The organism is Microbacterium sp. NPDC058342 (assembly GCF_042723935.1).
Taxonomy (GTDB): Bacteria; Actinomycetota; Actinomycetes; order Actinomycetales; family Microbacteriaceae; genus Microbacterium.
In genome coordinates this window covers 1,368,010-1,589,991 of record NZ_JBHXID010000001.1, presented here as the reverse complement: position 1 = coordinate 1,589,991, position 221,982 = coordinate 1,368,010, and the positions used below count along the sequence as shown (strand labels likewise).

Genomic DNA, 221,982 nt, shown 5'->3' with positions numbered 1-221,982 from the left:
CACAAGCGCGGTCTCGGCGTCCATCCAATAGGGCTCGGTGTCGACGAGTGTTCCATCCATGTCCCACAGGACCGCGCTGGGCTTGGTGCTCACTGGACCCAGTCTAGCCGGGCCGCCGCCCCGGATCGGCAGCGTGAGACTAGCCTGGAGGGACACCACGCGCGAGCAGGCAACAGGAAGGGGAACGGTGGACGTTCTCGGCTCACGGATCGTCGTCACGGCCTTCGACGGCTGGAACGACGCCGGCGAAGCGGCCAGTGGCGCGATCGCCGCCCTGCGGGACTCCGGTGCCTACGAGCGGGTGCATGCGGTGGACCCGGAGCTGTACTTCGACTACCAGTACACCCGCCCTTCCACCCGCATGGATGCGACCGGACGCCGCGAGCTGCACTGGCCGGAGGCCGCGCTGTGGCGACCGGCCGTGCGCGGGCCCGGCCCGGAGATCTGGCTGCTCACCGGCTCGGAACCCGCCCGGGCCTGGCAGGCGTTCGCCACGGAGTTCATCGACGTCGCGCTGCGCGACGACGTCACCGGATTCATCACGCTGGGAGCGATGCTCTCGGACGTTCCGCACACGCGGCCCATCTCGATCTTCGCGGCGAGCCCGAACGAGCGCGTCCGCTCCGCGCACGGAGTCGACAAGTCCACGTACGAGGGCCCGGTGGGCATCCTCAGCGTGCTGGAGCACTTCGCCGAGCGCGCCGAGATCCCGACGGCGAGCCTGTGGGCGAGCGTTCCGCACTACGTCGCATCCGCCGCCCCCTCGCCGAAGGCCACACTCGCCCTGCTCGACCGACTGGAAGAGCTCACCGGCGTCGGCCCTGCGCGGGAGCATCTGCGAACCGAGGCCGCCGCCTGGGAAGCGTCGATCGACGCCGCCGCGGCCGAGGACGAGGACATGTCGGAGTACATCCGCCAGCTCGAGCAGACCCGCGACACGTGGGATTCCCCCGACGCGTCCGGCGACGCGATCGCCCAGGCCTTCGAGCGGTACCTGCGTCGTCGTGGCGACGGACGCGACAAGCGCTGACGCGGTCAGCGCGCGTCGATCACTCCCGTCGAGAGCAGCACGATGATCGCCACGCCCAGCAGGACGCGATAGACCACGAACGGCAGGAAGCTGCGCTTGGAGATCCAGTTCATGAAGAACGCGATGACACCGAGCGCGACGACGAAGGCGATGCCGGTCGCCGCGAAGGTCTCGCCCAGCCCGAAGTACTGGTCCGGGTCATCCCAGTGCTTGACGAGTTGGTAGAAGCCGCTGCCGAAGACCGCCGGGATCGCGAGCAGAAACGCGTATCGCGCGGCTGCGGCGCGCTCGTAGCCGAGGAACAGTCCCATCGTGATCGTGCCGCCCGAGCGCGAGACGCCCGGCACGAGTGCGAGCGCCTGGGCGAACCCGTAGGCGATGCCGTGCGGGTAGGTGAGGTCGCCGAGGCGGCGTCGCTTCGCGCCGAAGTGGTCGGCGATGCCGAGCAGGAGGCCGAAGGCGATCAGCATGATCGCCACCACCCACAGCGACCGCAGGACGGTCTCGATCCTGTCCTGGAAGACGAGCCCGAGCACGACGATCGGGATGCTGCCGAGGATGATCAACCAGCCCATCCGGGCATCGGGGTCGTTGCGGGGTGCCCTGCCGACGAGCGAGCGGAACCACTGCCCGATGATGCGCACGATGTCACGCCAGAAGAAGACCACCACGGCCGCCTCCGTGCCGATCTGCGTGATCGCGGTGAATGCGGCGCCGGGGTCCTCGCCCGAGGGAAGCAGCGCGCCGGCGATGCGCAGATGTGCGCTCGACGAGATCGGAAGGAACTCCGTGAGTCCCTGGATGACGCCGAGGAAGAGTGCTTCGAGCAGGTTCATGCGGTGCTTTCTGAGGGTGAAGCGTCGTGCTGCGCGACGAAGGCCGGTCAGCAGGTGCGCAGCAGGTCGGCCAGCACGCGCTGGCCGAAGACAAGCGATTCTACGGGCACGCGCTCGTCGACCCCGTGAAACATCCCGGTGAAGTCGAGGTCTGCGGGGAGCTTCAGGGGCGCGAACCCGTACCCCGTGATGCCGATGGACGCCAGCGCTTTGTTGTCGGTGCCCGCTCCCAGGAGGTACGGGATCACAGGGACCCCCGGATCGTGCCGGCCGAGCGCGGCGACCATGGCCTCGACGAGGTCGCCCGCGAAAGGCGTCTCCATGCCGATGTCGCGCACCACCGTGTGTATCTCGACGTCGTCGCCGACGATCCGCTGCAGCTCGGCGAGCACGTCCTCCTCGGTGCCGGGGATGACACGCACGTCGATGAGGGCGGACGCGGTCTCCGGAATGACGTTGTGCTTGTACCCGGCGTCCAGGACGGTCGGGTTCGCGGTCGTGCGGAAGGTGGAGCGCAGGAACGCCTCGGCGGGTCCCGCCGCAGCCGCCAGCGCGTCGGGGTCGTCGGAGGAGCGTCCGGTGAGCGTGCTGAGCCCCTCGAGCAGGGCACGCGTGGTCGGCGTGAGCCGGATCGGCCACCGGGTGCGTCCGATCGCGGCCACCGCCTCGGAGATCCGCGTGACGGCGTTGTCCTCGTGGAAGCGGCTGCCGTGCCCGGCGCGACCCTTGGCGACCAGGCGGAGCCACATGAGCGCCTTCTCCCCCACCTGCAGCAGGTAGGCGCGGTGATCGTCCACCGTGATGGAGTACCCGCCGACCTCGCTGATCGCCTCGGTGGCCCCGGCGAACCACTCGGGCCGGTCCCGGACGACCAGCGCCGACCCCTCGACGCCGCCGTTCTCCTCGTCGGCGAAGAAGGCGAGGATCAGATCGCGCTCCGGGCGCTCACCGGCTCGGAGCATGTCGGCGACCGCCGTGAGAATCATCGCGTCCATGTTCTTCATGTCGACGGCACCGCGTCCCCACAGCAGCCCATCGCGCACCTCGGCCGCGAACGGATCGACGCTCCAGTCCTCGGCGACCGCCGGGACCACATCGAGGTGCCCGTGGACGACGAGCGCAGGACGCTCGGGGTCGCGCCCGCGAACGCGCGCCATCACGTTGGTGCGACGCGGGATCGGCTCGTAGTACTCGGGCTCCAGGCCCAGAGAGGCGAGGTATGCGCCGACGTACTCTGCGGCCTCCCGCTCGCCGTTGGCACGACCGCCGCCGTAGTTCGACGTGTCGAAGCGAATGAGGTCCTGGGCGATCTGGACGACTTCGGGAAGGGGCGACTCGGGCATGTCCCCAGGCTACCGAACGCTCCTGCCACGCCCGGGCGTCGGTACGGTTCGTGACGCCCTCCCGGGCGTGCTAGAGTCATTCTTCGGTCGGCAACGACCACCCATCACCTGCGCGGGTGGCGGAATAGGTAGACGCGCTAGCTTGAGGTGCTAGTGCCCGAATAGGGCGTGGGGGTTCAAGTCCCCCCTCGCGCACGAACGAAAATCAGCCCCTGATCAGGTGTTTCAGACTCCAGATCAGGGGCTGATTTCGTTCGAAGTGCTAGAAAAGTGCTAAGCCTGTCCGAGGCTGGCGGCGAAGCGGTCGATCGCAGACCGTTGCATCGTCGGGGTGACGTGGCTGTAGATGTTCATCGTCGTTGTGATGGTCGAGTGCCCAAGGCGCTCCTGCACGACCTTCGGGTGGACGCCCATCTCCAGCAGCAGGGTCGCGTGCGTGTGGCGCAGGCCCTTGATCGTGACGCGGTGCATCGTGCTGTACTTCGCGGTGATCCACTTGATGCGGCGGTCCCAGCGGCTCGTCATTGCGTCGGGTGAGCGGAGCTTGCCGTCGTCGTCGCCGAACACGTAGGCGTCGGCCTTGCCGAGACTGAACGAGAGTTCGGCGCGGGCGACCTTGTAGGAGGCGAGCACTTTCAGGGTCTCGGCGTCGACGTCGATGACGCGGGCCGTGCCGGTCTTGGTCGGTTTGGTCTTCGTCCAGTCGTTGGTGTCGACGGCGCGGCGGATGCTGATGCGCATCGTCTTCGTGTTGATGTCGCTCCATCGCAGGGCGAGAGCTTCGCTTCGGCGCATGCCGGTGTAGGCGAACAGTCGCCAGAGAGCGAACAGCTCATCGTCGATCTCGTCGCGATCCCAGATGAGGAACAGGTTCAGCTGCTCGCCGGTCCACGTGACGATTTCGGGCTTCTGCGCGCGGACCTCGCTGGTGGTCGGGGCTTTGACGGTGCGCTTCTTCTTCGACGGGTTCACGGTGATGTGGCCGTCGTCGATCGCGGCGTCGAGGATCGCGCCGAGTACGACATGCACCTTGTGGACGCTGTTCGCTGAGAGTGGCCTGCCCTTGCCGTACTGGTCGTTGCGACCGTGGTCTTCGAGATCGCGATAGTGCCGGGCGATGCGGGTCGCGGTGAGCTTGTCGAGATGGATCGCGCCAAGCTGCGGGGTGATGTGGTTGCGGATGATCTTCTTGTAGCCCGTGATGGTCGAGGCTGCGAGCTTCAGTCCGGCAACCCATTCGTCGGCGTAGGTGCCGAGCGTGGGCACCTTGGTGCCGAACTTCTCGTTCTGTTTGCGCTGCTTCAGGGCTTCTTGCAGGGCGTCGTTCGCGTCCTCGGTGCTCGTGAATCCGGAGCGGGTGAGGCGGCGCATGCCGAGTTCCGGGTACTCGGGGTCTTTGGGTACATAGATCTGGAACCGCCACCGCTTGCCGTCTTTGGTGTCGTAATCCTGGATCGAACCGGGCTGGCGGGAGCGCGAGCGACGCGGCTTCGTCTCACTCGTGGCGTCCGTGCGTTTCGTCGTCATCTCACCTGCTCCTCTCGCTTCTCGTACGTCTTAGCTCTCGCTGAACGGGCGAGCGGCGGGGTCGAGTTCCAACAGGCGCAGGTTGGATTCTTGGAGGCGGGCACGGAAGCGCTCGATGCGTTCCTCGTAGTGCGGACGGAAGAGGTCTGCGGCCGCACCTTGTCCGGAGAGCGATTCGAGCTTGAGCTTGGCTGCTTCGATCTCGAACTGAGCGTCCTGCGCCTGCTGCTGCCAGTATGCGACCAGACCCGCTTGGGTGAGTGCCGCGTCTCCGCCGAGCCAGGCCTGCACTTCTTCGGTCGTGTGCCCGGTGGGAACGCCAGTGAACGCCGTGTCACCTTCGGGTGGTGCCAGGAGTGCGGCGGGCGTCGTTCCGAGCGCGTAGGCGATCGCGGTGAGGTCGTCCACGTCGACGCGGCGGTCGCCGAGTTCGATCTTGCTCACGCCTGAGACCGAGAGCTTTCTGCCCGCTTCGGTCAGTTTTTCCGAGAGCGAGCGCAGGTCCATGCCGATGGACTGGCGCACCTTTCGGACGTTCTGCGCGACGTAGTTGTTCGTGAGGCCGGGCGGATTGCCTCGTTGCCGTTCGTTCTCCATATAGGAAAACTACACCTCGCTACTTGACAATGCAATCCCCCGAGTGGAAGATGGTGAACATCTCATATTCGCGCGTGCGGGAACGGATGGTGTGATGATGCGGCAGAGCACTCTCGATCTGCGAGGTCGCCGCAGCCTGATCATCACACGCAAGGAAGCGGCCGAAGCCCTCGGCGCCGACCCACGCACGATCACTGCGAGTATTAACGACGGCACGATCCCCTCGGTCAAGCTCGGCCGTCGCGTTGTGATCCCGCGCGAGAAGTTCCTCGCGATGTTTGCAGAGAACGCCTCAGATCATTCCGCACATTAGGGTTGGCAAGGTAACTTGTGGCAAGTAAACTTGTGAACATGGAGTCGGAGCCGATCATCCTGGACAGTGCCTACCGGCACGGCGTTCAGGAGGCGGCGATGCTTCATGCACTGCGCTATCCCGTTCGGCACTTCGTGCAGGACGATTCGATGACCATGTTCATCGGCCCCGACGAGACCGGCACTCTGGTCGAAGTCGGCGTGATCGAATGGCACGGCATCATCGCGATCGCCCACGCGATGCGACCGGCACGAACCAAGTATCTGAGGTGAACATCATGGCCCCACGCTCTATCGAAGACATCAAGGCACGTGCGAACGAGTTCGCCGACGCCTTCGAGAACTACGACCCGGCTCCCGGCGACCAGGACGCTCCGCTACCTCCGGTCATGGCTGTCAAACTCGCCGCCTGGCGGCGCGACACCGCCGAGCGCGAACTCGCCGAGGCTGTGCGTGCAGCGCGTGAGCAGCGTCTGTCGTGGCGCGAGGTCGGCGACGCGATCGGCACCAGCGGTGAGGCCGCCCGCCAGCGCTACGCGAAGGCCTGATGGTCATGAACGACTGCACCGACGTCGGCGGTCTTGAAACGTGGCTGCGTACCGAGGTCGTCGCGGCATTTGATGAGCTTCGAGCGGACCCGTCGCAGGCGATCCGCGCGGACGAGATGCGTGAGCATCTCGCCATGCTGCATGAAGCTTGAACCGCGCGGATCGACTAGACACATCTCCAGCACTCACAAGCCCCTGCGCGGGGTCTCGCGGTGAGGTGCGCTGCGTCCGGCATCGAGACCCTGTGCTGGACGAAGCAGGCGCTCCCGCGTCTCTGCGGCCTGCCGGGCTTGGCTCCCGGTGTCTCGTCGTGCGTTTAGTCGCGCGACTGCCTGAGCCGGCGGGAGGCCTCGAAGCACCTCGGCCTCGTTGCGCGCGTCGACGGCGGAACGTTGCGCTTTCGCGACTTCCTGGGCGGGGCGAATCACGCGGAATCGAGCGAGGCTGCGCCGCACACGTTCGGCACCGAAGACGTCTGTGAGCAGGCGCACGCGATCGCGCGCATGCTGGGCATCGAGCGCAGCCACTTCGTTCTGAGCGGTGGTGACGTCGCGTGATGTCGCAGTGACTTCGGGAACCTGTTGCGCGTCGGTGCGTGCAACCGTGGAAGCCCACTCTGCAAGGGCGTCGCGTGTTCGTGGGACTTCGCCCCAGCGCTCCCGGAGATGGCGCTCTGCGGCTTCGACCTGGCTCAGCATGGCGCTGTGTGCGGAACGTGCGGCACGGCGTCCGAAGAGCCCGGCACTCGCGAACCGGGTTCGCGCCTCGACCTCCGCGTCGACATCGCTGAGGTATTCCGATCCGGCTTGCAGCGCGGCATCTGCCAGCGACATTTCGACGGCCGTACGCGTCTGATCGGCAAGCCGTTGCATATTCGCGAGAACAGCGCGTTGCTCCTCAACTTCGGCATGGAATCGCTCCGCCTGCTCATCGAGTTGCGCACCGATCTTTTGCCATCGCGCCGCCATCGTGTCCGCACGTGCCGCCGTCTCCATGAGCCGGGCGATCTCGGCATTCACGAGCTTCACCGGCCCGTCGTCCACGAGGCCGGTCACCGAGTCGATCGCGCTCTCGGTTGCGGCGGCGAGTCCGCGGTCTGCGGAATCGCGTTCCAGTGCATCCACGAACATCGTGCGTGCTTCCGCAACGCTGTCGGCGACGGCATGCAATGCGTTATTGCCTCGTCCTCGGGTCATGCCGACATAGACGGCCGCGCCGCTCATGCCGTCGGTGAGCACAGTATGAGAGGCGGGTGCGGTAACGCCCTGAACGCCGTAGGCGGTCGCCGCGTATGACAGGTGCGCGTGCTCGCGGAGGTAGTCGGCGGGCAGGTGCCGCGTGTGCTCGCGTTTGCGATCGTCGTGCGCATCGACGACCCATGCGGAGCCGTCCGGCTCCACCTGCTGCACGATCCACTGCTGCCGGTTCGCAACGCCGAGACCGGTATCGTTGCGCCGGGTTTGGATCAGATCGCCTGCGCCGATGTCGAGACCGTCACTTCCGAGCGTCGTCACGGTGTCGTCCACGAGACCGCGCGCGATCCGCTCAGTGCGGACGCGCTCATTCAGGGCGGTTGCTTCTTCGTTCGACGCGACGGTGATCGTGTCGGTGTTGCGCGCGTGTGTTGCGATGTGCTTGCGGAGTGTGTCTTCGTCGGCATGGAGGTGGATGAGGCCGAGTCGTTGCAACTGGTCGAACACGTCACCGGGGTCGTGCTGGTCGCGCATCTGTACGGTGAGGTCGGCGTACTCAGGATCGGTGAAACGGTGCACCTCGGCCATATCGAATGTGCGGCCGCGAATCTGTGCGGCTATATCGAGCACACCGCCTCTGCCGACGGCGGGTAGCTGGGCACGGTCTCCGACGAGCGCGATCGTCGCGCCAGCCTCGCGGGCGACGGCGAACAGTGCGAGGGCGGTGTCCTGGTCGAGCATTCCGGCCTCGTCGACCACGATCCGCTCTCCGGCCTGCAACTTCTGGTTGCGCGGTGGCCCGTCGAAGGTTGCCCCGGTGGTGGCGTCGGTGTCGCCGGGATGCAGGCGCGTCCAGACGCCGTCGTCGTTCCATCGGTAGCCGTGGGCGTGGACGAGTGCGGCAACCGATGCGGCAGGTACGCCGAGTTCCTGGTGTGCAACCTCGGCGGCACGCTTCGTCGGCGCAACCACCCGCACGCGCCGCCCCGCCTCTCCCGATGCGCCGATCGCGGTGGCGAGCATCGTTGTCTTTCCCGCGCCAGCTGCTCCTTCAACAACCACGAGCGGGTCGGTCGAGGCGACCGCTGCTGCCGCATCGAGCTGCCCAGGATCGAGATCCTGCCCCAGCCGTTCCGCCACGGCCGACACATCAGGGTGTTCTTGCTCTGTCACAGGCGTGAGGGCGGTAAGTGCGTCGCGCAGTTCGGTCTCGGCCTGGACGACGCGCACGCTCGTGAGGTGCGCGACGTGATCCGGGCGCGGTTTGCCCTCGGGGAGAATCGAGAAGCAATCCTCGACTGCGAGCCGCGTCGACAGCTCCACCAGCTCGCGCACCTCCGCCGGTGTCGCTCGGACGCCGTACTCGGTGATGATCGTGGTCGCCTGTTCTTGCACGTCGTGCCGGTTCCACGACGAGGCCTTCGTGGCGCACCGATCCAACGCACGCGACGCGATCTCCTCGATCGAGATCTCGTCTGACCGGAGCGGTGCGGGAGCTGCGTGTCGGGGGAGCGCGTCGGGGTCGTATCCAGCTTCTCGGAGTTCGGCGAGCCAGGCAGATTCCTCGCGCAACGTGGTGGGCTTCTTCGCGGGCCGCTCGAACGCCCATGCCTTCGCCCGCAATCGTGCCGACACGACCGGCCCGATCGTCTCGCCCGGATGCGCCGCCTCCCACTCCGCGATGAGTCGGTCGAGGTTCTTCCCGACCTGCGCTCCGCGCTTGCTCATCAGCTCGTTGAACTGCTTTAGCTCGGCCACCTCGCCGGTGACGGGGGCGAGAGTGAGGCCGTGCCGGTCGAGCATGTCAGCGAGTGCTGGGCTGGCGGCGATGATGGCGGTGCCGAGCGCGCGGATCGCGAACTGCTGCTTGAACAGTGCCGCCGTATCCAGAGCGCGCCATTTGCCCGCCGCCCACACGCGCGTGCCGATCTGCATGTGGATATGCCGATGGGGGTCACCGGCGCGGGAGGTGCGGTGCGTGATCCCGACGACCTGCATCCGCTCGATCGGTACGACCTCCTGGCCTCGGCGCGGCCCGACCCGTGTGGCGGAGTGGAGCCCGAGCCAGTTCTGCAGCTCCGCCAGCGCATCCTGCTGCGCCGCATCCAACGCCTTCGAGACCTCGGGATGGAGCGCGGCCGCGATCGAGAGCGACTTCGGCGCGTTGATGACCAGTTCCATGAAGCGCGGCGAACCGTCTCGGTCGGGTCCGGCCAGACGAGGCTTGCCCATTGACTCGCCCGTGTCGGGGTTGATCCAGTCGACCCAGCCCGCATACTCCGATGACGTCAACGCGCGGGCGTTCACGGCAGTGCCGTTTGCGTCCAGGACGGTGTAGCTGATGCCTGTCGCGTCGCTGAGGTAGTAGTCGTCGGCTCGGGAGCGGTCGGACTCGACGTAGCGCATGGCATCGGCTCCGGTACCCCGGAACGGAACCAGACCGCCACGCATGATGACCACCCCGTCTCACCTGAATATCTAATCTAGATAATCAGGTATCTACCACGGTAGCATACGTTCATTCACGGGAGAAGAGGAGTCCTTGCTCGCGTGGACGCGTTTGCCGCTCAGGATTTTTATCGGCTGGGTGTCACACATCGATGCTGCGAGGAAACAAATGAGTTGATATGGGGTGATCCCTGAAGGTGCTTCGCAGGAACAGGTGGGGGTGAGTGCTGTGGATCGACGGCTACGTAGACGCGACGACGCGCTTACACGCTTGGGGTGGACGTGTTCTCGGCGTCTGCGATGTCGCTCCGCGCATCCGCTCTTGCGCGGCCGCTGTGCGGTCCGAGCTGTCTTAGGCGCGCTCCTGCTGTTCTCTCTTGCTACGGCGACGGCCTGCAGCGCTCCCTTGTCTTCATCCTCCCCGGAGCGAGATGCGGTGCGCGTTGCCATGATCGATGGTGCTGTCAGTCTTGAGCAGCTCGCATGCTTCAAGGTTGATCAGGTGGGCACCGGGAACGGCACTCGGCATGGGACCGCCGTCGCATCCGTGATCTTGGGTGCCGTAGGCTCTCCCTGCGCTGACGCGGAGAAGATCCACCTGGGCAGTTTCCCCGTCCTCGACTCCACAGGGGCGGGCGCTACGGCCGACGAGGTGGCGGATGCGCTCCTGCTCGCGATCGAGTGGGGTGCGGACTTTGTGAACATCAGCATCGATCTGAGAGCCGGGTCGGACCGTCTTGCGGATGTCCTACAGCGCGCCGCTGAGAGCGGAATCGTCGTCGTCGCTGCCGCGGGGAACCGCATGGGGATGCCCGCAGGGTACCCGGCCGCGTACGGCTCGGTTGTGTCGGTGGGAGCGGCCGACACCGATGGATCACCTTTGTGGTCGAGCGCACGCGAAGGAGTGGACATCTACGCGCTTGGAGCTGGCGTCGACGTCCTTGACGAGGACGGGACGCGTCACATCGAAAGTGGGACATCCTATGCGTCGGCAGCTCATGTAAGAGAACTCGCGCTTTCTGCGCGGTGACAAACAGACTTCAACCTCAACGCGCAACAACACACTGACATTGGAGGATCATGCGCACCTTGGCAATCATTGCAGCGGCATCGCTGCTCGCGGGCGGTCTGTCTGCGCCAGATAGCTCCGACTCTGTGACAACAGAGGTCAGCACCTCATCGACGCTGACGGTCGAGGAGCTTCTGAGTGACCCCACGGTCGATTTCCTCGATGAGGGGCAGGCAGTCGTCGAGTTGCATGACGCGGGCTTCGCGGTCGACGAGGTACTGGAATCGGGCACGGAGGTTTCGGCGGAACTGAGCTCGACGCTGGGCGATGGGGTTGCGGTGGACACGTCGCTGACCCTCGACCTCGCAGACGGAGTAGGGACGCTGACGCTCACGCCCGATTCTCCCGAACTCGCGGAGACAACCCTGCTCATCGAAGTCCATGAACTGACGGAAGACCTCGTGGACATCACGGTGACCGACCCGGCCACCGGGGAGACTGAAAGAGTGTCGTCAGCGATCGGCGAGGGTGCCGCAATCCCTCTGATCCTCGGTATCCCTCTCGCACTCTCAGCGCTGGAGGCGCTCATCCTCGCGATGACTGCCGTGGTTATCGCCGGTGTCACCTACATCGCGCTCGATAAGGCCATTGAAGCGATCAGGAAGAAGGGATCGAATTACAATCACTTCATGGCGGAACGTGTCAATGGCAAGCCGTTGATGATCGGTAACGGACTCTCGTTCAGCAATGCGGTAAAGCGAGTGTCGGGCAAGAAGGACGTTTGGTCCACCTCGAAGAACGGGGCGATGACGGTGTGCAAGTCCGCTAGTGGCGGAAAGACGCCGATCGGACCTGAGAAGGACAAGAGCGGGAACTACAAAGTCACGCACTATCACACAAGCCCTCGCAACGGCGCCCACTGCTTCTACGGGGCGTATTGATGACTGCCCCTACACTTACCCAGCTTCGGGATGCGTGGGCGGCTGATCCGCCCGCACCTGCGTCCGCACAGGAACTGACGGAGATGCTCGAGCGACGGTTCCGGGCGTATGAAGTGCCCGTCGACCTCGTGCCCCGGTCCGACTATGAGATGGATGACGACGTCGTCGAGGAGGATGTCTGGAAGCTCTACGTCATTACTGACAAAGCCGTGCTCGACGGGCTGATCTCCCCTGACGCATTCGAATTGGACAGCTGGCCGCCGCCCCCCGGGAGTGATGAGACGTTCTCCGCGGACGATCTGCCGGAGGTGCTCGGCAACCTGCATGGCGACCTGCTTCCTTCCCAGGAGGTAGGGTTCCGGCTGCTGACCCGGTTGATCTCTCTAGGAGCCGCCCTCGGGGCCCTCCTAGAGTCGCGAGACGGGAACGTAGTAGACGGGTTCAAAGTGTATGGCCCGTCAGACAAGCTCACCGAAGTCCTGATCGGCCACATCGGATGGGAGAAGTACCGTCGCACAGAGTCCCACCCTGACGGCGTCGCGGTCGGCGACATCGAAGACGAAGACTTCGCCCGTTACCTTCAGATGGCCTACGCGGAAGGGAAGCTGATCCTCAAGGACCAGGAACGGGGCTAGACAGCCCCGTGGCACCCCCACGCTGTGGGGACAAGTCGACTGAACTACGAAGGAATCGGTGCAGTTTCGTCGTGTCACCGACTCCGGCATGTCGAGGCTCATGGCTGGAAGTAGTCGACCCGGGGTGCGGGGCGTACGACGGTACGCTCCACACCCCCCATGTGCAAGGAGAGCGGGGCATGTGACGCCTGCTCAGAAAATTGGTCATGAGTGTGCAGGTCTGCAGATCTGTTGTCACGATTCGTCACGTTCGAACAACACTGGTGATAGAAGGCGGTGCGTTGACCGTGAGGAGTGCAGAGATGGAGGCGGCGTGAAGAAGTTCTCGACGTTCTTCCGGGCGAACTACTCGCTGGTCGTCGGTGTCGCCGAGCGCCGCTTGGACTCTAAACAGGATGCAGAAGAGATCGCGACTGAGGCGTTCCACATCGCGTGGCAGCGTTACCAGGCCGGGGAGCCGTTGAGCGTGCCCTGGTTGTAGGGGTGGTGCGGAACCTGGTCGGCAACGAGTACCGGAGCCGCGGGCGCCGCGCGGAACTGCAACGCCAGCTCAACGAGGACTTCGCGCTGCGCATCCCCGTGTCCGACGATCTGTACACCGATGTCCGTGATGCGGTTGAGCGGCTGCCGCAGGCGCATCGTGAGGTGCTGAAGATGACCTACTGGGAGCGTCTGACAGCGAGGGAGATCGCCGCCGTCCTCGACTTGAACAGTGCTGCTGTCCGCGCCCGGCTGATGCGTGCCAGGCGCATGCTGCGTGCGGCGCTGAGTGAGTTGCAGGACTCGATGGACGAGGAGGAGGTGCCCACTCGTGAATGACCTGTTGAGCAAGCTGCTGCGCGCAGCGGACCCGGGAACCGTGAAGCGCGGTGACCCGCTCTCTGAGCGCGGTCTGCGCGAGCTCGCCGAGTACGAAGCCAAGGAGACCGCTTTCGAGCGTTCCCGACGCCGCGACGTGCACACGCCTGCAGAATGGCGCACCTGGCGGCCCGCCGCGCTCGCGACCGGTGGTGCGTTCTTCGTCATGTTGTTTGTCGTCGTGTTCGCGTTGGCGAGCATCCTGCGCCCGGCGCCAGCTATTGCCGCAACCCCACCGTTGCTGGAGGTGACGCCGGTCTCCGCGGCGGCCTCGGAGCTGTTGAAGGAGATGGAGACCATGCGTCGTACCGGCCAGGAGTCCGGCAACACGATCCGCGCGCAAACCTGGGCGCTGAACACGACGTTCGCAGAGGATGGGACGACCGAGTTCACCGTCGTCGAACCGCAGTGGAGCGAGACCACGTTCCAGGCCGACGGGAGCGTGCAGTATCGGCTCGTCGCCGCGGAGCCGTTCCCTGGCCAGGACGACGACACCCTGCCCGCTCCCGGCACGGTCCTCGTCGACGAGACCTTCCCGCCAGGCGACTGGGACGCTCCGGTCGAGGACGGCCCGCCCACCCGGGCCGACGAGGTCGGCGCGTACCTGTCCGCCTTCGCGGGAGATGAGGCGTTGAGCGCGGGGCAGACTCTGCGGGAGATCAGCACAATCGTCTCCAACTACCTGCTCACGCCCGAACAGGAAGCGGCGCTCATCGGATACCTGAGCGGCGTGAGCAACATCCAGGTCTCCGGGTCCACAACCGACCGGCTGGGCCGGACGGGGATCATGTTCAGCGCGACCGACCGCGCTCCCGGCGAGTACGAGGACCGGCTGATCATCTCGCCACGTACCGGGCAGATCCTCGCTGCCGAAACGCTCTACAGCGGCACCACCAGGACGGACCTCCAAGCCCCAGCAGTCGTCGACTACACCGCCTGGGAACGCTGACCACCGTCTTCCACTGTTCCTCCCCTGATCACCATCTATCGAACGGATACCTGATACATGCGTCACGCCCGTGCTGCGATCGCGGCCATTGCCCTCGCCCTGATCGCGCTCCTCACCCCGACCGTCGCGTCCGCGGCCGAGCAGGAGACCTCACCCATGCAGGAACGTGTCGACGAAGTGATCGACGAGTTCGGCGGCGAGCAGATCGATTGGAACGAGGTGAGCTGGGACGACGGTGACATCGTCCTCACACTCGACCCTGACCTCAACCTCAGCACGACCGGCAAGACGACGAAGTCGGTCGGCGTGACGGCGACGGCGTCGAAGGAGGACTGCGCCAGCGGGAAGTACTGCCTCTACAGCCGAGCGTTCTACGACGGCAACAAGCTCACGTTCTCCGCCTGCCCGGCAACGCACACGTCGTTCAGCAAGCTCGGCGGTGCCCCGCGCTCGATCATGAACGACCGCGCTTCCGGCAAGGTAAGGGCGTATAACGGGACCACCGTGAAGGCCACGCTGAACGCGCGTACGGGAACATCGAACATCAGCGGCGTCACGAAGGTGACCTGCTCCTGACCCCTCAACCGTTATCGAGCGCCGGATACCGCCAACAGCAAGTTTCGGTGTCCTCTGTGTCACACATCTGCTTCCCGGTACAACGTCAAGAATGACCGCGGTCGCCTTTGGCGGCACATCCGAGGTCATCACTGGTTCCCGGAAGCCGGGCCCTGCCCGCTCAACACCGACACCTGAAAGGTGCCCATTGTGACAGCTTTGCACAAGCTCCGACCCATTGCGCTCACGACAGCAGCAGCCGTTGTGAGCGCCCTCCTTACAACATCTCCAGCCCACGCCGAGGACACCGCGCCCGTGGATGAGGCGTCCGCGATCGCTCTCAGCATCGCGGATCAGCAGAACGCAACGCTGTTCGGGAGTGCCCCGTTCTCCGAGGAGGACGGTGTCTTCGCCACCGATTCGGGCGTCGCGATCGACGGGGACGTCCTGCTGCTTGGTGAGGGTTACCCGAACATCGTCCTTCCCACCGTTGACAGCGTCGCAGGCGAGACGACCGCGGATGGAACCGTCGTCTTCGCGGATGCGGGGCAAGGGCTGGACGTTGTCGTGGAAGCGGCCGGGGATGGCGTCGCCCGTGTGCTGACTGTCGCCGACGAGGACTACAGCGATAACACCGAGCACCGCTACTCCTACGAAGTCGATCTCCCCCAGGGCACGGTGCTGGAACAGAGCGACACCGGAACCGTCTTCGTTCTCGCACCCGCGTCCGAGAGCACCGAGGACGCCGGTGTCGATCTCGCAGACGTGCTCCCGACCGAGGACGCTGAAAGTTCGGACCCGGAGCCCCTCCCCGCCAGCGATGAGATCGCGACTGAGGAGGAACTGGCCGGAGATTACGACGTGCCTACTGGTTGGGAGGTTGTCGGCGCGTTCCAGTCAGCATGGTCGGCAGACGCTACCGGCGCATCCTTGCCGACTCACTACGAGGTCGATGGGAACACTCTGACGCAGGTTGTCGATACGACAGGTGCGCAGTTCCCGGTCGTCTCCGACCCCATCCCGCTCGTCGTCGTCGGCCTGGCTGCGATCGCTCGCGCGCTCCTGCCGGCGCTCCTGCGTCAAGGGGCTAAGGCGCTTGCGACTCAGACGATCAAGGCGGGAGTGAAAGCCACGACGAAGGGCGGATACAAGACCTTTGCGGCCTTCAAGAAGGACATCGCTGGGTCTACCCCCAAGGGCAACCAGTGGCACCACATCGTCGAGCAGTCCAACATCAGCAAGCGCGGCTGGGACGCACGCTGGGTACACAACCGCAACAACCTCGTGAGCATCCCCAAAGAAGTCCACCAGAAGTGCGTCAACAGCTGGATGGCGAAGAAGAACGTCAGCAAGTTCGGCATCAAGTCCGGAAGTAACACGATGCGTCAGACTGTCCACAAGCTCAGCTTCTCCAAGCAGCACGAGATCGGCATCGCCCTGCTCAAGCACTGCGGCGTGACGTTCTAGCCTCGACCACGGAGTCGGCCCGTTCGGAAGGATATGACCATGACCCAACTGCCCCGCACCCCCGTCACTGCCGCGTCGCGTGAGCGGATCGTCGCCTGGCTGAACTCACCCCAGATCGGGGCCGGGTTCCTCGCCGACGATGTGAAGTTCTCGCTGCTGCTGCTCGACCAGTACGAGGCGGGCAAGGACCGCATCCGCGCCGAACGGGCCGAACTTGGCGAGCTCTCCTGGCTCGGCGGCCCGGCCCTCGGACCGATCGAATGGCCCCGCAACCGCGACGGGGAACCACTCGCTCACATCGCCACGATCCTGCTGAGCGAAGCGCAAGCGCTGATCGAGTCGCCCGACTTCACTGAGCCGGACTGGCCTGAGTCCGCAGCCCGTCTACCCGAGACCGGGTACCTGGAGGTTTTTCACCACCTGGGCACCTACGGTAACCCCGAAGATGACAACACTGGCGGCTGGCTCGTCCGCCACGTCCCGTTCGACGAGCAGACCGTCCCGCCCCTGGTCGACGCCCCGGATGACCTCGACGTGCCCCAGGAGGTATGTCAGCCGGTGCTGCTCGCGGCCGGGTTCAGCGTGCCCCGGGCTGTCGATTTCGTCGACGCAGAGGAGACGGTGTTCGACGCGGTAGAGCGGGTCGAGGAAGAGACCAACGCGGCATGGACGGCCTGGCGTCAGGGCGTTGAGAAGGTGACCGAGCCGGTGTTCCCCGTCTCGCACATGTACGGGCACAGTGACTCCGGCACCGAGTACGCCCACGACATCCTCCGTGAAGTTCGACCGCTACGCGATGACTCCGACGTGTATGTGCTCGTGCTGTCGGTGGAGAGCTGGACACATTTCGAGGGTTGGTTCGGCGATGCCGGGAACTTCGAGGTATGGATGCGCGCTAGCGACCTCACCGAGCTCCGCTTCGACCAAGCATGGTGCATGATCCGCACTGACCACTGATTCCCCGGGTTCGTCATGATGCTGGAGGGAGAGATCACCCTGTAGGCGGGCAAGAGTATAGGAGCGAGGTCGCGCACGAACTGCCTCACGCATCTTGATTTCTCCTGCCTTTGCACTGAGGGGTATGCGCACCCCGCAATCGCCTGCAAAAGTGCTAGCGAAAGTGCTAAGCAACCTGTAGCTCGGTGTATCGCGGTGGAGTTATCCTCAGGAAGCATGCCGTAGTTCGTTGATTTTATGCGGCAGAACGCTCGGTTGAGATTCGCGGCGTTCGGGGGTCGAGGTCAGTTCAAGTCCCCCCTCGCGCACAGAATGTCCTGAGGGCCCGGATCCACGTGATCCGGGCCCTCAGGCGTTCCCGCGTTCGCTAGCGTCTGGCCAGGCACGAGGTCAAGACCCTCGTGGGATGCGTGCGCGGCGTCGGAGACTGGGGCGACCGACCGACGCCGGAGAGGCCCCATGCATCAGCTCACACGCCCCGTATCCACCGCGTTCACGCCTCGTGGCCCTCTCAGCGAGGGCGTCCTCTCCGTGCTGTTCGCGTCACGCGCAGCTGCGCCGGCCGACCTCGTCGACGAGGCCGTGCTGCTCAGCGACGACGTGCTCCTGGACGACGACATCCAGTTGACGCTCTTCGCGCTCTACGCCTCTTCGTACGGTTCGGTGACCGGCATGGACCCGGATCTCGAATGGGATCCGGAGCTCATCCGAGTGCGCCGGAAGCTCGAAGCGGCCTTCGAGGCGCAGCTGCGCGCCCGCATCGCACCGCCGTCGCTGCCGAAGCCCACCGTCGACGACGTCGCGAAGGCCCTCTTCGCGCTCGTCGCAGCCGATGACAGTCCCAGCCTGTCCCGCTACGTGGCGCGACGGGCCACGGCCGCACAGCTGGACGAGCTCTTCCGCCTGCGCTCCGTTTACACCCTGCGGGAGGCCGATCCGCACTCCTGGGCGATACCGCGGCTCACCGGTCGAGCGAAGGCCGCGATCGTTGAGATCCAGTCCGACGAGTACGGTGGAGGCCGCCCCGACCGCGTGCACGCCGAGGTCTTCGCGAAGGCCGTGCGAGCGATGGGTCTGGACGACACCTACGGCGCCTACGTCGACCGCGTCCCCGCCATAACCCTCGCCTCGCACAACCTCATGTCGATGTTCGGAATGAACAGGCGCCTTCTCGGCGCGATCGTCGGGCACCTGGCGGCCTTCGAGATGACCTCATCGATCCCGAGCAGGCAGTATGCCGAGGGCATCCGCCGGCTCGGACACGGGGAGGACGTCGCCGACTACTTCGACGAGCACGTCGAAGCGGATGCGGTGCACGAGCAGATCGCGGCTCGGGATCTCGCGGGGGCGCTGGCCGAGGACAGGCCCGAGCTGCTGGCGGACATCATGTTCGGCGCCGCGGCCTGTCTCGTCGTAGACGGACAGGCGGCAGCGCACGCGCTGGACGCCTGGTCCGCGGGCAGAAGCGCACTGCGACCGGAATCCGTGTCATGAGCGGCAGGATCCCAGCCAGCATCACCCCCTACCCCGACGGTCCGCTCATGGTGCGCGGCGACGTGGAGCTGCGCAACGCCGCGGGCGAGCCGATCGAGCGCCACCGCCGCACGGTGGCGCTGTGCCGGTGCGGACTGTCCTCGATCAAGCCGTTCTGCGACGGGACGCACAAGGCGGCCGGGTTCACGACCGACGACTGACTCCCGCAAAGCGGCTCCGCCGGGCCCCGGCGCCGCCGTCAGACCGCGCCGACGCCGAAAGCGAGGCCCAGCGCGTAGGTGATCGCGGCCGCGCCGAAGCCGATGGCGAGCTGGCGCAGAGCCCGGCGCAGCGGCGGTCCGCCGGAGAGCACCCCGACCATGGCACCCGTCGCGAGCAGGCCCATGCCCACGAGCAGCAGTGCCAGCAGCACGGCCGCGATGCCGGAGAGCCCGAAGATCCACGGCAGCACGGGCACGATCGCGCCCGAGGCGAACAGCAGGAAGCTCGAAAGCGCGGCGGTCCAGTCGCTGCCGACGATGTCGTGGTCGTCGTGCGCCCCATGCGTGCCGATTGGCCCCGTCACCTCGCGGCGCGCACCGGCACGCGCGGCCGTGAGCACGCGTTCGGCGCGAGCGAGCGACTCGTCCTCGCTCATACCCCGGGCACGGTAGACGAGCGCGAGCTCGTTCGCGTCGATGTCGAGGTCGCCCGCCGCGGCATCCGCGTCGTTGTTGGCCTCGGTGGCCGCCAGCAGCTCCCGCTGGGAGCGCACCGAGACGAACTCCCCCGCGCCCATCGACAGGGCGCCCGCGAGAAGGCCGGCGATGCCGCTGAAGAGCACGAACCCGCCGCTCACGCCCGTGGCGCCGATGCCGAGCACCAGGGCGAGATTCGAGACGAGCCCGTCGTTCGCGCCGAACACCGCCGCGCGGAAGGACCCGGACAGTCGCCGTCTGCCGCGCGCGGCGAGACCGCGCACCACCTCGTAGTGCACCTTCTCATCGGCGCGCATCGCCGGAGTCGCATGCTGCTCGGAGTCGTAGGGTGAGCGCGCCTCGGCGCTCTGCGCCAGTGCGAGCACGAAGATAGAGCCGAAACGGCCCGCCATCCAGCCGAGCATCCGGGAGCGGACACCGGCTCTGGGAAGCCGTTCCGGCTCACCGCCGAGCATCTCCAGCCAGTGCTGCTCGTGCCGATGCTCCGCCTCGGCGAGCGACAGCAGGATCTCACGCTCCTCACCCTGCTTGCGCGCCGCCAACCGGGAGTACACGGCTCCCTCGGCGCGCTCTTCGACGAGGTAGCGTGCCCATTGCCGTCGCTCGGCAGAAGTGGGGGCGGCGGGCGCGGTCATGGAACCTCCGGGCTCGATCAGGCGACACCCACGCTATCGAGATCGGTGCGGCCCCCTGGCATCCGTTGAAGGATTGCCAGTTTTTCGGATGCCCGAACGCGCGCTCCCCGTTTCAGGAGCGCACGCGCTTGCGGAGCACGTCGATGCGCGACTGCAGCTGGGTGACGGTGGCCTGCGCGACGGCGGGGCCCCCGCACACCCGTCGCAGCTCGGCGTGCACCGCCCCGTGGGGCTCTCCGCTCTGCCGGGCGTACAGGCCGACGAGGCTGTTGAGCAGCTGCCGTTGCTCGCGAAGCGTGCGGTGCAGGGGGGCAGGCAGGGTGGTCGTCGCATCGGGCGGCGTCGCCGCCTCTCTCGCCTCGCGCAGACGGCTCTGTCTGGCCTGTCGCTGCATGAGCAGGTCGTGGACGTGCTCGGGTTCGAGCAGACCCGGCAGTCCGATGAACTCCTCCTCCTCCGGTGTGCCGGGCTCGGCGAGCTGTCCGAAGTCCTTGCCCTCGAACACCACACGGTCGAAGTGCGCGAGCGAAGAGATCGCCTGATAGCTGAACTCCTGAGTCAGCGCATCCGAAGCCTCCTCCTCGCGGTTCGCGCTCTCCAGCAGCGAATCCTCGAGGCCGTCGTCGTCCTTGCTCTGCCGATCCAGCGCGTGATCCCGCTGGCGCTCCATCTCGTTCGCGAGGGTCATCAGCACCGGAACGTTCGGCAGGAAGACGCTCGCCGCCTCGCCGCGGCGCCGTGCACGCACGAAGCGCCCGATCGCCTGCGCGAAGAAGAGCGGCGTCGAGGACGAGGTCGCGTACACGCCCACCGCGAGCCGGGGAACGTCCACACCTTCCGACACCATGCGCACCGCGACCATCCACCGGCGGTCGCTCGCGCTGAATTTCTCGATGCGCTCGGATGCCGATGCGTCGTCCGAGAGGACCACCGTGGGCTGCTCACCGGTCAGGCTGTGCAGAATCTTCGCGTACGCCCGGGCGACGGTCTGGTCGGTCGCGAGCACCAGGCCGCCCGCATCCGGGACGTGGTGACGGATCTCGGAGAGCCGACGATCGGCGGCCGACAGGACCGCGGGCATCCACTCCCCCTCCGGGTCGAGCGCCGTGCGCCAGGCCTGCGAGGTGACGTCCTTGGTGTTGTCCTGGCCGAGGTGCGCCTCGAGCTCGTCACCCGCGCTGGTGCGCCAGCGCATCTTGCCGGCGTACATGTGGAACAGGACCGGACGCACCACACCGTCGGCGAGAGCACGGCCGTAGCCGTAGCGGTAGTCGGTGCTGGACACGCGTCCGCCCGACTCGTCGGGCAGGTACTGCACGAACGGGATCGGTGCGGTGTCGCTGCGAAACGGCGTGCCGGAGAGCAGCAGACGCCGCCGCGCCGGACCGTAGGCGTCGCGGATGGCATCCCCCCAGCTCAGGGCGTCGCCACCGTGATGAACCTCGTCGAGGATCACGAGCGTCTTGGCGTCCTCGGTCAGGTGACGGTGCACACTGGACTTCGCGGCCACCTGCGCATAGGTGACGACTGCTCCGTGGTAGTGCCGGGCGGGGGCCCAGTGGCTGTTGCGGAAGCGCGGATCCAGCCGGATGTGCACGCGTGCGGCGGCGTCCGCCCACTGCGTCTTCAGGTGCTCGGTCGGAGCCACGACGATCACTCGATCGATCTCGCCCATGCGCAGCAGTTCCACCGCGAGGGTCAGGGCGAAAGTGGTCTTGCCTGCGCCCGGTGTCGCGGCGACGAGGAAATCACGCTGATCCGCCTGGAAATAGGCATCGAGCGCTTCGCGCTGCCAGGCCCTCAGCTTGTCGGCTGTGCCCCACGGGGCGCGCTGAGGGAAGGAGGGAGAGAGCACCGGACCACGATAATCCAGACGGCCGACAACCGCCCGTGCGCCGCGAGCGCGAGTAGGCTCTCAGCGGTGCGCTCGAACCGCGGCGCGCAGATTGCCGAAGGAGAACCCGATGGTGGATCAGGAATCGTCTCGCACGCCGTTCGTCGCGAACCAGGGCCCGCATCCGTGGCGTCGCTTCGTCGCCGTGGGCGACTCGTTCACCGAGGGCATCGGCGATCCCGATCCCGCCGTTCCCGACGGACACCGTGGATGGGCGGACCGCGTCGCCGAGGTGCTTGCACAGGATGTCGAGGACTTCGCCTATGCGAACCTCGCGGTGCGAGGAAAGCTGATCGCTCAGATCGTCGCCGATCAGATCGAGCCCGCCGTCGCGCTCAAGCCGGATCTGGTCTCCATCTGCGCCGGCGGGAACGACGTCATCCGACCCGGATCCGATCCGGACGACATCGCGTCGCAGCTGGACGACGCCGTCGCCCGGCTGTCGTCGACCGGCGCGGCGGTCGTGCTGTTCACCGGAATCGACACCGGATTCACACCGGTGTTCCGCCCGTTCCGTGGCAAGGTCGCGATCTACAACGAGAATGTGCGCGCGATCGCCGACCGACACGACTGCATCGTCGCAGACCAGTGGTCACTGAAGGTCGTGCAGGACCCGCGCTTCTTCGACGACGACCGTCTGCACTACAACGCGCTCGGGCACCACGAGGTGGCGCGCATGGTGCTGCGGGCGCTCAACGTGCCCAACGACCTCCAGGCGATGCAGCCCGATCCCGTGCCGGTGCGGACGTGGCGCGAGGCACGCGCGGAGGACATCGGCTGGGCTCGTGAGCACCTTGTCCCCTGGGTGCTCCGGCGACTGCGCCACCAGTCCTCCGGCGATCACATCGAAGCGAAGCGACCGGAGGCCGGACCCGTGCGCCTTCCAGACGCGACGGCTTGAGCCGCAGGGGGTCCACGACGTCCGCGTCCCACGACCGGTGGGTCACGACTCGAACTTCCATCTGCCTCCCTCGCGCAGGAAGGGAGAGCCCGGCCCCGGCGTGAGCGGCCCGCTCTCACCGCCGAGACGCACGCCGTCGAGCTTGTACCCGTCGCGCCAGCGAGGAATCGTCGATCAGGTCCGCGAGGTCCGCCTCGTGCTCATCGCCGTCGGCGCCGCGATACCGCACGCTGATGATCTGACCGCCGTCGGCGTCTTGGGTGTTCAGGATCACGTGCGCGGGCCGGGGCCGGAGGTCGAGGGCGGAAAGCGGTCGTCGCGTCTGCATCCGGATGCCCAGTGCGGCGACCGCCGTGAACAGCACCGCACCGGCTCCGGGCAGGAAGAACAACCACTCCGGCGCATCGGGCGGTCCGAGCCAGAAGATGTACGGGAGACCAGCTGCCAAGGAGAACGTCATGCCGCCCCAGCCGAGAGCGGACACCGCCTCGCCGCCCCAGACCGACACCGGCTCGCCCGACCTGACACTGCGCCACGGGTCGACGGCGAGCCATGCCGTCAGGAGCACTGCGAGTCCTGCGCCCAGCCCGACCAGCGTGGCGCGACCCCAGTCGGTCATGGGGAGGAACACGAAGCCGGCGACCAGCACGACGACGCCGATGACTATGAGTGCGCCGATGTGCTCGAGCCAGAACGGCGCCTCGTCGTCCTGATCGATGACGACCGTTCGCTTCCTCATCGTCGTCTTGACCCGTCTGCCTGTTCGCCTCTCATCATGCCATCGGGAGCGCGGTCGACAGCAGGGAAGTGTTCAGGTTCACGAAGGAGAGTCATCACCATGACTTCAACGAAGCCGGATACGCTGTGGGTCGAGCCGGAGCCGGCGACGCGCCCGGAGAAACTCATCGCGATCTCCACGGTCAGCTTGATCGGCGTCGCGATGGCACTCTCGATCGTGCACCTGTTCTTGACGATCACGGGGCTCGTACCGAGCCGCACCGGCGGGTGGGGCTTCGCGGACCTCAGCTACCTGGCGCTGATGGCGCTCCTGTCCGCGCTGGTCCTCGTGCACGCCTCGCTCGGAGAGGACGCGCTCCGGCCGCGGACGATGATCGTGGTGTCCAGCGTCATCGGAGGCACCGGAACGCTCATGGCCCTGACCAAGGGCTGGTGGATGATGATCGGGTTGTTGTACTCGGAGGAGACATGGCGGGAGTCCGCCGTTCTCGCCCTGGTCGTGATGAGCATCGTCCCCTTCGCCCTGCCCTTCGTCAGCGGCGTCATCCTCCTCAGGAACGACTTCGAGCCTGTCACGCGGCGGGTGCGCGCGGTGTCGGTCGCCATCGCGAGCTCAGCGCTCGTCATCTCTCTTGCGGCGCTGATCCCGCGGTGGGCGCGATTGGCTGAGATGGGCGTCTGGTGACAGCGCGGCTGTCGTGTCACGCGGCGTCTTGCTCGACCGGTGTGTTGTCGCCCCACTGGACGGTGGGGTCGGGGCTGAGCACCAGCACCTCGCCCGGGTCGATCTCGGGCCAGGTGCGGTTGTACTGCAGCACCGTGACGTAGTCGACGCAGAAGCGATCGCCGATGGCGATGGGGCTGTCGCCGGGCGCGACGGTGTAGCTGAGGATCTTGCCTTCCGCACCCAGAGTCACGTCACCGGCGGCGTAGTCCCGCGCTCCCAGGTCGATCAGCTCGTGCTTCAGCTGGGCGAAGACGCTTCCGCCGCCCTGTGTGGCGAAGACGATGCGGTTGCCAGGGGTCGCGTCGCACGGGTCACTCGGCTCCGCGACGGTGTCGAGAGTGTCGTCGACGGCTGCGGCCTGCGGCTGCGAGACGATCTGCGCAGCCGGTTCGGCGGGAGCTGCTTCGGCAGCACCGCTGCAGCCGACCAGGGCGATCCCGACGAACGCGGTGAGGGCGGGAAGGATCGTTCTGGTGGCGGTCTTCATGATCTTGAGCTTAAAGTCGAGGTTGAGACTTTCGGCGGTGCGACTCGCGGCCCGGCCGTCTCGCGACCGCGAACATGAGCCTGGAACCGACCATGGTGTCCCCGCTCGTCTCTAGCGGGTCGCGTAGAAGGCCACCGCCGAAGCAGCCGCGACATTCAGCGAATCGACGCCTCCACTCATCGGGATCATCACGCGGCGATCCAGCTGACGGTCCGTGTCGGGCGTGATGCCGTCTCCTTCCGTGCCGAACACGAGCGCGAGTCTCTCGTGCTCCTCGCCGACCAGCTGGTCGAGAGTCATCGTGCCCTCGCCGAGCGTCATGCCCGCCACGAGGTAACCCGCGGCACGCAGCTCGTCGATGCCCGCCGGCCACACGGGAACCCTCGTCCACGGCACGCTGAACACCGTACCCATCGAGACGCGCACCGAACGGCGGTACAGCGGGTCAGCGCAGTCCGGTGTGACGAGCACGGCGTCGACGCCGAGCGCCGCAGCCGACCTGAACAGTGCCCCGACATTCGTGTGATCCGTCAATCCCTCCAGCACGGCCACGCGGGAACGGCCACCATGGGCAGCATCCCGCAGCACCTCGGCGAGCTCGGGCTCGTCGGGTCGGTGCATCGCCGCCAGCGGCCCGCGGTGAATCGCGAAACCGGTCACCCGCTCGGTGACCTCGGCGGAGGCGACATACACCGGGACGTCTGTGCCGGCGAGCGCGTCCGCCGCAGCCGGCATCCACTTCCGCTGCGTCAGCACCGACCTCGGCCGGTGCCCGGCGCGCACGGCGCGCGCGATGACCTTCGCCGACTCGGCCATGTACAGGCCGCCGGACGGCTCGTGCCTGCGGCGCAGGGCGACGTCGGTCAGGGAGCGGTAGTCGTCCAGACGGGAATCTGCGTCGTCGACGACGGGGACGATGTGCATGCCTCCACTCTGACAGGTGCGCACCGGCCCTCGGTCCCGTCGCGGACCGTAGACTGCCGATCGTGCAGTCGAGCGATCACGCAGGCCGATCCGGCACGCCCCGACGCGCGCCGGATGGGCTGCGAGACGAGGTGCGCGGTGTCGCGGATCTGCTCGCGGGACGTCGGGTGGCCGTGCTCACCGGCGCCGGGATCTCCACGGACTCGGGCATACCGTCCTACCGCGGGGTCGGCGCGCGCCCCCGAGCGCGACCCATGACGATCCAGACCTACCTCGCCGATGAGTCCGCCCGCAGACGGTACTGGCTCGGCGGGCACCTGGGTTGGACCGCGTTCACCGCGCCCGACCCCAACGACGGTCATCTCGCGCTGTCACGACTCGAGCGGGCTGGGGCGGTCAGCGGCATCGTCACGCAGAACGTGGACGGGCTGCATCTGCGCGCGGGAAGCACGCGCGTGGTGGAGCTGCACGGCACGATGCACCGCGTGCTGTGCCTCGACTGCGGACAGGTATTCGATCGGCGCGCCGTCGCCGAACGACTCGAACGACTGAACCCATGGGTGCGGCAGCCGGAGACCATCGAACTCAACCCCGACGGCGACGTCACCCCGGAGAGCACGGAAGGCTTCGTCATCCCTCCGTGCACGGTGTGCGGAGGAATGCTCAAGCCCGAGGTCGTGTTCTTCGGGGAGTTCGTCCCCGCAGCGCGCTTCCGTGGCGCGGAGTCGCTGCTGCGCGCCTCCGACGCGCTCCTGGTGGCCGGCACGTCGCTCACCGTGAACTCCGGCATCAGGATCATCGAGCGCGCGCGCCGACGCGGCATACCCCTGGTGATCGTCAACCGTGAGCCGACGCGCGCCGACGGCTGGGCGGATGCCGTGATCCCCGGCGGCACCAGCGAAGTGCTCGGCGCCCTCGCAGCGCAGCTCGCCTAGGCTCGAGGAGTGACCTTTCTCACCCTCGTCCGCCACGGCCAGACCGACTGGAACCTCGCGCACCGCATCCAGGGCTCGACCGACATCCCGCTCAACGAGACGGGCCGGGCGGATGCACTGGCGGCCGCCGAAGCGCTCCTGGACGGCGAGCACCATGCGATCTACGCGAGCCCGCTGGTTCGCGCTCAGGAGACCGCCAGGATCATCTCCGGACGTCTGGGGCTGACCGAGCCCCTGATCACCCGCGGCCTGCGGGAGAGGGAGTTCGGCGACGCCGAGGGCTCCAGCGTCGCGGACTACCTCGCGACATACGGCGACTGGCACGCCGCGGTCCCGGGAGCGGAGTCACTCGAGCAGGTGCGTGACAGGGCACTGGACTCGCTGCATCGCATCGTGCGGGAGTCGCGGCGTCGGGCGGCTCCGGCAGCCGAGTCGATCATCGTGGTCAGCCACGGCGGCGTGCTGCGCGCTCTGCTCATGCATGTCTCGGGCGGCACACTGCCGCGGGCCGGAGACGTGCTGCACAACGGCTCGGTGCACCGCTTCGTCGTGGAGCGCGGCAACCTGCGCCTTCTCGCCTCGATCCCCGCGTGACCCGCGCGCCTCAGATGCGGCCGAGCACGGCGCGCGCATGGCGCAGCACCGGCTCGTCGACCATCCGCCCCTGGAACCGGAACACGCCGCGTTCTCCCTCGGCGGCCGCAAGCACGGCGCGCGCCCACTCGATGGTGACCGCGTCCGGTCGGTAGGCGTCGCGGATCACGGCGACCTGGCGCGGATGGATGCATGCGGTGGCGCGGAAGCCGGATGCCACGGCATCCGACGCCTCCGCGGCGAGTCCCGCCTCGTCGTCGATGTCGAGATGCACCGCGTCGATCGCGGCCCTGTCATGGGCTGCGGCGGCGATGAGGACCCGGGAGCGGGCGTGACGGGCGACGTCGCGGTAGCGTCCGTCGTCGAACCGGCTGGCCGTGCCGCCGATCGACGCCACGAGGTCCTCTGCGCCCCACATCAGCGCCGCGGTCCGCGGGTGCGCGGCGATCTCGTCCGCCCTCAGCACTCCCCGGGCCGTCTCGCACAGCGCGATCAGCGAGAAGGACGCGTCGAACGCGTCGAACGCCAACGGGTCCTCGGACTTCGCGACCATGACGGTGCGGAAGGGCGTACGCGAGACCGCGGCGAGGTCGGCGCCGAAGTGCGCGGATGCCGGGTCGTTGACCCGCACGATCACCTGGTCGGGATCCAGATCGGCGGTCAGCAGGTTCTCGCGAGCGTGCGCCTTGGCATCCGGCAGCACGGCATCCTCGAGATCGAGGATGACCGCGTCGGCCTTCGCCAGCGCACCCGCGAACCGGTCGGCCCGATCACCGGGGCAGAACAGCAGGGCAGGTCCCAGATCGAACGCCATCATTCCCCTTCCGGCAGGCAGCGCATGAGCGCCACACGTGTGGCGGTGGCGACGATCACGCCGTCCTGGTTGCGTCCGGTGTGGGCGATCGTGCAGATGCCCTGCCCCGGCCTCGACGACGAAAGCCGCTTGTCGGCGATCACGCTCTCGGTGTACAGCGTGTCGCCGTGGAACACGGGGTGCGGGAAGGTGATGTCGCTCAGCCCGAGCTGCGCGACCAGCGTTCCCTGTGTGAGCTGCGCGACGGATGCGCCGACCATCGTGGACAGTGTCCACATCGAGTTCATCAGCCGCTGGCCGAACGGCTCCTGGGAAGCGGAGAACGCCGCGTCCAGGTGCAGCGCCTGGGCGTTCATCGTCAGCGTGGTGAATAGCACGTTGTCGGTCTCGGTCGCCGTGCGGCCGGGGCGATGCAGGTAGCGGGCGCCGAGCTCGAACTCCTCGAAGAACAAGCCGCGCTGGACGATGTCGGTCATGCTCGCACCCTAGCCCGCCAGCCCCAGACCGCGGGCGATCACCAGCAGCTGCACCTCGGTGGTGCCCTCGCCGATCTCGAGGATCTTCGAGTCGCGATAGTGGCGCGCCACCGGGTACTCGTTCATGAAGCCGTTGCCGCCGAAGATCTGCGTCGCGTCACGGGCGTTGTCCATCGCCGCCTCGCCCGAGACGAGCTTGGCGATCGCTGCCTGTTCGGCGAACGGTCGTCCCGCATCGCGCAGGCGTGCGGCATGGTGCCAGGCGAGCCGCGCGGTGTGCACGCGTGCGCGCATGCGCGCCAGCGTGAACTGCGCGTTCTGCCGTGTGCTGAGCGCCGAGCCGAACACGGTGCGCTTCTTCGCGTAGTCGACGGCCGCCTCCAGGCATCCCTCGGCAGCTCCCGTGGCGAGAGCCGCGATCGCGATGCGCCCCTCGTCGAGGATGCTGAGGAAGTTCTTGAAGCCGCGGCCGCGCACGCCCAGCAGGTTCTCCTCGGGCACGCGCACGTCCTGCAGCGTCAGCGGGTGGGTGTCGGAGGCGTTCCAGCCGACCTTGTCGTAGGCCGGCTCGACCGTGAAGCCCGGCGTGCCGTTGGGCACGATGATCGTCGAGATCTCCTTCCCGTCCCCCGCTCCTTGACCCTGCGACCCCGTCACGGCGGTCACAGTGACGAACCGGGTGATGGGCGTGCCGGAGTTCGTGATGAACTGCTTGCTGCCGTTGACGACCCATTCCCCGTCGTCCAGGCGTGCGGTCGTGCGGGTCGCGCCTGCGTCGCTGCCGGCCTCGGGCTCGGTCAGTCCGAAGCCCGCGAGGTTCTCGCCCGAGAGCAGGGAGGGCAGGTACTCGGCCTTCTGCTCCTGCGTGCCGAAGCGGTGGATCGGCATCGCACCCAGGCTCACCCCGGCTTCGAGCGTGATCGCCAGGGACTGGTCCACCCGCGCGAGCGCTTCGATGGCCAGGCCGAGAGCCAGATAGTCGCCGCCCTGGCCGCCGTGCTCCTCCGGGAACGGCAGCCCGAACAGACCCAGCTCGCCCATCTGACGCACCACGTCCAGGTTCAGCGTGTGCGTACGGTCGGCCTCGTACGCCTGGGGCGCGACCACCTGCTCGGCGAAGTCGCGGACCATACCGGCCAGTTCGCGCTGCTCCTCGTCGAGGCCGATGCTGCTGAGGTCGTCGGTCATGCTGTCTCCTGTTCACTGACACGCGCCACGGGCTGGTCGCGTCGCACCTGGTCGCCGAGGGCGACGAGCAGGTGCACGGTGCCGTCGTGCGGCGCGAGCACCGGGTGCTCCATCTTCATCGCCTCGATCGAGACGATCGGGTCTCCTTCGCGCACCGTGTCGCCGTCGGCGACGTGCAGCGCCACCACGGCACCGGGCATGGGTGCGCGGCCTTCGGGCTCACGGGGGCCGGATGCGGTGGCGCGTTCGGCGAGCCGGCGCTGCATGCGGGCGCGTCGGGTGAGCGGCCGCAGCCGCACGCCCCCACCGCCGTCGGACACCCAGACCGCGCCGTCATCGTCCGTCAGCGCGGGTATGCCGTGGACATACGCGGCCGGCGCCTCGACGACCGCGTCGTCGTCGGTGAGGAAGAAGGCCCGCGGAAGCGGGTGCGAGGCGCCGAGGCGCCAGCCCGGCACGTCGTACCAGAGATCCGCCGGCCCACGGCGCCGGGGCCGCGCCACCGCGTGCGCGGCCGCGGCGAGCATGGCCGGCGACGGCGGTGCGGCCGGGAACGGCAGCATCGTCTCGATAAGACCGGTGTCCAGATCGCCCGAGATCACGCGCTCCTGCCGGCAGAGCGCACGGAGGAACGCGATGTTCGTCTCGACGCCGAGCACGACGGTGCGGGCGAGCGCGGCGTCCAGCCGCCGCAGGGCGGTCTCGCGGTCGGGCCCGAAGGCGATCACCTTGGCGATCATCGGATCGTAGAAGCCGGTGACCTCCGACCCGGTCTCCACCGCCGCATCCACCCGGGTGCCGCGGGGCGGGTCGAAGAGCAGCACTCGACCCGTCGAGGGCAGGAAGCCGCGTTCGGGCGACTCCGCGTACACTCGGGCCTCCACCGCGTGACCGCGCACCTCCGGAAGCTCGGGAAGAGCACCGCCCGCGGCGACGTGCAGCTGCAGGGCGACGAGATCGAGGCGGGTGACCTCCTCGGTCACCGGATGCTCCACCTGCAGGCGGGTGTTCATCTCGATGAAGAAGATGTCATCGACCGAGTCCGCCTCGACGAGGAACTCCACGGTGCCGGCCCCCACGTAGTCCACGCTCTGCGCGGCGGCGACGGCGGCATCCAGCAGTCGCTGCCGGACGGCATCCGGCAGTTGCGCGGCCGGTGCCTCCTCGATGACCTTCTGGTGACGACGCTGCAGCGTGCACTCGCGCTCGCCGAGGGCGATGACCCCGCCGTGCGCGTCGCCGAACACCTGCACCTCGATGTGCCTCGGACGCTGCACCAGGCGCTCCAGCACCATCGCATCGTCGCCGAAGGCGGCTCTCGCGACACGACGGGCGGTGGCCAGAGCGGTCGCCAGCTCGTCACCGGAGCGGACGACCTCCATGCCCTTGCCGCCTCCGCCGGCACTCGGCTTCAGGAGCAGCGGATAGCCGACCTCATCCGCGCGGGCGCGGATCTGCTCGTCGTCCATGCCCGATGCATTGAAGCCGGGGACGACCGGAACCCCGTGCTGGGAGACATGGTCACGCGCCCGGGCCTTGTCCCCCATGATCTCGAGCGCTCGCACGTGCGGGCCGATGAAGACCACGCCGGCGTCCGCACAGGCCTGTGCGAGGGCCACGCTCTCGGACAGGAACCCGTAGCCGGGGTGGATCGCCTGCGCCCCGCTGCGCAGGGCTGCCGTGATGACGGCGTCCACCCGCAGGTAGGAGTCGGCGGCGGCCGCTCCCCCGATGTGCACGGCGTCATCCGCCTCGTGCACGTGCGGAGCCCCGGCATCCGCGTCGCTGTAGACCGCGACGCTGCGGATGCCGAGCTCGCGCAGCGTGCGGATCACGCGGCGGGCGATCTCGCCGCGGTTGGCGACGAGCACGGTGTCGATGACAGTGGTCATGGGGCTCACATCCGGAAAAGGCCGAAGCGCGGCTCGGGCAGCGGGGTGCGGGATACGACATCGAGCGCCAGTCCGAGCAGCTCGCGCGTCTGCTCCGGGTCGACGATGCCGTCATCCCAGAGGCGAGCCGTGGCGTAGTAGGGCTCGCCCTGCTGCTCGTACTGAGCGCGCACGGGCGCCTCGAACGCCTCGCGCTCCTCGCGCGACCAGGCCTCGCCCTGCGCGGTGAGCTGGTCCTCCTTCACGGTGGCGAGCACGGAAGCCGCCTGCGGTCCGCCCATCACCGAGATGCGGCTGGCCGGCCAGCTCCACAGGAACCTCGGCGAGTACGCCCGCCCGCACATGGAGTAGTTCCCCGCACCGAACGAGCCGCCGATGATGATGGTGAGCTTGGGCACCCGCGTGCTGGCCACAGCTGTGACCATCTTCGCGCCGTCCTTGGCGATGCCGCCGGCCTCCGCATCGCTGCCGACCATGAAGCCGGTGATGTTCTGGAGGAACAGCAGGGGGATTCCGCGCTGGTCGCACAGCTCGATGAAGTGCGCGCCCTTGAGCGCCGACTCGCTGAAGAGCACGCCGTTGTTGGCGACGATGCCGATCGGATGGCCGTGCAGCACCGCGAAGCCGGTGACGAGGGTCGTGCCGTACTCGGGCTTGAACTCGGTGAAGCTCTCGGCGTCCACGAGGCGATCGATGACCTCGTGCACGTCGTACGCCGCGTTCACATCCACCGGCACCACGTCGTAGAGGCTTTCCGTGGTGGCCGGCGCACGGGATGCTGCCACGTCCCATGCCGGCGCCGCCGGGCGTGGCAGCGTCGCGACGATGTCGCGCAGGATCTCGAGCGCGTGCTCATCGTCCTCGGCGAGATGATCCACGACGCCCGACCGGCGCGCGTGCAGCTCTCCGCCGCCGAGCTCCTCGGCGGTGACGACCTCGCCGATGGCGGCCTTCACCAGGGGTGGACCGCCCAGGAAGATGGTCCCCTGACCGCGCACGATCACGGTCTCATCGCTCATGGCGGGCACGTACGCGCCGCCGGCCGTGCAGGATCCCAGCACGGCGGCCAGTTGCGGGATGCCCTCGGCCGACATGCGCGCCTGATTGAAGAAGATGCGACCGAAGTGATCGCGATCCGGGAACACCTCGTCCTGCTTCGGGAGGAACGCACCGCCCGAATCGACGAGGTAGAGGCAGGGCAGGCGGTTCTCCAACGCGATCTCCTGCGCGCGCAGGTGCTTCTTCACCGTGAGCGGGAAGTAGGTGCCGCCCTTGACCGTGGGGTCGTTGCAGACGACCATCACGTGACGGCCGTGCACGAGCCCGATGCCTGCGATGACGCCGGCGGCCGGCGCCTCTCCCCCGTACAGACCGTGCGCCGCCAGGGGCGCGATCTCGATGAACGGACTCCCCTCGTCGAGCAGACGCGCGACGCGATCGCGCGGAAGCATCTTCCCTCGGGCGACGTGGCGCTCGCGCGAGCGCTGCGGGCCCCCCAGCGCGGTCTCGGCGAGGCGGTCGCGCAGCTCGTCGGCCAGTTCCTGCTGGGTGGGGGCCATCGTGGGTCCTCCTCGACTCACTGGGATGCTGATTTTTCCGGGCGGATTGGTTAGTGTTCACTAACCCGGCAATTCAGGTTAGCGAGGATTAACCGAAATGACAACAGCTGTCACAGCGCGAGATCGCGCCAAGGCGGAACGCACCGACGCCATCCTCGTCGCTGCCGCCGAACTCTTCGCCGCCCGCGGGTACTCAGGCGTCAGCCTCGAGGACATCGGGGCGGCGGTCGGCGTCTCAGGGCCCGCCGTCTACCGCCATTTCGCGGGCAAGCAGGCGCTGTTGGGGGCTCTGCTCGTCGGTGTCAGCGAGCGGCTGATAGACGGCGGCAGCGCCGTGGCGTCCGTCGCGGGGTCATCCCTCGCCCGGATGCGCGGCCTGGTGTCCTTTCACGTCGAGTTCGCCCTCGGCAACGCCGAGGTCATCCGCGTGCAGGACCGCGACCTCGCGCACCTCACCGAGGAGAGCCGCGCGGACGTGCGCCGGCTGCAGCGCGCCTACATCGAGCTGTGGATCGACAGCCTCGCCGCTCTCGTCCCCGACGACCGCGATGCACTCCGAATGCGCGTGCAGGCCTGCTTCGGGCTCATCAACTCGACCCCGCACAGCACGAGCACCGCGCTGCGACGTCACATCGACACCTCACGACTCCTCAACGCGATGGCCCTGGCCGCCCTGCAGGCCGACGGCTGAGCAGCGGCTCCCGCCGCCGCCCCGAGGCCGTGGTCGTCGTGGTCAGAACAGCATCGCGCGCCCGGGCTGCTCGAGGAGGTCCGCCACGTCCTTGAGGAAGCGAGCCCCCTCCGCGCCGTCGACCAGGCGGTGGTCGAACGACACGCTCAGCGTCATCATCTGACGCAGTGCGATCTCGCCCCGGTGCTCCCATGGCTGGCGGCGCACGGCGCCGACGGCGAGGATCCCGGACTGGCCAGGCGGCAGGATGGGGGTGCCCGCGTCGATCCCGAAGACGCCGATGTTCGTGATCGAGAACGTGCCTCCCGCGAGCTCTGCGGGGCTGGTCTTTCCCGTCCTGGCCGTCGCGGTCAACTGCTGCAGGGCATCCGCCATGCCGGTCAGCGACAGCCGCTCCGCATCGCGGATGATAGGCACGATCAGTCCGCGCTCGGTCGCCGCGGCGATGCCCAGGTCGACGTAGTGGTTCTCCACGATCTCGCCCGCCGCCTCGTCCCAGGTCGCATTGAGCGACGGGTTGCGCCCGAGCGCCAGGCAGACGGCTTTCGCGACCAGCACGAGAGGACCGATGCGATGATCGGCCAGCGAGCGATCGGAGCGCAGCTGCTCGATCAGCTCCATCGTCGCCGTCACGTCGACCGTGTGGAAGGTGGTCACGTGCGGCGCGGTGAAGGCGCTGCGCACCATCGCCTGGGCGGTGTGCTTGCGCACGCCCCTGATCGGGATACGGGTCTGTGCTCGATCGCCGATCGGTGGGGTGGGGATCGTGGGCGCGGGAGCTTCGACCCCGGCCGGGGCACCGGATGCCACCGCGCCGACGCGCTCAGCGTAGGCGTCGACGTCGGATCGGGTGATCACGCGGTCGCCGACCTCCGCGGCGACCAGCACCAGATCCACCCCGAGCCGCTTCGCGTGGGCGCGGACGGGCGGCGTCGATCGGGGGCGCTCGCCGACCGTCGGCTCCGCCGTCGCGGCCGGCAGCGCGTCGTGCGGGGCCGCGGCGAGCACGTCGTCATCAGCGACAGGAGTCGCCGACACGGCACCGCGTCGGGTGCGGCGGGCAGGACGACCCGCCGCGGCCGGGGCGGCGCCGTAACCGACGAGATTGGGCTGCGCCTTCTCGGCCGACTCCTCCGCCGCGGCCGCGTCGGGCTCGGCACCGGCGACATCGAATGCGATCAGCGGGGCGCCGACCGCGACGGTATCGCCCGCATCCGCGTGCAGACTCGACACCGTCCCCTCGTAGGGCGAGGGAAGTTCGACCACGGCCTTGGCCGTCTCGACCTCTGCGAGCGTCTGGTTGAGCGCGACGGTGTCGCCCGGCTTCACGAGCCACTGCACGACCTCGGCCTCCGTCAGACCCTCACCGAGATCGGGCAGCCGGAATTCGGCGTTCACTGCTGGGCCCCCTTCGTGAGGCTGTTCGGCCGATCCATCACCCGATCGACGGCGTCCAGGATCCGATCGAGGTCGGGCAGGTGGAACTTCTCCATCTTCGCGGGCGGGTAGGGGATGTCGTGCCCGGTCACCCGCAGGGGGGCGGACTCCAGGTACTCGAAGCAGAACTCCGTGATGCTCGCGATGATCTCGGCGCCGACGCCGGCCTCGCGGGACGCCTCGTGGGCGACCACCACACGTCCTGTGCGACGCACGGATGCCGCGACGGTCTCGTAGTCGACCGGAGAGAGGGACCGCAGGTCGATGACCTCCAGCGAGATGCCCTCGTCCTCCGCTGCCGCGGCGGCATCCAGTGCCGTGCCCACCATGGCGCCGTAGGCGATCAGCGTGGCATCCGTGCCCTGGCGCACGACCCGGGCGAGCCCCATCGGCGGGGCGTCCGCGAGGGGGGCCTCCAGATCGACCTCGCCCTTGTGGTGATAGAGCCGCTTCGGCTCGAAAAACAGCACGGGGTCGTCGCTCGCGATCGCCTGCCGCAGGCACCGGTAGGCGTCCTGCGGGTCGGACACCGCGATCACGCGCAGACCCGCCGTGTGCACGAAGTACGCCTCGGGTGACTCGGAGTGGTGCTCGGCGGCGCCGATGCCACCGGCCCACGGGACGCGGATCGTGATCGGCATCTTCACACGACCCTGGGTGCGGTAGTGCAGCTTCGCGACCTGCGACACGATCTGATCGAACGCAGGATAGATGAACCCGTCGAACTGGATCTCGATCACCGGACGGTAACCGCGGAAGGCGAGACCCACGGCCGTTCCGACGATGCCGGACTCGGCCAGCGGTGTGTCGATCACGCGCTTCGCGCCGAACTCGTCGAGCAGTCCGTCGGTGATGCGGAAGACGCCGCCGAGCGACCCGATGTCCTCGCCGAGCAGCACCACCTTGTCATCGTCGCGGAGCGCCTGGCGGAGCCCGGCGTTGAGCGCCTTGCCCAGAGTCATCCGCACCACGTCACGCCTCCTCGAAGGTCGCGAGGTACGCCGCGTAATCGTCGCGCTGACGCTCGATCCCCGCGTGCGGCTCGGCGTACACGCCGTCGAAGACGGCCATCGCCGGACGTGTGACCATGTTCAGGCACGCGGCGCGCATCTCACGGGCCATGTCGTCCGCCTGCGCCTGAACCGCATCGAGGTGATCCTGCGAGAGCTCTCCGGCCGCGCGCAGGTGCGCCTCCAGACGAGCGATCGGGTCGCGGCGGCGCCACTGCTCGAGCTCGGCCTCGTCGCGGTAGCGCTTCGGGTCGTCCGCGGTCGTGTGCGGGCCCATGCGGTAGGTCACCGCCTCGAGGTAGGCCGGGCCCTTTCCTGAGCGAGCGTGGTCGAGCGCCCAGCGCATCGCGGCGACGCAGGCCAGCACGTCATTGCCGTCGACACGCAGACTCGGGATGCCGAAGCCGGGCGCGCGCCCGGCGAGCGGGTACTGCGACTGCAGGCCCACCGGCTCCGAGATCGCCCAGTGGTTGTTCTGGCAGACGAAGACCACCGGGGCGCGGTACGAGGCGGCGAAGATCATCGCCTCGTTCACATCACCCTGGCTGGTGGCTCCGTCGCCGAAGTAGGTCACGGCGACCTCGTCGGTGCCGTCGCGCTGGATGCCCATGGCGTAGCCGACCGCGTGCAGGGACTGCGCACCGATGATGATCTGCAGGGGCGCGATGTTCAGCACGGCGGGATCGTAAGCGGCGCCCTCCTCACCGCGCCACATGCGGACGTAGTCCCCCGGGTGCGCTCCGCGCGCGTACATCACGCCCGTCTCGCGGTAGCTCGGGAAGACGAAATCGTCCGCTCCCAGCGCGCGGCCGGTACCGATCTGCGCGGCCTCCTGTCCGTTGCACGGCGCCCACAGGCCCAGCTGGCCCTGCCGCTGGAGCGCGACGCCCTCGGCGTCGATGCGGCGCAGCACGACCATGTCGCGATGCAGGTCGCGCAGCGTCTGGAAGTCGACATCCTCGATGTAGCGGTCGAGCTGAGGATTCGGCACGCGGCTGCCGTCGGGCGAGATGATGCGCTCGGTGAGCTCGAGATCGTGCTCGGTATCGACGATCGGCGTGTTCTGCGGTGACATCGGCGTCCTCCTGACGTGGCGGCCCTCGTGGAGCGTGCACGGCTTTACCCGACGGCTCCGTCGGTACGTCCGAGCGTACGTCGACCTGACACCTCGCTCAAGCATCTCCTGGCTGGCTGAGCATGTTGCGAAGTCTGCGGACCACGCGCCCTGCTATCGTGTGGCACTATGCCCGCACTTGACCGCGTCGATCTCGAACTGCTCACCGCCCTCTCCGAGGATCCGCGGATGACCGTCGTCGCCCTGGCCGAGCGACTGCGTCTGTCGCGCAACACCATCCAGGCGCGCATGGCGCGGCTGGAGCAGACCGGGGTGTTCGAGTCCTATGAGCGGTCGTTCTCGACCGAGGTCCTCGGCTTTCCCCTGCAGGCCTTCGTCAACATCGGTGTGCGCCAGACCGAGCTTCCGCGCATCATCGCCGAGCTCGCACGCGTCCCGGAGGTGGTGCAGGCGCACGGGCTGAGCGGATCGATCGACATCCTCGCCCGCGTCGCGTGCCGGGACGCGCGTCATCTCTTCGACACCGACGCACGCATCCTGTCGATCGACGGCGTGGAGCGTACCGAGACGTCCCTCGCGATGGGCGAGGTCATCCCGTTCCGGGTCGCCGGTCTCATCGGCCTCGCTCGACGGGAGTCCTGAGGAAGCGCCTTATCGCCGCGGCCGCCTCGGCGGGCGTCTCGTAGTGGATGAGGTGCCCGACCTCGGCGATCTCCACGAGCTCCGCATCGGGGAACATCGTCGCCAGCCGGCGCTCGGCCTCGATGGGCGTGATGTCATCGCGCTGGGCGGCGATGAGCAGCGTCGGCACGTCGATGACGCCCGCGAACGCGCGAACGTCGTGCGAGACGCTCGTCACGAACGCGTCGTGAAGCACGTCGCGATCGGCGAAGCGCGAGAAGTACGCGTCGTGCTGATCGTGGATGAACCGGCGCAGCGCTCGGTCCTTCGTCTTGGCCATGGCCATGCTCATGACACGCACGATCACGGGATGCCGCAGCAGAGCGGTGCCGAGACGCTCGGGCAGCCGGGCGCCGAGCGAGTAGTAGAGCACGGCGAGCCGCGTGAGGATTCCCTTCGGCCCCTCGAGGGCAGGCGCACCGATGGGGTTGACCAGGATCAGCCGAGGGGTGCTCAGGCCGCCGGCGACGGCGGCCGAGGCGACGATCGATCCGAACGAGTGGCCCAGCACCACCGCGCCCGGCGCCACCGTGCGCGCGAACTCGCCCAACCATCCCGCGTAGAGCGAGAGATCGTGCGACCGCCCCGGAACCGGGGCGGTGTCCCCGAAACCGGGAAGGTCGGGGGAGATGACGCGGATGCCCGGAAGGTAGGCCACGACGGGCTCGAGACCGTGATGCTCGCCGCGGAAGCCGTGCACCGCGATGATCGTCGGCGCATCGGAGCGGTCGGGGCCGTACACCCAGTACGCGGCGGTCGAACCCAGCACCTCGGCCTCGCGGCGTTCGACGGGAATCGCGCCGAGTCGGGCGGCGTACGGCGAGGGCACGGGCATGCCCACGATTCTACGGGACCCGATGTCGGTGGCCGTCTTTATGTTCGAATGAGGAAAGGAGCCAGTCCATGAACGTGTACTCCGACACCCTCCCCTCGATCCTCTGGGAGACGCCCCGACTGCACAGCCACGCCGAGCGCCTCGAGCGGGCGGGCGATCACCTCTGGCGTGTGCTCGACATGGGTGGCGGCATCCGTGGTCACCTCCGCGTCGTGGCCGACCCTCTCGGCATCCGCTACCGGGCTGAGCGTCTGCACCTGACCTCGGGGGCGTTCCGCCTCGTGGGCGAGTTCTGGGACGCCGACGACGCGGTAGCGGCGCTTCGTCACTGAACACGGCGCCAGGCGCTGACGGAATGTGCCCCCTGCAGGATTCGAACCTGCGACCAACGGATTAGAAAGCCGATGCTCTTCCTCTGAGCTAAGGAGGCGGAATGGCTCCAGATTACCGTGTCGGCGGCCGTCGATAGGATCGAAGCATGGTTTCTGCGTCTGAGAACGATCGGCTCGTCTGGATCGACTGCGAGATGACCGGTCTCGACCTCGCCGTCGACGAACTCGTCGAGATCGCGGTCGTGGTCACCGACTTCGAACTGCGTCCTCTCGACCCGGGGTTCCAGATCGTCATCATGCCGAGCGAGTCCGCACTCGCCAACATGAACGACTTCGTCACCGACATGCACCGCACCTCGGGACTGATCGACGAGATCCCCGGGGGCGTCACCCTGGCAGAAGCCGAGGAGCGCACACTGGAGTACATCCGGCGATTCGTCCCGCTCGAGCGCAAGGCGCCTCTTGCGGGCAACACCATCGGCACCGATCGCTCCTTCCTGGCGAAGTACATGCCGCGCATCGACCAGTACCTGCACTACCGCAACGTCGACGTCTCCAGCGTCAAGGAGCTCTCGCGCCGCTGGTACCCGCGGGTCTTCTTCCAGGCTCCCGAGAAGCACGGCGGGCACCGGGCGCTGGCCGACATCCTCGAGTCGATCCGTGAGCTGCAGTACTACCGGGATGCGGTGTTCATCGCCCAGCCCGGCCCCACGTCGGACGAGGCGCGCGAGATCTCCGCCCGCACCGTGTCGGAGTTCACCTCGAACATGTAATACACTCGTAGAGTTGCCTGCTGCGGCGGGCGCATGGTGGGTATAGCTCAGCTGGTAGAGCACCGCGTTGTGGTCGCGGGGGTCGCGGGTTCAAGCCCCGTTACTCACCCTGGAGAAGGCCCCGGCTTCGCAAGATGCCGGGGCCTTCGGTCGTCCTCCGCCTCCCCGCGCGCGGATAGCATCGAACCATGGCCACGTTCGTCCGCCCCGCCTCTGACACCGATCTCGATGCCCTCGCGGCGATCGAGACGGAAGCGGACACCCTCTTCGAGCCGGTGTTCGGCGCGCGAAGCTGGGCGGAAGCGCCGTCCGGGCGGGCTCGCGCCGCCGAGTCGGGGTTCGTGCTGGTCGCCGCGGAGACCCCCGACGGCGCGGCCGTCGGCTTCGTGCACGTCCTGCTGCGCGGGACGCACGCGCACCTCGAGCAGCTCTCGGTGCTCCCCGCGCACGGACGTCGCGGGCACGGCACGATACTCGTCGAGGCCGCGCTCGACGAGGCCGCCGAGCGCGACGCGGAGACCATGGGGCTGCGCACGTTCGCCGACGTGCCCTGGAACGCACCCTTCTACGCATCCCTCGGCTTCGTGGAGCGCCCCTCCCCCGACGATGAGCTGCATCGTGACCTGCTGGCCGCCGAACACCGTCTCGGACTGGAGGCGCACGGCCGGCGGGTGTACATGCAGGTCCTCCTCCTCACCGGGATGGAGATGGACGCCGAGGCGTTCGAGGCGCTCGTCATAGAAGAGCTCGACAAGCTGGCTGATGAGATGGTCGACGGCCTGGACAACGTCGTCTTCGTGGTCGAGGACGAACCCGAGGACGGCAGCGACCTGTTCGGTCTGTACGAGGGGTTCTCGCTCACCGAGCGGGGGCAGTATGGGATGGGCGAGCTCCCCGACCGGATCATCGTCTACCGCCGATCCCACCTGAGCGCCTGCAGCGACGAGGCCGCACTCCGCAGGGAAGTGCACACGACGCTGGTGCACGAGATCGCGCACTTCTACGGCATCGACGACGAGCAGCTGCACGAGCTGGGGTGGGCATGAGCACGCCGGCATCCCTTCCCCTCATCGAGGACGTGCTCGTGGCCGCACCCCTGCGGCCCTGGGAACTGGTCGTCTGGGACGACCCCGTCAACCTGATGAGCTACGTGACGCGCGTCTTCCGCACCTACTTCGGCTACTCCGATCATCAGGCGACGCGTCTCATGCTGGCGGTGCACAACGACGGCCATGCCATCGTGGCCACAGGTCCTCGCGAGACCATGGAAGTGCACGCGCAGGCGATGCACGACTACGGCCTGTGGGCGACCGTACGGGCGGCGACACCGTGACCTCCGAGCCGATGACCATGCGCTTGGCGATCATCGAGGCGCAGCACCTCGTGGCGCTCATCGACGAGTTCGTCGCCCTGCTCGACAGTCCCCGCGATGCGCAGGATGCCGGCGTGCAGCGCCTGAATCCGAACCCGTATCCGGACTCCCCGGACGATGCCGAGCAGTTCCTGCGCTCGACCCGCGACGAGCTGACCGAGAGACGCGTCGCCGCCGCACTGGAGGTGCGTACGGACCTGGAGGCGTTCCTGCAGACGGCGCCGGCGAACGGACGCGGCTCACTCGACGAGTATGCGGTGAAGCTCGCCGACGAGCGAGTCGACGCCTGGATGCGCACGCTGTCCGCCATCCGGCTGGTGCTCGCGGCGCGCCTGGGCATCGAGCAGCAGGACGCGCACGATCCCGAGGATGTGCGATTCGGCGCGTACGACTGGCTCGGCTACCGGCTGGAAGTGCTCGTCCAGCTCGCCGACGAGCACGAGCGCGGCTGAGCGCCGACCCTGCTCAGGGGGTGAGCACGGTCAGGCTCGCAAGCTCTGCCGGCCGGTGCCGCGCCATGTGGTCCTCCTCCTGCAGGGCCCACATGTCCCAGTGATCGCGGAACCCGTCGCCGTCGCGCGCGATGGCTCGTCGACGACGCGACTCGAGGGGTCCGTCGACCCAGACCGTCACGTCCGCCAAGCGCGCCGACGCCGGCGTGAGCGCCCCGCACCCCTCGACGATGAGTCCTCGCGCCGGGTCGACGGCGTGCGACTCCGCCTCGGCGGAGCGCTCCCAGTCCCATCGGCGCCACGTGCCGATGCGGCCGCGCCCGTGCGGCACGAGAACGTCCTCGCGCGCGATCCGCGCACCCTGGGTCAGTCCGTTCCACCCGGGATAGACGGAGTCGAGGGCAAGCAGCTGCACGGGAGTGCGCAGTGGCCAGGCGCGCACCAGGCGCGCCGCCAGACTGCTCTTGCCCGCGCCGCTGCGACCGTCGATGACGACCACGGGGTTCGACGCGGAGACCTCCAGCACCGCCCGGCGGATCCGCTCGGTGGCCGTGGTGAGTTGCGCGTCGAGCGGGTCGGGAACGGGCATCCTCCCACGCTATCGGAGGGCTCATTCCCTGCCGAACGGACGCGGGCCGTCGCTGCCGCCGCGCTCCCCCGTCCGCCCGACATGACGGGCACGGGTGATCGTTCCCACCCCGAACCTCGCTCGCGCATCGTCAAGCGCGTCCTCGAGCCGGCGCTGCTCCTCGTCGTCGTCCCACAGGGCCATGGCTCCGGTGCCGGCCTCTCTCAGCCGCTCGGCACGAACGCCCACCAGCCGCACCGGATCGCGCCGCCCGATCTGGTCGAACAGCGCCACGGCGGTGTCGCCGAGACGCTGCCCCACCTCGGTCGGCTCGGAAAGCGATGTGCTGCGGCTGAGAGTGGTGAAGTCCGCGAAGCGGATCTTGATCGCGACCGCGCCGGCCTGCCAGCCCGAGCTGCGCAGCCGACCGCCCACGCGATCCGCCAGGCGCAGCAACTCTGAGCGCAGCAGATCGGCATCGATGATGTCGCGCTCGAAGGTCTCTTCGTGACCGATGCTCTTCTCGGCCCGCTCGGTCTCCACGGACCGCGCATCCTCTCCCCTGGCCAGCTGCTGCATGCGCTGGGCCAGCGCGGGGCCGACCGCCCGCGCGAGCGCGTCGATCGGGGAATCGCGCACGTCCCTGATCAGGCGGATGCCGCGCCGTTCGAGTGCCTCGACGGCCTTGGGGCCGACGCCCCACATGGCGCCGACCGGCCGTGGGTCGAGGAACTCCTGCGTGCGCGACGCGGGGATGATGAGCATGCCGTCGGGCTTGGAGATGGTCGATGCCATCTTCGCGACGTGCTTGGTGGCCGCGACGCCCACACTGCAGGTGATTCCCACTTCCGCTTCCACCCTCCGGCGCAGCAGCGCCGCGATCTCGCCGGGCGCGCCCCACAGTCGGCGCACCCCGCGCACATCGAGGAACGCCTCGTCGATCGAGAGCGGCTCGACCAGGGGGGTGATGCTGTGGAAGATCTCCATCACCGAGGAGGACACCGCCCGGTAGCGGGTGAAGTCCGGTGGGACGACGCGGGCCTGCGGGCACAGGCGCAGAGCCTGGGACACCGGCATGGCGCTGCGGACGCCGAAGCGGCGCGCCTCGTACGAGGCGCTGGAGACCACAGAACGCCCGTCCGGCGCCCCGATGATCAGCGGAAGACCACGCAGCGACGGATCGTGGAGCACTTCCACGGAGGCGTAGAAGGCGTCCATGTCGACGTGCAGGATCCCGGTGCCGCTGTCATCGGCTCCTTCGGGCGAGACGATGCGTCCCGATCCGTCACCGCGTCCCATGGGTCCATCCTCGTCGGTGCCACCGACATCGTGTCGGTGGCACCGCACGGGTCACTGCGCGGCGCGCTCCAGGATGAGCTCGCGGACGCGGGCGGCATCCGCCTGGCCCCTCATCGCCTTCATCACGGCGCCGATGACCGCACCAGCGGCCTGCACCTTTCCGTCCTTGATCTTGGCCAGCACGTCCGGCTGCGCGGCCAGCGCCTCGTCGATCGCGGCGATCAGTGCGCCGTCGTCCGAGACCACGGCAAGCCCGCGAGCGTCCACGACCTCCTGCGGGGTGCCCTCGTCGGCGATGACGCCCTCGAGGACCTGCCGGGCGAGCTTGTCGGTGAGGGTCCCGGCGTCGATCAGACCCTGCAGGGCCGCGACATCCGCCGGCGACACGAGCGACGACGCCTCACGCTCCTGCGCGTTGGCGACGCGGGTGATCTCGCCCGTCCACCACTTGCGCGCGGCGGCGGGCGACGCGCCGGCGGCGATGGTCGCCTCGACCTCGTCGATCAGACCGCCGTTTCGCACGTCCTGGAACTCCAGGTCGGTGAAGCCCCAGTCGGCCTTGAGTCGGCGACGACGCGCGACGGGCTGCTCCGGCAGGGCCGCACGCAGCTCCTCCACGAGTTCGCGCGACGGCTCCACGGGCAGCAGGTCAGGCTCCGGGAAGTAGCGGTAGTCGTCGGCGTCCGACTTCGGGCGTCCCGGCGAGGTGGTGCCGGTGTCCTCATGCCAGTGACGGGTCTCCTGGATGATCGTGCCGCCGTCGGCGAGGATCTGCGCCTGACGCTGGATCTCGTACCGCACGGCGCGCTCGACCGAGCGCATCGAGTTGACGTTCTTCGTCTCGGTGCGCGTGCCGAGCTTCTCCTGGCCGCGAGGGCGCAGGGACACGTTCGCGTCGCAGCGCAGGTTCCCCCGCTCGAGACGGGCCTCGGAGATGCCGAGGCCGCGCACGATGTCGCGGATCGCGGCGATATAGGCCTTCGCGTACTCGGGAGCGCGGTGCTCGGCGCCGAAGATCGGCTTGGTCACGATCTCCACCAGCGGCACGCCGGCGCGGTTGTAGTCGACGAGCGAGTACTCCGCGCCCTGGATTCGTCCGGTCGCGCCGCCCATATGGGTGAGCTTGCCGGCGTCCTCCTCCATGTGCGCGCGCTCGACGGGGATGGTCACCAGGGTGCCGTCCTCCAGCTCGACCTCGACCGAGCCTTCGAAGGCGATCGGCTCGTCGTACTGCGAGATCTGGTAGTTCTTGCCCAGGTCCGGGTAGAAGTAGTTCTTCCGCGCGAAGCGGCTCGATTCGGCGATCGAGCATCCGAGCGCCAGACCGAGGCTGATCGAGGAGCGCACGGCCGTGGCGTTGACCACCGGCAGCGAGCCGGGAAGCCCCAGATCCACCGGCGCGATGAGCGTGTTCGGGTCGGCGCCGTGGAACTCGTCGTTGGCCGGGTTCGGGGCGTCGGAGAACATCTTGGTGCGGGTGTTGAGCTCGACGTGCACCTCGAAGCCGAGCACCGGCTCGAACAGCTCGAGCGCCTTGTCGTAGTCCATGAGCTTGGCGGTGGCCATCAGCGGGTTCCTCCGAGAATCTGTGCCTTGTCGAGGATCGGGCCGCCCCAGGCATCCACCAGCGCGGCCTCGAGGGCGGCGCCGACGCGGTACAGCCGCGCGTCCTCGCGCGCGGGAGCGAGGAACTGGATGCCGACGGGCAGGCCGTCCTCGACGGCGAGGCCGGACGGGACGGAGATGCCGGGCACGCCCGCGAGGTTCGCCGGAATCGTCGTCAGATCGTTGAGGTACATCTGCAGCGGGTCGTCGATCTTCTCGCCGATGCGGAACGCCGTGGTGGGCGCGGACGGCGTCGCGATCACGTCGACCTGCGCGAACGCGGCGTCGAAGTCGCGCTGGATGAGGGTGCGCACCTTCTGGGCGCTGCCGTAGTACGCGTCGTAGTAGCCCGCCGACAGGGCGTAGGTGCCGAGGATGATGCGGCGCTTCACCTCAGGTCCGAAGCCGGCCTCGCGCGTCGCCGCCATGACGTCCTCGACCGTCGCGCCGCCGTCGGGCGTGACGCGCATGCCGAAGCGCACGGAGTCGAACTTGGCGAGGTTGCTGGATGCCTCGGCCGGGAGGATGAGGTAGTACGCCGCGACGCCGTACTCGAAGTGCGGTGCGGAGATCTCGACGATCTCGGCGCCCTGCGCCTGCATGAGGGCGAGGGATTCGCGGAACGACGCGGCGACCCCGGCCTGGAAACCGGAGTCGGGAAGCTCCCTGATGACGCCGACCCTGAGGCCCTTGAGGACCTGGCCAGACGCACCCTCGCGGGCGGCGGCCGCGAACGACGGCCAGTCCTGCTCGAGCGACGTGGAGTCCTTCGGGTCGTGCCCGCCGATCACATCGTGCAGCAGACCGGCGTCGAGGACGGTGCGGGTCACCGGGCCGACCTGGTCGAGGCTGGAGGCCAGTGCGATCGCGCCGTAGCGGCTGACGCCGCCGTAGGTGGGCTTGATGCCGACGGTGCCAGTGACGTGCGCGGGCTGACGGATCGATCCGCCGGTGTCCGAACCGAGCGCGAGCGGTGCCTCGAACGCGGCCACCGCGGCCGCCGAGCCGCCTCCCGAGCCGCCGGGAATCCGGTCGAGGTCCCAGGGGTTGCGGGTGGGCCCGTATGCGGAGTGCTCGGTGGAGGACCCCATCGCGAACTCGTCCATGTTCGTCTTGCCGAGCGGGATCAGCCCGGCCGCGCGAGAACGGGCGACGACGGTCGCGTCGAACGGCGACATGTAGCCCTCGAGGATCTTCGAGCCGCTCGTGGAGGGCTGATCGGTGGTGACGAGCACGTCCTTGACCGCCAGCGGCACGCCGGCGATGGGGCCCAGCCGCTCGCCGGCGGCGCGGCGGGAGTCGATGGCGCCGGCCGCGGTGAGCGCATGCTCGCTGACGTGCAGGAAGGCGTGCACATCGCCGTCCACGGCGGCGATCCGATCGAGATGGGCCTGCGTCGCCTCGACGCTCGAGATCTCACCGGCGGCGAGCTTCTCGCCCAGTTCCGCGGCGGTCAGGCGGATGATGTCGCTCACTGCTCTTCTCCCAGGATCGCCGTCACACGGAAACGGCCGTCGGCGGTGTCGGGCGCGTTCTGCAGGGTCTGCTCGACCGAGAGGGTCTCTCCGACCTCGTCGGGCCGGAAGACGTTGCTCATCGCGATCGGGTGGCTGGTGGCGGGGACGTCCGGCGTCGCCACCTCCGACACCTTCGCGATGTTGTCGACGATGGCGTCGAGCTGACCGGTCAGCTGGGTCACCTCTTCGTCGGAGAGCTGGATGCGCGCGAGCACGCCGAGATGGCGCACGAGATCAGGGGTGATTTCAGACACCGCACCAGTCTACGAGAGCCGCGCACGACGACACGTATGCTGGGGCCGTGACGACGTTCGTGCCTCCCCGCCCCTGGACCGCCAGCTACGCGGAGGGGGTGCCCGAGGACCTGGCTCCGGTGACCGGATCGCTGATCGACATCGTCGAGGCGTCCGTGCGGGACTACCCCGACTCGCCCGCCCTGCAGTTCTTCGGCCGGGAGACGACGTACCGGGAGATGCAGGACGCCATCGTGCGCGCGGCGGCAGGGCTGCGGGAGCTGGGAGTGCGCGCCGGCGACCCCGTCGCGATCGTGCTGCCCAACTGCCCTCAGCACATCATCGCGTTCTACGCCGTGCTGCGCCTCGGCGCCGTCGTGGTCGAGCACAATCCGCTCTACACACCGCGGGAGCTGCGCAAGCAGTTCGAGGACCACGGCGCCACGCACGCCATCGTGTGGAGCAAGGTCGTCGAGACCGTGCAGGAGTTCCCCGAGGATCTCGCCGTGTCCAGCCTGATCTCGGTGGACGTCACGAAGGCCATGCCACTGGTCACGCGGATGCTGCTGAAGCTGCCCGTCGCGAAGGCGCGGGAGTCGCGGGAAGCGCTCACGGCCCGCGTGCGCGGTGCGATCAGCTGGGACGCACTGGTGGCATCCCCGCCCCTGTCCGAGGCCCATCCTCGACCGGAGACCGACGATCTCGCGATCATCCAGTACACCTCCGGCACGACGGGCACCCCGAAGGGTGCCGCGCTCACGCACCGGAACCTGCTCGCCAACGCCGCGCAGGCTCAGGCATGGGTGCCGTCGATCACACGCGGAGACGGCTGCGTCGTGTATGCGGTGCTGCCGATGTTCCACGCCTACGGCCTCACGCTCTGCCTCACCTTCGCCATGTCCATGGGCGCACGTCTCGTGCTGTTCCCCAAGTTCGATCCCGACCTGGTGCTCGAAGCGACCGAGAAGCATCCTGCGACGTTCCTGCCCCTGGTCCCGCCGATCGCCGAGCGGCTGCTGCGGACCGCGAAAGAGAAAGGCGTCTCCCTTCGCGGAACCGACGTCGCGATCTCCGGAGCGATGGCATTGGCGCACGAACTGGTCGTGCCGTTCGAAGAGGCCTCGGGCGGCTTCCTCGTCGAGGGCTACGGACTCAGCGAGTGCTCGCCGGTGCTGATGGCCAATCCGGTGGCGGACAACCGCGTCGCCGGCACCGTCGGGCTGCCGCTGCCGGGGACGGAGTGCCGCGTCGTCGATCCGGAGGATCCGGCCGTCGACGTGCCCGCCGGCTCCGCCGGCGAGCTCATCGTGCGCGGACCGCAGGTGTTCTCCGGGTACTACGGCAAACCCGAGGAGACCGAGGCGGTGTTCGTCGACGGATGGTTCCGCACCGGCGACATCGTCACGATCGACGAGGCGGGCTTCGTGCGCATCGTGGACCGCATCAAAGAGCTCATCATCACGGGCGGGTTCAACGTGGCTCCGACCGAGGTCGAGGGCGCCCTGCGCCAGCATCCGGACGTACTGGACGCCGCCGTCGTCGGTCTTCCCAGCGACCACTCCGGCGAAGAGGTCGTCGCCGCGATCGTGGTCGACGGAGGCACCGAGGTGGACGTGGAGGCGATTCGCGACTACGCGCGCAGCATCCTCACGCCGTACAAGGTGCCGCGGCGGATCTTCGTCGTCGACGACCTCCCCCGGTCCCTGATCGGCAAGGTTCTGCGACGTCAGGTCAAGGAGCGACTCGTCGCGCTCACCTCGGGCGCCTGAGCGCGCACTGCACCTGCTCAGGTGCAGGTACTATCGTGGGCTGGTGACTGCTGACGATAACGCCGCTGCCGTGCCCGCCGACTCCTCCGAGACCACCGTGTCGCCCTCCGAGGAGTCCGCGAAGCCGGGCTTCGCCGACCTCGGCATCACCGGTCCCGTCCTGAAGGCCATCCGGGATCTCGGCTACGAGACCCCTTCGCCCATCCAGGCCGCCACCATCCCGCTGCTACTCGAGGGCCGCGACGTGCTCGGCACGGCGCAGACCGGCACGGGCAAGACCGCGGCGTTCGCGCTCCCCGTGCTCGAGAACCTCGATCTCTCGCAGAAGACGCCGCAGGCGCTCGTGCTGGCCCCCACGCGCGAGCTGGCGCTGCAGGTCTGCGAGGCTTTCGAGTCGTACGCGTCCCGTATGAAGGACGTTCGCGTGCTGCCCGTGTACGGCGGGCAGGGTTATGGCGTACAGCTGTCGGCCCTGCGCCGTGGCGTGCACATCGTCGTCGGCACGCCCGGACGCATCATGGACCACCAGGCCAAGGGCACCCTGGATCTGTCCGAACTGAAGTACCTCGTGCTCGACGAGGCCGACGAGATGCTCAAGATGGGCTTCGCCGAGGACGTCGAGCAGATCCTCGCCCAGACACCCGCCGACAAGCAGGTCGCGCTGTTCTCCGCGACGATGCCCTCGACGATCCGACGCCTCGCGCAGCAGTACCTGAACGCGCCGGAGGAGATCGCCATCACGGCGAAGACCACGACGAACCAGAACATCACCCAGCGCTATCTCGTGGTGTCTTACGCGCAGAAGGTGGATGCCCTCACCCGCATCCTCGAGGTGGAGAACTTCGACGGCATGATCGTGTTCGTCCGCACGAAGAACGAGACCGAAACGCTCGCCGAGAAGCTGCGCGCCCGCGGCTACTCGGCCGCCGCCATCAACGGTGACGTGCCGCAGGTGCAGCGTGAGCGCAGCGTGAACCAGCTCAAGGACGGCAAGCTCGACATCCTCGTCGCCACGGACGTCGCCGCCCGCGGTCTCGACGTCGAGCGCATCAGCCACGTCGTGAACTTCGACATCCCCACCGACACGGAGTCGTACGTGCACCGCATCGGCCGCACCGGCCGTGCCGGTCGCAGCGGAGACGCGATCAGCTTCATCACGCCTCGCGAGCGCTATCTGCTGCGACACATCGAGAAGGCGACCAGGCAGCAGCCCGCGCAGATGCAGCTGCCGACCACCGAGGACGTGAACTCCACCCGCCTGGCGCGTTTCGACGACGCCATCACGGCCGCTCTCGAGGAGAGCTCGCGCATCGAGGCGTTCCGCGACATCATCGCCCACTACGTCCGCAACCACGACGTGCCCGAAGCGGACGTCGCGGCGGCGCTCGCCGTGGTCGCCCAGGGCGAGACCCCGCTGCTGCTGGACCCGGAGCGCGACGAGCTGTCCAGGGCAGTGGAGCGCGACAACCGGCCGCCGCGGGAGCGCCAGGAGCGGCCGGACCGCAGCCCGCGCGATCGGCGCGGGCGCGGCGACTACGCCGCCTACCGCATCGAGGTGGGCCGACGGCATCGTGTGGAGCCCCGCCAGATCGTCGGCGCGCTCGCGAACGAGGGAGGACTCGGCCGGGACGACTTCGGGGCCATCGCGATCAAGCCGGACTTCTCCATCGTCGAGCTGCCGGTGAACCTCGACCCGGCGGTGCTCGACAAGCTCCGCGACACCCGGATCTCTGGCCGGCTCATCGAGATCAAGCCGGATCGGGGAGTGCCGAGCCGGCGTGCTCCTCGCGACGGCGACACGCGAGGTCGGGACGAGCGGCCGTCCCGCAAGCCCCGCCACAAGTACTGAACGGCTCGCGCGGCGCGGTGCGCGCTGCCGCGGGTCCATCTCGGATCAGTTGCGCGCCCCATCCCCCAGCGGGGTGATCGGTGGGACACTCATCGGCGCCATCCCGTAGATCTGCGCCGCTCGCTGCCGGAAAGCGAAGACGAGCGCACCGTGCACGGCGGCCTCATCCCCGAGTCGGGCCTGCACGACGAGAATCTCCGCGGCCACCTGAAGGTGCCGCGCGACAGCATGTCGCAACGGAGACAGGAATTCCTCGCGCGCCCGCGACAGGCCGCCGCCGACGACCACTCTCGCCGGGTCGACGGCCATGACGAGGATCGCGAGCGCGCGCCCGAGCCGGTTCACGAACGTCCCGAGCTCGTCCTGCGCCGCCGCGTCGCCGTCGCGGGCGCGCGAGAAGACCTCGGCAGCCGTGCGTCCGTTCGTCCAGGAGATCTGGCCGGAATCGGTGCGCAGCTCCGGAAGTACGAGGCGCCCGATGTCTCCCGCCACATCGTGGACGCCCCGTCGCGCCTCCCCGGCGAGGATGAGCCCTATGGCGATCCGATTGCCCACGGACACGTACAGCACGTCGTCGACGAGCTGAGCCGCACCGAGATGGTGCTCGGCGACCGCGGCGAGGCGCACGCCGTTGTCGACCGCGACGGCCGCACCCAGTCCGCGCGCCAGATGATCGCCGATATCGGCTCCCGACCACTCGGGGATGACGACCGAGTTGAGCACGATCCCGCTCTCGCTGACGATGCCGGGCAGCGCAAGTCCCGCAGCGCGCAGCTTCTCCATCGGGATGCCGGCGGCGCGCAGCGCCTCCCTCACCTCGTCCACGACCGCGGCGAGCTTCGACTCCCCGCCGCGCTGCGCGCTCACCCCGGGACCGGAGTGATCTGCGATCACCTCGCCACTCAGATCGGAGACGACCACTCGGATGCTCGCGGTGCCCACGTCGACGCCGGCGACGCACCCGGATCCGGCATCGAAGGAGTACGACCATGACGGCCTGCCGACGCCGGCGCGCCCGGTCAGCGCGCGCGTGACGGTTCCGGCATCGATCAGGGTCCCGAGCACGTTCTCCACCGAGGTGCGAGACACATGGAGCGTCCGAGCCAGGACGTTGACGGTCGCCGGCCCCGCGTCCCGCAGTTGCGCGACCGTCAGCGCGGCGATGGATGAAGGATGCGGTCTGCTCAATGCTCTTCCCTCCTCCGCGTTGCCCCAGCCGTAACGATATTCACATCCGCGGGTCCCTGCCAGGGAGACAAGCACCCGGTCGACATTGCGAATTTTCACATCACGGTGTTGAATTAGGCCAACCCACCCCAACGAGGAGCGACGATGACCTCTCGGCCCACTCTGGATCACAGCGCAGCAGCACCGTCGAAGAGGAGATTCCTCTCATCGATCGGTCCGGCCTTCATCACGGCGGCGCTGGTCTTCGGCCCCGGTTCGATCGCCACGGCGAGTTCCATGGGAGCGTCCTTCGGCTACGAGCTGCTCTGGGTTCCCGTGATCGCCACCGTCCTGATGCTCTGCTTCGTGAACATCGGAGTGCGCATCGGCCTGACCACCGACAAGAGCATCCTCGGCACAGTCGCGCATCGGCTCAGCGGACTCGTCGCCGTCGTCGTGGGAATCGGATCGTTCCTCGTCGTGACCTCGTTCCAGGCCGGCAACTCCGCGGGCACAGGCGCCGCGGGCCAGCTGCTGTTCGGCGGTGACCCTCGCATCTTCGCGATCGTCTTCACCGTGATCGCGCTGGTGTTCGTGTGGACGCCCCGGTTCTATCCGGTGCTCGAGAAGCTGATGATCGTGATCATCATCGTCCTACTCGTCGCGATGGTCACGACCGCGGTCGTGACCAGCCCGGATCCGGCGGCGATGCTCGCAGGTCTGGTGCCCCGCATGCCCGAAGGATCCACCACCCTGATCGTGGGGCTCGCCGCCACCACGTTCTCGGTGGTCGGAGCCATGTACCAGATCCAGCTCGTGCGCGAGAAGGGCTGGACCGCCGCGGACTTCCGCGACGCCCGCCGCGACGCCGTGGTCGGCTCGCTCATCCTCGGCGTCCTCTCGGCGGTGATCATGGTCGCCGCCGCTGCCACGCTGAACCCCCAGGGGATCTCGGTGTCGTCCCCCGCGGCACTCGCACAGATCCTCGAGCCGATCGGCTCATGGGCCGTGGTCCTCTTCGCGATCGGGCTGTGGTGCGCGGCGTTCTCATCCCTGGTCGGCAACTCGACCATCGGGGGGACGATGCTCGCGGGCGTGTTCCGGATCGACAGGGGCGGCATCTCCTCCGTGCCCGTGAAGATCTGCATCTCGCTCGTCATCGTGCTCGGCGGGGTGGTCGCCGCGGTCTTCGGCGGAATCCCCATCCAGCTCATCGTCGTCGCACAGTCGGTGACGATCCTCGCCGTGCCCCTGATCGGCGTGGTGATGGTGCTTCTGGGCCGCCACAGCGATCGAGGATCGCTTCGAATCAGCGCACCGCAGCTGGCGCTGTCGCTCTTCGGTGTCGCGTTCCTGCTCTTCCTCGCGGTCACGTACCTGATCAATCTGCTCGGGTGACGCGGTCAGGCAGGGGACGCCTTCTGTCTGGCGAGGGTCGCGGCCAAGCGACGCGCCATCCACGCGGATGTCCACAGTGGCATCGTCCGGGTCGATCCCGGGGTCCGCGATCAGCGGGCCGCGTTTCATGCGAGCGCGTCCGGCCCCTCGGTCACGAGGATGTGGAACTGAGCGGCATCCAGAATCCGGATGCCCAGCTCCTCCGCCTTCCCGAGCTTCGAGCCGGCTCCCGGACCCGCTGCGACGAAGTCGGTCTTCTTCGAGACGGAGGATGCCGCCTTGCCGCCCGCCTTGATGATCGCCTCCTGCGCGCCCTCACGCGTGTAGCCCTCCAAGCTCCCCGTCGCGACCACGGTGAGCCCGTCCAGCACCCCGCCCCCGACGGCCGCCGCGCCGGGACCGGGATGCCCGGGGGTGGACCACTGCACCCCGGCGTCAGCCCATCGCGAGATGATCTCCTGGTGCCAGTCGACCTCGAACCAGTCCAGGAGCGAATCGGCGATGATGCCGCCCACGCCCTCGACGCCGGCGAGCTCGTCACGTGAGGCGGAGCGGATCGCGTCGAGCGACCCGAACCACTGGGCCAGCGCGCGCGCCGCGACCGGACCGACGTGGCGGATGTTGAGCGAGACGAGAAGACGCCAGAGATCCTTGGTCTTCGCCTTCTCGAGCTCGGCGAGCAGCGTGACCGCCTGCGACGACGGTTGCGGCCCCTCGACACCCTGCTTCTTCTCGGCAGCGGTGGGGTTGCGGCGGAACGGGGCGCGGGTCTTGACGACACCGTCCTCGTCCTCCTTCGGCAGGCCGGTCTCGGAGTCGCGCACGATCACCTCGATCGGCACGATCTGCTCGAGGGTGAGATCGAACAGCCCCGCCTCGGTGACCAGGGGCGGGACGGCCGGCCGACTGGGCTGGGTGAGGGCCGCGGCGGTGACCTCGCCCAGAGCCTCGACATCGAGCGCGCCGCGCGAGCCGATGTGCTCGACGCGTCCGCGCACCTGCGCGGGACACGATCGCGCGTTCGGGCATCGCAGGTCGATGTCGCCCTCTTTCATGGGGCGCAGCGGGGTGCCGCACTCGGGGCACTCGGCGGGCATCACGAACTCGCGCTCGGTGCCCTGACGCTTCTCCACAACGGGCCCCAACACCTCGGGGATGACGTCGCCCGCTTTGCGGAGCACGACGGTGTCGCCGATGAGCACTCCCTTGGCCTTGACGACGTCCTTGTTGTGAAGGGTCGCCTGCCGCACCACGGAACCCGCGACCTGCGCCGGAGCCATCACGGCGAACGGGGTCGCACGGCCGGTCCGGCCCACCGAGACGACGATGTCGAGCAGCGTGGTCTGCACCTCCTCGGGCGGGTACTTGAATGCGATCGCCCACCGCGGGGCCCGGCTGGTCATGCCCAGCTCGTCGTGCAGCGCCAGCTCGTCCACCTTCACGACGATGCCGTCCAGCTCGTGCTCGATGTCGTGCCGGTGCTCGCCGAAGTGCTCGACGAACGCGACGACCTCGTCGATGCCGTGGCAGACCTTCAGGTGCGGGCTGGTGGGCAGTCCCCACGAGGAGATCAGCTCATACACCTGGCTCTGCGCGGCGACCGGAGGGTTCGGCCATGCGCCGATGCCATGCACGTACAGCGAGAGGGAGTCGACCCGCAGCAGGCCCGCCTCGTGCTCCAGGCCCGCCTTCTTGTCCAGCTGCTGCCGCAGTCCGCCGCTGGCGGCGTTGCGCGGATTCGCGAACGACGGGAATCGGCGGGCCGCCGCCGTTCGCGCCTTCTCCTCGTCGAACGGACGCTTCGCCCCGGTGCGCGCCTCCCACCGGGCCAGGGCGTCGGCGAAGGCGCGTTCGCGGAACTCGGCCTGGGCGGCGTTCAGTCGTTCGAACGCGGCGACCGGAATGAAGACCTCGCCGCGCACCTCGACGATCGCGGGGTGTCCCTCACCGCTCAACCGCGCGGGGATGTCGGCGAGGCGCAGCGCATTGTCGGTGACGATCTCGCCCACCCGCCCGTCTCCGCGGGTCGCAGCGGAGGTCAGGACACCGTGCTCGTAGCGCAGGTTGATGGCGAGCCCGTCGATCTTCAGCTCGGTGAGCCACGCGACCTCGCGCCCGGCGGCCGCCTGCGTCTTGGCCGCCCATTCGCGCAGCTCGTCGAGGGAGAAGACGTTGTCGAGACTCAGCATCCGCTCGGCATGCTCGATCGTGTCGAGCCCGGTCGCCTCGGCCGCGCCGACCATCTGCGTCGGCGAATCCTGCCCCTGCAGCTCGGGATGCAGACGTTCGATCTCTTCGAGCCGGCGCATCCATCCGTCGTAGGTCGCGTCGTCGACGAGCGAGGTGTCTCGCCCGTAGTAGGCGTCCTTGGCTTCGAGGATGCGAGTGGTCAGCTCCTCCGCCTCCGCGCGAGCGGCTTCCAGCGAGATGTTCTCCGGCACCCCGCAAGTCTACGAGCGGCCGCCGACGTCCACGAGACCGAGCCCGTGCGGCACGTCGATCTCGACGACCGCAGCGTGTGCGGGACGCGTCAGGCCTCGACCGGAACGGCGGAGACGGTGGTGTCGATGGTGAACTGACCGAGCACCCGGGTGCCGATGTACAGCACGGCGCTCTGTCCGGGAGCCACGCCGTCCAGGGGCTCGTCCGGCACGACCCGGACGCCCGTCGCCGTCACGAAGGCGCTGGCCGGCACCGGCTCGGCGTGCGCCCGGATCTGCACCTCGCAGGCGAACTCGGATGCGGGGGGCGCTGCTCCTGCCCAGGAGTGCCGCTCGCCTGAGATCTCGGCGATCGCCAGCGCCTCCTTCGGGCCGACCACGACGGTGTTCGTGACCGGCCGCACCTCCAGCACGAACCGGGGCTTCCCGTCGGCCGCGGGCACGCCGAGGCGCAGCCCGCGCCGCTGCCCGACCGTGAAGGCGTGGGCGCCCTCGTGCGTGCCGATCACGGATCCGGAGCGGTCGACGACGTCGCCCGTCTGCGCACCCACCTTCTCGGCGAGCCAGCCGCGCGTGTCGCCGTCGGGGATGAAGCAGATGTCGTGGCTGTCCGGCTTCTGCGCCACGCTGATGCCGCGCTCGGCCGCCTCTGCCCGCACGATCGCCTTGGAAGGCGTGGAGCCGAGCGGGAAGTAGGTGTGCGCGAGCTGCTGCGCGTTGAGGACGCCGAGCACGTACGACTGGTCCTTGGCGGCGTCGGATGCCCGGTGCAGCTCCAGCCCGTCGGCGCCGTCGACGAGCGTCGCGTAGTGCCCGGTGCAGACGGCATCGAACCCGAGCTCGATCGCGCGCTCGAGGAGCGCGGCGAACTTGATCTTCTCGTTGCAGCGCAGGCACGGGTTCGGTGTGCGTCCGGCCTGGTACTCCGAGATGAAGTCATCGATCACGTCGTCACGGAAGCGCTCGGAGAAGTCCCAGACGTAGAACGGGATCCCGAGCAGGTCCGCGACACGTCGCGCATCCAGTGCGTCCTCGACGGTGCAGCATCCCCGGCTGCCGGTGCGCAGCGTGCCGCCGGCGCGCGAGAGCGCGAGGTGCACACCGACGACGTCGTGCCCGGCTTCGACGGCGCGCGCCGCCGCCACCGCCGAGTCCACGCCACCGCTCATCGCCGCCAGAACACGCATGGCGTCCAGTCTACGAGCGTGCGGCTGACCGGGCGCCGGATGCCCGCTCGTAGACGTCGGCGATCACAGCGAGCACCGCATCGACGTCTTCGTCGCCCGAGGTGCGCCCCAGCGTGAACCGCAGGGCGCTGCGCGCCTCCTGCTCGCTGCGCCCCATCGCCAGCACGACGTGCGAGGGCTCCGCGACCCCCGCCTGACAGGCCGAGCCGGTGGATGCCGCGATGCCGGCCGCGTCCAGCAGGAACAGCAGGCTCTCCCCCACCGCATCCGGGAACAGCAGGTGCGCGTTGCCCGGCAGGCGGTCGGTCGGATCCCCCAGCAGCACCGCAGAAGGCACGGCCGAGCGGATGCCTGTGATCAGCCGGTCGCGCAGGGCTCTCAGCCGCGCGGTCTCGGCCTCGCGTTCCTCCTCGACCGCCTCCAGGGCCGCCGCGAACGCCGCCGCACCGGCGACGTCCTGGGTGCCCGCCCGCAGGCCGCGCTGCTGCGCACCGCCGTGCAGGAGCGGGGCCAGACGCGCCGAGCGGGCCACGACCAGCGCCCCCGTCCCGACCGGCGCCCCGATCTTGTGCCCGGCGACGCTCATGGCGACCAAGCCGGAAGCGGCCGGAGCTGCGCCGCGGAGGCGGCGGAAGGACAGCGGGAGGTGCCCCCACGCGGCGATCGCATCCAGGTGCAGCGGCACGCCGGCAGCCGCGGCCACGGCGGAGAGGCCGGCGGCGTCGTTGATCGTGCCCGACTCGTTGTTGGCGATCAGCGCGGTGGCAACCGCAGCGCCGCCCAGCGCCGCGGTGAACGCCGCGAGGTCGATGTGCGCACGCCCGTCGACCCGAACCGCCCGGACCTGCGCGCCGTCCTCCGCCAGCGAGGCGACCGTGTCCGTCGTGGCGTGGTGCTCGGCATCCGGAAGGACCACGGCATCCGTCCCCGCCGTGCGCGAGCGCCACAGCCCCTGCAGGGCGGTGTTGACCGACTCCGTGCCGCCGGAGGTGAAGATCACCTCGATCGCATCGCACCCGAGCACCGCCGCCGCCCGCTCCCTAGACTCCTCGAGCACGCGCCGGGCGTGCTGTCCTGCGCCGTGCGTCGAGGACGCGTTCCCCGGCACCTCCGCAGCGGCCAGCCACGCATCCCTGGCCTCCGGGCGGAGGGGCGACGTCGCCGCGTGATCGAGGTAGAAGCGCATGACACCATTGTCCCCCGCTCGCACCTACCGCGGGCCCGACGGGACCGGGGATCAGCCATCACGGCATCCGGGTTCACGACACGGGTCGGCACCCGTTTAGGCTGTTCTCCATGCCCGCGACGTCCACGCCTCCCCTGGGAGGATCCGTCCTCGACGATCTCGGCGTCCGTCTGCACGACGGCGTCGGCACGATCCGCGTCTGGTCACAGCACGCGGCATCGGTCGAACTCGTGATCTTCGATGCCGACGACCTGGACTGGGAGACCGCGCAGGTGCCCCTGGAACGGCGACCCGGCGGTGTCTGGGAGGCAACCACAGAGCTGCTGCAGCCGGGTACGCGGTACGCGCTGCGCGTGGACGGACCGCACGGGCCCGGTCACGTGTTCAACTCCGAGACGCTGCTGCTGGACCCCTACGGCCGAGGACTCGCCCAGGGCGACGGCTACGAGGAGTGGCGCTCGGTCGTGATCGAAGACGGTTTCGACTGGGGCGACGTGCGAAAGCCCGGCGTTCCGATGGACCGCACCGTCATCTACGAGGGCCACATCAAGGGCCTGACCAAGCGGCACCCCGACGTGACTCCCGCCCTGCACGGCACATACGCCGGCCTCGCGCACCCGGCCATGATCGAGTACCTCCTCTCATTGGGCGTCACCGCGATCGAACTGCTGCCGGTGCACGCGTTCGTGCCGGAGCCCCGGCTGCTGGAGCGCGGGCTGACCAACTACTGGGGCTACAACACCCTCAGCTTCTTCTCCCCCCACACCGCTTACGCCAGCGAGACCGCCCGCAAGGGCGGCCCGGAGGCGGTGCTCGCGGAGTTCAAGGGCATGGTCAAGCTGCTGCACGAAGCCGGGATCGAGGTGATCCTCGACGTCGTGTACAACCACACGAGCGAGGAGGGTATCGGCGGTCCGCGTTCGAGCTTCCGCGGCATCGACAACGCCTCCTATTACCGCCAGCAGGCCGACGGCACCTATATCGACACGACAGGCGTCGGCAACACGCTCGACACGTCGACGGACGCCGCCGCACGCCTCGTCCTCGACTCCCTGCGGTACTGGGCCGGCGAGATGCAGATCGACGGATTCCGGTTCGATCTCGCCTCGGCACTCGGACGAGACGCGAACCACGAGTACGACCGAGAGCATCCGCTGCTCGCGGCGATCCGCGAGGATCCGCTGCTGCAGGATGTGAAGATCATCGCCGAACCCTGGGACGTGGGCCTGGGCGGGTGGCAGACCGGCAACTTCCCGGACGGCTGGAGCGAATGGAACGACCGCTACCGGGACCGGGTCCGCAACTTCTGGCTCAGCGACATCGACTACGCCCGCCGAGCTTCCGCTCCGGTCGGCATCGGCGGTTTCGCGAATCGCCTCGCCGGTTCGGCGAACACCTACAGCGAGGAGCGCGGGCCGCTGGCGAGCATCAACTTCGTCACCGCGCACGACGGCTTCACGCTGCACGACCTCGTCGCCTACGACGTCAAGCACAATGAGGCCAACGGTGAGGACAACCGCGACGGCGCCGACATGAACCGTTCGTTCAACCACGGCGTCGAGGGGCCGACCGACGATCCCACGATCCTCGCCCTGCGACGCAAGGCCATGCGCAACCTCATGGGCACTCTGCTGCTCTCCGCCGGCATCCCCATGATCACCGCCGGCGACGAGTTCGGGCGCACCCAGCGCGGCAACAACAACGCGTACTGCCAGGACTCGCCGATCAGCTGGCTGAACTGGGAGCACGAGCCCTGGCAGAAGGACCTGCTCGCGCACATCTCGCTGCTCACCCGCCTGCGCGCAGAGAACCCGGCACTGCGACCCGGCCGGTACGCGCGCCTCGGCGAGCACATCCCCGAATCCAGCGTGATGGACTGGTTCGACCAGAACGGCGAGACCATGGAGGTCGAGCAGTGGAACGACCCCCGCAATCGCACGCTGCAGTACGTGGCGGCGAGTGTGCCCGAAGACGGATCCTCCAATCGCATCCTGCTGATCGTCCACGGCACGGAGGCGCCCATCGACGTGCGCCTGCCCGACTCCATCGACGGCGCGAGCTCGTTCGTGCAGCTCTGGTCGAGCGCGGACGAGGCCCCGTCCACAGAGGGACGACGCTGCTCGCCGGGCGACGTCATCCCCATCCCCGGGACGTCGATGCGCCTGTTCCGGGTGGAGTGAGCAGCCCGCCTCGGCGGATGCGCGACGCGCTCAGCGGGGGCGTGACGCGCCCCACGCCGAGCGGTACATTCAAGGTGTGGCAGCACGAACCGCTCTCGAACCCGCGGCGCTGAGAAGCCCCGCCCGGATTCCCCTGCGGTCCGCCGCGGAGACCGACGCGGGTCAGGGAGCGCGGACCGGACGCATCCCGCTCTTCGACCCGTCGCCCCGCGTGCCGCACGGCCATCCCGCCAAGGCCTTCACCGGAGAGGTGGTGCCCTTCAGCATCGTCTGCTTCCGCGAGGGCCACGATCGCATCGGTGTGCATCTGCGGTTGAAGGACCCCGCCGGCGCCGAAACGCTGCACCGGCTCAGCGCGCTCGAGGACGGATCCGACCGCTGGCGCACCGAGATCGCGATCGACCGCACCGGCGAGTGGCAGTACCGCTTCGAGGGCTTCGCCGACGACTTCGCGACCTGGGCGCATGCAGCCGCGGTCAAGGCGGAGGCGAACGTGGACATCGAGGTCATGTGCGCGCTCGGCGAGACACTGCTCACGTCCGCTGCGGCGGAGAAGGACCGCCCGGCCACCGAGCGCACCCTGCTGCGGGCGGCGGCGAAACGGCTGCGCCCCGCCGGCGCCGCCGCTCTGACGGCTGTGGCGACCGACGATGCCGTCGCCGACGCCTTCACGGCCCGCCCAATCGCCTCGCTCGGCTCGAGCACACCGTGGCTGACACTGGCCGTGGATCGACGCCTCGCGGGTGTGGGTGCCTGGTACGAGTTCTTCCCCCGATCGGAAGGAGCAGTCCGCCGCAAGGACGGCACGATCAAGAGCGGCACCTTCACCACGGCGGCCAAGCGCCTGCCGGGCGTGGCGGGCATGGGCTTCGACGTGCTCTACCTCGTGCCCATCCACCCGATCGGCACCACGAACCGCAAGGGACGCAACAACACCCTGGTCACCGAGCCCGGGGACCCCGGCTCGCCCTATGCCATCGGATCCGCCGATGGAGGGCATGACGCCATCCACCCTGAGCTCGGCACCGAGAAGGACTTCCGTGCCTTCGTGCGTGCGGCGCAGAAGCAGGGCCTGGAGGTCGCCCTCGACCTCGCCCTGCAGGCTTCGCCCGACCACCCGTGGGTGACAGAACATCCGGAGTGGTTCACCACTCTTCCCGACGGCACCATCGCGTACGCCGAGAACCCGCCGAAGAAGTACCAGGACATCTACCCGCTGAACTTCGACAACGATCCCGCGGGCATCTCCGCCGAGATGCTGCGGGTCGTGATGCACTGGGTCGGTCTGGGCGTGAAGATCTTCCGCGTCGACAACCCGCACACCAAGCCGCTGCGCTTCTGGGAGTGGCTCATCGCCGAGGTCAACGCCGCCGACCCCGACGTGATCTTCCTGGCCGAGGCGTTCACCCGCCCCGCCGTCATGCGGGCGCTCGCCGCCGTCGGGTTCCAGCAGAGCTACTCGTACTTCACCTGGCGCAACACCAAGGCCGAGCTGGAGGAGTTCCTCGGCAGCGTCTCGCACGAGACGAGCGACTACATGCGGCCGAATCTGTTCGTGAACACCCACGACATCCTCACCGAGTACCTGCAGTTCGGCGGCCGCGCGGCCTACCGCATCCGCGCGTGCATCGCCGCGACCGCGGCCCCCGTGTGGGGCGTCTACGCCGGGTACGAGCTGATCGAGAACGTCGCCCGCCCCGGTTCCGAGGAGAACATCGACAACGAGAAGTACGAGTTCAAATTCCGTGACTGGGACGGCGCCGAGGAGCGCGGCGAGTCTCTCGCTCCCCTGCTGCGCCGGCTCAACGAGATCCGGCGCGCCCATCCCGCACTGCAGCAGCTTCGCAACATCTCCTTCCACTGGAGCGACGACGATTCGGTGCTCGTCTACTCGAAGCACCTGGACGCCGCCTTCACCGGCACCGGAGCCGCCGACACGATCATCGTGGTCGCGAACCTCGATCCGCACTCGGTGCGCGAGACGACCGTGCACCTCGACACCCGCATCTGGGGCGTCGAGCCGGGCGAGACCTTCGAGGTGGAGGACCTGCTGACGGGCGCGGTCTGGACCTGGACCGACCACGACTACGTGCGACTCGACGCCTTCGCCGAGCCGGTGCACATCCTGAAGGTGAAGGAGCGATCATGAGCCATCTCGAGGACGTCTCGGCATCCGCCGACTGGATCGGCATCGCCCAGGGCGCGCATCACGACCCGCATTCCGTGCTGGGGCCGCATCCCGAGACGGATGCCGTCGGCCGCACCACCACGACCGTGCGCGTGCGAAGGCCCCTGGCGCGCCGCGCCGAGCTCGTCTTCGAGGACGGCACCCGGCTCGAGCTCGTGCACGTCGCACACGGCATCTGGGAGGCCCGTCACGACGGCCCTCCCCTGGCCTACCGGATCGCCACTTCGTACGACGACGGCGATGAGCACCTCGCCGGCGACCCCTACCGCCATCTCGCCGCGCTCGGCGAACTGGACCTGCACCTCATCGCCGAGGGTCGCCACGAGCGACTCTGGCAGGTGCTCGGCGCTCATCCGCGCGCGCTCGACGGCGACACAGGGGTGGACTTCGCCGTCTGGGCCCCGAACGCTTCGGCCGTGCGCGTGATCGGCGACTTCAACGACTGGAACGGCGAAGGACACGCCATGCGGTCGATGGGCGGCAGCGGAGTCTGGGAGCTGTTCGTCCCCGGCGTGGTGGTGGGAAGCAGGTACAAGTACGAGATCCTCTCCCAGACCGGCCGCTGGCTGGCGAAGGCCGATCCGATGGCGCAGGAGGCGGAGGTGCCGCCGGCGACGGCATCCGTCGTCACCCTGAGCGCCTACCGCTGGAACGATGCCGCATGGCTGACACGACGCGCCGCGACGCACGCGGTCGCACACCCCATGTCGGTCTATGAGGTGCATCTCGGATCGTGGCGGGGCGGCCTGGGCTACCGCGATGCCGCCGATCCGCTCATCGAGCACGTGCAGGCGACGGGCTTCACCCATGTCGAGTTCATGCCGCTGGCGGAGCATCCGTTCGGAGGGTCCTGGGGGTACCAGGTCTCGGGGTACTACGCCGCGACCAGCCGCTTCGGCTCCCCCGACGATCTTCGGTACCTGATCGACCGGCTGCACCAGGCCGGCATCGGCGTGATCATGGACTGGGTCCCCGGCCATTTCCCGAAGGACGACTTCGCCCTCGCCCGTTTCGACGGCCGGGCGCTGTACGAGCACGCCGACCCGCGCCGCGGCGAGCATCAGGACTGGGGAACGCTGATCTTCGACTACGGACGCAACGAGGTGCGCAACTTCCTCGTGGCGAACGCGCTGTACTGGCTCAGCGAGTTCCACGTGGACGGGCTGCGCGTCGACGCCGTCGCCTCGATGCTGTACCTCGACTACTCCCGCAAGGACGGGGAGTGGGAGCCGAACGTCCACGGGGGGCGGGAGAACCTCGAGGCGATCCGCTTCCTGCAGGAGGTCAATGCCACCGCCTACCGGTTGCACAAGGGCATCGTCATGATCGCCGAGGAGTCCACCGCGTTCCCCGGTGTGACGGCTCCCACCGATCACGCGGGTCTCGGCTTCGGCTTCAAATGGAACATGGGCTGGATGAACGACTCCCTCGTGTACATGAAGAGGGACCCACTGCACCGCTCGCACCATGAGGGCGAGATCACCTTCTCGTTCGTCTACGGCTTCGGCGAGAACTACATGCTGCCCATCAGCCATGACGAGGTCGTGCACGGCAAGGGCAGCCTGATCGCCCGAATGCCCGGCGATCATCACCACAAGCTCGCGAACGTGCGCGCCTACCTGGGGTACATGTGGGGCCACCCGGGCAAGAAGCTGCTGTTCATGGGGCAGGAGTTCGGCCAGATCGGCGAGTGGTCCGCCGATCGGGAGCTCGACTGGTGGCTGCTCGATCAGCCGTCGCACGCGCAGCTGCAGCGATTCGTGAGCGCGATGAACGGCGTGTACCGCAGGCAGGCGCCGCTGTGGGAGAGGGACAACGACAGCACGTCCTTCACGCGCCTCGGGGCGCCGAGCTGGGATCCCAGCGTGGTGGCGTTCGAGCGCAGGGATGCCCATGGCGGCCGCCTCGCCGTCGTGACGAACTTCGCCGGCGTCACGCGCACCGGCTACCGGCTCGCGCTCTCGGAGGAGGGCGAGTGGCAGGAGGTCCTGAACACGGATGCCGCGGAGTACGGCGGCGGCGATGCGGGAAACCTCGGGCTCGTCGAAGCGCGCAGGGACACCGATGACGCTCCCGCCATCGCCTCGATCACGCTGCCGGCGCTGTCGACGATCTGGTTCCGGCACCAGCCGGAACCGCATGTCCCGACGCCCAGCCGGTACTGACCCGACCGGGCGCGCGTGCGCCTCGCCCGGTCAGAAGAGCAGGGAGGCCAGGCGCGTGCGAGCCGAGGCGACGCGCGGATCCGCGGAGCCGATGAGGTCGAACAGCTCGACCAGCCGCTCACGCACCGTCGCCCGCTGCTCCGGCGCGACGGCGGAGAACAGCTCGAGGAGCCGTGAGAACGCGTCGTCGACATGTCCGCCCGCGAGGTCGAGGTCCGCGACCCGGAACTGGGCCTCGACATCAAGAGGAGCAGCCGCGGCGGCCGCTCGCACCTCCTGAAGGTCGAGTCCCTGAACGCGGTCGAGCAGGCGCACCTGGCCCAGTCCGGCCTTGGCGTCCTCGTCGCGCGGATTCTCGGCCAGGGCGCGCTGGTACGCCGTGATCGCCCGCGCGTAGTCGCCCGCCTCGATCGCGGCGAACGCCTCGGCGTGCAGCGGTGGAAGCGGGGCCTCCTCGGCCTCCTCGGCCGGAGCTTCCTCGCCGCCCCCGGCGGGAACGGTGCCGGTCACGCCGTTCTGCGCGGCGACCTCGAGCAGGCGTCCGAACACCTCGCGCACCTGCTCCTCGGGCACCGCACCGGTGAACATCGGCACCGGCTGCCCGCCGATCAGCGCCACGACCATGGGAATGGACTGGGCACGGAACGCCTGCGCGATCTGCGGATTCGCATCCACATCCACCTTCGCGAGCACCACCCGGCCGGCGAGGTCGCGAGCGACCTTCTCGATGATCGGGCTCAGCTGCTTGCACGGCCCGCACCACTCCGCCCAGAGGTCGACCACCACCGGCACCGAGCGGGACAGCTCGAGGATCTCGCCGAAGGTCGCGTCGGTCACATCGACGACGACGCCCCCGGATGCCTGCGAAGCGCCGTCCTGGGCGGCCGCGGCGTCCTGCGGCGCCGAAGGCTGCGCAGCTCTGCCGCGCAGCGAGGACAGGTCGACGGCGCCGCGCAGGGCGGCTGCGGAAATCTCGGTCACTTGATCACCTTCACGCTGAGGAGGTCCTGATGGTAGGCCAGCAGACGGATCTGCTCGTTGGAGCCCTGGGCGGGAACCGCGAAGAACAGCTGCATCCCGTAAGCGGTGACGTAGCCCTTCGCGGACTCCTTCACGCCCGTGAGAGCCTTCGCCTGCTCGTCTCCGCCGAATCGGATGACGGCGTCGGAGTTGGTGGGTTTCACCGTCTGTGTGTCGATCACGTTGACAGTCACGACCGCGCCGCTGTCGAGCGTGGCCATGGAGAGCGGTTCGTCGTCGGCCGGCGTCATGGCGAACGTCGCCTTGGAGGTCTTGCTCGCTCCGGCATCGGCGGCCTTCTTCACGACGGCGGCGCGACTGTCGCGGATCGCCTCGGCCAGCTTCTGCGACACCTCATCGAAACGACCGGAGAACTCGCTCTTGTCACCGGCGTCGACGAAGTCCGAGAACGCATCGGCGAGCTCGGCGGGCGCCAGCGACAGGAACGCCGACTCCTCGGGCACCCGGGTGGTGCCGAGCCAGGCGGGCGCGACGTCGGGGAACGTGCTCGACGCCGGCATCTCGGCGATCGAGGAGACCCGGTAGTTCGACCACGGGTCGGTCTGCGTCATGGTCAGCACCACGGGCGGCTTCGTGTCGTCGTCTTCGGATGCCGTGAGCGCGAGCACGGTGCGCGGCCAGCCGCCCGTGGCCTCGGGCAGCAGGATGCGCACCTTGCCCAGCGGCAGCGCCAGCACCGTGTCGCGCTCGGCGATCTTGTCCCGCAGGATGTACTCGGTCTTGCGTCCGGCCAGCGCGTCGCCGCTCAACCGGGTCGAGGCCAGATCCGCGTCGAGGTCGGCGTCGGCCTTCTCGAGAGTGCCGGCGATGTCGGCGACGATGCGCGCACCCTGCTTCTCGGTGACGACCGGTGGCTTCTGATTCTCGGGAGCCACGACGGAGGGCGTCGGTGTGGGGGTCGGTGTCGCCGCCCCGAACTGCGGCCACGAATCAGCCGAGCAGCCGGTCGCGATCACGGCCGTCAGCGCCAGTGCCGGGAGGGCGAGCGCGAGCCGGCGAGGGTGGGACGCGGTGCGCTGCTGCGCACCCGCGTCGCCGGGCCTGTCGGGCGTGGCGGGGCTGTCGGTGGGCTCCGAGTCGTTCTCGGGGCCCGGCTCGGCGCCCGCCTCGATCCGAGCGCGCTCCGGCAGGCTGATCGGCTGCGTCTCGGGCAGCGGGCCCGGGCCCTTGCGCCGCGGGCCGCGGCCGCGGCGCTGATATCGGATCGCGAGCACGTACAGCACGAGCCCCGCAGCCAGCAGCAGTGCCCCGGCCGCCATGAGAGGACCGGCCCACGGAGTGCGCGTGTCGAGTGCCCAGGAGACCAGGATGTCGTCGGGTGCGGGCTGCGTGCCGTCCCGGGCGATGAGGACGCTGTTGCCCGCGGTGAGCTGCATCTCCGCGACCAGCGCGTCCTGGTCCGCGAACTCGTCGAGCCAGAGATCGGACCCGACCGGCGAGCGACCCGAGGTCTCGCCTCCCTCGGCCGGCGGCTGCGCCGCTTCCACGCGCGAGGTCTCGGGGTCACCGGTCCTGTCCAGCGTGACGAGGTCGTACGACGTGTCGGACAGCCAGGCTGTCATGTCGTCGGTGCGACCGTACGCCACGACGATGTCGCCTTCGCCGCGGACCATGAGCGTCTGCAGCCCGGTGTGCGCACGCAGCACGTCGGCGTCGACGAGGACGTACGGGGTCGGCTGGTCCACCGTGACCTCCATCCGCTGCTCGGACGGGCCCATGAAGATCGTCCGCTGGGCGATTCCCGCTCCGATGAGAACCGTGGCCAGCACGAAGGCCACGACGGCCCATACGAATCGCACGAATCAACTCCTTACGTGACCGCGGCGTCCGCCGCAGGTCTCCGCTCGACGTTCCAGACTATCCAAACCACCTGTGCATTGCCCACGAGGGCACGGCACGTCGCGCACGCGAGCGGCGTGCGCGGACGATTAGGCTTGCTCGCATCCGAACGGAGGACGATGAAGATCCACAGCCCCTTCCGCACCGCGCTGGTGGCGACGCTGGGCGTCGGCCTGGGCATCGTGCTGCTCACGAGCATGCAGACGTTGTCGACCGTCATCCTCTACATCGGCACGGCGCTGTTCCTCAGCCTCGGTCTGGACCCACTCGTGAGCTTCCTCGAGCGCCGAGGCCTGCCCCGCTGGGCTGCCGTGCTCCTCACCATCCTCGCCGTGCTCGGCATCTTCACGGTGATCGTGCTGATCGTGCTCCCGGTCGTGGTCGAGCAGATCTCTCAGCTGGTGTCGCAGATCACCGCTCTCATCGTCGACTGGGAGACGACGATCCAGAACATCAAGGACTGGATGACCGACACGTTCCCCAATCTGCGCGTCGACGACGTCTTCACCTACGTCGAGAACTGGATGCAGACCGAGGACTGGGCGAAGAACCTCACCGACTGGAGCGGCTCGATCGGGCAGGGCGTGCTGGTGGTCGGCGGCGCCGTGCTCACCGGACTCTTCGGTGCGTTCGTCGTCCTGATCCTCACGATCTACCTCACCGCGTCCACCCCCTCGCTCAAGGGTGCGGTGTACCAGTTGGTACCGGCATCGAAGCGGGAGCGATTCATCGACATCGCCGATCAGATCACCGACTCGGTGGGTCACTACGTCATGGGACAGGTCACGCTGGGCGTGATCAACGGCATCCTCAGCGCCATCTACCTGTCCATCATCGGCGCGCCGTTCACCGCGGTGCTCGCCGTCGTCGCGTTCTTCTTCTCCCTCATCCCGCTCGTGGGCACACTGACCGGTTCGACGCTCATCGTGCTGGCCTGCCTGCTTCCGGGGGTGGGTTCTCCCGGAACCGCACTGGCCGCCGCCATCTACTACCTCATCTACATGCAGATCGAGGCGTACTTCATCGCGCCGCGCATCATGAGTCGCGCGGTCGCCGTGCCGGGAGCCGTCGTCGTGATCGCCGCCCTCTCCGGCGGTGCGCTGCTCGGTCTGCTCGGCGCGCTGATCGCGATCCCGGTCGCTGCGAGCATCCTGATCATCTACCGCCAGGTGCTCATCCCCCGGATGAACGAGCGATGACCCTCAATCCGCCCACACGGTCGACAGCGGCAGCGCGACCGGATTGACCGCGGCGACGATCTCCGTGAGCACCCGGCGGGTCTGGCTCTCCCCCACCCACAGATGCCTGCCGCCGTCGACGGCGATCAGGCGGGCGTGCGGCACGGATGCGAATCGCTCCCGCGCCTGTGCCGGACGCAGGTAGTCGTCATGCTCGGGGACGAGCACGACGAGTTCGCGGCGGTCGCCGCGCCAGGCGGACACGTCGGCCGTCGTCGCACGGTGCAGCGGCGGCGAGAGCAGGATCGCACCCTCGACCGGATGGTCTCGCCCGTACGTCAGGGCGAGTTCGGTTCCGAAGGACCAGCCGAGCAGCCACGGGCGAGGCAGGCCGCGCTCGCGCACGAAACCCATCGCCGCGGCGAGGTCGAACTGCTCGGCAGCGCCACCATCGAAGGAGCCTTCGCTGCGACCGCGCGGGGAGACCGTGCCACGCATGTTGAACCGGAGCACCGCGAGCCCCGCCTGAGCGGGCAGCCGCGCCGCCGCCTTCCGGATGATGTGCGTGTCCATGTTGCCCCCGGCCGTGGGCAGGGGGTGCAGCGTGACGAGTGTCGCGACCGGGTCGGCGTCCAGAGGGACGGCGAGCTCGCCGACGAGGGTCATGCCGTCCGCCGTCTCGAGCGTGATCTCGGTGCGCTGCGCCGGAAGAACCACAGGACCGCGGATCTCCCGGCTCACGCGATGCTCCAGCAGTGCGTGTGCCAGTGCCTGCGGGCTGCGAGGTCCGCCGACTCGCCCATCACACCGTCGGCTCGCCAGGCGACCACGTGCGCGGTCGACGGCGCGATGGCGCCGCCGCATCCCGGGCAGCGATACTCCTTCACCGCCTGCACGGCCGAGACAGGCTGCACGGTCCACTCCCTGCCGCGGCGGGTCTCCGTCCGCTTCCAGCCCGCCAGAAGGCGATCGAACGATTCGTCAGAGCGGGAGGGCTCGGGACGTCGCCGGCGTGATCGTGCCATACCGCCGGCTCACCACCAGTGGTGAGTGATCCAGAAGTTGTAGGCACCGCCCCAGCTGCCGTAGCGTCCCGTGGCGTAACCGGTGGCCCAGCGCAGGTTGTCCACCGGGTCGTAGCCGTTGCCCGGGACCTTGCTGCATGGCAGCGCCTGGACGAGTCCGCAGGCACCGGAGGAGCGGTTGGTCGCGTTCGGGTTCCAGCCGCTCTCGCGCGAGACGATGTAGTCGACGTAGGGCCAGTCGCTCTTCGCGATCCCGGCCGCCGTCATCCACTGCTCCTTGGAGCCCCCACCGCTGTACATCGGACGGGACGGAGCCGCGCCGCCCGTCGATGCCGCCTGCGGTTTCGGCTTCGGCTTCGGCTTGGGCTTGACGTAGACCTCGAAGACTCCGCGGTCCGCCGGCTCGATCTTCGCGCCCTCGACGGTGACGGAGATGTTCTGCGTCTCTCCCGAGGCCAAGGAGAACGCCGTGGTCGGCGCGTCGGTCGCGGTGGGATCGGCGACGGCCATTCCCGTGGGCGCGAGCATCGCCGCGGAGATACCGAGAACCGCGAGACCTGCCACCACGGCGCTCACGCCGCGCCGACGCGAGTTCTTCGACGTTCGACGGCCCGCGTTCGGGCGCGGCGCAGTCGATACCAGTTCGTTATCGGGAGTCACGATGGGCAACAGTCTACGCAGAACACCCTGAGACGTCCATGAGAGCTCACCGGACGGCCAGCATGACCTCGACGGTGGCATCGAGCAGGGCATCCACCTGCTCCTCACGGTACCCGCCCCGCTGCATCCGGAACGCGGCGCCGCGCACCTGCTCCACGGTGAGCGCCTCGCCGTCGCGCAGGAACGCCGAGATGCGGTCCGCGACGTGATCCACCTCGTCAAGGCGGTAGCCGAAGGTCAGCACACTGCAGCGCGCGAAGCGCTGGCGCTCCGGTCGGGCGAGATGGTCCAGGATCTGCTGCGCGTCCTCGCGCGCCTGCGCGACCCACGCGTCGACGCCGATCGAACGCAGCGCACGCTCTCGCGCCCGTGCCGCGAACGCATCCTCCACGCGTCCCAGGGCAGCGTCGACGTCGGCGATCACGTAGCCGTGCCGCACCAGGGGGAACGACGCGCCGCGCACGTCGTCCGCACCGAAGCCGGGTCGCTCGTCCTCGAAGGCTCCCTTGGCCGCCTCGAGGAAGGTGTCGACGGCGGCGCGGTGGTATCCGCGGGTCCGCCCGGTGGTGAGGGCGAACGCCGGCGGGGTCTCCTCCCGCCCGTCGAGCATGTCGAGATCAGCATCGGTCATCAGGAAACCATCCATGGGGAGAGCAGGAACGAGAGGGCGAGAGCGGGCACGGTCGAGGGCAGGATGCTGTCGAGCCGGTCCAGCAGTCCGCCGTGACCGGGCAGCCAGGAGCTCATGTCCTTGATGCCGAGATCCCGCTTGAGCATCGACTCACCCAGGTCGCCCAGGGTCGCCGAGATGAGGATCACCGCTCCGAGGATGAGCCCGCACCACCATTCGAGCTCCAACAGGAACATCGCCAGGAGCACCCCGACGAGCAGCGAGCCGAGCACGGCACCCGCGAAGCCTTCCCAGGTCTTCTTCGGGCTGATGCGCGGCGCCATCGGGTGCCTGCCGAAGGCGAGGCCGGCCGCGTAGGCGAACGTGTCGGCGGCGACCGCGATGGCGACGAACGACAGCACCCACCATTCGCCGTGTTCCCGGCCGAGCAGGATGAGGGCGACGGAGGTGAGGAAGGGCACGTAGATCTGGACGAACGCGCCCACGATGATGTCGGCGAGCACGTCGCCGTAGGTCCGCCCGTCCTTGACGACCATCTGGGCGACCATCCGCCAGACGGCGATGAACGCCACGGCGACGATCAGCACGACCCAGCTCAGCCAGAGCTCGCGCGACGCGCCCGCCAGCAGCACGCCCGCGCCGGCGATGAGTTGCGGCACGACGTCCACGCGCCGGCCGCCGGCTCGCAACGCCCGGGAGAGCTCGTAGGTGGCGAGAAGCCCCGCGGCGAGGGCGATCGGGATGAACAGCCACTTCACGAACAGCAGCGACGCCACCAGCGCCGCACCGAAGGCGACGCCGATCACGATGGCCAGGATCAGGTTGCGGCCGGTGCGCTGCTTGATGCGCTCGTTGGCCTGATCGAAGTGGTCACGGGCCTGCGAGACGTGGGACTCGATCTCATCCCGCTTGGCGCGCCACTGCTCCCGGATCGCGTTGTGCTCGCCCGTCACCGCGGGGACGTCCGCGCCCGCGGTCGACGCTGGACCGCCCTCGCCGGGAAGAGGCGGCCGAGGCGGCACGGTCGCCGCATCGAACGCCGGGAAGGCGCTGTCGTTCAGCGGAATGCCGGTGCGGGGTGTGCTTCCGCCGACGCGCGGCACGCCCCGGACGGGAGTCGCCGAGTCCTCGTTCCCCGCGAGCGGCGCTGCCGGCCGCCCGCGCGCCGGATCGGCCGCCCCAGCAGGTCCGTGACCCTCAGGTGGCCGTTCCTCGGAGTGGTTGTCGCCGGGCATCCCGCTCAGACCTCGAGGAGCTCGGCCTCTTTGCGCTTGAGTGCGTCGTCGATGAGGTCGACGTGCTGGCGCGTGATGGCGTCGAGCTCCTTCTCGCCGCGGGCGATCTCGTCCTCCCCCAGCTCGCTCTTGAGGGCGTCGAGCTCGTCCTTCGACTTGCGGCGGATGCCGCGCACGTGCACCTTGGCGTCCTCGCCCTTGGACTTGACGAGCTTCACGTACTCCTTGCGGCGCTCCTGGGTCAGCTCCGGCATCGTCACGCGCACGATGTTGCCGTCGTTCGTCGGATTCGCTCCGAGGTTCGGCATGTCGCGGATCGCCTGTTCGATCGCCTTGAGTGCGGACTTGTCATAAGGCGTGATGATCAGCGAGCGCGCCTCCGGGTTCGCGAGCGAGGCGAGTTGCGCCAGCGGTGTCGGCGAGCCGTAGTAGTCGACCATCACCTTCTGGAACATCTGGGGGTTCGCGCGCCCCGTGCGGACCGTGGCGAAGTCCTCCTTGGCGGCTTCGACCGCGCGCGTCATGCGTGAGGTGGTTTCGGCGAGGACATCCGCGATCACGGGGGCTCCTTACATCAGGGGTTTCAGACGATTCTATCCGGCAGGTCCTGCCGGACCGAGAGCGACAGGGCGCTCAGGCGGTGACGAGCGTTCCGATCTCCTCGCCCAGGAGCGCACGGGTGACGTTGCCCGCGGGCTCCATGCCGAAGACGCGCATGTCCATCGCGTTGTCCATGCACAGGCTGAAGGCCGTGGAGTCCACGACCTTGAGCCCGCCCTGCAGCGCCTCGCGGTACGTGACCCGCTCGATGCGCTCGGCGGTCGCGTCCTTGTTCGGGTCGGCGGTGTAGATCGCGTCGACGCCGTTCTTCGCGACGAGGACCTCCTGCGCTCCGATCTCCAGCGCACGCTGCGCCGCGACGGTGTCGGTGGAGAAGTAGGGAAGGCCGGCGCCCGCGCCGAAGATCACGACGCGTCCCTTCTCCATGTGGCGCTCCGCGCGCAGCGGGATGTACGGCTCCGCGACCTGCGTCATGGAGATGGCGGACTGCACCCGGGTGGGAGCGCCCGCCTGCTCGAGGAAGTCCTGCAGAGCGAGGGCGTTCATCACCGTTCCGAGCATGCCCATGTAGTCGGCCCTGCCTCGGTCCATGCCGCGCTGGCTCAGTTCGGCGCCGCGGAAGAAATTGCCGCCACCGACGACGATGGCGATCTCGACGCGGTCCACAGCCGCGGCGATGTCCCGCGCGATCTGGCTGACGACGTCGGGGTTCACACCCAGCTGTCCTCCGCCGAAGGCTTCGCCGGAGAGCTTCAAGAGGACGCGACGGCGTCCGGTGCGTTCGGTCATGGGGTGTGATCCTCTCGTCTGTTTCACGATAATGCCTCAGGTCGATCCGGGCATGCAGAAGGGGTTCGGATCACGTGGATCCGAACCCCTTCTCAGGTGTTACGCGCCGACCTTGAACCGGGCGAAGTCGGTGACGGCGATGCCGGCATCCTTCGCGACCTGGCTCACGGACAGCTTGTTGTCCTTGGCGTAGTCCTGCTCGAGCAGTGCGACCTGCTTGAAGAACGCGGTCACGCGACCCTCGACGATCTTCGGCAGCGCGGCCTCGGGCTTGCCCTCGTTGCGCGAGATCTCGGTGACGATGTCGCGCTCCTTCTCGACCTCGGCCGCGGGGACGTCCTCGCGGGTGAGGTAGGACGGGTTCGCGAACGAGATGTGCTGCGCGATGCTGCGAGCGGTGTCGGCATCCGAACCGGTGTACGCGACGACGACGCCGATCTGCGGGGGAAGGTCCTTGCTGGTGCGGTGCAGGTAGACCGAGAGGCCCTCACCCTTGACGGTGCGCACGCGACGCAGCTCGACCTTCTCGCCGATGATGGCGGCCTCATCGGAGATGAGCTGCTCGACGGTCTGGTCTCCCGCCGGGGCTGCCAGGGCGGCCTCCAGCGAGTCCGCTCCGACGGCGGCGACCGCGTCGGCGACCTTGTCGGCGAGCGTGATGAAACGCTCGTTCTTCGCGACGAAGTCGGTCTCGCAGGCGAGCTCGATCAGCGTGACGGCGCCGGCGGTCTCCCGCGCGGCGACCAGGCCCTCGCTGGTGGAGCGGTCGGCGCGCTTCGCGTTGCCCTTGGCACCCTTCAGGCGCAGGATCTCGGTGGCCTTCTCGACGTCGCCGTCAGCCTCCTCGAGCGCCTTCTTGGTGTCGACCATTCCCGTTCCGAGCTGCTCGCGCAGCGCCTTGATGTCGGCGATGGTGAAGTTGGCCATGTGTGGTGGCTCCTTGCTTCGTGTCTGTGCGTGTGTGCGGTGCTTACTTGGCGTCTGCGTCAGCCGCGACCTCGGCCGGAGCCTCGTCAGCGGCGGGAGCCTCGGTCGCGTCGGCGGCCGGAGCCTCCTCGGCAGCGGAAGCCTCCTCGGCGGCGGGAGCCTCGGTCGCGTCGGCGGCCGGAGCCTCCTCGGCGGCGGGAGCCTCGGCGTCGCCCTGGAGCAGCTCCTGCTCCCACTCGGCGAGCGGCTCGGCGTCGCCGGCGTCCGGGTTGTGCTTCTGCTGCAGGCCCTCGGCCGCAGCGTCGGCGATGATGCGCGTCAGCAGCGAGACCGAGCGGATCGCGTCGTCGTTGCCGGGGATCGGGTACTGGAAGTCATCCGGGTCGGCGTTCGTGTCGAGGATGCCGATCACCGGGATGCCGAGCTTCTTGGCCTCGTCGATGGCGAGGTGCTCGCGCTTGGCGTCGACGACCCACAGGGCCGACGGGGTCTTCGAAAGGTTGCGGATGCCACCGAGCGACTTGTGCAGCTTGTCGAGCTCGCGCTTCTTGAGCAGCAGCTCCTTCTTGGTGAATCCGGAGGCGGCGGGGTTGTCGTAGTCGAGCTCCTCGAGCTCCTTCATGCGGGCGAGACGCTTCGCGATGGTGGAGAAGTTGGTGAGGAGGCCACCGAGCCAGCGCTGGTTGACGTACGGCTGGCCCACGCGGGCGGCCTGCTCGGCGAGGATCTCCTGCGCCTGCTTCTTGGTGCCGACGAAGAGGACGGTGCCGCCCCGGGCGACGGTCTCCTTGACGAAGTCGTAGGCCTTGTCGATGTACGACAGCGACTGCTGCAGGTCGATGATGTGGATGCCGCTGCGCTCGGTGAGGATGAAGCGCTTCACCTTCGGGTTCCACCGGCGGGTCTGGTGTCCGAAGTGCACGCCGCTGTCGAGCAGCTGGCGGATGGTGACCACAGCCATGGTCGTCTCCTTGTTCTGACGCTCTCGCGTCGTTGAGGTTGGTGTCGCCGATCAGACGATCGGCAGTCCTGGTGCCCGGCGCACACCCGCCCGTTCTCGGAACGGGACCTGTGGGAGTGGATGCCACGACCGGAGTCGCTCTGGGCACGCGTAGTCACCCCGATTTCGAGGTGCTCGTCCAGTGTACAGGATGCGCGCGCCCCGGATCGCGGCGATCCCTCTCCACAGGGGGCCGTGCCGGCGGTCTTCTCCACCGGCGCCGTGAACCGGGCGCCGGGCGCCGCACGACACGGGCAGAGTGGCGGGATGGATGCCGGAATGATGGGGCCGCGCACGCGTCTGCGACGCATCGTTGCGGCGCTCATGCTGGGCGCGGTACTGATCGCGGGGACGGGCGCGCTGTCCGCGGCGGCAGTGGACGGGAGGGCCGGGGAAGCCCCGGTCGATAGCCCGTGGCGCTGGCCGGCGGATGGACCGCGTGAGGTGCTGGTCCCGTTCCGAGCCCCTGCGCACGAGTACGGTCCCGGCCACCGGGGCATGGACGTCGATGCGGGCTCGGGCGTGCCGGTCCTGGCGCCTGCCGCGGGCATCGTCGCCTTCCGCGGCGTCGTCGTGGATCGCCCGCTGATCACCATCGACCATGGCGGCGGCTACGTCACGACGCTGGAACCCGTGGCGTCGGAGCTGACCCCCGGGGATGCGGTCGCGGCGGGCGAGCGCGTCGGCATCGTCGCCTCCGGCGGGCACGCGATGGGCAGCCTCCACGTCGGGGTGCGCATCGACGGCCGGTACGTGAACCCGCTGGGACTGTTCGGCCTGGTCCCCCGGGCCGTCCTGCTCCCGTGCTGCCGCCCCTGAACACGTCGCTCAGGCACGTGGATGCGCGAGCCGGTAGCTGGCTGTCAGACGCTCCGCGGACACGTGAGTGTAGATCTGGGTGGTGCCCAGGCTCGCGTGCCCGAGAATCTCCTGCACCGCACGCAGATCGGCTCCTCCGTCGAGCAGATGGGTGGCTGCCGAGTGACGCAGGGCGTGCGGTCCGACGTGCTCGGCGCCCACGATCGGACCCAGGGCGCGCGCCACGAGAGCGTAGACCGTGCGCGGTCCGATGCGCGCTCCGCGGGCGCCGAGGAACAGCGCGGGGGTCGTGCGCTCGGTGCGGGCCTGCAGGACCGGCCTGGCGCGGGTGAGGTGTGCGCCCAGGGCCTCGGCCGCAGGAGCGCCGAACGGAACGACTCGCTCCTTCGCGCCCTTGCCCAACACCCGGACCGTGCGGCGGTCGAGATCGAGCTCGTCCACGTCGACGCCGCACAGTTCGGACACCCGGATGCCCGCGGCGTAGAGCATCTCGAGGATCGCGTGGTCGCGCAGCGCGATCGGGTCGCCTCCCGCGGCCGCGGCGCGCTGCGCATCGAGCAGCTCGCGCATCCCGTCCGCGGATGCCACGACGGGGAGGGTCTTCGCCCGGCGAGGCGTGACCAGGCGCAGGCTCGGATCCACGGCGACGATCCCGGCGTCGCGGGCCCAGCCGAAGAACGCGCGCACGGCGGCGGCCCTGCGCGCCATCGTCGAGCGTGCGTCACCGCGCTGCGTGGCCCGCCAGAGCCATTCGCGCAGCGTCTCCAGGTCGATGTCGTCCAGAGGCGGATCATCGACGGTGCGGCCGAGGTCGGTGAGATCGGCGCGGTAGGCGCGGACGGTGGCGGGCGAGAGCCTGCGCACCTGGGCGAGGTGCGTGATGAACGCATCCACCGAGTCCGAATACCTCATGTCACCAGCATGCCCTCACGGTGTCGTCACCGCGCCGTGCCGCTCCGCACACCTCGGCGGTCCGATTCCCCGATCATCCGCGGCGCCGCCATCCGGTGGCATCCGAGACCACGGCATCGTCCAGCGTGAGCAGTCCGAGGAGGCTCCGCACCCGCTCGGGTGAGAGCCCGCTGCGCCGAGCGAGGTCCTCGACGGGGCGGGGCGTGCGGCCGCTGAGCGCATCCAGCAGGCGGGTGCGCTCGTGATCGACCGCACCGGCCGCGGGCGCGGTCGGCGTCAGCTCCTCTCCGCAGAGCTCGCGAACCTCCTGGGCGCTGGTCACGCACACGGCGTCGTACTCCCGGAGCAGGCGGTGACAACCCGCGGACGCTGCCGAGGTGATCGGCCCGGGAACGGCTCCGAGCGGGCGCCCGAGCGCGGCGGCGTGGCCCGCGGTGTTGAGCGATCCGCTGCGCCAACCGGCCTCGACCACCACAGTGGCGGCGCCCGCCGCCGCAATCATCCGGTTCCGTGCCAGGAACCTCCATTTCGTCGGGGCCCCGCCGCACGGGACCTCGCTGAGCACGGCTCCGTGACGGCGGATGCGGTCGAAGAGCTGCTGATGCCCCATCGGGTAGGCACGATCGATGCCACCGGCGAGGAACGCCACGGTGGCACCCCCGGCGCCGAGCGCCGCGCGATGAGCCGCCCCGTCGATGCCGTAGGCGCCCCCGGACACGACGACCGTGCCGCCCGCAGCCAGATCCCCCGCCAGGTCCGCTGCCGCTGACTCCCCGTACGCGCTGGCGGCGCGCGCTCCCACAATCGAGACGGTGGGGCGGCCGATCAGCGCCGGCACATCGCCGCGTGCCCACAGCAGCACGGGCGCGTGCACGCCGAGGTCGTCCAGCCCCGCGAACCACGCCTGATCCCCCGGCAGCAGCATCCGCCCCTCCACTTCGAGGCAGGAGGTGAGCGCGTCGAGCACCGCGCTCACCCGCGCGCGCGGACGCCACCGCGCCCGAGCCTCGCTGAGCTCCCGCGCCGTGACCGAGCCCGGTGCGAGCAGCGATGCCTCCCCCATCGCCGCTTCGAGAGCGGGTCGGGCTCCCATCGTCGTGATCAGCGTCCCGGCGACCCCGTCGCCAGGCTCGATGAGCACCGACCAGGCGGCGCGCGCGATCACCTCATCGAGGTTCGCGTCCGGTCGCAGCCGTGCGGCCGCCGCACGCACCTCGGGGTCATCGAACACTCGAAGGCCCATTGCGGTCATCCCAGCAGTCCTCTCTTCAGGAACAGCGCCCGGCCCAACTCGTCGCTCCCCGGCGCCGTGCGCCCGGCGAGATCGCTGAGCGTCCACGCGATGCGGAGCACCCGGTCATAGGCCCGTAAGGTCACGGCGCCTCTCTCCAGTGCACGATCCAGGGGCGCCCGCACCGCGGCGGGCAGACGCAGCGCACCCTGACGCAGTCGCTCCCCGGGCACGTGACCGTTCACCCGCCATGGGCTGCCGCGCCAGCGGTCCTGAGCGGCGGCGCGGGCCGCCAGCACGCGCTCTCGCGCGAGCGCTGTCGTGACGGCCGAGCGCTCCCCTGACGTCGCCCGCGATGCCGCGACGCGGGCGACCTGCAGATCGATGTCGATCCGGTCCCGCAGCGGACCGGACAGTCGCCCGGCGTAGCGTCGGATCGCCATCGGCGGACAGGTGCACTCCGCTCCCCGGACGCCGTAGCTCCCGCACGGACAGGGGTTCATCGCGAGCACGAGTTGGAATCGCGCCGGGAAGCTCGCGGAGAAGCCCGATCGGTGGATCTCGATGCGGCCGGATTCGAGAGGCTGTCGGAGGGCATCCAGTGCGACGCGCTGGAACTCGGGCGTCTCGTCCAGGAACAGCACGCCCCGGTGCGCTCGGACGATCGCTCCGGGACGTGCTGCGCGGGATCCGCCCCCGACGAGAGCCGCGGCCGACGCGCTGTGATGCGGGGCTTCGAACGGCGCCAACGTGTCAAGGCGGCTCACCGGATCCCCGGCGAGCGAGCGGATCGCGGCGACCTCCAGCGCCTCTTCCTGCGAGAGCTCGGGAAGGATGCCGGGCAGCCGGCGGGCGAGCATCGTCTTCCCCGCTCCCGGCGGCCCGCTGAGCATCATGTGGTGCCCTCCGGCCGCGGCGGCGATGAGCGCGTCTACCGCGTCGTCCTGCCCGATGACATCCGAGAGGTCGAGCGGCTCCGCGAGCGGCTGCTCGGTTCCCGCCGCCTCGACCGGCTCGATCTCGCCGAGTTCGACGTCTGCTCCGTGCAGGGCCGCGACCTCGGCGAGCGACGCGGCGGCATGCACCTCCACGCCGGGAACGAGACGGGCCTCGGCGGCGTTCGCGTGCGGGACGATGACACGACCGAAACCCGCTCGCGCGGACGCGTACACCGCAGGCAGCACACCCGGAACCGGTCGAAGCCGGCCGTCCAGGCCGAGTTCGCCGATGTGCACGGTCGTGCGCACCGCCTCACGGTGCAGGGTCCCGGTCGCAGCCAGGGTGGCGACCGCGACGCTCAGGTCGAAACCGCTGCCGGTCTTGGGGAGGTTCGCCGGTGACAGGTTGACGGTGAGCCGACGACGCGGGAAGTCGAGACCAGCGTTCACGCACGCGTTGCGCACTCGCTGAGCCGCCTCGCCCAGCGCCTTGTCGGGAAGGCCGATGATCTGGAACATCGGCGTCTGATTGCTGATGTCCGCCTCGACCTCCACCATGTGCCCGTCGACCCCGGTGAGAGCCACCGCCCACGTGCGCGCGGTGCTCACAGCACGTCCTCGAGATGCTCGAGTCGGGCACTCGCGGCATCCGCGCCCGTCAGTCCGACCGCCTCGACCCGGATGCGGCGTCGCCGCGCCGTCTCCGGATGCGCCTCGGCCCACGCGAAGGCGAGCTGCCACAGCCGCCTGCGCTTGCGCTCGTCGATGGCCTCGAAGGGATGGCCGAAGCTCTCCGATCGGCGCGTCTTCACCTCGACGATGCTGAGCACGTCGCCGCACGTGGCGACGATGTCGATCTCCCCCTGCCCGCATCGCCAGTTGCGTGCGAGGATCGCGTACCCGCGCAGCCGCAGGTACTCTGCGGCACGCTCCTCGCCCTCACGCCCGAAGTCGTCTTTCGCTGCCATGCCGACAGCCTGGCGGGGTGCGCCGACGCCGGAGCGCCGGAATCACGGCCGCTGTGGAGAACCCGCTGAGATCAGCGCGCTGGGGACTGGAGTGGGATCACTTGCCGTCGAGCGAGAGCTCGTCGGGCAGCTCGAACTCGCGGCGCTGGAGCTCCTCGACGTTGACGTCCTTGAACGTGAGCACCCGCACCGCCTTCACGAAGCGGTCGGCACGGTAGATGTCCCATACCCAGACGTCCTTCATCGAGAGCTCGAAGTAGAAATCCGTCTCGGTGTCGCGGCGCACCACGTTCACCTCGTTGGCGAGGTAGAACCGCCGCTCGGTCTCGACCACGTACTGGAACTGCGCGACGACGTCGCGGTACTCACGGAACAGTGCGAGCTCGAGTTCGCGGTCGTAGTCGTCGAAGGCATCCTCATCCATGATGACTCCATCCTAGAAGAGCGTGGGAGCGTCGGCGATCGCCCAGGACGCTCTGTGCAGCGGCGAGAGTCCCCGCTCCCGGATGGCCGCCCGGTGCTCCAGGCTGGCGTAGCCCTTGTTCCGGTCCCATTGATAGGCGGGGTGCTCCTCGTGCACCTCCCCCATCAGCGCGTCCCGCGCGACCTTCGCGATGACCGAAGCGGCCGAGACCGAGGCGCAGTCCCGGTCGGCCTTGATCACGGGCCGCACCGTGATCGGCACCGGGTGCACCCGCGACACGTAGTCATGATTGCCGTCGAGGATCACCAGCGTCCTCTCCGAAGACGCACCGAGCTCGACGACGCCCTGCACGGCTCGCGAAGCGGCCAGGCCCAGGGCGCGCATGATGCCCACCTCGTCGATCTCGGCGGCGCTCGCCCACCCGACGGCCGACGCCAGCACCCAGTCCCGCGCGCGCTCGGCCATCTCGGGCCGGCGGCGCTCCGTGATGAGTTTCGAGTCCCGCAGACCTTCAGGCACCCGCCGACGGGATCCGGCGGCGTCCATCACCGCGGCGCCCACCGCGACCGGACCCGCCAGTGCCCCGCGTCCGACCTCGTCCAGCGCGATGATCAGATCGAACTCGTCCCGGAGCAGACGGCGCTCGGTGCGCAGGGTGGGCGCGACGACGGTCATTCCGTCTCCGGAACCGAGCGGAACACCTCGTCGTGGGTGTCGATGAGCCCGAAGCGGTCGAAGGGCCAGGTCGTGAGGAAGGCACGCCCGACGACGGCATCCAGAGGCACGAAGCCGCCACCGGGAAGCTCCTGATGCGCCCGCGAGTCCTGCGAGCGGTCGCGGTTGTCGCCCATCACCCAGATCGCGTCGTCGGGGACGGTCACGTCGAACTCGGCGTTGGAGGCCGCCGTATCGCCTTCGGGAAGGTTCAGATACGACAGCTCGTCGATGGGCGAGCCGTTCACCGTGACCTGGCCGAGCGCGTTGCAGCACACGATGTGGTCACCGGGAAGCCCGATCAGCCTCTTGACCAGATGATCCTGCGCGTCCGACGTCGACAGCCCCACGAACGTGAGCACCCAGTCCGCGGCCTCGACCAGAGGCGGCCGGGCGGGTGTCTGCGGCGCGGGCGGCAGCCAGCCTCCCGGGTCCTTGAACACGACCACGTCTCCGCGGTCGTAGCCCGCCCAGCGCGGAGACAGCTCGTCGACGAGGATCCGGTCGTTGATCAGCAGGGTGCGCTCCATCGACCCGGACGGGATGTAGAACGAGCGCACGACGAAGCTCTTCACCACGAACGAGACGAGCGCAGCGATGACGATGATCACCAGCACGTCGCGCAGGAAGGCGAGTGCACCCCGTCGCCGTGGGGACCGCTCAGCGGATTCGGCGGCGTGCGCTGTCATGGGCTCTCACTTCTTCTTCCGACCCGCACGATGGCGGCATCTACAAGGGTCGCACATCCCGGTGCAGACGACAGAACCCCGGGACCGTCGTGTCCCGGGGTTCGTGTACGGAGGTCGCGATCAGTTGTCGCGCTTCTCCTTGATCTTCGCCTTCTTGCCGCGGAGGTTGCGCAGGTAGTACAGCTTCGCGCGACGGACGTCACCGCGGGTGACGACCTCGATGTGGTCGATGACCGGCGAGTGGACCGGGAACGTGCGCTCCACGCCCACCTGGAAGCTGATCTTGCGGACGGTGAAGGTCTCGCGCACACCATCGCCCTGGCGGCCGATGACGACGCCCTGGAAGACCTGGATGCGCGAACGCGAACCCTCGGTGATGTTCACGTGCACCTTGACGGTGTCGCCGGGGTTGAAGACAGGGATGTCGGAACGGAGCGAAGCCGCGTCGACGGCGTCGAGGATCTGCATGATCGTCTCTCTCTGCACTCGCCACAGGTCGGATGCATGATTCAAAGGAACAAGAACGGGTGTGTGCCGAGCGGCGCGCGAGGCGTCCGCGGGTTCCCCTGAGGCAGAACCGGATCACGGCACAAGAGTTCATTCTGCCATGAACTCGCGCGCCGCTCCAATCCGGCGCGCGTCACTCCTGCGCGCGGCGCTCCTCGATGACGATGACGTCCTCCACAGGCGTGGCCTGCGGGTCGCCGTCGCGAGGCATCGCCCGCCAGCTCACCGTCTCCCGGATGCGCACTCCCGCGCCCCGTGCCTCGTTCCACAGCTGTCGCAGCTGCATCCAGAACAGGCCGACCGCCGCGATGATCGCCCCCGCCAGCAGCCATCCGAACGCGCCGTCCAGGAACAGGCCGACGGCGATCGTCAGAGCGTGCCAGATGCCGAAGCCGGCGACGTCCCACCAGGAGAGCGCGCGCTCGGCGCGCACCGACGGCCGTGAGCGGGTCAGCAGCGTCAGCCCCAGCTGTCCCACGAACACCGCGGGCATCGCCATGAACAGCACCCACAACAGACCCCAGACGCTCTGGCCGAAGACGGCCCAGCCGATGAAGATCCACAGCGGCAGCACGAAGGCCGCCGGCAGAAGCCAGCGGAAGAACGCCTCACGCAACCACATGTCTCGATCGTACGTGCGCGGGCCGCGGGGCGGCCATCTGTTCGCTGTGAGCTTTCGCGTCCGCGGATCGGGGAGAATGGATGCTGACGAGAGGACCTCCCCCATGATCGAACTGCGCACACCCGCCGAGATCGACGAGATGCGAGCCGCCGGCCGCTTCGTCGCCGAGACGCTGGCGACGCTGCGCGACGAGACGAAGGTGGGCACGAATCTTCTCTCGATCGACCGTCACGCTCACGAGCTGATCCGCAAGGCGGGCGCCGAGTCGTGCTACATCGACTACGCGCCCTCGTTCGGCAACGGGCCGTTCGGCAAGGTCATCTGCACCTCGGTGAACGACGCCGTGCTGCATGGTCTCCCCCACGACTACACCCTGCGCGACGGTGACCTCGTGTCGCTGGACTTCGCGGTGTCGGTCGACGGCTGGGTGGCCGACTCCGCGGTGTCCTTCGTGGTCGGCACAGCGCGCGATGAGGACCTGCGTCTGATCGACACCACGGAGCGCGCGCTGGACGCGGCGATCGCCGCTGCGGTGGTCGGCAACCGGATCGGCGACATCTCGGCATCCATCGCCGCCGTCGCTCACGGCGAGGGCTACTCGATCAACACGGATTTCGGCGGCCACGGCGTGGGCCGGATCATGCACGGTGACCCGCACGTGCCGAACGACGGGCGGGCGGGCCGTGGATTCCCGCTGCGGGAGGGCCTGGTCTTCGCCCTGGAGCCCTGGTTCCTCGCGACGACCGACGAACTCATCACCGATGCGGACGGCTGGACGCTGCGCAGCGTCGACGGCTCGCGCGGATCTCACTCGGAGCACACGGTCGCCGTCACGAAGGACGGCCCCGTCATCCTCACCGACCGGAGCTTCCTCGGCGTCGACTGAAAGCCGACGATTCGCCTGTCCTGCGTCAGGCGAGAGACCGGTACACGTACACGTCGGTGATCTGCGGCAGGTCGAACGCGTCGCGGCCCGCGGTGTCCGGGTCGGTGTCGAGGATGCGGTTCAGATCGTCGAGCATGCGCGAGCGCTGATCGTCGGATGCCGCCAGGAACGAGCTGACCGTGAGCCACCGCGCGACGTAGTCGGCGCGACGGATGCGCTCGGTCCAGGGGAATTGCAGGAAGCGCGGCGACTTGAATCCCTTCAGGCGCTCTGTGCTCTCGGGCGAGGCCGTCAGTCCGTTCTCGAGCTGCGGGTGCGCCACGCGCGTGCAGGCCCGGTCCCACGCACAGGAGGGATCGGAGTGATTCCACACCAGCCCGAGTGTGCCTCCGGGGACCAGCACCCTGCGGATCTCCGCACACGCCGGCTCCCTGTCGAACCAGTGGAAGGCCTGCGCGACCACCACCAGGTCGACCGAGGCGTCGGATGCCGGGATCGACTCGGCCGTGCCGATGTGCGCCTCGACTCCGGGCAGTTTGCCGCGCAGGACGGTGAGCATCTGCTCCGACGGCTCCACCGCGATGACGCGGGATGACCGTGGGACCAGCAGCTCGGTGAACTTGCCCGTGCCGGCGCCGAGGTCGAGCGCTGCCTCCGCGTGAACGGGGACTATGGCATCCGCGGCCGCCTCCGGGAAGCCCGGGCGGAAGCGCTCGTAGTCCTCCCCGACGTTCAGGAACGATTGGGCCAGCGCCTGGTCTGCCATGCCTCAACGCTACCGGTCAGATGCTCACTCTCCGAGCAGGTCGGGTCGCCGGGCGCGGGTGCGCTCGACCTGCTGCTCGCGACGCCACGCGGCGATCGCACCGTGGTTCCCGCTGAGCAGGATCGGCGGCACCTCGCGGTCGCGCCACACCGACGGCTTCGTGTACGAGGGGTACTCGAGCAGACCGTCCTCGTGCGACTCCTCGACCAGGCTCTCGGGATTGCCGATGACGCCGGGGATGAGCCGCCCGATCGCCTCGACCATGGCCATCACGGCGACCTCTCCGCCGTTGAGCACATAGTCACCGAGGCTGATGAGGCGCACCTCGCCGAGATCGGCGGCGTACTCGAACACGCGCTCGTCGATGCCCTCGTAGCGCCCGCAGCCGAAGATCAGGTGCTCGCGCCCGGCGAGCTCCCGCGCGGTGGCCTGGCTGAAAACCTCCCCCGCCGGCGACGGAAAGATGATCGTCGGGCGAGCCGCACCACGATCGGCGGCGAGTCGATCGAGTGCGAGGCCCCAGGGCTCGGGCTTCATGACCATGCCGGCCCCGCCGCCGTACGGCGTGTCGTCGACGGTGCGATGGCGGTCGTGGGTCCAGTCGCGCAGGTCGTGCACGTTCAGGTCGAGGATGCCGGAGTCCTGCGCCCTGCCGAGCAGGGAGAGCGTCAGACCGTCGAAGTACGACGGAAAGATCGAGACGACGTCGATGCGGTGCGCCGAGCGACCGGAGAGAGCCGAGGTGGGCATGCGTCGATGCTAGCGAGAGGTCACTCGGCGGGAGCGTCGTCCGCGGTGCCCGCACCGTCTGGATCGACCTGCGTCGTCGTGGTCTCTTCGAAGAGTCCCGCGGGCGGGGTCACGACGACGCGCCCGCCGGGGATGTCCACCGTCGGCACGATCGCCGAGACGAACGGGACCATGACCTCTGCGGAGGCCGTCTTGACGATCAGCAGGTCCTGCGCGGGAAGGTGCTCGACCCGGACCACACGACCGACGACGACGTCATCGCGCACGACGTCCAGCCCGACGAGCTGGTGCGCGTACCACGCGTCGTCCTCGACCTCGTCGTCCTCGTCCATCCAGAGGATCGCGCGCACGAGGGATTCCGCGGCGGTGCGGTCCTCGACGCCCTCGAGGAAGACCACCGAGTTCCCGTTCATGACCCGGTACTCGCGGATCGTGACGGTCTTGCCGTGCCAGGCGGATGCCTCGGGCACCTGGAGCGTGAACTCCGCGCCCGGGATGAAGCGGCGTTCCGGATTGTCGGTGTACAGCTCGAGCTTCAACGCGCCCTTGAGGCCGTGCGCCTTGAGCAGACGGCCGACACGGAGCTGGTTCCTGTCGCCCGCCACGTCAGTCGTCCGCGACGTCGACGCGGACGCGACGCCCGTCGGCGAGTGCGGAGATGAGGGTGCGCAGCGCCTTGGCGGTGCGGCCGCCGCGCCCGATCACGCGACCACGGTCATCCGGGTGCACGTGCACCTCGAGCAGATCGCCACGGGGCGACGCGGATGCGGTGATGCGGACATCGTCCGGGTGATCGACGATCCCCTTGACGACGTGTTCGAGCGCGGCGGCGAGCACGGCGGATTACTCTGCGTCGGCGGCGGGAGCCTCAGCGGCCTCCGCGTCGGCGGCGGGTGCCTCGGCGGCGGGTGCCTCGGCCGGCTCGGCCTTCTTCTCGGCCTTGGGCTTGACGACCGACTTCTTGGCCGCGTCGACCTCGAACGGCGCCTTGGCCTCGGCGACCTGGACGGTGGACTTCGCGTCCTTGTCGCCCTTGAACTTGCCCCAGTCGCCGGTGAGCTTCAGCAACGCGGTGACCTGCTCGGTCGGCTGGGCGCCGACGGAGAGCCAGTACTGCGCGCGCTCCGAGTCGACCTCGATGAACGAGGGCTGCTCGGTCGGGTGGTACTTGCCGATCTCCTCGATCACACGACCATCGCGCTTGGTGCGCGAGTCGGCGACGACGATGCGGTAGTAGGGCGCACGGATCTTGCCGAAGCGCTTGAGACGGATCTTGACAGCCACGATTCTCCTGAATGGTGTGGAAAGGAAGACGAACGTCGCCTGGAGCGTGGGGTGCACACCCGGCGGGAGCTCTGGGGGTGGAGCGGATGCTGGATAGAGGGTCGAGCAGCCGCCCGACCCTCTATTCTGCCAGATACCGCGGCGCTGCGCGAAACGGTGCGACACGGTGCACGCCGTCGCCGGACACCGCGTGCGAGACTGTGCGCGTGCCGATCGAATTCGCCTCTTCCGCCCGATCGACCGTCGGCGTGGAATGGGAGGTCATGCTGGCCGACCCTGCCACCGGCGATCTGGTCGGGCGGGCGCCTGAGCTGCTCAGCGATCTGGAGTCGCAGAGCGCCTCCGAGCGGCACACGGTCACCGGCGAGCTGCTGACGAACACGATCGAGGTCACCAGCGGCGTCGGGGTCACCGTGGCGGACGCCGTCGGCGACATCGCCGCGGCCATCGCTGCGGTGCGACGCTCGACCGACCCTGCCGGGATTGAGCTGCTCTCGGCCGGCAGCCATCCATTCGCCCAGTGGTTCAACCAGCGCGTGACGGACAAGAACCGCTACCACAAACTCATCGAGCGCACGCAGTGGTGGGGGCGCAACATGATGATCTGGGGAATCCACGTGCACGTCGGCGTCGAGGATCGGGCGAAGGTGCTGCCGATCGTGGGCGCTCTGTCCGGATTCCTGCCGCACCTGCAGGCGCTGTCGGCGTCCAGCCCGTACTGGGCGGGAGAGCGCACCGGCTACGCCTCCAATCGCTCGCTGGTGTTCCAGCAGTTGCCGACGGCGGGCCTGCCCTGGCCGATCAGCACCTGGGCGGAGTTCGAGCGCTACCTCGAGGACATGACGCGCACCGGCGTGATGCGAGACGCGTCAGAGGTGCGCTGGGACATCCGCCCGGCGCCCCGGTGGGGCACGATCGAGGTGCGTGCCTGCGACGGGATGTCGACCCTCACCGAACTGGCATCCGTGGCAGCCCTGACGCAGACCCTCGTCGAGTTCTTCTCCCGCGAGCTGGATGAGGGCAGACCCCTGCCGACACTCGCCCCCTGGTTCCACCGGGAGAACAAGTGGCGTGCGGCCCGCTACGGCCTGGACGCCCGGGTGATCGTCGACCCGGCAGGATCGCAGGTGCCGGTTCGTGAGCACCTGTCCGCCGTGCTCGACGACCTGCAGCCGATCGCCCGCGACCTGTCCTGCATCGCCGAGCTCGAGGGCGTGCGCACCATCGTGCGCGACGGCGCCAGCTATGCCCGTCAGCTGAAGACCGCCGACGCCGCCGGCGGCGACCTGCGCGAAGTCGTCCAGCACCTGATCCGCGAGTTCCGCGCCGGGCCCGAGAGCTCGACCGCGGAGTGAGGTTCAGTCGTCCTCGATGAGCAGACGGGCGAGCGTCTCATCCAGCACGACGTCGGTGACCAACCCCGCTGTGATGGCGGCCTGAAGGGTGCCGGCCTTCGCCGCGCCCGACACGATGCACACCCGCCGGGGCACCCTGCGGAGCATGTCCAGCCCCATCCCCGTCGAGCGGGCGTTGAGCCCGATGTCCTGCCAGGTGCCGTCAGCGCGGAAGAACACGGTCGCCACGTCTCCGATCGCGCCGTCCTCGCGCAGGCTCCGGTAGTCCTCGCGGTTGAGGTACCCGCCGACGTAGACGCGGCTGGGCACCTCCGACTGCGGCGAGCCGAGCCCGAACACCGCGATGTCCATCTTCGACTGGACCGAGAGCACACGGCGGGTGCTGCGCTCGCGCCACATCGCGGCACGCGTGTCGGGGTCGTCGAAGAAGGCCGGCACGGGGAACTGCTCCACCTGGGCGCCGAACGCGTGCCCGAACCGCTGCAGGATGTCGCTCGAGTAGTCCAGCCCGCTGGTCTGTGTGTTTCCGGCGCCGTTCAGCTGCACGAACGTCGTCCCGTGCGTCTCCTTCTGCACGAGCGACCGGCTCACCATGCCGATGGTCGATCCCCAGGCGATTCCGATGACCATGTTCGACTCGACGAATTGCGAGAGCAGGCGCCCCGCCGTCAGAGCCACCCGCTCCAGGCGCTCGACCTCGTTCACGACCCCCGGGATGGGCACGATGTGCGCGGCGATCCGGAACCGGGCGCGCAGCTGCTCCTCGAGCTGACCCACCCGCTCGAAGGGCGAGTTGACGCGGATGTCGACCAGTCCGGTCTCCCTCGCGAACGACAGCAGTCTCGACACCGAGGAGCGGGAGGTGCCCAGCTCGGTCGCGATGGCGTCCATCGTCATGTCCTGCAGGTAGTAGAGCTTGGCGGCCGTGAGCGCCGTCGTGGTCTTCGCATCCTGCCGGCCGGAATCGCGGGTCATGGTCATCACCTCCGTGACCCAGCCTTGCACATTCGTGCAGGATGATTGCGTGATCCTGCCAGGAGCCGGATGCTGGAGGCAGGACGAAGGAGACATCATGGTCGACATCACCCGCAGGGCACGACGAGACGGCGAGCTGGCAACCGTGCGCGAGAGCGGACGGACGACGGTCCTCATCATCGGCGCAGGCATCAACGGCATCTCCCTCTTCCGAGATCTGGCACTCCAGGGCGTCGACGCCGTGATCGTCGACCGCGGCGATTTCGCGAGCGGCGCCTCCGCGGCATCCAGCCATATGATCCACGGCGGCATCCGCTACCTGGAGAACGGCGAGTTCCGGCTCGTGCGCGAATCCGTGCAGGAGCGCAACGGACTGCTGCGCATCGCCCCGCACTACGTCAAGCCGCTGGAGACGACGATCCCGATCTATTCGACGTTCTCCGGCATCCTGGCCGCCCCGCTGCGCTTCCTCACGCACCGCAGCGGCAAGCCGCAGGAGCGCGGCGCCGTGCTGATCAAGCTCGGCCTGACCATCTACGACACCTTCTCGCGCGCCGGCGGCACGGTCCCCCGGCACCGATTCCTCGGACGCACCTCGTCACTGGCGGAGTTGCCGCAGCTGGACCCGAAGATCAAGTACACAGCCACCTACTACGACGCATCGATGCACGATCCTGAGCGCCTCGCGCTGGACGTGCTCCAGGACGGGCGCTCCGCGAACACCGGCTCCTACGCTCTCAACTACGTCGAGGCCGTCGGCCGTGACGGCGACGGCGTGGTGCTGCGCGACCGGGAGACCGCCGAGGAGTTCACCCTCCGCGCCGACGTCGTGGTGAACGCCTCCGGGCCCTGGACCGATCTCACGAACGACGCGCTCGGAGAGCGCACACGCTTCATGGGCGGGACGAAGGGGTCGCACATCGTGCTCGATCACCCCGAGCTGCTGGCGGCCACGCAGGGACGCGAGATCTTCTTCGAGCACTCCGACGGCCGCATCGTGCTGATCTACCCCCTCAAGGGCCGGGTGCTGGTGGGGACCACCGACATCGACGCCGATCCGCGTGAGCCGGCCCGGTGCACCGACGATGAGATCGACTACTTCTTCGATCTCATCCATCACGTCTTCCCCGCCATCCAGGTCGACCGCGACCAGATCGTGTACCGCTTCGCGGGCATCCGGCCGCTGCCCCGCCACGAGGACACCGCCCCCGGGTTCGTGTCCCGCGACTACCGGGTGGAGCTCGATGAGAGCGGTCCGGCGCCCCTGCTGAGCCTGGTGGGCGGCAAGTGGACGACCTTCCGCGCTCTGGGCGAGACGCTCGCCGACCGCGTGCTGGGACTGCTGGGCCGCACCCGGTCGGTGTCGACCGCCGATCTTCCGATCGGCGGCGGACACGGCTTCCCGCGCACGACACGCGCCCGCGCGGCCTGGAAGCAGGCCAATCTGCCCGGCGCGGACGCCGCTCGCGGCGACCAGCTCCTCACCCGCTACGGCACGCGCGCCGCTCAGGTCTGGGAGCACATCGAGAAGGAGGAGGACCGCCCGCTCGCCGGCGGTGCGCTCTCGGTGCGCGAACTGGAGTGGATGGTCGAGAACGAGCTCGTCGTGCGGCTCGCCGACATCGTGTTGCGCCGCACCAGCATCGCGTTCGTCGGGGACGTCTCCGGCGAACTGCTGGTGGAGCTCGCGGACGCGCTCGCCCCGCTGATGGGCTGGGACCGGGATCGCCGGGACGCCGAGGTCGAGGCCACGACGCAGCTGCTCGACGACGCGCACGGACTCGACATCGCCCGAACCGCGATCCGATAGCAAAGACGTCCGCCACCCGGCGGCAACACCATGCGTGCGCGTCCGCGCACGCGAAGAAAGGTCAAAGAAGACATGACGGACATCAACCTGTGGCTGTACTTCCTGTCGGAGCTCGTCGGGACGGGCATGCTGGTCCTCCTCGGTTGTGGTGTGGTGGCGAACGTGGTCCTCACCAGGACGAAGGGCTTCAGCGGCGGCTTCCTGATGATCAACTGGGGCTGGGGCCTGGCCGTGTTCGCCGGTGTGCTCGTGTCGGCCTACTCCGGCGCCATCCTCAACCCCGCCGTCGGCATCGGACTGCTCCTCGCGGGCAAGATCGATCTGGCGATGTTCGCGGTCGCCTCCGCGGCTGAGCTGATCGGCGCCATCCTCGGCGCGATCCTGGTGTGGGCCTCGTACCGGCAGCACTTCGACGCCGAGGAGGACGCGGCGGGAAAGCTGGCGGTCTTCTCGACCGGCCCGCAGATCCGCTCCTACGGCCACAACCTCATCACCGAGATCGTCGGCACCTTCGTGCTGGTGTTCGCCATCTTCGCCTTCGCCGACTACGGCGACATCGAAGTGGGCACGCCCGGGGGCCTGGGGCCGCTGACCGCCCTGCCCGTCGCACTGATCGTGGTATCGATCGGCGCCTCGCTCGGTGGCCCCACCGGGTACGCCATCAACCCGGCCCGTGACCTCGGACCGCGCATCGCGCACGCGATCCTTCCGATCAAGGGCAAGGGGTCGAGCGACTGGGCGTACTCCTGGGTGCCGATCGTCGGGCCGCTGGTCGGCGGTGCGCTCGCAGCGGCGGCGTCGCCGCTGCTGCTCAACCTGGCCTGAGCCAACCCTGACGATCATTCAGAACGACCCGTGACGGGCATTCAAAGGAGAAGAGCATGACCGAGTACATCATCGCTATCGACCAGGGGACGACGTCGAGTCGCGCGATCATCTTCGACCGCAAGGGCAACATCGTCTCCACCGGTCAGAAGGAGCACGAGCAGATCCTCCCGAAGGCGGGCTGGGTCGAGCACGACGCGCTGGAGATCTGGCGCAACGTGCAGGAGGTCATCGGACTGGCACTGAGCCGGGCCGACCTCACGCGGCACGACATCTCCGCGGTGGGCATCACGAATCAACGCGAGACGGCGGTCGTCTGGGACCGCAACACGGGGCAGCCCGTGTACAACGCCATCGTCTGGCAGGACACGCGCACGCAGGAGATCGTGGACCGGCTGGCATCCGAGGGCGGCACGGACCGGTTCAAGGACGTCGTCGGGCTTCCGCTGGCGACCTACTTCTCCGGCACGAAGATCACCTGGATCCTGGAGAACGTCGACGGGGCGCGCGAGAAGGCGGAGGCGGGCGACCTCCTCTTCGGCACCACCGACTGCTGGGTGCTCTGGAACCTCACCGGGGGCGTCGACGGAGGCGTGCACGCGACCGACGTGACCAACGCGTCGCGGACCATGTTCATGGACCTGGAGACGCTCGAGTGGCGCGACGACATTCTCGAGGCGTTCGGGGTGCCGCGCTCGATGATGCCCGAGATCCGCTCGTCCTCCGAGGTGTACGGTCGCGCCGAGGACTCGTCGCTGCTCCGTGAGACCCCGATCGCCGGCATCCTCGGCGACCAGCAGGCCGCGACCTTCGGTCAGGCCGCGTTCGAGAAGGGCGAGAGCAAGAACACCTACGGCACCGGCTGCTTCCTCATCTTCAACACGGGCGAAGAGGTCGTGCACTCCAAGAACGGGCTGCTCACCACCGTCGGGTACAAGCTGGGCGACCAGCCCACCCACTACGCGCTCGAGGGTTCCATCGCCGTCACCGGATCGCTGATCCAGTGGCTGCGGGACCAGTTGGGGATCATCTCGTCGGCACCCGAGGTGGAGAAGCTCGCCGAGCAGGTGGAGGACAACGGCGGGGTGTACATCGTGCCCGCCTTCTCGGGCCTGTTCGCACCCTACTGGCGCCCGGACGCACGCGGCGCCATCGTGGGCCTGACCCGTTACGCGAACCGGAATCACATCGCGCGTGCGGCCCTGGAGGCGGTCGCGTTCCAGACGCGCGACGTGCTCGACGCGGTGAACGCCGACGCCGGCGTGGATCTCAGCGAGCTCAAGGTCGATGGCGGCATGGTGGCCAACGACGCTCTCATGCAGTTCCAGGCCGATGTGCTCGGCGTCGCGGTCGTGCGGCCGAAGGTCGCCGAGACGACCGCCCTCGGCGCGGCGTACGCGGCGGGGCTCGCGGTCGGGTTCTGGAACGGCCTCGACGATCTGTCCGCCAACTGGCAGGAGGACCGCCGCTGGGAGCCGACGATGGACGAGGAGGAGCGCGATCGTCAGCTCCGGCTGTGGCGCAAGGCCGTCACGAAGTCCATGGAATGGGTCGATGAGGACGTCCGCTGAGACCCGATGACAGCCGATGGCCCGGATGCGCATATGCACCCGGGCCATCGGCCTTCTCGTGCCGCGGTGACGACGGGCGTCGTCACGCCACGGCGCCAGGTCAGCCCTTGCCGAACAGCTTCTGGATCTCGGCGAGCTCCGCCTCGCTCGGCGCCGCCTGAGCGCCCAGACCGAAGCCCGATCCGGTCGGATCGGCGTTGGAGCTCGCGAGGCCGGCGTTCTCGGCCGCGCGCTTGGCCGGATTGCCCGAGCGGGACCCGCCCTTGCTCTTCGAGCCCTTCTTGCCGCGCTTGGCGGAGGCTCCCGGCTTGCCCATCGGCCCCATGCCGGGGATCTGCGGGGTGCCGCCGCGAGCGACCGTCTTCATCATCTTGGCCGCCTGCTCGAAGCGCTGCACGAGCTGGTTCACGTCGGTGACGGTCATGCCCGACCCCTTGGCGATCCGCAGGCGACGGGACCCGTTCAGCAGCTTCGTGTTGCGCCGCTCGGCGGGAGTCATCGATCGGATGATCGCCTCGGTGCGATCGACCTCGCGCTCGTCGAAGTCGTCGAGCTGCTGCTTCATCTGGCCCATGCCCGGGAGCATCCCGAGCATCTTCTTCATGGAGCCCATCTTGCGCATCTGCTGCATCTGCTCGAGGAAGTCCTCCAGCGTGAAGGTCTCGTTGGCGAGCTTCTCGGCGACCTTCATCGCCTCGGCCTCGTCGAAGGCCTGCTGCGCCTGCTCGATCAGCGTGAGGATGTCGCCGAGGTCGAGGATGCGGCTCGCCATGCGGTCGGGGTGGAACGGCTCGAGGTCCTCGAGGTTCTCCCCCGTCGAGGCGAAGATGATCGGTCGACCGGTCACCGATGCGACCGACAGCGCCGCGCCGCCTCGGGCGTCGCCGTCGAGCTTGGAGAGCACGACGCCGGTGAAGTCGACGCCCTCCTGGAAGGCCTTGGCGGTGTTGACGGCGTCCTGACCGATCATCGCGTCGATGACGAAGAGGACCTCGTCGGGCTCGGTGGCCCGGCGGATGTCGGATGCCTGCTTCATGAGCTCGGCGTCGACGCCGAGGCGTCCGGCGGTGTCGATGATGACGACGTCGTGCTGCTGCCGGCGCGCGTGCTCGACGCCCGCCTTCGACACCTGAACGGGGTCGCCGACGCCGTTGCCGGGCTCGGGGGCGAAGATCGCGGCGCCCGCGCGTTCGGCGACGACCTGCAGCTGGTTCACGGCGTTCGGTCGCTGCAGGTCGGCGGCGACGAGCAGGGGCGTGTGGCCGTCGGCCTCGAGCTGCCTGGCGAGCTTTCCCGCGAAGGTCGTCTTACCGGACCCCTGGAGCCCTGCGAGCATGATCACCGTCGGCGGGTTCTTGGCGAACTCCAGCCGGCGCTGCTCGCCGCCGAGGATCGCGACGAGCTCCTCATTGACGATCTGCACGACCTGCTGCGCGGGGTTCAGCGCCCGGTTGACCTCGTCGCCGAGGGCCCGCTCGCGCACTCTGCCCGTGAAGTCCTTCACGACGGAGAGCGCCACATCGGCGTCGAGGAGAGCGCGACGGATCTCGCGGACGGTGCCGTCGACGTCGGCGGGGCTCAGCTTTCCCTTCGTGCGCAGATTGCGGAAGGTCTCGGTGAGCCGATCGGAGAGCGTGCCAAAGGTAGCCATGGTGCCTCTGATTCTACGCGAGCGGGCTCGCGACTGCCGCCGCGGGATAGCCGTCGCGCCCTCGCGCTCAGCGGTGAGGGCCACTCAGCCCCAGGGAAGGTCGTGGATGCTGCGCAGCGCGGCGTCGAACTGCGCCTCGAGCGACGCCTGGCCCGCCCCGTGATCGGCCCAGACGCGCAGCGAGGAGAGCACGGCCGTGGCCAGGGCCGCACCGAGGATGTCGGCGCGGATCTCATCGATCCCCGCGCTGCGCGCGGCCCCCGAGACCGCAGAGGCGAGACGCGCGTGGCGCAGCCCGGTGTCGCGCAGCAACTCCTGCTCGAGCCCCATCGGCGCCGCGTTGCGAAGCGCCAGGGCGAGCGGATCCGGCGCGAAGTCCTGCACGATCGGCTCGACGGCCGCGCGCACCGACGGTCCGTCGGCGCCCCGCCCGAGTGCCGCCAGCGCGACGGAGGCCGCGGCGATGCGGGCATCCAGCCCCGACCAGAGCACGTCGCTCTTCGACGCGAAGTAGTTGAAGAAGCTCGACCGGCTGACACCCGCCCGCCGGGCGATGTCCACGATGGAGGTCGCCTCATATCCCTGCTCGAGGAACAGCTCGCAGGCCGCTTCGGCAAGGGTCTCGCGCGACGACGCCCTGGGCCTGCCTGCTCGCTGCTCCGATGTCATGAACGTCAGCGTAGCCGCGCGGTGGACGCGCACGATCCGCGAAGGGGCGTAGGCTGTACTCGCACCCATTCTTGCACTGTATCCAACAACGACGGGAGCGTCCATGCTCGACATCCGCATCGCCGGTCTCGCACCGGACTTCGTGCCCTACCCGGACGGCTGGGAGCTGCAGCGCCGCGTTCACCGCGACGTCGTCGCCGGAGACCGTCCCGACACGCTGCTGCTGCTCGAGCACGAGGCCGTGTACACGGCCGGCAAGCGGACCGAGCCGCACGAGCGGCCGCAGGACGGCACCCCCGTGGTGGACGTCGACCGCGGCGGCAAGATCACCTGGCACGGGCCGGGACAGCTCGTGGGCTATCCGATCGTGCGCCTGCACGAGCCGATGGACGTCGTCGCACACGTACGGCGCATGGAGCGGCTGCTCATCGACATCCTGAAGCCGTTCGGGGTGGACGGCTATCAGGTCGATGGGCGCAGCGGGGTGTGGGTGCGTCGACCACTCGGCGAGGACAAGGTCGCGGCCATCGGGGTGCGGGTGCAGCAGGGCGTCACGATGCACGGCTTCGCCGTCAACTGCGACAACACGCTGACCGGGTTCCGGGGCATCATCCCGTGCGGGATCACGGATGCCGGCGTCACGACCGTCAGCGAGGTCGTCGGGGCCGAGGTCTCCCCCGCCGACATCGTCGAGTCGGTCGCCGATGCCTTCGCCGCCGAGTACGCGACGGAGGTCGCCGCATGAGCGCCGCCGCACCGGAGGGCCGCAAGCTCCTGCGGCTGGAGATCCGCAACTCCGAGACGCCGATCGAGCGCAAACCGGAATGGATCCGCACGAAGGCGAAGATGGGCCCCGAGTACCAGGCGCTGCACTCGCTCGTGAAGACCGAGGACCTGCACACCGTGTGCCAAGAGGCCGGCTGCCCGAACATCTTCGAGTGCTGGGAGGACAGGGAGGCGACCTTCCTCATCGGGGGCTCGCAGTGCACGCGCCGCTGCGACTTCTGCCAGATCGACACGGGAAAGCCCGCCGACTACGACACCGACGAGCCGCGCCGCGTGGCCGAGAGCGTCACTCGCATGGGGCTGCGCTACGCGACGGTGACGAGCGTCGCGCGCGACGACCTGCCCGACACCGGCGCGTGGCTCAACGCCGAGACGGTGCGGCAGATCCATTCTCAGAATCCGAACACGGGCGTCGAGCTGCTCGCCAACGACCACGGCGGCCACCCGGACTTCCTGGGTCAGATCTTCGATGCACGGCCCGAGGTGTTCGCGCACAACGTCGAGACCGTCCCGCGCATCTTCAAGCGCATCCGTCCCGCGTTCCGCTACGAGCGCTCGCTCGGTGTGCTCACCCAGGCTCGCGAGGCCGGCCTGATCACCAAGTCGAACCTCATCCTCGGCATGGGCGAAGAGCCGGAAGAGGTGGTGCAGGCGCTGCACGACCTGCACGACGCCGGATGCGACATCATCACGATCACGCAGTACCTGCGTCCGTCGCCCAGGCATCTGCCGGTGGCACGGTGGGTCAAGCCCGACGAGTTCGTGGAGTTCAAGGCCGAGGCCGAGCGGATCGGCTTCCTCGGGGTGCTGGCCGGTCCCCTGGTGCGCTCCTCCTACCGCGCGGGACGGCTGTGGGCCCAGTCGATGCTCTCGAAGGGCCGCGAGATCCCCGCCCATCTGGCCCACATCGCCGAGAGCGCCGAGAAGGGTTTCGCGCAGGCGGTCTGACCTAGTCGGCGCTCATCACCGAGAGCACGGAGCCGTCCGAGTCGAGGTTCACGAGCAGCACGTCGTCGGTGGCATCCGCATCGAGGGCGTATTCCATGACGACGAACGGATCCGAGCCGCCGTGCTCATCGGCGAGGATCGTCATGCTCATCAGCGTCAGGGATCGGATGATGTCGACGGCGGCGTCTCCGCTGACGTCGACCAGCACGTCCTCGAGCTGATCACCGTGAGCCTCCTGCTGCTGGAGGATGAACTCGGTCACCTCGCTCGTGCGGTCATCGACCTCTGCGAGCATCGCACGGCGCACGACGTCGTCCAGCGTCTCGAGACCGGAGATGAGGGCCGCCGCCGCATCGAGCGCGGCCTGCGAGACATCATCCTGATCCGGCGCGGTCAGATCGACCGTGACCGACTGATCGCCGAAGTCGACCCGCTCGGTCCAGAAGATGGCGCCGTCCGGCCCGGTGGACAGAAGCCCGAAGTAGTCGTGTTCGATCGCCATATCGCTATGAAACCAGCCCTCGTGCCCGTCCGGTAGTCCTACGCGCCGACGAGCGACTGCACGAAGACGTGCGGGGTGAAGCCGGTCAGATCGTCGATGCCCTCGCCCTGCCCGAGCAGCTTGACGGGGATGCCCGTGCGCTCCTGCACGGCCAGGATGAAGCCGCCCTTGGCCGATCCGTCGAGCTTGGTGATGACCAGGCCCGTGACGCCGGCGTGCTGCAGGAACGCCTCGGCCTGGAGCACCCCGTTCTGGCCGGTGGTGGCGTCGAGCACGAGCAGCACCTCGCTGATGGGGGCGAGCTTCTCGACCACGCGGCGCACCTTCGAGAGCTCGTCCATCAGCCCGCCCTTGGTGTGCAGGCGGCCGGCGGTGTCGATGATCGCGATCTCGATCCCCTGCTGCTTGGCGTAGTCGACCGTCTGGTACGCCACCGAAGCCGGGTCCTGGCCCTCGTGCTGCGGTCGCACGATGGCTGCGCCGCCGCGCTGCGCCCACGTCGCGAGCTGATCGACCGCGGCGGCGCGGAAGGTGTCGGCCCCGCCGACGACCACGCTGCGCTCGAAGCCGCGCAGGAACTTCGTGAACTTGCCGATCGTGGTCGTCTTGCCGACGCCGTTGACCCCTACCACGAGCACGACGGCGGGGCGCTCGGTGAGCTTGAGCGTGGTGTCGAACTTGGCGAAGCGCTCCTCGAGGGTCTCTCGCAGCATCCGCTGCAGGTCGCGCGGGTCGGTGGTGCGGTAGCGCTCCACCTTCTCGCGCAGCTCGTCGAGCAGCTGCTCGGTGATGTCCGGGCCGAAGTCGGCCGTGATCAGCGCCGTCTCCAGGTCCTCCCAGGTCGTCTCGTCGATCGTGGGCTTGACGAACATGCCGCGCAGTGCGCGACCGAGGGACCAAGACTTCTCCGGCATGTCTCCAGCCTACGATGATCGACATGAGCATCCGTCGCGTGTACGTCCACGGCGCCGGCCGGCAGGGCCCGGATGCCTGGCCGCGGGTCGATCCGGCATCCGGCGTCTTCACCGCCTTCGCGCCCGAGGCGTCCGTCGGGCAGCAGGCGCAGCAGCTGGTGCGCGACATCAGGGATGCGCGCCCAGTCGTCTACGCGCACTCGATCGGCGCGGTACCGGTCGCACTGGCCGTCGACCAGGTGCCGGTGAGGGGCCTGGTGCTGGTCGAACCCGCCCTGTACGACATCGCTCGCGGTGCGGAGCCGATCGAACGGCACATCGCGATCGTGAGCGAGGCGCGGGCTCAGGCCGATGCCGGTGACCTGCGGTCGTTCTGGGCCATCCTGCGCCCGCTGATGTTCGGCGGACCGTTCGACGCCGCCACCTGGGACCGCGAGCGCCCCGTCGCCGAGCGCTGGGCGCGCACGAACCTGCCGTGGGGCCATGGCGTCCGTGAGCGGATGCTCCGCGGCATCCCGATGCTCGTCGTGACCGGCGGCTGGAACGACGAGTACGAACGGATGGCCGGACTGCTCGCCGCCGATGGTGCGCAGCACGTGGTGCTCCGCGGCGCCCGGCACCGGCCCATGGACCTTCCGGCGTTCGCCGACACCGCGCGGGCGTTCGAAGCGTCTCTGTCGACTCAGACGGCGGCCGCGGAGACGCGGTCGCCCACGCGCTGACCGACCACCGCGGAGACGCCGTCCTGGCGCATGGACACTCCGTAGAGCGCGTCTGCGATCTCCATGGTGCGCTTCTGGTGTGTGATCACGAGAAGCTGCGAGTTCTCGCGAAGCTGTTCGAAGACCGACAGCAGGCGACCGAGGTTGGCGTCGTCGAGCGCCGCCTCGACCTCGTCGAGGATGTAGAACGGGCTCGGCCGCGCCTTGAAGATCGCGACGAGCAGCGCGACGGCGGCGAGGGAGCGCTCACCTCCGGAGAGCAGGGAGAGCCGTTCGATCTTCTTGCCGACCGGCCGCACGGCCACCTCGATACCGGTGGTGAGCATGTCGTCCGGGTTCGTCAGCGAGATGCTGCCCGAACCGCCCGGGAACAGCAGCGGGAACACCTCCCCGAACGCCTGCTTCGTGTCCTCGAACGCTGCGGCGAAGATCACCTGCATCCGCTCGTCGAGTTCAGCGATGATCGCCAGCAGGTCCTGCCGTGTCCGCGTCAGATCCGACAGCTGCTCGGTGAGGAAGGCGTGCCGCTGCTCGAGCGCGGCGAACTCCTCCAGTGCCAGCGGGTTGACGCGGCCGAGCTGCGTGAGCTTGCGCTCCGCGTCTTTCAGGCGCCGCTGCTGGATCCGGCGGTCGAAGGGGATGTCGGCGTCCTCGTCGTGCTCGTCGGCGCCGGGATCGCGCGGAACGGGCTGATCCGGGCCATATTCCGCGACGAGAATATCTTCATCGAGAGCGAGTTCTGACGCCACCCGCTCGAGCAGGCTGCTCAGGTGCAGCTTCTTCTCGTGGATCTGGAGCTCCAGTCCGTGCACGCTCTCGGTGAGGCCGGCGAGGCGCTCGCGGAGCGAGACCTCCTGCCGGCGCAGGGCGGAAAGCTCCTCGTTGTGGGCCGAGCGCTCGGCCTCCGCCTCCGCCAGAGCCATCCGCGCCTCGGTGACAGAGCGGTCGATCGAGTCCAGCACCCGTGGGACCTCGTCCGCGACGGCGGACGCCGCCTCGCGCTGCCCTCGGCGGATGACGGCGCGTCGCGCGGCCTCGGCCGCCGCCTCGCGCTCGTGCTCGCGCTGACGCTCCAGGGCGACCACTCGCGACTGGGCGGCACGCACGCGCTCGCGAAGAGTCTCGATCTCGAGGCGCGCGCGCACCTCGCCCTCGCGAGCCGACTCGAGTGCCTCCAGCAGCCCGTCGCGCGCGGACGCGTCGAGCACGGGTCGCGGCTCCGATTCGGATGCTTCCAGCTCCGCCTTCGCGTGGACCGCAGCCTGTTCGGCATCCGAGACGGCGGCCTGCGCCTGCGCGAGGCCCGATTCCAGGCGATCGCACTCGGCGACGGCTGCCTCGTGCTGCACGGTCAGGCGATTGGTCTGCTCGGCGTGCGCGGCAAGGGCGGCATCGCGCTCGCGCAGAGCGCGCAGCGCGTCCTTCGCGCGGCGCCGGGCCTCCTCGACCGCCTCCGTGGACCTTTCCCGGGCTTGGCGAAGATCCGCCACGACGACCCGCACCTCGGCGAGACGCTCGGTCGCCGCGTCGCGTTCGGCGGCCAGCTCGATGCGGGAAGTCTCGCCGGTGCCGGCGCGCATGGTGTGCGCGGTGACGACCTCACCGGTCCGCGTCACGATCGTCGTCCGGTCGTCGCCGAGGGCGTCCAGTGCTCTGCGCGCCGTGCGCGCGGCATCCAGGTCGTCGGCGATCAGGACCGCGGACAGGATCCCTCGCACGCCCGCGGGCGCGTCGACCACACCGGCCGCCGACACCGTGCCCGGCACATCCAGCGGCTCGGACGCCACCGACAGCGCGGTGTCCGCGATGACGACGTCGACCGTGCCCCGCGCCTCACCGGAGGCGAGCAGCTCGAACGCGTCGTCGACGCCGTCGACCAGCACGCCCTCCGTGAGCGGACCGAGCACGGCGGCGACCGCGGCCTCGTAGCCGGGGCGCACCTGCACGGAGTCGCCCACGAGCCCTCGAACGCCGGCGGCACCAGAGGCGACGACCTCGGCGGCGCCGCCCGACAGGGCGAGAGCGCTGCCGAGCGCGGCAGCCTTCGCGGTGAGCGAGTCGGCCTCGCGCTCGGCTTCATGCAGCTGCTCGCGCAGCGCGTCGCGCTCGGCCTCGGCGGCGGCCACGGCCCTCTGCGCCTGATCGTAGGCGGCGGAGTGCTCGACGGCGCTTCCCTCGGGGGCGTCGGCGTCCGCGATCTGCTCGAGAGCCTCGGACGCCTCCCGACGGCGCTGGTGCGCCCCCTCGAGAGCGGTCTCCTGGCGCAGCACGGCACCGCGCACGGCGGCCAGAGCCGATGCGGCGGCATCCGCGGTGCCGCGCAACGCTGTCAAACGCATGTCGTACTGCGACACCAGGGCGCTCTGCTCGGCGATGTCGACATCGAGCGTGTCCAGCTCGGCACGCGCGCCCATCACCTCGCGACTCGCGGCGGCCGCCGCATCCTGCGCGTCCCCCAGTCCCTCGGATATCCGGGTGATCTCGTCCCGGGCCTCGTCGATCGTGTCCTGGGTGACGGTGATCGCGGTGATCGCGTCGTCGTCGTCACCGCCCAGCAGCGCGAGTCGCTGGTTCGCGAGCGTGAACAGGCTGCGCATCCGCTCCTGCGTCTGCTCCAGCGCGAACGCGACCCGGCGCGCTTCATCGACCGCCGCCGAGTTCTGCTGCTCCTCCAGCCGTCGGATGCCGGCACGCACGGTGTCGGCCTGCTCCGAGAGCACGAGCCGCTCGGTGTGGCGCTCGTGCTCGGTGCGGGTGTGATCTGCGAGCGCTGCACGCAGCGCGACGACGTCGTCGGCGAACAGACGGGCCTTCGCGTCGCGGACCACCGCGGCGATGCCCTGTGCCTCGCGGGCGATCTCGGCCTGCTTGCCGAGCGGCTTGAGCTGGCGCCGGATCTCGCCGGCGAGGTCGCTCAGCCGAGTGAGGTTGGTCTCCATCGCGTCGAGCTTGCGGATGGTCTTCTCTTTGCGGCGGCGGTGCTTGAGGATGCCCGCGGCCTCCTCGATGAACCCGCGTCGGTCCTCGGGCGACGCCTGCAGCACGGTGTCGAGGCGGCCCTGGCCGACGATCACATGCATCTCGCGGCCGAGACCCGAGTCGCTGAGCAGTTCCTGCACGTCGAGCAGCCGGCAACTCGACCCGTTGATCGCGTACTCGCTCGAGCCGCTGCGGAACAGGGTGCGGCTGATCGTCACCTCGGCGTAGTCGATCGGCAGAGCGCCGTCGCTGTTGTCGATGGTGAGCTGCACCTCGGCGCGTCCGAGCGGTCCCCGTGTCGACGTGCCCGCGAAGATGACGTCCTCCATCTTCCCGCCCCGCAGCGTCTTGGCACCCTGCTCGCCCATGACCCAGGCGAGGGCGTCGACGACGTTGGACTTGCCCGAGCCGTTCGGACCGACGATGCAGGTGACGCCGGGCTCGAAGACGAACGAGGTGGGCTGCGCGAAGGACTTGAACCCCTTGAGCGTCAGGCTCTTCAGATGCATGCCGACGACCTTGTGATCGGCGGGCCGGCGGGGATCGGGAGCAGCACGCCCATACGCTACCCGAAACCCGCGGAACGGCGGGGAACCCACGCGGCGAGGGATGTGCCGCGAGAGCGCGACACGCCGACGACACGCCCGGATGCTTGACGCACGCGGCGCGCGTTCGCTAGCGTGACTCACCGATCACAGGAGAGGAGGTCACCGATGATGATCACGAAGCTCGACGCCCGGTTCTGCACCGTTGCGTCCGTGCCGGCGAACATGCCCCGCTTCTCGGTGGCCTTCGCGCGCACGGCCTCGTAGGGCCGCCCCGCTCCTCTCACGACTCGTCTGACGCCTCAGCGTCCGGTCGATGATCGTCGCCCCGCCTCAGGCGGCGGCTCTCGCCCCGCTTCAGGGGCTTCCCCCGGCACGCTCCGATCTCGGGACGTGCCGCCCGGATGCGTCCGGCGCCCCTCTGCGCGCCGCATCCGCATCCGTCGCGCACCCCAGGAAAACACTCGACAGAAAGCGCACACATCGTGAGCACCACTCTGCTGTCCGATGACCGGCAGCACACGACCATCCATCCACCGGATACCGGGGATCGTCAGATCCTCACCATCCCCGACAGATCGGCTCAGCGGCGCCTGGCGCTGACGGACCGACTCCGCCTGCGCCTCGGACTGTGGCTGCTCGAGCGCAGCCTGCACCCGACCGCCCCCGCCGCTCCCGCACCGCGTCCGATCCGCGACGCAGCGCGCGCCGAGCACGAGGCGATCACCCTGCTGACGTTCGACCTGCAGCGGGGTCTGCGATGAGGTCGGCCGGAGCGCTTCTGCGTCCGCTCGAGCTCCCGGCTCGGGCGGACGCGGGGCCCTCCCCCGCCATCCGCGCCTATGCGGCGGTGCGCAACGCCTCGATCCTCGAGAGCACGGGCCGCGACGACGACGCGCTGAGCGCGGAATCGCTGCTGCCCAGCCTCTACAGCAACGCCGACAGGGAACGCCGCCAGTGGGGCATCGATCTCGACGGTGACCTCGTCGGATGCTGCGCGCTCGACATCTCGCACGATGACGCGGGCGAGACGGCGGTGGTCACCGTCGCGGTGCTGCACCGTGCGGCCGGGCAGCGCATCGGCTCCGCCGCCTACGCGTACGTCGAGAGCGTCGCTCGGGAGGCCGGCGTGCGCAAGCTGCTGCACTGGTGCGAGCACCATGACGAGCACGGCGCGGCGTTTCCCCCGCTGGCGTCGCCCACCGGATTCGGTTCGGTGCCCGCCGACCGCCCCGCGCGTTTCCTGACCCGCAACGGATTCCGGCTCGAGCAGGTGGAGCGCGCGAGCGCCCTGACCTGGTCGACCGCGACCCGCGCGCACCTGGAGGTGCTGCAGGCCGATGCCGCGGCGCACGCCGCGGGTTACCGTGTGCTGCGCTGGAGCATCCCGACGCCGGAGGCGTATGTCGCCGGGTACGCCTGGATGAAGTCCCGCATGTCCACCGACGTGCCGGATGGCGACGTCGGAACGCCTGAGGAGGAATGGGACGAGGAGCGCGTGCGCCGGCAGGAGGAGCGGATCACCCGCCGGGGTTGGTCGATGCGCGTGACCGCCGCCCAGCACGTCGGCACCGGCGAGCTGTGCGCGTTCAACGAACTCGCCATCGGCCCGGACGCCTCCGGAAGCACTCATCAGTACGACACTCTCGTCCTCGCCGCGCACCGCGGGCATCGTCTGGGGATGCTGGTGAAGACCGCCGGGCTGCTCGCCTGGCGCGACGAGCATCCGGAATCGCCGAAGGTGATCACGTACAACGCCGAGGAGAACCGGCCGATGCTCTCGATCAACGAGGCCATCGGCTTCGCCCCCATCGCCTACGAGGGCGTGTGGAGGAAGGACCTGACATGACGATCGCATCACCGCCCCTGACCATCACGGAGATGTCCGTGCCCGCGCATCTCGAGGGCGCCGACGCCGCCGACTTCCACGCGGTCGTGGCGCTGAACAACGCCGTCTGCCTGAGCGATTCGGGCCTGCACGACTTCGCCCGGACGGCCGAGGAGCTCCTGCCGCACTGGCAGGACCGCGCGGACGACGTCAACCGTGGATTCATCGCACGCGAGGGCGACGTGATCGTCGGTGCCGTGCTGCTCTGCTACGCCGTCGCAGAGACGACCAGCGTCGAGCTCGACCTGATGGTGCTTCCCGAGCACTGGGGGCGGGGCGTCGAGCAGGCGCTGCTGAAGCGTGCGGAGGAGGAGGTGCGGCTCCTGGGACGCACTGTCATCCAGGCCTGGACGCTGCACCGCCCGGACGCCGGTGCGTCGCCCCTGGTGCCGAAGACCGGCTGGGGCGTCGTCTCGGCGACGCCGCACGCGCGGCTGCTCCAGGACGACGGCTTCACCCTGGAACAGGTGGAGCGCAACAGCGCCTACGATCTGCAGTCCGACCCGGCCCGGGTGCGACGCATGCTGCAGGAGGCACTGCGGGAAGCGGGCGCGGACTATCGCCTCGTCGAATGGACTCTGCCGACACCGCCCGAGCGTCGGGACGGATACGCATGGGCACTGTCGCGCATGTCGACCGACGCGCCGAGCGGCGAGCTCGCCGTCGATGAGGAGATCTGGGACGCGCAGCGCGTCGCCCGTCGCGACGCCCGGTTCCTCGACGGCGGGCAGACCGTGTCGGTCGCCGCGGTCGAACACGTTCCGACCGGCACGCTGGCGGCGTTCAACGAACTGGTCATCGGCACCGCTCCGGCGGATGTGACGCACCAGTACTGCACGCTCGTGCTCAAGGAGCACCGGGGTCACCGCCTGGGCCTGCTCGTGAAGTGCGCGAACATCCTGCGGTGGCGCGCGATCGCCCCGTCGTCGCCGCGGATCAGCACGTTCAACGCCGAGGAGAACCGGCCCATGCTCGCGATCAACGAGGCGATGGGCTTCGTACCCGTCTCCTCCTCCGGGGCGTGGCAGAAGCTCCTGAACTGAATCATCCCCGAGGATGACCACCGGATGCCGGAGTCATCCTCGGGGGCGACGATCGACGCTGTCGTGGCGCGGAAGCTGGGAATCATGAATGATTCCGTGCTGCAAGCGAACGCACTCCTGAAGACCTACGGTCCCGCTCGCGCCCTGGCCGGGGTAAACGCCGACGTCCGGCGGGGCGAATCCCTCGCCATCATGGGCGCGTCGGGGTCGGGCAAGACGACTCTGCTGCATGCACTGGCGGGCATCATCACGCCCGATGCCGGCTCGGTCGTGTTCGCTCCGGCATCCGGCGGACGGATCGACGTGACCGCGCAGTCCGAGACCGTCCGGTCGCGGCTGCGACGCGAGCGATTCGGCTTCGTCTTCCAGCAGGGCCTGCTGATCCCGGAACTGACAGCCATCGAGAACGTGGCCCTCGCGCTGATGATCAACGGTCTCAAGCGGCATGACGCGACCGGCCACGCCGCTGCGTGGCTGCAGTCGCTGGGGCTGGCGGGCATGGAGGACCGCCGCATCGGCGAGCTCTCGGGCGGCCAGGCGCAGCGTGTCGCGATCGCCCGCGCACAGGTGACGGGCGCGGAACTGATCTTCGCCGACGAGCCCACCGGCGCCCTGGATTCGCGCACCTCTGCCGAAGTCATGGACGCCCTGCTCTGGTCGACCACGAGCCAGGGGCGCACTCTCGTGGTGGTCACGCACGACCCGCAGGTGGCGGCCCGCTGCTCTCGCACCCTGCACATGCGCGACGGGCTGATCGTGGACGCGCAGGTGGCGGCGTGAACGCGGCGGCGATGCGGATGCTGCTGCGACCCGCACCGGGAAACGCCGCCACCGTCATCATCCCGTCGTCGGCGTTCGCGCTGGTCACGACGCTGGTGCTGACCGTGGTGGGCGGCGCGCAGGCGTTCTGGACGTGGGACGACGACGACGCGCTGACCTATCAGGTTCTCGCCGCGGTCGCACTCGCTCTGCTCGTGGTGCCGCTGGCCGCGCTGGGCGGTGCGGCGGCACGGCTCTCCGCCCGGCGACGGGACGAGCGGCTGTCCGCACTGCGCCTGCTGGGCGTGACCCCGGCAGGTGTCGGCGCGCTCACCGTCGTCGAGTCGACGGCCATCGCCGCGGGCGGGGTGATCGCCGGAATCCTGGGGCATCTGGCGCTGGTACCGCTGATCGGCCTCATTCCCTTCCGCGGTGAGCAGCTCGGGGCGGCTTCGGTGCTTCTCTCCCCCGGCATGATCGCAGCGGTCTGCGCCGGTGCGGTGCTGCTGGCCGGTGCGAGCGCCGCGCTGGGCCTTCGCCGGGTGATCGTCTCGCCGCTCGGCGTGCGGATGCGCGCGCAACCGGCGCGCACGCACTGGATCCGCGGCGTGCTCGCCGCAGCGGTGCTCGCGGCCGCGTTCCTGACCGCGCAGTCGATCCCCGCCATCGCCGGCGTCGTCGCGGTGACGGTCGTTCTCGCCGCGGTCTTCGCCGGAGCTCTGGCGGTGCTGAACCTCGTCGGCCCGTGGGCGCTCGCGGTCTTCTCGAGGCGCCGGTTGCGGCGCGCGCAGAGCCCTGAGCGGCTGCTCGCCGCGCGCACCGTGCTCGATGACCCGAAGGCGGCGTGGAGGCAGGTCGGCGGCATCGCGATGGCGAGCTTCATGGCGGTGTTCGCGGGCACCGGCGTATCGCTGATGAACGTCATGAGCGCCTCGGATGCGGGCCCGGAGGATCTCGCTCTCGTCACCGACATGCGCACCGGTCTCATCATCACGCTCGTCGCGTCGTTCCTCATGGTCGCCGCCTCCGTGGGCGTGACCCAGGCATCCGACATCCTCGATCAGCGCCCGCTGCACCGGAGCCTGCATCAGCTCGGGGTCCCCGTCGAGACGGTGGATGCCGCCCGCCGGAGCGCGATCATGTCGCCGCTGCTGTTCACTGCGCTGGGCTCAGCGCTCTGCGCGGGCATCGTGGTGTTCCCGCTGCTGGGCATCGCGATGATCGTCGCCCCCGCATCGCTGCTCACGATCGCCGCGGTGCTGGCGGTCGGCATCCTCATCGTGTGGCTGAGCACCCTCGTCACGCGCCCGATGCTGCGCGCGGCGTTCGCACCCGCGTGACTGGCAGGATGGACGGGTGATCCTCCGCACCTCCCGTCTGGACCTTCGTGAGATGACCGAGGACGACCTGCCCGCGCTGCGCGCCATCCTGCAGGATGCCGAGACCATGACCGCCTATGAAGGGGCGTTCGACGAGGAGATGGTGCAGGCCTGGCTGCACCGGATGCGGGACCGCTATCGCGACGACGGCTTCGGCATGTGGGCGGTGGTCCTGCGAGAGAGCGGCGAGATGATCGGACAGTGCGGGCCCACCGTCCAGCACATCCTCGATGAGGACGTCCTGGAGGTCGGCTACCTCTTCAACCGCGCGCACTGGCATCGGGGGTATGCGACGGAGGCCGCCGCGGCCGTGCGCGACCACGTGTTCCGTGCGCTCGGCGCCGACCGGCTGTTCGCGCAGGTCCGTGACATGAACGTCGCGTCGATGAATGTGGCGATCCGCCTGGGCATGACGGTGCGCGGGCGGTTCGTCAAGAACTATCGCGGCGTGGACATGCCCCATCTGGCGTTCGCGATCGACGCGCCCCCGACCGGTCGAGAGCACGGCGTCAGCGCCGCGCCTCCGGAGCGACGTCGAGAGAGGTGATCATCGCGCCGCGGTCAAGTGTGACGGCGGTGATCACGGCATCCGCGACCTGCTCGGGACGGATCCACGCGTCGCCGTCGTACGGCAGACCCTCCCAGGCGCGCAGCCGCTCCTGCATGGTCGTGGCGACGCGACCGGGATGGATCGAGGTGACGCGGACGCCGTGGGCGGCCTCCTCCAGGCGCAGCGCGTCGGCGAAGGCGCGCAGCGCGAACTTGCTCGCGCTGTAGGCGCCGGAGCCCGCGATGCTGCGATGACCGAGGCCCGAGTTGATCATCACCACGTGTCCGGCGCTGCGTCGCAGCGCCGGCAGCAGCGCGCGGGTCAGTTCGACAGGCGCCAGCACGTTGACCTCCATCGACTCCCGCCAGCGCCGCGCTCCCACCTCCTCCGTGGATCCCATATGGAGAACGCCCGCACTGTGCACGAGCACGTCGAGCTCGGCGATGGTCCGCGCGAGCTCGGCGATCTGCGTCTCAGCGGTGAGATCGGCGACGTGCACGGAGGCTGAGGGGACCGTGTCGGCGAGGGCCTCGAGCGCGGACCTGTCGCGCCCGGTCAGGTGCAGATGGTGGGTCTCGGCCATGGCCGTCGCAATGGCTCGTCCGATCCCGCCGGAGGCTCCGGTGATGAGGGCGTTCGGTCGCATGCTGCCAGCCTGTCAGAAGTCGGTGCTTCGCGGCGGTCGGTAGCATCGATTCCATGCCCAGTGCGCCCGACGACTTCGATCTCATCGCTGCAGGGCATCCCGCCACCCCGCCTCACCAGCTGGCCGACATCGCCTCCCGCCGCTGGGATCTCCACGCTCTCATCGCGTCGAATCCTCGCAGCTACCCGGAACTTCGCCACTGGATGGCCACCGTCAACCCTGCGAGCGTGCAGGGCCCGCCCATCGGGGTCGCCGCTGCGCCGATGGTGGCGGCTCCGCCGCGACGCCGCGGCATCGGTTGGTGGTTCGCCGGGTGCGGCTGCCTGACCCTCATCGCCGGGATCGTCGTCGTCGCAGCCGTCGTCGGAGGGCTCGGTGCGATGACGCCCCCTGACAGCCCGCGTCGCCCGCCGGTGCAGACTCAGCCCGATGCTCAGGACCCCGAGACGCAGAAGCACCTCGCTGCGTTCGCATCCGAGCGCGCGAGATATGCAGAGCTCGCCGCGCGTCTGGACGGCAACCCGGCGGCTCCCCTGGTGCTGATCGACGATGCCTTCGTCGATCAGCTCGACCGCGAAGCGGCAGCCGGGCAGGTGCCCGTCAGCCTCGCGCGCTCCGTGGCCGAGCGGATGCAGGGATTCCGCGAGGATCTGGAGGCGAAGGTGAAGGCGGCGGACGCACGGCGTGCGAACTCCTCGGGAACCCTCACCGAGAAGATCGTCGACCAGGCCGGTGACGGCTTCATCGATCTGCGCTGGGACAGTGCCACTGCCTGTGCGACTTCCACGGCGTGCGTGACGGGCAAGGATCCTCTGGTCGTGCACCACAAGCCCAAGGGCTACCTCCGCGGTGAATGGGAGCAACGGATGGTCGTCACGCATGAGCTCGCCCACGTGTACCAGTTCGCGGATGCGGCGAGGTCCGGCAGCGACGTGAGCGCGACGGACCGGCTGCTGGAGAAGGGGCTCTTCCAGGGCAGCGACGAGAAGATGGCCGACTGCTACGCACTGACGTACTTCGGGGAGGACTCCCTCGAGCACGGGAACTTCACCATGGGCTACGGGTACGTGTGCAACTCGGCGGAGCGCCAGGCCATCCGCGATTGGGCCGCGCAGCTCGATGCGCCCATGCCCGGCTGAGGCGGTGCGATCATGATGGCCCCCGGAGCGTCGCGAGACGAGACCGCGCCGAACGTTCCCGCGAGACGAACTGGAGTCTTCTTCGCGACGCTGATCGCATGTCTGGTCGTCGCGGTTCCGGTCACCTTGCCTCAGGCATTCCGCCTGGAGCTGGTGCCGGGCTTCGCGCAGGTCGTCGCGCTGCGGGGCCCGCTTGCGCTGGGCTTTTTCGTGATCGCCGTCCTGGCCGGTCTGATCGCAGCACTCAGGAGGCGCTGGTCGCTGGCGGCCGGAATCGCCATCGCGGCCCTGGTCGCTGGTGCAGGCAACGCGGGAATCCTGTGGTCGCGCAGCGTCGGTGCCCCGTCGCTGAAGGGTGATCTCGTCGTCCTGACGTGGAACACCCAAGGCGGTGCCACCGGGACCGGCGACATCGCAGAACTCGTGCACTCCAGCGGAGCGTCGATCGTGAGCCTGCCGGAGATGGATGAGAAGGCGGCCGGCGAGGTCGCGCGGCTGGTCGAAGAACTGGGCGGCCCCGTGATGTTCCACGACACCGTTTACGGGGACTCGACCATTCCGACCTCGGTGCTCATTGCGGAGTCTTTGGGCGACTACGCGTGGCGTGAGACTGCTGGGTCGACTCCGGGGCTCCCCAGCGGCGTGTGGGAGCCGGTGGACCACGACGGACCGCTCATCGTCGTGGCACACCCCTATCCGCCCTTGCCGTCCGGCATGGCTCACTGGCGCGAGGGCCTGCGCTGGGTCGCGTCGTGGTGCGATGAACCGCGTGTCATCGTCGCCGGTGATCTGAATGCGACGGTGGATCATCTCTCGAATCTGAGCGGGATGGAGGGCTGCACGGACGCCGCTGCGACGACGGGTGCGGGGGCGAGAGGCACCTGGCCGTCGACGGTGGCGTCGTGGCTGGCTTCACCGATCGATCATGTGCTGGTCGGGAGGGATTGGGCCGTGCGCGGGTCCTCTGTCATCGAGGAGACCGCGGGCGGCACCGATCATCGCGCACTGGTCGCCGTGCTTGCTGAACGCTGACCCGTGCACATCCTCGAAGCGGGAGTCCGCACGAGTGAGTGCTCGCCACCGGCCGAGTGGGCGGCGACACGCCGACGCCGCCCACTCGGCCGGTCAGCGCCTTCTCTGGCAGACCGGGCAGAGATGTGAGGACCGATTCATGAAGGCGACCCGAGCGATGGGTTCTCCGCACCGCGGGCAGGGCTGACCGGTGCGCCCGTACGCGTTCAGGCTGTGCGCGAAATAGCCGGTCTGCCCGTTCACGTTCACGTACTGGGCGTCGAAGCTCGTGCCGCCCTCCGCCAGCGCCTTCTCGAGCACCAGGCGCACCTCGTGCAGCAGCCGGCGCAGCGCCCTCGTCGACAGCGAACGCCCCTCGGTCTCGGGATGGATCCGCGCCGCCCACAGCGACTCGTCGGCGTAGATGTTGCCGATTCCGCTGACCAGGGTCTGATCCAGCAGGATGCGCTTGATCCCGCTGGCGCGCCGTCGCACCGCTACGACGAAGCCGGCCTCGTCGAAGGCCGGATCGAGCGCATCCCGCGCGATGTGCGCGACCTGAGACGGCACGAGGGCCTTCGCCGTGCCGCGGCCGCCCGCCGCGCCGTCGGGCGCGCTGAGGAGAACGTCGACGGCGAGCGAGCCGAACGTGCGCTGATCGGCGAAGACCACGGCGAGTCGCCCGTGCTGCGGATGCTCGATGTGCAGCCGGATGCGCTCGTGGCGCTCCGCCGGGGCATCCGGACTGCGCAGGAGCAGCTGCCCGCTCATGCCGAGATGTGCGACCAGGGCGTCCGCGTCGCCATCCAGCGGCAGCCACAGGAACTTGCCCCGCCGGGCGGCCGCGGTGATGGCGCGCCCCTCCAGCCGGGCGACGAAGTCGGCGGATCCCCGCGGATGCCGGGTGAGCGCACGCTCATCGAGCACGTCGATCGCGCTCACGCGCGCCCCGACGACGGCGGGCGCCAGACCCGCGCGGACGACCTCGACCTCGGGCAGCTCAGGCAACGTCGAGCCCGGAGCGCATGCTCAGCTCGCGCCAGGCCGTCAGCGCCGCCGCCATCTCGGCGGTCTTCTTGCTTGTACCGCTTCCCGTGCTGGCCAGATCACCCACGACGACCGTGGCGGTGAACACCCGATCATGGTCGGGCCCGTCGGACTCGACCGAGTAACGCGGCGGAGTCGCTCCCAGACGCGCGGCGAGCTCCTGCAGGCTGGTCTTGGGGTCCATCGCGGCCCCGTACCTCTCGGGATCGGCCAGCAGCGGTTCGGTCAGCCGCAGCACCAGCGCCTCGGCGGCGGCGGGTCCGGCCGACAGATAGGCCGCACCGAAGACCGCCTCCATGGTGTCGGCGAGGATGGAGTCCTTGTCGCGTCCGCCGGTCTGCTCCTCGCCGCGCCCCAGGCGCAGGTGCGCTCCCAGCCCGATGGCGCGCGCGACCTCGGCCAGGGCCACGGTCGACACCACACTCGCACGGCGCTTCGCCAGCGCTCCCTCGTCGAGGTCGGGATGCGTGGTGAACAGCATCACCGTCACGGCGATGCCGAGCACGGAGTCCCCGAGGAACTCCAGACGTTCATTGTGCGGAATGCCGCCGTGCTCGTACGCGTACGAACGATGCGTCAGCGCACGCTCGAGAAGCTCGGCGTCGATCTCGACGCCGAGCTTCTCGGTGAGCGGCTCCGCCCCCGGAGGGACCTGCGCCACGATCGTCAGATCAGACGTCGGCGACCTTGCGGCCCTTGTACTCCAGGAACAGCTCGGTGCCCTGCGAGTCGGTGACGACCTTGGCCTGGTGGGGACGGCTGTAGACGACCTTGCCGTTCTCGACGGTCTTCACCAGAGCGGTGGGCGTCGCCTTCCACTGCGCGCGACGGCTGCGGGTGTTGGAACGGGAGACCTTGCGCTTCGGGGGGTTACCGGCCATGACTAGCTCTCTTCTTTCTCGGCGCCGCGGCTCTCTGCCTCGGCGTCCTGGTCTGTGATCTGGAGGAGCGCACTCCATCGAGGATCGATGGGAGCGGTGCTCTCGGCGTCGGTGCTCATGGTCAGCTTCTCGCCCGTGCTCGGGTCGAGACCCGGGCAATCCGGCTGACACACCGGCTGAAATGGAAGCGACAGTACGACCGCATCCCTGACCAGAGTTTCAAGATCCACGTGGTCGTCTTGAACTTCGAAGTCAGTTTCTTCCTCACCAGGATACGCGAAAAGCTCCTGGAACTCGACTTCGACAGGCGCGCTGATCTCGGTGAGGCATCTGCCGCACTCCCCGGAGTAGTCGGAATCGGCCGTTCCGGAGACCAGGATGCCCTCGTGCACCGATTCGAGCCGCACGTCGAGATCGACGGTCTCGCCGGGCTCGACCGACACGATCCCCTCACCCCACCTCTCCGGCAGGGTCACCGAGAAACGGTGCTCGCGCATCTCGCCCGGCTTGCGGACGATGTCGTGGACGGACAGGACGAAGGGTCCGTTGACTCGGGTTCTCACCCCGCCATGCTACCGGCCCGGGCGCCCGGAAAGGCCGTGAACGCTCAGAGGCCGCGGGCACCGGTGTCGAGGAACGACGCCACCACCGGCGGCACGAAGGGCGACACGTCGCCGCCGAGCGCCGCCACCTGGCGCACGAGGGAGCTCGACACCAGCGCATGCGCCGGGTCGGGCAGCAGGAAGACCGTCTCGATGTCGGCGAGGTGACGGTTCACGATCGCCATCGGCGACTCGTACGCCACGTCGACCTGCGAGCGGATGCCCTTGACGAGCACCCCCGCGTCGACGTCGCGCGCGTAGTCGACGAGCAGACCCATGCTCCACGACCCGACGATGATGTGCCCCTCGACACCGGCCTCGGCGATCGACTGCTCGAGCAGGTTCATCCGCTGGGCGATCGGCAGCATCGCCTCTTTGCCCGGGTTGTGCACCACCAGCACGTGCAGCTCGTCGTACAGACGCGCCGCGCGGCGGATCACATCGAGATGCCCGAGCGTGGGCGGATCGAAGGAGCCCGGGACGACGGCGATCCGATTGTTCACTGCTCGCTCCGCTCGGTCGGTACACGCATGCGTCCAGCCTACGGCCTGGTGCACTCAGTTCTTGCCGAGAGCCGCACGATCGGCATCGGTCACGCGGCGGTCGATCGTCGCGCGCAACGCGGGATGACGCTCCAGCGAAGGGTCGTCGGCGAGGATGCCCGCTGCGATCTCTCGCGCGCGCACGATCAGCCCCGCGTCCTTCACCACGCGCAGCAGCCGCAGCGACGACCGCGCTCCCGACTGCGCCGCCCCCAGCACGTCGCCCTCACCGCGCAGCTCGAGGTCGACCTCGGCCAGCGCGAACCCGTCGAGCGTCGCCGCCACCGCATCCACGCGCTCACGCGCGAGCGAGCCGGCTTCCGCCTCGGTGACGAGCAGGCACAGGCCCGGATGCTCGCCTCTTCCGACACGACCGCGCAGCTGGTGAAGTTGCGAGACGCCGAAGCGGTCGGCCTCCATGATCACCATGGTCGACGCGTTGGGGACGTCCACGCCGACCTCGATCACCGTGGTGGCGATGAGCAGGTCGATCTCGCCCCGTGCGAAGGCGCGCATGACGGCGTCCTTCTGATCCGCGGGCATCTTGCCGTGCAGCACCGCCCGACGCATGGTGGAGAGCACCGGGTGCGTGGCGAGGATCTCGTCGAGCTGCACGACGCCCCAGCGCGGACCCTTGCCCTCGGCGTCCGGGGGCGGTGCCGCGCCATCGGCATCGACGGACTCCTTCGAGGTGTCGATGGCCGCGCAGACGGCGAACACCTGACGCCCGCCCTCGATCTCCTCCGCCGCGCGTGCCCACACTCTCTGGAACCACCAGGGGTGCTCGGCCAGCGGCGCCGTGAACGACTGGATGCCGGCGCGCCCGGACGGCATGGTGCGGATCACCGAGGTGTCGAGGTCGCCGAAGACGGTCATCGCGACGGTGCGCGGGATCGGCGTGGCCGTGAGCACGAGGGCGTGCGGAGCGGTGCCCTTGGCGCGCAGCGCCTCGCGCTGCTCCACACCGAACCGGTGCTGTTCGTCGACGACGACGAGGGCCAGGTCGGCGAAGGTCGTCTTCTCGGACAGCAGCGCATGCGTGCCGATGACGATCAGCGCCTGTCCCGACGCGACGCGCAGTGCCGCCTTGCGCCGCTCGGGAGCCGTCATCTGACCGGTGAGCAGCGTCGGCATCAGCTGCGGTGCGAGATCGGGTCCCAGCATCTTCGTGATCGAGCGCAGGTGCTGACCGGCGAGCACCTCCGTCGGGGCGATGAGCGCTGCCTGGCCGCCGCTCTGCGCGACCTGGAGCATGGCGCGCAGCGCGACGAGCGTCTTGCCCGATCCCACCTCGCCCTGCACCAGCCGGTTCATGGGACGGTCGGCGGCGAGGTCGGCGGCGATCTCGGCGCCCACCTGCCGCTGATCCTCGGTGAGCCGGAACGGCAGGCTCGCGTCGAAGCGCTCCAGCAGCCCTCCCCTCTCGGCCGTCCGCGGCGTCGCGGTGAGGGCGCGGACCTGCTCGCGCTGCTGCAGAAGCGCCGCCTGGAGGGTGAGCGCCTCGTGCATCCGCAGAGTGCGAACCGCCGGATCGATGTCGTTGCGCTCGCGCGGACGATGGATGCGCTCGAGCGCATCGCGGGCGGTCAGCAGACCCTCCGCGATGCGCAGCGGCTCCGGCAGCGGTTCGGGCACCTCGCCGAGAGCATCGAGCACGGCGGCGATCAGCTTCGCGATCTGCCAGCTCTGAATCGCCGACGTGGCCGGGTAGATCGGGATGGGCACGTTCCTGCGGGCATCCGCCTGCCGCTGCGCCGCATCGATGTCGTCGAAGAGCTCGTACTCGGGATGGGCGAACTGCACGGTGTCCTTGAACATGCCCACCTTGCCGGAGAAGATCCCGCGTCGGCCGACCGAGAGCTCCTTCTGCCGCCATTCGGCCTGGCCCGGTCCCTTGGCGAAGAAGGTCAGCGTCATGCGGCCGACGCCGTCGCCGATGACGACCTCGAGCATCGCACCCGGCCGGTTGCGCATGCGCCGCACGCTCGAGGAGAGCACCTCGGCGACGATCGTCACCGTCTCGCCGATCGGCAGCTCCCGGATCGGCGTCAACTCGCCGGGGTCGGCGTAGCGTCGCGGGTAGTGGCCGAGCAGCTGGCCGACGGTCTTCATCCCGAAGGCGCGCTCGAGCGTGCGCGCCGAGGTGGCGCCCAGCGCGTCGGTCAGCGACGTGTCGAGCTCGAAGGGCATGCTCCGAGTCTAGAGACGGGTGCCGACCTCGCGCGTTCCCGGCAACGCCTCGGCAGCGGCGCGTGTCGTATCGTGAACGGGTGACGAGGATCATCGCCGGCGCCGCGCGCGGCATCCGGCTCGACGTGCCGGGCGCCGGCACCCGGCCCACCAGTGATCGGGTTCGCGAGTCGTTGTTCGGCGCCCTGGAGTCGATGGATGCCATCGACGGCGCCCGGGTGCTCGACCTGTACGCGGGAAGCGGCGCCCTGGGCCTGGAGGCCTGGAGCCGCGGCGCGACGGCGATCGACCTCGTGGAGCGCTCCCGCTCCGCGGCGATGACGGTCGGCCGCAACACCGCGGCCGTGTCCCGGGCGCTCGGCGGCGCGAACGCCGCCACGGTGCACCAGAGCACCGTGCACGCGTTCCTCGGCCGCGCATCCGGACCCTACGACCTGGTGTTCACCGACCCGCCCTACGACCTCGACGATTCGACCATGACCGCCGATCTCATCGCCCTGGCTCCGCTGCTCTCGCCCGAGGCGGTGGTCGTCGTCGAGCGCGCCCGGCGCTCCACGCCGCCCGATCTCGCAGCGGCGGGCCTGTCGCCGCTGCGCGAGAAGGTGTACGGCGACACCGCCGTCTGGTGGGCAGAGCCGCTCAGCCGCTGACGACGCCGTCCCAGTCCCGGTACGGGTCCCAACCGGCCCTGGGAATCGGCTCACCGTCCACGAGCACGGCATCGCTCCGACGCGGCACGACGACGCCGATGATCCGGAAGCCCTCGGGAACGGCACCGTCCGGTGGGAACGCGGCCAGCAGCCCGTGGTCCTCTCCCCCGCCGATCGCTCGCTGACGATCCCCTCCGAACGCCAGCTCGTCGAGCGCGGCGCCGACGAGATCGATCGTCGCGCCGGAGGCATCCGCCATCCGTCCGGCATCGATCGCGAGTCCGTCCGAGACGTCCATCATCGCCGTCGCGCCGCCGACCGACGCCGTCGCGCCGAGTCCCACGGGCGGTGCCGGACGCAGCTGACGATCCAGCCCCCGCCGCTGCCCGGCATCCAGGACGCCCCGATCGACCGGCACGGGAGTCGAGCCGTCGCGGAACAGCCGGAACAGCGTCTGCAGACCGGCGGCCGCGACGCCCAGTTCCCCGGCGAGGGCGACGACATCGCCGGCCCGCGCCCCGCCTCGGGTGACGGCGCGCCGGCCTCCGAGATCTCCGAGCGCGGTGACTGCGATCATCAGCAGCTCCGAGACCGTCAGATCGCCCCCGACCACGGCGCAGCCGGGCGCGAGCGCCTCGCAGGCATCCCGGAAGCCGTCGGCCATCTCGGCGACGAACGACAGTCGCGTCTCGCGCGGCACGGCGAGGGCGACGAGGAGCGCGGTGGGGGTCGCGCCCATCGCCGCGACGTCGGCCAGGTTGACGGCCGCCGACTTCCAGCCGAGGTCGTATCCGCTCGACCACTCCGTGCGGAAGTCGGGGCCGTGCACGAGCGTGTCCGTCGTGGCGACGACGGATCCCGAGGGCGCCGCGATCAGAGCGGCGTCGTCGCCGGGGCCGATCATCGTGCTCGCCCCGGCAGGCGTGCGCGCGAGGATGGCACGGAGCACCTCGCCCTCCGAGATGTCGCCGATGCGGGGGTCGTCGGGATCGGATGCCATGCCGACAACGGTAGCCTGGAACCATGCTCCGCCGTTCCGCTCTGCTCCCCGGGACGCTGATGCTTCTCGCTCTGGTGGGGTGCTCGAGCACCGTCGCCCTCACTCCCGAGCCGTACGCGAACGATCCGGCCTGCGCCGATGTGACCGTGCGACTGCCCGACGCGATCGGAGATCAGGACCGCCGCTGGACGGACGCCCAGGCGACGGGTGCGTACGGCGACCCGACGAGCGTGATCATCGCCTGCGGCACCGAGGTGCCCGGCCCGACCGCGACCCTGCAGTGCGTCACCCTGGAGGGCATCGACTGGCTGGTCGACGAGTCCCAGGCCCCGAAGATGCGGATGACGACCTACGGGCGCGACCCGGCCGTGCAGGTCTTCGTCGACACCGAGGTGATCGGGGCCAACGAGGTGCTGACCGACAGCGCGCTGGTCAGCGCGGTGCGCACCACGCCCGCGCAGCGGGCCTGCACCTCGCCGGACGAGCTGCCCGAGTGACCGGCGGTCACCGTCGACTGCTGCGCAGGCCCGCCTCGATCAGCTCGGTGATGAGCTCGGTGTAGCTCAGCCCCGACGCGATCCAGCACTTCGGGAACATCGAGAATCGCGTGAAGCCGGGCATCGTGTTGAGCTCGTTCACCATCAGGTCGCCGTCGGGCGTGACGAAGAAGTCGACCCGCGCGAGCCCCTTCCCGTCCACCGACTCGAAGGCCCGGACCGCCGTGTCCTGCAGCCGCGCGATGAGATCGTCGTCGACGTTCGCCGGGCACACGATCTCGACGCCGTCGCCTCCGAGGTACTTGCCCTCGAAGTCGTAGAAGCTGCGCGAGGTGAGCACGACCTCGCCGGGCAGCGAGGCTCGTGCCCGCTCGCCGTCGCGCCCCGCGAGTACACCGACCTCGATCTCGCGTCCGGTGATCCTCGTCTCGACGAGCACCTTGTCGTCTTCGGCGAACGCGATCCGGAACGCCTCGTCGAGCCCGACGCCGTCGTCGACGCGCGACACCCCGACACTCGAACCGGCTGTGGCCGGCTTGACGAAGACCACTTCGCCCAGTTCGGCGACCGCACCGCGGATGCGCTCGGGATCGCCCTCCCAGTCGGTGCGGCGGACGGTGATACCCGGAGCGACGGCGATGCCGGCCGCCGACAGCGCGAGTTTGGTGAAGTGCTTGTCGAGGCACACCGCGGAGTCGAGGATGCCGCCGCCCGCGTACGGGACCTCGAGCACGTCGAAGAAGCCCTGGATCGCGCCGTCCTCGCCGTGCAGACCGTGCAGCAGCGGCAGCACGATGTCGACCTCGCCGAGATCGACCGTGGAGCCGTCCGGCGCGACGGCGCGCAGCATCCGGTCGCCGTCCGGCTCCGGCCAGCGCACCCGGGTGCCGTTGTCGACCACCTCGGGCATGCGGGCGGCGTCCAGCGCGAACCGCGCGGGGTCGTCCTGCTCGAGGACGAACGCTCCCTCGCGGGTGATCCCGACCGGGATCACCGCGTAGCGGTCACGATCGATCGCCGCCAGCACCCCGCCCGCCGTTGCGGAACTGATCGAATGCTCGCTGGAACGCCCGCCGAAGAGCACCACCACCGTCTGCCTGTCCATAGTTGGTCCTCTCCTCCTGGGGCGTGTCGTCGTCGGTGGTCAGGTGCGGGGCGATGTCGCGGGGATCCATTCGCCCGTCGAGCACCATCTTCACCTGCTCCACGATGGGCATGTCCACCTCGGACTCGCGGGCGAGCTGAAGGATCGGCGCGACGGACGCGAGCCCCTCGGCGGTCTGCTGCATCTGCTTGACGACGTCCTGGAAGCTGTACCCCTGGCCCAGCAGGCGCCCGGCCGTGTTGTTGCGGCTGAGGGGCGACTGACAGGTCGCGATCAGGTCGCCCAGGCCCGCCAGTCCCTGCAGCGTCTCGGGCTGCGCGCCGTTGGCGACGGCGAAGTCGGTCATCTCCACGAGACCGCGCGTGATGATCGACGCCTTGGTGTTCTCGCCGTATCCGACGCCGTCGACGATCCCGATCGCGACCGCGATGAGGTTCTTCAGCACACCGCCGAACTCCGTGCCGATCACGTCGGTGTTCACGAAGGAGCGGAAGTACGCGTTGCGCGCGGTGCGCGCCACGGCATCCGCGGTCTCCTGGCTCCGCGAGGAGATCACCGCCGCGGTGGGCTGCTCCCGAGCGATCTCCAGAGCGAGGTTGGGACCGGATGCCACGGCGATCCGCATCGGATCGCAGCGCAGCTCCTGCTCGATCACCTGGCTCATCCGCAACCCGGTGGAGCGCTCCACGCCCTTCATCAGGCTGATGACAGGCGCCTCGCTGCCGCCGAGCAGCGGACGAAGCGCCGCGAGGTTCTCGCGCAGCGTCTGACTGGGCACCGAGAGATAGATCTGCTCGGCGCCGTCGAGCGCACGCGCCAGCTCATGCGTGGCGGTCATCGCACGTGGCAGGTTGATGCCGGGAAGGTACTTCGAGTTGCGCTTGGCCTCGTTGATCTCCTGCGCCAGTTCGGGGCGCCTGGCCCACATGGTCACCTGGGCGCCGCCGTCGGCGAGGATCTTGCCGAACGTCGTTCCCCAGCTGCCCGCTCCGACGACGGCGGTGCGCGTGCCTGCGACGACCTGTGCGCGCTTAGGAGTCAAGGCGCCCCGTCTCGTTCTGGCCGTGATCGGCCGGGTTCCATCTGTTCGCCGGAGCCTTCTCGCCGCGCAGCTGCTCGAGCAGCGCCGTGATCGCCGCCATCAGCCGGTCGGTCGCCTCGTTCAGTGCGGCCGGCTCCGTGGCCCGGGCACGCAGATCCGACAGGTCCACGGGATCGCCGATGAGCACCCGCACCGGCTTGCGCAGCGGCCACAGGCTGAGCCCCTTCTGGTAGCGCCCCATGATCGCCTGGGTGCCCCACTGCGCCATCGGGATGAGGGGGATGTCACCGGAGAGCGCCAGGCGCACGGCGCCGGACTTTCCGCGCATCGGCCACAGTTCCGGGTCACGCGTGAGCGTCCCCTCGGGGTACACGATCACGCCGCGACCGTGCTCGACGAGCTCGCGCGACTGGGCCATGGTCTGCTTCGCGGCGGTCGCCGACGAGCTGCGCGCGACGGGGATCATGCCGGTGCGCTTGAGCACCCATCCCACGACGGGGATGCGGAACAGGCTCTCCTTGGCCATGAATCGCGGAAGCCTGCCCGTGCGGTACACGGACATGGCCACGATCAGAGGATCGAGCTCGGAATGGTGGTTCGGTGCGAGCACGAAGGCGCCGGTGCGCGGGAGCTTCTCGGCGCCCGTGGTGCGGATCCGCGCGAGCAGCGAGACGAGAGGGATGACGATCACCGCCAGCGGCCAGAAGAGGCTGGGGCGGCTCCGCTCGGAGGCAGCCATCAGATCACCGGACGACGTCGAAGTCCGCGCCGAGCGCCTGCAGCTTGTCGAGGAACTTCTCGTAGCCGCGGCTGAGGATGTCGACTCCCGAGACCTGCGACTCGCCCTCGGCGGTGAGCGCGGCGATCACGTGGCTGTACCCTCCGCGCAGGTCGGGCACGAGGATGTCGGCGGCGCGCAGGGGCGTCGGTCCGGTGATCACGGCGGCCTGCTCGAGCTCGCGACGCGGCACCCGGCGGGGTCCGTTCTGCAGACCGTGCGGGTGCACGACGATGTCGGCTCCCATCTTGACCAGCGCCTGAGTGAAGCCGAAGCGGTTCTCGTACACCGTCTCGTGCACGATGGAGCGGCCCTCGGCCTGCGTGAGCGCCACGATGAGCGGCTGCTGCCAGTCCGTCATGAAGCCCGGATGCACATCGGTCTCCACGATCACGGGCTTGAGCTCGCTGCCGCGCCGGAAGAGGATGCCGTCCTCCTGCACGTCGAACCAGCCGCCGGCCTTGCGGAAGACGTTGAGGAAGGTGAGCATCTCCTGCTGCTTCGCCCCCGCGACGAAGATCTCGCCGTCGGTGGCCAGCGCAGCGCAGGCCCAGGAGGCCGCCTCGTTGCGATCGAAGATGCAGCGGTGATCGTAGCCGCGCAGCTGCTCGACGCCCTCGATGAGGATGACGCGGTTGGGCTCGTAGGAGATGATCGCGCCCATCTTCTGCAGCACCGCGATCAGGTCCATGATCTCGGGCTCGATGGCCGCGTTGCGCAGCTCGGTGGTGCCCTTCGCGCGCACCGCCGTCAGCAGCACCTGCTCGGTAGCACCCACGCTGGGGTACGGCAGGTGGATGTTGGCGCCCTTGAGCCCCGTCGGCGCCGAGAGCCGGATGCCGCTGGGCTGCTTCTCGACGATCGCACCGAACTTGCGCAGCGCGTCGAGGTGGAAGTCGATCGGACGGTCGCCGATGCGGCATCCGCCCAGGTCGGGGATGAACGCCTGGCCCAGCCGATGCAGCAGTGGTCCGCAGAACAGGATCGGGATGCGTGACGCGCCCGCGTGCGCGTCGATCTCCTCGTAGTGCGCGGACTCGACCATGCTCGGATCCAGCACGAGCGAGCCCGGCTCGTCGCCCTCGGTCACGGTGACGCCGTGCACCTCGAGGAGCGAGCGCACCACGGCGACGTCGCTGAGGTCGGGGACGTCGCGCAGGATGCTCGTGGTCTCACCCAGGAGCGCGGCGACCATCGCCTTGGTGGCCAGGTTCTTCGCGCCCTTCACGTCGACACGGCCGCGCAGCGGCCTGCCTCCGCGGATCGCGAGCACGGATCCGGTCGGGACCGGTGCCTCATCAGTCGCAGCATCGCGGAGCGGTGTCGTCATTCGGGCCTCTTCTTCTTCAGGACAGGCGCGGCTGTGGCCGCGAGCCTCTCAGTCAATCACGGCGGTCGCCGTGGGGGCTTGTGACCCCCGGGCCCACCTGCGCGCCCCGTTTAGCGAACAGGGAGCGTGCGTGGCCGCCACGACTCGCGGCGGGCCTCGAACTGCGCGATCCTGTCTTCGTTGCGCAGCGTGAGCCCGATGTCATCGAGCCCCTCGAGGAGCCGCCACCTAGTGTAATCGTCGATCCCGAGGGCGGCCTGGAAGCCGGCGATCGTGGCCGTGCGCGCCTCGAGATCCACCGTGATCTCACGGCCCGGCTGCTCGTCGATCAGCGTCCAGATGCGCTCGATGTCGGCGTCGTCCACGGTGGCGGCCAGCAGGCCCTGCTTGCCCGAGTTGCCCCGGAAGATGTCGGCGAACCTCGAGCTCAGCACGACCTTGAAGCCGTAGTCGCGCAGCGCCCAGACGGCGTGCTCGCGGCTGGAGCCGGTGCCGAAGTCGGGCCCGGCCACCAGCACGGATGCCGCACGGAAGGGCTCCTGGTTGAGGACGAACTGCGGATCCTGCCGCCACCCGTGGAACAGCGCGTCGTCGAAGCCGGTCTTGGTGACGCGCTTGAGGAACACCGCCGGAATGATCTGGTCGGTGTCGACGTTCGAGCGCTTCAGCGGTGCGGCGACGCCGGTGTGCGTGGTGAACTTCTCCATCAGATGCTCGTCTCCAGGTCGCTCGGGCTGGACAGGGTGCCTCGGATCGCGGTCGCCGCGGCGACCAGCGGCGAGACCAGGTGGGTGCGTCCGCCCTTGCCCTGCCTGCCCTCGAAGTTGCGGTTGGACGTCGACGCGCAGCGCTCGCCCGGGGCGAGCTGGTCGGGATTCATGCCCAGGCACATCGAGCATCCGGCGAAGCGCCATTCGGCGCCGAACGCCTCGACGATCTTGTCGATCCCCTCGGCCTCGGCCTCCAGGCGCACGCGGGCGGAGCCGGGCACGACCATGACGCGCACGCCGTCGGCCTTCTGCTTGCCCTCGATGATCGACGCGAAGGCCCGCAGGTCCTCGATGCGACTGTTGGTGCACGAGCCCATGAAGACGGCGTCGACCCGCACGTCCTTCAGCGGCGTGCCCGGTGCCAGGTCCATGTACTCCAGAGCCCGCTCGGCGGCGGCGCGCTCGTTGGCATCCGCGATCGCGGCCGGGTCGGGGACCGACGACGACAGCGAGCTGCCCTGACCGGGGTTGGTGCCCCAGGTGACGAACGGCTCCAGAGCGCTCGCGTCGATGTCGACCACCGCATCGAACACCGCATCCGGGTCGGACGGCAGCGTGCGCCAGTACGCGACGGCGTCGTCCCAGTCCTGACCCTGCGGCGCGTGCGGCTTGCCCTTCACGTAGGCGAAGGTGGTCTCGTCGGGAGCGACCATGCCGGCGCGCGCGCCGGCCTCGATCGACATGTTGCAGATCGTCATGCGGCCCTCCATCGAGAGGCCGCGGATCGCGCTCCCGCGGTACTCGAGCACGTAGCCCTGCCCGCCGCCGGTGCCGATCTTCGCGATCACGGCGAGGATGATGTCCTTGGCGGTGACGCCCGGACGCAGCTCCCCCTCGACATTGATCGCCATCGTCTTGAACGGCTTGAGCGGCAGCGTCTGGGTCGCCATGACGTGCTCGACCTCGCTGGTGCCGATGCCGAACGCCATCGCACCGAAGGCCCCGTGCGTGGAGGTGTGCGAATCGCCGCAGACGACCGTGATGCCGGGCATGGTCAGCCCCAGCTGCGGACCGACGACGTGGACGATGCCCTGCTCGGCGTCGCCCAGGGAATGCAGCCGCACGCCGAACTCCTCGGCGTTGCGGCGCAGGGTCTCGATCTGGGTCCGGCTCGTGAGATCGGCGATCGGCTTGTCGATGTCGAGGGTCGGGGTGTTGTGGTCCTCGGTGGCGATCGTGAGGTCGAGCCGGCGCAGCGGACGATCCTCGGTGCGCAGGCCGTCGAAGGCCTGCGGGCTCGTGACCTCGTGCACGAGGTGCAGGTCGATGTAGATGAGGTCGGGCTCGCCGTTCTCGCCCTTCACGACGAGATGGTCGTCCCACAGCTTCTCTGCGAGCGTGCGGGGGCGGGTGATGTCACTGGTCATGTGGCGCTGTCTCCTGGGTTTCGAATCGGCCCATGCAGGATGCCGCGACGAGGAAGGCCTAGATCGAGGTCTCGTCGCGGCTGCTAAGGAGAAGAGCCGCTCGCATCCCGTCAGGCTACCACCGCGGAACGGGGGGTCGCGCCGAGATGACGGGCGCCACCCCCCTCTCGGGTCACTCGCTGAGGGCCGCGGCGCGCTTCTCGCGAGCGGATGCGATCAGGCTCGCGATGGTCGCGACCGCCATGGAGGCGAGGATCACTCCGAGCGACACGAGGTTGGAGATGTCGGGCACCCATTCGACGTGCTTGCCGCCGTTGATGAATGGCAGCTCGTTGACGTGCAGGGCGTGCAGGATGAGCTTGATGCCGATGAATCCCAGGATCACGGCGATGCCGTAGTGCAGGTACCGCAGACGATCGAGGAGGTCGCCGAGCAGGAAGTAGAGCTGACGGAGCCCCATCAGGGCGAAGATGTTCGCCGCGAACACGATGAAGCCGTTGGTGGTGATCTCGAAGATCGCCGGGATCGAGTCGATCGCGAACATGAGGTCGGTGATCCCGATCGTGATGAACACGATGATCATGGGTGTCCACATGCGCTTGCCGTCGACGACGGTGCGCAGCCGGGAGCCGTCGTAGCCGTCGCTGATGTCGATGCGGCGACGCAGCAGGCGCACGATGAAGGCCTCGGTGCGCACCTCGTCCTCGTGATCCTCCGGCATCGCCTGCTTGATCGCGGTGTAGATGAGGAAGGCGCCGAAGAGGTAGAAGATCGGTGAGAAGTGCTCGATGATCGCGACGCCGATCAGGATGAACGCTCCGCGCAGCACCAGCGCGATGATGATGCCGACCATCAGCACCTGCTGCTGCAGGCGGCGCGGCACCGAGAACTGGGTCATGATCAGCACGAACACGAACAGGTTGTCGATCGACAGGCTGTACTCCAGCGCCCAGCCGGTGATGAAGTCACCCGAGTTGCGCCAGCCCGCGAAGACTCCCAGCAGCACGGCGAACAGCAGCGCCAGCGAAACGTAGAAGACCACCCACAGCGTGGATTCCTTCGTCGACGGGATGTGCGGACGCAGCCGGATGAGCAGCAGGTCGGCGATGAGGATGACCGTGAGCACGATCATCGAGGTGATCTCGAACCAGATGGGGATGGTCACGGGGCGCGGCCTCTTTCGAAAGGGTCGGCGGGAACCGAAAGTCTCTCCCCCGCACTGCGTGCGTCGCGCGTCCGGAGCAGCGATGGCGATGCTCGTGATGACGATCCGCGCGGAATGGGATACTCCCTCTCGCGTGACCAATGCTACCGGATCGGACCGGGCATGCACGCGCGCACCGGGTCTGAGACGATGAGGCGTCGCCTGACACTCCATCCATGAGAGACAGAACGGAACAGGATGTCGACGCACAGCCAGGACCAGGCGTGGGCCGCGCGGGCCGCAGCGGGAGACCGGGATGCCTTCCGCGCGATCTACCGCGCCCATGTGCGGCCGGTGTACTGGATCGCGCACGGCATCCTGGGATCGGCGCCCGACGCCGAAGATGTGGCTCAGGAGACGTTCACGGTCGCGTGGCGCAAGCTTCCCGGCCTGCAGCTCGCCGGGGAGTCGCTGCTGCCGTGGCTCGCCACGATCTGCCGTTTCCAGGCGGCGAACCGCCTGCGGGTGCTGCGCCGTGATCGGGACAACACCGCCAACGCCCTGGACGACGCCCTGCCCGACACGGTGAGCGTCGAAGACCAGGTCATCTCGCTGGCACTGGCTGAGCGCATCGCCGCCGAGGTGGGCCTGCTCGACGAGATCGACCGGGAGATCTTCCGGCTCTGCGCCGTCGAGGGGTACGCGTATCAGGTGGCGGCGGCGGAGCTCGGAGTGAGCCACGCCGTGGTCCGCAACCGTCTCTCCCGGGTTCGCACGCGCCTGCGCGGCGCGGTGCAGGAGGTGAGGGACGCATGAACGAGCACGAGGAGGCGGCATTGCCGCCACTGAGCGATGAGAGCATCGCGCGCATCGAGCGCGCCGTGCTCGATGAGATCGACGACGACCGGATCGGCGCCGTGCCCCGCGCCACGCCCGCGGGCCACCGTCGCCGGAGATGGGTCACCGCCCTCGGCGTGGCTGCGGCCTTCGCCGCGGGCATCCTCGTCGCCCCTCCCCTGCTGACGGCGGTCACGGGAGCCGGATCCGCGTCCGACGAGGCCGGTGCAGGCTCGTTCGCGTTCGACACCGCACAGGCGCCGGCCGTCGGGAGCGCGGAGTCGATGGCCGGCGGCGGCAATGCGGCCGCGGACGGCGAGGTGCTCGCCGAAGCGGACGAGGCCGCGACCGGCCGCGACATCATCACGACGGCGCAGCTGACACTGCGGGTGACCGACGTCGACAAGGCCGCCCGCGCGCTGGCGGAGCTGGCGCGGGAGCACGGCGGTTATGTCGAGTCCGAGGACATCGGGCTCGACCCCGGGCACCCGGCCGACGGGGCGGCGGAGGGCGCCCGGTCGGCCGGAAGCGGGTGGATCAGCATCCGGATCCCCGCGGCGGATCTCGGCGAGGTGATCGCGGCGGTGGGCCGGGAGGGACAGGTGCTGGGCTCGTCGATCTCGCGCCAGGACGTCACATCGACCGCGATCGACCTGCGCGCGCGGGTGGATGCCACGCGCGCATCCGTCGAGCGACTCACCGAGCTGATGACGAAGTCGGGCTCCGTCGGCGACCTGATCACCGCGGAGACCGCGCTCAACGAGCGCCAGGCCCAGCTGGAGAGCTACGAGCAGCAGCTCGCTGCCCTCGATGACCAGGTCGCGATGTCGACGGTGCGGATGGAGCTGACCGAGCGCACGAGCCCGACGACGGCGGATCCTGCCGGTTTCGGCGACGGCCTGCTGGCAGGGTGGAACGGCCTGGTCGTCGCCCTCAACGCCCTGGTCGTGGCCGTGGGCTTCCTGCTTCCCTGGCTGGTGATCGCGGGGGCGGCCCTGGCGGTGATCTGGCTGATCCGCCGAGCGAAGCGCCGTGCCGTCGCCGGCCGGCGCAGCGCGAAAGGCAGCGACGCCTCGGGGTGATCCGTTGAATCCGCAGGGTATACAAGAAGTCTTGTGAGATGGGGGTTCCCCGCTTAGCGTGACGGACGTGGAACACATCTCTGTCATCGCGACGATCTCGCACCCGCTGCGGCGGCGAATGCTCGGCCATCTGCTGCTGCACGGCGCGACCCAGGTCGGAACCTTCGCTCGCGCGCTCGATGCACAGGTGGGCAGTATCAGCCACCATCTGCGGATGCTGCAGCGGGCGGGCATCGTCGAGCAGACCGACGCGCCGGACGGCGACCGCCGAGCCAGCTGGTGGCAGCTCGCGCGCCGATCGTTCACGTGGTCGACCTCCGACTACGACTCCCCCGCCGATGCGCTGCTCGCCCGTGAGGCTCAGCGGGCGAACGTGCGCCATCAGCTGGATCTGCTGCAACGATGGCATCGTGCCTCGGTGCACAGCGATCGGGAGGGTTTCAGCACGGACTCGCTCGCCTGGGCCACCCAGGAGGAGCTCTCCGACCTTCACGCGCGTCTCAACGCGCTGCTCGACGAGTGGCGGCGTGGGATCGATCGCGAAGACGGACGGGAGCGGATGCCGGTGTTCTTCTTCGCGCATGGCTTCCCGGCGGAGGTGTGAGGTGAGCGCGGAACCTCAGCTGCTGCGCACCCCACCGGCGTTCCGTCGCGACCTTCTCGTGCAGGCGTGGCTCGTCATCAAGGCGCTGTCCGATGCGGGCGACGGGATCTTCACGATCGCCTTCGCATGGACCGCCGTGCAGATCGCCTCGCCGGCGGTCGCCGGCCTCGTCGTCGCTGCCGGAACCGTGCCGCGTGCGATCGTGCTGCTCGTGGGCGGTGCCTATGCCGACCGGTCCGATGCGCGCCGGCTGATGATCCTCTTCAATGCCCTGCGCGTCGTGGTGCTGGTCGCGGTCGCGGTGTGGTGTCTCGCCGCCCCGCCCACGGTGGCGCTGCTGCTCACCGCGAGCATTGCCTTCGGCCTGTGCGACGCGTTCTTCGAGCCGGCGGCGGGCACGATGCCGCGCCAGCTGGTCGCCCCGGCGGACCTGCCCGCGTACTCGGCTCTCAGTCAGACGCTGTCGCGCCTGGGCACGATGGCGGGGTCGGCTGCGGGCGGCTTCCTGGTCGCCGCGTACGGCATCGCCGGCAGCGCGGGGATGAACACGCTCACGTACGTGGTCGTCATCGTCTTCATAGTGCTGTGGTTGCGTCCGCGGTTCGCGCTTCCGCGCTCGTCGGTGCAGCAGAGCGTGCTGCGCGGCGTCGCGGACGGATTTCGGCACCTCGGCCGGGAGCGCGCCACCCGCACGCTGGTCATCGCGCTGTCCGGACTGAATCTCGCGGTGGGCCCGGCGATCTCCATCGGTCTTCCCCTGCAGGCGACTGCGCGGGGTTGGGGTGCGGGAGCGGTAGGCGTGTTCGAAGCGCTCGTCGGCGGCGGTGCGATGATCGGCGCGCTCGTGGTGGCGCGGTGGCGCCCGCGCCACGAGGCGACAGGCGCGTTCTTCGCTCTGATGCTCCAGGGAGCCGGAATCATCGCACTGGGGACCGGCTCGCAGATCGTGGTGGGCGCGGGGAGCCTCGTGATCGGCCTCACCGCCGGATTCGCCTCGGTCCTTCTGGGATCGACCTTCGCGGCGACCGCCGCACCCGACTACCTCGGACGGCTGGGCTCGATCCTGCGGCTGGGTGATGACTGCCTCATGCCCGTGGCGATGGCGGTGTTCGGACTGCTCGCCGGCATCCTCCCGCTCTTCGTCCCGTTCGCCCTATACGGAGGTGCGATGGCGCTGCTGATGATCGTGCCGCTGCGCAATCCTCAGCTGCGGACTCTCACACTGTCAACCCCCGCCGCCGTGTGAGGGCCAGCGGATAGCCTGCCTGGCATGACCACAGACGAGTTCCTCCCCCGCCACGCGATCGTCACCGCCTCGGATTCCGGCATCGGAGCGGCGACCGCCATCGCCCTTGCCGACGCCGGGATGGACGTGGGTATCACCTGGCACTCGGATCAGCAGGGTGCGGAGCACACGGCCGAGGCCGTGCGGGCCCGAGGGCGTCGGGCCGTGGTGGCGCACTTCGACGCGACCGAGTTCGACACGGTTCCGCAGGTCATCGATGAACTCTGCGAAGCGCTGGGCGGCCTCGATGTCTTCGTCAACAACGCCGGCGCGAGCACGCCCCGACGCCTGCTGGAGGTCCCGATGCAGGAGTGGCTGGAGACGATGGCCCTGAACGTCGACGGAGCGTTCCTCGGGATGCAGACCGCCGCGCGGCGCATGGTCGCCGCCGGCCGCGGCGGTCGGCTGATCGCCGTGACCAGCGTGCATGCCCACCAGCCCCGGGTCGGTCTGGGTGCCTACATCGCGGCGAAGCATGCGCTGCTCGGGCTGACCAGGACGATGGCGCAGGAGCTGGGTGAGCACGGGATCACGGCGAACACCGTGGCACCTGGCGAGATCGCGACGGCCGCGAGCGGGCGCGACTCCGAGGACGCGGAGCGCACGCACAGGCCCGGCGTCCCGCTCGGCCGGCCGGGCAAAGCCGAGGAGATCGCCGCGGTGATCGCCTTCCTTGCCTCACCCGCGTCGAGCTACGTCACCGGGGCCGACTGGGCGGTGGACGGCGGGATGCTGCAGATGGGCCCCGAGGCGGGGTCGGGTCTGCCGGATGACTCCTGGCGCGAACTCTGACGTCGGCGCGGCGGCCGGAACCGGTCAGAAGGGTGCGAGGAGTTCGTCGGGCATGGTGACCCAGAGGTCGGGCGGATTCTGACCGTCGGAATGCCCGCCGGACGCGCCGCTGTCCCCCTCTGTGCCGGTCTCAGTGTCGGTGAACGTGACGGTGTTGGGCGACGGGGGCTTGTCGACGTAGACCCGCTGGGTCGGGCTCGTCCATTCCAGCAGTCCGCCGCCGAGTTGTCGCACGTGCCAGGGCGAGTGGTGTTTGAGTACGTGGTGCCGTCGGCAGAGGGCGGCGAGGTTGTCGTCGTCGGTGCGGCCCCCGAAAGCAGCATCCTCGGTGTGGTCGAGGTCGCTGTCCCAGACGGGCATGCCGCAGCCGGGGAACCGGCAACGCTGGTCGCGGCCCCGCAGGTGTCGCTTCAATGCTTCGGATGGCCGGTACCGATCCACCGCGAGCACGCCGCCGGTGATGGGATGTGTGAGCACCCGATCCCATCCGGTGGCTGCGCCGGCCAGCCGCCGCGCTGTCTCCGTATCGATGGGACAGCGCCCGTCCACCTCCGCCGCAGGCCCGCGCTTGCCCATGAGTGTGGTCACCGGGACGGTGACGCTGATCGTCGCGGTGATCGCCGCCAGCAGTCCGTCGGCGGTGTCATGCCCGCCCGGAGTCCCAGTCAGCAGGAGATCCAGTGCCAGGTCTGCCCGCGTCTGCGACAGCGTGCGCGGGTCGGCGGCATCGCCATCAACGTCTGGACGGCCGTCAGCATCCGCCTGCCCATCAGCGTCCGTCTGGCGTGAGGCGGTCGCGACCGCTTTCGCCATCTTCGTGAGTCGTTCGAAGGCGCCGTGCACAAGCGCGGCGGGGCCGAGGATGCCGAGCTCGGCCATCCCGTCGGCCTGATCCTTCACCCACACGCCCCGGGTCTGCCGCGCCTGCGTGTGCCGCTCATCCATCGACTGCGGCTGGTAGTGCTGCGCCAGACGCTCCGCGATCGGCCGCAGCCGGTTGGGGGACTCGTTCTCAGCGAACTCGAGCACCCGCGCCGTATACGCGGCACGCGCCTCAGGATCTGCGATGTGCAGCCCGGCATCCGCGATCACCCGGGCATGCCCCGCGCTGATCCGTCCCGCGCCCTGAGCCGCCCACGCCGCCGGGAACCGCTCGACCTTCAGCTCGGCATCCGCCATCCGCCGCTGCACCGTCCGGTCACTGACCCGCAGCACCGCAGCCAGCTCGGCCGCTACCGAACGCAGCGTCAGATCGGCAGCATCCACACCGCCGCTCTCCTCGGCCATCGACAACGCAAGCCGGTTTGCCAGCGCCAGCGCGCCGTCGCGGGCGGCCTGCATCCCGTCGATCGAGCGCTCGATCTCCCGCGCCATGGTGACCAGCGAATCGAGCACGCTCATCTGCTCGTCGGAGGCGGCCACCATTGCGTTCATGACACCAGTATCCGAGGGGCCACCGACATTCAACGGCGAGATCCGGGCCGAATTCAGGTCCTAAGATCACGAAGGCGTAACGAAGGTTTGAGGAACGGAGCCCGTTGCCGTGGGTCAGCCACGCTGTCCGATCTCACCGCCGGTGCCGCAGGCAGCAATTACGCCTCGGATGCGCCTCGCCAATAACGTCAGCGCGGCGGTCGTGCCGCGATTGGCTCAACTTCGACAAGCTGCCCGGGATAGCCCAGCACCGAAACTCCTTGCAGCGTCGCGGGGACGTCGTGGTCACCGAAATGCTCGCGCACCACTGTCCACGCGGCGCCCAAGTGCTCCGGCTCGGTAGCTACGACCAAGATACGGAGGAACACAACGCCCTCCAGAGCGACGTGGCAGCGGCTCAGCACTTCGTCCATGTTGGACAGTGCCTGCCGGGTCTGCGCTGCGACACCCCCGCCGAAAACGATCGTTTCCGGTCGCGCCACGATCTCGGTTCGAACGGCCGTCGACACGCCGATTGAGCGGCCGCCAAAACGCCCCGGCGAAACCGATCCCGCCAGAACGATCTGTCAGACGTTTCCGGCAGCCTCGAGGGGGAGCCGCCGGACTGAAAGGCAATTACCGACAGGTCTCGTGAGACAACCGATCCCCTCGACGCCGCATGGGATGCGCGACGTGACCGGGGATCTCCCATCTCATCGGCTGTCCACTTTCGTGAACTCGGACAGCGGCCAAAAGGGCCGAGCGCTCGCCGCGAGTTCCGGCACCGTGCTGAAGTCCAACGCTGTGCGCGTCTCCTCGATGCCGAGTGCCGGCCATTGCATGACCAGCTCGACCTGACCCGCGGAAGGCAGAGGCCAGAGCCACAGGTGATCCGCCGAGCCGTACGCGCTTCCTCCACCGCCGCCTCCCTGCTCCCGACGGCTGAGGGTGTGACCTTCGGGCTCGGCCATCGGATCGCCGCCGCTGAAGAACGGGGATGCTTCGATCACCTTCTCGCCGTCTGAAAGCACGACGCCGAATCGCAGTCGACCGGCTCGGTCGACCGGCCCGCCGAACGACATGTGCTCCATGAAGACACCGCACAGCTCGTTCCACTCCGCCAGGGGCAGGCCGTTCCGGCGCAGACGCCGTTCCACTCGAAGCTCTACGCCCTCGCGGTGAACGGCGACCCCGATGAGCGCGATCGCGACGTGGTCCGTCGCGGCGAGGATCTCGGAGACGGGCAGCAGCACGGGCAGTTCGTCCTCGGGCGCCTGCCACCAACCCGGTTGCGGCGATTCGACCTCTTCCGGTTCGGGGATCTCAGGATCTGGCGGAAAGAACGTCATGCCGCCAGCCCACCATGCCCGCACGACCTGCGCAAGGGCGGCATTCATCGGTCTCGCGGCCATCACCAGTCCGGCACGCACAGCCCCAGCCCTGCGCGAGTTCGCGACGGCAAAGAGAAAACCCCCGGCACGGCCGAGGGCTTTCATGTTGGTGACCCCAGCGGGATTCGAACCCGCGTTACCGCCGTGAGAGGGCGGCGTACTAGGCCGCTATACGATGGGGCCGTCACTGCAACCGTTCAAGTATGCCATGACGATCGGACCCGAACAAATCGAGCCGCTCCGGCTCAATTCAGCATGTCCTTCACCATCGGCACGACCTTCTCGCCGTACAGCCCGATGGACTGCATCATCGTCTCGTGGCTGATCTGACTCTGGTCGTACTTGAGATCGAAGCGGTTGACGCGCAGCGATCCGAGCGTTGCGACGATCTTGTGCGCCACGGTCTCGGGAGAGCCGATGTAGAGCGCACCGCCCTCGATCTCCCTCTCGAAGTCGCCGACCGCCGGCGGCGCCCAGCCCCGCTCCTTTCCCATGCGCGTTCGCATCGCGAGCCAGCCGTCGTGGGTGAGCGCGCGCGCCTGCTCGTCGGTCTCGGCCACAAGCCCCGGAGAGTGCACGGCGACCGGCTTGTGCCCGACGCCGTACTGGTCCTGCGCGCGCTCGAACAGATCGATGTACGGCGCGAACCGCGCAGCCGGCCCGCCGATGATGGCCAGGAACAGCCCGAAGTTGTATCGCGCCGTGCGCACCACCGAGTCGGGGCTGCCGCCCACGCCCACCCAGGTGCGCAGTCCGCCAGTCGTTGCGGGGAACACGCGCTGATCCTTCAGGGCGGCGCGGGTGCTGCCCTGCCAGGTGACCGGCTCCTCCCTCAGCAGCTGCGAGAGCAGGTCGAGCCGCTCCTCGAAGAGCTCCTCGTACTGGCGCAGATCGAAGCCGAACAGCGGAAACGACTCGGTGAACGATCCGCGGCCGGCGACGATCTCGGCCCGGCCGTTCGAGACGGCGTCGAGAGTCGAGAAGCGCTCGAAGACCCGCACGGGGTCGTCGGAGCTCAGCACCGTGACGGCAGAGCCGAGTCGGATGCGCTCGGTACGGGATGCGATCGCGGAGAGCACCATCTCGGGGCTGGACACCGCGAAGTCGGGGCGGTGGTGCTCCCCCACGCCGAAGAAGTCCAGCCCGACCCGGTCGGCGAGCACCGCCTCGTCGATGATGTCGCGGATCACCTGAGGATGCGGAACCGGATCTCCGGCGGCGTCGTTCGTCACGCCGCCGAAGGTGTCCAGCCCGAATTCGATGTCAGTCACGATGGGCGCAACCCCGCATCCGCAGCGTTCATTCCGCCGGATACATCTCGCCGTGGGTCCGGAGCATGGCTTCGGATCTGTCCCACAGCTCACGGGCGATCTCCGGATCGTGGACCTGGGGGCTGACCTTCGTCGCGATCCGCCCGGACTCGTAGTACGCGCCGGGGACGAAAGCGGCGCCCGGCGCGCCCTCGGCGAACCGGACGAGCTGGTCGGCGCCCTTGTCGGCCGAGATCGTGAACAGTCTCCGGAGGGGTCCGTGGTACATGCGTCGCATGAAGTGATTCGTGTCGCCGGCAAAGCCTGTGGCGACGACACCGGGATGGAACGCCACGGCCGAGATGCCGCGGTCGCCGTACCGGCGCTGCAGTTCCTCGGTGAACAGGATGTTGGCCAGCTTGCCGTTTCCGTACGCTTTCAGCGGGGAGTAGCCGGCCGCGTTCTGCAGGTCGTCAATGTCGAACCGGGCGAACAGGCGAGCGGCGGCGCTCGCCGTCTGGATCACGGTCGCCCTACCGGCGGTGAGCGCGGGCATCAGGAGCGTGGTCAGCAGGAACGGTGCGAGGTGGTTGACCTGGAAGGTGCTCTCATTCCTGTCGACGGTGAGCCTGCGGTCGCCCATCATGCCTCCCGCGTTGTTGGCCAGCACGTCTATCCGCGGATGGGCAGCGAGCAGTCCTTCGGCGAGGTCGTGCACCTGCGACAGATCGGCGAAGTCAGCCAGGTAGCACGGCACGTCCAGCTCAAGCGCGACCGCGCGGGTCTTCTCCGGCGATCGCCCGACGATGACGACGTCGTGGCCGCCTCGTCTCAGCCGCCGCGCGGCTGCCGCGCCGATACCATCGCTCGCGCCGGTGATCACGATCGTTCTCGGCATGCGCCCTCCAGATGGTCCGGCGGTTCTCGCCGACCACCACCATCATGACTGACGAGGGCAGGCACGGATGACGAAGGCCCTCCGATTCCTCGGAGGGCCTTCGGTGCTGCTGGTGACCCCAGCGGGATTCGAACCCGCGTTACCGCCGTGAGAGGGCGGCGTACTAGGCCGCTATACGATGGGGCCGCACGTCCCCGGGGGGCCGTTCTGGCAACCGTCAAAGTCTGCCATGACGAATCCGCGTCGGCCAAATCAGCGCACGGCCAGCACACCGGCGGGCGTGTCGCCATCGCCCCTTGCCGTCCGGGAAGGCGCGGAGTTGACTCGGAGCATGCGCGTCACCAAGTTCGAACATGCCACCCTCCGACTCGACCAGGCCGGCAGCACGCTGCTGATCGATCCGGGGACGTTCACCACCCCGTTGGACGACCTGAGCTCACTCGTGGCCGTCGTGATCACGCACGAACATCCCGATCATTGGACCCCCGGGCATCTCGACCGGATCCTGCGCATGGCACCCGGCACGCCCGTGTACGGGCCCGCCGCCGTCGCTGCGGCGGCCGAGGGGTACGGGATCGTGGTCGTCGCGCCGGGTGACACCGTCACGGCCGGCGACTTCACCCTGCGGTTCTTCGGGGGCGAGCACGCAGTGATCCATTCCTCGCTGCCGACTGTGGAGAACCTCGGCGTGCTGGTCGACGAGACCCTCTACTATCCGGGCGACTCGTACGCCGTGCCGCCGGTCGAGGTCGACACCCTTGCGGCCCCGATCGGCGCGCCCTGGCTGAAGATCGGCGAGGCGATGGACTTCGTGCTCGCCGTCGCGCCGAAGCGCTGCTTCGGCACGCACGACATGACGCTCTCGACGATCGGCCGAGGAATGCACCAGGAGCGTCTGCGATGGGCGACGGAGCAGGGCGGCGGACGCTTCTTCGAGCTGGTGCCCGGCGATTCGCTCGATCTCTGAATCCGGCGATTCAGCCCTGCCTCGTCGGCATCAGGCCGGCTGTGCGGCGCGCACGCGCAGCTCGCGCGCCAGGTCGTCGCGCGACTCGATGATCAGCCGGCGCAGCGCTCCTGGTGCATCCGCATTCCCCTCCAGCCATGCGTCGACCAGCGCCGTGTCAGCGGTCGCCGGGAACAGTCCGACGACGAGCCGCTGCGCGAGTTCGATGCTGCGGGTGGACCAGGCCTCGCGGATGCGGGTGAAGTACTCCTCATCGAACCCCGAGATGAGATCGCGTCGGCCGCCGGCGCGGAATCCGCCGATCGTGGCGTCGAGATGATCGTTGCTGAGCGACAGGTCGTTCCAGGCCGCGTCCCACGCTGCAGCGCGAGTACCGGCATCCGGAAGCGATGCGAGTGCCCGGATCTCCGCGGTGCGGCCGCTGGCGGTGTCGTCCCGGGTGTGCTCGGCGATGATCTGGTCGACGGCGGCGGCGCCGGTCGTCGCCAGGGCGGTCAGCATCAGCCAGCGAAGGTCGGCGTCGACGGGCAGTCCGCGTGGCGCATCGCCCTCGAGGATGCTCCTGACCGCGTCGTGGTGACTCGTCACGAACCCGGATGCCGCGGCGAAGGCGCGCGCCCAGGCGAGCTGCGCATCGCTGCCGGCATCGGCGGACTGCAGAGCCGCCCAGGTGGAGTCCGCCCAGGCGCGGCTCTGACCGTCGCGCGCCTCGTCGGCGACGTAGTGACGCACCGCGAACGCGCCGTTGGCCAGCACCGCAGCCAGCAGGGCGACGTTCGACTCGGCCGGTGCGTGACGACGCACGATGTCGAGGTAGCGCTCCGCCGGCAGTTCCCCGTCGCGGGTGGCGTTCCACAGCGACGACCAGACGAGACCGCGCACGAGGTCGTCCTCCAGCGTGGAGAGGGAGTCCGCGACGGTCGCGAGCGAGCGCTCGTCCAGGCGGACCTTGGCGTAGGTGAGGTCGTCGTCGTTGAGCAGCATCAGGTCGGCGTCGGCGAGGTCGACCTCGGTGCTGTCGCGCTCGATGCTCAGCTCGACGCGCTCGCGCAGGACGAGTCGCCCTTCACGCAGGTCGTACAGGCCGATCCGCAGGCGGTGGGGCCGCGCACCCGCGGCGCCCGCATCCTGTCGGAGTACTCGGCGACCGTCGGCATCCGTCTCCAGCCACAGCGTCGCGACGCCGCTCGTCTCCAGCCACGCGCTCGACCAGGCGCGCAGGTCGTGTCCCGAGACCTCCTCGAGCTTGTCCAGGAGGTCGCCGAGCGTGGTGTTGCCGAAGGCGTGGGCGGCGAAGTAGCGGCGGGCGCCCTCGAAGAACGCATCCTCGCCGACGAAGGCGACAAGCTGCTTGAGCACGGCGGCACCCTTCGCATACGTGATGCCGTCGAAGTTCAGCTTCGCGGCCTCCAGGTCTGGGATGTCGGCGACGATCGGGTGCGTGGTCGGAAGCTGGTCCTGGCGGTAGGCCCACGCCTTGCGGCTGTTCGCGAAGCGCGCCCATGCGTCGGTGAAGCGCGTCGCCGCGGCCGACGCGTGCGAGCCCATGTAGTCGGCGAAGGACTCCTTGAGCCAGAGGTCGTCCCACCAGCGCATGGTCACCAGATCGCCGAACCACATGTGCGCCATCTCGTGCAGGATCGTGTTCGCCCTGCCGCCGCGCTGCGCGTCGGTGGCGGCGCCGCGGTGGATGTACGCCTCGGTGAACGTCACCAGACCCGGGTTCTCCATCGCGCCGAGGTTGTACTCGGGCACGAAGATCTGGTCGTACTTGCCCCACGGGTATGCGTAGGCGAACGCATCGCTGAAGAAGTCGAGTCCCTGCCGCGTCACCTCGAGGATCTCGTCGGCTTCGAGGTGCTCCGCCAGCGATGCGCGGCACAGCACGCCGAGGTCGATGTGCTGCTCCCCGCGCGACCACTCGCCGTCGATGCGGGCGTAGGGACCGGCGGCGACCGCAGTGATGTAGCTGGAGATCGGCAGGGTGGGCGCGAACTCGACCCGCTGCATGCCGATTCCCTCGTGCACGCGCGCCGGCGACTGGTTCGACAGCACGTGCCAGCCCGCAGGCGCGGTGATGTCGAACGTGTACGACGCCTTCATGTCGGGCTGCTCGAAGCAGGCCATCACCCGGCGTGCGTCAGCGGGCTCGTACTGTGTGTACAGGTAGGTCTCGCCGTCGACCGGATCGAGGAAGCGGTGCATGCCCTCTCCCGAGCGGCTGTAAGCGGCGATGCCCTCGATCCGCACGAGGTTCTGCGCTCGGAGCCCGTCGATGAGGATCCGTGCGCCGTCGTAGCGCACCTCGCGCTCCTCACCGTTCACCTCCACCCGGGAGACCGACTCGCCGATGAAGTCGATCCAGGTCTCGGATGCGCTCGCATCGAACTCCAGCGTGGTGACACTCGGGAAACCGGTGCGCGCGCGCTGCGGTGCTCCGGTCAGGTCGAGTTCGACGCGGATGGCGCGCACGGTGATGTGCGCGGCGCGTGCGGCGGTCTCTTCGCGGCTGAGGTTCGCGGTCGCGTTCGCAGAGGTCATTGCTCCATCGTGTCATGTCGCCGTGCGGCGTCGGAGCCGATCAGGCGCCGGACCGGGTCAGTGCGGGGCCTGCGCGACCGAGTGCGCGCGGATGAGCGCCTGCTCCAAGTCGGACGCGAGATCCTCGACGTTCTCCAGCCCGATCGACAGTCGGACGATGTCGGCTCCCGGGCGCGCCTCGGCGGCGACGGGTCGGTGAGTGAGCGCCGCGGGATGCTGGATGAGCGAGTCCACTCCTCCGAGCGACACGGCGTGCGTGAACAGGCGCACGGCCCCGGTCACCGCCTCGGCGGCGGCGTACCCGCCCGCGAGGCGGATGGCGAGCATCGCACCGCCGCCCCGGAGCTGGCGGCCCATCAGGCCCCTCGCGTCGCCCAGCTCCGGGTAGAACACCTCGGCGACGGCGGGATGACCCTGCACGCGCGAGACGAGGGCGCGTGCACTGGCCTGCTGAGCCTGCAGGCGCACCGGAAGCGTGGCCAGTCCGCGGTGGAGCAGGTACGCACCGAGCGGATGCAGCAGCGATCCGGTGATGGCCCGCACCCGGCGCAGCGCCTGCGCGGTCTCCTCCGAGCAGGCGATCACGCCGGCGATCACATCCCCGTGGCCGCCGATGTACTTCGTCGCGCTGTGCAGCGACATCGCAGCGCCCAGGTCGAGCGGGTTCTGCAGCAACGGCGTGGCGAACGTGTTGTCGACGAGCACCGGCACGCCCTGCGCCTGGGCGACGACCGCCGCGACGTCGACGAGATCGAGCGTGGGGTTGGCGGGGGTCTCGAGCACGATCAGCCCGGTGTCGGGGCGGATGCTCTCGGCGACCGCGTCCTCATCGCAGAAGGTCACCTCGGCGCCCAGCAGCCCCGAGTCCAGCAGGTGGTCAGTACCGCCGTAGAGCGGACGGACGGCGATGATGTGACCACGTCCCACCGCGGTGGTGTGCGACAGGATCGCGGCGGTCATGGCCGCCATGCCCGACCCGAAGGCCACCGAGGACTCGGCGTGCTCCAACTCCGCGAGGGCCTCTTCGAAGCGCGCCACCGTCGGGTTCCACAGTCGCGCGTACACGTTCCCGCCCTCCGGCAGCGGCCGTCCGCCGGTCGCCATCGACTCGTACGAATCGCCGCCGTGCAGGATGTCGGGCAGCGGGTTGGTCGAGGAGAGGTCGATGGGCGGCGCGTGAACGCCGAGCGCGCCGAAATCGGAACGCCCGGCGTGGACGGCGACGGTGTCGGGATGCAGGGGCAGGTCGGACATGTGCCCAGGATGCTCGGCGCGGCGATGGATATCCACCCTGATTGTCGCCGCTACGGCATCCTCGGGGTTAGATTGTCCACTGAGCAAGAAACGAGGACGGCGGGTGCGGAAGTTGGCTGGAGCGCAGGGCACGGTGGACGAACTCGATCTGCGGATCCTGGCAGCGCTGACCGCACGGCCCGATGCTCCGATCAAGCAGCTCGCCGCCGATCTGGGCGTCCCGGCATCCACCTGCGCCTTCCGGGTGCGCTCGCTGCGCAGCAGAGGCGTGATCACGGGTTTGCAGCTGGTCGTCGACCCGGCGGCGCTCGGCGCCGCCGTGCAGGCGGTGATCCGGGTGCGCCTCGCCAATCACAGCAAGAGCCGTGTGGATGCCCTGTTCGACGCGCTGGTCGCCGCTCCGGGAGTTCTTCAGGTCTTCCACATCGCCGGCGTCGACGACTTCCTCGTGCACGTGGCGGTTTCGGATGCCGCCGCGCTGCGCGACATCGTGCTCGAGCAGATCACCGTGCACGAGGTGGTCCGCGCTACCGAGACGCAGCTGGTCTTCGAGCGTCGTGCGGGCGCCGGGGCCGCACCAGCACGCTGACGAGGTGGAGCACGGCGCCGACGGCGAGCAGGATGCCGGCGAAGAGCCACACGACCGGGCGCTGCTGCCAGAGCAGCACGAGGCACGAGATCACCCCGAGTACGGGCACGAACGTCCACACCCGGAAGTGGTCGTGCTCGACGTGGTCGCGGCGCAGCACCAGCACCGAGACGTTCGCGCTGATGAACACGATCAGCAGCAGGAGCACCACGGTCTCGGCGAGGGTCGCGAGATCTCCGATGAGGGTCAGGAGCATCGCCACGCCGGTGGTCGCGACGATCGCGACCCAGGGCGTCCGGCGCTTCGGCAGCACGCGCGCGAGAACGGAGGGAAGCAGCCCCTGTTCCGCCATCCCGTACGCGAGCCGGCTGGCCATGATCATCGTCAGCAGCGCGCCGTTCGCGACGGCGATGAGCGCGATCAGGCTGAACAGCCATGCCGGCACGTGAACCCCCGTGGCCTCCACGACCGCCAGCAGTGGTCCGCTCGAGCCCTCCAGCTCCGAGGCCGGCAGAGCCGCGGAAGAGGCGAGCCCGACGAGCACGTACACGGCCCCGGCGGTCAGCAGGGCCGCGAACAGTGCGCGCGGGTACGCCCGGCGCGGCTCCCTGACCTCCTCGATCACATTGGCCGACGTCTCGAACCCGACGAACGAGTAGTAGGCGATGATCGCGCCGGCCAGCACCGCTCCCGCGACTCCCGTGCCCTCGGGTGCCTGCACGGTCCGCGACAGGTCGCCGCCCCCTCCCCCGACATACACCGCCACCGCGACGATGACGATCACCAGGCCCGCGAGCTCGATCATCGTCATGACGAGGTTCGTCGTCATCGACTCGCGGATTCCGCGGGCGTTCAGGGCGGCGACGAGAACGAGGAACACCATCGCCGCGGGGACGACGGGCACGTCGATGAACGTCGCCAGGTAGTCGCCGGAGAAGGCGATCGCGAGTCCCGCCGCGCTCACGACCCCCGCCGCGAGCATGCTGAATCCCACGAGGAACGAGATCAGGGGACTGCGGAAGGCGCGTTCGGCGAACACCGCCGCGCCCCCGGCTCTGGGGTACTTCGTCACGAGCTCCGCGTACGATCCGGCGGTGAGCAGGGCGAGCAGCAGTGCCACGATCAGGGGCGCCCAGAGCATCCCGCCGACTTTCGCCGACAGGACACCCATGAGCGCGTAGATGCCGGCTCCGAGGACGTCGCCGAGGATGAATGCGTAGAGCAGCGGGCCGGTGATCGCGCGGCGAAGGCCGGGCGAGGAAGCGACGGCCTCCGGTGCGGGAGCGTCATCTGTTCGATCGAAGGACATTCTGTGACCGTACGGTGGTGTCATCCGGTCGGCATCGGGCTTGACAGCGCAGCTGCGAAGGGATTAGCCCCGCAGTGCGCAAGGGGTCGAACCGGGCGACGTCAGGCTACGACGTCGCGCCTCGGCAGCACCCAGCCCGCACGAGGGAAGTGGCAGGTGTAGCCGTCGGGATAGCGGATCAGGTAGTCCTGGTGCTCGGGCTCGGCCTCCCAGAACGGGCCGGGCTGCTCGATCGTCGTGACGGCCGCGCCCGGCCAGAGCCCGGAGGCGTCGACGTCGGCGATCGTGTCGCGCGCGACCTTCTCCTGCTCGGCGTCGAGCGGGAAGATCGCCGAGCGGTAGCTGGTGCCGATGTCGTTGCCCTGACGGTTGAGCGTCGAGGGATCATGAATCTGGAAGAAGAACGCGAGGATATCGCGATAGGTGGTCTTCGTGGGGTCGTACACGATCTCGACGGCCTCGGCGTGCCCGGGGTGATTGCGGTAGGTGGCGTGGTCGTTGTCGCCGCCGGTGTAGCCGACCCTGGTCGACAGCACGCCGGGCTGACGCCGGATCAGGTCCTCCATGCCCCAGAAGCATCCCCCGGCGAGCACCGCCGTGTCGGCGCCCGGCTGACGGGTGATGGATCCGGTGTCGCTGCTGCCGCTGGTCATCGCTGCGCTCCTCTGCGTGTTCATGGCGTTGCCCTCTCCATTCTCTCTCCTCCTCTGGGAATGAGGGCCGCCCACCCCGGGTTGGTGCTGTCAGGCGGGCTTCACGGTCTGCCGGGAGCACCGAGGAGAGTCATGCGCCCGTATCTGGACAAGTCCGCCCCCGACGTGTGGAAAGCTGCTGGCGCGTACTCCGCCGCCGTCGCCGCCTTCGCCGAGCGCACCGGTCTCTCGGTGCACGACACCGAGCTGATCAAGGTCCGCGCGTCGCAGCTGAACGCCTGCGCGTTCTGCCTCGATCTGCACTCGCGTGATGCCAGGAGCGCCGGCATCCTCCCGCAGAAGCTCGACCTGCTTCCGGCGTGGCGCGAGTCGGCACTCTACGACGAGCGTGAGAAGGCGCTGCTCGCCGTCGCCGAGGCCGCCACGCGGATGCCGCTCGACGAGGAGTCCATCGCGGATCTCGAGGGCGCTCGACGCGTGCTGGGCGACGGCGCCTTCGCCGGCGCCGAATGGGTCGCGCTCACGATCAACACCTTCAACAGGATCTCGATCCTGAGCGATCACCCGGTGCGCCGACGCGGGCCGGACGGGGCTGTGCTGTCGTGAGCGGTCATCGGCGCGCACGCAGGCGCACCGTCGGGAGCGGGGGCGCGGGCAGCGGCGGCAGCTGGTCGTCGGGGTACGGGCCGAACAGCGCCGGCTTTCCGGCGTCGCGCGCGTCGGCCGGCTCGAACCCGAGCTCCGCCTGGTAGCGCCGCCGGTACTCCTCGATCTCCTCGTGGCTGCGCCCCACGAAGTTCCACCACATGACGATCTCCTCGCCCAGCGGCACTCCCCCGAGCAGGATCACGCGCGCACCGGCGGCACCTGCCGTGATGTGCAGGCTGTCGGCGCCGGGGGGTGCGTAACCGAGCTCGCGGTGCGCCACGGCGGTTCCGTTCAGCGTGATCGCCCCGGTCTCGGCGAGCGCCGCATACTCGAAGTCGCGGCGCGCATCGAGCGTGATCCCGGCGCCCGGCTCGAGCGTCAGCTCGGCGCCGAGCAGATCGGGGGTGCGGGTGTCGACGGGCGAGGTCGACCCCGCCAGTTCGCCGACGAAGACCCGGATGCCGGCACCGGGCCTCGTCACCGGTTCGGGTGCGTAGTGGGCGAAGTGGTGCTCCGTGAATCGCGTCGCCTCCGGGAGCGCGTACCAGAGCTGGACACCGTGCAGCACGGTGGTCTCCGGAGTGCTGATCTCCTGATGCGTGATGCCCCGCCCGGCGATCATGAGGTTCAACTCGCCGGGCAGCACGGGCGCCGCGACCCCGCTGGAATCGAGGTGGTCGATTCTCCCGGTGAACAGCCACGACACGGTTGCCAGGCCGGTGTGCGGGTGCCGCGGGACCTCCATCCCGCCCGTGTCGGCGACATCGTCCGGCCCGTAATGGTCGAGGAAGCACCACGCGCCCACCAGGGAGCGCTGCTTCTGCGGAAGCGTGCGGTAGACCGTCATCGCGCGGATGCCCCCGAGCGGCACTTCGCGCGGGGGCAGCACCTCCACCGGCGCGCACGGCTCTCCCGGCTCGAGCACGCTCAGCGACGGATCCTTCTCCAGGTTGGTCATCGTGGGTCTCCTCGGGAAGCACAGCTGCTGTCAGCGTAGTGACTTCGCCGGGGACGCCCGCGACAGCCTCAGTCGTCCGCGTCGATCTCGGCGAGGAGGTCTTTGAGCGCCTTCTCGATGCTGTCGTGATCGTACTGGCCTGCTCTGCTCTCTGCCGAGATCACGGCGCAGCGGTGCAGACGGCTCAGGTCTCCGTAGGGGAAGGTGCATCGTCCCTTGGTGCCCTCGCTGGCGTCGGTGTCCTCGCCGAGATGCCACCGTGCGAACTCCGCCATTCCGTGTTCCTCGATGAAGGCGTTCTCCTCATCCGTGGTCGGGGCGTGCTCGCTCCAGTCGTCGCGCTCATCGCGCACCACGTCACCACGCTCCAGCAGTGCGCGCGCGTGCGCGAGGGCGTCCTTGTTCAAGCGGGTCACCATCTCGGGCTCCTTTCTCGGACCGGGCGGGGGCGCCGGTCGCATGCGATAGACCCTTCCCGCGCGGTGCCGCGCGCGGGAAGGGGGTGGTTCGGGCGCAGGTCGAGTGCTACCCGCGTCGATCCTCGCCGCGGGCGAGTGCCCATAGCGCGGAACGGCCGCGGAATCCAGCCCGTTGAGGGAACGGATCGGGCTGCATCACGATGAGTTCTTCAGGAGGTAGCCATGCCACATCGCACACACGCGCAGAACGCCGCGAGCCCGGTTCCGGACCCGACGAAGGTTCTCGACCAGCCGGCTCTGCGCACCTCCTCGGGAGCCGTCTGGCTCGTCTCGTCGACGGTGTTCACCGGTGTCTGCCTGATCCCGCTCATCGGCATCGTCGTCGCCGGCGGCGCGGCCGCGACCGTGGCCCTCATCGCGGTCGTGCTGCTGCTGTGTCTGCTCGCCGCGGTGTTCCTCATCCGCTTCCAGGCTCCACCGGGCCCCCTGCGACTGCGGTGGCTGGCTGCGTGCATGCTCGCGATGGCCGTGGTGGCCCTGATCGCGATGATCGTCTGTGTGTGGATCGCCTGGACGTCCGTACCCGGATGATTGCCGAGCCTTCGCGGGATACCGAAGAAGACAGAAGCCCGGATGTTCCGCTCTTCGTGCGGATTCCGGGCTTCTCTGTTGGCTGGGGTACCTGGACTCGAACCAAGAACAACTGAACCAGAAGCGGGAGCGCATGGCGATCCTAGGCAAACGAGGGTCAACGCCTGTTTCCGGCTATCCCCGTCTACGCCCTGAATCTCGGCGATTCGGAGGGAGCTGACGTGAGCACTCGTTGGCCCACGAGCGGCGGCGCTACCGGGGATCTGCCGGGGTTATCGCGGTGTGCGGATAGGCATCTTCACGCTTGGTAAGTCACACGCACAGAACGACCGAGTTCTCGCTGCAGTTCCTTTGCAAGTGCCCGCCCCTCCTCCCGCCAAGTACGGGACGGCGGCGTCGACCCCGACGCACCGTACTCGCCACCCCACGCGAGCAAGCGCCTTTGCAAGTCGTCCGAGACCGGGAGCGTCGCAGGATCAACGTCGCCAGGCATCGCTCCCTCCGTGCGCTCCCACAAAGGGAAGGCTCCATAGTCAGCCATCATATGAAGGTGTCGGCGTGTCATGACGTTCTCCCTCCCTGTCGTTCTACGTTCATGCTATCGACCTGCGGAGGGGTTCAATGCACAGACCGATTCACCGACGATTCGTGCCGCTAATCACCAGCACTGTCCTCATCGCCACGCTGTTCGCGGCACCGGCAGCCCAAGCTGACACTGCACCGCCACCGCCAGGATCGGCAACAGTGGTCAATGGTGGCGACGGTAACGAGTACGTACTCAGTACTGAACCGCTATCGCCCAGTGAAGTGGCCAAGGTCAACTCGCCCGCAGGCCCGACGATTTCGACCAGGGCACTCCCGCCCAACTCGCCACCTTCCACGAACTGGCGAGGCTGCGGTCTGTTCGATAGCAAGGACCAGTTCGTCGCAGAGTACGTTCGACTCAGGGTGAGCACGAAGCTTGTCGGCTCAGTGGCGACTCTTCGATGCGGTGACAGCTCATACGGATATCGTCACATTCAGGCTCGGCATCAGCAGGACTGGACAAACATGGGCAATCTTGTCGGCGGCGTTCCGTGGAGGGACTTGGCTGGCTGGTCGATGGCTTGGTCGCTTCAGGATCCAGACAAGGTCACTTTCGCGAACAACACCTTCTGCTATTCCCGTCTAGTGTTCATCTATCGAAAGTCAGACGGCAAGGAAATCCTGCGCAAGCAGGTTCGGACGATCCTGGGGGCTACGGGTCAGCGTCTCGTGACTGCGTACCCGTCCGTCGCCTGCGTCGGCACGAACTTGCGATAGATAAGAAATCCCAGAAGCACCACGAACGCCACCGGAGTGTGTTACTACCCCCTCCGGTGGCGTTCTCGTTGGTTACACACCATTCTCGTGGGCGCAGTGGTGCTCTCAGGCGAGGCGTTCGCCGTAGTCCATCGGCTCGTCCGCGTGCGTGAGCGTTGCCTGGTTGGCGATGTCCTCGCAGCGCATCAGCCGCGCCCGCTCCCCCACGCTCAGGTCGCGCGGGTCGGCTACGTCTGGGAGGTGCGCTGGGAAGACCTCAACAGCAAGGAGCGCCCAGAAGACGTTCCCCATCAAGGCCGACCGCGACGACCGCACCGACACCCGAGCGCGTAAGGTCAAGCCGCGCCCCATCGAGCGCATCGCCAAGCTCGCCGAGGAGGAGGCAGCGCGGTTCTGCATCCAGATCGACCTGGAGTTGGAGGCGGGCAAGAGCACCGCGCCGATGACGGGCAAGAGCCAGCGCTTCCGCGAGGTCGCCGCGCTGATGTAGGCGGCACACGCCCACACGCTCAAGCCGAAGACCCGGCGCGACAACGCGGCGACTACGATCTGCACATCTATCCGACGTTCGGGAACCGGCGCATCTCGCAGATCACCACGATGGACGTGGAGGCGTGGCTGGCTCAGCAGCGCGCGGCGGTGAAGCCCAAGCCGAAGGGCAAGCCCGACGCACCGGACGTGCACTACTCGCAGTCGTCCATCCGCACCCGCTACGTGCTGGTGGCGTCCGTGTTCAAGTACGCCTGAGCCTGCGCCTGATCGCCGCCGATCCGTGCTCGCCCGTCCGCATCCCGAAGGTGCAGCATCATGAGCTGTCGTTCCTGACACCCGAGCAGGTCGCGGCTGTGGTCGAGTACCTGGGCGACCACAACGCGCCTGACGGCCTGATCGTGCAGTTTGCGGCCTATACCGGACTGCGCGCCGGGAGCTGGAAGGCCTGCGCATCGGCGACGTGAACCTGTTCGCCCGACTGCCGTTCGTCCGCGTGCAGCGCCAGGCGCAGTACGCGCCCAAGGTCGGCTGGGAGTACATCACGCCGAAGACGCCGCAGTCGATCCGCAACGTGCCGCTGAACCGTGTCCTCTTGGCGCGACTCCGCGAGTACCTGTCACAGCACCCGAACGCCCACGACGCGGATGCCCTGCTGTGGCCGGGGCGCAAGCGTGGCGGCACGGGCAAGACGCGCGGCGCGCTGGACTGGTCGGCTCAGTTCAACCACGACAACCTGTACCGGAAGCACTTCCTCCCGGCGCTCGCCGCGCTGCACATCCCGTCTGTGCGCTGGCACGACCTCCGCCACTTCTACGCCAGCGCCTGCCCGAGCGCCGATCTGCCTATCGAGCGCGTCGCCAAGTTCATGGGTCACGCCGACATCGCCACGATGTACAAGCACTACCTGCACCTGTTCAACGATGACCTGACTGACGACATGGACCGTCTGGCAGCTGTGGCGAGCCGTCCCGCTCTGGCGCGGATCGGCTAGGGGCGACGCTGGATCGCGCCAGAAAAGAACCAGTGGACAAGCGGCACTGCCAGCATGACCGCGGCTTCGGCTTCGGCTTCGGCTTGGGTGCTCGGCTGATACCCCGTCTGCCCCGCGTGGCGATCGTTCTGTCCGGTCCACAGCATTTGCATCATCCCGAGGACAACTTGAGCCGAAGTGTGGGTTGAATGCTCGCGAGTTAGCTCAAGCTTCCAGTCCTTCTGGTCGCGCATCTGTGCGATGACCGTCCCGAGCGTGGCATTCACGTTCTTTGGGCTGACCGACGGGATGGCTGCTGCTTCAACAGCCTTGATGGACTTGGCGTAGGCCTTCTCGAAATCCGGGTCTCTACCAAATGCTGCGTGCCAAGCCTCAGATAGCAGCTTGCCCGCGTGACCGGGTGCTGCCATCACCTCGTCGGCTGCGTGTTGCACGCCCTCTGGGACTCGCTTCTCTATGCCAGCGTGACTCCCACGCCTTCCCACCTTCCATTCAGAGCTGCTGATGCGGAGAATCGACTGGAGTTCGTCCAAGGTGGCGTGGTGCCCAGCGGTATGGAGCGAGAAGATCAGGAAGTCGAGCAACGCGAGGTAGTCGTCTGGATGGTCGAAAAGCTGCGACTCGAGACTGTCGAATCCGAAATCCTCCTGAACCCCGCTGAGCAGGATGCCGGGAAGTCGCACACGCTGATCGAAGATCCGCAGGAGGTGCGCAGGCTCGCCGTAACGCACATCAACAATCTCTCGAAGCCAATCGGCGAGCGGGCGTCGCATCCAGACGGGTATCCCACCGACGAGCGCGGCATGGCGATCAGGATCCACCCCGAACGGAATCCAGGGCTCGGCGGTCTCATGTGTCACATTCACATCCTGGCAGAGAGGGGTGGCTGACCGAGGATGCGCCACTGACACCAGGAGGGGTTTCGGAGGGGTTAGCCCGCCGACGCCGGAAACGACAGAGGCCCGGATCTTCCGTTTTGCTGCGGAATTCCGGGCCTAATCTGTTGGCTGGGGTACCTGGACTCGAACCAAGAACAACTGAACCAGAATCAGCCGTGTTGCCAATTACACCATACCCCAAGGGCGAAACCGGAGCCTCGCACCGAGGTTCAAGCTTACCGGAGCGGGCCGCAGATGGCGAATCGGCGCGGCGCACCCGGGCGTGGCGTGCTCAGACCTGCACGACCGCGCCGGACTGCGCGGGCCGTATCCACTTCTCGAGATCGAAGCCCTGCTCTCGGGCCGTCGCCAGATACGCCTGTTCGACGTCCTCGGAGATTCGCGGCGCGCGCGCCAGCAGCCACAGGTGCTTGTGATCGGGCGTGCCCACGAGCGCGTGGGCGTAATCCTCGTCGATGCGCAGCACCCAGTAGTCCGCGTCGGTGAAGGGGATCCACCGCAGTGCCTCCGGCAGGAACGTCACCCGCAGCCGACCCGGATGCTCCTCGTCGGGCTTGCCCTGCCCGAGAGCCTGCGTGGGCTCGCCCTTCTCATCCAGGCAGCGGTTGTCGACCCGCACCGTTCCGTCGTCGTTCAGCGAGTACTCCGCCGTCACGTCCCGGGAGCCGTCGTCCTCGAACCGCAGCGGCAGCCGCCCGATCTCGAACCACAGACCCAGGTAGCGTCCCAGCTCCAGCGCCGGCACCGACCGCACGTTCGTGTCCATCGCTCTCCTCCTCCGCTTTCCGCCAGGGTACGCACCACGGCGAGACGGACGAAGGGGGTTGCGCCGCTCGACAGCGGTCGGATACCAGCCCGTCAGAGCTCGCCCATGCGCGCGGGTCGTGCCCAGCGCAGGAACACGGTGGACCGCGTGATGCGGGCGAGATCCGCCAGCAGTGCACCGACCTTGGTGCCGATGCAGAGGCTGAGGAACATCATCGGCGCAGACACCAGCGCCTGCGCGTCGAAGCTCGCCAGCGACACCAGCCCAACCGTTCCGGGAACCAGCAGCAGGAACGCCGGTTGGAACGACACCGTCGCGGGAACCGCCAACGTCACGCGCTCGAGCACGCGCGCGGCGACGAACAGCACGGCCGCCGCCACGCCCGTCGCCACCACGCTGCCGACCAACGGACTGAACACGGCGAGCACAGCGTAGGTGCCCGTCATCACGACGACGCAGACGACGGTCAGCCGGAAGCCCGACCCGAACGCGAGCCCGACTCCGACCGCGAGCACGATCACCGCGCACCACGCCATCCACAGCGGCGGCAGCGCCTCCCATCCTCCGCGGTCGGTGCTCAGCGTCACGGCCTCGCCCACGAGCGCAGCAGATGCCGAATCGATCCGCAAGCCCGTCAGGGCGGCCCCCGAATACACACCGGCGGCCATGAACGCGAGCATGATGAGCCCGTACATCAGCCGCGAGGCGCCCGTGACGATGTCCGTCGCGGTCAGCTCCAGCAGAGCGTTCGTGATCAGCGCACCGGGCACGAGGATCGCGATCGGCGCGCACACCGCGAACAGCGGCACGGGACCGAGATCGAGCGTGCTCGCCACCGCCCCCACCACGATCGTCGACCCGAACGCCGAGACGAACGGCGCCACCGCCGCCGCCGCGCGCACCCGCATCATCAGCAGGGTGAGGCCGCCGACCAGCATCCCGACCACCAGGGCCAGCACGATCGCCCACCACGGGCACCGGAACAGAGCCGCCAGAGACAGCGACAGCAGACCGCACCCGAGCACGCTCTGCACACCCGGCAGGCGCCGCGGCGTCGCACGGATCGATGCCATCCGCTCGTGCGCCACCGTCAGCGGTGCCGCACCCGACTCCAGGTCCCGCACGAGCCGGCCGGCTCGCGCGGACTGCCGGAAGGTCAGGGCCTCGCCCTTGCCGATCACCGTGGTGGTCGCGGCGGACGCGCCCGGACGGCTGACCATCACGAGCTCGGGCAGGATCGCGAACTCCAGTGCGGCATCCGGTGCGGCGCGCTGCGCGACCTGCTCCAGCGACCCCCGCACATCGGTCACGGACGTGCCCGACTCCAGCAGCAGCACCCCGAGATCACCGAGGACGACGTCGGTCTCCTCAGCCGGCAGCGCGGCATCCGCCACCTCGTGTCCTTCCTCGCACGGCACCCGTCCGGCGGTCGCCGATCAGGCCAGCTTCTCGCCCAGCGCGCGCAGGCGCCGCAGGGTCTCGTCCTTGCCCAGCAGCTCCATCGACTCGAACAGCGGCGGCGAGACGCGACGGCCGGTGAGCGCGACGCGCGGCGGACCGTAGGCGACGCGCGGCTTGAGCCCGAGCTCATCGACGAGCTTCGCCGAGAGGGCGCCCTGCACGGCATCCGGAGTGAAGTCCTCGACGGGCTCCAGCGCGGCGACGCACGCGGAGAGCACATCCGCGGCGTTCGCCGGCAGGCCCTTCATCGCATCCGCCTCGTAGGCCACTTCGTCGGCGAACAGGAACCCGAGCATGCCCGGCGCCTCGCCGAGCAGCTGCATCCGCTCCTGCACGAGCGGCGCGGCGCGGAACGCCAGCACGATCTGCTCGTGCGTCGGCTCACCGCCGAACACGTCGGCCGCCGCCAGGTACGGGAGCATCCGCTCGGCGAAGTCCTTGCCGTCCAGCATGCGGATGTGATCGCCGTTGATCGACTCGGCCTTCTTCTGGTCGAAGCGGGCCGGGTTCGGGTTCACGTTCACGATGTCGAAGGCGGCGATGAACTCGTCCAGCGAGAACACGTCGCGATCGGGCCCGATCGACCAGCCGAGCAGTGCCAGGTAGTTCAGCAGGCCCTCATGGATGAAGCCGCGCTCGCGGTGCAGGAACAGGTCGGCCTGCGGGTCGCGCTTGGAGAGCTTCTTGTTGCCGGTCTCGCCGAGCACGAGCGGCATGTGCGCGAAGCGCGGCACGAACGAGGTCACGCCCGCCTGGATGAGCGCGTCGTACAGGGCCAGCTGGCGCGCGGTCGAGGGCATGAGGTCCTCACCGCGCAGCACGTGGGTGATGCCCATGAGCGCATCGTCGACCGGGTTCACGAAGGTGTACAGCGGAACGCCGTTCGGGCGCACGACCACGAAGTCGGGAAACGACCCGGCGGGGAACGTGACCTCGTCGCGGATCAGGTCGACGTACGTGAGATCCTCGTCCGGCACGCGAAGGCGCAGCGCGGGCTGTCGCCCCTCTGCGCGGAACGCGGCCTTCTGCTCATCGGTCAGATCGCGGTCGAAGTTGTCGTAGCCGAGCTGCTTGGCGCGACCGTTCGCCTCGTTGCGGGCGTCGATCTCCTCGGCCGACGAGTAGCTCTCGTAGAGCGCCCCCGTCGCCAGCAGCTTCTCGATCACGCCGCGATAGATGTCATGGCGCTCGGACTGACGGTACGGTGCGTGCGGTCCGCCGACCTCGACGCCCTCGTCCCAGTCGATCTTCATCCACGTGAGCGCGTCGACCAGCTGCCGGAAGCTCTCCTCACTGTCGCGCGCGGCATCGGTGTCCTCGATGCGGAACACCAGCTTGCCGCCGTTGTGGCGCGCGTACGCCCAGTTGTACAGGGCCGTGCGCACCATGCCCACGTGCGGCAGGCCGGTCGGCGAGGGGCAGAAGCGCACGCGGACGTCGGGCCCGGTGGCGGTGGTGGTGAGGGGGTGCACAGTAGCCATATCCCCTCGATCCTACCGGGGGCGGATGCTGCGCCGCGGCCTTCAGCGCCGGTCGTCGACGGCGAGCGCGGCCGTCTGCGTGAGCGGCATCCGCCCCTCCACCGCGCGCTCGGCGACGATCTCGTCGAACGCGTCACGAAAACGCCGGCGGTCGGCATCCGCAAGGCCCCGGTAGTACGCGCCTGCTCCCGCCACGCCGCCCTCGACACTGCGCCACAGCACCTCTGGTGCAGGCCGCCAGGTCCAGGTCAGCTCCGACACCTGCGGCTTCCAGCCCGCCTCGCCCAGCATCCGCCCGAGACCCCGCGCGGTGCGTTCGAAGTCCTTCTCGGCGGGAAGGCGCTCGCCCGGCGACGGCGCCAGGCCCGACCGACCGGTGACGTCGGCCCAGAGGGTGCTCGGCGAACCCGTCCAGATCGAGGCGATCGTCACGCCGCGGCTCACGCGCCGCAGCTCGGACGCACTCGCGCGCGGATCGTCGACATGATTGAGCACGAAGTTCGCGACGACCGCGTCGAACGCCGCGTCGGCGAACGGGAGGCCGGGAAGAGCGCCCGCGACGAGCTCGAGCTCCGGATGCCGTCGCGCCGCCTCGTCGCGCATGCTGGGTTCCGGTTCGCAGGCTGTGACGCTCCAGCCGGCCGCCTGCCAGGCCGCCGCGAGCGTGCCGTCGCCCGCCCCGACATCGAGCAGCGAGCCGCCGGCATCCCCGAGCATCTCCCGCATCCGCTCCCCCGTGCCCGCGCACAGCGACGCGTACGACTCCGCGTACGCCTCTCCGGCGCCGGCCCAGCTCACGGCGCGCTCCTCACCCGCGCCAGCGGCGAGAGCGCGGTGATCGCGACGACGATCACCAGGGCCACCGCCCCGAGACCGCCGTAGCCGAACTGCGTCAGGACGGCACCGGCACCGGCCGCGCCGACGGCGGCCGTGAGGCTCATCAGCGAATCGCTGAGTCCCTGTCTGCGAGGACGCATCGCGACGGTCGACGACTCGGTCAGCAGCGCGGCGCCGGCGACCGTCGCCGCGCTCCAGCCCAGTCCGAGCAGAATCAGCGCCGCCATCACGCCGGCGGGGTGGGAGCCCGCCACGATGGCGATGATCAGGGACGCGGCGAGCATCCCCTGGCCGAGCAGTACCACGGGAACGCGGCCCCAGCGGTCGGCGAGGATGCCGAAGAGCGGGGAAAGCCCGTACATCCCTGCGACGTGCAGCGCGATCGTCACCCCGACGAGCAGGGTGACATCGGTGCTGGTGGCCGCCCCGCCGTGCGCGCCGTGCGCCATGTGGGACAGGTGCACCGGCGTCATGGCCATGACCGAGGCCATCACCGCGTGGGAACCGGCGACCGCGAAGATGGCGTACCGCGCGGAGACCGGGCGGTCGACGCCGACACCCAGCGAGGTCGCGGTCGAGGGCGCGGACGCGAGGCTCAGCGCCGTGAGCAGGGGGTCGGGTCGCAGCGCCACCAGGTAGAGCACCAGGGCGGCCGCCTGCGCCACCAGCGAGAACAGGTACGAGCCGGTCAGCGGCGGCATCCCGATCGCGTGGCCGAGCGCCTCCCCCCGGGGTGAGCAGGAGGGGACCGGCGACCCCGCCGACGGTCGTCGACCAGACGACGATCGACAGGTCGCGCCCCCGGTGCTGAGGCGCTGCGAGGTCGGTCGCCGCGAAGCGGGACTGCAGGTTGCCGGCGTTGCCCATGCCGATCATCACGATGCCCACCAGCAGCAGCGGGAACAGGCGCAGGGCGGCGGCCGTGATGACGATCGCCACGCCGACGAGCGCGAGCAGGTTGCCTGCCGTGAGCGAGAGTCGCCGCCCGCGACGGCCGGCGAAACGTGCGAGCGGGATCGCGAAGGCGGCCGCTCCCAGGGTGACCGAGGCCGTCGCGAAGCCCGACAGGGAGTCGTCGCCGGAGAGGTCCGCCGCCAGCAGAGCACCGAGCGAAACCGTGGCGCCGAACGCGATGCCGCCGAGCACCTGCCCGAGCGACAGCACCAGGACGGTGCGCCGCTGCAGCGCGCGGAGGTGATCGACCGCGGGAGCGCTCACGACGCGGGCGCCGCGTCGCGCACAGGATTGCGCAGCGTGCCGATGCCGGGGACCTCGATCTCGATCGTGTCGCCGGCGACGACCGGACCGACGCCGGCCGGCGTGCCGGTCAGGATCACGTCGCCGGGCAGCAGGGTGAACGCCGCCGAGGCGTACGCGATGATGTCCGCGACGGAATGGATCATGTCTGTCAGGGGCGCCTGCTGTCGAACCTCGCCGTTGACCCGGGTCTCGATGCGCGCGGAGGATGCGTCGAACTCGGTCTCGATCACCGGACCGAGCGGGCAGAACGTGTCGAATCCCTTGCCCCGCGTCCACTGCCCGTCCTTGCGCTGGATGTCGCGCGCGGTGAAGTCGTTTCCCACCGTGTAGCCGAAGACGTGGTCCAGGGCGTCCGGCGCCTTCACGTTCTTCGCGATGCGTCCGATCACGACCGCGAGCTCGCCCTCGAACTCGGTGCGCTCGGACACGGCGGGTCGCTGGATGGTGTCGCCCGGGCCGATCACCGACGTGTTGGGCTTGAGGAACAGCAGCGGCTCCTCGGGGGCGACGTTGCCGAACTCGGCCGCGTGATCATGGTAGTTGCGACCGATGCAGACGATCTTGGAGCGCGGGATGACCGGCGCCAGCAGCGCCGCATCCGCCAGGGGGATCCGCTCCCCCGTCGTCTCGAATCCGGCGAACATCGGATCGCCGTCGAGCACGACCAGGTCGCCCTCATCGACGATGCCGTACCGGATTCCCTCGTTGTGACTGAAACGCGCGATCTTCACCCAGACAGCCTAGCCGCGGCCCGCCGCCCGCCGGGACCCCGGTTGCTCGCGACACCCCGGCCTGCAGTCGCCCGCACCATGGGGTGTGGACGACGGGCCGGGGTGTCGGCGAAGAGGGTGTCAGGCGTCGAGGCGCACGAGCCAGCCGTGCTTGTCCTCGCGGCGACCGTACTGGATGTCGGTGAGCTCCTCGCGCAGCGACAGGGCGAGCTCACCCAGAGGCTGCTCGTCCTCGAAACCGTCGGAGACCAGCGCGCCGATCGGAGTGACCACCGCGGCCGTGCCGCACGCGAAGACCTCCACGATGTCACCGGAGGCGACGCCCTGGCGCCATTCGTCCAGCGACACCGCCCGGCGCTCCACGGTCAGGCCGCGGTCTTCGGCGAGCTGCAGCAGCGAGTCGCGCGTGATCCCCTCGAGGATCGAACCGGATGCCGGAGTGACCACGCGGCCGTCCTTGAAGACGAACACGACGTTCATTCCGCCGAGCTCCTCGACGTTGCGGTCCTGGTCGAGGAACACGACCTGGTCGCAGCCCTTGTCGTAGGCCTCGGCCTGCGGCAGCAGGCTGGACGCGTAGTTGCCCCCGGTCTTGGCCGCACCGGTGCCGCCGCGTCCGGCGCGGGCGTAGTTCTCGCTCAGCCAGATGCGCACCGGCTTGACGCCGCCGGAGAAGTAGGCGCCGGCCGGGCTGGCGATGACGTAGTACGCGACCTTCTTCGCCGGACGCACGCCGAGGAACGCCTCCTTGGCGAACATGAAGGGGCGCAGATACAGGCTCTGGTCGGCACCCGAGGGCACCCAGGCGCCGTCGACGGCGATCAGCTCGCGCAGCGACTGGATGAAGTGCTCGGTCGGCAGCTCGGGCAGCGCCAGCCGACGCGCACTGTTGCGCAGCCGGGCGGCGTTGCGGTCGGGACGGAACGTGTGGACCGAGCCGTCGGCGTGGCGGTAGGCCTTGATGCCCTCGAAGATCTCCTGCCCGTAGTGCAGGACGGCGGCGGCGGGGTCGAGCGGGATCGGCCCGTACGGCTGGACCCGGGGGCGGTGCCAGCCGCCCTTCTCGGACCAGCAGATGTCGACCATGTGGTCGGTGAAGCTCGTGCCGAACCCGGGGTTCTGCAGGATCTCCTCGCGCTGGGCGGGGCTCTTGGCGGCGAGGTTGTTCGTCACGGCGAACGTGAGCGATGCGGTGGCGGTGTCGGTCATGTCTGTCCTCGATCGGGATGCGGCGCCGGTGCGCGCGTACTGTCAGATTACGCCTGCAGCAGCGCGATCACGGCGTCGCCGGTCTCGCTCGTGCTGCGGCTGCCCTCGCGGACGGCGATGTCCTGCTCCACCGCGCGCTGGACGCGCGTGGCCTCGTCGCTCAGCCCGAGGTGATCGAGCAGCAGCGCGACGGACAGGATCGCCGCCGTCGGATCCGCCTTCTGCTGTCCCGCGATGTCGGGTGCCGAGCCGTGCACCGGCTCGAACATCGAGGGGAAGGCGCCGTCGGGGTTGATGTTGCCCGAGGCGGCGAGGCCGATTCCGCCGGTGACGGCGCCTGCCAGATCCGTGAGGATGTCGCCGAAGAGGTTGTCCGTGACGATCACGTCGAAGCGGGAGGGGTCTGTCACGAGGAAGATCGTGGCCGCGTCGACGTGCAGGTAGTCTACGGCCACATCCGGATGCTCGGCCGCCACCTCATCGACGATGCGCTTCCAGATCGCACCCGCGTGCACCAGGACGTTCGTCTTGTGCACGAGCGTGAGCTTGCGGCGCCGGCGCTCGGCGAGCTCGAACGCGTGCCGGACCACGCGCTCCACGCCGAAGGCCGTGTTGACGCTCGTCTCGTTGGCGATCTCGTGCGGAGTGCCGCGACGGATGCTGCCGCCGTTGCCCACGTACGGCCCCTCGGTGCCCTCTCGCACCACGACGAAGTCGACCTCTCCCGGATCAGCCAGCGGCCCGGGGGCACCGGGGAACAGCTTGGACGGACGCAGGTTCACGTAGTGGTCGAGTTCGAAGCGCAGCCGAAGAAGCAGTCCGCGCTCGATGTTGGCGTCCTTCAGGCGCGGATCGCCCGGCTGACCGCCGACGGCGCCGAGCAGGATGGCGTCGTGAGCGCGGATGTCGTTCAGATCGGCGTCGGTGAGCGTGTCGCCCGTGCGGAGGTAGCGGTCGGCGCCGAGCGAGAAGGAGGTCTTCTCGAAGCTGACGTCGCCGCCGGCGGTGACGGCGTCGAGCACGCGCTCCGCCTGAGCGATGACTTCGGGGCCGATCCCGTCACCCGGGATCACGGCCAGCTTGACGACGCGCGACATGACAACTCCTCCCGCCCCGACGACGATGCCGCGGGCGCTCTCCACCAGCGTAGCGGCGCGTCGAGGGGCCTTCCGCCGTGTGTCGCGTCAGCGTCCGGCGCCACGCGGCCGCAGGGTGAGGGCCGCCACGACGCCGGCGCCCACCACCAGCAGTGCGCCGATCAGCGAGGTGACCGTGACGCCCGCCTCGAAGGCGGCGACCGCCGCCTCCCACAGCCTGTCGCCCAGCACACCGGTCAGGTCGTGCGCCGCGGCGTAGGCCCCGGCGAGCGTCTCCCGGGCGACCGCGGCCGTCTCGGCGGGGACTCCGTCGGGCAGCACCAGCGCGCCGCGGTAGAACGCGGTGATCAGCCCGCCGAGGATGGCCGTGCCGAGCACCGCGCCCAGCTCGTATGCCGTCTCGGAGACGGCGCTTGCGGCGCCGGCCTTCTCCGCAGGAGCGCTGGAGAGGATGAGTTCGTTGGAGATGGTCTCTGCCGCACCGATGCCCAGGCCCAGCACCACGAAGGCCACGATGAGCGGAACGAGGCCCTGGTCCTGCGAGGCGAAGGCGACGAGCAGGTAGCCGACGAGGGAGAACACGAGCGCCGACGGCACCAGGAGGTGCGGGGCGACGCGCCGCGAGATCGGCACGACGGCGAGTCCGGAGACGATCATCATCAGCATCCCCGGCACGAGGGCGAAGCCCGCGACCATCGGCGAGAGACCGATCACCAGCTGCAGATGCTGCGAGACGAAGTACAGGAAGCCGACCAGCGCGACCACGCTGAGCAGATTCACGAGAATGGCGCCCGAGAACGCACCCCGGCGGAACAGGGCCATGTCGAGCATCGGGATGTCCGCCCGCAGCTGGCGCCGCACGAACAGTGCTCCCATCGCGACGCCCAGCAGGGCGCTGAGCACGGCGGAGACGGTCGGTCCGTCGACGGCGAAGCCCTTGATCGCGAACACGACGGGGATCATCGCCGCCATCGACAGCAGGATGCTGATCGGATCGACGCGGCCCGGGTTCGGGTCGCGGCTCTCCGGGACGAGCAGCGGCGCGCCCACCAGCAGCGGGATCAGCACCGGCACGGCGAGCAGGAAGACCGATCCCCAAGCGAAGTGCTCGAGCAGGAATCCGCCGACGATCGGGCCGAGCGCGGAGCCTGCGGAGAACCCCGCCGCCCAGACGGCGATGGCGAAGCGGCGCTGATCGCGGTTCTGGAAGATCGATCGCAGAAGCGAAAGCGTCGAGGGCATCAGCATGGCCCCGAAGAAGCCGAGGAGCGCACGGGCGGCGATGAGCAGGCCGGCGGTCGGTGCGAACGCTGCCAGCGCGGACACCGCGGCGAAGCCCGTGGCGCCGATGAGCAGCATCCGTCGACGTCCGAAACGGTCACCGAGCGCGCCCATCGTGACGAGGAGACCGGCGAGGACGAGCGGATAGACGTCGATGATCCAGAGCTGCTCGGCGCCGCTGGGTGCAAGGGCGAGCGAGATCTCGGGCAGCGCGAAGCTGAGCACCGTGTTGTCGACCGAGACGAGCAGCACGGGCAGCATCAGCACGACGAGCGCGGCCCAGCCTCGTCCGCCCGCGCGCGGTCCGTCTGCGCGGGTGACGTCGATGGATGCCGTGGCGGGCATGGTTCCTCCATTACTAAACCGTCCAGCTGGTACAGTAACAGAATCGCGCCTGTCCAGGTGCTGTGCGCCGCTGACGAACCGAGGAGATGCCCGATGCCCCGACCTCCCCTGGCGCGCGAACGCGTGATGGACGCCTACGAGTCGATCCTCATCGACTCGGGCGACCGGGCGGCCACCCTGGACGCGGTCGCCGCGGCGGCGGGAGTGTCGAAGGGCGGCCTGCTCTACCACTTCGGCTCGAAGGACGAGCTGGAGACCGGGCTCGTCGAGAGGCTGAAGGCCCTGACCGAGGACGACCTGGAGCGCATGGACGCCGCACCCGAGGGCCCGGTGGCCTACTACGTGCGCACCTCGGTCATGGAGGACGACGCCCTCGACCGCGCACTGATCGCGACCTCAAGACTCGCTCAGGGCGGGTCCGGAGCCGCCGCGGCCGCGCTGCGCGAGGTCCGTCGACGATGGGCCGAGGCGGTCCGGCCGCATGTGCGCGACGACACCGCGCTCGATCTCGTCATGCTGCTCAGCGACGGGCTCTACTTCAACAACTCCCTCGCCTTCGACCGGGCGCACCCGGGCGACGCCGACGGGTTCGTGCCGACCGGCGCGGGTCTTGCGCGCCTGATCGGGCTGGTGCTGCAGACGACAGCGCGGGTCCCGGAGGATCCGGGACCCGCGCCTTACGAGGCCTGAGCGCCGTTCAGACCTCGGTGATCTCGATCTGGCGGAACAGGTCCGCATCGATCGCCGCGCTGATGTCGGCGAGCAGCTCATCCGACACGGGCGAATCCAGCGTCAGCACGCTCAGCGCCTGAGCGCCGGCGGCCTCGCGTGCGATCTGCATCCCGGCGATGTTGATGCCCGCCTCGCCGAACTTCTGACCATAGACCGCGACGATTCCGGGCCGATCGGTGTACATCATCACGACATGGTGCTTCTCGATGGGCAACTCGATGGCGTGATCGTTGATGGTGACCAGCTTCTCGATCTGCTTGGGACCGGTGAGCGTGCCCGAGACAGAGAGCTGCGAGCCGTCGGAAAGCGCGCCGCGCAGTGTGATGACGTTGCGGTACTCCTCGCTCACCTCGTCCTGCAGCAGGCGCACGGCGACGCCGCGCTGCTCGGCGAGCAGCGGTGCGTTGACGTACGAGACGGTCTCGCTGACGATGTTCGTGAACACGCCCTTGAGAGCGGCGAGCTTGAGCACGCTGACGTCGTAGTCGTTCAGCTCGCCATGCACCTCGACGTCGAGGCTCGTGAGCGGCGACTGCGACAGAGCGGAGAAGATCTGGCCCAGCTTCTCGACCAGCGCGATGCCGGGGCGCACGTAGGGGTCGATGACGCCGCCGGCGACGTTGACGGCGTCCGGGACGAGGTCGCCGCCGAGGGCGAGCCGCACCGATCGGGCGACCGAGACGCCGGCCTTCTCCTGCGCTTCCTCGGTGCTCGCGCCGAGGTGAGGGGTGACGACGACGTTGGGCAGCTCGAGCAGCGCGCGAGCAGTGCTTCCCTCGACCGGCGGCTCGGAGGTGAACACGTCGAGCCCGGCGCCCGCGATCTCACCCGCCACCAGTGCCTCGTGCAGATCGGCCTCGTCGATCAGGCCGCCCCGCGCCACGTTGACGACGAAGGCGGTCGACTTCATGGCGGCGAACTGCTCGGCGCCGATCATGCCGGTCGTCTCGGGCGTCTTGGGCATGTGGATGGTGAGGAAGTCAGCCTCGGCGACCAGCTCGTCGAGGGTGACGAGCTGCACGCCGAGCTGCTGCGCCCGCGCGCTGGTGACGTAGGGGTCGTAGGCGATGACGCGCATGTCGAAGGCGTTGAGCCGCGCGGCGACCAGCGCGCCGATGCGGCCGAGACCCACGATGCCGACCGTCTTCTCGAACAGCTCTGCGCCCGTGAACGAGCTGCGCTTCCAGGCACCGCTGGAGAGGGACGCGTGCGCCGCGGGAATGCGCCGGGCGAGGCTGAGGATGTGCCCGACGGTCAGCTCGGCGGCCGACACGATGTTCGAGGTGGGGGCGTTGACGACCATGACGCCCGCCGTGGTCGCCGCCTTGATGTCGACGTTGTCCAGCCCGACGCCGGCACGCGCGACGACCTTCAGCTTCGGCGCGTGCGAGAGCGCCTCGGCGTCGATCCGCGTGGCCGAGCGCACCAGCACGGCATCGGCATCGGCCAGGGCGGCGAACAGCGCCTCGCGGTCGGTGCCGTCGACGCTGCGGACGTCGAAGTCGGGCCCGAGAGCCTCGATCGTCGCGGGTGAGAGCTCCTCGGCGAGGAGGACGACGGGCTTGGACGCAGACTGATTCGGCACAGGTATCCTTCGGGGCAGCACGCGGTGGGGGCAGTCGATGCGCCGCACGCCGTCGGGGCGCGATCGGGACACACTTTACCGCAGCGGCCGGATGCTCTCGGACCGTGTGACGCGGCTCAACCTCCCGTGAGGGCGGCGAGGTTGCGGATCGCGTAGCTGAACGTGTCGAGCAGGAACACGGCACTCAGGCCCAGTCCGGCCGCCATTCCCAGCGCCAGCGTGCCGGGCGATCGGCGCCGGGTGAGCACGAGCACCACCGAGAACACGATCGCCGTCACGACGGCCGGCAGAAGGAGCACGACCCAGCCGTAGGCGGACATTCCGCCCACGGCGAGCTGGATCGCGTAGAAGACCGCCGTCCAGATGACGAAGGCATGCGCCAGGCCTGCGACGCCGGTCAGGAGCCCGCGCAGAGCACGGGAGAAGGGGCTGGATGCCTTGGGGCGCTCATCCGCCGCCGTGACACTCTCGCTCACAGAAGGGCACCTCCCCCGGCCACGACGAACGGCCACGGCACCAGCAGTGCCGCGCCGGCGAACAGCCACGCGAACCTGATCCACGTCTTCGCCCCGCGAGTCATCACGAGCACCGCGACGAACCAGACCGCGGGCGCGAGCACGGCCAGCCACAGCGCGCCCTGGTAGAGCGCGGCGGGAAGCGTGAACATCACCGGCGCCTGCATCCCCACGCCGCCGATGACCCAGCCCACCGTGTACAGCAGGTAGACGCCACCGAGGATGCCGAACAGCAGCAGGCTCACCGTCCCCGTGCCCTGCGGCTCGTCGGCGGCGGTCGGTGTCGCGGATGCGGACGGCGCAGCGCCCGCGTCTGCCTCCGGCGCCCCCTGCGCCCCCGTCCTCCGCTTCTCCGGCCGTCGCACGCCGGGGCTGCGACCGTCGAGCGCGTCGTCTCCGCCCCAGCTCAGTGCGTCGTCGTCGGCATCCGATCTCATGTCCCCAGGGTAGCGGCGACGCCGCATCCCTCCCACTATGCTCAGGGGCGACAGCACACCGGGAGGACACCGTGGCGAAGAGCGACGACAGAGCGGTCGAGGCGGAAGCGAGCACGTCCGATGCGCGCGGCTGGGTGCCGACCGCGGATGCGAAGAGGCAGGCCACCAGGCTCCGGTGGATCGCCGCCGTCCTGTGGGCGATCGCCATCGCGGGAGAGGCCGTCGCGATCTTCTGGGTCCTGCGTCAGCGTGACGTCCCGGCCGACACCGGGCTGACGCGCAACCCCGAGACGGGGCTGCTGGAGCAGCAGGCCACCGGCGGCACGTTCCCGCAGTGGGCGTTCATCACCCTGCTGGTGATGCTCGTCGTCATCGCGGCGCTGTCGATCACCGGCTCGCTGCTGTGGAAGAGTGCCAACCGGCTCGACCCCGCGCGAAAGTCCGACACGGTGCGCTTCTTCGTGCAGAACCAGCTGGGCGCGATCATCGCGGTCATCGCCTTCCTCCCGCTGATCATACTCATCTTCCTCAACAAGGACATGGACAAGGGCCAGAAGACCACGGCCGGCGCGATCGGCATCGTGCTCGCCGCGGTCGCGGTCTTCTTCGGCATCAGCTTCACCCCGCCGTCCGTCGAGAAGTACACCGCCGACCAGTCGACGGTCATCATGATGCTCGGCGAGGACCAGGTCACCTGGGTCGCCGGGGGCGGCGTCTATCACGTGTGCGATCGGGTGTCGGACATCCAGACCGGCAGCGAGATCATGACGGGCACGACGGCGGAGGCCATCGAGGCGGGCAAGCAGCGCCTCACTCTCAAGTTCGCGTCTGAGTTGCGCGCCTGCGATCTTCCGGTGCCGGTCAACGTACAGGAGATCACCGACGCCCTCCGTCAGATCCAGGACGATCGCACCGTGACCCTGCCCAAGCCCGAATGGGGCGAAGGCGTCACGCCGCCCCTCGTCGTGGACGACGCCGCGCCCGCCGCGGGCTGAGTCGTCCCTCATCAGCAGGGCAGCACCGCTCGCGCATGCGTGTGGCGGGCCCTGCGCGCACCCGATGGCTACGCCGCGCCGGCGAGCGCCCCGTCGAGCGCGGCTCGCGCCGCCTCCACCACCGCACGATCGGTGACATCGAACCCGGCCGCACCGCCACCGGGCCCGCTGGGCGAGACGTCTGCAGACGCCGCCCGCGCCGACAGGTGCACGGCATCCGCTCCCGCCGCGACGAAGCGGGCGATGTCCTCGACTCGCACTCCCCCGCCCGGCATCACCTGCACCCGGCCCGCCGAGCGCTCGATGAGCGAGGCGATGACCGCGAAGCCGTCGAGGCTGCGGACCGCCCCGCCGCTGGTGAGCACGCGATGCGCACCGAGTTCGACGAGCTGATCCATCACGCGCACGGGATCGGCGGCCACATCGATGGCGCGGTGGAAAGCGACCTCCGCCCCGTCGGCAGCGTCGGTCCAGCGGCGCATGGCGTCCATGTCGACACCGCCGTCCAGCGCCATGGCCCCGACCACGACCCCGCCGGCACCGCGCCGCACGACCTCGCGGATGTCGGATGTCACGAGCGCGACCTCCTCGGAGTCGTAGACGAAGCCACCGGGGCGCGGACGCACGAGCACGGCGACGCGCGCACCACCGCCGGCCGCCTCCGACACCGCGTCGACGGTTCCCGGCGACGGCGTGAGGCCGCCTGTCGCGGAGAGCGCCTGGCACAGCTCGACCCGATCGGCGCCCGCCGCGAAGGCGATGCGCGCTCCGGCGGCGTCCTGGACGGCGATCTCGAGCGCCACGGAGCGCATCAGGCGACCGTCGCGACCGCGACCGGGGCGGCTCTCAGCGCATCGGGGATGCGAAGCACTCGCGCGCCGTCCGCAGACGCCTCCGCCTGCGCGTCGGAGCCGTCCGCCCATCGCGCCGCGCGGCCCGTGAGCTCGTGAGGGAGCACCAGTTCACCGACGGCGGGATCCAGGGCGTGCACGTGCACGCCTTCCGCCGAGCTCGTGTAGCGCACCGGGGCGCCGACCGGCTCGCCGAAGCGGATCCACGGGCGAGTGCCGTAGACCGCGCTGCCGTTCTCGCGCAGCCAGGAGCCCATCGCGCGCATCGCCGCGAGCTGGAGCTCCGGGATCGTGCCGTCGGCGGCGGGACCCACGTTGATCAGCAGGTTGCCGTTCTTGGAGACCACGTCGACGAGCATCCGGATCAGCTCGGCGCCGGAGAGCGAGTGCCTCTCATCCTCGGCCCGGTTGAAGCCGAAAGAGTATCCCAGCCCGCGGGTGGACTCCCACGGCGCGTCGAGGATGTCGGGGATGTCACGGTACTCGCGGGTGAGGAAGCCGTGGTACGGCACGCCCCAGCGGTCGTTGATCACCCCGTCGGGCACGGCGCCGAAGTAGCGCGCGAGCAGCGACGCGACCGCGAAGTCCTCGCCGCCCTTGCCGCCGTCCGGCCACTCGATGTCGTTCCACAGCACGTCGGGCGAGAACCGCTGGACGAGCTCCTCCAGCTGGGCGGCCGCGTAGCGGGCGAAGTGCTCGTCGTTGCGGCGGAACCGGAACAGGTCCGTGTCGGATTCGATGGGCGGGAAGTCGCTGACGTGCCAGTCCAGCGCCCCGGAGTAGTACACGCCGAAGCGCGCGCCGGCGCGACGGACCGCATCGTGGAATTCCCCGATCAGGTCGCGTCGCGGACCGCGTGCCACGGAGTTGAACGACGTCGTCCCCGTGTTCCACAGGCAGAAGCCCTCATGGTGCTTGGTCGTGGGGATGACGTACTTGGCGCCTGCTCCCATCAGCTCCCCGACGAACGCGTCGGCGTCGAACGACGACGCGTCCCACTGGTCGGCGAGGTCCTCGTACGAGGTGCCGGGACCGTACACCTGCTGGTGGTGCTCCCAGGTGGGGCTGCCGGCGATCCGCACGGTGTTCGCGTACCACTCCGCATACTGGTGCCAGGCGTAGGCGTCCTCGGCGGGGATGTTGACACCCTCGCCGTGCTGCACGGCCCAGGCGGGCACCGAGTACAGCCCCCAGTGCACGAAGAAGCCGAGTTTGGCGTCGCGGTACCACTCGGGTACGCCGTTGGCCGGATACGCGGGTGCGCCGGATCCGAGGTCGGGGCCGGTGCGGGTCTCGAAGTTCAGCATGCTCAGCTCTCCTGGCGTCGGCTCACGTGTGCCGTGAGCGGCGGGTTTCCGGTGGTGTCGAACGGGTACACGCCCGGGGCGAGGTCGTGATGCCCGAGACGCAGCAGATCCTGGTCGACACCGCCCGGCGTGAGCGCGAGCGTCCAGTCCGCCGCCAGATCGTACAGTTCCGGCTCGAGGTAGCCGATCTTCACGACGACGATGTCGGCCGCCTCGGGGTCGAGCCCCAGCATGCGGAAGTCGTCGAGGTGGTGGAAGGGCTTGCGGCGCGACGTGATGATGGCGTGCAGGCCTCCCACATCGATGACCGCCTGGGTGCCGGCATCCGGATCACCCTCGGTGATGGAGTGCACCCGGCCGGTGAGCGACACCGGCCCGCTCGGTCCGTCGTCGACTCCGGCACCCGCGGTGAGCGTGATCGTCGCACCCGCGCCGGCGGCGCGGGCCGTCTCGACCGCGGCGGCGTCGAAGATCGAGGCGACGAGCGTGGTGCGCGTGCCGTCGGTGAGTTCGGGCCACTCGAGCAGCCTGGTGAGGGTCCAGGTGACGTCGCCCGCGCCTCCCGCGGTGGGATTGTCACCCGAGTCCGAGATCACGTAGGGGCGCGCGGCACCTGGCGCGAGCGCCCTCTCCAGGGCGCCGTCGAGCGTGGCCGTCGGCGCGACGAAGACGAAGTCTGCCCTCGCATCCCAGAACCGGCGTGCGACGCGCTCCGCTTCGCGCGTGATGGTCTCGCGGTCGTCGCCCATCACGACGACGTACGCCTGGCAGCGCGGCTCGTCCGCCCAGGCGTAGCCGATCCAGATGGACGCGTCCACCACCCCGTCGAGCGCCTCGATGTCGGGCAGCTCGGCGTACAGCCCGGCGGCCGGTTCGAGCCTGGTGCTGGTCTTCTCGCCCGGGAGAAGCACCGGAACGGGCACCCAGGCCTTGAACGGGCGGCGCTGCAGAGCGTCCCTGCCGTGTGGGCCGCGCAGGCGAGCGAGCAGGTTCCAGACCGCGCGCTCCTTGGTGTTCATCCAGTCCTCGTGCGGCGCCATGCGATAGCAGGTGAGCAGGTCGACCTCATCGCGCAAGACCTCCGACACGTTGCCGTGCAGGTCCATCGAGGTGGAGATCAGGGTGTCCGGACCCAGCGCGTCCCGCACGGCACGGGCGAGATCGCCCTCGGCGTCCTTCATCCCGACCACGCTCATCGCACCGTGGATGTCGAGGAAGAAGCCGTCGAAGGCGCCGCCGTCGCGCACGCTCTCGCGGATGCCGTCGACGATCGCCCGCTTCATCCGGGCGTAGGTCGCCGGCGCCACCGCACCGCCGGGCAGCGAGCGCCCGTGATGGATCGGGATCCACTGCGCCGCCGCGCGGAGCTCGCGTCCCTCCTCGAGGAACGGGTAGTAGCCGAGCAGGTCGGACCCCGTGCGGATCGTGAAGGCCTCATCACCTGAGATGTGCGGCGAGAAGGTGCTCGACTCGATCGAGATCCCGCCGATCCCGATCCGTGGGGCCGCGAGTCCGCCGTCGTCGACGGCGGGCAGCGGGCCCATCCAGATCTCACGGGCTTCGGGGCGTGCGGACACGGGACCTCCTCGGGTCTCGGGGTTTCGTTCAGTATGCGGGGACGAGCACGGCCCGGCGGGCCGACTCGATCGCGCCGAGCGCCACGGCGTCGCCCCCCAGACGCGCGGGACGGATGTCGAGCGGGATGCCCGAGACCGGGGCGTCCGTGCGCAGGGCGTCGTCGACGCCGTGTCGCAGCAGATCCCAGGCGTGGGAGACGCCGCCGCCGACGATGGCCGCGGGCAGGTCGAGCAGCGTCGCCGCGCTGGCGCATGCCAGGCCGAGCGCGCGGCCGGCGGCGAAGAACACCGCGATCGCGTGCGCGTCGCCCGACCTCGCCCGCACGGCGACTTCGCGGGCGTCGGGCAGCACGACGCCGGAGCGCTCCGCGTACCGCAGGGCGATCGACGTGCCGGATGCCAGGGTCTCCAGGTGCCCCACCTGACCGCACGTGCAGATCAGGTCACCGTAGCCGGGTGTGTGGCCGATCTCGCCGGCGGCGCCGTGCGGACCCCGGCGCAGCTCGCCGTCGATGATGACGGCACCGCCGACCCCCGTTCCGAGCATCACGCCCAGCACGTCGCCGCCCTCACCGGCCGCCTCTCCGAGCAGGAACGCGTTGACATCGTTCTCCACCGCCACCGGGGCGTCGAGACGGGCGGACAGCTCGGCCGCCAGCGGAAATCCCACCCAGTCCACGAACGTCGCCGACGCGGCGCGGATCGATCCGCTCTCGTGGTCGATCACTCCGGCCGCGCCGACGCCCGCGGCGAGCAGGGGCGCTCCCGCGGTCAGGCGCAGTGCGAGCTCGGCAGCGGCATCCGCCACGACGGACCCGCCCTCGCGGACCGGGGCGGTGACGGAGTCCCTGGCCAGCGTGCGGCCCTGCTCGTCCACGACCAGGCAGGAGATCTTCGTCCCGCCGATGTCGAGGCCGAGGAGCACGCGATCGGCGGAGTGGGCGCGCGCGGCGCCCGGCGTCGAAGCATCCATCGCTCAGCGCCCGCCGAGTCCGGCCATGGCGATGCCCTTGACCAGGTGCTTCTGCAGGACGATCACCAGCACCGTCGTCGGGATCATCGAGATGATCGCCGCCGCCATCTGCAGGTCCCAGCGCGTGCCGGTCAGCCCGGCGAAGCTCGCCAGTCCCACCGGCAGGGTGCCGTGGGCGTCATAGTCGACCGTCACGATGAGCGGCCACAGGTAGCTGTTCCAGAAGGAGAGGAACGTGAACACGGCGAGGACGGCGACGGCCGACTTCGACAGCGGGAGGATGATCTGCAGGAACGAGCGGATCGGTCCGGCACCGTCCACGCGCGCCGCCTCCTCCAGCTCATAGGGGATCCCGCGGAAGAACTGCCGCATGAGGAAGGTCCCGAAGGCGCCGAACGCGAACGGCAGGATCAGCGCCTGGTACGTGTCGACCCAGTCGAACCACTGCATGACCTGGAACATCGGGATGACGAGCACCTCGGCGGGCACCATCAGGGTCGCCAGGAACAGCACGAACACGGCGTCGCGTCCCTTCCACCGCAGACGCCCGAAGGCGTAGCCGGCGGTGGTCGACACGATCAGCACGACGAGCGTTCCGCCGATCGCCACGATGAAGGAGTTGAGGATGTAGGTGACGAACGGCCCGTATGCGAAGACGTCGGCGAAGTTGTTCCAGCGCAGCTCCGAACCGATGAGGGTGGGCGGCATCGAGAACATCTCGGAGTTCGGCTTCAGAGCCGAGAAGAAGGCGTAGACCAGCGGCGAGACGAACACCAGCGCCGCGATGTAGATGCACACGTGCGCGAGCACGAGGCGGATGCGGGCGCCGGGCGTGGTCTCCGCGCCCCGGCTGCGCCGGCCGCCGTCGGTGTGCTTGTCGGTGACACCGGCGCCGGCGGTGATCAGCTCAGTGCTCATAGTGCACCCACTTCCTCTGTGCGGCGAACTGGATGCCGGTGATCGCGATGATGATCGCGAACAGGATCCAGGCGGCCGCGGCGGCCAGACCCAGATCGCCGAAGGTGAAGCCCTGCTCCCAGATGTACATCACGAGCGGCTTGGTCGCGTTGCCCGGTCCGCCGCCGGTGAGCATCTGCGGCTGGACGAACACCTGCAGCGAGGTGATCATCGTCATGATCGTGGCGAAGAAGATCGACGGGGAGATCATCGGGATGATGATGCTCCACACCCGGCGGAAGCCGCGCGCCCCATCGATGCTCGCCGCTTCCAGCACGCTCTCCGGAAGCTGCTCGAGCGCAGCCGAGAAGATCAGCATGTTGTAACCGAGCCCCTGCCAGACGCTCATGGCGACGACCATGATCATCGACCAGTTCGCGTCTGCGAGGAAGTTGGGCAGCTCCAGGCCGAACCAGGTCTGGGACAGCCCGTTGAACAGACCCTGCGGCTGGAGCATCATCTTCCACACCAGCACGTTGGCGACCATGGGCGTGACGACGGGGATGAAGAAGAGCACGCGCAGGGCACCGCGCCCGCGGATGCGCGAGCCGAGTCCGAGGGCGAGCACGAGCGAGAGGGCGACGCTCAGCGGCACGTACAGCAGCGTGTAGACCGCGGAGTTGCGCAGCGCCGGCCAGAAGTCGGGGCTGCTGGTGAACAGCTTCAGGTAGTTGTCGGCACCGTTGAAGGTGCGCTCGCCGAAGGTCGGCCAGTCGAAGACGCTCATCACGATCGACAGCCCCACGGGCACGATCGTGAACAGGGCGAGCCCCACCAGGGCTGGGCTTGCGAATCCCAGCGCCTGGCGGGCCTCGACCTTGGCGAGCGATCCCCGACGTGTCGTCGTGATCGTCATCTCAGTCTTTCTCTGCTACTGCTGCGGTGTACGGAGTCGGCTCACTCGCCGAACTGCGCCTGCGCGTTCGACAGCAGCTCCTCCATCGTCATCTGGCCGTTGTACACGCTGACCAGGTTCGGCTGGATGTAGCTGTCGAGCTTCTGCCAGCTCTTGGTCATGTACAGCGGCACGGTGTCACCGAATGCGGCCTCGAAGACCGACTGCACCTGCTCGCGGTGCTTCTCGTCGATCGACTCGAAGTACAGCGGCTGCGACGAGGTGCGCGCCGGGTAGGAGCGTCCGGAGGAGGCGATGTAGTCCTGGGCGTCCGCGCTCAGCAGGGAGCCGAGGACCTTCAGCGCGGCCTCGGGGTTCTCGCAGTTCGCGGAGATGCCGTAGCCGGAGCCGAGGATCGGGCCGGGGTTGCCGTCGACACCGGCGGGCAGCGGGACCAGGCCCGCGGCGAAGCCGGATTCGTTCTCGAGGTAGCTCACGGCGTTCCAGGTGCCGTCGACGGCCATCGCGGCGTTGCCACCGGTGTACTGGTTCTCTCCCCAGCCGGTGTCCGACGCCGAGGCGACCGGTGCCGCGACCTTCTTGTCGGTGACGAGTCCGGCGTACCACGACGCGGCGTCGACGAAGTCCTTGTCGTCGATGTGCAGCGTGCCCTCTTCGGAAGCCGGCTGCTTCGCGGAGTAGGCGATGGGCATCGACATCCACTGGTAGCCGCCCATGCCCATGCCGAAGCCGTACTTGCCGTCCTTGGTGGCGTCGGCTGCGATGGCGTCGAAGTCGTCGAACGTCCAGCCGATCTCGGGCGTCGCGGCGCCGGCCGCACCCAGCAGGTCCTGGTTGTAGTACACGAGCATGGTGGCCACGTCGAACGGCACGCCGTACAGCTTGCCCTCGAAGCTCAGGATGCCGTCGGCGCTCGGGTTGAACTCCGCCCAGTCGATCCCGGCGGTCTTGAGGTCCTCGGCGCTGAGCTCGCGGAATCCGCCCGTGTAGCCGCCCAGCTGCGCGCCGCTCATACCCGTGACACAGGCCATGTTGCCGCTGGCCATGTTCGTCGTCAGCTTGGTGAAGAAGTCGCTCCACGGCGACGTCTGCAGCTTGATCTTGATGTCAGGGTTCTGCTTCTGCGCGATGGCGACCTGCGCCTCGAGAGCCTCGGTGTCGGACTCGCTGCCGGCCCACATGTCGACGACGATGGTGTCGTCGGAGGCGTCGGATCCGCCGGACCCACCGGCCGCGCATCCGGTCATGGCGACGGCGACGCCCGCAACGGCGACGACCGCGCCCACCCGCATCTTCTTCATTGAATGTCTCCTTGCGAAAGTGTTCGAGTCTGGTTATTTCGACTATCGAAACAACCTGTTATTGTTCTGCAGGAAGTTACCGTGTCATGATTCGGACGCGAGCGCAACACGAACATCCGATGTCTCGTACACCGTCATCGGATCGAGACCTGAGCCGGAGACGAACAGAATGACTCCCACAGCATCCGACGACACCCGCATCATCCTCGACCTCGTCGCCAGCGGCCGGGCACGCTCCCGCTCCCAGCTGGCGGACCTGCTCGGGCTGGCCGCGTCCACCGTCGGACTCCGCGTGCAGTCGCTCCTCGACGCGGGGCTGCTCGAGGAGGCCGGCGAGGGCAGCTCCCGGGGCGGGCGCCGCCCCCGCATGCTGCGCGTGGCCGAGGACGGCGGCATCGTCCTCACCGCGGACCTCGGCGGCGGACACGCGAGGATCGGCAGGCACGGGCTCTCCGGCGCCATCCAGCGCGTCACCACGATCCCCATCGACCTCACCCGTGGGCCGGAGGCCACGCTGGCGGCCGTGGGCGATGCCATGGACACCATGATCACGGGCTCGACCGTCCGGGCCATCGGCGTCGGACTCCCCGGCCCCGTCCATGTGGAGACCGGCAGCGTCGACCAGCCGTCGCGCATGCCGGGGTGGTCCGGCTTCCGCGTCGGCGAGCACCTCAGCGCGCGCTTCGGGGGCATCAGCGTCGCCGTCGACAACGATGCCAACCTGGCCGCTCTCGGCGAGCACGGCGAGCAGTTCGGAGCGGCCCATCACAGCATCACGGTGAAGGCGGGCACGGCCATTGGCAGCGGCATCATCGTCGACGGTGTGGTGCATCGGGGCGCCACCGGCGCGGCCGGGGACATCACGCACACCAGGATCGACGCGATCGGCGACACCCCCTGCTCCTGCGGCAACACCGGCTGCCTGGAGACCGTGGCCAGCGGGGCGAGCCTGGTGCGCCAGATGCGCGAGCGCGGCGTCGCGGGCATCCGCAGCGTGGAACAGGTGCTCGCGCTGGCCCGCGACGCCGACCCCGTCGCGACCACGCTGGTGCGCACCGCCGGAACGCATCTCGGCCAGGCGCTGTCCGGCGTGGTGAACTTCTTCAATCCCCACGCCGTCTTCCTGACGGGAGGCATGAGCGCCTCGGAGCCGTTCCTCGCCGCCGTGCGCAGCCGCGTCTACGAGGCGTGCCATCCGCTCGTCACGCAGAGACTGCGCATCGAAGCCGCCCGCACCGGGGCCGACGCGATCGTCCTCGGCGCCGCCCGCCTCGCCCTCAGCGAGCTCGAGATGCCCGCATCCGCCTGACCGAAGGTCCCTCCCGCCTCACGGCGTCGGCGACTCCGCGGTCAGGGTCAGCTCGATCACCGGCACGAGCACGTCCGGCCGACGCACCGGCAGGTGAACCGTGAGGGTGCCCTCCGCCTCGAGAGTCGGCGTCATGTGCGTCTCGTGCTGGTCGGGGTCCGGCACCGAGGTCTTGAGCCACGAACCGTCGCTGAGCAGCCGTGCGAAGGCGACCCTCCCGCCCAGCTCGGGGAGGTGGACGAAGCCCAGCGGCCAGCTGAACAGGTGAAGGTACAGCCGGTCGCCGCGACGAGTGTAGACGCCTTCCCGCGGCGGCACGAAGTCGGCGTGCCCCGCGCCGACGATCGCGTCGCGATGCAGCCGCATCCACTCGCCGATCTCATCGAGCGTGCGAGCGTCGCGGGGAGCAACCGCGCCCCGGCCGTCAGGGCCGATGTTCAGCAGCATGTTGCCGTCCATCGACACCGAATCGGCGAGCATCTGCACCAGCAGCGTCGGCGACTTCTGGTCGGTGTTGTCGCGGTGATACCCCCAGGAGCCGTTGAGCGTCTGGCACGCTTCCCACACCTGCGGCGCGCCCTGCGCATCGACGAGCGGCGCGGTGGGCTGGTACTGCTCGGGCGTGACGAAGTCGGCCGGGATGCCGAGGCGGTCGTTCACGAGCATGTCGGGCTGCAGCTCGCGGCACATCGCCAGCAGCTCGTCGGCGTTCCACGCCTCGGGACCCTTGCCGGCCCAGCCGTCGCGGCTCTCCGGGTAGGTGAAGTCGAAGAAGAAGTAGTCGATGTCGCCGTAGCCGGTCAGCAGCTCCCGCACCTGACCGTGCAGGTACTCGCGGTAGCGCGCCATGTCGCGGCCCTCATTGAGGGCGGCGGCGTCCTCGTCGTCGCGGCGCGGGTGGTTCCAGTCGATCGTGAAGTCCGGATGGCGCCAGTCGATCACCGAGTGGTACAGGCCGACCTTGAGCCTCTCGGCGCGCACGGCGTCCACGAACTCCCGCACGAGATCGCGGCCGGAGCTCGTCTGCGAGGAGAAGTCGGTCAGCGCCGAATCGAACAGGCAGAAGCCGTCGTGATGCTTCGTCGTGAGCACGACGTATCCCATGCCGGTCTCCCTCGCCCTGCGTGCGATCGCCTTCGCATCGAAGAGGTCCGGATCGAAGTGCTCGAAGTACTGTCGGTAATCGTCATCGGTCAGGCACTCGTAGCTCTGCACCCACTCGTGACGCGCCGCCACGCTGTAGATGCCGAAGTGCACGAACATTCCGAAGCGGGCCTCGTCGAACCATTCCTGTCGCATGAGTCCATCCTGGCACAGACATCGGATGTCTACGCGTCACCCGGCTCAGATCGTCGCAGACGCCGCTCGTACCGCGTCGAGACGGCGAGAAGGGCACCCCGTCCGGGATGCCCTTCTCGCGTGGTGCGTGAAATCAGCGCGCGGCACTGCCCTCGACGTAGTCCTCGTCGGACTGCTTCCAGGCGAAGAGCGAGCGCAGCTCCTTGCCGGTCGTCTCGATCGGGTGGCCCTGCTCCTTCTCACGAAGGGCGAGGAACTCCTGAGCGCCGTTGTCCTGGTCATCGATGAAGCGCTTCGCGAACGCGCCCGACTGGATGTCGGCCAGCACGCCCTGCATGCGCTCCTTGACGCCGGCGTCGATGACGCGCGGCCCCGACACGTAGTCGCCGAACTCCGCCGTGTCGGAGATCGACCAGCGCTGCTTGGCGATGCCGCCCTCCCACATGAGATCGACGATGAGCTTGAGCTCGTGCAGCACCTCGAAGTAGGCGATCTGCGGCTGGTAGCCGGCCTCGGTCAGCGTCTCGAAGCCCGCCTGCACCAGGTGGCTGACGCCGCCGCAGAGCACGGCCTGCTCGCCGAACAGGTCGGTCTCGGTCTCCTCGGTGAAGGTCGTCTTGATGACGCCGGCCCTGGTGCCGCCGATGGCCTTCGCGTACGACAGCGCCAGTGCCCAGGCGCCGCCGGTGGCGTCGCGCTCCACGGCGATGATGTCGGGGATGCCGCGCCCGGCGACGAACTCACGGCGCACCGTGTGGCCCGGGGCCTTCGGCGCGATGAGGATGACGTCGACGCCCTCGGGAGCGTCGATGTAGCCGAAGCGGATGTTGAAGCCGTGCGCGAAGGCGAGTGCCTTGCCGGCGGTGAGGCGATCCTTGATCGACTCGTTGTAGATCGTGCGCTGGTGCTGGTCCGGCGCGAGGATCATGATGACGTCGGCCCACTCGGTGGCGTCGGCAACGTTCTTGACGGGGAATCCCGCCTCCTCGGCCTTGGCGATGGACTTGGAGCCCTCCTTGAGGGCGATCGTGACCTCGACGCCCGAGTCGCGAAGGTTCATCGCGTGCGCGTGACCCTGCGAGCCGTAGCCGACGATCGCGACCTTCTTGCCCTGGATGATCGACAGATCGGCGTCGTCGTCGTAGAAGATCTCGGTGCTCACGGTGTTTGTCTCTCCTTGTTCGTGGATTCTGGAAGTTCTCTTGCTCAACCGCGCAGGACGCGCTCGGTGATGCTCTTGCCGCCCCGGCCGATGGCGAGCAGGCCCGACTGGGCGAGCTCTTTGATGCCGAAGGGCTCGAGCGCCCGCAGCAGCGCCTGCACCTTGCCCTGGTCGCCGGTGACCTCGACCACCAGGGCATCCGGCGCGTAGTCGACGACCGACGCGCGGAACAGGTTGACGACCTCGAGCACGTTCGAGCGCGTGTTGTTGTCGGTGCGCACCTTGATGAGCATGTGCTCGCGCTGCACCGACGTGGACTGCTCGAGCTCGACGATCTTGATCACGTTGACCAGCTTGTTCAGCTGCTTGGTGACCTGCTCGAGCGGAAGTTCGTCGACGTCGACGACGACGGTGACGCGGGAGATGCCGCTCACCTCGGTCACGCCCACGGCCAGGGACTCGATGTTGAAGCCGCGACGGGCGAAGAGCCCGGCGACGCGGGTCAGGATGCCGGGGGTGTCCTCCACCAGCAGGCTCAGCACATGCGATGCCATGGGTCAGTCCTCCTGCTCGAAGGCCGGCGCGTGGTCGCGCGCGTACTGGACGTAGCTGTTGCTGACGCCCTGGGGAACCATCGGCCACACCATGGCATCCGCACTGACGACGAAGTCGATCACGACCGGGCGATCGTTGGTCTCGAGCGCCAGCTGGATGGCGGCATCCACCTCATCCTCCTTCTCGACGCGGATCGCGAGGCAGCCGTAGGCCTCGGCGAGCTTGACGAAGTCGGGGATGCGGATGCTGCCGTGTCCGGTGTTCAGATCGGTGTTGGAGTGACGCCCGTCGTAGAACAGCGTCTGCCACTGGCGCACCATGCCCAGCGAGGAGTTGTTGATGATGGCGACCTTGATCGGGATGTTGTTGATCGCGCAGGTGGCGAGTTCCTGATTGGTCATCTGGAAGCACCCGTCGCCGTCGATCGACCAGACCACGCGGTCGGGCTCTGCGACCTTGGCGCCCATCGCGGCGGGCACGGAGTAGCCCATCGTGCCGGCTCCCCCGGAGTTCAGCCAGGCATTGGGACGCTCGTACTTGATGAACTGCGCGGCCCACATCTGGTGCTGTCCGACACCCGCGGCGTAGATGCCCTCGGGACCGGTCAGCTCGCCGATCCGCTGGATCACGTGCTGCGGCGCCAGGAGCCCGTCGCTGGTGGGCGCGAAGCCGAGCGGGAACTCGGCCTTCAGCCCGTCGAGGTACGACCACCATTCCTCGGTGTCGGGGCGGGAACCGGCGATCGCGCCCCGGAAGGCGGTGTCGAGGTCGACGAGCACGTCGCGCACGTCGCCGACGATCGGCACATCCGCCGTGCGGATCTTGGAGATCTCGGCGGGGTCGATGTCGACGTGCACGACCTTGGCGTGAGGCGCGAACAGCGCGACCCGTCCGGTGACGCGGTCGTCGAAGCGGGCACCCAGCGAGACGATGAGGTCGGCCTCCTGCAGCGCGAGCACCGCGGGGACGGTCCCGTGCATGCCGGGCATCCCCAGGTGCTGCGGGTGGGAGTCGGGGAAGGCGCCTCGTGCCATCAGCGTGGTGACCACCGGTGCGCCCGTGGACTCGGCGAGGACGCGCAGCTCGTCCGAGGCGCGACCGCGGATCACACCGCCGCCGACGTAGAGAACGGGCTTCTTCGCCTCGGCGAGGAGGGTGGCGGCGGCCTGGATCTGCTTGCCGTGCGCCTTGGTCACCGGGCGGTAGCCGGGCAGGTCGATCCTGGGCGGCCACACGAACGGCGCGACGTTCTGCTGCGCGTCCTTCGTGATGTCCACGAGCACGGGGCCCGGGCGCCCGGTCGAGGCGATCTCGAACGCCGCGGCGATCGCGCCCGGGATCTCGGAGGCGTCCTTCACGAGGAAGGAGTGCTTGGTGACGGGCATCGTGATCCCGACGATGTCGGCCTCCTGGAAGGCGTCCGTGCCCATCAGGGTCGAGAACACCTGCCCGGTGATCGCGACGAGCGGCACGGAATCCATGTAGGCGTCGGCGATGGCGGTCACGAGGTTGGTCGCCCCCGGGCCCGAGGTCGCGATGCACACGCCGACGCGACCGGACGCCGAGGCGTAGCCCTCGGCGGCGTGCCCGGCGCCCTGCTCGTGCCGCACCAGGATGTGGCGCAGCTCGGAGGCGTCCATCAGCGGGTCGTAGACCGGGAGGATGGCTCCGCCGGGCAGGCCGAAGACGTCGGTGACGCCGAGGTTCTCGAGCGAGCGGACGACTGCCTCGGCTCCCGTGATCTCGGGAGCGGAGGCAGGACGGGCGGGCGGCCGCGGCACGGCCGGTGCGGAATCAGGAGGAGTCATGTCTTTCCTAGATGATCTGTCGGAGTCGGATCGACCGCCGTCGCGGGCGGTGGAAGCACTCAACCGGTCGTTGCGCCCTGGGCTGCAGAGCGCACGAGACGGGAGTACTTGGCGAGGACGCCACGGGTATAGCGCGGGGGAAGCGGCTCCCAGCCGGAGCGGCGGGAGCTCAGCTCGGACTCCTCGACGAGTAGCTCGAGGGAGCGAGCCGCGATATCGACCCGTATCAGATCACCATCGCGCACGAAGGCGATGGGACCTGCGTCCACCGCTTCGGGTGCTATGTGGCCGATGCACAGGCCGGTTGTGCCGCCTGAGAATCGCCCGTCCGTCAAGAGTAGTACATCTTTTCCGAGGCCCGCGCCCTTGATGGCACCGGTGATCGCGAGCATCTCGCGCATGCCGGGACCGCCCTTCGGACCCTCGTAGCGGATGACGACGACGTCGCCGGCCTGGATCTCCCCCGCAGCCAGCGCGTCCATCGCGGCGCGCTCGCGCTCGAACACCCGGGCCGGTCCTTCGAAGACGTCGGCGTCGAAGCCGGCCGACTTCACGACCGCACCCTCGGGCGCCATCGAGCCGTGCAGGATCGTGATGCCGCCGGAGGAGTGGATCGGGTTGTCGAAGGTGTGGATGACCTCGCCGTCGATCGGGTCCGGGTTCAGCTCGCGCAGGTTCTCTGCGACCGTCTTGCCGGTGACGGTCAGCGCGTCGCCGTGCAGCAGCCCCTCGTCGAGCATCGCCTTCATGATCACGGGGATGCCGCCGTGACGGTCGACGTCGTTCATGACGTACTTGCCGAACGGCTTCATGTCCGCGATGTGCGGCGTCTTGTCGCCGATCCGGTTGAAGTCGTGCAGGTCGAGGTCGATCTGCGCCTCGCGGGCGATCGCCAGCAGGTGCAGCACGACGTTGGTCGAGCCGCCGAGCGCCATGGCGAGGGCGATGGCGTTCTCGAACGACTCCTTGGTCAGGATGTCCTTGGTCGTGATGCCCTGACGCAGCAGGTTGACCACGGCCTCGCCGGAGCGGTGGGCGAAGTAGTCACGGCGACGGTCGGCCGACGGCGGGGCCGCCGACCCGGGCAGGCTGAGGCCGAGGGCCTCGGCGACGGACGCCATCGTGTTGGCCGTGTACATTCCGCCGCAGGCGCCCTCGCCCGGCGCGAAAGCGCACTCGATGCGCTTGAGGTCCTCCTCGCTCATGCGTCCGGCTCGACACGCTCCGACGCCCTCGAAGGAATCGATGATCGTGATGTCCTTCTCGGTGCCGTCCGAGAGCTTGACCCATCCGGGGGCGATGGAACCGGCGTAGAGGAAGACGCTCGACAGACCGAGGCGGGCACTGGCCATCAGCATGCCGGGAATGGACTTGTCGCAGCCGGCGAGCAGCACGGTGCCGTCGAGGCGCTCGGCCATGATGACGGTCTCGACGGAGTCCGCGATCACCTCGCGCGAGACCAGCGAGAAGTGCATCCCCTCGTGCCCCATCGAGATGCCGTCGGAGACCGAGATCGTGCCGAACTGCAACGGGTAGCCGCCCCCGGAGTGCACGCCCTCCTTCGCGCCCTGGGCGAGCCGGTCGAGGCTCAGGTTGCACGGGGTGATTTCGTTCCAGCTCGACGCGATGCCGATCTGGGGCTTGTCCCAGTCCGCGTCGCCCATGCCCACAGCGCGGAGCATTCCGCGGGATGTCGTCGCCTCGATGCCGTCGGTGACGACGCGGCTGCGGGGCTTGATGTCGATTTCAGCGGAGGCGCCGGGCGCGCCGGTGGAGGCATCGTGAGAGGACATGACGGAAGTCTATTCCCGCCCGGCGGCCCTCTCGGTCGCGATGACGCCCAGGAGTCGGGCGATCTGCTGTGGAGAGTCCACACGCAGACTCGCCGCCGTCTCCCCCGCTCCCACTCGCACGCCCAGATCATCGGCGGTCAGCACGCGCATCGCGTCCTCGTCGGTGACGTCGTCTCCGGCGAACAGGATGCCCGTCGCCCGGGTGTGTGCACGCAGTGCCGCGATGGCGGCGTCCTTGCCCTCGTCGCGGGACGAGAACTCCAGGATGCGGTCGCCCGTGCGGCGTCGCCAGTGCCGGGCACGGCGGGCGAACACCTCGTCCACCCGGTCGAAGGCCGCCTGCTCCACGTCCAGCTCGGCGCGGCGACCGTGGATGCCGATGCCGAAGGTCTTCTTCTCCAGCTCGACGCCCGGATGCTCGGCGATCAGCGGCGCAAGCTCGCCGAGCAGCTGGTCGCGCAGTGCGTCCTCCTCGGCCGCCGCGACGACATCCTGCTCCCCCTCGCCCGGGTACCAGAACTGCGCGCCGTGGGAGCCCGCCAGCACGACCGGCGAGTCATCGGCGTGCTCGGCGATCTCCCGAAGGTGCACGAGGCTGCGACCTGAGACGAAGGCGACGGTGGTGTCGGGCAGCGCCGACAGGCGCGTCACCGCCTCCGACACGGCGGGAAGGGCGCGCGCCGACATCGGATCGGCGACGAGCTCGGATGCCGTGCCGTCGAAGTCCAGCGCGATCAGCAGCCGCGCTGTGCGGGCGAGCCGGGCGACCTCCTCGTCGGGGATCTCGGGGGTCCAGGTGCGCGTCATCGCTCCTCCGCGCTCGGGTCGGAGCGGCGCGTGCGCGGTCTCGGCGGGCCCGCCGCGTCCCGGGACTCACGCGCGTCGCGCAGGGCGGAGAGGAAGGAGGAGGACCAGGCGTTGACGTCGTTCTCCAGCACGCGCTTGCGCAGCGCCCGCATCCGCTTGCCCTGTTCGGCTGGGGGCATCTCGATCGCCGTGATGATGGCGTCCTTGAGCCCCTCGATGTCGTGCGGGTTGACCCGCACGGCCTGACGCAGCTCGTCTGCGGCGCCGGTGAACTCGCTGAGCACGAGAACGCCGCGGTTGTCGGCGCGCGTGGCGACGTACTCCTTCGCGACGAGGTTCATGCCGTCGCGAAGAGCCGTGACGAGCATCACATCGGCTGCGAGGTACATGGCGACCATCTCCTCGCGCGGGAACCCGTGGTGCAGGTAGCGGATGGCCGTGTGCCCGAGCGTGTCGTGGTCGCCGTCGATGCGACCGATGGCGAGCTCGATCTCGTCGCGCAGGTGCACGTACGCGTCGACGCGCTCGCGACTGGGGCTGGCCACCTGCACGAAAGTGACGTCCTCCACCGACACACGCCCCTGGTCGAGCAGCTCGCCGACCGCCTTGATCCGATGGCCGATCCCCTTGGTGTAGTCGAGCCGGTCGACGCCGAGGAGGATCTTCTTCGGGTTGCCGAGCCCTTCCCGGATCTCCACGGCTCTCGCCCGGATGTCGGGGCGCTGCGCGAGTTCGCGGTAGGGAGTGGTGTCGATCGAGATCGGGAAAGCCCGCGCCTGACTCCGCCGGCCGTCGGGAAGCGTGATCGCGCTCGCCTTCGTCTCGAAGCCGAGACGCCGCTTCACCGCCGCCACGAAGTTCGTGGCGTCCTGCGCGCGCTGGAAGCCGACCACGTCCGCGCCGAGGAGGCCTCTGAGCACCTGATCGCGCCAGGGCAGCTGGGCGTACAGACCGTGCGAGGGGAAGGGGATGTGGTGGAAGTACCCGATCGTGACGTCCGAGCGCAGGCTGCGCACCATCTCCGGCACGAGCTGCAGCTGATAGTCGTGCACCCACACCGTGCCGCCCTGCGCGACGGCCGCCGCGGCGGCCTCGGCGAAGCGAAGATTGACCGAGACGTACGCCTCCCACCACTCCCGGTGGTACTGCGGCGGCGCGATCACGTCATGGTAGAGGGGCCAGATCGTGTCGTTGGAGAACCCCTCGTAGTACTCGGTCACGTCGCGTTCGCTGAGCGCCACCGGAATGAGGTGGATGCCGTCGGCGTCGAACGGCGCGAGCTCGGTGTCGGGCATCCCGGCCCAGCCGACCCAGGCGCCGTCCACCCGGTGCATCATCGGCTCGAGCGCGGCGACGAGCCCGCCGGGCGAGGTGCGCCAGATCTCCTCACCGTCCGCCGTCACCACCCGGTCCACCGGAAGGCGGTTGGCGACGACGACGAACTCTGCGGTGGCCATGGAACTCCTCTGGTCGGTCCTTCCAGGCTACCGAGCGGTGGCGGCGTCAGCGCAGGGGTGGCGTGAGCAGGCGGTTTGCGATAGCGGCCACGACGACGATCGCCGAGGCGATCAACGGCATCAGCAGGGCCGGAGCCGTGCCGGCCCTCTCGGCCAGCTCTCCCGTGATGGCCGAGGCTGCGGCCTGCCCGACGACGACACCGGAGCCGAGCATGGTCATCACCGTGGCCGAGCGCCCCAGCGGGCTGCGCGCCGCGCCCAGGCTGTACAGCGTGACGAGCGTCGGGCCGACGCCGATGCCCAGGATGGCGAGCGCCACCGTCATCGCCCCGACGGAGGACGCCGTCGCGACGAGCACCGAGCCGCCGAGCAGCACGACGCCGAACGTCAGCCAGCGGGCGTGCAGCGTGAACCGGGCCGGCAGCCAGGCGACGCCCAGCGCGAGGATCGCGGAGCCGATGCCCATGACGCCGTACAGCAGCCCCGCCTGCTCGGCCGCGCCCAGGTCGGCCATGAAGGAGGTGAGCGCGGTGAGGGTCGACCCGAAGAAGAGACCGACGCCGAAGATCCCGACGACCACCACCAGCACGAGCGGACGGAACAGCTCGGCCGCCGACGACGGAGCCGCACCGTCCGCGCCTCGCGTCGCGGAGACGTGGCGGCCGGTCGGATGCAGGGCGAAGGCGCCGACGAAGAGGAGAGTGAGCGCGGATGCCAGAGCGATCGGCGCCCACGGCGCGATGAAGGAGGCCAGCGCGCCGACCAGGAACGGCCCGAACACGAACACCGTCTCGTCGGCGGCGGACTCGTAGGACATGGTCGCCGAGGTGGTGCGGGCGCGGCGCTCCTGCGGCATCCGGTCATCGATGATCGTGACGAGCCGCGAGCGCGACATGGGAGACACCTGCGGTGCGGTCGCGCCGATCGCGAACGCCGAGACGAGCACGAGGGCCGAGCCCAGCGAGCTGTAGACGACGACCGCGAACCCGGCGAGCATCGCCGAGTTGAGCAGCGCCGCGGCGACGAGGACCCGGCGCTGACCGTAGCGATCCGCCGCCGCGCCGAGAAACGGCCCGATCACCGCGGTGCCCACACCGACGGCAGCCGAGGTGAGCCCGCCGAGCGCCAGCGAGCCGCGGGCGCTCACCACGATGGTCAGCACGCCCACGACCATCATCGCGAACGGCAGCCGCGCGACGAAGGCGATCAGGAAGTAGGGAAGGCCGGCCAGGCGCAGCAGGCTCGGCGAGTGTGAGGTGGTCTGTGTCATGGCTCTCGGGCGCGCATCTCGGCGACGCCGGGTCGGGTGCCGCCGCTGTCCGCCGGGGAGCCGGCGGCCGGTAGATACACAGCTGGAACTGCTGTCAACCCTACCCGGGCATCCTGAGCACTCGGCTAGCGTGTTGGCATGCGCTATCTGCTTCGTACCGGACTCCTCGGCGCCATCACCACCGGCGTCAACCTGTTGCGCGGCTCGCGCGGCCAGGACATCACCTGGCGGGCGATCCTCGGCTGGGTCAGCTGGGCCATCACGCTCTCGCTGGCCATCGGCGCGATCAAGGACATGCGCCGCCAGGAGAAGGGGCTCCCGGTCGCGACCGACTCCCCCTTCGCGCCCAAGCCGGACAAGCGCGATCGCAGGCAGAAGCGCCGCGACGAGGTCGCCCGCCTCGCCGCCGAGCGCTGATCCTCGTGACTCCCCCGGCGACGGCGCCGTCTGCCGCCGGCGGAAGGGCGGCGCGGCAGCTCACCGCGTGAGGATCAGCGCCTCGCCCTGACCTCCGCCGCCGCATAGGGCGGCGACCGCCGTGCCGGATCCGCGCTTCGCGAGCTCGTGGGCGAGGTGGACCACCAGACGGGTGCCACTGGCCCCGATCGGATGCCCGACGGCGATGCCGCCACCGTGCACGTTGACGACGTCGTCGGGAAGGCCGAGTTCCTGCTGCGAGCGCGCGACGACCGCGCCGAAGGCCTCGTTGATCTCGACGAGGTCGAGCTGATCCGCCGTGATCCCCTGCTTCGCGAGGGCGCGCTCGATCGCGCGAGCGGGCTGAGCCTGCAGCGAGTTGTCGGGCCCTGCAGTCTGACCGTTGGCCCCGATGACCGCGAGGACGGGCCAGCCCTTCGCATCGGCGTTCTCGCGGGTCGTCACGATCACCGCCGACGCACCGTCGGAGATCTGCGACGAGTTGCCCGCCGTGATGGTGCCGCCCTCGGCGAACGCGGGGCGGAGCCCGGCCAGCGTCTCGACGGTGGTGCCGGGCCGCACCCCCTCGTCCTCCGTCAGCACGAGCGGTTCGCCCTTGCGCTGCGGGACGGTGACGGGCACGATCTCGTCCGTGAACGACCCGTTCTGCTGTCCGGCCGCCGCGCGCTGGTGCGAACGGGCCGCGACGGCGTCCTGGAGCTCGCGCGTCATCTCGTAGCGGGGGTTGTGGCGCTCGGTGGACGAGCCCATGCTCTCCCTGTCGTACGCGTCGGTCAGGCCGTCGTGCGCCATGTGGTCGAGCACCTCGACGCTGCCGTAGGTCCAGCCGTCGCGAGAGCCCATCAGCAGGTGCGGTGCGCGGGTCATGGATTCCATGCCGCCGGCGACCGCGGTGGTGGCATCGCCGGTGCGGATCATGCGCGCCGCGTCGATGATCGCGGTCAGGCCCGACAGGCACACCTTGTTCACCGAGCTGGCGGGGACCTCCCAGCCGATGCCCGCCCCGATGGCCGCCTGACGGGCGGCGTTCTGGCCGGAGCCGGCCGCCAGCACCTGGCCCATGATGACGGCGTCGACGTCTCCCGGCGCGACGGACGCCTGCTCCAGCGCGCCCCGGATGGCGAGCGCACCCAGCTCTGGTGCGCTGAACGAGGCCAGCTGGCCCTTCAACCGGCCCTGCGGGGTGCGTGCGGCCGCGACGATGACGATGTCGCTCATGAGTTCTCCTTCAGATCCTCCGAGACGGCCAGTGCCGGCTCGGTCGCGTCGATGACGTCGTGCACGCTCACGCCGGGAGCGGTCTCGACCAGGACGAGCCCATCCGTGGTCACGTCGATGACTGCGAGGTCGGTGATGATGCGGTCGACCACTCCCCTGCCCGTCAGCGGCAGCGAGCATTCGTTCACGATCTTGGCCGAGCCGTCTCTGGCGACGTGCTCCATGAGCACGATGACCCGGCCCGCACCGTGCACGAGATCCATCGCCCCGCCCGGACCCTTGACCATCTTGCCCGGGATCATCCAGTTCGCCAGGTCGCCGCCCGACGAGACCTGCATGGCCCCGAGGACGGCGGCGTCGATCTTGCCGCCGCGGATCATGCCGAAGCTCGTCGCCGAATCGAAGAACGCCGCGCCCGGCAGCAGCGTGACGGTCTCCTTGCCTGCGTTGATCAGATCGGGATCGACGTCCGCCTCGGCGGGGTACGGCCCGACGCCGAGGATGCCGTTCTCGGACTGCAGCACGACGGTGACGCCTGCGGGGACATGATTGGGCACGAGGGTGGGCAGGCCGATGCCGAGGTTGACGTACGAGCCGTCGGCGAGCTCCTGGGCGGCGCGTGCCGCCATCTGGTCACGGGTGAGTGCCATGCTCAAGCTCCTTGCTGCGCGCGGACGGTGCGGCGTTCGATGCGCTTCTCGATATCGGTGCCCACCTCGACCACGCGGTGCACGTACACACCCGGAAGATGGACGGCATCGGGGTCGAGGTCGCCGGGTTCGACGAGCTCCTCGACCTGGGCGATGCACACGCGTCCGGCCATGGCCGCGAGCGGGTTGAAGTTGCGAGCCGCCTTGTTGAAGATCAGGTTTCCGTGCCGGTCACCCCGAAGCGCGTGCACGAGTGCGAAGTCGGTCGTGATCGAGTCCTCCAGCACGAAGTCGCGCTGCTCGCCGCGGACGTCGAAGCTGCGCACCTCCTTGACCGGTGAGGCCACCGCGATCGAACCGTCGGCGTTGTAGCGACGCGGAAGCCCGCCCTCGGCCACCTGCGTGCCCACGCCGGTCTGGGTGAAGAATGCCGCGATCCCCGAGCCTCCTGCCCGCAGCTTCTCGGCGAGCGTGCCCTGCGGAGTCAGCTCAAGCTCCAGGTCCCCTTCGAGGAACTGCCGCTCGAACTCCTTGTTCTCCCCCACGTACGACGACGTCATCTTGCGGATGCGCCGAGCACCGAGAAGGATGCCGAGGCCCCAGTCGTCGACGCCGCAGTTGTTGCTCACCACGCTGAGGTCGCCGGTGCCCTGGGCGTGCAGCGCCTGGATGAGCACCATCGGGTTGCCCGAGAGGCCGAAGCCGCCCACCGCGAGAGAGGCTCCGTCGGGGATGTCGGCGACGGCCTCCGCCGCCGATGGGAACTGCTTGTCGATCACAGGCCACTCCTTCGTGATGGGTGCTCTCCAGCATCCGCCCGCCGCGAAGCCACGGCAACCGGCTGCTTGCGATGTGGTCTCAGATGCGGCTAGCGTCCACATCGTGGAACATTCGCCCCGCCCCAGACGTACCGTCCCCGGCGCCCAGGCGGTGGCGAGGGCTGCGGCGCTGCTGCGACTGGTCTCGGCGTCGGCTGATGGTGCGTCCCTGCAGGCACTGGCGCGGGAAGCCGATCTGAGCCGCTCGACGGCACATCGCCTGCTCACCGCCCTCCGCGTGGAGGGTCTGGTCGATCAGGACGCCGCGACGTCGCGCTGGATGCCGGGGCCCGAGCTGTACCTGATGGGAACCGTCGCGGCTTCCCGGTACGACATCACCGAGCTGTCCCGTGACATCGTGCGATCTCTGGCGGTGAAGACCGAGGAGAGCGCCTTCCTCTCCACACGGCGCGCGGACGAGACGGTTTGCCTCGTGCGCGAGGAAGGATCCTTCCCGATCCGCTCCTTCGTGCTCAGCGAGGGCGTCCGTTTCCCGCTCGGCGTGGCCAGCGCGGGGCTTGCCATCCTGTCGTTCCTGTCCGACCACGATGTGGATGCCTACCTGGAGCGGCACCCGGAGCTGGCCGAGCGCTGGGGGCGACCGCACGGCGAGAAACCGCTGCGGACGCGGCTGCGCGAGACGAAGGCGCGCGGCTACGCGGTGAACCCCGGCCTGATCGTCGAGGGGTCGTGGGGAATCGGCGCCGCCGTCTTCGATCGCGACGGGCGTCCGGAGTGGGCACTGAGCCTGACCGGCGTGGAGTTCCGGTTCGGTCCGGATCGACTCCCCCAGCTGGGTCGCACGCTCCTCGCGCATGCGCATCAGCTCTCATCTCGCATCGCGGGGACCAGGCGCACAGTGGCCGGCGGCTGATACTTATACCATCGGGTATATACTGCATGGTATGCAGAATGCGGATGTGATCCCGTCGATCGTGTTGTCGGCGCATGCACTCGCGCGGATCGCCGCGCAGGATGCGGGCAACGACGCACCCTCCGCGCAGTGGCGCGCGCTCAGCATCCTGGAAAGGCAGGGGGCGATGCGCCTCGGTGAGCTCGCGTCCGCGGCGCGCACCACCCAGCCCGGGATGACCCGGCTGGTCGGGACGCTCGAGCAGACGGGGCTGGTCGGCCGGTCCGCCGACCCGTCCGACACCCGCGCGACACTGGTGTCCGCGACCGACGCGGGACGGCAGGCGATCATCGCCTGGCGCTCGCAGATGCGCGAAACACTCGCCCCGCGATTCACGGACCTCGACGACGCCGACTGGGCGACGCTCCACCGCGCCGCCGAGATCCTCGCCGCGCACGCCCAGGAGACCAACACGAGAGGAGACGCCGCATGAGCGGGACAACACAGGGATCGGTATGGCGCCAGCCGGCGCAGGTGTGGGCGGTCGCCTTCGCCTGCGTGGTCGCCTTCATGGGCATCGGACTGGTCGACCCGATCCTGCCCGCCATCGCGGAATCCCTCGAGGCGTCCCCTGTCGAGACGGAGCTCCTGTTCACCAGCTACCTCCTCGTCACGGGACTGGCGATGCTCGTCACCAGCTGGATCTCCAGCCGCATCGGCGCGAAGGCGACACTGCTGATCGGCCTCGGACTGATCGTGGCGTTCGCACTGCTCTGCGCCGTGAGCGGCAGCGTCGACGCGGTGATCGGGTTCCGCGCCGGCTGGGGCCTGGGCAATGCCCTGTTCATCTCCACCGCTCTGGCCACGATCGTCGGCGCGGCCGCCGGCGGAAGCGGCGCCGCGATCGTGCTGTATGAGGCCGCTCTCGGGCTCGGCATCGCGGTCGGTCCCCTGCTGGGCGGGCTGCTGGGTGAGATGAGCTGGCGCGGGCCGTTCTTCGGAGTCGTCGCGCTCATGTCCATCGGCTTCATCGCCGTGCTCACGCTGGTGCGCGACAGCGGCGACAAGCGCGCGCCGATGCCGTTCTCCGCGCCGTTCCGCGCTCTCGGACGGCCGGCGCTCGCCATCCTCGCGGTTGCCGCGCTGTTCTACAACATCGGCTTCTTCGTCCTGCTCGCCTTCTCTCCGTTCCCCCTCGGCTTCGGTGCGATGGGGATCGGGTTCACGTTCTTCGGCTGGGGCCTCGCTCTGGCGATCACCAGCGTCTGGGTCGCTCCCGCGCTGATGCGGCGGATGTCCCGGACGAGCATCATCCTTCTCACCCTGCCGCTGCTGGCCGTGGACCTCGTGGCGGCCGGCCTCGTCGTCGGCAGCTCCGCGGCACTGGTCGCCTGCATCATCGTCGGTGGCCTGCTGCTGGGCGTGATGAACACCGTGCTGACCGAGGCGGTCATGGAAGCCACCGATCTACCGCGCTCGGTCGCCTCTTCGGCGTACTCCGCCGTGCGCTTCCTGGGCGGTGCCATGGCCCCGCCGGTCGCCGCCGCCCTCGCCCACGCGTTCGGCGACACGGTGCCCTATCTGTTCGCCGCGGCATCCGTGCTGATCGCGGCGCTCACTGTGCTCTTCGGGCGACGTGCGCTCGCACACATCGACGACGAGGGCGACGGTGCCGCGGAGGACGCGGAGGCGATCCTCATGGGTGACGCCGCCTGAACGGCGCGAGGATGCGCTACTCGACCATCAGGTCGTCGATCTCCAGGTCCTCGTCGAGCAGACAGTAGATCATCAGATCCGGGTACTCCTCGGGCGCGACGTACAGCAGCGTCATGCCCCCGTCGCCGAAGACGACGACGCCATCCAGCGCGATGTCGTCCTTCAGCGACTGCAGCGTCTCCGACAGGTCCACCTCGTCGTCGTCCTCGTAGGCCGCCTCCGTCAGCTCCTCTGCGACCTCGCGCTCACGCGCGTCCAGCACCTCTTCGCTCAGGCGCGCGAGCGCATGCTGAACCGTCGACTGCATGGTGTCCATGTCGGGAAGGTCCTCGCGCTCGATGTCGTCGATCTCACCGTCACCGCCGTCGTCCTCGTCATCGTCGCGCTCGAACTCCTCATCGAACTCGTACTCCACGGTGACGCGCCGGCCGCCGGGCAGTTCGACGCTGGCGGTGAGTGCACCGTCCTCGTCCTGGTCGATGTCATCGAGCTCGATCATGACTACCTCCTGGTCGCCATGATGTCACCGAGCCGCGGATGACGGAAGCACGATCGCCTAATCTCGTGGCATGAGGAGAACTCACGGCCGCGTCATCGACGTCGACTCGCTCGCCGACTTCGACGGTCGTCTGCGCTCCGGTGCCCGCTCGCTCGACGGCTGGAGGCTGCGCGGCATCGATCTCGGCGAACGCGGCGCCGAACTGCGGTCGCTGGAGGTCTCGGGCGCCCTGTTCCTGGGATGTCTGCTGCGCCCCGAGGACGGCGAATCGGTGCGCTCCCGCGGGGCGATCGTGTTCCCGGCGATCCCGGACGTGCCCGTCGACACCTACCGCAGCAGGCTGTACCGGCCCGAGGAGCTCTACGACGACGCCGACTACCTCCGGAGTACGGATGCACGGGTGTACGCCTGGTCGCAGCACGAGAACTCGACGGACACCGCACTGGCTCAGGCACTGCACGACCACAGCATCGGGCAGGCGCTCGAAGAGTGGCGTCAGGACAGGCGACTGGTCGGGGTGATGGGCGGGCACAGCACGGGTCGCGGCACGCCCGCCTATGCGGACGGCGCACGGCTCGGCCAGCTCCTCTCGCGCACCCTGACGGTGGCGTCCGGAGGCGGCCCCGGTGCGATGGAGGCGGTGAACCTGGGCGGCTACCTCGCCGGTTACGGCGAGAGGGCCGTGACCGAGGCGGTCCGGATGCTGGAGACGGTTCCGTCGTTCGTTCCGAGCATCGGCGACTGGGCGCGCGCGGCGTTCGAGGTGCGCTCGCGCTTCCCGGAGGGCACCGACTCCCTCGGCATCCCGACCTGGCACTACGGGCACGAGCCGCCCAACGTCTTCGCGAGTGCCATCGCGAAGTACTTCCGCAATGCTCAGCGGGAGGCGATCCTTCTGGAGATCTGCGAGGCCGGCATCGTGTTCCTGCCCGGCGCGGGCGGCACCGTGCAGGAGATCTTTCAGGACGCCTGCGAGAACTACTACGCGGACGAGTCGTCCACGGCGCCGATGGTGCTCGTGGGGCGTGAGTACTGGACCGAGCGTCACCCTGCCTGGCCGCTTCTGCAGTCCCTCGCGAAGGGGCGGCCGATGGAAGAGCATGTGCATCTCGTCGACACCGTGGACGAGGCGGCCGCCGTCGTGCAGGAGCGTTGACCGGTTGGCGACCCGGGATGCAGAAAGGCTCCGCATACTGGCGAGAGTATACGGAGCCTGTCCGTGCACCCCCAGGGACTTGAACCCTGAACCCACTGATTAAGAGTCAGTTGCTCTGCCGATTGAGCTAGAGGTGCGTGGCCCGGGAAGCATCCCCGGCCGAGGAATTACATTACCAGCGGGTGAGGGCCGAGCCAAATCGCCTCGGCGCCTCGGGCGCGTTGCGTAACGTTACGCGACCGATGCCCGGCGGCCGGGTTCGCGGTACCGGGCCAGAACTATCCTGGTCACGTGACCGTCCCCCTCACAGCCACAGATTTCCGCGCCGATCTCTCCCTCGCTCTTCGTCTCGCCGACGCCGCCGACGCTCAGTCGCTCCCCCGCTTCGACGCCCCCGACCTGGAGGTGTCCCGCAAGGCCGACCGCTCCCACGTCACGGATGCCGATCTGGCCACCGAGCGCGCGATCCGCGAACTGCTCGCCGTCGAGCGGCCCGACGACGGCATCCTCGGCGAGGAGTACGGCGAGCAGGGCGACGCCCGCCGCCAGTGGATCATCGACCCCATCGACGGCACCGCCAACTTCCTGCGCGGGGTGCCGCTGTGGGGCACCATGATCGCGCTCGCGGTCGACGGCGTGCCCCAGGTCGGCGTCGTCAGCATGCCCGCGCTCGGCCGCCGCTGGTGGGCATCCGCCGGCAGCGGGTCGTGGACCGCCACCGGCGGCGACCCGCGTCCCCTGCGGGTCTCGGACGTCGGCTCCCTCGACGAGGCGAGCGTCAGCTTCCAGAGCATCGCGCAGTGGAGGGATGCGGGACGACTGCCCGAGCTTCTCGCCCTCGCCGACCGCGTGTGGCGAGACCGCGCCTACGGCGACATCTTCAGCTACATGCTCCTCGCCGAGGGCCGCATCGACATGGTCGCCGAGTTCGACGTGAAAGAGTACGACATCGCCGCGGCCGTCCCCATCGTCCGCGAGGCCGGCGGCCGCATGACAGCGTTCGACGGGACCGAGACCCTCTCCGACCTGTCCGCTCTCGCCACGAACGGCCTGCTCCACGACACCTTCCTCGACCTGTTCCGCGACGTGTCGCGCTCCTAGCGCCGCACGCACACTCCCCCACGGATCACATGACTTCCCGCATCTCCCTCGCTGCCGCCGCACTCGTAGCGGTCCTGTCCCTCTCCGCCTGCGGCTCCACCGCGCAACCGCAGGCGCCGCAGCCCTCCTCGCCCGCCGCGGACACCACGCCGAAGGCGACCATCACCGCGGGCGCCGACGACGAGCCTTCCACTCCGGCTCCGGGAGCGGAACCGGAGTGTGAGACGATCGTCTCCGCCGGCACCGTGGATGCCCTCACCTCTCAGGGCTGGACCTTCAAGCAGGAGGAGTTCCGCATCGGCGAGACCCTCGTCAGCGAGGGCCTGCTGTGCATGTGGGCCGACTTCACCACGGCATCCGACCACGGGCAGATGTATGCCTGGGGCCTGCTGGGCGCCGACGCCTCCCGCACCGCGCAGGCTGGCCTGCAGCGCGACGGGTGGCTGCGGTCGGAGGAGGAAGGCGAGACGTACTTCACCGAGGATCCGGCGTACGCGATCGCGACCGACGAGGACGGTTACGGGATGACCTACGAGTTCGGCGACGGATGGGTGAAGTTCGCGGACACGAAGCAGGGGCTGCTGCTGATCGAATGGGATGAGTGAGGCAGCCCCCGAGAAGTGGGCGCCGCACCGGTGTGCGGCGCCGGGCGATCACTGGTTGCGCCGGTTCCAGTTGTCGGTGCGGCGCGTGTCGGAGCCGCGCTGGCGCATGACCCAGGCGAGCGCGAGGCTGACCAGGAGGATGCCCGCGGAGAACACGACGCCCTGTGCGGTCGGGATCACGTGCGAGATCCCGAACAGGTAGATCCCGCCGAGGAACAGAACCATGAACACGATGAAGTCGACCACGTCGAGAACCTCCAGATCGTCGGATGACGTGTCCAGCTTAGTCGTCTTCCGGCCCTCGCCTGCGCCCGCGCCGGTCGCACCGATCCGGGATATGTTTGACCACATGGCGAGGTTGCGGTCGTGACGACAGACACCCGTCCGGCGCGCCGCGGACGCCCCGGGCACGACCGCGCGGACGTGATCCGCGCCGGCGTCGCCCTCTTCAACGAACAGGGCTACGACGCCACCTCGGTCGCCGACCTCACGAAGCGACTCGGCGTGACGAAATCCGCGCTGTATCACCACGTCGATTCCAAGGAGCAGATCCTGCAGATCGCGCTCGAGGAGGCCCTCGGCGGCTTGGAGCAGGCGCTGGAGGATGCTCTGATGCGACCGACCGCGACCGAGCGGCTGACGGCGATCATCCGCGGCGCCGTGCAGGTGCTCACCGAGCGTCAGCCGCAGGTCACCCTGCTGCTGCGCCTGCGCGGCAACAGCGACATCGAGGCCGCGGCCCTCACTCGGCGGCGGAGCTTCGACCACCGCGTGACGGAGCTGGTCCGCGAAGCGCAGGCCGATGGACTCGTGCGCGCGGACCTGGATGCCGGTGTCGCGACGCGACTGATTTTCGGCATGATCAACTCCGTGGTGGAGTGGTACCGGCCCGACGGCCCGGTCGATCCGGTGCTGCTCGCCGACGAGATCCTCGTGGTGTCTCTCGGTGGGCTGCGACCGACGACCTGAACGGACTCAGCTCGCGGCGAACCTGCCCTCGACGGTCGCCGAGACGGTGATCTCCTCGCCCTGGAACTCCATCGAGGGCGCCGAATCCATGGCCATCGCCCCGCCGCGCATCATCGCGGCCTTGGCCTGCGGCGGCGCACCGGCGGACATGAGTCCGCGGTCCGCGATCTCGAGCGGCGTGATCGTCGACAGCCCCAGCGCGTCCGCGTAGGCGCGAGCACGGGTGAGCGCCACGCCCACGGCCTGGGTGGCGACCTCCCGCTCCACCTCGGCCTCGGTCTGCGGGGTGAGGTGCCAGTCCACGTGGCCGATGCTCACGCCGTCTGCGACCGTGAGCTCCGTCACCCACACCGACATGTCCGAGAGGTCGGCGAATGTCGCGGTGAAGTCGACGTTCGCGCGGAACACCGGCGCCAGGCGCCGCCCCTCGCTGTTCCATGGTCGGTCGGCGTAGACGTTCATCCGCTGGCTGGTCCATTCGGTGACGCCGCCATCCGCACTGCGCGCTTCGATGCTTGCCCGCACGGGCGCCGCGGCGGCGAGCGTCCGCTCGACGACCTGTGCCCGATCGGACCCGTCGAAGGAGACGGAGAGGTGGACGGTGGCGCGCTCCGGCGCCACGCGCAGCTCGTGCTCGCCGCGCACCGTGATGATGACATCGCTCATGAGAGCGACTGTACGTCACGCCTCCCACCCTCGGCGGAATAGCGCGGGGTCGGGATCCGTTGTAGTCTGTGAGGCCGGGCGCGTCAGCACCCGGATGGTAATTCCACAGTGTGACAGCGGCTCCTTCGCGAGAGGGTCCACGGGGCTGATCGGTTTCGACGGCGCCTGTGTATCGACGGGAAGCGGGCCGAGGATGCAGGGTTATCTCGTGAACGCTCCCTGCAAACCAATAGTTGCCGAATCCAAGCGCAACGACTTCGCCCTCGCTGCCTAAGCGAGCCCGATAGTCCGTCAGACCGTATGTGATCCCGATACGGACCCTGGCGTCATCTAGGGATCTTGCTGCGTGATGGCGTCTGGACGTCACGTGGGACTCTTCCCAGGCTGGGCTCGTCGACTTAGGTGTCTGTGACAAAGGTCGGAGCCGAGCAGAACGCCTCCACAGACTGCGCCCGGAGAAGACGTGGATGAGCAGCGTCGGACGGGGGTTCGATTCCCCCCAGCTCCACAGACCGGCGAGCAGAGCTCGACCGGAAAGCCGTTGTCACCTGCCGAAGGGCCCGATCTCCGCATCATGCGGAGCTCGGGCCCTTCGCGTTGTGTGCCGGCGGCGTCGCCGGCGGGCTCTGTCAGGCGACGCCGAACGGCGCGAGCTCCGCAGCGAGGCGCTCGGACACGTGCGCGTGCACGAGCGTTCCGCCCTCCTCATGTTGTGCGGACAGCAGCACCCCCGTCTCGTGCACGGCCGAGACCAGGTCGCCGCGGTCGTAGGGCACGAGCACCCGCACCTCGACCGCCGGCATGGGCAGCATCCGCTCGATGGTCGCGCGCAGCTCGTCGATGCCCTCCCCCGTGCGCGAGGAGACGAAGTGTGCGTCGGGTGCGAGTCCGCGCAGCACCAGCCGCTCATCCTCGTCCACGAGGTCGGCCTTGTTGAACACGACCAGCTCGGGGATGTCGCGCGCCCCCACGTCGCCCATCACGTCCCGAACGGTCTGCAGCTGTGCCGACGGATCGGGATGCGAGCCGTCGACGACGTGCACGATGACGTCGGCCTGGCCGACCTCCTCGAGGGTGGAGCGGAACGCCTCGACGAGCTGGTGCGGCAGGTTGCGCACGAAGCCGACGGTGTCGGAGAGCGTGTACACCCGCCCGTCGTGGGTCTCGGCGCGGCGCACGGTCGCATCCAGCGTCGCGAACAGCGCGTTCTCGACGAGGACGCCGGCGCTGGTCAAGGCGTTGAGCAGACTCGACTTTCCGGCGTTCGTGTACCCGGCGATCGCGACCGACGGGATCGTGTTGCGCTTGCGCTCGGCGCGCTTCGCGTCGCGAGCGGGCGCGAAATCACGGATCTGCTTGCGCAGCTGCGCCATGCGGGTGCGGATGCGACGCCGGTCGAGCTCGATCTTCGTCTCGCCCGGTCCGCGCGAGCCCATGCCCGCTCCTCCGGCTCCCACCTGGCCACCGGCCTGGCGGCTCATCGAATCGCCCCAGCCGCGCAGGCGCGGCAGCAGGTACTCCAGCTGCGCGAGCTCCACCTGCGCCTTGCCCTCGCGACTCTTGGCGTGCTGGCTGAAGATGTCCAGGATCACCGTGGTGCGATCGATGACCTTCACCTTGACGACGTCCTCCAGCGCCCGGCGCTGGCTGGCCGCGAGCTCGGTGTCGGCGATCACGGTGTCGGCACCCACGGCCGCGACGATGTCCTTGAGCTCCTGAGCCTTGCCGCGCCCCAGGTAGGTGGCCGGGTCGGGGTGCGGACGTCGCTGCAGCAGACCGTCGAGCACGGCCGCACCGGCCGTCTCGGCGAGGGCGGCGAGCTCGCGCAGCGAGTTCTCGGCGTCATCCTGCGCGCCCTGCGGGTACACGCCCACGAGCACGACGTTCTCCAGCCGCAGCTGACGGTACTCGACCTCGGTGACGTCCTCGAGCTCGGTGGACAAGCCGGCGACGCGGCGCAGCGCGTGTCGATCCTCGAGATCCCACTGCTCGCCGTCAGCGGCTCCGTGCGTCGCGGTCGTGGCGTCCTGCAGAGCCTGAGCGGCGCCGAACACTCTCGCCTCGGTCCGCGGTTCCGCGTGTGCGAGCACGCGGTCCAGCGCATCCGCCGGGGTGTTCTCGTCGTTCGTCTTCGTCATCCGGTCCTTTTCTTCGACTGCTTCTGCCCTGGTGCGCCGATCAGAGCGCCTTAACCTTAGCCCCCGCCATCCGGTACGCTCACTGCATGCCGTCCGACCACTACTTCAGCGCGGCCCCGGCAAGTGCAGAGAACCTGCGCACGATTCACGTCACCCTCGCGGGGCGCGAGCTCGACCTCACCACCGCGGGTGGGGTCTTCAGCCCGGATCGCCTGGATGCCGGAACGGCCGTGCTGTTCGCGAACATGCCTCCCCTGCCGCCGGGGGGCGACTTCCTCGACCTCGGGTGCGGCTGGGGGCCGATCACGCTCACCATGGCCCTCTCCGCCCCGCACGCCACCGTGTGGGCCGTCGACGTCAACGAGCGGGCCCTGGATCTCACCCGCCGCAACGCCGAGGCGCTGGGCCTCACCAATGTCAACGCCGTGCGGCCCGAGGATGTTCCCGCCGATGTGACATTCCGCACCATACGCTCGAACCCGCCCATCCGCGTCGGCAAGAGCGAGCTGCACGACATGCTCGAGAAGTGGCTCCCCCGACTCGAGGAGCGCAGCGACGCGTGGATGGTCGTTCAGCGCAATCTCGGGGCGGACTCGCTGCAGCGCTGGCTCGCCGCGACGTTCGACTCCGGTTACAGCATCCACCGCGCCGCCACGGGCAAGGGCTACCGGGTGCAGAAGGTGCGCAGGCACGGCAGCCCGCCGACCGCTCCCGTCATCGTCGCCTGACCGGCGCTGCGCTCGGGCGCGGCGAGATGGCCCGTGCCGACTCAGACCCGCGCGGGCGAGCTCACGCTGAACGCGGCGCCGCGATGCTCCGACGGCAGCCGGTCACCGCGTCCGAAGAGCTTGTGCCGGAGCGTGCCCGGGGTGTACTCGGTCTGGTAGACGCCGCGACGCTGCAACTCCGGGACGATGTGCTCGACGACGTCCTCGAAGGTCCCCGGGGTGATCGCGTAGGCGAGGTTGAATCCGTCCACATCCGTCTCCTCCACCCACTCTTGGAGGAAGTCCGCCACCTCCGCGGGAGAGCCGACGACCCGCGGCCCCAGGCCGCCGATGCTTCCGAGCCGCGCGATGTCGCGCACCGTCCAGGTCCTGCCGTCGTCGGTGTTCTGCTGGAAGTTCGCGACCGTCGACTGGATGGCATTGCTCTTGACGTTCCCGATCGGCTCGTCGAGGTCGTAGGTCGACAGGTCGATCCCCATCCAGCCGGACATGAACACCAGCGCTCCTTCGCCGCTGGCGTACGACAGGTACTCCTCGTGCTTCGCGTGCGCTCCTTCGCTCGTCTCATCGGTGATGATCGTGAGCAGCGTGTAGATCTTGGCGGAGTGACGATCGCGTCCGGCCGCCTCGAGCGCGTCGCGGATGCGGCCGACGGTCGCGGCGAGCACGCTCTTGGTCGGCGCGGCGACGAAGATCGCCTCGGCGTTCCCCGCGGCGAACGCGATGCCCCTCGGCGAGGCGCCGGCCTGGTAGACGACGGGCGTGCGCTGCGGCGACGGCTCCGAGATGTGGATGCCCGGCACCGTGAAGTGCTCGCCGTGGTGTGCGATGGGGTGCACCTTGGACGGATCGGTGAAGACCCCGGTCTCGCGATCGCGGATGACCGCATCGTCCTCCCACGAGCCCTCCCAGAGCTTGTAGGCCACGTCGAGGTACTCATCGGCGATGTCGTAGCGCTGATCGTGCTCGACCTGATCGTCGTGCCCCATGTTGCGTGCGGCCGACGGGAGGTATCCGGTGACCACGTTCCAGCCGACCCGCCCCTGCGTGATGTGATCGAGGGTCGTCATGCGCCGTGCGAACGGATAAGGATGCTCATAGGCTGTTCCCGCCGTCACGCCGAAGCCGAGGTTCTCGGTGACGGCCGCCATCGCGCTCACCAACAGGATCGGATCGTTCACCGGCACCTGAGCGGCGTGACGGATGGCGGCCTCGTTCGAGTCGCCGTAGACGTCATAGGTCCCGAGCACATCGGCGATGAAGAGCCCGTCGAAGTGTCCTCGCTCCAGCAGCTTCGCCAGCTCGGTCCAGTAGCTCAGCTCCTTGTACCGCGAGGACTGGTCGAGAGGATGACGCCACAGTCCCGACGACTGATGGGCGACGCAGTTCATGTCGAAGGCGTTGAAGCGGATCTGCTTGCTCATGCCCACCATGGTGGACGATGGAGCGCCCGACGCGCTTGTCGCGCGTCATTCGGCGTCGCATTCCGCGTCGTCGTACGGCGGGCGTGCTGAGCTCAGGCGAGATCGATCTCGCCGCGGTACACGAGCTGCGCCGGTCCCGACAGCGCGACGTGCTCGCCGTCCTCCGCGGGGAACATGCGCACGCCGAGCGTTCCTCCCGGCACCTCGACGCGCCACTGGTGCGGTGCTCGGGCCCCGGCCCAGTGCCGCACGGCGAGGGCGGATGCCACCGCACCGGTGCCGCAGCTGAGCGTCTCGCCCGCACCGCGCTCGTGCACGCGCATGCGCACGTGCCCGATCCCGTCGCGCACGAGGGGTTCGCCCGGCACCACGAACTCGACGTTCGCGCCTCCGACGGGCGCGGGGTCGAGAACCGGGGTCGGGTTCAGGTCGAGACCGGCGAGCTCGTCCTCCGAGGCCAGTGCGACGACCACGTGCGGATTGCCGACGTCGATGCCGAGGCCGGGTCGTGCGACCGCGAGGCCGGATGCGCGCGCCAGCGGCTCGCCGCCCGCGAGCCGCCATCTTCCGAGATCGACCTGATAGCCGTTCTCGCTGCGGATGACGTCGCGCACGCCCGCGCGGGTGCCGATCGGCACCGTCGCCCCCGGCTCGATGGACGCCAGGCCTGAGCGGAGCAGGTAGTGCACGAACACCCGGATGCCGTTGCCGCACATCTCGGCGATGGAGCCGTCGGCGTTGCGGTAGTCCATGAACCACTCCGCGCCGGGTTCCTCCTCGAGAGCGGCGGACCCTTCGGGGAGGGATGCGGAGCGCACCACGCGCAGCACGCCGTCGGCCCCGACGCCGAAGTTCCGGTCGCACAGGGCCTGCACCTGGCTGGGAGTCAGATCGAGATTCCCATCGACGTCCTCGATGATGACGAAGTCGTTGCCGGTGCCGTGTCCCTTGGTGAATGCGACCATGGGAACAGTCTAGAGAGCGCCGGATGCCCGCATGCTCACGCCGTCCGCTCGCCGGCCGCATCGGCGATGAGTCGCCTGCCGCTCATCGCGACGTCGATTCGCTCGGAGCCGATCCGGTCGTAGAAGGCGAGCACGATCTCGTTGCCTGGTCGCACCATCAGCTGCACCTTCGGACAGCCCAACGCGACGAGGCGTCGCTCCGCCTCTTCCACGAGCAGCCGCCCGATGCCTTCGCCTCGCCGGTTCGCGGCGCTGGCCAGGTAGTACAGCCAGCCGCGGTGCCCGTCGTAGCCGGCCATGACCGATCCGACGATGCGCCCGCCATCCTCGGCGACGAGGAGCAGATCAGGCCACACCGCGCGGGAACGCTCGATATCGGCGTACGGGTCGTTCCACGGACGGGTCAGGCCGGCCTCATCCCACAGGGCGACCACGGCATCCGCATCCCCCGGGGCGAACGATCTCAGCTGAAGGTTCATGCGGCGTCTCGCCCCTGCGCGTCGTGAAGCACGCGATACCGGGTGCAGGCGAAGGCGCGGTTGCGCGCGACGTCGATCAGCTCGAGGTCGAGCCGACGCGGCAGCAGGGGTGCTCCGGCGCCGAGGGTCACGGGTGCGAACTGCACCCAGACCTCGTCAAGCAGCCCCGCGTCGGCGAACTGCCCGGCGAGCTCTCCGCCGCCGACGATCCAGATGTCCCGCCCCTCTGCCACGGCGGTCATCTCCGCGTGCACCCGCCGGACATCCCCCTGCACGAGGCGCACGTCACCGTGCTGCGGCGGTCGCAGGTCACGGTGCGTGAACACCCAGGTGGGCTGGTCGTACGTCCACTCGCCGTTCTCGTGCTCCATCACCCACTCGTACGTGGTGGCCCCCATCGCGAGCGCGCCCACGTCGGCGATGAACCCCGGGTACGCCATCGGACCGTTCTCGTCGATGTCCTGATTCAGCAGCCAGTCCAGCGAATCGTCGGGGGTGGCGATGAAGCCGTCGAGCGATGATGCGGTGTAGAAACAGGTGCTCATGCTCCCATCCTCGCCGAGGCCGCCGACATCGGCGACGAGACGCGTCACGCCGTGAGTGCCAAGACGTCCACCGGGTGCTCGAGCCACTCGATGCCCGGATAGCGCTTGAACCAGGAGACCTGACGACGCGCATAACGACGCGTCAGCGCCTGGGTCTCGGCGACCGCCTGCTGTTCGGAGACGTCCCCGCGCAGCTGCGCCAGGGCCTGCGCGTACCCGATCGCTCGCGACGCGGTGGCACCGCCCTCGATCCCGGCCTCGCGGAGCCGAGCGACCTCATCGAGCATCCCGTCCCGCCACATGCGCTCGACGCGCCGGTCGAGACGCTCCACGAGCACCTCTCTGGGGGTGTGCATGCCGAGGATCCGGGTCTGCGGGAGCCAGAGCGCCGGTTCGTCCGGCAGAGCCGCGCCATGGGTGACGCCACCCTGCGCGAGCACCTCGAGTGCCCGCACGATGCGCCGCCCGTTCCTGGGGTCGATGCGCGCGGCGGTGACCGGATCCTGCTGCCGCAGCCGCTCGAACAGTTCTCCGGCGCCGAGATCGTCGAGCTCGGTCTCCAGTGCCGCACGCACAGCGACGTCCCTCGGCGGGAACCGGAAGTCGAAGATCACGCTCGAGACGTACAGGCCCGAGCCGCCCACGAGGATCGCGTCGCCACCGCGTGCGTGGATGTCCTGCACTGCCGCCCGCGCCGCGGGCTGGTATCCGGCGACGGCGGCCTCTTCGGTGACCTCGAGCACGTCGAAGAGGTGGTGCGGGATGTGTCGGCGCTCCTCCGCGGAGAGCTTCGCCGTTCCGATGTCCATGCCCCGGTACAGCTGCATGGCGTCGGCGTTGACGATCTCCGCCGCGTTGCCGCGGGACCTCAGACTCTCGGCGAGATCGAGCGCGAGATCGCTCTTGCCCGTCCCGGTGGCGCCGACGACGGCCCACAGGCGCGGGCCGGGCGCCGTCGGAGTCACACTCCCGCGCGCAGGGTCGGCAACCCCAGCGAGACGGCGCGCGGAGCGCCCGCCTCCCCCGTGGCCGCCGGCACGGCGCAGGACGCCGCCTGCGCGCGGTCCCAGGCGTCGCCGCCGCGAGTGCGCCGGATCCGCAGGGGCGCTCCGGTCGGGTCGTCGGCGAGGAGGTGGAAGGGAGCGCCGTGCGTGATGGTCACCGTCACGACGTCGCCGGGACGAGGCAGCTCCGATCCCGGTGTCACCTCGAAGTGCACCAGCCGGTTGTCTTCCGCGCGACCGGTGAGCCGGTGCGTCTCGGCATCCTTCTTGCCCTCACCGACCGACACCAGGACCTCGACCTCGCGGCCGACCTGCTTCTGGTTCTCTTCGAGTGAGATGCGCTCCTGCAGGGCGATCAGTCGGTCGTAGCGCTCCTGCACGACCTCCTTGGGCACCTGCTGCTCCATCGTCGCAGCAGGCGTGCCTTCACGGATCGAATACTGGAAGGTGAACGCCCCCGAGAAGCGGGACTGCTCCACGACGCGCAGGGTGTCCTCGAAGTCCTCGTCGGTCTCGCCCGGGAAGCCGACGATGATGTCGGTGGTGATCGCGGCGTGCGGGATCCGCTCGCGCACGCGGTCGAGGATGCCGAGGTAGCGGGAGCTGCGATAGGAGCGGCGCATCGCCTTGAGGACCCGGTCGCTGCCCGACTGCAGGGGCATGTGCAGCTGCGGCATCACGCTCGGCGTCTCGGCCATCGCGTCGATGACGTCGTCGGTGAACGCGGCCGGATGCGGACTCGTGAACCGGATGCGCTCGAGCCCCTCGATCTCACCGGCCGCGCGCAGCAGCTTGCTGAAGGCCTGACGGTCGCCGAACTCGACGCCGTAGGAGTTGACGTTCTGGCCGAGCAGCGTGACCTCGATCGCGCCGTCCTCGACGAGCAGACGGATCTCGTTGAGGATGTCGCCGGGCCGACGGTCCTTCTCCTTGCCGCGCAGGCTCGGCACGATGCAGAACGTGCAGGTGTTGTTGCAGCCGACCGAGATGGACACCCAGCCGCTGTGCGCGGAGTCGCGCTTGGTGGGCAGTGTCGAGGGGAAGACCTCGAGCGCCTCGAGGATCTCGAGCTCAGCGTCGCCGTTGTGGCGTGCACGTTCCAGGAGCCCCGGCAGCGAGCCCATGTTGTGCGTGCCGAACACCACATCCACCCACGGCGCCTTGTCGAGCACGGCCTGCTGGTCCATCTGTGCGAGACAGCCGCCGACGGCGATCTGCATGCCCTGATGCTTGTCCTTGCGCGACTTCAGATGGCCGAGAGTGCCGTAGAGCTTGCCCGCCGCGTTGTCCCGTACCGCGCAGGTGTTGATGATCACGATGTCGGCGTCCTCGCCGGCACCCGCCGGGACGTACCCGGCGCTCTCCAGCGACCCGGAGAGACGCTCGGAGTCGTGCACGTTCATCTGGCAGCCGAAGGTGCGGACCTCGTAGGAGCGCCGGCGCCCATCGGCATCGATCGCGGCCGTGGAGGGCGCGATGATCGTCGGTTCGGAGGAGAGAGAAGACATGATCCTGCCATTCTACGATCCGCGGAGCGGGGCGGCTCAGCGCGGCACCGCCCCGCCGCCGTCAGTCCGAATCGACGAACCGCACGCCGCTTCTGCCGCTGCCGACCTCGCCCAGTGCGGTACGTGCCGCGTTCATGGCGACGGAGCCTGCGTACCCGCGTCGGGCGAGCTGGCCGAGCAGGCGTCGCAGCGCGGTGTCCGGCTCCAGACGGCTCATCCCGGATGCCTTGCTGCGGGCGAACTCGAGAGCGCGCTCCGCGTCGTCGTCGGGCAGTTCCTCCAACGCCTCATCGATGATGTCGCGGGGAATGCCGCGCTGCGACAGTGCCCGTGACAGCGCCACTCGCCCCTGGCCTTTGCGCTCGACGCCCGAGGTCACCAGCAGTGACGCCAGTGTCCGGTCATCGAGATAGCCCCGGGTCTGGAACTCGTCGAGGATCACCTCGATCGCCTCGCGATCGACGTGATTGTCGCGCAGGACCGTTCGGGCCTCGGAGACCGAGAGCTGCTTGGCCCGCAGCCGGCGGACCAGGCTCTCCTCACCACGCCGGCGCACCTCGTCGGCGTCCGGCTCGGCGTCGCCGCCGTCACTCGGACTCTCGTCGGCCGCGAACGCGTCGTGTCGCCTCGGACCGTCGGCCAGCACCGAACGCCAGAGGCCCTCGTCACCGGTGTGACGCGGCACCGCTCCCACCGGATCATCCTGCGATCCGGTCCCGCGCGCGCCGAAGAGGGGGATGACGGGGGCGAGGTGCTCCTCGCCCCCTGTCGGACGCGTCATGATCAGGCCGGACGACGCTCAGCGAGCTCGTCGGTCGGCGTCTCGGCGACCGCCTTCACACCGATGCCCAGCTTCTGCTTGATCTGGTTCTCGATGGCGATGGCGATGTCGTCGTTCTTGAGCAGGAAGTTGCGGGCGTTCTCCTTGCCCTGGCCGAGCTGGTCACCGTCGTAGGTGTACCAGGACCCGGACTTCTTCACGATGCCGTGCTCCACGCCGAAATCGATCAGGCTGCCCTCACGGGAGATGCCGACGCCGTACAGGATGTCGAACTCGGCCTGCTTGAAGGGCGGCGCCATCTTGTTCTTGACGACCTTGACGCGGGTGCGGTTTCCGACCGCCTCGGCACCGTCCTTCAGCGTCTCGATCCGGCGGATGTCGAGGCGCACCGACGCGTAGAACTTCAGCGCCTTACCTCCGGCAGTGGTCTCCGGCGAGCCGAAGAAGACGCCGATCTTCTCGCGCAGCTGGTTGATGAAGATGGCCGTGGTCTTGGTCTGGTTCAGTCCACCGGTCAGCTTTCGCAGCGCCTGCGACATGAGGCGAGCCTGCAGGCCGACGTGCGAATCGCCCATCTCGCCCTTGATCTCGGCCTCGGGAACCAGGGCAGCGACGGAGTCGATGACCACCAGATCGATCGCGCCGGAGCGGATCAGCATGTCGGCGATCTCCAGAGCCTGCTCGCCGGTGTCGGGCTGCGACACCAGCAGCTGATCGATGTCGACGCCGAGCTTGCGGGCGTACTCGGGGTCGAGTGCATGCTCGGCGTCGATGAACGCGGCGATGCCGCCCGCTCGCTGAGCGTTGGCGATGGCGTGCAGCGTGAGAGTGGTCTTACCGGAGGACTCGGGTCCGTAGATCTCGATAATGCGTCCGCGCGGAAGCCCTCCGATGCCGAGTGCGCTGTCCAGCGCGATCGATCCCGTCGAGATCACTTCGACGGGGGCGCGCTCATCGCTGCCCAGTCGCATGATCGAGCCCTTGCCGAACTGGCGCTCGATGTGCGCGAGTGCGGAATCCAGTGCCTTCTCGCGGTCGTCGGTTGATGGCATGACGTGCTCCTCTGTCTCTCGAAATGCTGCCGCCTGTAGGCTGTCGCGGCCCCTCCGGGATGGAGGAACTCTGCGACAAGGCGCATGGCCGGTGCCACATCCATCACCGTAGAGGCGGCCACCGACATCGCATTCGGAGAACCACGTTCTGTGGAGAGGGATCGCACCACGACCACTTGTGCAGAACGATACGCGCTCATCGAACACATCTTCGACGACACGCCGGGCGCGGGGTCGCCAGATTCGATCAGCTGCGGCGCGGCTCCATGCGTCCGACGCCGTAGCGGCGCTCGGCGGGCACGTCGACCTCATCGCACAGCGCCAGCCAGATCTCACGCGGGGCCACGCCGGCGTCCAGCGCATCGCTCGCGGTGCGCCCGAGCGCGCCGAGAACGAGATCCTGAGTCAACGACGTCGCCCGACCGCCGAACTCGTCTTCGACGGCGCGGAGGAACTCGCTTCGTCTCATATGCGCGTCGCGACGCTCAGTGCAGAGAGAGCTCGGGCTCGACCGAGGCGACCAGGTCGTCTGGCACCACGTCGGGGAAGCCGGTCAGCCCCTCGAGGACGGAGATGCGGTCGCCGACCTCGCGCATGATCGTGGAGATGGGGACGTCGAGTGCGTCGGCGACCGAGGCGAGGATCTCGCTGGACGCCTCCTTCTGCCCGCGCTCCACCTCACTGAGGTATCCGAGGGCGACGGATGCCTTGCTCGCGACCTGTCGGAGCGTGCGACCCTTCTGCAGGCGGAAGTCCCGCAGCACATCGCCGATCTCCTGTCTGACAAGGATCATCGGAACCCCCTCTCCTCGGTGCCACCCGGAGTCCCGTCCGAGTGGATCGCCAGTCTAACCCGACCGGGTGACGCTGAATCTACTGTTTCTCTCTGTGCTTCCGTTGTGAGATCTGTTGCGGTGGTCGTTCTGGTGTGTCGATTCTTGAGCACATCCCTATCAACCTTCGTGCTGGGCACGCTATTCCCGCACGGCCGAGAGAGCCAACGAGATCGCCGCGTCACGCGCCTGCATGCGGATCTCGTCACGCGATCCCGTCAGGATCAGGGCAGCGGAGCGCAGCCCGCGGGGAGTGCACACGCCGACGTGCACGGTGCCGACCGGCTGGCCGTCGGGTGAATCGGGTCCGGCGATCCCGGTCGTCGAGATGCCCACGTCGGCCGGGCGCCCGTCGACGGCGAGGGTCCGGCGCACGCCGTCGGCCATCTGCCTCGCGACCTCCGCATGAACGGGCCCGTGCTCCGCGAGTAGGTCGCCGTCCACACCCAGCAGGGCCTGTTTCAGCGGGGTCGCGTAGGCGACGACCGCGCCCAGGAGCACGGCGGAGGCGCCTGGCACCGTCACGATCTCCGCTGTCACCGCTCCCCCGGTGAGAGACTCTGCGACGCCGAGCGTCCAGCCGCGTTCCCGCGCGGCGGCGACCAATCGCTCTGCGTCGGTCACGCCGCGCTCCTGCGCCCCCGCACCTGCGCGACGACGTAGTCGATGCCGCTGGCGACCGTGAGCGCGAGCGCGAGGATCATCAGCACGAGCGTCGTGACCGTCCACGCCGTCATCCCGATCCAGACGTGCAGGGGAAGCAGCGCCCAGCCGAGGGCCACGGCCTGCACCACGGTCTTGATCTTGCCCATCCATGCGGCGGCCACGACCTGCTCGTGCACGATCGTGAAGCGGTGGATGGTGATGCCCCACTCCCTCAGCAGGATGATGACCACGATCCACCACGGAACCTCGCCCAGGATCGCGAGTCCGAGGAACCCCGCGCCGGTGAGCAGCTTGTCGGCGATCGGGTCCCACAGCTTGCCGAAGTCGCTGACGATGTCATATCGACGTGCGAGAAAGCCGTCGACCCAGTCGGTGGAGATCGCGAACACGAACAGCACGCCCGCGACCCAGCGCATGGCGAGGTCGGTCGCGCCCGCCGGCCCGGCGATCAGGAGCAGGACGAAGAAGACGATGGCCAGCGGGATGCGGGCGACCGTGATCGCGTTGGGCAGCTGCCTCGGAATCGCCATCAGTCGCGTCCCGTCAGGCCCCAGGCGTCCTCGTCGCCGTCGTCCTCGCTCTCGACGACGGGAAGGTCCTCGAACTGCTTCTCGACCGGGTCGTGCGCGTACCTGTCGGACTCCGCCGGTGCGGCCGCGGCCGGCTGGGCGGCCGGCGCGTCGTCACCGCGCAGCTTGGCCAGCACCGCAGGCAGCTGCTCGTTCGTGACGAGCACGTCGCGTGCTTTGGAACCTTCGGACGGGCCGACGATCTCGCGGGATTCGAGCAGGTCCATCAGGCGCCCCGCCTTGGCGAAGCCGACGCGCAGCTTGCGCTGCAGCATCGACGTCGAGCCGAACTGCGACGAGACGATCAGCTCGGCGGCCGCGAGCAGAAGCTCGAGGTCGTCGCCGATGTCCTCGTCGACCTCCTTCTTGCGCGCCTCGGCCGACTCCTGCACATCCGGCCGGTATTCCGGCCGGGCCTGCTGGGTCACGTGCTTCACGACCGACGCGATCTCGCTCTCGTCGACCCACGCGCCCTGAAGTCGGAACGGCTTGGACGAGCCCATCGGCGAGAACAGCGCGTCACCCTGCCCGATGAGCTTGTCGGCACCCGGTGCATCGAGGATCACGCGACTGTCGGTGACGCTCGTCACGGCGAACGCCAGACGCGATGGCACGTTGGCCTTGATGAGTCCGGTGACCACGTCGACGCTGGGGCGCTGGGTGGCGAGCACGAGGTGGATGCCCGAGGCACGAGCGAGCTGGGTGATGCGCACGATCGAGTCCTCGACATCGCGCGGGGCGACCATCATGAGGTCGGCGAGCTCGTCGACGACCACCAGGAGGTACGGATACGGCTTGAGCACCCGCTCGCTGCCGGCGGGCACCTCCACCTCGCCGGCGCGGACGGCACGGTTGAAATCGTCGATGTGACGGAAGCCGAACGACGCGAGGTCGTCGTACCGCATGTCCATCTCCTTCACCACCCACTGCAGCGCCTCGGCGGCCTTCTTCGGGTTCGTGATGATGGGGGTGATCAGGTGCGGCACGCCGGCATAGCTGGTCAGTTCCACGCGCTTGGGGTCGATGAGCACCATCCGCACGTCGGCGGGTCGGGCCCTCATCAGCAGGCTCGTGATCATGGAGTTCACGAAGCTCGACTTGCCCGAGCCGGTGGACCCGGCCACCAGCAGGTGCGGCATCTTGGCGAGGTTGGCGACGACGATGTTGCCGCCGACGTCCTTGCCGACGCCGATCGTGAGCGGGTGCGTGCTCTTCTGCGCCGCGGACGAGCGCAGGACGTCACCGAGGGCGACCGTCTCCTTGTCGACGTTCGGGATCTCGATGCCGATCGCGCTCTTGCCGGGGATGGGCGAGAGGATGCGCACGTCGTTGGAGGCCACCGCATACGCGAAGTTGTTGCTCAGCTGCAGGATCTTCTCGACCTTGACGCCGTGCCCGACCTCGACCTCGTACTGCGTGACCGTCGGGCCGCGCGAGAAGCCGGTGACCTTCGCGTCGACCTTGAACTGCTCGAGCACACTGGTGATCTGCTCGATCGTGCGATCCGTCGCATCCGAGCGGACCACGGGCGGCGGACCCGATTTGAGCACGCCGGGCGAGGGCAGGATGTAGGGCGCCGCGGGCGGCTGGGGCCCACTTGCTCCCGGGCCCGCGGTGCCGAAGCCGTCCAGGCCCGGAAGCTCACCGGTCGAGCCCTCGTCGTCGAGGAGCGCGGTGGTGTTCTGCTCGTCGAGCAGTCCCGTGAGGGCGCTGACATCGGTGAGGACCTCGGTGGCGGCGTCATAGGGCTGGTCGTCGACGATGACCGCCTGCTCGTACGCCGACTTCTTGCCCGGCTCCTCCAGCAGCGCCGTGAGCGCCTGCGAGTCGACGCCGTCGTCGGGGTCCTCCTCACGGCCGGTCTTGTTGCGGCGCCACCAGGGCAGCGCGTCGTCCTTCTCGTCGGCGTCCTGCGGGGACTCGTCCGCCGCCGCCTCCCGCACAGGCCGTTCGGCGCCGAACATCCACGCGTACAGGTCGCCGAGCCGCTCGCCGATGCGGTTGGGCGGGGTCTTGGTGAGGATCAGGATGCTGAGAGCTGCCAGCAGGCCCAGCACGATGTAGGCGACGACCGGCGTGAGGAAGGCCAGCGGTTCGCCGAGCATCCATCCGAAAAGGCCGCCCGCGGCGCTCAGCTCGGGCATCCCGTCCCGGGGCTGGGGTCGCGAGAGCACACCGAACTTGTCCACCGCTCCGGATGCGACGTGGCAGAAGCCGGCCATCGCGAGCGTGAAGAACCCGAACCCGATCCCGATGCGTCCGTTGTCGTGCACGGAGGCCGGATGGCGGAACAGCCATCCCGCCAGCAGGAGCAGGAGCACGGGCAGCACGAACGCCACGCGCCCGATCAGAAGACCCCAGGTGTAGGCGCTGATCATCTGCGCGACCTGCTCGCCGATGAAGAACCACTCCACCACGGCGCCGGCGCAGGCGAGCAGCACCAGCAGGAACGGGAAGCCGTCGCGTCGCTGGTCCTTCTCGAGCGCCTCGGGGCCGAACGCCCGGAACAGCCCACCGACCCCGTGCGCGAGGCCCAGCCACATCCGCGCGATCACCGGGGGCTTGTCGGCTTCGTCGACGTACTTCTTCGGCGCGGGCGCGGCCTTCGCGCTCGACCTCGGAGCCGTCTGCCGCTTCGGACGCGACGAGGGCGCGTCAGACGCGCGCTCAGACTTCGTGGTACTCCTGGCCATGCCCTCCACGGTACGGCCGTCGACCGACATCCGGCCGTAGTGACGCGGGTTTCCGCGGGATCACACCCGAATCGGCTATGCCTCGATGACGAGAGGAACGATCATGGGGCGGCGACGCAGCTTCTGGTTGACCCAGCGGCCGATCGTGCGGCGCACGATCTGCGAGAGCGCATGGTTGTCGCGCACTCCGTTGCCGGCGGCCTCCTTGAGTGCCGCGACGATCTTCGGCGCGACGTCGTCGAACACGCGATCGTCCTCCGCGACGCCGCGGGCATGGATCTCCGGGCCGGAGATGATGCGGCCGGTGGCGGAGTCGACGACCACGATGACGGAGACGAAGCCCTCTTCTCCGAGGATGCGGCGATCCTTCAGGTCGGCATCAGTGATCCCGCCCACCGTCGAGCCGTCGACGTAGACGAAGCCGATGTCGAGCTGGCCCGCGACCGCGGCCTCGCCGTCGCGAAGGTCGATCACCGTGCCGTTGGATGCGATCAGCGTGCGCTCCGGATCGATTCCGGTGTCCTGGGCGAGCTTGGCGTTCGCCATCAGGTGACGGTACTCCCCGTGCACGGGGAGGACGTTCTTCGGCTTGAGGATGTTGTAGCAGTAGATCAGCTCGCCCGCTGCGGCGTGCCCGGAGACATGCACGCGCGCATTGGCCTTGTGCACGACGTTGGCGCCGAGCTTGGTCAGCCCGTCGATCACGCGGTACACCGCGTTCTCGTTGCCCGGGATCAGGCTCGAGGCGAGGATGACCGTGTCGCCCTCCCCGGGCTCGATGGCATGGTCGAGGTTGGCCATACGGCTCAGCACGGCCATCGGCTCGCCCTGCGAGCCGGTGGACATGTACACGATCCTGTCGTCGGGCAGGTCACGCGCCTTCTTGTAGTCGATCAGGACGTTCTCGGGGACGTTCAGATAGCCCAGCTGCTCGGCGATCGTCATGTTCCGCACCATGCTGCGGCCCAGGAAGGCGACCCGTCGTCCGTGTGCGTGCGCGGCATCGATCACCTGCTGCACCCGGTGCACATGGCTGGAGAAGCTGGCCACGATCACGCGTCGCGGCGCCTTGCCGATCACCTGGTCGAGCACGGGGCCGATCGAGCGCTCGGTCGGCGTGAACCCCGGCACGTCGGCATTGGTGGAGTCCACGAGAAAGAGGTCGACGCCCTCCTCGCCCAGGCGCGCGAAGGCGCGAAGATCGGTGATGCGGCCGTCCAGCGGAAGCTGGTCCATCTTGAAGTCGCCGGTGGCGAGCACCAGGCCCGCCGGCGTGCGGATGGCGACGGCGAGGGCATCCGGGATGGAATGGTTGACCGCGATGAACTCGAGGTCGAACGGGCCCACCCTCTCCTGCTGCCCCTCCTTCACCGTGAGCGTGAAGGGCCTGATGCGGTGCTCCTTGAGTTTCGCCTCGACGAGCGCGAGCGTGAGGCCCGACCCGATCAGCGGGATGTCGCCCTTCAGCCGGAGCAGGTAGGGCACCGCCCCGATGTGGTCTTCGTGCCCGTGGGTGAGCACGATCCCGACGATGTCGTCGAGGCGGTCCTTGATCGGCTCGAAGTCGGGCAGGATCAGATCGACGCCCGGCTGGTGCTCCTCGGGGAAGAGCACGCCGCAGTCGACGACGAGGATCTTGCCGTCGAACTCGAAGATGGTCATATTGCGACCGACCTCGCCGAGACCGCCGAGCGGTGTCACGCGGAGCGTGCCCGATGCGAGCGGTCCGGGGGCGGCGATGGGGATGGACATGGCGTCTCCTCAGTCGGACACGGCGTGCCCGTTCGTTGCAGTTTCAGCGCGCGACGGCGCTCATCGTGTGGTGCCGTGCACCTTAGGCAGTGCACCGCCGGCTGCGGCGTTGCGGTCGGGTCGGAAGTTCGAGAAATCGGCGCCGGGGACGTCCGAGACGAGAGCGAGCTCGTCCTCGATGATCGCGGCCTCCCACTCCTCCGGCCCGACGAGCGGCAGCCGCACGCGCGGGCTGCCGATCCGGCCGAGGCCGTGCAGGATGTACTTGGCCGAGACGGTTCCCGGCACGTGGGTCATCACCGCGCGCACGAGAGGCTCCAGGCGCTGGTGCTCGGCGGTGGCGGTTCTCAGGTCCCCCCGGTTCACGGCGTCCACGATCGTGCGGTACGGCGCGGAGGTGATGTTCGCCGTGACGCCGATCATGCCCGTCGCCCCGATCGCCAGGTGCGGCAGCACGTTCGAGTCGTCGCCGGAGAAGTACATCAGGTCGGTCTGATTCAGCACCCGGCTGACCTCGGAGAAGTCGCCCTTGGCATCCTTCACCGCGAGGATGTTGGGGTGCTTGCCGAGACGGAGGATCGTCTCGTACCTGATCGGCACGCCGGTGCGGCCGGGGATGTCGTAGAGGATGACCGGCAGGTCGGTGGCGTCCGCGACGAGGCGGAAGTGCGTCAGGATGCCGGCCTGGGTGGGCTTGTTGTAGTACGGCGTGACGATCATGATGCCGTCCGCGCCGGCCTTCTCGCTCGCCTTGTACAGCTCGATGGCGTGGGCGGTCTCGTTCGACCCTCCGCCCGTGATGATCTTCGCGCGTCCGGCGGAGACGTCTTTGCCGACCTCGACGAGTCGGAGCTTCTCGTCGTCCGTCAGCGTCGACGTCTCACCTGTGGTGCCGGTGACGACGATGCCATCGGCGCCGTCGCTGATGACGCGGTCCATGTGCTTCTCGACGGCGGGCCAGTCCACTTCACCGTCGGCGGTCATGGGGGTGACCAGCGCGACGAGAACCTGTCCGAAGGGATTGTCCGAGTGCGTCATGCACTCAGGTTATCGCGTCGGCCCGGCATCCATGTCGACGCGGGGACGGCGCGACGCCGCTCAGACCCGGCCCCGTCTGGCGACGGATGAGGTCAGCGAGCTCGGCAGCAGACGCGACAGCGCGACGATGACCTTGTACCGGAGCGAAGGTATCGAGACCGACCGACCCCGCGCGGCGTCGCGAAGCCCCTCGCGCACGACGTCGCGGGCGTCGAGCCACATGATCCCGGGCACACCCTCCTGCCCTGCAGGCAGACCCATCCTGGCGTGGAAGCTCGTGTGGGTGAAGCCGGGGCACACGGCCGTGACCGTGACGCCGTCGCGAGCGTATTCGGCGTTCGCCCACCGGCTGAAGCCGATCAGCCAGGCTTTGCACGCCGAGTAGGTCGATCGCGAGATGAAGCCGGCGACGGACGCCACGTTCACGATGCGACCGCCGCGTCCGCGCATCGCGCCCAGTGCGGCGTGCATGAGCCGCATGGACGCCTCGACGTGCACACGCAGGTGGCGCACCTCGTCATCGATGTCGTTATCGGCGAAGTGCAGGGGCAGGCCGAAGCCGGCGTTGTTGACCAGCAGGTCGATCGGGTCGTCGCGGTCGGAGACCCGCTTCGCGACCCTGCTCACATCGGCCTCGACGGCGAGATCGGCGACGATCACCTCCACCGCCACCCCGTGCGCATCGCGCAGCTGGGCGGCGAGTTCCTCGAGCGCATCGGCGGTGCGCGCCACCAGGACGAGATCGGCACGACGCGCGGCGAGCTGACGGGCGAACTCGGCGCCCAGCCCGGCGCTGGCTCCCGTGATCAGGGCGGTGGGCATCAGCGCTCGTATCCCAGGAAGCGGTAGCGGATGCCGGTGCGCGAGGTCTGCCATTCACCCTCGTCGACCAGCCTCCAGCCGCCCCTCGGCGGGGCGAAGGCGTCGCCGTCGACCTGCAGGTCGAGCTCGGTGACCTCCAGACGATCGGCCTGGCCGATCACCTGCCGGAAGATGTCCGAGCCGCCGATGATCCAGACGCGGTCCCTGCCGCGCACGGCCTCGGCGATGTCCGCCGCGCGACGCGCGCCCGCGGCGCTCCAGTCCTGCTGCCGGGTGATGACGATGTTCTCGCGGCCGGACAGGGGCTTGAACCTCTCGGGCAGCGAATCCCAGGTGCGCCGGCCCATGATCACGGGCGCGCCCAGCGTCACCTCCTTGAAGTGGGCGAGGTCCTCGGGCACATGCCAGGGCATGGTGCCGGACGCGCCGATCACGCCGTCGTGCGCCTCGGCCCAGACGAGGCCGACCCAGGTCATACCGCGACCGCCCCTCGGATGGCCGGGTGATGCCGGTAGCCCTCGATCGCGAAGTCCTCGTAGTCGTAGTCGAAGATCGACTCGGGAGTGCGCACTATGCGCAGAGTCGGATGCGGGTACGGATCGCGGGTGAGCTGCTCGCGGACCTGATCCACGTGATTGTCGTAGATATGGCAGTCGCCACCGGTCCAGACGAACTCGCCGGGCTCAAGACCGGTCTGCTGGGCGACCATCATCGTCAGCAGCGCGTACGAGGCGATGTTGAACGGCACGCCGAGGAAGAGGTCGGCGCTGCGCTGGTAGAGCTGGCACGACAGCCGTCCGTCCGCGACGTAGAACTGGAACAGTGCGTGGCAGGGCGCCAGTGCCATGTGCGGGATGTCGGCCGGGTTCCACGCCGAGACGATCAGGCGCCGGGAGTCGGGATCCGCACGGATCCCGTCGATCACCTGCGTGAGCTGGTCGATGCTCTCACCGCCCGGCGTCGGCCACGATCTCCACTGCACGCCGTACACCGGGCCCAGCTCGCCGTCGCCGTCGGCCCATTCGTCCCAGATCGTCACGCCGTTCTCCTGCAGCCAGCGCACATTCGATTCGCCCCGCAGGAACCAGAGCAGCTCGTAGGCGATCGACTTGAAGTGGACGCGCTTGGTGGTCACGAGCGGGAACGACTCCGCCAGGTCGAAGCGGATCTGGCGGCCGAACACGCTGGTGGTCCCGGTGCCGGTGCGGTCGTCCTTGTGCGTCCCATGCTCGAGCACGTCGCGGAGCAGGTCTTCGTATGGCGTGGGAACGGCGGCGCTCATGCCTGCAAGGATACCGGCGGGCAGGACATCCCGGGGTGCGTCATCGGGCGTCACATCCCCGCCCGCCCGCCGGCTCCCGATCTATCGTTGTGGCGTGCCGCTCGCCTCCGCGCTGATCTCGGTGGCGGCCCTCGTAGGGGTCGCCGTTCTCGTCGGCGTGCTCTGGCGAGTCCGGGACGGACGGCGCCGGCACGGCACCGGCGCCCTCGACCTCGCTGAGCTCGGCGTCCGCCCGGGCCGGGTAGCGCTGGTGCAGTTCACCACCGAGACCTGCGCACGGTGCCCTCAGGTGCGGCGGATGCTGCAGGGCCTGGCATCCGCGCTCGCTGCCGTCGACCTCGTCGAGGTCGACCTGACCCACCGCCCGGATCTCGCCCGGCGCCACCACGTGCTCAGCACGCCGACCACCTTCCTCGTCGATGCGGACGCGACCCTGTTCGCCCGCTTCAACGGCGTGCCGCGCCGGGTCGACGTGGAGGCGGCGCTGAGCGACCTTCCCGCCCTCCAGGAGACACCATGACCCCGCCCGCAACCGGCATCGACCCGCGTGCACCGCGATTCGCCGCCTGGATCACATCCGCGCTGCTGCTCGCGGCCACCTTCCTGGGCCTGACCGGTCTGGGCAGCGGCACGATCACGGCGGCCTTCGTCCTCACCGCCGTGATCGCCGTGCTCTTCCTGTGGTCCGTGCTCTCTCCCGCCACCGCGCCGTGGGGTCTGCTCTTCCGGCGCGTCGTGCGGCCCCGTCTCGCTCCTCCTGCCGATCTTGAGGATCCGCGTCCGCCGCGCTTCGCCCAGGGTGTCGGCCTGCTGGTGGTCGGCGCCGGACTCGTGCTGCATCTGGCCGGCGTCGCGCCGGCTCTGCCGATCGCCACGGCCACCGCGTTCCTCGCCGCGTTCCTCAACGCCGCGTTCGGCTTCTGCCTGGGGTGCCAGCTGTACCTTCTGCTGCAGCGCGCCGGCATTCTCGGGCGCGGTCCGCGCGCCGTCTGAACCGGTACCGCACCGGCGCGCGCATCGGTAGGCTTGCGGAGCGACGCGACCCCGCGGCGCCACCACGAGATGCGACCCCCTGGAGGAGTCATGCCCGTCACCAGCGAAGCCGCCGCCACCTGGACCGGATCCTTGATGGAGGGATCGGGAACCGTCGGGTTCTCCTCCTCCGGCCTGGGCACGTTCCCCCTCGACTGGAAGGCGCGCGCCGAGGGCTCGGATACGACGACCACGCCCGAGGAGCTCATCGCCGCCGCGCACGCGTCCTGCTTCAGCATGGCGCTCTCGCACGCGCTGAGCGAGAACGGCACCCCGCCAGAACGTGTGAACACGTCGGCGTCCGTGACCTTCAAGCCCGGCACCGGCATCACCGGCAGCCACCTGAACGTCAACGCGACCGTCCCCGGTATCACCGCGGAGAAGTTCCAGGAGATCGCCGAGGGCGCCAAGTCCGGCTGCCCGGTGTCGCAGGCACTGGCGGGCATCGAGATCACGCTCGAAGCCAGCCTGGCCTGACCGCACGAGCACAGCGCCAGGACGTCAGGGACGGATGCGAGCGAGGCGGATGGCCTCGCGGATGCTCCCCCTGGCGTCCTTGCGGCGTCCGGCCGCATCCTGCACGACACCCAGCCGGTAACGGGCGCGCCAGTCCCCGTCATCGTCCTGCGCGGCGGCGGTGTACCGGGCGACCAACGGCTCGACGTCCTCCCGTCGCAGCCTGCCGCTCGGCGTCAGCTCCGCCGGCGCCTCCGGCATCCCGCCCTCGCCGTCCAGGACGCGCCCCAGGCGGTCCGCCGCGAATCCGAAGACCAGTTCGCGCACGAGAGCCCAGGCTCCGATCGGGGCGATGACGATCAGCGCCACTCCCATGCCGATCGACACCGGCGAGCCGACCTGGAAGAACATCACCGCGAGCCGTGCCGCCACGGCGATGTACAGGAAGAGCGCGGCGCCCATCACGGCGACGCCGATGCGCGAGCTCATGCCCGCAGTCCGATCCCGATGTCGATGATGTTCTCCAGCCCCACGACGATCCCCCGCGCGTCACGCGCGAACGGCAGGGCCAGGCGGATGCCCGGAGCATACGCCGCCGCGGAATCGATCGTGTCGTGCACGATCGAGAGCGACTCCCCCGCCCCGGAGAGGATCGCCTCCTGACGGGCGATGACGCCGGGGCGCCGGAGGGAGTGCACGGGGATGCCCCCGACCTGCTGGCCCCGGGCGCGCTGGTCGACGTGCGGCGCCCGGAAGGGACCCTGCTGCTCGCGGGCCTCGGCCATCAGCTCTGCGGTGCGCACGGCGGTGCCGCTGGGTGAGTCGATCTTCGTGTCGCGATGCGACTCGACGATCTCGGCGAACGGGAAGAACGGTGCGGCCGCGGCCGCGAGGGCGGTGCCCAGGGCCGAGCCCAGCGAGAAGTTCGGGATGAAGACGACCCCGCTCTGCGCCGATGTCGCCAGCGGGCGCACCAGCGAGATGCGCTCCTGCGACCAGCCGGAGGTGCCGACGAGGATGCCGATGCCGCGCTCGAGCGCGGCTCGCACCACGTCGATGCTTACGGCGGGCGTGGAGGCGTCGACGATCAGGTCGGCGCCGTCGAGCTCGTCAAGCTCGCTCGACGAGCCGAGCACGTTGCGCACCGCGAAGCCGTCCAGTTCGTCGATCACCTCGTGGATGATGCGGCCGAGTTTTCCTGATCCGCCGACGAGGGCAACCTGAGTCGTCATGATCCCAGTCTAGATTCGCGCCGGAGCGGCCCCCGCCGCGTGACGGCGCCGCCGTCGGCCATCAGACCGACGCGCCCTCCGGCAGGCCGGTGCGCAGCTCCATCGGCAGATGCCCGAGGTCGTTGTGGCTGAGCAGCGTCCACGGGCGACCCTGCTTCTGGGCGATCACGCTCAGACCGCAGTGCGCCTGGTTCAGCGTCATCCAGCGCCAGTCCGGCGCGCCCAGGACCTCGCGTACGAACCAGGAGATCACGAAGTTGTGGGTGATGAGGACCTCGTGCACGTCGCCGTTGCGACGTCGGAGGAACTCCCCCACGGCATCGCTCATCTGCGCCGATCCCGCCTCGATCTCGGCATCCGTCACCGACCCGAAGAACGGCTCGTAGGCCGCCGGGGTGTCCTCGCTCATGCCGCTCGGCACGCAGTCGAACAGGAGCGCGGAGGGTACGGGGTCGACGGCGGGCAGGCGGGCGGCGATGGCCCGGGCCGTCTCGGCCGCGCGCAGCAGCGGCGAGTGCCAGACGGCGTCCAGCGGGAGCCCGGACAGACGGTCCGCGATCAGCTCGGCCTGCCGTTGACCGCGGGGGGAGAGGGGTCCGTCGTCGACGCCGTGCTCGGCGTCCTGATGTTCACCGTGTCTGACCAGATATATGTAGTGCGTCACAACCCTGCTCGCTTCATCGCCACCGCATGGGGCCATTCCAGTTTAGGTCACGCGGTCGACGCCGGAGCCCCGAGAACGAGAACGCGTGTCAGTCGCTGGCGCGGGCGAGTTCGGCGACCTGCGTGCGCGAGAGCGTGACTCCGGCCCCCTGCATCAGCTCTTCGACGTGGTCGGGGGCGAAGGCGTTCACGATCGGCGCGACGACGGTGCGCTGCGCGAGCAGCCACGCGATCGACACGGCTGCGACGGGCGCGGACAGCTCGGAGGAGATCTGGTCCAGCACGCGCAGCACCTTGATCCCGCGGCGGTTCAAGTGCGACCGCATCTGCTGGCCGCGCACGCCGACCGCCGACGACTTGCTGCGGTGCCTGCCGGACAGGAACCCGTGCTCCAGTGCGTGCGACGGGGTCACGGCGAGATTCTGCGCCGCGGCCACCAGGCGCAGGTCGCCTTCGAAGGCCTCGCGACGGACGAGGTTGTACGGCTCGTCGAGCGCCTCGAGTCGGGGGTATCCGGCGGACGCGAGGATGCGCGCCTCGACCAGGCGCTCGGGCGCGAAGCGGAAGCCGCCCACCGCCGAGATCTTGCCCGCCTCTCGCAGCCATTCGGCGGTGGCCAGCGTGTCCTCGAGGTTCGTCGTGTCGTCTAGCGAGGCATCGAGGTAGAGCACGTCTATGCGCTCGGCGCTCAGCCGCGTGAGCGATCCCTCGACGGCGCGCACGAGATTGACCGACCCGAGGCCGGGGTTGTCGGCGTGCGAACCGACGCGCACGCTCAGCACGACCCGGTCGCGGTGGCCGCGTGATCGCAGCCACTGTCCGATGATGTACTCGCTGCGCCCACCGGAGAATCCGTCTGCGGTGTGGATCGCGTTGCCGCCGAACTCGATGTAGCGGTCCAGGAGCTCGTGACTCGTCTGCTGGTCGACGTTCCACCCGAACTCCGCCGCACCGAGCATGAGCGGGAAGATCGAGAATCCGGTCTCGCCCAGGGGCACCCGGACGACCTCGCCCACGCCGGGGCCGACCACCGGGATCGGCGCGGACGGGTGCGCCTCGAGCTCGTCGTCCGCGCGCGAGGACTGCTCGGCCGCCCCGACGCCGAATAGCCTCATCTCTCACCCCCGCGGATCATCGATCCGTGTCTGGCACGCACCCCCCGGCACGTACTTCGAGAGTAGGCGACGAAATCGCACCCGACAGCCACGATGACCGCGCCGCCGGGAAGTTCACATAACGTTTCGGACACGACGAAGCCCGGACTCGAGCGCGATGGCGCGCGAGCCCGGGCCGGATCGCGGATGCCGGCTCACCGGCATCCGCGTGGATCACGCCTCGGCGGTCTCCGCGGGGGTCTCCTCCTCGGCCGGAGCGTCGTCGAGCACGGGCTCGAGGGACAGCTTGCCGCGGTCGTCGATCTTGGTGATGCGCACGAGGAGCTTCTGGCCGACCGAGAGCACGTCATCGACGTTCTCGACCCGCTTGCCACCGGCGAGCTTGCGCACCTCGGTGACGTGCAGCAGACCGTCCTTGCCGGGCAGCAGCGAGATGAAGGCACCGAAGGTGGCGATCTTCACCACGGTGCCGAGGAACTGCTCGCCGACCTCCGGGTTGGTGGGGTTGGCGATCGCGTTCACCTGGGCCCGGGCGGCCTCGGCCGACGGGCCGTCGGTCGCGCCGATGTAGACGGTGCCGTCCTCCTCGATGGAGATCTGCGCGCCGGTCTCGTCCTGGATTGCGTTGATCGTCTTGCCCTTCGGGCCGATCAGCTCGCCGATCTTGTCCACCGGGATCTGCACGCTGATCACGCGCGGTGCGGTCGGTGCCATCTCGTCGGGTGCGTCGATCGCGGCGTTCAGAACGTTGAGGATCGTCAGGCGCGCGTCGCGAGCCTGGGTCAGCGCACCACCGAGCACGGACGACGGGATGCCGTCGAGCTTGGTGTCCAGCTGGATCGCGGTGATGAACTCACTGGTGCCGGCGACCTTGAAGTCCATGTCCCCCAGGGCGTCCTCGGCACCGAGGATGTCGGTCAGAGCCGCGTAGCGGGTCTCGCCGTCGACCTCGTCGGTGACCAGGCCCATCGCGATGCCGGCAACGGGCGCGCGCAGCGGCACACCGGCGTTCAGCAGCGACAGGGTCGAGGCGCAGACCGAGCCCATCGACGTCGAACCGTTGGAGCCGAGAGCCTCGGACACCTGGCGGATCGCGTAGGGGAACTCCTCACGGCTGGGCAGCACCGGCACGAGTGCGCGCTCGGCGAGGAAGCCGTGCCCGATCTCGCGACGCTTCGGCGACCCGACGCGTCCGGTCTCACCGGTCGAGTAGGGCGGGAAGTTGTAGTGGTGCATGTAGCGCTTGCTGGTCGTGGGCGACAGCGAGTCGATCTGCTGCTCCATCTTGAGCATGTTCAGCGTGGTGACGCCCATGATCTGGGTCTCGCCGCGCTGGAAGATGGCCGAGCCGTGCACGCGCGGGATGACCTGCACCTCGGCGTCCAGCGGACGGATGTCGGCGGCACCGCGGCCGTCCATGCGCACGCCCTCCGAGAGGATGCGACCGCGGACGATGCCCTTGGTGACCGACTTGTAGGCGCCGGAGACCTCACCCGCGGCGGATGCCGGAAGGGTTCCCGCCTCGATGGCGGCGGCGACCTCGGCCTTGACGCGGTCCTTGACCTCGTCGTCGGCGCTCTGCCGCTCCTGCTTGTCGGCGATCTGGTAGACCTTCTCGAGGTCGGCGGTCGCCGAGGCTGCGACGAAGTCGTAGGTCGCCTGCTCGTACGCGGGGAAGACCGGGTAGACGCCGGGCTCCTTCGACGAGTGCGCCGCCATCTCGGCCTGAGCCTCGACGAGCTGCTTCAGGAACGGCTTGGCCGCCTCGAGTCCGCCCGCGACGACCTCTTCGCTCGGCTTGACGGCGCCGGCCTTGATGAGGTTCCAGCTGTTCTCGGTGGCCTCGGCCTCGACCATCATGATCGCGACGTCTTCGGAGCCATCGGCCTTCTTGACCACGCGACCGGCGACCATGAGGTCGAACACGGCCTCTTCGACCTGGGCCTGGTTCGGGAACGCGACCCACTGGTCGGCGTGCTCGCCCTGGCCGGGGATGAGCGCCAGGCGGACGCCGGCGATCGGGCCCGAGAAGGGCAGACCGGAGATCTGGGTGGACGCGGATGCCGCGTTGATCGCCAGCGCGTCGTAGTACTCGCCGGGTGCGATCGAGAGGACCGTGATGACGATCTGGACCTCGTTGCGCAGACCGTCCACGAACGACGGGCGCAGCGGACGGTCGATCAGACGGCAGACGAGGATCGCCTCGGTGGAGGGACGGCCCTCACGGCGGAAGAACGAGCCGGGGATCTTGCCGGCGGCGTAGGAGCGCTCCTCGACGTCGACCGTCAGCGGGAAGAAGTCGAAGCCCTCGCGCGGGTGCTTTCCTGCGCTGGTGGCCGACAGGAGCATGGTCTCGTCGTCAAGGTATGCCGCGACGGAGCCCTGCGCCTGCTGGGCGAGGCGACCGGTCTCGAAGCGGACGGTGCGGGTGCCGAAGCGGCCGTTGTCGAGAACGGCCTCGGCGGCGGTGATTTCAGGACCTTCCAAGAGGTCTCTCCTTCTTTGTTTAGGCTCGCACGCCCGTGTGGCGCGCGAGTTCTCGCGAAGGAGCGGATGCGGGCAGATATAAGCGCGCGGGCAATCCCGCGAATCTCGCCTGCGCTGGCCACCAGTAGAAGACCACCCGGCGCCGTGTGCGACGAGGAACCCACCACAGGGGACCAGCTTCTCAGCCGACCGCTCCGTGCTCGACCCGTCCGGGCCGAGCGTGTATGCAGTTGACGGATGCCACAGGCATCCTCTTCCAGCCTAGCAGTGC

At 69.2% G+C, this 221,982-nt stretch carries 224 protein-coding genes, 7 tRNA genes, 1 other RNA gene and 2 pseudogenes (1 of these 234 only partly in view); 85 read left to right on the top strand and 149 right to left on the bottom strand.

What is annotated here, in order from left to right; all coding sequences use genetic code 11:
- Positions 1–93: the start of an HAD family hydrolase gene (locus ACFWHT_RS07355; protein ID WP_378826877.1), read on the bottom strand. It extends 585 nt beyond the left edge of the window; 93 of the gene's 678 nt are visible here — the first part of the coding sequence; it begins with the start codon at positions 91–93; the stop codon falls past the left edge of the window.
- Positions 94–187: 94 nt separating this feature from the next.
- Between ACFWHT_RS07355 and ACFWHT_RS07350 the strand changes: the two genes are divergently transcribed.
- A complete protein-coding gene (locus ACFWHT_RS07350; protein ID WP_378826875.1) occupies positions 188–1,030 on the top strand; it encodes a PAC2 family protein in 843 nt (280 codons plus the stop codon).
- A gap of 5 nt (positions 1,031–1,035) precedes the next feature.
- Here the strand turns inward: ACFWHT_RS07350 and ACFWHT_RS07345 are convergent, their stop codons facing one another.
- Together ACFWHT_RS07345 and ACFWHT_RS07340 are read right to left on the bottom strand one after the other, a co-directional pair.
- A complete protein-coding gene (locus tag ACFWHT_RS07345) occupies positions 1,036–1,866 on the bottom strand; it encodes an undecaprenyl-diphosphate phosphatase (RefSeq protein WP_378826873.1) in 831 nt (276 codons plus the stop codon).
- A gap of 47 nt (positions 1,867–1,913) precedes the next feature.
- Positions 1,914–3,209 (bottom strand): M20/M25/M40 family metallo-hydrolase, encoded by a 1,296-nt coding sequence (locus ACFWHT_RS07340; RefSeq protein WP_378826871.1) that lies wholly within the window; start codon positions 3,207–3,209, stop codon positions 1,914–1,916.
- A gap of 110 nt (positions 3,210–3,319) precedes the next feature.
- Here ACFWHT_RS07340 and ACFWHT_RS07335 point away from each other — a divergent pair.
- Positions 3,320–3,404: transfer RNA gene (locus tag ACFWHT_RS07335), tRNA-Leu, on the top strand.
- A gap of 78 nt (positions 3,405–3,482) precedes the next feature.
- Here ACFWHT_RS07335 and ACFWHT_RS07330 read toward each other — a convergent pair.
- Both ACFWHT_RS07330 and ACFWHT_RS07325 read right to left on the bottom strand, forming a co-directional pair.
- Entirely contained in the window at positions 3,483–4,736 is a 1,254-nt protein-coding gene (locus ACFWHT_RS07330; protein ID WP_378826870.1) for a tyrosine-type recombinase/integrase, read from the bottom strand.
- Between the two features lie 30 nt (positions 4,737–4,766).
- Positions 4,767–5,333 carry a helix-turn-helix domain-containing protein gene (locus ACFWHT_RS07325; RefSeq protein WP_378826868.1) on the bottom strand — a complete coding sequence of 189 codons (567 nt, stop codon included), beginning with the start codon at positions 5,331–5,333 and terminating at the stop codon, positions 4,767–4,769.
- A gap of 43 nt (positions 5,334–5,376) precedes the next feature.
- On the opposite strand from ACFWHT_RS07325, the gene ACFWHT_RS07320 reads away from it, so the two are divergent.
- Genes ACFWHT_RS07320 through ACFWHT_RS07305 form a run of 4 tightly spaced genes read left to right on the top strand, consistent with a single transcriptional unit; the run spans position 5,377 to position 6,345 of the window.
- On the top strand, positions 5,377–5,646 hold the full coding sequence (locus ACFWHT_RS07320; protein ID WP_378826865.1) for a helix-turn-helix domain-containing protein: 270 nt from the start codon (positions 5,377–5,379) through the stop codon (positions 5,644–5,646).
- A 38-nt stretch (positions 5,647–5,684) separates the two neighbouring features.
- Positions 5,685–5,918, top strand: coding sequence for a hypothetical protein (locus tag ACFWHT_RS07315; protein ID WP_378826863.1), 234 nt, complete (start codon positions 5,685–5,687; stop codon positions 5,916–5,918).
- Between the two features lie 5 nt (positions 5,919–5,923).
- A complete protein-coding gene (locus tag ACFWHT_RS07310; protein ID WP_378826861.1) occupies positions 5,924–6,193 on the top strand; it encodes a hypothetical protein in 270 nt (89 codons plus the stop codon).
- Positions 6,193–6,345 carry a hypothetical protein gene (locus ACFWHT_RS07305; RefSeq protein WP_378826859.1) on the top strand — a complete coding sequence of 51 codons (153 nt, stop codon included), beginning with the start codon at positions 6,193–6,195 and terminating at the stop codon, positions 6,343–6,345. The genes ACFWHT_RS07310 and ACFWHT_RS07305 overlap by 1 nt, the downstream gene beginning before the upstream one ends.
- Positions 6,346–6,378: 33 nt before the next feature.
- Here ACFWHT_RS07305 and mobF read toward each other — a convergent pair whose 3' ends face one another.
- A complete protein-coding gene (mobF, locus tag ACFWHT_RS07300; RefSeq protein ID WP_378827941.1) occupies positions 6,379–9,837 on the bottom strand; it encodes a MobF family relaxase in 3,459 nt (1,152 codons plus the stop codon).
- Positions 9,838–10,270: 433 nt separating this feature from the next.
- On the opposite strand from mobF, the gene ACFWHT_RS07295 reads away from it, so the two are divergent.
- The 11 genes from ACFWHT_RS07295 (at position 10,271) to ACFWHT_RS07245 (ending at position 18,899) form a co-directional block, all read left to right on the top strand.
- Positions 10,271–10,864 (top strand): S8 family serine peptidase, encoded by a 594-nt coding sequence (locus ACFWHT_RS07295; RefSeq protein WP_378826856.1) that lies wholly within the window; start codon positions 10,271–10,273, stop codon positions 10,862–10,864.
- Positions 10,865–10,914: 50 nt separating this feature from the next.
- Positions 10,915–11,784, top strand: coding sequence for a hypothetical protein (locus ACFWHT_RS07290; RefSeq protein ID WP_378826854.1), 870 nt, complete (start codon positions 10,915–10,917; stop codon positions 11,782–11,784).
- Between the two features lie 83 nt (positions 11,785–11,867).
- Positions 11,868–12,419: a hypothetical protein gene (locus ACFWHT_RS07285; RefSeq protein ID WP_378826852.1), complete on the top strand. Its 552-nt coding sequence runs from the start codon at positions 11,868–11,870 to the stop codon at positions 12,417–12,419.
- A 313-nt stretch (positions 12,420–12,732) separates the two neighbouring features.
- Entirely contained in the window at positions 12,733–12,900 is a 168-nt protein-coding gene (locus ACFWHT_RS07280; RefSeq protein ID WP_378826850.1) for a sigma factor, read from the top strand.
- 5 nt (positions 12,901–12,905) lie between these two features.
- The gene (locus ACFWHT_RS07275) at positions 12,906–13,238 is read left to right on the top strand and encodes a sigma-70 family RNA polymerase sigma factor (protein ID WP_378826848.1); all 333 of its coding nucleotides are present in this window, start codon (positions 12,906–12,908) and stop codon (positions 13,236–13,238) included.
- Complete coding sequence (locus tag ACFWHT_RS07270) at positions 13,231–14,226, top strand: hypothetical protein (RefSeq protein WP_378826846.1); 996 nt, start codon at positions 13,231–13,233, stop codon at positions 14,224–14,226. Before ACFWHT_RS07275 ends, ACFWHT_RS07270 begins: the two co-directional genes overlap by 8 nt.
- Positions 14,227–14,283: 57 nt before the next feature.
- Positions 14,284–14,802, top strand: coding sequence for a peptidase inhibitor family I36 protein (locus ACFWHT_RS07265; RefSeq protein ID WP_378826844.1), 519 nt, complete (start codon positions 14,284–14,286; stop codon positions 14,800–14,802).
- Positions 14,803–14,991: 189 nt separating this feature from the next.
- Entirely contained in the window at positions 14,992–16,248 is a 1,257-nt protein-coding gene (locus ACFWHT_RS07260) for a hypothetical protein (protein ID WP_378826842.1), read from the top strand.
- A gap of 39 nt (positions 16,249–16,287) precedes the next feature.
- Complete coding sequence (locus ACFWHT_RS07255; protein WP_378826840.1) at positions 16,288–17,205, top strand: DUF1963 domain-containing protein; 918 nt, start codon at positions 16,288–16,290, stop codon at positions 17,203–17,205.
- Between the two features lie 459 nt (positions 17,206–17,664).
- The gene (locus ACFWHT_RS07250; RefSeq protein WP_378826838.1) at positions 17,665–18,699 is read left to right on the top strand and encodes an iron-containing redox enzyme family protein; all 1,035 of its coding nucleotides are present in this window, start codon (positions 17,665–17,667) and stop codon (positions 18,697–18,699) included.
- The gene (locus tag ACFWHT_RS07245; RefSeq protein WP_378826836.1) at positions 18,696–18,899 is read left to right on the top strand and encodes a CDGSH iron-sulfur domain-containing protein; all 204 of its coding nucleotides are present in this window, start codon (positions 18,696–18,698) and stop codon (positions 18,897–18,899) included. The genes ACFWHT_RS07250 and ACFWHT_RS07245 overlap by 4 nt, the downstream gene beginning before the upstream one ends.
- Before the next feature lie 38 nt (positions 18,900–18,937).
- On the opposite strand, the gene ACFWHT_RS07240 is transcribed toward ACFWHT_RS07245, so the two are convergent.
- Complete coding sequence (locus ACFWHT_RS07240; RefSeq protein WP_378826834.1) at positions 18,938–20,032, bottom strand: VIT1/CCC1 family protein; 1,095 nt, start codon at positions 20,030–20,032, stop codon at positions 18,938–18,940.
- A gap of 112 nt (positions 20,033–20,144) precedes the next feature.
- Positions 20,145–21,887, bottom strand: coding sequence for a DEAD/DEAH box helicase (locus ACFWHT_RS07235; RefSeq protein WP_378826831.1), 1,743 nt, complete (start codon positions 21,885–21,887; stop codon positions 20,145–20,147).
- Between the two features lie 109 nt (positions 21,888–21,996).
- Here ACFWHT_RS07235 and ACFWHT_RS07230 point away from each other — a divergent pair, with 109 nt between their 5' ends.
- Positions 21,997–22,827, top strand: a complete 831-nt coding sequence (locus tag ACFWHT_RS07230) for an SGNH/GDSL hydrolase family protein (RefSeq protein WP_378826830.1) — start codon at positions 21,997–21,999, stop codon at positions 22,825–22,827.
- A gap of 115 nt (positions 22,828–22,942) precedes the next feature.
- Here the strand turns inward: ACFWHT_RS07230 and ACFWHT_RS07225 are convergent, their stop codons facing one another.
- Positions 22,943–23,566 (bottom strand): hypothetical protein, encoded by a 624-nt coding sequence (locus ACFWHT_RS07225; RefSeq protein ID WP_378826828.1) that lies wholly within the window; start codon positions 23,564–23,566, stop codon positions 22,943–22,945.
- 99 nt (positions 23,567–23,665) lie between these two features.
- On the opposite strand from ACFWHT_RS07225, the gene ACFWHT_RS07220 reads away from it, so the two are divergent.
- Positions 23,666–24,250: a hypothetical protein gene (locus ACFWHT_RS07220; protein WP_378826826.1), complete on the top strand. Its 585-nt coding sequence runs from the start codon at positions 23,666–23,668 to the stop codon at positions 24,248–24,250.
- A gap of 16 nt (positions 24,251–24,266) precedes the next feature.
- On the opposite strand, the gene ACFWHT_RS07215 is transcribed toward ACFWHT_RS07220, so the two are convergent.
- Entirely contained in the window at positions 24,267–24,779 is a 513-nt protein-coding gene (locus ACFWHT_RS07215; protein ID WP_378826824.1) for a hypothetical protein, read from the bottom strand.
- A 111-nt stretch (positions 24,780–24,890) separates the two neighbouring features.
- On the bottom strand, positions 24,891–25,703 hold the full coding sequence (locus ACFWHT_RS07210; RefSeq protein WP_378826822.1) for a TrmH family RNA methyltransferase: 813 nt from the start codon (positions 25,701–25,703) through the stop codon (positions 24,891–24,893).
- A gap of 119 nt (positions 25,704–25,822) precedes the next feature.
- Between ACFWHT_RS07210 and ACFWHT_RS07205 the strand changes: the two genes are divergently transcribed.
- Together ACFWHT_RS07205 and ACFWHT_RS07200 are read left to right on the top strand one after the other, a co-directional pair.
- Positions 25,823–26,638, top strand: coding sequence for a Sir2 family NAD-dependent protein deacetylase (locus tag ACFWHT_RS07205; protein ID WP_378827939.1), 816 nt, complete (start codon positions 25,823–25,825; stop codon positions 26,636–26,638).
- A gap of 9 nt (positions 26,639–26,647) precedes the next feature.
- On the top strand, positions 26,648–27,232 hold the full coding sequence (locus ACFWHT_RS07200; protein ID WP_378826820.1) for a histidine phosphatase family protein: 585 nt from the start codon (positions 26,648–26,650) through the stop codon (positions 27,230–27,232).
- A 10-nt stretch (positions 27,233–27,242) separates the two neighbouring features.
- Here ACFWHT_RS07200 and ACFWHT_RS07195 read toward each other — a convergent pair whose 3' ends face one another.
- Genes ACFWHT_RS07195 through ACFWHT_RS07175 form a run of 5 tightly spaced genes read right to left on the bottom strand, consistent with a single transcriptional unit; the run spans position 27,243 to position 33,161 of the window.
- A complete protein-coding gene (locus ACFWHT_RS07195; RefSeq protein WP_378826818.1) occupies positions 27,243–28,046 on the bottom strand; it encodes an HpcH/HpaI aldolase/citrate lyase family protein in 804 nt (267 codons plus the stop codon).
- Positions 28,046–28,522 carry a MaoC family dehydratase gene (locus ACFWHT_RS07190; RefSeq protein ID WP_378826816.1) on the bottom strand — a complete coding sequence of 159 codons (477 nt, stop codon included), beginning with the start codon at positions 28,520–28,522 and terminating at the stop codon, positions 28,046–28,048. The genes ACFWHT_RS07195 and ACFWHT_RS07190 overlap by 1 nt, the downstream gene beginning before the upstream one ends.
- 9 nt (positions 28,523–28,531) lie before the next feature.
- Complete coding sequence (locus tag ACFWHT_RS07185; protein WP_378826814.1) at positions 28,532–29,710, bottom strand: acyl-CoA dehydrogenase family protein; 1,179 nt, start codon at positions 29,708–29,710, stop codon at positions 28,532–28,534.
- The gene (locus ACFWHT_RS07180) at positions 29,707–31,602 is read right to left on the bottom strand and encodes an acetyl/propionyl/methylcrotonyl-CoA carboxylase subunit alpha (RefSeq protein WP_378826812.1); all 1,896 of its coding nucleotides are present in this window, start codon (positions 31,600–31,602) and stop codon (positions 29,707–29,709) included. Before ACFWHT_RS07180 ends, ACFWHT_RS07185 begins: the two co-directional genes overlap by 4 nt.
- A 5-nt stretch (positions 31,603–31,607) precedes the next feature.
- A complete protein-coding gene (locus tag ACFWHT_RS07175) occupies positions 31,608–33,161 on the bottom strand; it encodes a carboxyl transferase domain-containing protein (RefSeq protein ID WP_378826810.1) in 1,554 nt (517 codons plus the stop codon).
- A gap of 97 nt (positions 33,162–33,258) precedes the next feature.
- Between ACFWHT_RS07175 and ACFWHT_RS07170 the strand changes: the two genes are divergently transcribed.
- Entirely contained in the window at positions 33,259–33,852 is a 594-nt protein-coding gene (locus ACFWHT_RS07170; protein WP_378826808.1) for a TetR/AcrR family transcriptional regulator, read from the top strand.
- Between the two features lie 42 nt (positions 33,853–33,894).
- Here ACFWHT_RS07170 and ACFWHT_RS07165 read toward each other — a convergent pair whose 3' ends face one another.
- From ACFWHT_RS07165 to pdhA, 3 genes are read right to left on the bottom strand one after another with little or no spacing between them, the layout of a single operon-like run.
- Positions 33,895–35,250 carry a dihydrolipoamide acetyltransferase family protein gene (locus ACFWHT_RS07165; protein WP_378826806.1) on the bottom strand — a complete coding sequence of 452 codons (1,356 nt, stop codon included), beginning with the start codon at positions 35,248–35,250 and terminating at the stop codon, positions 33,895–33,897.
- On the bottom strand, positions 35,247–36,251 hold the full coding sequence (locus ACFWHT_RS07160; RefSeq protein WP_378827937.1) for an alpha-ketoacid dehydrogenase subunit beta: 1,005 nt from the start codon (positions 36,249–36,251) through the stop codon (positions 35,247–35,249). Before ACFWHT_RS07160 ends, ACFWHT_RS07165 begins: the two co-directional genes overlap by 4 nt.
- A 10-nt stretch (positions 36,252–36,261) precedes the next feature.
- On the bottom strand, positions 36,262–37,374 hold the full coding sequence (gene pdhA / locus ACFWHT_RS07155) for a pyruvate dehydrogenase (acetyl-transferring) E1 component subunit alpha (protein WP_378826803.1): 1,113 nt from the start codon (positions 37,372–37,374) through the stop codon (positions 36,262–36,264).
- A 168-nt stretch (positions 37,375–37,542) separates the two neighbouring features.
- Here pdhA and ACFWHT_RS07150 point away from each other — a divergent pair, with 168 nt between their 5' ends.
- On the top strand, positions 37,543–38,016 hold the full coding sequence (locus tag ACFWHT_RS07150) for an Lrp/AsnC family transcriptional regulator (RefSeq protein ID WP_378826801.1): 474 nt from the start codon (positions 37,543–37,545) through the stop codon (positions 38,014–38,016).
- Here ACFWHT_RS07150 and ACFWHT_RS07145 read toward each other — a convergent pair.
- A complete protein-coding gene (locus ACFWHT_RS07145) occupies positions 37,988–38,890 on the bottom strand; it encodes an alpha/beta fold hydrolase (protein ID WP_378826799.1) in 903 nt (300 codons plus the stop codon). The two genes, ACFWHT_RS07150 and ACFWHT_RS07145, sit on opposite strands and share 29 nt — an antisense overlap.
- Positions 38,891–38,958: 68 nt before the next feature.
- Between ACFWHT_RS07145 and ACFWHT_RS07140 the strand changes: the two genes are divergently transcribed.
- Positions 38,959–39,222, top strand: a complete 264-nt coding sequence (locus ACFWHT_RS07140) for a hypothetical protein (protein ID WP_378826797.1) — start codon at positions 38,959–38,961, stop codon at positions 39,220–39,222.
- Between the two features lie 26 nt (positions 39,223–39,248).
- Here the strand turns inward: ACFWHT_RS07140 and ACFWHT_RS07135 are convergent.
- A tRNA-Arg gene (locus tag ACFWHT_RS07135) sits at positions 39,249–39,320 on the bottom strand.
- Between the two features lie 48 nt (positions 39,321–39,368).
- Between ACFWHT_RS07135 and orn the strand changes: the two genes are divergently transcribed.
- From orn to ACFWHT_RS07105, 6 genes and pseudogenes are all read left to right on the top strand, one after another.
- Complete coding sequence (orn, locus tag ACFWHT_RS07130) at positions 39,369–39,995, top strand: oligoribonuclease (RefSeq protein ID WP_378826795.1); 627 nt, start codon at positions 39,369–39,371, stop codon at positions 39,993–39,995.
- A 36-nt stretch (positions 39,996–40,031) separates the two neighbouring features.
- Positions 40,032–40,104 (top strand) — tRNA-His (locus ACFWHT_RS07125).
- Between the two features lie 79 nt (positions 40,105–40,183).
- Positions 40,184–40,576: pseudogene (locus ACFWHT_RS07120) on the top strand (GNAT family N-acetyltransferase); the annotation flags it as partial.
- Between the two features lie 120 nt (positions 40,577–40,696).
- Complete coding sequence (locus tag ACFWHT_RS07115; RefSeq protein ID WP_378827934.1) at positions 40,697–41,041, top strand: metallopeptidase family protein; 345 nt, start codon at positions 40,697–40,699, stop codon at positions 41,039–41,041.
- Complete coding sequence (clpS, locus tag ACFWHT_RS07110; RefSeq protein WP_378826793.1) at positions 41,038–41,328, top strand: ATP-dependent Clp protease adapter ClpS; 291 nt, start codon at positions 41,038–41,040, stop codon at positions 41,326–41,328. The genes ACFWHT_RS07115 and clpS overlap by 4 nt, the downstream gene beginning before the upstream one ends.
- Entirely contained in the window at positions 41,298–41,819 is a 522-nt protein-coding gene (locus ACFWHT_RS07105; RefSeq protein WP_378826791.1) for a DUF2017 family protein, read from the top strand. Before clpS ends, ACFWHT_RS07105 begins: the two co-directional genes overlap by 31 nt.
- Before the next feature lie 13 nt (positions 41,820–41,832).
- Here ACFWHT_RS07105 and ACFWHT_RS07100 read toward each other — a convergent pair whose 3' ends face one another.
- Genes ACFWHT_RS07100 through gatC form a run of 5 tightly spaced genes read right to left on the bottom strand, consistent with a single transcriptional unit; the run spans position 41,833 to position 47,062 of the window.
- Positions 41,833–42,408: a hypothetical protein gene (locus ACFWHT_RS07100; RefSeq protein ID WP_378826789.1), complete on the bottom strand. Its 576-nt coding sequence runs from the start codon at positions 42,406–42,408 to the stop codon at positions 41,833–41,835.
- Between the two features lie 21 nt (positions 42,409–42,429).
- The gene (gene dinB, locus ACFWHT_RS07095; protein WP_378826788.1) at positions 42,430–43,686 is read right to left on the bottom strand and encodes a DNA polymerase IV; all 1,257 of its coding nucleotides are present in this window, start codon (positions 43,684–43,686) and stop codon (positions 42,430–42,432) included.
- A gap of 51 nt (positions 43,687–43,737) precedes the next feature.
- Positions 43,738–45,252 carry an Asp-tRNA(Asn)/Glu-tRNA(Gln) amidotransferase subunit GatB gene (gatB, locus tag ACFWHT_RS07090; protein ID WP_378826786.1) on the bottom strand — a complete coding sequence of 505 codons (1,515 nt, stop codon included), beginning with the start codon at positions 45,250–45,252 and terminating at the stop codon, positions 43,738–43,740.
- Entirely contained in the window at positions 45,252–46,766 is a 1,515-nt protein-coding gene (gene gatA, locus ACFWHT_RS07085) for an Asp-tRNA(Asn)/Glu-tRNA(Gln) amidotransferase subunit GatA (protein ID WP_378826784.1), read from the bottom strand. The genes gatB and gatA overlap by 1 nt, the downstream gene beginning before the upstream one ends.
- Entirely contained in the window at positions 46,763–47,062 is a 300-nt protein-coding gene (gene gatC, locus ACFWHT_RS07080) for an Asp-tRNA(Asn)/Glu-tRNA(Gln) amidotransferase subunit GatC (RefSeq protein ID WP_378826781.1), read from the bottom strand. Before gatC ends, gatA begins: the two co-directional genes overlap by 4 nt.
- A 47-nt stretch (positions 47,063–47,109) precedes the next feature.
- On the opposite strand from gatC, the gene ACFWHT_RS07075 reads away from it, so the two are divergent.
- Positions 47,110–48,810, top strand: coding sequence for a long-chain-fatty-acid--CoA ligase (locus tag ACFWHT_RS07075; protein WP_378826779.1), 1,701 nt, complete (start codon positions 47,110–47,112; stop codon positions 48,808–48,810).
- Positions 48,811–48,880: 70 nt separating this feature from the next.
- Positions 48,881–50,659, top strand: coding sequence for a DEAD/DEAH box helicase (locus ACFWHT_RS07070; protein WP_378827932.1), 1,779 nt, complete (start codon positions 48,881–48,883; stop codon positions 50,657–50,659).
- A gap of 45 nt (positions 50,660–50,704) precedes the next feature.
- On the opposite strand, the gene ACFWHT_RS07065 is transcribed toward ACFWHT_RS07070, so the two are convergent.
- Positions 50,705–51,847: an ROK family protein gene (locus ACFWHT_RS07065; RefSeq protein WP_378826777.1), complete on the bottom strand. Its 1,143-nt coding sequence runs from the start codon at positions 51,845–51,847 to the stop codon at positions 50,705–50,707.
- A gap of 144 nt (positions 51,848–51,991) precedes the next feature.
- Between ACFWHT_RS07065 and ACFWHT_RS07060 the strand changes: the two genes are divergently transcribed.
- Positions 51,992–53,224: an Nramp family divalent metal transporter gene (locus ACFWHT_RS07060; RefSeq protein WP_378826775.1), complete on the top strand. Its 1,233-nt coding sequence runs from the start codon at positions 51,992–51,994 to the stop codon at positions 53,222–53,224.
- A gap of 125 nt (positions 53,225–53,349) precedes the next feature.
- On the opposite strand, the gene ligA is transcribed toward ACFWHT_RS07060, so the two are convergent.
- From ligA to ACFWHT_RS07045, 3 genes are all read right to left on the bottom strand, one after another.
- Positions 53,350–55,665, bottom strand: a complete 2,316-nt coding sequence (gene ligA, locus ACFWHT_RS07055) for an NAD-dependent DNA ligase LigA (RefSeq protein ID WP_378826773.1) — start codon at positions 55,663–55,665, stop codon at positions 53,350–53,352.
- Positions 55,666–55,754: 89 nt separating this feature from the next.
- The gene (gene mnmA, locus ACFWHT_RS07050) at positions 55,755–56,852 is read right to left on the bottom strand and encodes a tRNA 2-thiouridine(34) synthase MnmA (protein ID WP_378826771.1); all 1,098 of its coding nucleotides are present in this window, start codon (positions 56,850–56,852) and stop codon (positions 55,755–55,757) included.
- Between the two features lie 10 nt (positions 56,853–56,862).
- Complete coding sequence (locus ACFWHT_RS07045) at positions 56,863–58,038, bottom strand: cysteine desulfurase family protein (RefSeq protein ID WP_378826769.1); 1,176 nt, start codon at positions 58,036–58,038, stop codon at positions 56,863–56,865.
- Positions 58,039–58,148: 110 nt separating this feature from the next.
- Between ACFWHT_RS07045 and glgX the strand changes: the two genes are divergently transcribed.
- The 3 genes from glgX (at position 58,149) to glgB (ending at position 64,571) form a co-directional block, all read left to right on the top strand.
- Positions 58,149–60,218, top strand: coding sequence for a glycogen debranching protein GlgX (glgX, locus tag ACFWHT_RS07040; RefSeq protein ID WP_378826767.1), 2,070 nt, complete (start codon positions 58,149–58,151; stop codon positions 60,216–60,218).
- 76 nt (positions 60,219–60,294) lie between these two features.
- A complete protein-coding gene (locus ACFWHT_RS07035) occupies positions 60,295–62,367 on the top strand; it encodes a maltotransferase domain-containing protein (RefSeq protein WP_378826764.1) in 2,073 nt (690 codons plus the stop codon).
- A complete protein-coding gene (gene glgB, locus ACFWHT_RS07030; protein WP_378826762.1) occupies positions 62,364–64,571 on the top strand; it encodes a 1,4-alpha-glucan branching protein GlgB in 2,208 nt (735 codons plus the stop codon). The genes ACFWHT_RS07035 and glgB overlap by 4 nt, the downstream gene beginning before the upstream one ends.
- Before the next feature lie 30 nt (positions 64,572–64,601).
- On the opposite strand, the gene ACFWHT_RS07025 is transcribed toward glgB, so the two are convergent.
- Together ACFWHT_RS07025 and ACFWHT_RS07020 are read right to left on the bottom strand one after the other, a co-directional pair.
- Positions 64,602–65,552 (bottom strand): tetratricopeptide repeat protein, encoded by a 951-nt coding sequence (locus ACFWHT_RS07025; protein WP_378826760.1) that lies wholly within the window; start codon positions 65,550–65,552, stop codon positions 64,602–64,604.
- Complete coding sequence (locus ACFWHT_RS07020; RefSeq protein ID WP_378826758.1) at positions 65,549–67,411, bottom strand: glycosyl transferase; 1,863 nt, start codon at positions 67,409–67,411, stop codon at positions 65,549–65,551. The genes ACFWHT_RS07025 and ACFWHT_RS07020 overlap by 4 nt, the downstream gene beginning before the upstream one ends.
- 159 nt (positions 67,412–67,570) lie before the next feature.
- On the opposite strand from ACFWHT_RS07020, the gene ACFWHT_RS07015 reads away from it, so the two are divergent.
- Positions 67,571–68,650, top strand: a complete 1,080-nt coding sequence (locus ACFWHT_RS07015) for an AI-2E family transporter (RefSeq protein ID WP_378826757.1) — start codon at positions 67,571–67,573, stop codon at positions 68,648–68,650.
- Positions 68,651–68,653: 3 nt separating this feature from the next.
- Here ACFWHT_RS07015 and ACFWHT_RS07010 read toward each other — a convergent pair whose 3' ends face one another.
- From ACFWHT_RS07010 to rpsB, 9 genes are all read right to left on the bottom strand, one after another.
- Entirely contained in the window at positions 68,654–69,370 is a 717-nt protein-coding gene (locus ACFWHT_RS07010; protein WP_378826755.1) for an alpha/beta hydrolase, read from the bottom strand.
- Positions 69,367–69,654: a hypothetical protein gene (locus ACFWHT_RS07005; protein ID WP_378826753.1), complete on the bottom strand. Its 288-nt coding sequence runs from the start codon at positions 69,652–69,654 to the stop codon at positions 69,367–69,369. Before ACFWHT_RS07005 ends, ACFWHT_RS07010 begins: the two co-directional genes overlap by 4 nt.
- 9 nt (positions 69,655–69,663) lie before the next feature.
- Positions 69,664–70,230, bottom strand: coding sequence for a transglycosylase SLT domain-containing protein (locus ACFWHT_RS07000; RefSeq protein ID WP_378826751.1), 567 nt, complete (start codon positions 70,228–70,230; stop codon positions 69,664–69,666).
- A 130-nt stretch (positions 70,231–70,360) separates the two neighbouring features.
- The gene (locus tag ACFWHT_RS06995; RefSeq protein WP_378826749.1) at positions 70,361–70,945 is read right to left on the bottom strand and encodes a DivIVA domain-containing protein; all 585 of its coding nucleotides are present in this window, start codon (positions 70,943–70,945) and stop codon (positions 70,361–70,363) included.
- Positions 70,945–72,048, bottom strand: coding sequence for a phosphatidate cytidylyltransferase (locus ACFWHT_RS06990; protein WP_378826747.1), 1,104 nt, complete (start codon positions 72,046–72,048; stop codon positions 70,945–70,947). Before ACFWHT_RS06990 ends, ACFWHT_RS06995 begins: the two co-directional genes overlap by 1 nt.
- 137 nt (positions 72,049–72,185) lie before the next feature.
- On the bottom strand, positions 72,186–72,740 hold the full coding sequence (gene frr, locus ACFWHT_RS06985; RefSeq protein WP_378826744.1) for a ribosome recycling factor: 555 nt from the start codon (positions 72,738–72,740) through the stop codon (positions 72,186–72,188).
- 73 nt (positions 72,741–72,813) lie between these two features.
- Complete coding sequence (pyrH, locus tag ACFWHT_RS06980) at positions 72,814–73,530, bottom strand: UMP kinase (protein ID WP_378826742.1); 717 nt, start codon at positions 73,528–73,530, stop codon at positions 72,814–72,816.
- A gap of 99 nt (positions 73,531–73,629) precedes the next feature.
- On the bottom strand, positions 73,630–74,457 hold the full coding sequence (tsf, locus tag ACFWHT_RS06975; RefSeq protein WP_378826740.1) for a translation elongation factor Ts: 828 nt from the start codon (positions 74,455–74,457) through the stop codon (positions 73,630–73,632).
- A gap of 43 nt (positions 74,458–74,500) precedes the next feature.
- Entirely contained in the window at positions 74,501–75,418 is a 918-nt protein-coding gene (gene rpsB, locus ACFWHT_RS06970) for a 30S ribosomal protein S2 (protein ID WP_378826738.1), read from the bottom strand.
- A gap of 306 nt (positions 75,419–75,724) precedes the next feature.
- Between rpsB and ACFWHT_RS06965 the strand changes: the two genes are divergently transcribed.
- On the top strand, positions 75,725–76,276 hold the full coding sequence (locus tag ACFWHT_RS06965; protein ID WP_378826736.1) for a murein hydrolase activator EnvC family protein: 552 nt from the start codon (positions 75,725–75,727) through the stop codon (positions 76,274–76,276).
- Positions 76,277–76,285: 9 nt separating this feature from the next.
- On the opposite strand, the gene ACFWHT_RS06960 is transcribed toward ACFWHT_RS06965, so the two are convergent.
- The 9 genes from ACFWHT_RS06960 to ACFWHT_RS06920 all read right to left on the bottom strand — a co-directional run bounded on the left by ACFWHT_RS06960 (position 76,286) and on the right by ACFWHT_RS06920 (position 83,281).
- Positions 76,286–77,188, bottom strand: coding sequence for a tyrosine-type recombinase/integrase (locus tag ACFWHT_RS06960; RefSeq protein WP_378826734.1), 903 nt, complete (start codon positions 77,186–77,188; stop codon positions 76,286–76,288).
- 73 nt (positions 77,189–77,261) lie between these two features.
- Entirely contained in the window at positions 77,262–78,440 is a 1,179-nt protein-coding gene (locus ACFWHT_RS06955) for a DNA-processing protein DprA (protein WP_378826731.1), read from the bottom strand.
- Complete coding sequence (locus ACFWHT_RS06950) at positions 78,437–79,966, bottom strand: YifB family Mg chelatase-like AAA ATPase (RefSeq protein WP_378826730.1); 1,530 nt, start codon at positions 79,964–79,966, stop codon at positions 78,437–78,439. The genes ACFWHT_RS06955 and ACFWHT_RS06950 overlap by 4 nt, the downstream gene beginning before the upstream one ends.
- Positions 79,963–80,325 (bottom strand): YraN family protein, encoded by a 363-nt coding sequence (locus ACFWHT_RS06945; RefSeq protein ID WP_378826728.1) that lies wholly within the window; start codon positions 80,323–80,325, stop codon positions 79,963–79,965. The genes ACFWHT_RS06950 and ACFWHT_RS06945 overlap by 4 nt, the downstream gene beginning before the upstream one ends.
- Before the next feature lie 97 nt (positions 80,326–80,422).
- On the bottom strand, positions 80,423–80,749 hold the full coding sequence (locus ACFWHT_RS06940; RefSeq protein WP_378826727.1) for a DUF2469 family protein: 327 nt from the start codon (positions 80,747–80,749) through the stop codon (positions 80,423–80,425).
- Between the two features lie 12 nt (positions 80,750–80,761).
- The gene (locus ACFWHT_RS06935) at positions 80,762–81,424 is read right to left on the bottom strand and encodes a ribonuclease HII (RefSeq protein WP_378826726.1); all 663 of its coding nucleotides are present in this window, start codon (positions 81,422–81,424) and stop codon (positions 80,762–80,764) included.
- Positions 81,421–82,152 (bottom strand): signal peptidase I, encoded by a 732-nt coding sequence (gene lepB / locus ACFWHT_RS06930; RefSeq protein ID WP_378826725.1) that lies wholly within the window; start codon positions 82,150–82,152, stop codon positions 81,421–81,423. Before lepB ends, ACFWHT_RS06935 begins: the two co-directional genes overlap by 4 nt.
- Positions 82,153–82,272: 120 nt before the next feature.
- Positions 82,273–82,620 carry a 50S ribosomal protein L19 gene (gene rplS / locus ACFWHT_RS06925; protein WP_311255303.1) on the bottom strand — a complete coding sequence of 116 codons (348 nt, stop codon included), beginning with the start codon at positions 82,618–82,620 and terminating at the stop codon, positions 82,273–82,275.
- Positions 82,621–82,792: 172 nt separating this feature from the next.
- Positions 82,793–83,281 carry an MFS transporter permease gene (locus ACFWHT_RS06920; RefSeq protein ID WP_378826723.1) on the bottom strand — a complete coding sequence of 163 codons (489 nt, stop codon included), beginning with the start codon at positions 83,279–83,281 and terminating at the stop codon, positions 82,793–82,795.
- 103 nt (positions 83,282–83,384) lie between these two features.
- Here ACFWHT_RS06920 and map point away from each other — a divergent pair, with 103 nt between their 5' ends.
- Positions 83,385–84,167: a type I methionyl aminopeptidase gene (gene map / locus ACFWHT_RS06915; RefSeq protein WP_378826721.1), complete on the top strand. Its 783-nt coding sequence runs from the start codon at positions 83,385–83,387 to the stop codon at positions 84,165–84,167.
- A 25-nt stretch (positions 84,168–84,192) separates the two neighbouring features.
- On the opposite strand, the gene ACFWHT_RS06910 is transcribed toward map, so the two are convergent.
- The 5 genes from ACFWHT_RS06910 to rpsP are packed head-to-tail and all read right to left on the bottom strand — an operon-like array spanning position 84,193 to position 86,967.
- Complete coding sequence (locus ACFWHT_RS06910) at positions 84,193–84,933, bottom strand: class I SAM-dependent methyltransferase (protein ID WP_378826719.1); 741 nt, start codon at positions 84,931–84,933, stop codon at positions 84,193–84,195.
- 24 nt (positions 84,934–84,957) lie between these two features.
- Complete coding sequence (gene trmD, locus ACFWHT_RS06905) at positions 84,958–85,683, bottom strand: tRNA (guanosine(37)-N1)-methyltransferase TrmD (protein ID WP_378826717.1); 726 nt, start codon at positions 85,681–85,683, stop codon at positions 84,958–84,960.
- A gap of 20 nt (positions 85,684–85,703) precedes the next feature.
- Positions 85,704–86,288 (bottom strand): ribosome maturation factor RimM, encoded by a 585-nt coding sequence (gene rimM, locus ACFWHT_RS06900; protein ID WP_378826716.1) that lies wholly within the window; start codon positions 86,286–86,288, stop codon positions 85,704–85,706.
- Position 86,289: 1 nt separating this feature from the next.
- Positions 86,290–86,520 (bottom strand): RNA-binding protein, encoded by a 231-nt coding sequence (locus ACFWHT_RS06895; RefSeq protein ID WP_071644715.1) that lies wholly within the window; start codon positions 86,518–86,520, stop codon positions 86,290–86,292.
- Between the two features lie 6 nt (positions 86,521–86,526).
- Positions 86,527–86,967 (bottom strand): 30S ribosomal protein S16, encoded by a 441-nt coding sequence (gene rpsP, locus ACFWHT_RS06890; RefSeq protein ID WP_378826715.1) that lies wholly within the window; start codon positions 86,965–86,967, stop codon positions 86,527–86,529.
- Between the two features lie 206 nt (positions 86,968–87,173).
- On the opposite strand from rpsP, the gene ACFWHT_RS06885 reads away from it, so the two are divergent.
- Positions 87,174–88,322 carry a glutamate--cysteine ligase gene (locus ACFWHT_RS06885; RefSeq protein WP_378826714.1) on the top strand — a complete coding sequence of 383 codons (1,149 nt, stop codon included), beginning with the start codon at positions 87,174–87,176 and terminating at the stop codon, positions 88,320–88,322.
- A gap of 3 nt (positions 88,323–88,325) precedes the next feature.
- On the opposite strand, the gene ACFWHT_RS06880 is transcribed toward ACFWHT_RS06885, so the two are convergent.
- The gene (locus tag ACFWHT_RS06880) at positions 88,326–89,297 is read right to left on the bottom strand and encodes a sugar-binding transcriptional regulator (protein ID WP_378826713.1); all 972 of its coding nucleotides are present in this window, start codon (positions 89,295–89,297) and stop codon (positions 88,326–88,328) included.
- A gap of 97 nt (positions 89,298–89,394) precedes the next feature.
- Here ACFWHT_RS06880 and ACFWHT_RS06875 point away from each other — a divergent pair, with 97 nt between their 5' ends.
- The 3 genes from ACFWHT_RS06875 (at position 89,395) to glpK (ending at position 93,503) form a co-directional block, all read left to right on the top strand.
- A complete protein-coding gene (locus ACFWHT_RS06875; protein ID WP_378826712.1) occupies positions 89,395–91,107 on the top strand; it encodes an FAD-dependent oxidoreductase in 1,713 nt (570 codons plus the stop codon).
- A gap of 72 nt (positions 91,108–91,179) precedes the next feature.
- Entirely contained in the window at positions 91,180–91,932 is a 753-nt protein-coding gene (locus ACFWHT_RS06870) for an MIP/aquaporin family protein (RefSeq protein ID WP_378826711.1), read from the top strand.
- Positions 91,933–91,988: 56 nt separating this feature from the next.
- Positions 91,989–93,503, top strand: coding sequence for a glycerol kinase GlpK (gene glpK, locus ACFWHT_RS06865; RefSeq protein WP_378826710.1), 1,515 nt, complete (start codon positions 91,989–91,991; stop codon positions 93,501–93,503).
- 100 nt (positions 93,504–93,603) lie between these two features.
- On the opposite strand, the gene ffh is transcribed toward glpK, so the two are convergent.
- On the bottom strand, positions 93,604–95,154 hold the full coding sequence (gene ffh / locus ACFWHT_RS06860; RefSeq protein ID WP_378826709.1) for a signal recognition particle protein: 1,551 nt from the start codon (positions 95,152–95,154) through the stop codon (positions 93,604–93,606).
- An 84-nt stretch (positions 95,155–95,238) separates the two neighbouring features.
- Complete coding sequence (locus ACFWHT_RS06855; protein ID WP_378826708.1) at positions 95,239–95,823, bottom strand: TetR/AcrR family transcriptional regulator; 585 nt, start codon at positions 95,821–95,823, stop codon at positions 95,239–95,241.
- Positions 95,824–95,926: 103 nt separating this feature from the next.
- On the opposite strand from ACFWHT_RS06855, the gene lipB reads away from it, so the two are divergent.
- Entirely contained in the window at positions 95,927–96,568 is a 642-nt protein-coding gene (gene lipB, locus ACFWHT_RS06850) for a lipoyl(octanoyl) transferase LipB (protein ID WP_378826706.1), read from the top strand.
- Positions 96,565–97,557, top strand: a complete 993-nt coding sequence (lipA, locus tag ACFWHT_RS06845) for a lipoyl synthase (RefSeq protein ID WP_378826705.1) — start codon at positions 96,565–96,567, stop codon at positions 97,555–97,557. The genes lipB and lipA overlap by 4 nt, the downstream gene beginning before the upstream one ends.
- Position 97,558: 1 nt before the next feature.
- On the opposite strand, the gene ACFWHT_RS06840 is transcribed toward lipA, so the two are convergent.
- Positions 97,559–98,059, bottom strand: a complete 501-nt coding sequence (locus ACFWHT_RS06840; protein WP_378826704.1) for a DUF2004 domain-containing protein — start codon at positions 98,057–98,059, stop codon at positions 97,559–97,561.
- Positions 98,060–98,097: 38 nt separating this feature from the next.
- A complete protein-coding gene (gene ftsY, locus ACFWHT_RS06835) occupies positions 98,098–98,973 on the bottom strand; it encodes a signal recognition particle-docking protein FtsY (protein WP_378826703.1) in 876 nt (291 codons plus the stop codon).
- A 23-nt stretch (positions 98,974–98,996) separates the two neighbouring features.
- On the opposite strand from ftsY, the gene ACFWHT_RS06830 reads away from it, so the two are divergent.
- Complete coding sequence (locus ACFWHT_RS06830) at positions 98,997–99,695, top strand: hypothetical protein (protein ID WP_378826702.1); 699 nt, start codon at positions 98,997–98,999, stop codon at positions 99,693–99,695.
- On the opposite strand, the gene smc is transcribed toward ACFWHT_RS06830, so the two are convergent.
- Complete coding sequence (smc, locus tag ACFWHT_RS06825; protein ID WP_378826701.1) at positions 99,656–103,183, bottom strand: chromosome segregation protein SMC; 3,528 nt, start codon at positions 103,181–103,183, stop codon at positions 99,656–99,658. The two genes, ACFWHT_RS06830 and smc, sit on opposite strands and share 40 nt — an antisense overlap.
- A 521-nt stretch (positions 103,184–103,704) precedes the next feature.
- Here smc and ACFWHT_RS06820 point away from each other — a divergent pair.
- From ACFWHT_RS06820 to ACFWHT_RS06795, 6 genes are all read left to right on the top strand, one after another.
- Positions 103,705–103,983, top strand: coding sequence for a hypothetical protein (locus ACFWHT_RS06820; protein WP_378826700.1), 279 nt, complete (start codon positions 103,705–103,707; stop codon positions 103,981–103,983).
- Positions 103,980–105,068, top strand: a complete 1,089-nt coding sequence (locus tag ACFWHT_RS06815; protein ID WP_378826699.1) for a GNAT family N-acetyltransferase — start codon at positions 103,980–103,982, stop codon at positions 105,066–105,068. The genes ACFWHT_RS06820 and ACFWHT_RS06815 overlap by 4 nt, the downstream gene beginning before the upstream one ends.
- Complete coding sequence (locus ACFWHT_RS06810) at positions 105,065–106,150, top strand: GNAT family N-acetyltransferase (RefSeq protein ID WP_378826697.1); 1,086 nt, start codon at positions 105,065–105,067, stop codon at positions 106,148–106,150. Before ACFWHT_RS06815 ends, ACFWHT_RS06810 begins: the two co-directional genes overlap by 4 nt.
- An 84-nt stretch (positions 106,151–106,234) precedes the next feature.
- Complete coding sequence (locus ACFWHT_RS06805; protein ID WP_378826694.1) at positions 106,235–106,930, top strand: ABC transporter ATP-binding protein; 696 nt, start codon at positions 106,235–106,237, stop codon at positions 106,928–106,930.
- Positions 106,927–108,249, top strand: a complete 1,323-nt coding sequence (locus tag ACFWHT_RS06800; RefSeq protein WP_378826693.1) for a permease — start codon at positions 106,927–106,929, stop codon at positions 108,247–108,249. The genes ACFWHT_RS06805 and ACFWHT_RS06800 overlap by 4 nt, the downstream gene beginning before the upstream one ends.
- Before the next feature lie 16 nt (positions 108,250–108,265).
- Positions 108,266–108,835, top strand: a complete 570-nt coding sequence (locus tag ACFWHT_RS06795) for a GNAT family N-acetyltransferase (protein WP_378826691.1) — start codon at positions 108,266–108,268, stop codon at positions 108,833–108,835.
- Here the strand turns inward: ACFWHT_RS06795 and ACFWHT_RS06790 are convergent.
- A complete protein-coding gene (locus ACFWHT_RS06790; RefSeq protein WP_378826688.1) occupies positions 108,798–109,484 on the bottom strand; it encodes an SDR family oxidoreductase in 687 nt (228 codons plus the stop codon). The genes ACFWHT_RS06795 and ACFWHT_RS06790 overlap by 38 nt on opposite strands.
- Before the next feature lie 53 nt (positions 109,485–109,537).
- Between ACFWHT_RS06790 and ACFWHT_RS06785 the strand changes: the two genes are divergently transcribed.
- Positions 109,538–110,623: a hypothetical protein gene (locus ACFWHT_RS06785; RefSeq protein WP_378826686.1), complete on the top strand. Its 1,086-nt coding sequence runs from the start codon at positions 109,538–109,540 to the stop codon at positions 110,621–110,623.
- 12 nt (positions 110,624–110,635) lie between these two features.
- Positions 110,636–111,655: an endonuclease/exonuclease/phosphatase family protein gene (locus ACFWHT_RS06780; protein ID WP_378826684.1), complete on the top strand. Its 1,020-nt coding sequence runs from the start codon at positions 110,636–110,638 to the stop codon at positions 111,653–111,655.
- Positions 111,656–111,748: 93 nt separating this feature from the next.
- Here ACFWHT_RS06780 and mutM read toward each other — a convergent pair whose 3' ends face one another.
- The 6 genes from mutM to ACFWHT_RS06750 form a co-directional block, all read right to left on the bottom strand.
- Positions 111,749–112,642, bottom strand: a complete 894-nt coding sequence (mutM, locus tag ACFWHT_RS06775) for a bifunctional DNA-formamidopyrimidine glycosylase/DNA-(apurinic or apyrimidinic site) lyase (protein WP_378826682.1) — start codon at positions 112,640–112,642, stop codon at positions 111,749–111,751.
- Positions 112,635–113,342, bottom strand: coding sequence for a ribonuclease III (gene rnc, locus ACFWHT_RS06770; protein ID WP_378826680.1), 708 nt, complete (start codon positions 113,340–113,342; stop codon positions 112,635–112,637). Before rnc ends, mutM begins: the two co-directional genes overlap by 8 nt.
- A 10-nt stretch (positions 113,343–113,352) precedes the next feature.
- Positions 113,353–113,562, bottom strand: coding sequence for a 50S ribosomal protein L32 (gene rpmF, locus ACFWHT_RS06765; RefSeq protein ID WP_179411002.1), 210 nt, complete (start codon positions 113,560–113,562; stop codon positions 113,353–113,355).
- Between the two features lie 2 nt (positions 113,563–113,564).
- Positions 113,565–114,059: a YceD family protein gene (locus tag ACFWHT_RS06760; RefSeq protein ID WP_378827930.1), complete on the bottom strand. Its 495-nt coding sequence runs from the start codon at positions 114,057–114,059 to the stop codon at positions 113,565–113,567.
- Positions 114,060–114,169: 110 nt separating this feature from the next.
- Positions 114,170–114,667 carry a pantetheine-phosphate adenylyltransferase gene (gene coaD / locus ACFWHT_RS06755; RefSeq protein ID WP_378826678.1) on the bottom strand — a complete coding sequence of 166 codons (498 nt, stop codon included), beginning with the start codon at positions 114,665–114,667 and terminating at the stop codon, positions 114,170–114,172.
- Positions 114,668–114,721: 54 nt separating this feature from the next.
- Positions 114,722–116,896, bottom strand: a complete 2,175-nt coding sequence (locus ACFWHT_RS06750) for an ATP-dependent DNA helicase RecG (protein ID WP_378826675.1) — start codon at positions 116,894–116,896, stop codon at positions 114,722–114,724.
- A gap of 80 nt (positions 116,897–116,976) precedes the next feature.
- Here ACFWHT_RS06750 and rsmD point away from each other — a divergent pair, with 80 nt between their 5' ends.
- Complete coding sequence (rsmD, locus tag ACFWHT_RS06745) at positions 116,977–117,546, top strand: 16S rRNA (guanine(966)-N(2))-methyltransferase RsmD (RefSeq protein ID WP_378826673.1); 570 nt, start codon at positions 116,977–116,979, stop codon at positions 117,544–117,546.
- Here rsmD and thiL read toward each other — a convergent pair.
- A complete protein-coding gene (gene thiL / locus ACFWHT_RS06740) occupies positions 117,536–118,546 on the bottom strand; it encodes a thiamine-phosphate kinase (protein ID WP_378826671.1) in 1,011 nt (336 codons plus the stop codon). The two genes, rsmD and thiL, sit on opposite strands and share 11 nt — an antisense overlap.
- A 23-nt stretch (positions 118,547–118,569) precedes the next feature.
- Here thiL and ACFWHT_RS06735 point away from each other — a divergent pair, with 23 nt between their 5' ends.
- A complete protein-coding gene (locus ACFWHT_RS06735; protein WP_378826669.1) occupies positions 118,570–119,043 on the top strand; it encodes a DUF3515 family protein in 474 nt (157 codons plus the stop codon).
- Positions 119,044–119,050: 7 nt separating this feature from the next.
- On the opposite strand, the gene ACFWHT_RS06730 is transcribed toward ACFWHT_RS06735, so the two are convergent.
- From ACFWHT_RS06730 to ACFWHT_RS06700, 7 genes are all read right to left on the bottom strand, one after another.
- Positions 119,051–120,148 carry a D-alanine--D-alanine ligase family protein gene (locus tag ACFWHT_RS06730; protein ID WP_378826667.1) on the bottom strand — a complete coding sequence of 366 codons (1,098 nt, stop codon included), beginning with the start codon at positions 120,146–120,148 and terminating at the stop codon, positions 119,051–119,053.
- On the bottom strand, positions 120,048–121,190 hold the full coding sequence (locus tag ACFWHT_RS06725; RefSeq protein ID WP_378826665.1) for an NAD(P)H-dependent glycerol-3-phosphate dehydrogenase: 1,143 nt from the start codon (positions 121,188–121,190) through the stop codon (positions 120,048–120,050). Before ACFWHT_RS06725 ends, ACFWHT_RS06730 begins: the two co-directional genes overlap by 101 nt.
- A complete protein-coding gene (locus ACFWHT_RS06720; protein ID WP_378826663.1) occupies positions 121,180–121,929 on the bottom strand; it encodes a lysophospholipid acyltransferase family protein in 750 nt (249 codons plus the stop codon). The genes ACFWHT_RS06725 and ACFWHT_RS06720 overlap by 11 nt, the downstream gene beginning before the upstream one ends.
- A 4-nt stretch (positions 121,930–121,933) precedes the next feature.
- Positions 121,934–123,298 carry a UDP-N-acetylglucosamine 1-carboxyvinyltransferase gene (gene murA, locus ACFWHT_RS06715; RefSeq protein WP_378826660.1) on the bottom strand — a complete coding sequence of 455 codons (1,365 nt, stop codon included), beginning with the start codon at positions 123,296–123,298 and terminating at the stop codon, positions 121,934–121,936.
- A gap of 110 nt (positions 123,299–123,408) precedes the next feature.
- Positions 123,409–124,005, bottom strand: a complete 597-nt coding sequence (gene leuD, locus ACFWHT_RS06710) for a 3-isopropylmalate dehydratase small subunit (RefSeq protein ID WP_378826659.1) — start codon at positions 124,003–124,005, stop codon at positions 123,409–123,411.
- Entirely contained in the window at positions 124,005–125,435 is a 1,431-nt protein-coding gene (leuC, locus tag ACFWHT_RS06705; RefSeq protein ID WP_378826656.1) for a 3-isopropylmalate dehydratase large subunit, read from the bottom strand. Before leuC ends, leuD begins: the two co-directional genes overlap by 1 nt.
- Positions 125,436–125,607: 172 nt before the next feature.
- The gene (locus ACFWHT_RS06700; RefSeq protein ID WP_378826655.1) at positions 125,608–126,600 is read right to left on the bottom strand and encodes a TerC/Alx family metal homeostasis membrane protein; all 993 of its coding nucleotides are present in this window, start codon (positions 126,598–126,600) and stop codon (positions 125,608–125,610) included.
- Between the two features lie 237 nt (positions 126,601–126,837).
- On the opposite strand from ACFWHT_RS06700, the gene ACFWHT_RS06695 reads away from it, so the two are divergent.
- From ACFWHT_RS06695 to ACFWHT_RS06675, 5 genes are all read left to right on the top strand, one after another.
- Positions 126,838–127,395, top strand: coding sequence for an RNA polymerase sigma factor (locus ACFWHT_RS06695; RefSeq protein ID WP_378826653.1), 558 nt, complete (start codon positions 126,838–126,840; stop codon positions 127,393–127,395).
- Positions 127,392–128,498 carry a DUF4349 domain-containing protein gene (locus ACFWHT_RS06690; protein ID WP_378826652.1) on the top strand — a complete coding sequence of 369 codons (1,107 nt, stop codon included), beginning with the start codon at positions 127,392–127,394 and terminating at the stop codon, positions 128,496–128,498. Before ACFWHT_RS06695 ends, ACFWHT_RS06690 begins: the two co-directional genes overlap by 4 nt.
- A 67-nt stretch (positions 128,499–128,565) precedes the next feature.
- Entirely contained in the window at positions 128,566–129,102 is a 537-nt protein-coding gene (locus tag ACFWHT_RS06685; protein WP_378826650.1) for an ArsR/SmtB family transcription factor, read from the top strand.
- 1 nt (position 129,103) lies between these two features.
- Positions 129,104–130,348, top strand: a complete 1,245-nt coding sequence (locus tag ACFWHT_RS06680) for an MFS transporter (protein WP_378826648.1) — start codon at positions 129,104–129,106, stop codon at positions 130,346–130,348.
- Positions 130,349–130,372: 24 nt separating this feature from the next.
- Positions 130,373–131,179, top strand: a complete 807-nt coding sequence (locus ACFWHT_RS06675; RefSeq protein ID WP_378826645.1) for an SDR family oxidoreductase — start codon at positions 130,373–130,375, stop codon at positions 131,177–131,179.
- A gap of 24 nt (positions 131,180–131,203) precedes the next feature.
- On the opposite strand, the gene ACFWHT_RS06670 is transcribed toward ACFWHT_RS06675, so the two are convergent.
- From ACFWHT_RS06670 to ACFWHT_RS06640, 7 genes are all read right to left on the bottom strand, one after another.
- A complete protein-coding gene (locus ACFWHT_RS06670; protein ID WP_378826643.1) occupies positions 131,204–132,613 on the bottom strand; it encodes a DUF222 domain-containing protein in 1,410 nt (469 codons plus the stop codon).
- Between the two features lie 188 nt (positions 132,614–132,801).
- A complete protein-coding gene (locus ACFWHT_RS06665) occupies positions 132,802–133,095 on the bottom strand; it encodes a RidA family protein (protein ID WP_378826641.1) in 294 nt (97 codons plus the stop codon).
- Between the two features lie 210 nt (positions 133,096–133,305).
- Entirely contained in the window at positions 133,306–133,941 is a 636-nt protein-coding gene (locus tag ACFWHT_RS06660; protein WP_378826640.1) for a hypothetical protein, read from the bottom strand.
- Between the two features lie 149 nt (positions 133,942–134,090).
- Positions 134,091–134,166 (bottom strand) — tRNA-Glu (locus ACFWHT_RS06655).
- A 62-nt stretch (positions 134,167–134,228) separates the two neighbouring features.
- Positions 134,229–135,257 carry an LLM class flavin-dependent oxidoreductase gene (locus ACFWHT_RS06650; RefSeq protein WP_378827928.1) on the bottom strand — a complete coding sequence of 343 codons (1,029 nt, stop codon included), beginning with the start codon at positions 135,255–135,257 and terminating at the stop codon, positions 134,229–134,231.
- A gap of 25 nt (positions 135,258–135,282) precedes the next feature.
- A complete protein-coding gene (locus ACFWHT_RS06645; RefSeq protein ID WP_378826638.1) occupies positions 135,283–136,131 on the bottom strand; it encodes an SDR family NAD(P)-dependent oxidoreductase in 849 nt (282 codons plus the stop codon).
- Positions 136,132–136,241: 110 nt separating this feature from the next.
- A tRNA-Glu gene (locus ACFWHT_RS06640) sits at positions 136,242–136,317 on the bottom strand.
- A 145-nt stretch (positions 136,318–136,462) separates the two neighbouring features.
- On the opposite strand from ACFWHT_RS06640, the gene ACFWHT_RS06635 reads away from it, so the two are divergent.
- Positions 136,463–137,098, top strand: coding sequence for an MBL fold metallo-hydrolase (locus tag ACFWHT_RS06635; RefSeq protein WP_378826636.1), 636 nt, complete (start codon positions 136,463–136,465; stop codon positions 137,096–137,098).
- A 30-nt stretch (positions 137,099–137,128) separates the two neighbouring features.
- Here the strand turns inward: ACFWHT_RS06635 and pepN are convergent, their stop codons facing one another.
- Positions 137,129–139,639 carry an aminopeptidase N gene (gene pepN, locus ACFWHT_RS06630; RefSeq protein ID WP_378826634.1) on the bottom strand — a complete coding sequence of 837 codons (2,511 nt, stop codon included), beginning with the start codon at positions 139,637–139,639 and terminating at the stop codon, positions 137,129–137,131.
- A gap of 57 nt (positions 139,640–139,696) precedes the next feature.
- Positions 139,697–140,893, bottom strand: coding sequence for a trans-sulfuration enzyme family protein (locus ACFWHT_RS06625; RefSeq protein ID WP_378826632.1), 1,197 nt, complete (start codon positions 140,891–140,893; stop codon positions 139,697–139,699).
- A 103-nt stretch (positions 140,894–140,996) separates the two neighbouring features.
- Between ACFWHT_RS06625 and ACFWHT_RS06620 the strand changes: the two genes are divergently transcribed.
- The gene (locus tag ACFWHT_RS06620; RefSeq protein WP_378826630.1) at positions 140,997–141,482 is read left to right on the top strand and encodes an Lrp/AsnC family transcriptional regulator; all 486 of its coding nucleotides are present in this window, start codon (positions 140,997–140,999) and stop codon (positions 141,480–141,482) included.
- Here the strand turns inward: ACFWHT_RS06620 and ACFWHT_RS06615 are convergent.
- Positions 141,421–142,791: an APC family permease gene (locus ACFWHT_RS06615; protein WP_378826628.1), complete on the bottom strand. Its 1,371-nt coding sequence runs from the start codon at positions 142,789–142,791 to the stop codon at positions 141,421–141,423. The genes ACFWHT_RS06620 and ACFWHT_RS06615 overlap by 62 nt on opposite strands.
- Before the next feature lie 101 nt (positions 142,792–142,892).
- Positions 142,893–143,444 (bottom strand): peptide-methionine (S)-S-oxide reductase MsrA, encoded by a 552-nt coding sequence (gene msrA, locus ACFWHT_RS06610; RefSeq protein ID WP_378826626.1) that lies wholly within the window; start codon positions 143,442–143,444, stop codon positions 142,893–142,895.
- A gap of 132 nt (positions 143,445–143,576) precedes the next feature.
- Here msrA and ACFWHT_RS06605 point away from each other — a divergent pair, with 132 nt between their 5' ends.
- On the top strand, positions 143,577–144,050 hold the full coding sequence (locus tag ACFWHT_RS06605; RefSeq protein ID WP_378826624.1) for a carboxymuconolactone decarboxylase family protein: 474 nt from the start codon (positions 143,577–143,579) through the stop codon (positions 144,048–144,050).
- 4 nt (positions 144,051–144,054) lie between these two features.
- Here ACFWHT_RS06605 and ACFWHT_RS06600 read toward each other — a convergent pair whose 3' ends face one another.
- Together ACFWHT_RS06600 and ACFWHT_RS06595 are read right to left on the bottom strand one after the other, a co-directional pair.
- Positions 144,055–145,050 carry a pirin family protein gene (locus tag ACFWHT_RS06600; RefSeq protein ID WP_378826622.1) on the bottom strand — a complete coding sequence of 332 codons (996 nt, stop codon included), beginning with the start codon at positions 145,048–145,050 and terminating at the stop codon, positions 144,055–144,057.
- 68 nt (positions 145,051–145,118) lie between these two features.
- Positions 145,119–145,469 carry a hypothetical protein gene (locus ACFWHT_RS06595; protein ID WP_378826621.1) on the bottom strand — a complete coding sequence of 117 codons (351 nt, stop codon included), beginning with the start codon at positions 145,467–145,469 and terminating at the stop codon, positions 145,119–145,121.
- A gap of 222 nt (positions 145,470–145,691) precedes the next feature.
- Here ACFWHT_RS06595 and ACFWHT_RS06590 point away from each other — a divergent pair, with 222 nt between their 5' ends.
- From ACFWHT_RS06590 to ACFWHT_RS06570, 5 genes are all read left to right on the top strand, one after another.
- Positions 145,692–146,060, top strand: a complete 369-nt coding sequence (locus ACFWHT_RS06590; protein ID WP_378826620.1) for a hypothetical protein — start codon at positions 145,692–145,694, stop codon at positions 146,058–146,060.
- A gap of 1,471 nt (positions 146,061–147,531) precedes the next feature.
- Positions 147,532–147,852, top strand: coding sequence for a hypothetical protein (locus ACFWHT_RS06585; RefSeq protein WP_378826619.1), 321 nt, complete (start codon positions 147,532–147,534; stop codon positions 147,850–147,852).
- 110 nt (positions 147,853–147,962) lie between these two features.
- Positions 147,963–148,109: a hypothetical protein gene (locus ACFWHT_RS06580; protein ID WP_378826617.1), complete on the top strand. Its 147-nt coding sequence runs from the start codon at positions 147,963–147,965 to the stop codon at positions 148,107–148,109.
- A gap of 50 nt (positions 148,110–148,159) precedes the next feature.
- Entirely contained in the window at positions 148,160–148,318 is a 159-nt protein-coding gene (locus tag ACFWHT_RS06575; RefSeq protein WP_378826615.1) for a hypothetical protein, read from the top strand.
- The gene (locus ACFWHT_RS06570; protein WP_378826613.1) at positions 148,315–148,845 is read left to right on the top strand and encodes a tyrosine-type recombinase/integrase; all 531 of its coding nucleotides are present in this window, start codon (positions 148,315–148,317) and stop codon (positions 148,843–148,845) included. The genes ACFWHT_RS06575 and ACFWHT_RS06570 overlap by 4 nt, the downstream gene beginning before the upstream one ends.
- On the opposite strand, the gene ACFWHT_RS06565 is transcribed toward ACFWHT_RS06570, so the two are convergent.
- The 11 genes and pseudogenes from ACFWHT_RS06565 to ACFWHT_RS06515 form a co-directional block, all read right to left on the bottom strand.
- Entirely contained in the window at positions 148,842–149,705 is an 864-nt protein-coding gene (locus ACFWHT_RS06565) for a hypothetical protein (protein WP_378826611.1), read from the bottom strand. The two genes, ACFWHT_RS06570 and ACFWHT_RS06565, sit on opposite strands and share 4 nt — an antisense overlap.
- Positions 149,706–149,849: 144 nt before the next feature.
- Positions 149,850–149,924, bottom strand: a tRNA-Gln gene (locus tag ACFWHT_RS06560).
- A gap of 91 nt (positions 149,925–150,015) precedes the next feature.
- Entirely contained in the window at positions 150,016–150,510 is a 495-nt protein-coding gene (locus ACFWHT_RS06555) for a lipocalin family protein (RefSeq protein ID WP_378826609.1), read from the bottom strand.
- A 92-nt stretch (positions 150,511–150,602) separates the two neighbouring features.
- A complete protein-coding gene (locus tag ACFWHT_RS06550; RefSeq protein WP_378826607.1) occupies positions 150,603–151,904 on the bottom strand; it encodes a threonine/serine exporter family protein in 1,302 nt (433 codons plus the stop codon).
- Between the two features lie 42 nt (positions 151,905–151,946).
- Complete coding sequence (gltX, locus tag ACFWHT_RS06545) at positions 151,947–153,452, bottom strand: glutamate--tRNA ligase (RefSeq protein WP_378826605.1); 1,506 nt, start codon at positions 153,450–153,452, stop codon at positions 151,947–151,949.
- 42 nt (positions 153,453–153,494) lie between these two features.
- Entirely contained in the window at positions 153,495–154,250 is a 756-nt protein-coding gene (locus tag ACFWHT_RS06540; RefSeq protein ID WP_378826603.1) for a class I SAM-dependent methyltransferase, read from the bottom strand.
- Positions 154,247–155,507 (bottom strand): annotated as a pseudogene (locus ACFWHT_RS06535) (MFS transporter). The gene ACFWHT_RS06540 and the pseudogene ACFWHT_RS06535 overlap by 4 nt, the downstream one beginning before the upstream one ends.
- Positions 155,504–156,280, bottom strand: a complete 777-nt coding sequence (locus tag ACFWHT_RS06530) for a fumarylacetoacetate hydrolase family protein (protein ID WP_378826602.1) — start codon at positions 156,278–156,280, stop codon at positions 155,504–155,506. The pseudogene ACFWHT_RS06535 and the gene ACFWHT_RS06530 overlap by 4 nt, the downstream one beginning before the upstream one ends.
- A 120-nt stretch (positions 156,281–156,400) precedes the next feature.
- Positions 156,401–157,489 carry a branched-chain amino acid aminotransferase gene (locus ACFWHT_RS06525; RefSeq protein ID WP_378826600.1) on the bottom strand — a complete coding sequence of 363 codons (1,089 nt, stop codon included), beginning with the start codon at positions 157,487–157,489 and terminating at the stop codon, positions 156,401–156,403.
- Between the two features lie 47 nt (positions 157,490–157,536).
- Positions 157,537–158,586: a 3-isopropylmalate dehydrogenase gene (locus ACFWHT_RS06520; protein WP_378826598.1), complete on the bottom strand. Its 1,050-nt coding sequence runs from the start codon at positions 158,584–158,586 to the stop codon at positions 157,537–157,539.
- Positions 158,587–158,673: 87 nt separating this feature from the next.
- The gene (locus tag ACFWHT_RS06515; RefSeq protein WP_378826595.1) at positions 158,674–160,212 is read right to left on the bottom strand and encodes an MFS transporter; all 1,539 of its coding nucleotides are present in this window, start codon (positions 160,210–160,212) and stop codon (positions 158,674–158,676) included.
- Between the two features lie 93 nt (positions 160,213–160,305).
- Between ACFWHT_RS06515 and ACFWHT_RS06510 the strand changes: the two genes are divergently transcribed.
- A complete protein-coding gene (locus ACFWHT_RS06510; protein ID WP_378826593.1) occupies positions 160,306–160,902 on the top strand; it encodes a TetR/AcrR family transcriptional regulator in 597 nt (198 codons plus the stop codon).
- Between the two features lie 7 nt (positions 160,903–160,909).
- Here the strand turns inward: ACFWHT_RS06510 and serA are convergent, their stop codons facing one another.
- From serA to ACFWHT_RS06495, 3 genes are all read right to left on the bottom strand, one after another.
- A complete protein-coding gene (gene serA / locus ACFWHT_RS06505) occupies positions 160,910–162,529 on the bottom strand; it encodes a phosphoglycerate dehydrogenase (RefSeq protein ID WP_378826591.1) in 1,620 nt (539 codons plus the stop codon).
- A 116-nt stretch (positions 162,530–162,645) separates the two neighbouring features.
- Complete coding sequence (locus ACFWHT_RS06500; protein ID WP_378826589.1) at positions 162,646–163,005, bottom strand: hypothetical protein; 360 nt, start codon at positions 163,003–163,005, stop codon at positions 162,646–162,648.
- Positions 163,002–163,481 carry a hypothetical protein gene (locus tag ACFWHT_RS06495; protein WP_378826587.1) on the bottom strand — a complete coding sequence of 160 codons (480 nt, stop codon included), beginning with the start codon at positions 163,479–163,481 and terminating at the stop codon, positions 163,002–163,004. Before ACFWHT_RS06495 ends, ACFWHT_RS06500 begins: the two co-directional genes overlap by 4 nt.
- Positions 163,482–163,552: 71 nt before the next feature.
- Between ACFWHT_RS06495 and ACFWHT_RS06490 the strand changes: the two genes are divergently transcribed.
- A complete protein-coding gene (locus ACFWHT_RS06490) occupies positions 163,553–164,476 on the top strand; it encodes a hypothetical protein (protein ID WP_378826584.1) in 924 nt (307 codons plus the stop codon).
- Between the two features lie 68 nt (positions 164,477–164,544).
- Here ACFWHT_RS06490 and ACFWHT_RS06485 read toward each other — a convergent pair whose 3' ends face one another.
- The 7 genes from ACFWHT_RS06485 to ACFWHT_RS06455 form a co-directional block, all read right to left on the bottom strand.
- Positions 164,545–165,288, bottom strand: coding sequence for a copper homeostasis protein CutC (locus tag ACFWHT_RS06485; protein WP_378826583.1), 744 nt, complete (start codon positions 165,286–165,288; stop codon positions 164,545–164,547).
- Positions 165,288–166,634, bottom strand: a complete 1,347-nt coding sequence (locus ACFWHT_RS06480) for an alpha-L-fucosidase (protein ID WP_378826581.1) — start codon at positions 166,632–166,634, stop codon at positions 165,288–165,290. Before ACFWHT_RS06480 ends, ACFWHT_RS06485 begins: the two co-directional genes overlap by 1 nt.
- A 2-nt stretch (positions 166,635–166,636) precedes the next feature.
- On the bottom strand, positions 166,637–168,178 hold the full coding sequence (locus tag ACFWHT_RS06475) for a M81 family metallopeptidase (RefSeq protein WP_378827926.1): 1,542 nt from the start codon (positions 168,176–168,178) through the stop codon (positions 166,637–166,639).
- A gap of 61 nt (positions 168,179–168,239) precedes the next feature.
- A complete protein-coding gene (locus tag ACFWHT_RS06470; protein ID WP_378826579.1) occupies positions 168,240–169,184 on the bottom strand; it encodes an ROK family protein in 945 nt (314 codons plus the stop codon).
- Positions 169,185–169,187: 3 nt separating this feature from the next.
- Entirely contained in the window at positions 169,188–170,102 is a 915-nt protein-coding gene (locus tag ACFWHT_RS06465) for a carbohydrate ABC transporter permease (protein WP_378826577.1), read from the bottom strand.
- Entirely contained in the window at positions 170,092–170,997 is a 906-nt protein-coding gene (locus ACFWHT_RS06460; RefSeq protein WP_378826575.1) for a carbohydrate ABC transporter permease, read from the bottom strand. Before ACFWHT_RS06460 ends, ACFWHT_RS06465 begins: the two co-directional genes overlap by 11 nt.
- 41 nt (positions 170,998–171,038) lie before the next feature.
- Entirely contained in the window at positions 171,039–172,298 is a 1,260-nt protein-coding gene (locus ACFWHT_RS06455) for an extracellular solute-binding protein (protein WP_378826572.1), read from the bottom strand.
- A gap of 169 nt (positions 172,299–172,467) precedes the next feature.
- Here ACFWHT_RS06455 and ACFWHT_RS06450 point away from each other — a divergent pair, with 169 nt between their 5' ends.
- Positions 172,468–173,607 carry an ROK family protein gene (locus ACFWHT_RS06450; protein ID WP_378826571.1) on the top strand — a complete coding sequence of 380 codons (1,140 nt, stop codon included), beginning with the start codon at positions 172,468–172,470 and terminating at the stop codon, positions 173,605–173,607.
- Between the two features lie 18 nt (positions 173,608–173,625).
- Here the strand turns inward: ACFWHT_RS06450 and ACFWHT_RS06445 are convergent, their stop codons facing one another.
- The 8 genes from ACFWHT_RS06445 to ACFWHT_RS06410 form a co-directional block, all read right to left on the bottom strand.
- A complete protein-coding gene (locus ACFWHT_RS06445) occupies positions 173,626–174,906 on the bottom strand; it encodes an alpha-L-fucosidase (RefSeq protein WP_378826569.1) in 1,281 nt (426 codons plus the stop codon).
- Positions 174,907–175,039: 133 nt separating this feature from the next.
- Positions 175,040–176,068 carry a ketol-acid reductoisomerase gene (ilvC, locus tag ACFWHT_RS06440; protein WP_378826567.1) on the bottom strand — a complete coding sequence of 343 codons (1,029 nt, stop codon included), beginning with the start codon at positions 176,066–176,068 and terminating at the stop codon, positions 175,040–175,042.
- Positions 176,069–176,112: 44 nt separating this feature from the next.
- A complete protein-coding gene (gene ilvN / locus ACFWHT_RS06435) occupies positions 176,113–176,622 on the bottom strand; it encodes an acetolactate synthase small subunit (RefSeq protein ID WP_378826565.1) in 510 nt (169 codons plus the stop codon).
- Between the two features lie 3 nt (positions 176,623–176,625).
- The gene (locus ACFWHT_RS06430) at positions 176,626–178,431 is read right to left on the bottom strand and encodes an acetolactate synthase large subunit (protein WP_378826563.1); all 1,806 of its coding nucleotides are present in this window, start codon (positions 178,429–178,431) and stop codon (positions 176,626–176,628) included.
- Positions 178,432–178,490: 59 nt separating this feature from the next.
- A complete protein-coding gene (gene ilvD, locus ACFWHT_RS06425; protein ID WP_378826561.1) occupies positions 178,491–180,224 on the bottom strand; it encodes a dihydroxy-acid dehydratase in 1,734 nt (577 codons plus the stop codon).
- A 9-nt stretch (positions 180,225–180,233) separates the two neighbouring features.
- Positions 180,234–181,031: a trehalose-phosphatase gene (otsB, locus tag ACFWHT_RS06420; protein WP_378826559.1), complete on the bottom strand. Its 798-nt coding sequence runs from the start codon at positions 181,029–181,031 to the stop codon at positions 180,234–180,236.
- A complete protein-coding gene (locus ACFWHT_RS06415; RefSeq protein ID WP_378826557.1) occupies positions 181,028–182,488 on the bottom strand; it encodes a trehalose-6-phosphate synthase in 1,461 nt (486 codons plus the stop codon). The genes otsB and ACFWHT_RS06415 overlap by 4 nt, the downstream gene beginning before the upstream one ends.
- A 46-nt stretch (positions 182,489–182,534) precedes the next feature.
- The gene (locus ACFWHT_RS06410) at positions 182,535–183,758 is read right to left on the bottom strand and encodes an MFS transporter (protein ID WP_378826556.1); all 1,224 of its coding nucleotides are present in this window, start codon (positions 183,756–183,758) and stop codon (positions 182,535–182,537) included.
- 138 nt (positions 183,759–183,896) lie between these two features.
- On the opposite strand from ACFWHT_RS06410, the gene ACFWHT_RS06405 reads away from it, so the two are divergent.
- Positions 183,897–184,175 carry a hypothetical protein gene (locus ACFWHT_RS06405; RefSeq protein WP_378826554.1) on the top strand — a complete coding sequence of 93 codons (279 nt, stop codon included), beginning with the start codon at positions 183,897–183,899 and terminating at the stop codon, positions 184,173–184,175.
- A gap of 60 nt (positions 184,176–184,235) precedes the next feature.
- Here the strand turns inward: ACFWHT_RS06405 and ACFWHT_RS06400 are convergent, their stop codons facing one another.
- Genes ACFWHT_RS06400 through ACFWHT_RS06390 form a run of 3 tightly spaced genes read right to left on the bottom strand, consistent with a single transcriptional unit; the run spans position 184,236 to position 186,843 of the window.
- Positions 184,236–185,414 (bottom strand): acetyl-CoA C-acetyltransferase, encoded by a 1,179-nt coding sequence (locus ACFWHT_RS06400; RefSeq protein WP_378826552.1) that lies wholly within the window; start codon positions 185,412–185,414, stop codon positions 184,236–184,238.
- Positions 185,411–186,064: a CoA transferase subunit B gene (locus ACFWHT_RS06395; protein WP_378826549.1), complete on the bottom strand. Its 654-nt coding sequence runs from the start codon at positions 186,062–186,064 to the stop codon at positions 185,411–185,413. Before ACFWHT_RS06395 ends, ACFWHT_RS06400 begins: the two co-directional genes overlap by 4 nt.
- A 2-nt stretch (positions 186,065–186,066) precedes the next feature.
- On the bottom strand, positions 186,067–186,843 hold the full coding sequence (locus ACFWHT_RS06390; protein ID WP_378826546.1) for a CoA transferase subunit A: 777 nt from the start codon (positions 186,841–186,843) through the stop codon (positions 186,067–186,069).
- A gap of 103 nt (positions 186,844–186,946) precedes the next feature.
- Between ACFWHT_RS06390 and ACFWHT_RS06385 the strand changes: the two genes are divergently transcribed.
- The 3 genes from ACFWHT_RS06385 to ACFWHT_RS06375 are packed head-to-tail and all read left to right on the top strand — an operon-like array spanning position 186,947 to position 189,451.
- Positions 186,947–187,756, top strand: a complete 810-nt coding sequence (locus ACFWHT_RS06385; protein WP_378826544.1) for an IclR family transcriptional regulator — start codon at positions 186,947–186,949, stop codon at positions 187,754–187,756.
- Positions 187,757–187,787: 31 nt separating this feature from the next.
- On the top strand, positions 187,788–188,228 hold the full coding sequence (locus ACFWHT_RS06380) for a MarR family winged helix-turn-helix transcriptional regulator (protein WP_378826543.1): 441 nt from the start codon (positions 187,788–187,790) through the stop codon (positions 188,226–188,228).
- The gene (locus ACFWHT_RS06375; RefSeq protein ID WP_378826541.1) at positions 188,225–189,451 is read left to right on the top strand and encodes an MFS transporter; all 1,227 of its coding nucleotides are present in this window, start codon (positions 188,225–188,227) and stop codon (positions 189,449–189,451) included. Before ACFWHT_RS06380 ends, ACFWHT_RS06375 begins: the two co-directional genes overlap by 4 nt.
- Before the next feature lie 16 nt (positions 189,452–189,467).
- On the opposite strand, the gene ACFWHT_RS06370 is transcribed toward ACFWHT_RS06375, so the two are convergent.
- Positions 189,468–189,950 carry a hypothetical protein gene (locus tag ACFWHT_RS06370; RefSeq protein ID WP_378826539.1) on the bottom strand — a complete coding sequence of 161 codons (483 nt, stop codon included), beginning with the start codon at positions 189,948–189,950 and terminating at the stop codon, positions 189,468–189,470.
- A gap of 70 nt (positions 189,951–190,020) precedes the next feature.
- Here ACFWHT_RS06370 and ACFWHT_RS06365 point away from each other — a divergent pair, with 70 nt between their 5' ends.
- Positions 190,021–191,106 carry an LOG family protein gene (locus ACFWHT_RS06365; RefSeq protein ID WP_378826538.1) on the top strand — a complete coding sequence of 362 codons (1,086 nt, stop codon included), beginning with the start codon at positions 190,021–190,023 and terminating at the stop codon, positions 191,104–191,106.
- A 64-nt stretch (positions 191,107–191,170) separates the two neighbouring features.
- On the opposite strand, the gene ACFWHT_RS06360 is transcribed toward ACFWHT_RS06365, so the two are convergent.
- A tRNA-Lys gene (locus ACFWHT_RS06360) sits at positions 191,171–191,243 on the bottom strand.
- Positions 191,244–191,397: 154 nt separating this feature from the next.
- Here ACFWHT_RS06360 and ACFWHT_RS06355 point away from each other — a divergent pair.
- Complete coding sequence (locus ACFWHT_RS06355; RefSeq protein WP_378826536.1) at positions 191,398–192,207, top strand: inositol monophosphatase family protein; 810 nt, start codon at positions 191,398–191,400, stop codon at positions 192,205–192,207.
- Positions 192,208–192,236: 29 nt separating this feature from the next.
- Positions 192,237–192,812, top strand: coding sequence for a hypothetical protein (locus tag ACFWHT_RS06350; RefSeq protein WP_378826534.1), 576 nt, complete (start codon positions 192,237–192,239; stop codon positions 192,810–192,812).
- A 48-nt stretch (positions 192,813–192,860) separates the two neighbouring features.
- Here the strand turns inward: ACFWHT_RS06350 and ACFWHT_RS06345 are convergent, their stop codons facing one another.
- Positions 192,861–193,058, bottom strand: coding sequence for a hypothetical protein (locus ACFWHT_RS06345; RefSeq protein ID WP_378826532.1), 198 nt, complete (start codon positions 193,056–193,058; stop codon positions 192,861–192,863).
- A 120-nt stretch (positions 193,059–193,178) separates the two neighbouring features.
- Here ACFWHT_RS06345 and ACFWHT_RS06340 point away from each other — a divergent pair, with 120 nt between their 5' ends.
- A complete protein-coding gene (locus tag ACFWHT_RS06340; protein ID WP_378826531.1) occupies positions 193,179–193,781 on the top strand; it encodes a TetR/AcrR family transcriptional regulator in 603 nt (200 codons plus the stop codon).
- A 6-nt stretch (positions 193,782–193,787) separates the two neighbouring features.
- Here the strand turns inward: ACFWHT_RS06340 and ACFWHT_RS06335 are convergent, their stop codons facing one another.
- Positions 193,788–194,447 carry an SIMPL domain-containing protein gene (locus tag ACFWHT_RS06335; RefSeq protein ID WP_378826529.1) on the bottom strand — a complete coding sequence of 220 codons (660 nt, stop codon included), beginning with the start codon at positions 194,445–194,447 and terminating at the stop codon, positions 193,788–193,790.
- 141 nt (positions 194,448–194,588) lie between these two features.
- On the opposite strand from ACFWHT_RS06335, the gene ssrA reads away from it, so the two are divergent.
- Positions 194,589–194,958, top strand: a transfer-messenger RNA (tmRNA) gene (gene ssrA, locus ACFWHT_RS06330).
- A gap of 118 nt (positions 194,959–195,076) precedes the next feature.
- Here ssrA and hflX read toward each other — a convergent pair.
- Complete coding sequence (gene hflX, locus ACFWHT_RS06325) at positions 195,077–196,585, bottom strand: GTPase HflX (protein ID WP_378826528.1); 1,509 nt, start codon at positions 196,583–196,585, stop codon at positions 195,077–195,079.
- An 86-nt stretch (positions 196,586–196,671) separates the two neighbouring features.
- On the opposite strand from hflX, the gene ACFWHT_RS06320 reads away from it, so the two are divergent.
- Positions 196,672–197,313 (top strand): class I SAM-dependent methyltransferase, encoded by a 642-nt coding sequence (locus ACFWHT_RS06320; RefSeq protein ID WP_378826526.1) that lies wholly within the window; start codon positions 196,672–196,674, stop codon positions 197,311–197,313.
- Between the two features lie 41 nt (positions 197,314–197,354).
- Here the strand turns inward: ACFWHT_RS06320 and ACFWHT_RS06315 are convergent, their stop codons facing one another.
- The 18 genes from ACFWHT_RS06315 to ACFWHT_RS06230 form a co-directional block, all read right to left on the bottom strand.
- Complete coding sequence (locus ACFWHT_RS06315) at positions 197,355–198,737, bottom strand: LLM class flavin-dependent oxidoreductase (protein ID WP_378826524.1); 1,383 nt, start codon at positions 198,735–198,737, stop codon at positions 197,355–197,357.
- 92 nt (positions 198,738–198,829) lie between these two features.
- The gene (dapF, locus tag ACFWHT_RS06310; protein WP_378826522.1) at positions 198,830–199,702 is read right to left on the bottom strand and encodes a diaminopimelate epimerase; all 873 of its coding nucleotides are present in this window, start codon (positions 199,700–199,702) and stop codon (positions 198,830–198,832) included.
- Between the two features lie 35 nt (positions 199,703–199,737).
- The gene (locus ACFWHT_RS06305; protein ID WP_378826520.1) at positions 199,738–200,181 is read right to left on the bottom strand and encodes a GNAT family acetyltransferase; all 444 of its coding nucleotides are present in this window, start codon (positions 200,179–200,181) and stop codon (positions 199,738–199,740) included.
- The gene (locus ACFWHT_RS06300; protein WP_378826518.1) at positions 200,178–200,726 is read right to left on the bottom strand and encodes a dihydrofolate reductase family protein; all 549 of its coding nucleotides are present in this window, start codon (positions 200,724–200,726) and stop codon (positions 200,178–200,180) included. The genes ACFWHT_RS06305 and ACFWHT_RS06300 overlap by 4 nt, the downstream gene beginning before the upstream one ends.
- Before the next feature lie 44 nt (positions 200,727–200,770).
- Positions 200,771–201,691, bottom strand: coding sequence for a tRNA (adenosine(37)-N6)-dimethylallyltransferase MiaA (miaA, locus tag ACFWHT_RS06295; RefSeq protein WP_378826516.1), 921 nt, complete (start codon positions 201,689–201,691; stop codon positions 200,771–200,773).
- The gene (miaB, locus tag ACFWHT_RS06290; protein WP_378826514.1) at positions 201,688–203,238 is read right to left on the bottom strand and encodes a tRNA (N6-isopentenyl adenosine(37)-C2)-methylthiotransferase MiaB; all 1,551 of its coding nucleotides are present in this window, start codon (positions 203,236–203,238) and stop codon (positions 201,688–201,690) included. Before miaB ends, miaA begins: the two co-directional genes overlap by 4 nt.
- A 61-nt stretch (positions 203,239–203,299) precedes the next feature.
- Complete coding sequence (locus ACFWHT_RS06285; protein WP_378826512.1) at positions 203,300–204,019, bottom strand: regulatory protein RecX; 720 nt, start codon at positions 204,017–204,019, stop codon at positions 203,300–203,302.
- Positions 204,020–204,021: 2 nt separating this feature from the next.
- Complete coding sequence (gene recA, locus ACFWHT_RS06280) at positions 204,022–205,071, bottom strand: recombinase RecA (RefSeq protein WP_378826509.1); 1,050 nt, start codon at positions 205,069–205,071, stop codon at positions 204,022–204,024.
- Positions 205,072–205,318: 247 nt separating this feature from the next.
- A complete protein-coding gene (locus ACFWHT_RS06275) occupies positions 205,319–205,540 on the bottom strand; it encodes a DUF3046 domain-containing protein (RefSeq protein ID WP_378826507.1) in 222 nt (73 codons plus the stop codon).
- Positions 205,541–205,556: 16 nt separating this feature from the next.
- A complete protein-coding gene (locus ACFWHT_RS06270) occupies positions 205,557–205,865 on the bottom strand; it encodes a helix-turn-helix domain-containing protein (protein ID WP_378826506.1) in 309 nt (102 codons plus the stop codon).
- A 180-nt stretch (positions 205,866–206,045) separates the two neighbouring features.
- Positions 206,046–206,528 carry a CinA family protein gene (locus ACFWHT_RS06265; protein ID WP_378826504.1) on the bottom strand — a complete coding sequence of 161 codons (483 nt, stop codon included), beginning with the start codon at positions 206,526–206,528 and terminating at the stop codon, positions 206,046–206,048.
- Positions 206,525–207,100, bottom strand: a complete 576-nt coding sequence (gene pgsA / locus ACFWHT_RS06260) for a CDP-diacylglycerol--glycerol-3-phosphate 3-phosphatidyltransferase (RefSeq protein WP_378826502.1) — start codon at positions 207,098–207,100, stop codon at positions 206,525–206,527. Before pgsA ends, ACFWHT_RS06265 begins: the two co-directional genes overlap by 4 nt.
- On the bottom strand, positions 207,100–209,832 hold the full coding sequence (locus ACFWHT_RS06255; protein WP_378826500.1) for a DNA translocase FtsK: 2,733 nt from the start codon (positions 209,830–209,832) through the stop codon (positions 207,100–207,102). Before ACFWHT_RS06255 ends, pgsA begins: the two co-directional genes overlap by 1 nt.
- A gap of 75 nt (positions 209,833–209,907) precedes the next feature.
- Entirely contained in the window at positions 209,908–211,584 is a 1,677-nt protein-coding gene (locus tag ACFWHT_RS06250) for a ribonuclease J (protein WP_378826498.1), read from the bottom strand.
- 60 nt (positions 211,585–211,644) lie between these two features.
- A complete protein-coding gene (gene dapA / locus ACFWHT_RS06245) occupies positions 211,645–212,622 on the bottom strand; it encodes a 4-hydroxy-tetrahydrodipicolinate synthase (RefSeq protein ID WP_378826496.1) in 978 nt (325 codons plus the stop codon).
- A 60-nt stretch (positions 212,623–212,682) separates the two neighbouring features.
- Positions 212,683–213,444, bottom strand: coding sequence for an SDR family NAD(P)-dependent oxidoreductase (locus ACFWHT_RS06240; RefSeq protein ID WP_378826495.1), 762 nt, complete (start codon positions 213,442–213,444; stop codon positions 212,683–212,685).
- The gene (locus ACFWHT_RS06235) at positions 213,444–213,920 is read right to left on the bottom strand and encodes a dihydrofolate reductase (protein ID WP_378826494.1); all 477 of its coding nucleotides are present in this window, start codon (positions 213,918–213,920) and stop codon (positions 213,444–213,446) included. Before ACFWHT_RS06235 ends, ACFWHT_RS06240 begins: the two co-directional genes overlap by 1 nt.
- Positions 213,917–214,726, bottom strand: coding sequence for a thymidylate synthase (locus ACFWHT_RS06230; protein WP_378826491.1), 810 nt, complete (start codon positions 214,724–214,726; stop codon positions 213,917–213,919). The genes ACFWHT_RS06235 and ACFWHT_RS06230 overlap by 4 nt, the downstream gene beginning before the upstream one ends.
- A gap of 94 nt (positions 214,727–214,820) precedes the next feature.
- Between ACFWHT_RS06230 and ACFWHT_RS06225 the strand changes: the two genes are divergently transcribed.
- The 3 genes from ACFWHT_RS06225 (at position 214,821) to ACFWHT_RS06215 (ending at position 216,235) form a co-directional block, all read left to right on the top strand.
- Positions 214,821–215,246 (top strand): TlpA family protein disulfide reductase, encoded by a 426-nt coding sequence (locus ACFWHT_RS06225; protein WP_378826489.1) that lies wholly within the window; start codon positions 214,821–214,823, stop codon positions 215,244–215,246.
- A complete protein-coding gene (locus ACFWHT_RS06220; protein ID WP_378826487.1) occupies positions 215,243–215,719 on the top strand; it encodes a DUF4395 domain-containing protein in 477 nt (158 codons plus the stop codon). The genes ACFWHT_RS06225 and ACFWHT_RS06220 overlap by 4 nt, the downstream gene beginning before the upstream one ends.
- A gap of 90 nt (positions 215,720–215,809) precedes the next feature.
- Positions 215,810–216,235, top strand: a complete 426-nt coding sequence (locus ACFWHT_RS06215; RefSeq protein WP_378826486.1) for an OsmC family peroxiredoxin — start codon at positions 215,810–215,812, stop codon at positions 216,233–216,235.
- Between the two features lie 24 nt (positions 216,236–216,259).
- Here ACFWHT_RS06215 and ACFWHT_RS06210 read toward each other — a convergent pair whose 3' ends face one another.
- From ACFWHT_RS06210 to ACFWHT_RS06190, 5 genes are all read right to left on the bottom strand, one after another.
- A complete protein-coding gene (locus ACFWHT_RS06210) occupies positions 216,260–216,703 on the bottom strand; it encodes a hypothetical protein (RefSeq protein ID WP_378826483.1) in 444 nt (147 codons plus the stop codon).
- Positions 216,700–217,446, bottom strand: coding sequence for a 4-hydroxy-tetrahydrodipicolinate reductase (gene dapB / locus ACFWHT_RS06205; protein WP_378826481.1), 747 nt, complete (start codon positions 217,444–217,446; stop codon positions 216,700–216,702). The genes ACFWHT_RS06210 and dapB overlap by 4 nt, the downstream gene beginning before the upstream one ends.
- A gap of 61 nt (positions 217,447–217,507) precedes the next feature.
- Positions 217,508–218,110, bottom strand: a complete 603-nt coding sequence (locus ACFWHT_RS06200; protein WP_378826479.1) for a histidine phosphatase family protein — start codon at positions 218,108–218,110, stop codon at positions 217,508–217,510.
- An 88-nt stretch (positions 218,111–218,198) separates the two neighbouring features.
- A complete protein-coding gene (locus ACFWHT_RS06195; RefSeq protein ID WP_378826477.1) occupies positions 218,199–219,224 on the bottom strand; it encodes an aldo/keto reductase in 1,026 nt (341 codons plus the stop codon).
- A 213-nt stretch (positions 219,225–219,437) separates the two neighbouring features.
- Positions 219,438–221,711, bottom strand: coding sequence for a polyribonucleotide nucleotidyltransferase (locus ACFWHT_RS06190; protein ID WP_378826475.1), 2,274 nt, complete (start codon positions 221,709–221,711; stop codon positions 219,438–219,440).
- Positions 221,712–221,982: the final 271 nt, after the last annotated feature.

Excerpts from the sequence above, each read along its gene's own strand:
- ACFWHT_RS07100 (WP_378826789.1), bottom strand. The coding sequence starts at position 42,408 with ATGCCCGTTCCCGACCCGCTCGACGCGCAACTCACCACGGCCACCGAG.
- ACFWHT_RS06235 (WP_378826494.1), bottom strand. The coding sequence starts at position 213,920 with ATGACCTGGGTCGGCCTCGTCTGGGCCGAGGCGCACGACGGCGTGATC.
- ACFWHT_RS06855 (WP_378826708.1), bottom strand. The coding sequence starts at position 95,823 with ATGACATCGGAGCAGCGAGCAGGCAGGCCCAGGGCGTCGTCGCGCGAG.
- ACFWHT_RS06270 (WP_378826506.1), bottom strand. The coding sequence starts at position 205,865 with ATGATCCTTGTCAGACAGGAGATCGGCGATGTGCTGCGGGACTTCCGC.
- ACFWHT_RS06645 (WP_378826638.1), bottom strand. The coding sequence starts at position 136,131 with ATGCCGAGAACGATCGTGATCACCGGCGCGAGCGATGGTATCGGCGCG.
- ACFWHT_RS07180 (WP_378826812.1), bottom strand. The coding sequence starts at position 31,602 with ATGACCACTGTCATCGACACCGTGCTCGTCGCCAACCGCGGCGAGATC.
- pgsA (WP_378826502.1), bottom strand. The coding sequence starts at position 207,100 with ATGGCGATTCCGAGGCAGCTGCCCAACGCGATCACGGTCGCCCGCATC.
- ACFWHT_RS06590 (WP_378826620.1), top strand. The coding sequence starts at position 145,692 with ATGCCACATCGCACACACGCGCAGAACGCCGCGAGCCCGGTTCCGGAC.
- ACFWHT_RS06305 (WP_378826520.1), bottom strand. The coding sequence starts at position 200,181 with ATGAACCTTCAGCTGAGATCGTTCGCCCCGGGGGATGCGGATGCCGTG.
- ACFWHT_RS06870 (WP_378826711.1), top strand. The coding sequence starts at position 91,180 with ATGACGGACATCAACCTGTGGCTGTACTTCCTGTCGGAGCTCGTCGGG.
- ACFWHT_RS06840 (WP_378826704.1), bottom strand. The coding sequence starts at position 98,059 with ATGGCGATCGAACACGACTACTTCGGGCTTCTGTCCACCGGGCCGGAC.
- dapF (WP_378826522.1), bottom strand. The coding sequence starts at position 199,702 with ATGGTCGCATTCACCAAGGGACACGGCACCGGCAACGACTTCGTCATC.
- ACFWHT_RS06495 (WP_378826587.1), bottom strand. The coding sequence starts at position 163,481 with ATGAGATCGGATGCCGACGACGACGCACTGAGCTGGGGCGGAGACGAC.
- ACFWHT_RS07005 (WP_378826753.1), bottom strand. The coding sequence starts at position 69,654 with ATGGCACGATCACGCCGGCGACGTCCCGAGCCCTCCCGCTCTGACGAA.
- ACFWHT_RS07060 (WP_378826775.1), top strand. The coding sequence starts at position 51,992 with ATGACCTCTCGGCCCACTCTGGATCACAGCGCAGCAGCACCGTCGAAG.
- ACFWHT_RS06510 (WP_378826593.1), top strand. The coding sequence starts at position 160,306 with ATGCCCCGACCTCCCCTGGCGCGCGAACGCGTGATGGACGCCTACGAG.
- ACFWHT_RS06475 (WP_378827926.1), bottom strand. The coding sequence starts at position 168,178 with ATGGGCCCGCTGCCCGCCGTCGACGACGGCGGACTCGCGGCCCCACGG.
- gltX (WP_378826605.1), bottom strand. The coding sequence starts at position 153,452 with ATGGCTACTGTGCACCCCCTCACCACCACCGCCACCGGGCCCGACGTC.
- map (WP_378826721.1), top strand. The coding sequence starts at position 83,385 with ATGATCGAACTGCGCACACCCGCCGAGATCGACGAGATGCGAGCCGCC.
- ACFWHT_RS06515 (WP_378826595.1), bottom strand. The coding sequence starts at position 160,212 with ATGCCCGCCACGGCATCCATCGACGTCACCCGCGCAGACGGACCGCGC.
- ACFWHT_RS06675 (WP_378826645.1), top strand. The coding sequence starts at position 130,373 with ATGACCACAGACGAGTTCCTCCCCCGCCACGCGATCGTCACCGCCTCG.
- pdhA (WP_378826803.1), bottom strand. The coding sequence starts at position 37,374 with ATGTCACCGCAGAACACGCCGATCGTCGATACCGAGCACGATCTCGAG.
- ACFWHT_RS07330 (WP_378826870.1), bottom strand. The coding sequence starts at position 4,736 with ATGACGACGAAACGCACGGACGCCACGAGTGAGACGAAGCCGCGTCGC.
- ACFWHT_RS06410 (WP_378826556.1), bottom strand. The coding sequence starts at position 183,758 with ATGACACAGACCACCTCACACTCGCCGAGCCTGCTGCGCCTGGCCGGC.
- miaB (WP_378826514.1), bottom strand. The coding sequence starts at position 203,238 with ATGTCTTCTCTCTCCTCCGAACCGACGATCATCGCGCCCTCCACGGCC.
- ACFWHT_RS06595 (WP_378826621.1), bottom strand. The coding sequence starts at position 145,469 with ATGGTGACCCGCTTGAACAAGGACGCCCTCGCGCACGCGCGCGCACTG.
- ACFWHT_RS06875 (WP_378826712.1), top strand. The coding sequence starts at position 89,395 with ATGGTCGACATCACCCGCAGGGCACGACGAGACGGCGAGCTGGCAACC.
- ACFWHT_RS07250 (WP_378826838.1), top strand. The coding sequence starts at position 17,665 with ATGCATCAGCTCACACGCCCCGTATCCACCGCGTTCACGCCTCGTGGC.
- glgX (WP_378826767.1), top strand. The coding sequence starts at position 58,149 with ATGCCCGCGACGTCCACGCCTCCCCTGGGAGGATCCGTCCTCGACGAT.
- recA (WP_378826509.1), bottom strand. The coding sequence starts at position 205,071 with ATGCCATCAACCGACGACCGCGAGAAGGCACTGGATTCCGCACTCGCG.
- ACFWHT_RS06195 (WP_378826477.1), bottom strand. The coding sequence starts at position 219,224 with ATGAGGCTATTCGGCGTCGGGGCGGCCGAGCAGTCCTCGCGCGCGGAC.
- ACFWHT_RS06215 (WP_378826486.1), top strand. The coding sequence starts at position 215,810 with ATGCCCGTCACCAGCGAAGCCGCCGCCACCTGGACCGGATCCTTGATG.
- pepN (WP_378826634.1), bottom strand. The coding sequence starts at position 139,639 with ATGACCTCTGCGAACGCGACCGCGAACCTCAGCCGCGAAGAGACCGCC.
- ACFWHT_RS06720 (WP_378826663.1), bottom strand. The coding sequence starts at position 121,929 with ATGGCTGCCTCCGAGCGGAGCCGCCCCAGCCTCTTCTGGCCGCTGGCG.
- ACFWHT_RS06695 (WP_378826653.1), top strand. The coding sequence starts at position 126,838 with ATGTCGACGCACAGCCAGGACCAGGCGTGGGCCGCGCGGGCCGCAGCG.
- lepB (WP_378826725.1), bottom strand. The coding sequence starts at position 82,152 with ATGACAGCGCACGCCGCCGAATCCGCTGAGCGGTCCCCACGGCGACGG.
- ACFWHT_RS07150 (WP_378826801.1), top strand. The coding sequence starts at position 37,543 with ATGCCCGCACTTGACCGCGTCGATCTCGAACTGCTCACCGCCCTCTCC.
- rpmF (WP_179411002.1), bottom strand. The coding sequence starts at position 113,562 with ATGGCCGGTAACCCCCCGAAGCGCAAGGTCTCCCGTTCCAACACCCGC.
- rpsB (WP_378826738.1), bottom strand. The coding sequence starts at position 75,418 with ATGGCTGTGGTCACCATCCGCCAGCTGCTCGACAGCGGCGTGCACTTC.
- mnmA (WP_378826771.1), bottom strand. The coding sequence starts at position 56,852 with ATGCGTGTTCTGGCGGCGATGAGCGGTGGCGTGGACTCGGCGGTGGCG.
- ACFWHT_RS06455 (WP_378826572.1), bottom strand. The coding sequence starts at position 172,298 with ATGAAGAAGATGCGGGTGGGCGCGGTCGTCGCCGTTGCGGGCGTCGCC.
- ACFWHT_RS07220 (WP_378826826.1), top strand. The coding sequence starts at position 23,666 with ATGACTTCAACGAAGCCGGATACGCTGTGGGTCGAGCCGGAGCCGGCG.
- tsf (WP_378826740.1), bottom strand. The coding sequence starts at position 74,457 with ATGGCCAACTTCACCATCGCCGACATCAAGGCGCTGCGCGAGCAGCTC.
- ACFWHT_RS06555 (WP_378826609.1), bottom strand. The coding sequence starts at position 150,510 with ATGGACACGAACGTGCGGTCGGTGCCGGCGCTGGAGCTGGGACGCTAC.
- ACFWHT_RS06780 (WP_378826684.1), top strand. The coding sequence starts at position 110,636 with ATGATGGCCCCCGGAGCGTCGCGAGACGAGACCGCGCCGAACGTTCCC.
- ACFWHT_RS07015 (WP_378826757.1), top strand. The coding sequence starts at position 67,571 with ATGAAGATCCACAGCCCCTTCCGCACCGCGCTGGTGGCGACGCTGGGC.
- murA (WP_378826660.1), bottom strand. The coding sequence starts at position 123,298 with ATGACGACACCGCTCCGCGATGCTGCGACTGATGAGGCACCGGTCCCG.
- ACFWHT_RS07115 (WP_378827934.1), top strand. The coding sequence starts at position 40,697 with ATGGAGATGGACGCCGAGGCGTTCGAGGCGCTCGTCATAGAAGAGCTC.
- ACFWHT_RS06285 (WP_378826512.1), bottom strand. The coding sequence starts at position 204,019 with ATGACGCGTCCGACAGGGGGCGAGGAGCACCTCGCCCCCGTCATCCCC.
- ACFWHT_RS07265 (WP_378826844.1), top strand. The coding sequence starts at position 14,284 with ATGCGTCACGCCCGTGCTGCGATCGCGGCCATTGCCCTCGCCCTGATC.
- ACFWHT_RS06525 (WP_378826600.1), bottom strand. The coding sequence starts at position 157,489 with ATGACCGACACCGCCACCGCATCGCTCACGTTCGCCGTGACGAACAAC.
- ACFWHT_RS06230 (WP_378826491.1), bottom strand. The coding sequence starts at position 214,726 with ATGAGCGCCGCCGTTCCCACGCCATACGAAGACCTGCTCCGCGACGTG.
- ACFWHT_RS06605 (WP_378826624.1), top strand. The coding sequence starts at position 143,577 with ATGCGCCCGTATCTGGACAAGTCCGCCCCCGACGTGTGGAAAGCTGCT.
- glpK (WP_378826710.1), top strand. The coding sequence starts at position 91,989 with ATGACCGAGTACATCATCGCTATCGACCAGGGGACGACGTCGAGTCGC.
- ACFWHT_RS06335 (WP_378826529.1), bottom strand. The coding sequence starts at position 194,447 with ATGAGCGATGTCATCATCACGGTGCGCGGCGAGCACGAGCTGCGCGTG.
- ACFWHT_RS06585 (WP_378826619.1), top strand. The coding sequence starts at position 147,532 with ATGTCCTCGCAGCGCATCAGCCGCGCCCGCTCCCCCACGCTCAGGTCG.
- ACFWHT_RS07160 (WP_378827937.1), bottom strand. The coding sequence starts at position 36,251 with ATGACTCTGGGCAAGGCGCTCAACGCCGGGCTCCGCCAGGCGCTCCGC.
- ACFWHT_RS06920 (WP_378826723.1), bottom strand. The coding sequence starts at position 83,281 with ATGTGGTTGCGTGAGGCGTTCTTCCGCTGGCTTCTGCCGGCGGCCTTC.
- ACFWHT_RS07190 (WP_378826816.1), bottom strand. The coding sequence starts at position 28,522 with ATGACCGACATCGTCCAGCGCGGCTTGTTCTTCGAGGAGTTCGAGCTC.
- ACFWHT_RS06210 (WP_378826483.1), bottom strand. The coding sequence starts at position 216,703 with ATGAGCTCGCGCATCGGCGTCGCCGTGATGGGCGCCGCGCTCTTCCTG.
- ACFWHT_RS06255 (WP_378826500.1), bottom strand. The coding sequence starts at position 209,832 with ATGGCCAGGAGTACCACGAAGTCTGAGCGCGCGTCTGACGCGCCCTCG.
- ACFWHT_RS06370 (WP_378826539.1), bottom strand. The coding sequence starts at position 189,950 with ATGATCGAGCTCGATGACATCGACCAGGACGAGGACGGTGCACTCACC.
- ilvN (WP_378826565.1), bottom strand. The coding sequence starts at position 176,622 with ATGGCATCGCATGTGCTGAGCCTGCTGGTGGAGGACACCCCCGGCATC.
- ACFWHT_RS06485 (WP_378826583.1), bottom strand. The coding sequence starts at position 165,288 with ATGCGCTCCGTGGCGCTCGAGATCGCCGTCCAGGACGCCGCCGGAGCG.
- clpS (WP_378826793.1), top strand. The coding sequence starts at position 41,038 with ATGAGCACGCCGGCATCCCTTCCCCTCATCGAGGACGTGCTCGTGGCC.
- ACFWHT_RS06750 (WP_378826675.1), bottom strand. The coding sequence starts at position 116,896 with ATGCCCTTCGAGCTCGACACGTCGCTGACCGACGCGCTGGGCGCCACC.
- thiL (WP_378826671.1), bottom strand. The coding sequence starts at position 118,546 with ATGGCATCCGATCCCGACGACCCCCGCATCGGCGACATCTCGGAGGGC.
- ACFWHT_RS06365 (WP_378826538.1), top strand. The coding sequence starts at position 190,021 with ATGAGGAGAACTCACGGCCGCGTCATCGACGTCGACTCGCTCGCCGAC.
- ACFWHT_RS07230 (WP_378826830.1), top strand. The coding sequence starts at position 21,997 with ATGGTGGATCAGGAATCGTCTCGCACGCCGTTCGTCGCGAACCAGGGC.
- ACFWHT_RS06815 (WP_378826699.1), top strand. The coding sequence starts at position 103,980 with ATGAGGTCGGCCGGAGCGCTTCTGCGTCCGCTCGAGCTCCCGGCTCGG.
- ACFWHT_RS06955 (WP_378826731.1), bottom strand. The coding sequence starts at position 78,440 with ATGACCGCAATGGGCCTTCGAGTGTTCGATGACCCCGAGGTGCGTGCG.
- ACFWHT_RS07340 (WP_378826871.1), bottom strand. The coding sequence starts at position 3,209 with ATGCCCGAGTCGCCCCTTCCCGAAGTCGTCCAGATCGCCCAGGACCTC.
- ACFWHT_RS06600 (WP_378826622.1), bottom strand. The coding sequence starts at position 145,050 with ATGACCAACCTGGAGAAGGATCCGTCGCTGAGCGTGCTCGAGCCGGGA.
- ACFWHT_RS06735 (WP_378826669.1), top strand. The coding sequence starts at position 118,570 with ATGCTCCGCCGTTCCGCTCTGCTCCCCGGGACGCTGATGCTTCTCGCT.
- ACFWHT_RS06400 (WP_378826552.1), bottom strand. The coding sequence starts at position 185,414 with ATGAGCGACATCGTCATCGTCGCGGCCGCACGCACCCCGCAGGGCCGG.
- ACFWHT_RS07210 (WP_378826822.1), bottom strand. The coding sequence starts at position 25,703 with ATGCACATCGTCCCCGTCGTCGACGACGCAGATTCCCGTCTGGACGAC.
- ACFWHT_RS07285 (WP_378826852.1), top strand. The coding sequence starts at position 11,868 with ATGCTCGAGCGACGGTTCCGGGCGTATGAAGTGCCCGTCGACCTCGTG.
- ACFWHT_RS07290 (WP_378826854.1), top strand. The coding sequence starts at position 10,915 with ATGCGCACCTTGGCAATCATTGCAGCGGCATCGCTGCTCGCGGGCGGT.
- dapA (WP_378826496.1), bottom strand. The coding sequence starts at position 212,622 with ATGACGCACTCGGACAATCCCTTCGGACAGGTTCTCGTCGCGCTGGTC.
- dapB (WP_378826481.1), bottom strand. The coding sequence starts at position 217,446 with ATGACGACTCAGGTTGCCCTCGTCGGCGGATCAGGAAAACTCGGCCGC.
- ACFWHT_RS07175 (WP_378826810.1), bottom strand. The coding sequence starts at position 33,161 with ATGGCCCCCACCCAGCAGGAACTGGCCGACGAGCTGCGCGACCGCCTC.
- ACFWHT_RS06300 (WP_378826518.1), bottom strand. The coding sequence starts at position 200,726 with ATGAGCACCTGTTTCTACACCGCATCATCGCTCGACGGCTTCATCGCC.
- ACFWHT_RS07140 (WP_378826797.1), top strand. The coding sequence starts at position 38,959 with ATGAACGTGTACTCCGACACCCTCCCCTCGATCCTCTGGGAGACGCCC.
- ACFWHT_RS07305 (WP_378826859.1), top strand. The coding sequence starts at position 6,193 with ATGGTCATGAACGACTGCACCGACGTCGGCGGTCTTGAAACGTGGCTG.
- msrA (WP_378826626.1), bottom strand. The coding sequence starts at position 143,444 with ATGACCAGCGGCAGCAGCGACACCGGATCCATCACCCGTCAGCCGGGC.
- ACFWHT_RS06660 (WP_378826640.1), bottom strand. The coding sequence starts at position 133,941 with ATGACGTTCTTTCCGCCAGATCCTGAGATCCCCGAACCGGAAGAGGTC.
- ffh (WP_378826709.1), bottom strand. The coding sequence starts at position 95,154 with ATGGCTACCTTTGGCACGCTCTCCGATCGGCTCACCGAGACCTTCCGC.
- ACFWHT_RS06465 (WP_378826577.1), bottom strand. The coding sequence starts at position 170,102 with ATGAGCACTGAGCTGATCACCGCCGGCGCCGGTGTCACCGACAAGCAC.
- ACFWHT_RS06810 (WP_378826697.1), top strand. The coding sequence starts at position 105,065 with ATGACGATCGCATCACCGCCCCTGACCATCACGGAGATGTCCGTGCCC.
- ACFWHT_RS06785 (WP_378826686.1), top strand. The coding sequence starts at position 109,538 with ATGCCCAGTGCGCCCGACGACTTCGATCTCATCGCTGCAGGGCATCCC.
- ACFWHT_RS06690 (WP_378826652.1), top strand. The coding sequence starts at position 127,392 with ATGAACGAGCACGAGGAGGCGGCATTGCCGCCACTGAGCGATGAGAGC.
- dinB (WP_378826788.1), bottom strand. The coding sequence starts at position 43,686 with ATGGGACGCGGTGACGGATCGGGACGCATCGTCTCGCCCGAAGGAGCC.
- ACFWHT_RS06935 (WP_378826726.1), bottom strand. The coding sequence starts at position 81,424 with ATGACCGTCGTCGCGCCCACCCTGCGCACCGAGCGCCGTCTGCTCCGG.
- ACFWHT_RS07195 (WP_378826818.1), bottom strand. The coding sequence starts at position 28,046 with ATGGCGTTCGATCTGGGACCTGCCCTGCTGTTCTGCCCCGGTGATCGG.
- ACFWHT_RS06320 (WP_378826526.1), top strand. The coding sequence starts at position 196,672 with ATGCCGTCCGACCACTACTTCAGCGCGGCCCCGGCAAGTGCAGAGAAC.
- lipA (WP_378826705.1), top strand. The coding sequence starts at position 96,565 with ATGAGCGCCGCCGCACCGGAGGGCCGCAAGCTCCTGCGGCTGGAGATC.
- ACFWHT_RS06520 (WP_378826598.1), bottom strand. The coding sequence starts at position 158,586 with ATGTCGCGCGTCGTCAAGCTGGCCGTGATCCCGGGTGACGGGATCGGC.
- ACFWHT_RS06910 (WP_378826719.1), bottom strand. The coding sequence starts at position 84,933 with ATGGCAGACCAGGCGCTGGCCCAATCGTTCCTGAACGTCGGGGAGGAC.
- ACFWHT_RS06945 (WP_378826728.1), bottom strand. The coding sequence starts at position 80,325 with ATGGCAGCGAAAGACGACTTCGGGCGTGAGGGCGAGGAGCGTGCCGCA.
- mobF (WP_378827941.1), bottom strand. The coding sequence starts at position 9,837 with ATGCGTGGCGGTCTGGTTCCGTTCCGGGGTACCGGAGCCGATGCCATG.
- ACFWHT_RS07315 (WP_378826863.1), top strand. The coding sequence starts at position 5,685 with ATGGAGTCGGAGCCGATCATCCTGGACAGTGCCTACCGGCACGGCGTT.
- ACFWHT_RS06405 (WP_378826554.1), top strand. The coding sequence starts at position 183,897 with ATGCGCTATCTGCTTCGTACCGGACTCCTCGGCGCCATCACCACCGGC.
- ACFWHT_RS06275 (WP_378826507.1), bottom strand. The coding sequence starts at position 205,540 with ATGAGACGAAGCGAGTTCCTCCGCGCCGTCGAAGACGAGTTCGGCGGT.
- ACFWHT_RS07185 (WP_378826814.1), bottom strand. The coding sequence starts at position 29,710 with ATGACCGACGACCTCAGCAGCATCGGCCTCGACGAGGAGCAGCGCGAA.
- ACFWHT_RS06615 (WP_378826628.1), bottom strand. The coding sequence starts at position 142,791 with ATGTCCTTCGATCGAACAGATGACGCTCCCGCACCGGAGGCCGTCGCT.
- ACFWHT_RS07225 (WP_378826828.1), bottom strand. The coding sequence starts at position 23,566 with ATGAGGAAGCGAACGGTCGTCATCGATCAGGACGACGAGGCGCCGTTC.
- glgB (WP_378826762.1), top strand. The coding sequence starts at position 62,364 with ATGAGCCATCTCGAGGACGTCTCGGCATCCGCCGACTGGATCGGCATC.
- ACFWHT_RS06830 (WP_378826702.1), top strand. The coding sequence starts at position 98,997 with ATGAGCATCCGTCGCGTGTACGTCCACGGCGCCGGCCGGCAGGGCCCG.
- ACFWHT_RS06250 (WP_378826498.1), bottom strand. The coding sequence starts at position 211,584 with ATGTCCATCCCCATCGCCGCCCCCGGACCGCTCGCATCGGGCACGCTC.
- ACFWHT_RS06470 (WP_378826579.1), bottom strand. The coding sequence starts at position 169,184 with ATGGATGCTTCGACGCCGGGCGCCGCGCGCGCCCACTCCGCCGATCGC.
- ACFWHT_RS07325 (WP_378826868.1), bottom strand. The coding sequence starts at position 5,333 with ATGGAGAACGAACGGCAACGAGGCAATCCGCCCGGCCTCACGAACAAC.
- ACFWHT_RS06940 (WP_378826727.1), bottom strand. The coding sequence starts at position 80,749 with ATGGATGAGGATGCCTTCGACGACTACGACCGCGAACTCGAGCTCGCA.
- ACFWHT_RS06625 (WP_378826632.1), bottom strand. The coding sequence starts at position 140,893 with ATGTCCGACCTGCCCCTGCATCCCGACACCGTCGCCGTCCACGCCGGG.
- leuD (WP_378826659.1), bottom strand. The coding sequence starts at position 124,005 with ATGGAGAAGTTCACCACGCACACCGGCGTCGCCGCACCGCTGAAGCGC.
- ACFWHT_RS07170 (WP_378826808.1), top strand. The coding sequence starts at position 33,259 with ATGACAACAGCTGTCACAGCGCGAGATCGCGCCAAGGCGGAACGCACC.
- rplS (WP_311255303.1), bottom strand. The coding sequence starts at position 82,620 with ATGCAGATCCTCGACGCCGTCGACGCGGCTTCGCTCCGTTCCGACATC.
- ACFWHT_RS06960 (WP_378826734.1), bottom strand. The coding sequence starts at position 77,188 with ATGAGGTATTCGGACTCGGTGGATGCGTTCATCACGCACCTCGCCCAG.
- ACFWHT_RS07145 (WP_378826799.1), bottom strand. The coding sequence starts at position 38,890 with ATGCCCGTGCCCTCGCCGTACGCCGCCCGACTCGGCGCGATTCCCGTC.
- ACFWHT_RS06580 (WP_378826617.1), top strand. The coding sequence starts at position 147,963 with ATGGACGTGGAGGCGTGGCTGGCTCAGCAGCGCGCGGCGGTGAAGCCC.
- ACFWHT_RS07310 (WP_378826861.1), top strand. The coding sequence starts at position 5,924 with ATGGCCCCACGCTCTATCGAAGACATCAAGGCACGTGCGAACGAGTTC.
- ACFWHT_RS06430 (WP_378826563.1), bottom strand. The coding sequence starts at position 178,431 with ATGACTCCTCCTGATTCCGCACCGGCCGTGCCGCGGCCGCCCGCCCGT.
- ACFWHT_RS06350 (WP_378826534.1), top strand. The coding sequence starts at position 192,237 with ATGACTTCCCGCATCTCCCTCGCTGCCGCCGCACTCGTAGCGGTCCTG.
- ACFWHT_RS07245 (WP_378826836.1), top strand. The coding sequence starts at position 18,696 with ATGAGCGGCAGGATCCCAGCCAGCATCACCCCCTACCCCGACGGTCCG.
- ACFWHT_RS06395 (WP_378826549.1), bottom strand. The coding sequence starts at position 186,064 with ATGGCACTCACCCGTGACCAGATGGCGGCACGCGCCGCCCAGGAGCTC.
- ACFWHT_RS06460 (WP_378826575.1), bottom strand. The coding sequence starts at position 170,997 with ATGACGATCACGACGACACGTCGGGGATCGCTCGCCAAGGTCGAGGCC.
- ACFWHT_RS06880 (WP_378826713.1), bottom strand. The coding sequence starts at position 89,297 with ATGACCCGCGATTCCGGCCGGCAGGATGCGAAGACCACGACGGCGCTC.
- ilvD (WP_378826561.1), bottom strand. The coding sequence starts at position 180,224 with ATGTCCTCTCACGATGCCTCCACCGGCGCGCCCGGCGCCTCCGCTGAA.
- ACFWHT_RS06315 (WP_378826524.1), bottom strand. The coding sequence starts at position 198,737 with ATGAGCAAGCAGATCCGCTTCAACGCCTTCGACATGAACTGCGTCGCC.
- ACFWHT_RS06450 (WP_378826571.1), top strand. The coding sequence starts at position 172,468 with ATGACTCCCACAGCATCCGACGACACCCGCATCATCCTCGACCTCGTC.
- ACFWHT_RS06805 (WP_378826694.1), top strand. The coding sequence starts at position 106,235 with ATGAATGATTCCGTGCTGCAAGCGAACGCACTCCTGAAGACCTACGGT.
- ftsY (WP_378826703.1), bottom strand. The coding sequence starts at position 98,973 with ATGCCGGAGAAGTCTTGGTCCCTCGGTCGCGCACTGCGCGGCATGTTC.
- ACFWHT_RS06790 (WP_378826688.1), bottom strand. The coding sequence starts at position 109,484 with ATGCGACCGAACGCCCTCATCACCGGAGCCTCCGGCGGGATCGGACGA.
- hflX (WP_378826528.1), bottom strand. The coding sequence starts at position 196,585 with ATGACGAAGACGAACGACGAGAACACCCCGGCGGATGCGCTGGACCGC.
- trmD (WP_378826717.1), bottom strand. The coding sequence starts at position 85,683 with ATGCCCACCTCGGCTCTCTCCGGTCGCTCGGCGCACCGCATCGACGTC.
- ACFWHT_RS06380 (WP_378826543.1), top strand. The coding sequence starts at position 187,788 with ATGCAGAATGCGGATGTGATCCCGTCGATCGTGTTGTCGGCGCATGCA.
- ACFWHT_RS06415 (WP_378826557.1), bottom strand. The coding sequence starts at position 182,488 with ATGGCCACCGCAGAGTTCGTCGTCGTCGCCAACCGCCTTCCGGTGGAC.
- ACFWHT_RS06995 (WP_378826749.1), bottom strand. The coding sequence starts at position 70,945 with ATGACCGATGCTGATCTCGACATGCTCGACGGGCGGGAGGAGACCCCG.
- ACFWHT_RS06375 (WP_378826541.1), top strand. The coding sequence starts at position 188,225 with ATGAGCGGGACAACACAGGGATCGGTATGGCGCCAGCCGGCGCAGGTG.
- ACFWHT_RS06670 (WP_378826643.1), bottom strand. The coding sequence starts at position 132,613 with ATGAACGCAATGGTGGCCGCCTCCGACGAGCAGATGAGCGTGCTCGAT.
- ACFWHT_RS06965 (WP_378826736.1), top strand. The coding sequence starts at position 75,725 with ATGGATGCCGGAATGATGGGGCCGCGCACGCGTCTGCGACGCATCGTT.
- ACFWHT_RS07045 (WP_378826769.1), bottom strand. The coding sequence starts at position 58,038 with ATGCGCTTCTACCTCGATCACGCGGCGACGTCGCCCCTCCGCCCGGAG.
- smc (WP_378826701.1), bottom strand. The coding sequence starts at position 103,183 with ATGCATCTGAAGAGCCTGACGCTCAAGGGGTTCAAGTCCTTCGCGCAG.
- gatB (WP_378826786.1), bottom strand. The coding sequence starts at position 45,252 with ATGGCCACCGCCAAGCTCATGGACTACGACAAGGCGCTCGAGCTGTTC.
- ACFWHT_RS06220 (WP_378826487.1), top strand. The coding sequence starts at position 215,243 with ATGACCCCGCCCGCAACCGGCATCGACCCGCGTGCACCGCGATTCGCC.
- ACFWHT_RS07255 (WP_378826840.1), top strand. The coding sequence starts at position 16,288 with ATGACCCAACTGCCCCGCACCCCCGTCACTGCCGCGTCGCGTGAGCGG.
- ACFWHT_RS06240 (WP_378826495.1), bottom strand. The coding sequence starts at position 213,444 with ATGCCCACCGCCCTGATCACGGGAGCCAGCGCCGGGCTGGGCGCCGAG.
- pyrH (WP_378826742.1), bottom strand. The coding sequence starts at position 73,530 with ATGACCGAACGCACCGGACGCCGTCGCGTCCTCTTGAAGCTCTCCGGC.
- ACFWHT_RS06730 (WP_378826667.1), bottom strand. The coding sequence starts at position 120,148 with ATGGACAGGCAGACGGTGGTGGTGCTCTTCGGCGGGCGTTCCAGCGAG.
- ACFWHT_RS06445 (WP_378826569.1), bottom strand. The coding sequence starts at position 174,906 with ATGCGACAGGAATGGTTCGACGAGGCCCGCTTCGGAATGTTCGTGCAC.
- ACFWHT_RS07345 (WP_378826873.1), bottom strand. The coding sequence starts at position 1,866 with ATGAACCTGCTCGAAGCACTCTTCCTCGGCGTCATCCAGGGACTCACG.
- ACFWHT_RS06635 (WP_378826636.1), top strand. The coding sequence starts at position 136,463 with ATGCGCGTCACCAAGTTCGAACATGCCACCCTCCGACTCGACCAGGCC.
- ACFWHT_RS07240 (WP_378826834.1), bottom strand. The coding sequence starts at position 20,032 with ATGACCGCGCCCGCCGCCCCCACTTCTGCCGAGCGACGGCAATGGGCA.
- ACFWHT_RS07215 (WP_378826824.1), bottom strand. The coding sequence starts at position 24,779 with ATGAAGACCGCCACCAGAACGATCCTTCCCGCCCTCACCGCGTTCGTC.
- orn (WP_378826795.1), top strand. The coding sequence starts at position 39,369 with ATGGTTTCTGCGTCTGAGAACGATCGGCTCGTCTGGATCGACTGCGAG.
- lipB (WP_378826706.1), top strand. The coding sequence starts at position 95,927 with ATGCTCGACATCCGCATCGCCGGTCTCGCACCGGACTTCGTGCCCTAC.
- ACFWHT_RS06480 (WP_378826581.1), bottom strand. The coding sequence starts at position 166,634 with ATGCTGAACTTCGAGACCCGCACCGGCCCCGACCTCGGATCCGGCGCA.
- leuC (WP_378826656.1), bottom strand. The coding sequence starts at position 125,435 with ATGACCAGTGACATCACCCGCCCCCGCACGCTCGCAGAGAAGCTGTGG.
- ACFWHT_RS06760 (WP_378827930.1), bottom strand. The coding sequence starts at position 114,059 with ATGCGCGAGCACCGTTTCTCGGTGACCCTGCCGGAGAGGTGGGGTGAG.
- otsB (WP_378826559.1), bottom strand. The coding sequence starts at position 181,031 with ATGACGCGCACCTGGACCCCCGAGATCCCCGACGAGGAGGTCGCCCGG.